This is a genomic window from Flavobacterium psychrotrophum (assembly GCF_003403075.1).
In the GTDB taxonomy this organism is placed as follows: Bacteria; Bacteroidota; Bacteroidia; order Flavobacteriales; family Flavobacteriaceae; genus Flavobacterium; species Flavobacterium psychrotrophum.
In genome coordinates, this window is record NZ_CP031557.1 from 4,382,096 (window position 1) to 4,612,781 (window position 230,686).

Annotated in this window: 207 protein-coding genes, 1 tRNA gene and 1 riboswitch (2 of these 209 cut by a window edge); of the genes, 102 read left to right on the forward strand and 106 right to left on the reverse strand. The window is 41.9% G+C overall.

All coding sequences use genetic code 11. The annotated features are described in order from the left end of the window. Positions 1–256, reverse strand: partial view of an L-threonine 3-dehydrogenase gene (locus tag DYH63_RS19045; protein WP_116790304.1) — the start only. 689 nt of this gene lie to the left of the window's left edge; the window shows 256 of its 945 coding nt (coding positions 1–256); its start codon is at positions 254–256; its stop codon lies off the left edge, out of view. A 276-nt stretch (positions 257–532) separates the two neighbouring features. Between DYH63_RS19045 and DYH63_RS19050 the strand changes: the two genes are divergently transcribed. Then, on the forward strand, positions 533–2,215 hold the full coding sequence (locus tag DYH63_RS19050) for an ABC transporter ATP-binding protein (protein WP_116790305.1): 1,683 nt from the start codon (positions 533–535) through the stop codon (positions 2,213–2,215). A gap of 190 nt (positions 2,216–2,405) precedes the next feature. Here DYH63_RS19050 and DYH63_RS19055 read toward each other — a convergent pair whose 3' ends face one another. Continuing rightward, a complete protein-coding gene (locus DYH63_RS19055; RefSeq protein ID WP_116790306.1) occupies positions 2,406–3,074 on the reverse strand; it encodes a class I SAM-dependent methyltransferase in 669 nt (222 codons plus the stop codon). A gap of 390 nt (positions 3,075–3,464) precedes the next feature. Then, a complete protein-coding gene (locus DYH63_RS19060) occupies positions 3,465–5,534 on the reverse strand; it encodes a site-specific recombinase (RefSeq protein WP_116790307.1) in 2,070 nt (689 codons plus the stop codon). Positions 5,535–5,698: 164 nt separating this feature from the next. Between DYH63_RS19060 and DYH63_RS19065 the strand changes: the two genes are divergently transcribed. Continuing rightward, positions 5,699–6,565 carry an Abi family protein gene (locus tag DYH63_RS19065; protein ID WP_116790308.1) on the forward strand — a complete coding sequence of 289 codons (867 nt, stop codon included), beginning with the start codon at positions 5,699–5,701 and terminating at the stop codon, positions 6,563–6,565. Positions 6,566–6,708: 143 nt separating this feature from the next. Here the strand turns inward: DYH63_RS19065 and DYH63_RS19070 are convergent, their stop codons facing one another. From DYH63_RS19070 to yiaA, 3 genes are all read right to left on the reverse strand, one after another. After that, positions 6,709–7,266 (reverse strand): GDYXXLXY domain-containing protein, encoded by a 558-nt coding sequence (locus DYH63_RS19070; RefSeq protein ID WP_116790309.1) that lies wholly within the window; start codon positions 7,264–7,266, stop codon positions 6,709–6,711. Continuing rightward, positions 7,256–8,530, reverse strand: coding sequence for a DUF2157 domain-containing protein (locus DYH63_RS19075; RefSeq protein WP_116790310.1), 1,275 nt, complete (start codon positions 8,528–8,530; stop codon positions 7,256–7,258). Before DYH63_RS19075 ends, DYH63_RS19070 begins: the two co-directional genes overlap by 11 nt. 265 nt (positions 8,531–8,795) lie before the next feature. Then, on the reverse strand, positions 8,796–9,290 hold the full coding sequence (yiaA, locus tag DYH63_RS19080; protein WP_116790311.1) for an inner membrane protein YiaA: 495 nt from the start codon (positions 9,288–9,290) through the stop codon (positions 8,796–8,798). Positions 9,291–9,424: 134 nt separating this feature from the next. On the opposite strand from yiaA, the gene DYH63_RS19085 reads away from it, so the two are divergent. From DYH63_RS19085 to DYH63_RS19140, 12 genes are all read left to right on the forward strand, one after another. Then, positions 9,425–10,912 (forward strand): hypothetical protein, encoded by a 1,488-nt coding sequence (locus DYH63_RS19085; RefSeq protein ID WP_116790312.1) that lies wholly within the window; start codon positions 9,425–9,427, stop codon positions 10,910–10,912. A gap of 338 nt (positions 10,913–11,250) precedes the next feature. Then, positions 11,251–11,571 carry a DUF4286 family protein gene (locus tag DYH63_RS19090; RefSeq protein ID WP_116790897.1) on the forward strand — a complete coding sequence of 107 codons (321 nt, stop codon included), beginning with the start codon at positions 11,251–11,253 and terminating at the stop codon, positions 11,569–11,571. Positions 11,572–11,623: 52 nt separating this feature from the next. Then, positions 11,624–12,403, forward strand: a complete 780-nt coding sequence (gene rsmA / locus DYH63_RS19095) for a 16S rRNA (adenine(1518)-N(6)/adenine(1519)-N(6))-dimethyltransferase RsmA (protein WP_116790313.1) — start codon at positions 11,624–11,626, stop codon at positions 12,401–12,403. After that, positions 12,393–13,745, forward strand: a complete 1,353-nt coding sequence (mgtE, locus tag DYH63_RS19100; RefSeq protein ID WP_116790314.1) for a magnesium transporter — start codon at positions 12,393–12,395, stop codon at positions 13,743–13,745. Before rsmA ends, mgtE begins: the two co-directional genes overlap by 11 nt. 54 nt (positions 13,746–13,799) lie before the next feature. Continuing rightward, a complete protein-coding gene (locus tag DYH63_RS19105) occupies positions 13,800–14,150 on the forward strand; it encodes an arsenate reductase family protein (RefSeq protein WP_116790315.1) in 351 nt (116 codons plus the stop codon). Positions 14,151–14,298: 148 nt separating this feature from the next. Further along, a complete protein-coding gene (locus DYH63_RS19110) occupies positions 14,299–15,159 on the forward strand; it encodes a YicC/YloC family endoribonuclease (RefSeq protein ID WP_116790316.1) in 861 nt (286 codons plus the stop codon). A 123-nt stretch (positions 15,160–15,282) separates the two neighbouring features. Continuing rightward, a complete protein-coding gene (gene gmk, locus DYH63_RS19115) occupies positions 15,283–15,855 on the forward strand; it encodes a guanylate kinase (RefSeq protein ID WP_116790317.1) in 573 nt (190 codons plus the stop codon). Between the two features lie 228 nt (positions 15,856–16,083). Then, the gene (locus tag DYH63_RS19120; RefSeq protein ID WP_116790318.1) at positions 16,084–16,389 is read left to right on the forward strand and encodes a hypothetical protein; all 306 of its coding nucleotides are present in this window, start codon (positions 16,084–16,086) and stop codon (positions 16,387–16,389) included. A gap of 27 nt (positions 16,390–16,416) precedes the next feature. After that, positions 16,417–16,971 (forward strand): acyltransferase, encoded by a 555-nt coding sequence (locus tag DYH63_RS19125; protein WP_116790319.1) that lies wholly within the window; start codon positions 16,417–16,419, stop codon positions 16,969–16,971. 3 nt (positions 16,972–16,974) lie between these two features. Continuing rightward, positions 16,975–17,556, forward strand: a complete 582-nt coding sequence (gene nadD / locus DYH63_RS19130) for a nicotinate (nicotinamide) nucleotide adenylyltransferase (protein ID WP_116790320.1) — start codon at positions 16,975–16,977, stop codon at positions 17,554–17,556. 23 nt (positions 17,557–17,579) lie between these two features. Beyond that, positions 17,580–18,047: a hypothetical protein gene (locus DYH63_RS19135; RefSeq protein ID WP_116790321.1), complete on the forward strand. Its 468-nt coding sequence runs from the start codon at positions 17,580–17,582 to the stop codon at positions 18,045–18,047. A 61-nt stretch (positions 18,048–18,108) separates the two neighbouring features. Further along, complete coding sequence (locus tag DYH63_RS19140; protein ID WP_116790322.1) at positions 18,109–18,576, forward strand: hypothetical protein; 468 nt, start codon at positions 18,109–18,111, stop codon at positions 18,574–18,576. A 235-nt stretch (positions 18,577–18,811) separates the two neighbouring features. On the opposite strand, the gene DYH63_RS19145 is transcribed toward DYH63_RS19140, so the two are convergent. Beyond that, positions 18,812–19,393, reverse strand: a complete 582-nt coding sequence (locus DYH63_RS19145; RefSeq protein ID WP_116790323.1) for a DUF3575 domain-containing protein — start codon at positions 19,391–19,393, stop codon at positions 18,812–18,814. Positions 19,394–19,602: 209 nt separating this feature from the next. Between DYH63_RS19145 and DYH63_RS19150 the strand changes: the two genes are divergently transcribed. The 3 genes from DYH63_RS19150 (at position 19,603) to DYH63_RS19160 (ending at position 23,280) form a co-directional block, all read left to right on the forward strand. Further along, positions 19,603–20,088: an acyl-CoA carboxylase biotin carboxyl carrier protein subunit gene (locus DYH63_RS19150; protein WP_116790324.1), complete on the forward strand. Its 486-nt coding sequence runs from the start codon at positions 19,603–19,605 to the stop codon at positions 20,086–20,088. A 200-nt stretch (positions 20,089–20,288) separates the two neighbouring features. Then, the gene (gene accC, locus DYH63_RS19155) at positions 20,289–21,731 is read left to right on the forward strand and encodes an acetyl-CoA carboxylase biotin carboxylase subunit (RefSeq protein WP_116790325.1); all 1,443 of its coding nucleotides are present in this window, start codon (positions 20,289–20,291) and stop codon (positions 21,729–21,731) included. A 7-nt stretch (positions 21,732–21,738) separates the two neighbouring features. Further along, positions 21,739–23,280: an acyl-CoA carboxylase subunit beta gene (locus tag DYH63_RS19160; RefSeq protein WP_116790326.1), complete on the forward strand. Its 1,542-nt coding sequence runs from the start codon at positions 21,739–21,741 to the stop codon at positions 23,278–23,280. A gap of 219 nt (positions 23,281–23,499) precedes the next feature. Here DYH63_RS19160 and DYH63_RS19165 read toward each other — a convergent pair whose 3' ends face one another. After that, positions 23,500–31,494 (reverse strand): RemA C-terminal-like gliding motility protein, encoded by a 7,995-nt coding sequence (locus DYH63_RS19165; RefSeq protein ID WP_162927098.1) that lies wholly within the window; start codon positions 31,492–31,494, stop codon positions 23,500–23,502. Between the two features lie 1,762 nt (positions 31,495–33,256). Here DYH63_RS19165 and DYH63_RS19170 point away from each other — a divergent pair. The 6 genes from DYH63_RS19170 to DYH63_RS21395 all read left to right on the forward strand — a co-directional run bounded on the left by DYH63_RS19170 (position 33,257) and on the right by DYH63_RS21395 (position 42,608). Continuing rightward, positions 33,257–36,586 carry a RemA C-terminal-like gliding motility protein gene (locus DYH63_RS19170; RefSeq protein WP_116790328.1) on the forward strand — a complete coding sequence of 1,110 codons (3,330 nt, stop codon included), beginning with the start codon at positions 33,257–33,259 and terminating at the stop codon, positions 36,584–36,586. Positions 36,587–37,089: 503 nt separating this feature from the next. Further along, a complete protein-coding gene (locus DYH63_RS19175) occupies positions 37,090–40,350 on the forward strand; it encodes a RemA C-terminal-like gliding motility protein (RefSeq protein WP_116790329.1) in 3,261 nt (1,086 codons plus the stop codon). Positions 40,351–40,487: 137 nt separating this feature from the next. Next, entirely contained in the window at positions 40,488–40,958 is a 471-nt protein-coding gene (locus tag DYH63_RS19180; protein ID WP_205528267.1) for a CYTH domain-containing protein, read from the forward strand. Further along, positions 40,949–41,935 carry a YpdA family putative bacillithiol disulfide reductase gene (locus DYH63_RS19185; RefSeq protein WP_116790331.1) on the forward strand — a complete coding sequence of 329 codons (987 nt, stop codon included), beginning with the start codon at positions 40,949–40,951 and terminating at the stop codon, positions 41,933–41,935. The genes DYH63_RS19180 and DYH63_RS19185 overlap by 10 nt, the downstream gene beginning before the upstream one ends. Before the next feature lie 8 nt (positions 41,936–41,943). Further along, positions 41,944–42,462: a hypothetical protein gene (locus DYH63_RS19190; RefSeq protein WP_162927099.1), complete on the forward strand. Its 519-nt coding sequence runs from the start codon at positions 41,944–41,946 to the stop codon at positions 42,460–42,462. After that, positions 42,459–42,608, forward strand: a complete 150-nt coding sequence (locus DYH63_RS21395; RefSeq protein ID WP_162927100.1) for a hypothetical protein — start codon at positions 42,459–42,461, stop codon at positions 42,606–42,608. The genes DYH63_RS19190 and DYH63_RS21395 overlap by 4 nt, the downstream gene beginning before the upstream one ends. A 295-nt stretch (positions 42,609–42,903) precedes the next feature. Here the strand turns inward: DYH63_RS21395 and DYH63_RS19200 are convergent, their stop codons facing one another. The 3 genes from DYH63_RS19200 to DYH63_RS19210 form a co-directional block, all read right to left on the reverse strand. After that, a complete protein-coding gene (locus DYH63_RS19200) occupies positions 42,904–43,896 on the reverse strand; it encodes a TerC/Alx family metal homeostasis membrane protein (RefSeq protein ID WP_116790334.1) in 993 nt (330 codons plus the stop codon). A 9-nt stretch (positions 43,897–43,905) separates the two neighbouring features. After that, positions 43,906–44,901 (reverse strand): NAD(P)H-dependent glycerol-3-phosphate dehydrogenase, encoded by a 996-nt coding sequence (locus DYH63_RS19205; protein WP_116790335.1) that lies wholly within the window; start codon positions 44,899–44,901, stop codon positions 43,906–43,908. A 325-nt stretch (positions 44,902–45,226) separates the two neighbouring features. Next, complete coding sequence (locus DYH63_RS19210) at positions 45,227–46,744, reverse strand: carboxylesterase/lipase family protein (RefSeq protein ID WP_116790336.1); 1,518 nt, start codon at positions 46,742–46,744, stop codon at positions 45,227–45,229. A 342-nt stretch (positions 46,745–47,086) separates the two neighbouring features. Here DYH63_RS19210 and DYH63_RS19215 point away from each other — a divergent pair, with 342 nt between their 5' ends. Together DYH63_RS19215 and DYH63_RS19220 are read left to right on the forward strand one after the other, a co-directional pair. Then, a complete protein-coding gene (locus DYH63_RS19215; protein ID WP_116790337.1) occupies positions 47,087–48,265 on the forward strand; it encodes an MFS transporter in 1,179 nt (392 codons plus the stop codon). A gap of 65 nt (positions 48,266–48,330) precedes the next feature. Continuing rightward, entirely contained in the window at positions 48,331–49,407 is a 1,077-nt protein-coding gene (locus tag DYH63_RS19220; protein WP_116790338.1) for an SMP-30/gluconolactonase/LRE family protein, read from the forward strand. A 10-nt stretch (positions 49,408–49,417) separates the two neighbouring features. On the opposite strand, the gene DYH63_RS19225 is transcribed toward DYH63_RS19220, so the two are convergent. The 4 genes from DYH63_RS19225 to DYH63_RS19240 form a co-directional block, all read right to left on the reverse strand. Further along, on the reverse strand, positions 49,418–49,852 hold the full coding sequence (locus DYH63_RS19225) for a MarR family winged helix-turn-helix transcriptional regulator (RefSeq protein WP_116790339.1): 435 nt from the start codon (positions 49,850–49,852) through the stop codon (positions 49,418–49,420). Positions 49,853–49,900: 48 nt separating this feature from the next. Then, on the reverse strand, positions 49,901–50,317 hold the full coding sequence (locus DYH63_RS19230; RefSeq protein ID WP_116790340.1) for an organic hydroperoxide resistance protein: 417 nt from the start codon (positions 50,315–50,317) through the stop codon (positions 49,901–49,903). Between the two features lie 73 nt (positions 50,318–50,390). Further along, positions 50,391–51,416: a cytochrome d ubiquinol oxidase subunit II gene (locus tag DYH63_RS19235; protein ID WP_116790898.1), complete on the reverse strand. Its 1,026-nt coding sequence runs from the start codon at positions 51,414–51,416 to the stop codon at positions 50,391–50,393. A 267-nt stretch (positions 51,417–51,683) separates the two neighbouring features. Next, positions 51,684–52,985, reverse strand: a complete 1,302-nt coding sequence (locus tag DYH63_RS19240; RefSeq protein WP_116790341.1) for a cytochrome ubiquinol oxidase subunit I — start codon at positions 52,983–52,985, stop codon at positions 51,684–51,686. A gap of 375 nt (positions 52,986–53,360) precedes the next feature. On the opposite strand from DYH63_RS19240, the gene DYH63_RS19245 reads away from it, so the two are divergent. From DYH63_RS19245 to DYH63_RS19255, 3 genes are all read left to right on the forward strand, one after another. Next, on the forward strand, positions 53,361–53,915 hold the full coding sequence (locus DYH63_RS19245; protein WP_116790342.1) for an REP-associated tyrosine transposase: 555 nt from the start codon (positions 53,361–53,363) through the stop codon (positions 53,913–53,915). Between the two features lie 314 nt (positions 53,916–54,229). Beyond that, on the forward strand, positions 54,230–55,159 hold the full coding sequence (locus DYH63_RS19250) for a helix-turn-helix domain-containing protein (RefSeq protein ID WP_116790343.1): 930 nt from the start codon (positions 54,230–54,232) through the stop codon (positions 55,157–55,159). Between the two features lie 195 nt (positions 55,160–55,354). Then, positions 55,355–56,080, forward strand: a complete 726-nt coding sequence (locus DYH63_RS19255; protein WP_116790899.1) for an SDR family oxidoreductase — start codon at positions 55,355–55,357, stop codon at positions 56,078–56,080. A gap of 57 nt (positions 56,081–56,137) precedes the next feature. On the opposite strand, the gene DYH63_RS19260 is transcribed toward DYH63_RS19255, so the two are convergent. From DYH63_RS19260 to DYH63_RS19275, 4 genes are all read right to left on the reverse strand, one after another. Then, positions 56,138–56,584: a LexA family protein gene (locus tag DYH63_RS19260; RefSeq protein ID WP_116790344.1), complete on the reverse strand. Its 447-nt coding sequence runs from the start codon at positions 56,582–56,584 to the stop codon at positions 56,138–56,140. Continuing rightward, on the reverse strand, positions 56,575–57,846 hold the full coding sequence (locus tag DYH63_RS19265) for a Y-family DNA polymerase (RefSeq protein WP_116790900.1): 1,272 nt from the start codon (positions 57,844–57,846) through the stop codon (positions 56,575–56,577). The genes DYH63_RS19260 and DYH63_RS19265 overlap by 10 nt, the downstream gene beginning before the upstream one ends. A gap of 79 nt (positions 57,847–57,925) precedes the next feature. Beyond that, positions 57,926–58,519 (reverse strand): Crp/Fnr family transcriptional regulator, encoded by a 594-nt coding sequence (locus DYH63_RS19270; RefSeq protein ID WP_116790345.1) that lies wholly within the window; start codon positions 58,517–58,519, stop codon positions 57,926–57,928. 71 nt (positions 58,520–58,590) lie between these two features. Beyond that, positions 58,591–59,163, reverse strand: coding sequence for a Crp/Fnr family transcriptional regulator (locus DYH63_RS19275; RefSeq protein ID WP_116790346.1), 573 nt, complete (start codon positions 59,161–59,163; stop codon positions 58,591–58,593). 183 nt (positions 59,164–59,346) lie between these two features. Here DYH63_RS19275 and DYH63_RS19280 point away from each other — a divergent pair, with 183 nt between their 5' ends. Together DYH63_RS19280 and DYH63_RS19285 are read left to right on the forward strand one after the other, a co-directional pair. Further along, positions 59,347–60,099: an SDR family NAD(P)-dependent oxidoreductase gene (locus DYH63_RS19280; protein WP_116790347.1), complete on the forward strand. Its 753-nt coding sequence runs from the start codon at positions 59,347–59,349 to the stop codon at positions 60,097–60,099. Positions 60,100–60,596: 497 nt separating this feature from the next. Further along, complete coding sequence (locus tag DYH63_RS19285) at positions 60,597–61,346, forward strand: NUDIX hydrolase (protein ID WP_116790348.1); 750 nt, start codon at positions 60,597–60,599, stop codon at positions 61,344–61,346. 86 nt (positions 61,347–61,432) lie between these two features. Here DYH63_RS19285 and DYH63_RS19290 read toward each other — a convergent pair whose 3' ends face one another. From DYH63_RS19290 to DYH63_RS19380, 19 genes are all read right to left on the reverse strand, one after another. Beyond that, positions 61,433–62,863 (reverse strand): NADH-quinone oxidoreductase subunit N, encoded by a 1,431-nt coding sequence (locus tag DYH63_RS19290; protein ID WP_116790349.1) that lies wholly within the window; start codon positions 62,861–62,863, stop codon positions 61,433–61,435. A gap of 2 nt (positions 62,864–62,865) precedes the next feature. Then, positions 62,866–64,308 (reverse strand): complex I subunit 4 family protein, encoded by a 1,443-nt coding sequence (locus DYH63_RS19295; protein WP_116790350.1) that lies wholly within the window; start codon positions 64,306–64,308, stop codon positions 62,866–62,868. A 9-nt stretch (positions 64,309–64,317) separates the two neighbouring features. After that, a complete protein-coding gene (gene nuoL, locus DYH63_RS19300) occupies positions 64,318–66,198 on the reverse strand; it encodes an NADH-quinone oxidoreductase subunit L (protein WP_116790351.1) in 1,881 nt (626 codons plus the stop codon). A 6-nt stretch (positions 66,199–66,204) separates the two neighbouring features. Beyond that, positions 66,205–66,525, reverse strand: a complete 321-nt coding sequence (gene nuoK / locus DYH63_RS19305) for an NADH-quinone oxidoreductase subunit NuoK (RefSeq protein WP_116790352.1) — start codon at positions 66,523–66,525, stop codon at positions 66,205–66,207. 1 nt (position 66,526) lies between these two features. Continuing rightward, on the reverse strand, positions 66,527–67,030 hold the full coding sequence (locus DYH63_RS19310; RefSeq protein ID WP_116790353.1) for an NADH-quinone oxidoreductase subunit J family protein: 504 nt from the start codon (positions 67,028–67,030) through the stop codon (positions 66,527–66,529). Between the two features lie 2 nt (positions 67,031–67,032). Continuing rightward, complete coding sequence (nuoI, locus tag DYH63_RS19315; RefSeq protein ID WP_116790354.1) at positions 67,033–67,578, reverse strand: NADH-quinone oxidoreductase subunit NuoI; 546 nt, start codon at positions 67,576–67,578, stop codon at positions 67,033–67,035. A 54-nt stretch (positions 67,579–67,632) separates the two neighbouring features. Beyond that, entirely contained in the window at positions 67,633–68,670 is a 1,038-nt protein-coding gene (gene nuoH, locus DYH63_RS19320; protein ID WP_116790355.1) for an NADH-quinone oxidoreductase subunit NuoH, read from the reverse strand. Between the two features lie 83 nt (positions 68,671–68,753). Continuing rightward, positions 68,754–69,797, reverse strand: a complete 1,044-nt coding sequence (locus tag DYH63_RS19325; RefSeq protein ID WP_116790356.1) for an NADH-quinone oxidoreductase subunit G — start codon at positions 69,795–69,797, stop codon at positions 68,754–68,756. A gap of 147 nt (positions 69,798–69,944) precedes the next feature. Next, entirely contained in the window at positions 69,945–71,315 is a 1,371-nt protein-coding gene (nuoF, locus tag DYH63_RS19330) for an NADH-quinone oxidoreductase subunit NuoF (protein ID WP_116790357.1), read from the reverse strand. Between the two features lie 3 nt (positions 71,316–71,318). Next, positions 71,319–71,861, reverse strand: a complete 543-nt coding sequence (locus DYH63_RS19335) for an NADH-quinone oxidoreductase subunit NuoE family protein (RefSeq protein WP_116790358.1) — start codon at positions 71,859–71,861, stop codon at positions 71,319–71,321. 155 nt (positions 71,862–72,016) lie between these two features. Continuing rightward, positions 72,017–73,252, reverse strand: coding sequence for an NADH-quinone oxidoreductase subunit D (locus DYH63_RS19340; RefSeq protein WP_116790359.1), 1,236 nt, complete (start codon positions 73,250–73,252; stop codon positions 72,017–72,019). A 22-nt stretch (positions 73,253–73,274) separates the two neighbouring features. Further along, a complete protein-coding gene (locus DYH63_RS19345) occupies positions 73,275–73,805 on the reverse strand; it encodes an NADH-quinone oxidoreductase subunit C (protein ID WP_116790360.1) in 531 nt (176 codons plus the stop codon). Between the two features lie 2 nt (positions 73,806–73,807). Then, positions 73,808–74,359 carry an NADH-quinone oxidoreductase subunit B gene (locus DYH63_RS19350; protein WP_116790361.1) on the reverse strand — a complete coding sequence of 184 codons (552 nt, stop codon included), beginning with the start codon at positions 74,357–74,359 and terminating at the stop codon, positions 73,808–73,810. A gap of 53 nt (positions 74,360–74,412) precedes the next feature. Next, positions 74,413–74,778 (reverse strand): NADH-quinone oxidoreductase subunit A, encoded by a 366-nt coding sequence (locus DYH63_RS19355; protein WP_116790362.1) that lies wholly within the window; start codon positions 74,776–74,778, stop codon positions 74,413–74,415. 288 nt (positions 74,779–75,066) lie between these two features. Next, the gene (locus DYH63_RS19360; RefSeq protein WP_116790363.1) at positions 75,067–75,264 is read right to left on the reverse strand and encodes a cold-shock protein; all 198 of its coding nucleotides are present in this window, start codon (positions 75,262–75,264) and stop codon (positions 75,067–75,069) included. 611 nt (positions 75,265–75,875) lie between these two features. Continuing rightward, positions 75,876–76,532 carry a porin family protein gene (locus tag DYH63_RS19365; protein WP_116790364.1) on the reverse strand — a complete coding sequence of 219 codons (657 nt, stop codon included), beginning with the start codon at positions 76,530–76,532 and terminating at the stop codon, positions 75,876–75,878. Between the two features lie 95 nt (positions 76,533–76,627). Next, positions 76,628–78,376, reverse strand: coding sequence for an aspartate--tRNA ligase (gene aspS / locus DYH63_RS19370; RefSeq protein ID WP_116790365.1), 1,749 nt, complete (start codon positions 78,374–78,376; stop codon positions 76,628–76,630). Between the two features lie 296 nt (positions 78,377–78,672). Beyond that, the gene (locus DYH63_RS19375) at positions 78,673–79,026 is read right to left on the reverse strand and encodes a hypothetical protein (protein ID WP_116790366.1); all 354 of its coding nucleotides are present in this window, start codon (positions 79,024–79,026) and stop codon (positions 78,673–78,675) included. Beyond that, positions 79,023–79,997, reverse strand: a complete 975-nt coding sequence (locus tag DYH63_RS19380; protein WP_116790367.1) for a polyprenyl synthetase family protein — start codon at positions 79,995–79,997, stop codon at positions 79,023–79,025. Before DYH63_RS19380 ends, DYH63_RS19375 begins: the two co-directional genes overlap by 4 nt. Before the next feature lie 140 nt (positions 79,998–80,137). On the opposite strand from DYH63_RS19380, the gene DYH63_RS19385 reads away from it, so the two are divergent. From DYH63_RS19385 to DYH63_RS19415, 7 genes are all read left to right on the forward strand, one after another. Continuing rightward, the gene (locus tag DYH63_RS19385; RefSeq protein WP_116790368.1) at positions 80,138–80,737 is read left to right on the forward strand and encodes a TetR/AcrR family transcriptional regulator; all 600 of its coding nucleotides are present in this window, start codon (positions 80,138–80,140) and stop codon (positions 80,735–80,737) included. 92 nt (positions 80,738–80,829) lie between these two features. Beyond that, positions 80,830–81,447 carry a TetR/AcrR family transcriptional regulator gene (locus tag DYH63_RS19390; protein ID WP_116790369.1) on the forward strand — a complete coding sequence of 206 codons (618 nt, stop codon included), beginning with the start codon at positions 80,830–80,832 and terminating at the stop codon, positions 81,445–81,447. Between the two features lie 86 nt (positions 81,448–81,533). Next, positions 81,534–82,856: a TolC family protein gene (locus DYH63_RS19395; RefSeq protein ID WP_116790901.1), complete on the forward strand. Its 1,323-nt coding sequence runs from the start codon at positions 81,534–81,536 to the stop codon at positions 82,854–82,856. Between the two features lie 6 nt (positions 82,857–82,862). Then, on the forward strand, positions 82,863–83,921 hold the full coding sequence (locus tag DYH63_RS19400) for an efflux RND transporter periplasmic adaptor subunit (RefSeq protein ID WP_116790370.1): 1,059 nt from the start codon (positions 82,863–82,865) through the stop codon (positions 83,919–83,921). 34 nt (positions 83,922–83,955) lie between these two features. Further along, entirely contained in the window at positions 83,956–87,129 is a 3,174-nt protein-coding gene (locus tag DYH63_RS19405; protein WP_116790371.1) for an efflux RND transporter permease subunit, read from the forward strand. A gap of 264 nt (positions 87,130–87,393) precedes the next feature. Continuing rightward, positions 87,394–89,805, forward strand: coding sequence for a TonB-dependent receptor (locus DYH63_RS19410; protein WP_116790372.1), 2,412 nt, complete (start codon positions 87,394–87,396; stop codon positions 89,803–89,805). 96 nt (positions 89,806–89,901) lie between these two features. Beyond that, entirely contained in the window at positions 89,902–91,074 is a 1,173-nt protein-coding gene (locus tag DYH63_RS19415; RefSeq protein WP_116790373.1) for a PepSY-associated TM helix domain-containing protein, read from the forward strand. A gap of 279 nt (positions 91,075–91,353) precedes the next feature. Here DYH63_RS19415 and DYH63_RS19420 read toward each other — a convergent pair whose 3' ends face one another. From DYH63_RS19420 to DYH63_RS19430, 3 genes are all read right to left on the reverse strand, one after another. Further along, on the reverse strand, positions 91,354–91,701 hold the full coding sequence (locus DYH63_RS19420) for a toxin-antitoxin system YwqK family antitoxin (protein WP_116790902.1): 348 nt from the start codon (positions 91,699–91,701) through the stop codon (positions 91,354–91,356). A 143-nt stretch (positions 91,702–91,844) separates the two neighbouring features. Continuing rightward, the gene (locus DYH63_RS19425) at positions 91,845–92,846 is read right to left on the reverse strand and encodes a TlpA family protein disulfide reductase (protein ID WP_162927101.1); all 1,002 of its coding nucleotides are present in this window, start codon (positions 92,844–92,846) and stop codon (positions 91,845–91,847) included. 118 nt (positions 92,847–92,964) lie between these two features. Then, on the reverse strand, positions 92,965–93,948 hold the full coding sequence (locus DYH63_RS19430; RefSeq protein ID WP_116790375.1) for a TlpA family protein disulfide reductase: 984 nt from the start codon (positions 93,946–93,948) through the stop codon (positions 92,965–92,967). Between the two features lie 175 nt (positions 93,949–94,123). On the opposite strand from DYH63_RS19430, the gene DYH63_RS21400 reads away from it, so the two are divergent. Continuing rightward, the gene (locus DYH63_RS21400; protein ID WP_162927102.1) at positions 94,124–94,660 is read left to right on the forward strand and encodes a hypothetical protein; all 537 of its coding nucleotides are present in this window, start codon (positions 94,124–94,126) and stop codon (positions 94,658–94,660) included. Between the two features lie 367 nt (positions 94,661–95,027). Beyond that, complete coding sequence (locus DYH63_RS19440; RefSeq protein ID WP_162927103.1) at positions 95,028–95,786, forward strand: hypothetical protein; 759 nt, start codon at positions 95,028–95,030, stop codon at positions 95,784–95,786. A 123-nt stretch (positions 95,787–95,909) separates the two neighbouring features. Here the strand turns inward: DYH63_RS19440 and DYH63_RS19445 are convergent, their stop codons facing one another. Next, positions 95,910–96,467 carry a hypothetical protein gene (locus DYH63_RS19445; RefSeq protein ID WP_116790377.1) on the reverse strand — a complete coding sequence of 186 codons (558 nt, stop codon included), beginning with the start codon at positions 96,465–96,467 and terminating at the stop codon, positions 95,910–95,912. 114 nt (positions 96,468–96,581) lie between these two features. On the opposite strand from DYH63_RS19445, the gene DYH63_RS19450 reads away from it, so the two are divergent. From DYH63_RS19450 to DYH63_RS19460, 3 genes are all read left to right on the forward strand, one after another. Beyond that, positions 96,582–99,380 (forward strand): 2-oxoglutarate dehydrogenase E1 component, encoded by a 2,799-nt coding sequence (locus tag DYH63_RS19450; protein ID WP_116790378.1) that lies wholly within the window; start codon positions 96,582–96,584, stop codon positions 99,378–99,380. A 52-nt stretch (positions 99,381–99,432) separates the two neighbouring features. Beyond that, positions 99,433–100,668 carry a 2-oxoglutarate dehydrogenase complex dihydrolipoyllysine-residue succinyltransferase gene (gene odhB, locus DYH63_RS19455; RefSeq protein WP_116790379.1) on the forward strand — a complete coding sequence of 412 codons (1,236 nt, stop codon included), beginning with the start codon at positions 99,433–99,435 and terminating at the stop codon, positions 100,666–100,668. Between the two features lie 391 nt (positions 100,669–101,059). Then, entirely contained in the window at positions 101,060–101,299 is a 240-nt protein-coding gene (locus DYH63_RS19460; RefSeq protein WP_116790380.1) for a hypothetical protein, read from the forward strand. 699 nt (positions 101,300–101,998) lie between these two features. Here DYH63_RS19460 and DYH63_RS19470 read toward each other — a convergent pair. Both DYH63_RS19470 and DYH63_RS19475 read right to left on the reverse strand, forming a co-directional pair. After that, positions 101,999–103,588, reverse strand: coding sequence for a T9SS type A sorting domain-containing protein (locus DYH63_RS19470; RefSeq protein WP_116790382.1), 1,590 nt, complete (start codon positions 103,586–103,588; stop codon positions 101,999–102,001). 46 nt (positions 103,589–103,634) lie between these two features. Then, entirely contained in the window at positions 103,635–104,072 is a 438-nt protein-coding gene (locus DYH63_RS19475) for a retropepsin-like aspartic protease (protein ID WP_116790383.1), read from the reverse strand. A gap of 104 nt (positions 104,073–104,176) precedes the next feature. Here DYH63_RS19475 and DYH63_RS19480 point away from each other — a divergent pair, with 104 nt between their 5' ends. The 4 genes from DYH63_RS19480 to DYH63_RS19495 all read left to right on the forward strand — a co-directional run bounded on the left by DYH63_RS19480 (position 104,177) and on the right by DYH63_RS19495 (position 107,301). After that, positions 104,177–104,950, forward strand: coding sequence for a TatD family hydrolase (locus DYH63_RS19480; protein WP_116790384.1), 774 nt, complete (start codon positions 104,177–104,179; stop codon positions 104,948–104,950). A 68-nt stretch (positions 104,951–105,018) separates the two neighbouring features. Further along, complete coding sequence (locus tag DYH63_RS19485; protein ID WP_116790385.1) at positions 105,019–106,152, forward strand: 1-acyl-sn-glycerol-3-phosphate acyltransferase; 1,134 nt, start codon at positions 105,019–105,021, stop codon at positions 106,150–106,152. After that, the gene (locus DYH63_RS19490) at positions 106,145–107,170 is read left to right on the forward strand and encodes an asparaginase (RefSeq protein ID WP_116790386.1); all 1,026 of its coding nucleotides are present in this window, start codon (positions 106,145–106,147) and stop codon (positions 107,168–107,170) included. Before DYH63_RS19485 ends, DYH63_RS19490 begins: the two co-directional genes overlap by 8 nt. Positions 107,171–107,213: 43 nt before the next feature. After that, a tRNA-Ser gene (locus DYH63_RS19495) sits at positions 107,214–107,301 on the forward strand. 141 nt (positions 107,302–107,442) lie between these two features. Here DYH63_RS19495 and DYH63_RS19500 read toward each other — a convergent pair. The 13 genes from DYH63_RS19500 to DYH63_RS19560 all read right to left on the reverse strand — a co-directional run bounded on the left by DYH63_RS19500 (position 107,443) and on the right by DYH63_RS19560 (position 117,471). Continuing rightward, entirely contained in the window at positions 107,443–108,621 is a 1,179-nt protein-coding gene (locus DYH63_RS19500) for an MFS transporter (protein ID WP_116790387.1), read from the reverse strand. A 73-nt stretch (positions 108,622–108,694) separates the two neighbouring features. Then, a complete protein-coding gene (locus DYH63_RS19505) occupies positions 108,695–109,276 on the reverse strand; it encodes a TetR/AcrR family transcriptional regulator (protein WP_116790388.1) in 582 nt (193 codons plus the stop codon). Positions 109,277–109,615: 339 nt separating this feature from the next. Continuing rightward, the gene (locus DYH63_RS19510) at positions 109,616–110,311 is read right to left on the reverse strand and encodes an ABC transporter ATP-binding protein (protein ID WP_116790389.1); all 696 of its coding nucleotides are present in this window, start codon (positions 110,309–110,311) and stop codon (positions 109,616–109,618) included. 29 nt (positions 110,312–110,340) lie between these two features. After that, positions 110,341–111,813, reverse strand: a complete 1,473-nt coding sequence (locus DYH63_RS19515; protein WP_116790390.1) for a DUF5687 family protein — start codon at positions 111,811–111,813, stop codon at positions 110,341–110,343. A gap of 66 nt (positions 111,814–111,879) precedes the next feature. Next, positions 111,880–112,566: a hypothetical protein gene (locus tag DYH63_RS19520; protein ID WP_116790391.1), complete on the reverse strand. Its 687-nt coding sequence runs from the start codon at positions 112,564–112,566 to the stop codon at positions 111,880–111,882. After that, on the reverse strand, positions 112,567–113,259 hold the full coding sequence (locus DYH63_RS19525; RefSeq protein ID WP_116790392.1) for a hypothetical protein: 693 nt from the start codon (positions 113,257–113,259) through the stop codon (positions 112,567–112,569). It abuts the gene before it with no gap. A 6-nt stretch (positions 113,260–113,265) separates the two neighbouring features. Beyond that, positions 113,266–113,955: a hypothetical protein gene (locus tag DYH63_RS19530; RefSeq protein WP_116790393.1), complete on the reverse strand. Its 690-nt coding sequence runs from the start codon at positions 113,953–113,955 to the stop codon at positions 113,266–113,268. Between the two features lie 24 nt (positions 113,956–113,979). Further along, a complete protein-coding gene (locus tag DYH63_RS19535; RefSeq protein WP_162927104.1) occupies positions 113,980–114,678 on the reverse strand; it encodes a hypothetical protein in 699 nt (232 codons plus the stop codon). Continuing rightward, positions 114,668–115,276, reverse strand: a complete 609-nt coding sequence (locus DYH63_RS19540) for a hypothetical protein (RefSeq protein WP_116790395.1) — start codon at positions 115,274–115,276, stop codon at positions 114,668–114,670. Before DYH63_RS19540 ends, DYH63_RS19535 begins: the two co-directional genes overlap by 11 nt. After that, the gene (locus DYH63_RS19545) at positions 115,264–115,893 is read right to left on the reverse strand and encodes a hypothetical protein (protein ID WP_162927105.1); all 630 of its coding nucleotides are present in this window, start codon (positions 115,891–115,893) and stop codon (positions 115,264–115,266) included. Before DYH63_RS19545 ends, DYH63_RS19540 begins: the two co-directional genes overlap by 13 nt. Beyond that, entirely contained in the window at positions 115,886–116,512 is a 627-nt protein-coding gene (locus DYH63_RS19550) for a hypothetical protein (protein ID WP_116790397.1), read from the reverse strand. Before DYH63_RS19550 ends, DYH63_RS19545 begins: the two co-directional genes overlap by 8 nt. After that, complete coding sequence (locus tag DYH63_RS19555; RefSeq protein ID WP_116790398.1) at positions 116,502–117,119, reverse strand: hypothetical protein; 618 nt, start codon at positions 117,117–117,119, stop codon at positions 116,502–116,504. The genes DYH63_RS19550 and DYH63_RS19555 overlap by 11 nt, the downstream gene beginning before the upstream one ends. A 4-nt stretch (positions 117,120–117,123) precedes the next feature. After that, positions 117,124–117,471: a PadR family transcriptional regulator gene (locus tag DYH63_RS19560; protein ID WP_116790399.1), complete on the reverse strand. Its 348-nt coding sequence runs from the start codon at positions 117,469–117,471 to the stop codon at positions 117,124–117,126. A gap of 129 nt (positions 117,472–117,600) precedes the next feature. Between DYH63_RS19560 and DYH63_RS19565 the strand changes: the two genes are divergently transcribed. From DYH63_RS19565 to DYH63_RS19580, 4 genes are all read left to right on the forward strand, one after another. Beyond that, on the forward strand, positions 117,601–118,653 hold the full coding sequence (locus tag DYH63_RS19565) for a ferredoxin--NADP reductase (protein ID WP_116790400.1): 1,053 nt from the start codon (positions 117,601–117,603) through the stop codon (positions 118,651–118,653). 269 nt (positions 118,654–118,922) lie between these two features. Continuing rightward, on the forward strand, positions 118,923–119,177 hold the full coding sequence (locus tag DYH63_RS19570) for a hypothetical protein (RefSeq protein WP_116790401.1): 255 nt from the start codon (positions 118,923–118,925) through the stop codon (positions 119,175–119,177). Between the two features lie 6 nt (positions 119,178–119,183). Continuing rightward, complete coding sequence (locus DYH63_RS19575) at positions 119,184–119,750, forward strand: Crp/Fnr family transcriptional regulator (protein WP_116790402.1); 567 nt, start codon at positions 119,184–119,186, stop codon at positions 119,748–119,750. Between the two features lie 90 nt (positions 119,751–119,840). Further along, positions 119,841–120,230: a RidA family protein gene (locus DYH63_RS19580; RefSeq protein ID WP_116790403.1), complete on the forward strand. Its 390-nt coding sequence runs from the start codon at positions 119,841–119,843 to the stop codon at positions 120,228–120,230. A gap of 441 nt (positions 120,231–120,671) precedes the next feature. Here the strand turns inward: DYH63_RS19580 and DYH63_RS19585 are convergent, their stop codons facing one another. Further along, the gene (locus DYH63_RS19585; RefSeq protein ID WP_116790404.1) at positions 120,672–121,634 is read right to left on the reverse strand and encodes a DsbA family protein; all 963 of its coding nucleotides are present in this window, start codon (positions 121,632–121,634) and stop codon (positions 120,672–120,674) included. Between the two features lie 162 nt (positions 121,635–121,796). Between DYH63_RS19585 and DYH63_RS19590 the strand changes: the two genes are divergently transcribed. From DYH63_RS19590 to DYH63_RS19600, 3 genes are all read left to right on the forward strand, one after another. Next, the gene (locus DYH63_RS19590; RefSeq protein ID WP_116790904.1) at positions 121,797–122,108 is read left to right on the forward strand and encodes a winged helix-turn-helix transcriptional regulator; all 312 of its coding nucleotides are present in this window, start codon (positions 121,797–121,799) and stop codon (positions 122,106–122,108) included. 19 nt (positions 122,109–122,127) lie between these two features. Next, on the forward strand, positions 122,128–122,748 hold the full coding sequence (locus DYH63_RS19595; protein ID WP_116790405.1) for a peptidylprolyl isomerase: 621 nt from the start codon (positions 122,128–122,130) through the stop codon (positions 122,746–122,748). 88 nt (positions 122,749–122,836) lie between these two features. Then, positions 122,837–123,706, forward strand: a complete 870-nt coding sequence (locus DYH63_RS19600; RefSeq protein WP_116790406.1) for a DUF808 domain-containing protein — start codon at positions 122,837–122,839, stop codon at positions 123,704–123,706. Positions 123,707–123,789: 83 nt separating this feature from the next. Here the strand turns inward: DYH63_RS19600 and DYH63_RS19605 are convergent, their stop codons facing one another. From DYH63_RS19605 to DYH63_RS19620, 4 genes are all read right to left on the reverse strand, one after another. Next, on the reverse strand, positions 123,790–124,758 hold the full coding sequence (locus DYH63_RS19605; RefSeq protein ID WP_116790407.1) for a T9SS type A sorting domain-containing protein: 969 nt from the start codon (positions 124,756–124,758) through the stop codon (positions 123,790–123,792). Then, entirely contained in the window at positions 124,758–126,059 is a 1,302-nt protein-coding gene (locus DYH63_RS19610) for a T9SS type A sorting domain-containing protein (protein WP_116790408.1), read from the reverse strand. The genes DYH63_RS19605 and DYH63_RS19610 overlap by 1 nt, the downstream gene beginning before the upstream one ends. A 116-nt stretch (positions 126,060–126,175) precedes the next feature. Then, a riboswitch (cobalamin riboswitch) is annotated at positions 126,176–126,368 on the reverse strand. 400 nt (positions 126,369–126,768) lie between these two features. After that, positions 126,769–128,811 (reverse strand): tetratricopeptide repeat-containing sensor histidine kinase, encoded by a 2,043-nt coding sequence (locus tag DYH63_RS19615; RefSeq protein WP_116790409.1) that lies wholly within the window; start codon positions 128,809–128,811, stop codon positions 126,769–126,771. Positions 128,812–128,853: 42 nt separating this feature from the next. Beyond that, positions 128,854–130,857 (reverse strand): tetratricopeptide repeat-containing sensor histidine kinase, encoded by a 2,004-nt coding sequence (locus DYH63_RS19620; RefSeq protein WP_116790410.1) that lies wholly within the window; start codon positions 130,855–130,857, stop codon positions 128,854–128,856. A gap of 232 nt (positions 130,858–131,089) precedes the next feature. On the opposite strand from DYH63_RS19620, the gene DYH63_RS19625 reads away from it, so the two are divergent. Together DYH63_RS19625 and DYH63_RS19630 are read left to right on the forward strand one after the other, a co-directional pair. After that, positions 131,090–131,740 carry a response regulator gene (locus DYH63_RS19625; RefSeq protein ID WP_116790411.1) on the forward strand — a complete coding sequence of 217 codons (651 nt, stop codon included), beginning with the start codon at positions 131,090–131,092 and terminating at the stop codon, positions 131,738–131,740. A 234-nt stretch (positions 131,741–131,974) separates the two neighbouring features. Further along, positions 131,975–132,415 (forward strand): response regulator, encoded by a 441-nt coding sequence (locus DYH63_RS19630; RefSeq protein WP_116790412.1) that lies wholly within the window; start codon positions 131,975–131,977, stop codon positions 132,413–132,415. Positions 132,416–132,466: 51 nt separating this feature from the next. Here DYH63_RS19630 and DYH63_RS19635 read toward each other — a convergent pair whose 3' ends face one another. From DYH63_RS19635 to DYH63_RS19650, 4 genes are all read right to left on the reverse strand, one after another. Then, complete coding sequence (locus DYH63_RS19635) at positions 132,467–132,820, reverse strand: heavy-metal-associated domain-containing protein (RefSeq protein ID WP_205528268.1); 354 nt, start codon at positions 132,818–132,820, stop codon at positions 132,467–132,469. An 89-nt stretch (positions 132,821–132,909) separates the two neighbouring features. Next, entirely contained in the window at positions 132,910–134,196 is a 1,287-nt protein-coding gene (hemL, locus tag DYH63_RS19640) for a glutamate-1-semialdehyde 2,1-aminomutase (protein WP_116790413.1), read from the reverse strand. A 2-nt stretch (positions 134,197–134,198) separates the two neighbouring features. Continuing rightward, a complete protein-coding gene (locus tag DYH63_RS19645) occupies positions 134,199–135,182 on the reverse strand; it encodes a glucosaminidase domain-containing protein (RefSeq protein WP_116790414.1) in 984 nt (327 codons plus the stop codon). After that, positions 135,175–136,077 carry a 1-aminocyclopropane-1-carboxylate deaminase/D-cysteine desulfhydrase gene (locus DYH63_RS19650; protein WP_116790415.1) on the reverse strand — a complete coding sequence of 301 codons (903 nt, stop codon included), beginning with the start codon at positions 136,075–136,077 and terminating at the stop codon, positions 135,175–135,177. Before DYH63_RS19650 ends, DYH63_RS19645 begins: the two co-directional genes overlap by 8 nt. 341 nt (positions 136,078–136,418) lie before the next feature. Between DYH63_RS19650 and DYH63_RS19655 the strand changes: the two genes are divergently transcribed. Beyond that, positions 136,419–138,788, forward strand: coding sequence for a GAF domain-containing protein (locus tag DYH63_RS19655; RefSeq protein WP_116790416.1), 2,370 nt, complete (start codon positions 136,419–136,421; stop codon positions 138,786–138,788). Between the two features lie 272 nt (positions 138,789–139,060). On the opposite strand, the gene DYH63_RS19660 is transcribed toward DYH63_RS19655, so the two are convergent. Continuing rightward, the gene (locus DYH63_RS19660) at positions 139,061–140,248 is read right to left on the reverse strand and encodes a Pycsar system effector family protein (RefSeq protein WP_116790417.1); all 1,188 of its coding nucleotides are present in this window, start codon (positions 140,246–140,248) and stop codon (positions 139,061–139,063) included. Positions 140,249–140,275: 27 nt separating this feature from the next. Between DYH63_RS19660 and DYH63_RS19665 the strand changes: the two genes are divergently transcribed. Then, positions 140,276–144,004 (forward strand): metallophosphoesterase, encoded by a 3,729-nt coding sequence (locus DYH63_RS19665; RefSeq protein WP_116790418.1) that lies wholly within the window; start codon positions 140,276–140,278, stop codon positions 144,002–144,004. Here the strand turns inward: DYH63_RS19665 and DYH63_RS19670 are convergent. Next, a complete protein-coding gene (locus DYH63_RS19670) occupies positions 143,993–144,853 on the reverse strand; it encodes a hypothetical protein (RefSeq protein ID WP_116790419.1) in 861 nt (286 codons plus the stop codon). The genes DYH63_RS19665 and DYH63_RS19670 overlap by 12 nt on opposite strands. A 123-nt stretch (positions 144,854–144,976) precedes the next feature. Continuing rightward, positions 144,977–145,477: a hypothetical protein gene (locus tag DYH63_RS19675; RefSeq protein WP_116790420.1), complete on the reverse strand. Its 501-nt coding sequence runs from the start codon at positions 145,475–145,477 to the stop codon at positions 144,977–144,979. A gap of 223 nt (positions 145,478–145,700) precedes the next feature. Between DYH63_RS19675 and DYH63_RS19680 the strand changes: the two genes are divergently transcribed. From DYH63_RS19680 to DYH63_RS19690, 3 genes are read left to right on the forward strand one after another with little or no spacing between them, the layout of a single operon-like run. Continuing rightward, positions 145,701–146,231, forward strand: coding sequence for a YciE/YciF ferroxidase family protein (locus tag DYH63_RS19680; RefSeq protein ID WP_116790421.1), 531 nt, complete (start codon positions 145,701–145,703; stop codon positions 146,229–146,231). 12 nt (positions 146,232–146,243) lie between these two features. After that, positions 146,244–147,101, forward strand: a complete 858-nt coding sequence (locus tag DYH63_RS19685) for an SDR family oxidoreductase (protein ID WP_116790906.1) — start codon at positions 146,244–146,246, stop codon at positions 147,099–147,101. A gap of 49 nt (positions 147,102–147,150) precedes the next feature. Next, a complete protein-coding gene (locus tag DYH63_RS19690; protein ID WP_116790422.1) occupies positions 147,151–147,441 on the forward strand; it encodes a hypothetical protein in 291 nt (96 codons plus the stop codon). A gap of 70 nt (positions 147,442–147,511) precedes the next feature. Here the strand turns inward: DYH63_RS19690 and DYH63_RS19695 are convergent, their stop codons facing one another. The 12 genes from DYH63_RS19695 to DYH63_RS19750 form a co-directional block, all read right to left on the reverse strand. After that, the gene (locus tag DYH63_RS19695; protein ID WP_116790423.1) at positions 147,512–147,877 is read right to left on the reverse strand and encodes a hypothetical protein; all 366 of its coding nucleotides are present in this window, start codon (positions 147,875–147,877) and stop codon (positions 147,512–147,514) included. Positions 147,878–147,953: 76 nt separating this feature from the next. Next, positions 147,954–148,421, reverse strand: a complete 468-nt coding sequence (locus DYH63_RS19700) for a DUF4890 domain-containing protein (protein ID WP_116790424.1) — start codon at positions 148,419–148,421, stop codon at positions 147,954–147,956. A 197-nt stretch (positions 148,422–148,618) separates the two neighbouring features. Then, positions 148,619–149,029 carry a response regulator gene (locus DYH63_RS19705; RefSeq protein ID WP_116790425.1) on the reverse strand — a complete coding sequence of 137 codons (411 nt, stop codon included), beginning with the start codon at positions 149,027–149,029 and terminating at the stop codon, positions 148,619–148,621. 244 nt (positions 149,030–149,273) lie between these two features. Beyond that, the gene (locus DYH63_RS19710) at positions 149,274–150,029 is read right to left on the reverse strand and encodes a LytR/AlgR family response regulator transcription factor (protein WP_116790426.1); all 756 of its coding nucleotides are present in this window, start codon (positions 150,027–150,029) and stop codon (positions 149,274–149,276) included. Positions 150,030–150,044: 15 nt separating this feature from the next. Then, positions 150,045–150,365: an Hpt domain-containing protein gene (locus DYH63_RS19715; protein ID WP_116790427.1), complete on the reverse strand. Its 321-nt coding sequence runs from the start codon at positions 150,363–150,365 to the stop codon at positions 150,045–150,047. Continuing rightward, a complete protein-coding gene (locus tag DYH63_RS19720) occupies positions 150,349–151,380 on the reverse strand; it encodes a sensor histidine kinase (protein WP_116790428.1) in 1,032 nt (343 codons plus the stop codon). The genes DYH63_RS19715 and DYH63_RS19720 overlap by 17 nt, the downstream gene beginning before the upstream one ends. Next, positions 151,377–152,510, reverse strand: coding sequence for an FIST signal transduction protein (locus tag DYH63_RS19725; protein ID WP_116790429.1), 1,134 nt, complete (start codon positions 152,508–152,510; stop codon positions 151,377–151,379). Before DYH63_RS19725 ends, DYH63_RS19720 begins: the two co-directional genes overlap by 4 nt. 3 nt (positions 152,511–152,513) lie before the next feature. Then, positions 152,514–154,436 (reverse strand): PAS domain S-box protein, encoded by a 1,923-nt coding sequence (locus tag DYH63_RS19730; RefSeq protein ID WP_116790430.1) that lies wholly within the window; start codon positions 154,434–154,436, stop codon positions 152,514–152,516. A 1-nt stretch (position 154,437) separates the two neighbouring features. After that, positions 154,438–154,974: a heme NO-binding domain-containing protein gene (locus DYH63_RS19735; protein WP_116790431.1), complete on the reverse strand. Its 537-nt coding sequence runs from the start codon at positions 154,972–154,974 to the stop codon at positions 154,438–154,440. Positions 154,975–154,995: 21 nt separating this feature from the next. After that, positions 154,996–155,400: a response regulator gene (locus DYH63_RS19740; protein WP_439952027.1), complete on the reverse strand. Its 405-nt coding sequence runs from the start codon at positions 155,398–155,400 to the stop codon at positions 154,996–154,998. 494 nt (positions 155,401–155,894) lie between these two features. Continuing rightward, positions 155,895–157,142: an aspartate kinase gene (locus DYH63_RS19745; protein ID WP_116790433.1), complete on the reverse strand. Its 1,248-nt coding sequence runs from the start codon at positions 157,140–157,142 to the stop codon at positions 155,895–155,897. Between the two features lie 24 nt (positions 157,143–157,166). Then, positions 157,167–157,646: a GNAT family N-acetyltransferase gene (locus DYH63_RS19750; RefSeq protein WP_116790907.1), complete on the reverse strand. Its 480-nt coding sequence runs from the start codon at positions 157,644–157,646 to the stop codon at positions 157,167–157,169. Between the two features lie 112 nt (positions 157,647–157,758). Here DYH63_RS19750 and fbp point away from each other — a divergent pair, with 112 nt between their 5' ends. The 4 genes from fbp to DYH63_RS19775 all read left to right on the forward strand — a co-directional run bounded on the left by fbp (position 157,759) and on the right by DYH63_RS19775 (position 161,402). Next, a complete protein-coding gene (fbp, locus tag DYH63_RS19755) occupies positions 157,759–158,772 on the forward strand; it encodes a class 1 fructose-bisphosphatase (RefSeq protein ID WP_116790434.1) in 1,014 nt (337 codons plus the stop codon). A gap of 309 nt (positions 158,773–159,081) precedes the next feature. Beyond that, a complete protein-coding gene (locus tag DYH63_RS19760; protein ID WP_116790435.1) occupies positions 159,082–159,525 on the forward strand; it encodes a hypothetical protein in 444 nt (147 codons plus the stop codon). Between the two features lie 193 nt (positions 159,526–159,718). Beyond that, positions 159,719–160,866 (forward strand): IS3 family transposase gene (locus DYH63_RS19770; protein WP_439952026.1). Its coding sequence is split into 2 segments (ribosomal slippage): positions 159,719–159,980 and positions 159,980–160,866, totalling 1,149 coding nucleotides; the frame shifts between segments, so codons are not numbered across the junction. 2 nt (positions 160,867–160,868) lie between these two features. Next, a complete protein-coding gene (locus DYH63_RS19775; protein ID WP_162927106.1) occupies positions 160,869–161,402 on the forward strand; it encodes a DUF3127 domain-containing protein in 534 nt (177 codons plus the stop codon). Between the two features lie 34 nt (positions 161,403–161,436). Here the strand turns inward: DYH63_RS19775 and DYH63_RS19780 are convergent, their stop codons facing one another. Further along, a complete protein-coding gene (locus DYH63_RS19780) occupies positions 161,437–161,868 on the reverse strand; it encodes a tellurite resistance TerB family protein (RefSeq protein ID WP_116790437.1) in 432 nt (143 codons plus the stop codon). 153 nt (positions 161,869–162,021) lie between these two features. Between DYH63_RS19780 and DYH63_RS19785 the strand changes: the two genes are divergently transcribed. From DYH63_RS19785 to DYH63_RS19795, 3 genes are read left to right on the forward strand one after another with little or no spacing between them, the layout of a single operon-like run. Beyond that, a complete protein-coding gene (locus tag DYH63_RS19785) occupies positions 162,022–162,603 on the forward strand; it encodes a HupE/UreJ family protein (protein ID WP_116790438.1) in 582 nt (193 codons plus the stop codon). 48 nt (positions 162,604–162,651) lie between these two features. Continuing rightward, positions 162,652–163,086, forward strand: a complete 435-nt coding sequence (locus DYH63_RS19790) for a deoxycytidylate deaminase (RefSeq protein ID WP_116790439.1) — start codon at positions 162,652–162,654, stop codon at positions 163,084–163,086. Next, the gene (locus tag DYH63_RS19795; RefSeq protein ID WP_116790440.1) at positions 163,087–164,667 is read left to right on the forward strand and encodes a S41 family peptidase; all 1,581 of its coding nucleotides are present in this window, start codon (positions 163,087–163,089) and stop codon (positions 164,665–164,667) included. A 150-nt stretch (positions 164,668–164,817) separates the two neighbouring features. Here the strand turns inward: DYH63_RS19795 and DYH63_RS19800 are convergent, their stop codons facing one another. From DYH63_RS19800 to DYH63_RS19825, 7 genes are all read right to left on the reverse strand, one after another. After that, the gene (locus tag DYH63_RS19800; RefSeq protein WP_116790441.1) at positions 164,818–166,158 is read right to left on the reverse strand and encodes a deoxyguanosinetriphosphate triphosphohydrolase; all 1,341 of its coding nucleotides are present in this window, start codon (positions 166,156–166,158) and stop codon (positions 164,818–164,820) included. A 131-nt stretch (positions 166,159–166,289) separates the two neighbouring features. Next, positions 166,290–166,538 (reverse strand): hypothetical protein, encoded by a 249-nt coding sequence (locus tag DYH63_RS19805; RefSeq protein ID WP_116790442.1) that lies wholly within the window; start codon positions 166,536–166,538, stop codon positions 166,290–166,292. A 2-nt stretch (positions 166,539–166,540) separates the two neighbouring features. After that, positions 166,541–167,053, reverse strand: coding sequence for an RDD family protein (locus DYH63_RS19810; RefSeq protein WP_116790443.1), 513 nt, complete (start codon positions 167,051–167,053; stop codon positions 166,541–166,543). 153 nt (positions 167,054–167,206) lie between these two features. Continuing rightward, positions 167,207–167,569, reverse strand: coding sequence for an RDD family protein (locus DYH63_RS19815; RefSeq protein ID WP_162927107.1), 363 nt, complete (start codon positions 167,567–167,569; stop codon positions 167,207–167,209). Then, on the reverse strand, positions 167,550–167,714 hold the full coding sequence (locus DYH63_RS21405; protein ID WP_162927108.1) for a hypothetical protein: 165 nt from the start codon (positions 167,712–167,714) through the stop codon (positions 167,550–167,552). The genes DYH63_RS19815 and DYH63_RS21405 overlap by 20 nt, the downstream gene beginning before the upstream one ends. A gap of 78 nt (positions 167,715–167,792) precedes the next feature. Next, positions 167,793–170,228 (reverse strand): ribonucleoside-diphosphate reductase subunit alpha, encoded by a 2,436-nt coding sequence (locus tag DYH63_RS19820; RefSeq protein WP_116790445.1) that lies wholly within the window; start codon positions 170,226–170,228, stop codon positions 167,793–167,795. 85 nt (positions 170,229–170,313) lie between these two features. After that, positions 170,314–171,291, reverse strand: coding sequence for a ribonucleotide-diphosphate reductase subunit beta (locus DYH63_RS19825; protein ID WP_116790446.1), 978 nt, complete (start codon positions 171,289–171,291; stop codon positions 170,314–170,316). A 378-nt stretch (positions 171,292–171,669) separates the two neighbouring features. Here DYH63_RS19825 and DYH63_RS19830 point away from each other — a divergent pair, with 378 nt between their 5' ends. Continuing rightward, the gene (locus tag DYH63_RS19830) at positions 171,670–172,416 is read left to right on the forward strand and encodes a GLPGLI family protein (RefSeq protein WP_116790447.1); all 747 of its coding nucleotides are present in this window, start codon (positions 171,670–171,672) and stop codon (positions 172,414–172,416) included. A 25-nt stretch (positions 172,417–172,441) separates the two neighbouring features. On the opposite strand, the gene DYH63_RS19835 is transcribed toward DYH63_RS19830, so the two are convergent. Continuing rightward, the gene (locus tag DYH63_RS19835; protein ID WP_116790448.1) at positions 172,442–173,032 is read right to left on the reverse strand and encodes a DUF3109 family protein; all 591 of its coding nucleotides are present in this window, start codon (positions 173,030–173,032) and stop codon (positions 172,442–172,444) included. 182 nt (positions 173,033–173,214) lie between these two features. Between DYH63_RS19835 and DYH63_RS19840 the strand changes: the two genes are divergently transcribed. From DYH63_RS19840 to DYH63_RS19850, 3 genes are read left to right on the forward strand one after another with little or no spacing between them, the layout of a single operon-like run. Next, positions 173,215–173,790, forward strand: a complete 576-nt coding sequence (locus DYH63_RS19840; protein ID WP_116790449.1) for a MarC family protein — start codon at positions 173,215–173,217, stop codon at positions 173,788–173,790. A 55-nt stretch (positions 173,791–173,845) separates the two neighbouring features. Next, a complete protein-coding gene (locus DYH63_RS19845; RefSeq protein ID WP_116790450.1) occupies positions 173,846–174,046 on the forward strand; it encodes a hypothetical protein in 201 nt (66 codons plus the stop codon). Further along, entirely contained in the window at positions 174,046–174,654 is a 609-nt protein-coding gene (locus tag DYH63_RS19850; protein ID WP_116790451.1) for an FAD-dependent oxidoreductase, read from the forward strand. Before DYH63_RS19845 ends, DYH63_RS19850 begins: the two co-directional genes overlap by 1 nt. Positions 174,655–174,991: 337 nt before the next feature. On the opposite strand, the gene DYH63_RS19855 is transcribed toward DYH63_RS19850, so the two are convergent. The 3 genes from DYH63_RS19855 to DYH63_RS19865 all read right to left on the reverse strand — a co-directional run bounded on the left by DYH63_RS19855 (position 174,992) and on the right by DYH63_RS19865 (position 178,468). Beyond that, positions 174,992–175,942, reverse strand: a complete 951-nt coding sequence (locus tag DYH63_RS19855) for a DUF3078 domain-containing protein (RefSeq protein ID WP_116790452.1) — start codon at positions 175,940–175,942, stop codon at positions 174,992–174,994. 44 nt (positions 175,943–175,986) lie between these two features. Continuing rightward, positions 175,987–177,753 carry a 1-deoxy-D-xylulose-5-phosphate synthase gene (locus DYH63_RS19860; RefSeq protein ID WP_116790453.1) on the reverse strand — a complete coding sequence of 589 codons (1,767 nt, stop codon included), beginning with the start codon at positions 177,751–177,753 and terminating at the stop codon, positions 175,987–175,989. A 106-nt stretch (positions 177,754–177,859) separates the two neighbouring features. Further along, on the reverse strand, positions 177,860–178,468 hold the full coding sequence (locus tag DYH63_RS19865; RefSeq protein WP_116790454.1) for a hypothetical protein: 609 nt from the start codon (positions 178,466–178,468) through the stop codon (positions 177,860–177,862). Positions 178,469–178,560: 92 nt separating this feature from the next. Between DYH63_RS19865 and DYH63_RS19870 the strand changes: the two genes are divergently transcribed. The 4 genes from DYH63_RS19870 to tnpA all read left to right on the forward strand — a co-directional run bounded on the left by DYH63_RS19870 (position 178,561) and on the right by tnpA (position 186,857). Then, positions 178,561–179,307: a hypothetical protein gene (locus tag DYH63_RS19870; RefSeq protein WP_116790455.1), complete on the forward strand. Its 747-nt coding sequence runs from the start codon at positions 178,561–178,563 to the stop codon at positions 179,305–179,307. A 360-nt stretch (positions 179,308–179,667) separates the two neighbouring features. Further along, complete coding sequence (locus DYH63_RS19875; protein ID WP_116790456.1) at positions 179,668–180,114, forward strand: nucleoside deaminase; 447 nt, start codon at positions 179,668–179,670, stop codon at positions 180,112–180,114. Between the two features lie 307 nt (positions 180,115–180,421). Next, positions 180,422–185,932 carry an alpha-2-macroglobulin family protein gene (locus DYH63_RS19880; RefSeq protein ID WP_116790457.1) on the forward strand — a complete coding sequence of 1,837 codons (5,511 nt, stop codon included), beginning with the start codon at positions 180,422–180,424 and terminating at the stop codon, positions 185,930–185,932. A 472-nt stretch (positions 185,933–186,404) separates the two neighbouring features. Beyond that, positions 186,405–186,857 carry an IS200/IS605 family transposase gene (gene tnpA, locus DYH63_RS19885; protein ID WP_116790458.1) on the forward strand — a complete coding sequence of 151 codons (453 nt, stop codon included), beginning with the start codon at positions 186,405–186,407 and terminating at the stop codon, positions 186,855–186,857. 210 nt (positions 186,858–187,067) lie between these two features. Here tnpA and DYH63_RS19890 read toward each other — a convergent pair whose 3' ends face one another. Continuing rightward, on the reverse strand, positions 187,068–187,586 hold the full coding sequence (locus DYH63_RS19890; RefSeq protein WP_116790459.1) for a hypothetical protein: 519 nt from the start codon (positions 187,584–187,586) through the stop codon (positions 187,068–187,070). A 218-nt stretch (positions 187,587–187,804) separates the two neighbouring features. Here DYH63_RS19890 and pbpC point away from each other — a divergent pair, with 218 nt between their 5' ends. Further along, entirely contained in the window at positions 187,805–190,216 is a 2,412-nt protein-coding gene (pbpC, locus tag DYH63_RS19895) for a penicillin-binding protein 1C (protein WP_116790460.1), read from the forward strand. A gap of 173 nt (positions 190,217–190,389) precedes the next feature. Here pbpC and DYH63_RS19900 read toward each other — a convergent pair whose 3' ends face one another. Beyond that, positions 190,390–191,388, reverse strand: coding sequence for a substrate-binding domain-containing protein (locus tag DYH63_RS19900; RefSeq protein WP_116790461.1), 999 nt, complete (start codon positions 191,386–191,388; stop codon positions 190,390–190,392). A 106-nt stretch (positions 191,389–191,494) separates the two neighbouring features. On the opposite strand from DYH63_RS19900, the gene DYH63_RS19905 reads away from it, so the two are divergent. From DYH63_RS19905 to DYH63_RS19940, 8 genes are all read left to right on the forward strand, one after another. Beyond that, on the forward strand, positions 191,495–192,547 hold the full coding sequence (locus DYH63_RS19905) for an aldose epimerase family protein (protein ID WP_116790462.1): 1,053 nt from the start codon (positions 191,495–191,497) through the stop codon (positions 192,545–192,547). A gap of 4 nt (positions 192,548–192,551) precedes the next feature. Continuing rightward, on the forward strand, positions 192,552–193,640 hold the full coding sequence (locus tag DYH63_RS19910; protein WP_240409038.1) for a glycoside hydrolase family 53 protein: 1,089 nt from the start codon (positions 192,552–192,554) through the stop codon (positions 193,638–193,640). Then, positions 193,640–194,737 (forward strand): glycoside hydrolase family 53 protein, encoded by a 1,098-nt coding sequence (locus DYH63_RS19915; RefSeq protein ID WP_116790463.1) that lies wholly within the window; start codon positions 193,640–193,642, stop codon positions 194,735–194,737. The genes DYH63_RS19910 and DYH63_RS19915 overlap by 1 nt, the downstream gene beginning before the upstream one ends. After that, positions 194,734–197,073: a glycoside hydrolase family 2 TIM barrel-domain containing protein gene (locus tag DYH63_RS19920; protein ID WP_116790464.1), complete on the forward strand. Its 2,340-nt coding sequence runs from the start codon at positions 194,734–194,736 to the stop codon at positions 197,071–197,073. The genes DYH63_RS19915 and DYH63_RS19920 overlap by 4 nt, the downstream gene beginning before the upstream one ends. After that, positions 197,073–198,257: a galactokinase gene (gene galK / locus DYH63_RS19925; protein WP_116790465.1), complete on the forward strand. Its 1,185-nt coding sequence runs from the start codon at positions 197,073–197,075 to the stop codon at positions 198,255–198,257. The genes DYH63_RS19920 and galK overlap by 1 nt, the downstream gene beginning before the upstream one ends. Beyond that, positions 198,244–199,290, forward strand: coding sequence for a UDP-glucose--hexose-1-phosphate uridylyltransferase (locus DYH63_RS19930; RefSeq protein ID WP_116790466.1), 1,047 nt, complete (start codon positions 198,244–198,246; stop codon positions 199,288–199,290). Before galK ends, DYH63_RS19930 begins: the two co-directional genes overlap by 14 nt. A 36-nt stretch (positions 199,291–199,326) precedes the next feature. Further along, positions 199,327–200,997, forward strand: a complete 1,671-nt coding sequence (locus tag DYH63_RS19935) for a sodium/sugar symporter (RefSeq protein ID WP_116790467.1) — start codon at positions 199,327–199,329, stop codon at positions 200,995–200,997. A 127-nt stretch (positions 200,998–201,124) separates the two neighbouring features. Continuing rightward, a complete protein-coding gene (locus DYH63_RS19940; RefSeq protein ID WP_116790468.1) occupies positions 201,125–202,735 on the forward strand; it encodes a Na+/H+ antiporter in 1,611 nt (536 codons plus the stop codon). Between the two features lie 237 nt (positions 202,736–202,972). Here DYH63_RS19940 and DYH63_RS19945 read toward each other — a convergent pair whose 3' ends face one another. Then, complete coding sequence (locus DYH63_RS19945; RefSeq protein ID WP_116790909.1) at positions 202,973–203,290, reverse strand: HPF/RaiA family ribosome-associated protein; 318 nt, start codon at positions 203,288–203,290, stop codon at positions 202,973–202,975. A 174-nt stretch (positions 203,291–203,464) separates the two neighbouring features. Here DYH63_RS19945 and DYH63_RS19950 point away from each other — a divergent pair, with 174 nt between their 5' ends. From DYH63_RS19950 to fabF, 3 genes are all read left to right on the forward strand, one after another. Further along, the gene (locus DYH63_RS19950) at positions 203,465–204,055 is read left to right on the forward strand and encodes a TetR/AcrR family transcriptional regulator (RefSeq protein WP_116790469.1); all 591 of its coding nucleotides are present in this window, start codon (positions 203,465–203,467) and stop codon (positions 204,053–204,055) included. A 61-nt stretch (positions 204,056–204,116) separates the two neighbouring features. Continuing rightward, positions 204,117–204,551: a PaaI family thioesterase gene (locus DYH63_RS19955; RefSeq protein ID WP_116790910.1), complete on the forward strand. Its 435-nt coding sequence runs from the start codon at positions 204,117–204,119 to the stop codon at positions 204,549–204,551. Then, positions 204,548–205,792, forward strand: coding sequence for a beta-ketoacyl-ACP synthase II (gene fabF / locus DYH63_RS19960; RefSeq protein ID WP_116790470.1), 1,245 nt, complete (start codon positions 204,548–204,550; stop codon positions 205,790–205,792). Before DYH63_RS19955 ends, fabF begins: the two co-directional genes overlap by 4 nt. Positions 205,793–205,914: 122 nt before the next feature. Here fabF and DYH63_RS19965 read toward each other — a convergent pair whose 3' ends face one another. Further along, positions 205,915–206,517 carry a thioredoxin family protein gene (locus DYH63_RS19965; RefSeq protein WP_116790471.1) on the reverse strand — a complete coding sequence of 201 codons (603 nt, stop codon included), beginning with the start codon at positions 206,515–206,517 and terminating at the stop codon, positions 205,915–205,917. 100 nt (positions 206,518–206,617) lie between these two features. Between DYH63_RS19965 and DYH63_RS19970 the strand changes: the two genes are divergently transcribed. The 13 genes from DYH63_RS19970 (at position 206,618) to DYH63_RS20030 (ending at position 220,391) form a co-directional block, all read left to right on the forward strand. After that, positions 206,618–207,397: a patatin-like phospholipase family protein gene (locus DYH63_RS19970; protein WP_116790472.1), complete on the forward strand. Its 780-nt coding sequence runs from the start codon at positions 206,618–206,620 to the stop codon at positions 207,395–207,397. A gap of 22 nt (positions 207,398–207,419) precedes the next feature. After that, positions 207,420–207,875 carry a hypothetical protein gene (locus DYH63_RS19975; RefSeq protein WP_116790473.1) on the forward strand — a complete coding sequence of 152 codons (456 nt, stop codon included), beginning with the start codon at positions 207,420–207,422 and terminating at the stop codon, positions 207,873–207,875. Next, complete coding sequence (gene pyrH, locus DYH63_RS19980) at positions 207,872–208,579, forward strand: UMP kinase (protein ID WP_116790474.1); 708 nt, start codon at positions 207,872–207,874, stop codon at positions 208,577–208,579. Before DYH63_RS19975 ends, pyrH begins: the two co-directional genes overlap by 4 nt. A 28-nt stretch (positions 208,580–208,607) precedes the next feature. Then, positions 208,608–209,168, forward strand: coding sequence for a ribosome recycling factor (frr, locus tag DYH63_RS19985; RefSeq protein ID WP_116790475.1), 561 nt, complete (start codon positions 208,608–208,610; stop codon positions 209,166–209,168). A gap of 101 nt (positions 209,169–209,269) precedes the next feature. Next, a complete protein-coding gene (locus DYH63_RS19990; protein ID WP_162927109.1) occupies positions 209,270–210,457 on the forward strand; it encodes a TlpA disulfide reductase family protein in 1,188 nt (395 codons plus the stop codon). A 47-nt stretch (positions 210,458–210,504) separates the two neighbouring features. Beyond that, a complete protein-coding gene (locus tag DYH63_RS19995; RefSeq protein ID WP_116790477.1) occupies positions 210,505–210,864 on the forward strand; it encodes a hypothetical protein in 360 nt (119 codons plus the stop codon). 81 nt (positions 210,865–210,945) lie between these two features. Next, positions 210,946–211,194: a hypothetical protein gene (locus DYH63_RS20000; protein ID WP_116790478.1), complete on the forward strand. Its 249-nt coding sequence runs from the start codon at positions 210,946–210,948 to the stop codon at positions 211,192–211,194. Between the two features lie 65 nt (positions 211,195–211,259). After that, on the forward strand, positions 211,260–213,743 hold the full coding sequence (locus tag DYH63_RS20005; RefSeq protein ID WP_116790479.1) for a DUF5686 family protein: 2,484 nt from the start codon (positions 211,260–211,262) through the stop codon (positions 213,741–213,743). 124 nt (positions 213,744–213,867) lie between these two features. Then, positions 213,868–215,823: a hypothetical protein gene (locus DYH63_RS20010; protein ID WP_116790480.1), complete on the forward strand. Its 1,956-nt coding sequence runs from the start codon at positions 213,868–213,870 to the stop codon at positions 215,821–215,823. A 212-nt stretch (positions 215,824–216,035) separates the two neighbouring features. Then, a complete protein-coding gene (asnS, locus tag DYH63_RS20015) occupies positions 216,036–217,481 on the forward strand; it encodes an asparagine--tRNA ligase (RefSeq protein ID WP_116790481.1) in 1,446 nt (481 codons plus the stop codon). A gap of 324 nt (positions 217,482–217,805) precedes the next feature. Beyond that, positions 217,806–218,183, forward strand: coding sequence for a hypothetical protein (locus tag DYH63_RS20020; protein ID WP_162927110.1), 378 nt, complete (start codon positions 217,806–217,808; stop codon positions 218,181–218,183). A 114-nt stretch (positions 218,184–218,297) separates the two neighbouring features. Further along, positions 218,298–219,770, forward strand: a complete 1,473-nt coding sequence (gene rpoN, locus DYH63_RS20025) for an RNA polymerase factor sigma-54 (RefSeq protein WP_116790911.1) — start codon at positions 218,298–218,300, stop codon at positions 219,768–219,770. A gap of 3 nt (positions 219,771–219,773) precedes the next feature. After that, complete coding sequence (locus DYH63_RS20030) at positions 219,774–220,391, forward strand: hypothetical protein (protein ID WP_116790483.1); 618 nt, start codon at positions 219,774–219,776, stop codon at positions 220,389–220,391. 2 nt (positions 220,392–220,393) lie between these two features. Here DYH63_RS20030 and DYH63_RS20035 read toward each other — a convergent pair whose 3' ends face one another. From DYH63_RS20035 to DYH63_RS20050, 4 genes are all read right to left on the reverse strand, one after another. After that, positions 220,394–221,113 carry a porin family protein gene (locus tag DYH63_RS20035; protein ID WP_116790484.1) on the reverse strand — a complete coding sequence of 240 codons (720 nt, stop codon included), beginning with the start codon at positions 221,111–221,113 and terminating at the stop codon, positions 220,394–220,396. A gap of 70 nt (positions 221,114–221,183) precedes the next feature. Continuing rightward, a complete protein-coding gene (locus DYH63_RS20040; RefSeq protein WP_116790912.1) occupies positions 221,184–221,936 on the reverse strand; it encodes an SDR family oxidoreductase in 753 nt (250 codons plus the stop codon). 10 nt (positions 221,937–221,946) lie between these two features. Further along, entirely contained in the window at positions 221,947–223,014 is a 1,068-nt protein-coding gene (locus DYH63_RS20045; RefSeq protein WP_116790485.1) for a mechanosensitive ion channel family protein, read from the reverse strand. A 94-nt stretch (positions 223,015–223,108) separates the two neighbouring features. Beyond that, a complete protein-coding gene (locus DYH63_RS20050) occupies positions 223,109–225,670 on the reverse strand; it encodes an adenosylcobalamin-dependent ribonucleoside-diphosphate reductase (RefSeq protein WP_116790486.1) in 2,562 nt (853 codons plus the stop codon). A gap of 279 nt (positions 225,671–225,949) precedes the next feature. Between DYH63_RS20050 and DYH63_RS20055 the strand changes: the two genes are divergently transcribed. Continuing rightward, entirely contained in the window at positions 225,950–226,717 is a 768-nt protein-coding gene (locus tag DYH63_RS20055; protein WP_116790487.1) for a DUF2490 domain-containing protein, read from the forward strand. A 2-nt stretch (positions 226,718–226,719) separates the two neighbouring features. Here the strand turns inward: DYH63_RS20055 and DYH63_RS20060 are convergent, their stop codons facing one another. From DYH63_RS20060 to DYH63_RS20080, 5 genes are all read right to left on the reverse strand, one after another. Then, positions 226,720–227,355 (reverse strand): YiiX/YebB-like N1pC/P60 family cysteine hydrolase, encoded by a 636-nt coding sequence (locus DYH63_RS20060; protein ID WP_116790488.1) that lies wholly within the window; start codon positions 227,353–227,355, stop codon positions 226,720–226,722. After that, positions 227,355–228,053, reverse strand: a complete 699-nt coding sequence (gene truB / locus DYH63_RS20065) for a tRNA pseudouridine(55) synthase TruB (RefSeq protein ID WP_116790489.1) — start codon at positions 228,051–228,053, stop codon at positions 227,355–227,357. The genes DYH63_RS20060 and truB overlap by 1 nt, the downstream gene beginning before the upstream one ends. Before the next feature lie 7 nt (positions 228,054–228,060). Further along, complete coding sequence (locus DYH63_RS20070; RefSeq protein WP_116790490.1) at positions 228,061–228,873, reverse strand: undecaprenyl-diphosphate phosphatase; 813 nt, start codon at positions 228,871–228,873, stop codon at positions 228,061–228,063. 3 nt (positions 228,874–228,876) lie between these two features. Then, positions 228,877–229,191, reverse strand: a complete 315-nt coding sequence (locus DYH63_RS20075) for a DUF3098 domain-containing protein (RefSeq protein WP_116790491.1) — start codon at positions 229,189–229,191, stop codon at positions 228,877–228,879. Between the two features lie 128 nt (positions 229,192–229,319). Beyond that, on the reverse strand, positions 229,320–230,192 hold the full coding sequence (locus DYH63_RS20080) for a cell division protein FtsX (protein ID WP_116790492.1): 873 nt from the start codon (positions 230,190–230,192) through the stop codon (positions 229,320–229,322). Positions 230,193–230,386: 194 nt separating this feature from the next. Here DYH63_RS20080 and DYH63_RS20085 point away from each other — a divergent pair, with 194 nt between their 5' ends. Further along, positions 230,387–230,686 carry the beginning of a leucine--tRNA ligase gene (locus DYH63_RS20085; protein WP_116790493.1) on the forward strand. 3,384 nt of this gene lie beyond the right edge of the window, so only the first 300 of its 3,684 coding nucleotides appear in the window; the start codon lies at positions 230,387–230,389; its stop codon lies beyond the right edge, outside the window.

Consider the following 230,686-nt stretch of genomic DNA (forward strand, 5'->3'; position numbering starts at 1 on the left):
GGTTTTTCTCGGCAGTAGCGCTAAGCAGGGCAGCCATAAGGTAAACATCGGTAACACCGTGTTTTTCAATAATCTGTTCTACCTGGTTATAATCAAGCGCGTTTACTACTTCAAAAGGCCCCGATGCCACAAAAGCAGGATCTCCTTTACGAACGTCTGATGCTATAACTTCATCCGTGCCAAACTCGGCACGCAGCTTTTTAGTTAGCTCAGTACCTATTTGCCCGCAGGCGCCAATTATTAAAATTTTGGCCATGTAGCTTAGTCGTGTTTAGTTGTGCAAAGATAATGTAATAAAATTACGAATTTTATTTTTTACTCACACTATTATAACATTTTTTTGCAAGATTGTGATTGAATTTCGAGATATAGAGAGGATAGTGGCAAAGTCTCAGAGTTTCAAAGTAGCAAAGTGACAAAGTTTCAGAATCAATTCAGCATAAAGAGTTAAAGGTTGGAGTAAACAACTTTGTTACTTTAAGACTTTGCTACTTTGAAACTCTAAATAAAACTTTTCCTTAACTTTACCGCTATGAACACGCCATTACTGCACATAAAAGACCTTACCATATCGGCACGAAAAGACGGCCAGTGGCTGCCTATTGTAAAAAACAGTTCGTTTACGCTTAACCGTAATGAGGTGCTGGGCATAGTAGGCGAATCGGGCTCGGGTAAGTCGGTAACATCGTTAGCGGTAATGGGATTGTTGCCAAAAGGTATACTGCAGATTACCAATGGCAGTATAGTATTTGATGGTAGAGATGTTTCTGCGCTAACCCAAAAAGAATTGCGCAAGCTTAGGGGCGGAGAAATCAGTATGATTTTTCAGGAACCTATGAGCTCGCTTAACCCATCGCTTAAGTGCGGCTACCAGGTGGCTGAGATTTTAAAAGAACATACAAAGCTTACCGATAAAGAAATAAAAAGCAAGGTGCTGGAGTTGTTTGAAAAAGTAAAACTGCCTAACCCTGATGCTATTTACAACCGTTACCCACATGAGATTTCGGGTGGGCAAAAGCAGCGCGTAATGATAGCCATGGCTATTGCCTGCAAGCCAAAAATACTTATTGCAGATGAGCCTACCACAGCGCTTGATGTTACCGTGCAAAAAGAAATTGTACTGCTCCTAAAAGACCTGCAACAGGAAACGGGCATGAGCATCATTTTTATTTCGCACGACCTTTCGCTGGTATCTGAAATTGCCAACCGTGTAATTGTTATGTACCGTGGCGACATTGTAGAGCAGGGCTATGTGCAGGATATTTTTGCCAACCCGCAGGATACGTACACCAAGGCGCTTATTAGTTCGCGACCGTCATTAGATGTGCGCCTGCGCCGCTTGCCCACCATTCAGGATTATCTTAATAACACTGTAAATACTACCGAGATTACCCCGCAGCAGCGTGCTACAGAACAGGCTATACTCTATAGCCAGCCGCCATTGCTTGAGGTTATAAACGTAGAAAAAGAGTATGTTTCTAACGCCGGATTGTTTGGTAAGCCTGCGGTTTTTAAGGCGGTGAATGATGTTAGTTTTAAGATATACGAAGGCGAAACCCTGGGCCTTGTAGGTGAATCGGGGTGTGGCAAGAGTACGCTGGGTAATGCAATTTTACAGCTGGATAAAGCCACAGCAGGCAAGATACTGTACAGAGGCAAAGACCTTACAAAGCTTTCTGATAAAGACATTCGCGCCCTGCGCAAAGAGATACAAATTATCTTTCAGGATCCGTATTCGTCGCTTAACCCACGTTTAACGGTGGGGCAATCTATAATCGAACCCATGAAGGTGCACAAGCTGTATGGCAGTGATGCAGAACGCCGCGAAAAGGTGGTAGAAATACTACACCGTGTAGGGCTGGGCGAAGAGCATTACAACCGCTACCCACATGAGTTTAGCGGAGGCCAGCGCCAGCGTATTGGCATAGCGCGTACCATAGCATTACAACCCAAGCTTATAGTGTGTGATGAGAGTGTTTCGGCACTCGATATATCGGTACAGGCACAGGTGCTGAATTTACTTAACGAGCTTAAAGAGAACTTTGGGTTTACTTACATTTTTATTTCGCACGACCTTGCTGTAGTAAAGTACATGAGCGACCAGGTACTGGTTATGAACAAAGGCCGTATTGAAGAAATGAACGAAGCCGATGCCCTTTATGCCCACCCGCAACAGGAATATACTAAAAAGCTTATTGCCGCAATTCCATCTTAAAGGGTGTTGCGGTTATGTCTTCCTAATCTTTTATGGGGGAGTTTGTCATGCTGACCTGCCTCTGCCGGCAGGCAGGCGATAGGAAGCATCTCGCATATTGATTTTGTTAATTCCGCTGCGCTGCTTTCAACCCGAGGGCTTACCCGGACAGGCAAAGCAAATGGAAGAACGTACTGAAACTATCCTTAGTTTACTTTTTATTCAGCAATGCAACAATAAAATGCCTATTTACTTCCTGGCCAGATTTGCTGGTTACCCATTCGTCTTTATCAATGAAATCTGCCACCTGCAACGGGCTTTCTTCAATTAAAGCAGAGAAACGCCCTTTGTCAAAAAGATTAAAGCCGTATTGGGTAAAAGGCAGTTGTTCCATAAAGCTTTTATCGGCAAAAGTAATAATGCATTTACCATTAGGTTTTAGCACGCGGGCTATTTCGGTTAGCAATGCCGGGGCATCCTCCCAAAAGTAAATTGTGTTTACGGTAAAGATCATGTCGAAACGATTATCTTCAAAGGATATCGTGGTGCCATCATATAGGTCAAAATGGGCAATGTCTTCTGCTACAGCGGCAGTGTTTTTTTGTTGTGCCGCCTGCTGCATCTCCGCCGATATTTCAAGCCCCTGATACGTAATGCCATCTCCTGCTGAAAGCAACGTCTCAAGATGACCGCAATTACCATGACCTAACTCTAGAACGCTTTCGCCGCCTTTAAGTTGTAAAGCCGTTATAGAGGCACGCGTCATGCCTATGTTGTTCAGATTCATGTTCTCGCCCATGGCAATGCCTGCTTCGCCCTGTGGGCAGCTAAGCTGGCGGGCTATTTCTTTAAGCTCTTGTTCAGAAGGTATTTGTTGCATTGTGCTTTACAGTTACTGTGTCTTTTTAGCGGATAGTTTGTATCCGTTTTGATTAAAATAGGTTATGCCAATTATAAATGGGTAATACTGCAATATAAATTGAATATCTACATTAGAGTGGATTTTACCACGGTGTGCACAAAGTGAAAAATACACTAAGATCACAAGGACGCTTCGCTTTAAAGGACACAAGGCTTTGCCGAACAGCTTTGTGTTCTTAAGCTTGTAACAAGCTTTTATTTATAAGACCTTGTGATCTTAGTGAAAAACTTTGGGCACTTTGTGGTAAAGTTCATTTTTTCATTCAATGAGTATAGTGTTTAGAATATTTTATAGTAATAAATGGTGTTAATAGCCAACACGGATATCCTGTCTAAAGAAGTTTGCGTTTTAAACCTGATTTTCTTCATCTTTTAGCAGTACTTTTTTCTTCCTGAAACTAGGGAAGAAAAACGAACCCGGTTTGCGTTTAAAGTGTTTCCAGATGGCGCGGCTTACGGGCCAGAATTCGGCAAAGGGTATGCTTCGCGAACGGAATGCAAGCGACATACTCAATCCAAAACTTACAAGGAAGTTAACCATACCAATAACAAAGATACCTGCCACACCCCAAATGATAAGGTTGTTTGCAATGTTGTAATTAGCTCCGTAAAGCGCGAGTGCAAGGTTACCACTGGCAAAGGTAATGTGGCGAATATCAAGGTCAAGCCCCAGGAACAGCCCTATAGAAGCGGTGCTGCCCATAAATACCCCAAACCAAAGGTTGCTTACTATACCTGCCCATTTATTTTCATACCATTTTGCGAGTTTTTGTGCGCGCGTGCGACCAAAACTTTTTTTAAGCAGCGGATGCTCTGCAATGCGGTAATACACATGTCGAAATTTATCGCGGTTGGCTACGCTGCCTGCTATGATACCCGAAAGGAACAAAAACACACCCGCTATGGCGGCGTGAAAGATGGCGGGAGAATGTATGGGGCTAAGATCGGTCACCAGGGAGTACCACTTGGTAAGTGCGATGTTGTAGTGAAAGGCCGTGTCGATAAGCCAGATGCCACCCCACGCTACCGGAAATGCCACAAGTACATTGCCCACAAAGGCAATAAACTGCGAACGAAATACCCGTGCAAAAAATTCGGCAAAGGCATTGAATTTTTCATTTTCAGGAAGCTCCTGGTTTTTGCGGCCTTTTTCGAGTGCGCGCACCAGGGCACTTGCCGTCATGGCGGGCTGCTTGGTAGCCAGTGTAGCCCCAGTAAGGTAGATGGCTATAAACCCAAACGAATAATTAAGGCTGTAGAAAAACGCATGCCCAAAGCCGCTGGTTTCTATTTTGCCTAATAGTACTTTTATAACACACAGGATGCCTACAATAATACCACCGCCAGATGCCGCCCAAAACATCCTGAAATATTCGCGGCGGTTATTGGTAATGTAATGTTCGCCTGTGTCTGCGGTATGCTGGGTAATTTCGTATGATATAAGCTGGGTACTTTCGTTTATCAGCTTGCGCACATTGTTTTTTACACAGTTGTAAGTAATTACATTCAGGCTAAGGCGAATGGTATCCTGTGTGGCTTCGCGGTTTTCGTCTACTGCAAGCAGGGGCAACAGTACACCAAGGCGTTCCAACTGCTGGCGTATGCGCAGCAGGTTTTGGTTAACCCGGATAGAAATGCCATACTTTTCGCTGTTCTTAAAGGCTGCTTTTACATAATCAGTACACTGGTGGTGCAGTACAAGCAGCTGGCGGTAACCCACATCATCGGGCGACACATAATTTTGTTGTTGCTCTTGAAGCCGTTCGCTTATAAGACCAAACTCTTTTTGTATGGCCAGGAACGGGCTGTCGAGGTTTTCATACTCCGGCACCATTTCTATCACATCAGTCTCCAGGGCGCGCCCTGCAATGCGGTGAACGAGTACCTCCATGGCAAAGAGCAGTTCTGATAGCGGACTTTTTGCTTCAGCAGATACATATATGGAATGAAACCCCAGGGCTTGGTACAGTTCCTCTAACTTTTCGCAGGGAATCTTTTTTATCCAGACGGGGTCGGTCTTCAGGTAAAAAACCTGGTTTAGTATATATTCCAGTGAATCTTTAGGGGGCTGGTCTGGTATTAGTTTAGAAAATACCCGTTTTTTGACTTCAAACAAGAAATCAGAATCGGTAAGGATGCCGGCATCGGTAAGTATCTTGCTAAATTTTTTTTGCTTTAGTAACCCTTTTATGTAAAGCGAAAGTCCCATGCGGTAGCGCTCATTGCCCTGCAATATTTCCAGCAATGCAGATAAGTCTACGGGTGGCAGTGCATCAGGGTGGTAGGGGCGCAACAGGCTTACGAGTTCTGCAAGCAGGTCTACTTCATCGGCTTTGTATTCCCACAGGTTGTTTTCGTCAAAATTTAGTTTGAAGAAGTCATCAAGGGTCATTACAGCTTTCGTTTTCCTGAACTTCATGGGCGTTTTTTGGGTTAGAACGTAAAAATACAAATCTATATGTAAACGCAGCTTGTGTAGGTGAACTTTAAGTTTTGGTTAAGAGGGTATGTAAAAATTAGCTGAATCAATGTTTTGTGATTAAAGAGAAGATATTCTTACATTTACTTTATAGATATACGTTTATGGGAAACATTGCTACAAATATAAAAGAGCAGATTCAAAAACTTTCTGATCGTGGAATGGAACTTGACTATGAGGAAGACAAGATAAAAGAGATACTACTTGATATAGGTTATTACCGACTTGGTTTTTACTGGAATCCTTTTGAAAAAGATGATCAGCATAATTTTAAGGAAGGTACAAAATTTTCAAATGTTGTTGAATTATATTATTTGGATGTTGATTTAAGGAGTATTATAATAAAGTATTTAAATAGGATAGAACTAAATTTTAGGACAAAACTTATTTATTATGTTTCTAATAAATATAAATCATCACCAACTTGGTTTATAAATCCAAAGGTTATAAGTAATGAATATATAGCAAAATTTAACGACTATTACGATTACGATTTTATAAATAATAACAAACAAATAAAAAATCACCATTTAAAATATGGACCATACGCTCCAGCTTGGAAAACGTTAGAGTTTTTTACATTTGGTTCAATTTTAAAAACATTCAAGTGCCTAAAAGAGGACGATATTAAGCAGAGAATCTCAGAAGTTTATGGGGTTAAAAATATACAAAAGTTTATAAACTTATTTGAGACAATAGTTTATGTAAGAAATTGTTGTGCACATAGCAGTGTATTGTTTGACTTAAATCTGCCAAAGAGTATCTCTGCATTTGCCGAGATTAAATTTAACGGACATGAGAGACATAATTTAGATTCTTGTATAAAAGTTATTTTGTTTATTCTTGGTAATGTATCTACATCTAGAAAAGATGAGATGGAAAAATTATTGAACGACTTATTTTTGAAGTATAGCACAAATGACTTCGTAAAAAACATAATAGAAACAAAAATAGGACATAAATTTGGGTAGAACTTGGTATAAATGGGTATTTGTTGTATCTTTGTACAACATAAGTGCCTTGTTATTCATTTTAATGCTTTAATAGTGCACTCTAAAAAAATACTTCTAAACCCGGACTTGCTCCGGGTTTTTTTATTACTGTTTACGGCATATTACTTTTGCCCCTTCGCTACATAATCTTGTATGCTCTGCCCGTTTATAATAACATCTTTTACCACGGCTACATTTTTCCTTACGCTTACAATGGCATAGGCAGGTACCTTGGTGGTGTCGCGGCTGTATTCGCGGTAAGCGGTTTCGGCATCATAAGCTTTGCTTTCTTCCATATAAAAACGGTTGAAAGGGTAGGTGATGCGCACCTTGCCGTCATAAGTATAGTTTGCTTCTACCTGTACATAGTCGCCCTTGGCAGGTTTGTCGTGTAGCAGTGTGTCAATTTTAGCAAAGCCCTGCCTGTCTTTCCCTAATACTACATAGCTTTTTTCTTTATAGTTCCATTCATCACCAGGCATGGTAACTTCATCGGCGTCAAAATTCAGGTTTATGTATTTTCCCCTAAAAGGGTCGTTAGGGTCTACAGGTTCGGTTTTAAACTTATATTCCGTACCGCTTGTGTAAGCCATTTCATTTTCAAATACCATTTGTGCAGGAATTATTAGCTGTGCCATTGCCGTGGCGGCAAAAGCTATAAGAATGTGTTTAGTTTTCATAAGTAGTGGTATTGGCAGTTAGTTTCTTTCTTTTAACAACGGCATAGTTGGCGGCAAAAAAGCCCAGGCCTACACCCACAAACATCAGCCCGCGGAGAACAAAAGTAAGATCGGTGTCAAAAAAGCGACAGATGGTAAGTATGGTAATAATGATAAGTCCAAAATTTACGATACGGAAGTTAAGCGCCCTGATGCCCATGCGTACATAAAACAATCCCACAGCTAACAACAGCAGGTTAGTAGCTACAGTAGCGGCAGCATCGTTACCCATCGCCAGAAGATAAATAAGCGGGAATATAAACACAATGTATTTAAAATGGTCGGCATTTTTCAATGCTTTAGCCGCAAAGATGATTATGGCGCTGAGCGCAACGAGTACCAGCCCAAAAATAATGAATGGCACAGTGACATAATCTTTTATAACGGAATGCCACGTAAAGCGGAATGAGCCGAAAAACAACATCGCGATCATGCCCAGGCGGCCAAGCGCAACATAGCCGTTAACCTTATCCTGCAATGCAGGGGCATAAGCACCCACGGTGTAGAGCAAACCAAAAAATGCCATGTAAAGAAAGAAAGTAAACTCGTCTGCGCCATGCAGGAAACCACCAAACGAAATGATAAAACTAAGCGGCAAAAGCCAGTTTAGCGCTGTGGTAGTATGGCTTCCGGCGTGGTCTTTAAGGTGTCTGTGATACAATGGCGCAAAGGCGGCTATTACTAAGAGGTATAGCCATGGCGTAATGCCGGGATAACTAAGGTAACTGACTTCGGCAGCATACCATGTTGCAAACCCCAGACAAAGTACGGTTACTGCGTTAGAGCGCAGCAGGTACATAAGCGGCAGGCAGAGTACAGTCCACGTCAGGAGGAACTGCCCAAGGTCGCCACTAATGTTGTAGATCTGTGCAACAAGCGAGATGCTCGACCCTACAGCAAAGAACAGCAGGGTGGCGGCAGCTTCTTTCCATACAGCAGACCTATCTTTAAGTATTGTCCATGCAGCAAAAGCCTGAAATAAAATAAGTGGCAGGAATGCCAGTGTGGTTTTTGTAATACGGGAAAAATTATCCCAGTTGTGGGCAAAAATCAGGATGATGCCCAGGCCGGTTAGTATACCGCCCAAGATACCGAAGATGGTAAGCAGGGTGTTGCCTTCGGGGTTCTTTTTGGCAGCGTAGTACTGTTGTATAGCACGGGCATTATCTGGTGTAATAACGCTGTGCGTAACTAACTCCTGTAAGTCTTTATGAGATATAGCCATGGGTTGTATGGTTTTGGTTAAAAGTAATGAAAAATAAAGCAGATTGCTTGTAATGGTATGTGTTTGTAATGCTGACCTGCCTCTGCCGGTAGGCAGGCGATAGGAAGCATCTCAGGTGTTAACTGTCTCTCAAACAAGCAGAGTTGCAAAGTTGAGATCCTTCGACTCCGCTGCGCTGCACTCAGGATGACAAATGTATTCTGGAATCTAAAATTTTAAAAACCCCGCAGCGCCATTACAGCACCACGGGGCTACCGCTAAGGCGTTATATGCTTTCGGTATCTATAAGTTGGGCATCACGGGTGTTTTTTTGTACGGCTATGGCCGAGAAAACACTAAGGGTGAATGACATGCCGTAGAAGCCTTTTTCGCTCAAAAGCAAATCAGCATTCCACAATCCTATTACAAGCAATACTATACTGGCTACGGTGGCAAACCAGCTTAGGCCATAGTAAAGGTCGGTTACGGGCTGGCCTTCCATTTTGTCCCTCACGCTTTTTTGTACAGATATTACAGCGAATAGTCCAAAAAGCAGTATGGTAAAGTAGTAGCCTTTTTCGTTAAGCTGCATATCGGCATTCCATAGCCCTATACAGTAGCCTACAACGCCTACCAGCAATGCTGCCCAGGATGCACCCATAAAAGCAGGTGTAGGCTTTAGCGGACTGCGGCCGTTATTATCTCCGTTGTTTCTTTTTTTCTCTTTTCCTGCGTTTGCAGTTGTTGTTTCGTTTACGTCAAATGTTCTTAGCGGTTCCATAATTAAAATTGTTTTGGTTATTAATTCTGATGCAAAGATGTAGCAGAATCTATGCCCCGGAAACCTAATTTTTAAATAAAACTGACGATATAAATTTGTTTTTTTATACTTTTGAACTTCTATATCCTATCGTCATGAACGCTATTACAGATATCATATCATTAATGAATTATGAAGATAAAAGGAGTTTCAATCTCTATCTTCGTAAAAAGAACAAGCGTGCCGATACCAAGAATACGCAGTTGTTTAAATTAATAGAAACTGACGATATAAATAGTATAAATAATTTATATAAAGGACAGAAAAATGATGATGCCTACCATGCATTGCGCAAAAGGCTGCACGATAGCCTGGTAGAATTTATGGCAAACCGCACTTTTGAGAAAAATACCAGCGAGGCTAACGAGGTGCTGAGGTTACTCGTGGTAAGCCGGTTTTTTCTGGAACATCATTTAACCAAAACCGCCTTTAAATGTCTGGCTAAAGCCGAAGCTAAAGCACTGCCTCTGGAACAGTTTAGCCTGCTTAACGAAATTTACCTTACCCGCCTGCAGTACGCGCACATTAACCCCGCCGAAGCGCTTGATGTATTGATAGAAAAATTCAGGCGTAACCAACAGCAGATGCAGCAGGAAGCGCAGCTTAATATAGCCTATGCCTTATTGCGCCGCGAACTGGGCGAGATACATCTGCGCGGCAAGGTGGTAGACTTTGGTGCGTTTATTTTAGATACCATGGGCAGCCTGGGTGTGTCGTTAGATGAGGTGCTTACTTATAAATCGCTGTACCAAATATTATTTATTGCCAATGAGTATGCGACCATGAACCATAACTTTACCCTTGTAGAGCCTTTTGTAACAAAGAGTTATAAGTTTATAGAGTCCAGAAAAGATAGAGCAGAGGGGCAGTTGTACTACCACATATACATACTGTACTTTTTGGCGAACATCAACTTCCGGAACCATAGGTTCGATGAAAGTAACAGGTATCTTAAGCTTATGGGCGAACAAATGCAAAAGCAAAACGGACGCTATCAGCCGCGTTTTTATATAAGGCATCAGTTGCTTACGTCGCTCAATCTTCACTTTACCGGGCAGGGAGAAGCTGCGCTTGCTTTGGCCGAGAAGGCTCTTAAAGCCACACCTAAAAAGGCAGAACCACAGGATGTGAATGACCTGCGCATTTGCATTACCATGTTTTTAGTGCAGCATCATAATAAGGCTTCTATAAAATACATGAACCAGTTTAACCATACCGATGCCTGGTATGAAAAGAAACTGGGTATGCTCTGGACGATTCGCAAAAACCTGCTGGAAATACTGATGCATGCACAGTTCGAAAACGAAGAACTGGCGCTTGCCCGGCTTAAAAGCTTTAAGCGGCGCTACAAAAAATACCTTGCAGAAGTGCGCGAGCAACGTGTAATGGAGTATGCGCTTATGGTAGAACGCTACATTTTAAAACCTGAGATTGCCCAGCATCCTGATTTTAAAAAAGGCATTATTAGTATTATGAACCCAGAGATTAAAGAGGATATTTTTGTAATTAGCTTTTTGGGCTGGCTCTTAGCAAAAGCCGGAAAGAAAACGGCTTATGAAGCTGCTTTAGAATTGCTGAAATAAAAATGGTTTTGTTTAACCACATAGCGTTTATAGCTAATGCTCTTAATAAGGCAGCGTTTTTTATAGAAGAAGCTATGCTATGTGCGAAATTTATTTTCTATCTATTCTTTAGTATTTGTAAGGCTATGTGTCTATGTGGTTAATAATAAGGATGATATGGTCTGTGGTATTATGAAGCCTTTATTGTTTTTGACTCGTTTCAATCATTAAAATTTACAAAAATATTATAACCCCATTTCCGTGCACTGCGCTATCTTTGCCTTTGATGATTTGCTTAAAAATGATATTTATTTTTATTGAATAATCAAATACCTATCCACACACAAATAACAAACAAAATGATAATTTATAACGTAACCAGTAACGTAGACGACTCTGTGCACAACCAGTGGCTGGAGTGGATGATGGATAAACATGTGCCTGCTATTATGGCAACAGGCAAATTCTACAAGATAAAAATTGTAAAGGTGCTGGTAGAAGAAGAGCACGGCGGAACCACATACTCTGTACAGTACAGTGCAGACAGCCGCGAAAAGCTTGATGAATACTATCGTGAACACTCGCCGGCAATGCGTGCTGAGATGCAGCAGCTTTTTGGCGATATGGTATTACAGTTCCGCACAGAGCTGGAAATTGTACAGGAGTTTAGGGTGGTTTAAAAATTAAGGCAGCTACTTAGCGTTATTGCCCATAAACAGCGATATTTGCAGCATGGATAAAGTAAAAGCCAAAAAGCACCTGGGGCAGCATTTTTTAAAAGATGAAGGTATAGCCCGCGATATAGCCGATACCCTTACATTAGAGGGGTATAGTAAAGTGCTGGAAATAGGCCCCGGTATGGGGGTGCTTACCAAGTATTTGCTTGATAAGCCTATACAGACATATGTTATTGAGATCGATACAGAATCGGTTGAATATCTTAATGCGCACTACCCTAAACTGCACGGGCATATTATATCTAAAGACTTTTTGAGATATAATGTAACCGAAGATTTTGGTACAGAACCTTTTGCCATCATAGGTAACTTTCCATACAATATCTCAACGCAAATTGTATTCCGTACGCTGGAGCTTCGTGAGCGTATACCGGAGTTTGCCGGTATGTTCCAAAAAGAAGTAGCTGAGCGCATTTGCGAGAAAAAAGGCAGTAAAACATACGGTATCTTATCGGTACTGGTGCAGGCATTTTATGATGCCGAATACCTTTTTACAGTATCAGAAGATGTATTTAACCCGCCGCCAAAAGTTAAAAGTGGTGTGCTGAGGCTCAGGAGGAAAGAAAATTTTCATCTGCCGGTAGACGAAAAAATGTTTTTCAGCGTGGTAAAGGCAGCCTTTAACCAGCGCAGGAAAACAATGCGAAACAGCCTGAAAAGCTATATCACCTCTGATAGTTTAAAACAAGATAGTATCTTTGACCTGCGCCCCGAGCAGCTTTCGGTGGAGCAGTTTATAACCCTTACGCAAAAAATAGCCGCCGATGGAGTTTAAGATCAGCAGGGATTACCTCGCCCAGATTGAGCAATATATAAGCGAAAACCGTGAAAATGAGCTGGTAGACATGCTCGAAGATATTCACTACGCCGATATTGCCGAAATAATGGGCGAACTGGATGATGCTGATGCCATTTACCTGTTTCATATACTTGATAGCGAAAAAACATCTGAGATCCTTTTGGAGCTGGATGAAGAGGTAAGGGAAAAAATACTCCGCGGGCTTTCGCCCAAAGAAATTGCCGAAGAGCTTGATGAGCTGAGTACGGATGATGCCGCCGATATTATTGGCGAACTTCCTGCTGACATGAAGGAGGAGGTAATCTCTGAAATACTCGACGTAGAGCACGCTAAAGACATTGTAGATCTTTTGCGTTATGATGATGATACGGCGGGCGGACTTATGGGTAAAGAGCTTGTGCAGGTTAACGAAAACTGGAGCGTGCTTACCTGCGTAAAAGAAATGCGCGAACAGGCTGCTAATGTGCAGCGTGTGCATTCTATTTATGTGGTAGACGACGAAAACAGGCTTAAGGGCCGCCTTTCGCTAAAAGACCTTTTGGTTACCAGCACACGTACCATGATAAAAGAAGTTTACATACCTAAGGTAGACTTTGTAAAAGTAAATACCCCCGATGTTGAGGTGGCGCGTATTATGCAGCGCTATGACCTTGAAGCCATACCGGTAGTAGATGAGCTTGGCCGCCTTGTAGGGCGTATTACCATTGATGATATTATAGACGTTATTAAAGAAGAAGCCGATAAGGATTACCAACTTGCAGCGGGTATCTCTCAGGACGTAGAGGCAGATGACAGTATTCTTGATCTTACCAAGGCGCGTTTACCGTGGCTTGTACTGGCACTACTGGGGGGCTTTATAAGTGTAAAGCTGCTTAATGGTTTTAGCGGAGCCATGACCAGCCATAAAGAACTTTTCTTTTTTACCCCGCTTATTGCTGCAATGGCAGGTAATGTGGGTGTACAATCCAGCGCTATCATTGTGCAGGGTCTGGCAAATAACAGCATATCCGGTTCATTATGGAACCGCCTTATAAAAGAAATACTACTAAGCTTGCTAAACGGCGCGCTACTGGCTATTATACTAATAGTGGGCAGCCACCTGTTCTTGGGTGTAAGCTATGAAGTGGGATTAACGGTAAGTATATCATTAGTTTCGGTAATTGTAATAGCTTCGCTCATAGGTACCTTTGTGCCTATATTGCTAAATAAAATAGGCATTGACCCTGCCCTTGCTACAGGCCCGTTTATAACTACCAGTAACGATATTTGTGGTATCCTTATTTATTTCACCATAGCACAGCTTATCCTTGGGTTTTAGTTTTTTAGAAAAAACTATAATTACACCCTATTATAAATAACCATTGACACTTCCATGAAAAAAATATACCACCTTAAAACCTGTTCTACCTGCGTAAAAATACTAAAGCAAATTCCGCACCTGGAAACTTTTGAATTGCAGGAGATAAAAACCCAGCCCATTACTACAGCCCAGCTTGAAGAAATGCACGAAATGGCAGGCAGCTACGAAGCACTTTTTAGCCGTAACGCAACACTATATAAAGAGCGCGGACTGAAAGATAAGCCACTGACCGAAGCAGATTATAAAGATTTGATCCTGGAGCATTATACCTTTTTAAAGCGCCCCGTTATTATTGCAAATGATAAGATATTTATAGGTAACAAAGCCAATACCGTTGCAGAGGCGGTTGACTACCTCAAATAAAATATAGCCGTAAATTCCGCAGATTTTCTAATAATCTTTGAAAAAGGGATTGATTGTGTTTAAAAATCTGCGTAAATCCGTGTTTGCGAAGCATCCGCGTTATCCGCGTTCCATTATTTTCTTACCTTTGCTCAACTAAATTCATTTCATGATACAGTCTATGACGGGCTTCGGCAAAGCATCACTGCAAATGCCCACAAAAAAAATCACCGTAGAGGTTAAATCGCTAAACAGTAAAGGTCTCGACCTTAATGTGCGTATGCCCTCGGCATTCAGGGAAATGGAGCTGGGGCTTCGCAACAAGATCGCACAGAAACTGGAGCGTGGCAAGGTAGATTTTTCGCTCTTTATAGAAATTACGGGAGAAGAAACTTCATCAAAAATAAATGTGCCTATTGTAAAGGCTTACATTGCGCAGATGCAGGAGGTTATACCCGGTGGCGATGCTACAGAGCTGATGAAGATGGCAGTACGTATGCCCGATGCCCTTAAAACGGAACGTGAGGAAATAGACGAAAATGACTGGGCACAAATAAGCAGCGTTATAGACGAGGCTTTACAAAACATATATAACTTTCGTGTAACGGAAGGGACATCGCTTGAAAAAGAATTTTTAGTGCGCATAGGTAACATTATGAGGCTGATGAATGATGCTGTGGCTTTTGACAGCGAGCGCATTCAAAATGTAAAAGACCGCCTGCGCAACAGCATTGCCGAACTTGAGGTTAATGTAGACGAAAACCGTTTTGAACAGGAGCTTATTTTCTATCTTGAGAAAATGGACATTACCGAAGAAAAGGTACGCCTGGAAACCCACCTTAACTATTTTATAGAAACCCTTGCCGGTACTGAGGCTAACGGACGTAAACTGGGCTTTATAGGCCAGGAAATGGGGCGCGAAATAAATACCATGGGCAGTAAGGCAAACCACAGCGGTATGCAAAAACTGGTGGTGCAGATGAAAGATGAACTTGAAAAAATAAAAGAGCAGGTTTTAAACGTGCTATAGGGTTGATGGTTGTCAGTTGATGGTTGTTGGAAGCTCCCAACAAGTCAACTATTGTTGAAGTTTTCAGCTAATGGAAGCTCCTAACAACTGACAACCATCAACTGACAACTAAACACACACACAATGAACAAAGGAAAACTAATTGTATTCTCGGCGCCTTCCGGGTCGGGAAAAACTACTATAGTAAGGCATTTGCTGCAACACCCAGAACTTAACCTGGCATTTTCTGTTTCGGCAGCAACACGCGAGGCGCGCGAGGGCGAACTGCATGGCGAGCATTACCACTTTATATCGCTTGAAGATTTTAAAAAGCACATCAAGAACGAAGATTTTGTAGAGTGGGAAGAGGTATACCGCGATAATTTTTACGGTACGCTAAAAACCGAGATAGAACGCATCTGGGCACAGGGCAAGAACGTAATATTTGATATCGACGTTGCGGGTGGCCTGCGCATAAAGCGTAAATTTCCTGAAGAAACCCTGGCTGTATTTGTAAAGCCACCAAGTATTGATGAGCTTAAAATTCGCCTTAAAAAGCGTAGTACAGAGAGCGAAGACAAAATTAATATGCGTATTGCCAAGGCATCTGTAGAACTTGCCACTGCACCACAGTTCGATACCATCATCAAAAACTACGACCTTGATACCGCTAAGGCTGATGCTTATCAGCTGGTAAAAGATTTTGTAGGAGCATAACTGTTTGTAGTTAAGTATCTCACTATGTTGCGTGAGATTCCTCCTGTCGTCGGAATGACAAGATTGCTTTGTAATCCTGACGGAACGCAAGGAAGTTTTAAGATTCAGGCTTAGCGGCTTTGCGAGAGATTAATCGCAAATTTCTTGTTTTCGTCAGAATGATAAAATTGCTTTGTTATTATGAATTTCTGTTATTTATAGGTGTGAAACAAACTAAAGCATAATAAGATGGGGTATAAAAATGTTTGTTTAAATTGTAACATTGCCTTTAGTACAGGGATGGATTATAATGATGTAAGAGAGTCTAACTGTACCCAATGCAATGAGCAAATGATATTGGTTAATCATAAGTTTAAACCGCCTAAGAAAACTGATATTGCCGGATGGAAATTAGTGAGATTCTTAATAGAAAAGGGATTAAGGTTTGGTGCGGCTTATGATAATAACCATGTGAGAGTTCAGTATCCTAAAACTTTAGAAGAAGCCAAAGAGTTTGTGAAAAATCACAAGGCGCCTTTTCCGGTGATAAGATAGTATCCGACGAGATTAAAAATCCGAAGCATGAATTTTATAAAGAAAACCGTTAAACGCCTTTTAGGCATCAGTAATGAAAATGTTATTGAACGGCTTAAGAAGAAAGGGTTAAAAGTAAGTACTAACTTTCATATGCAACAGGGATGTATTATAGACGATTCGCATTCATACCATATTGAAATAGGTAATGATGTAAGTCTTGCGCCTAATGTGCACATACTGGCTCATGATGCCAGTACTTGGTGGTTTTTAGAGCATACAAGAATAAGGAATGTAAAAATAGGCAACCGGGTATTTATAGGCGCAGGCAGTATTATAATGCCCGGCGTTACTATAGGTAACAATGTTATTATAGGTGCCGGTAGTGTAGTTACTAAAGATGTGCCGGATAACTGTATACACGCCGGTAACCCCGCCCGTTTTTTAGAACATACAGATGTTTACATTGCTGCCGAAAAGGCCAGGATGAATGCTGAAAATACTTTTGGTGAAGCATTTTCTGAGGCACAGGGTGTGTCTTTACAAAATAAAGAAGTACTGAAACAAATGGCCGCAAAATATGGTACGGCCTACTTAAAGTAATTTATGAAAGTAGGATTATATTTCGGGACGTTTAACCCCATACATACCGGGCATCTTATCATAGCAAACCACATGGCAGAGTACAGTGGACTCGACCAGATATGGCTGGTAGTTACGCCACACAATCCGCTAAAAAAGAAAAGCACTTTGCTGGAAGACCACCACCGCCTGCAAATGGTATTTCTGGCTACCGAAGATTATCCTAAGCTTAAGCCAAGTGATATAGAGTTTCGCCTCTCGCAACCTAACTATACGGTAAATACACTGGTGCATTTGAAAGAAAAATTTCCTACGCATAAATTTTCGCTGATAATGGGAGAGGACAATCTTAACAGCCTTCACAAATGGAAGAATTATGAAGTACTGTTGCAAAGCCATGATATTTACGTGTACCCCCGCATTAATACGGAAGTTATAAACCCTGAGATTGCTGCCGCTGCACGCACGCATCGTGTAGAGGCGCCGGTTATAGAGATATCGAGCACGTTTATAAGAAACAGTATTAAAGAGGGTAAAAATGTACGTCCGCTATTGCCGGAAAAAGTCTGGCATTATGTAGAGCATAATTTGTTCTATAAAAAGTAAAACCAAAACCAACCAAATAACATATGGAAGATAATTTTAAAGAGTTTGATGGTGCAGGAGTAATATACCGACGCTCATTACTACCGTGGTGGATACGTTTTTTTAGCTGGGCTTTTATGATAGCAGGAGTATTGTCCATATTTACAGTAGCAATATCCTCAATAATGTCAAGTATACCTAATGTGTCGCTTTACGGCCTTGATGCTGTACTTCCGGCACCTTTTGGGCAATTGGCATCGACACTTTTTATGGCATTGAGCGGATTGACAGGTTTCTACCTGTGGCAGGAGAAAAAACAGGCCATACAGTTGGGGAAAATATGCGCCATAGTAGGTGTTCTTATTAGTATTGCCACAACAATAGGGTCAATTTCGTCGGGTAATTTTATGATTCGGTTAGAAATTATTTTCCTGATTTTGTTTTATCGTAAATTAGACCAACTGGAATATGATTGGGAACTCACCGCAGTTTCCCGAACTGGCAGAGACTAAGCTTTTTTTTGACATAAACGGGTGTAAATAATAACTACCTTGACCTTTCGTTTATATAGCTATGGAAGAACAGGATCACGACTTTTCAGAATTTGAAGGTGTTAAAACCGTTTATCGGCGCAGCCTGCTGCCCTGGTGGATATGGGGCATCTTGTTTGTCTATCTGGGTTTTACTACAGTTTTCCTTATTTCAGATGCTTATAGCCTCACACAGGGCTACGTTTTTGCGTTTGATGTCTTTCAAATTAACTGGCTCATACCATATCCTTATTACCCTGTAGTCTCTGTATTGCTTTATCTTTTTATGCTCATGGCTGCTTTAATGCTTTGGTTTGAGAAGAGAGAGGCCGCCGCAATAGGACGCATCTGTTTTGGAATAATGCTACTGCTTTGTACCGCAGTTTTTTCCAAAGGATTATTCTCAGGGCACTTTTCGCTCCGTATAGAAATCATCATATTTACAGATGTTGTATTACGTCTTTATGATAAGAGAAAAGAATGGAAGCAAGCCATATCCAGACGTAACTAATACCATTTCACATTACTTATAGTTCAATTGATTAAATGTTACGCAAAGATATTGCTTTGCAAACATAGGAGTCGCAAATCTTTGTAGCTTACGTCGAAACATATTGTACAGCTTTGCGCCTCTGCGCCTTTGCGAGAAAAAATATCTGAACTACATTATATTTTCATTTGGTATAAATATAAAAGCCACAATGCAAATGTACTTTGTGGCTTTTAAGTAAAATAAAAAGTAAGTTTTAAAACCTGTAACCCAGGTTAAAGTCGCCCCTAAAAGAAGCGTCCGGCGCATTAGATCCACCAAAGTTGCGACCCCCTCCGGCAAGTATTTCAAATACAAAACCTGAACGGTTTATCCATTTCCATCCTAATGAAATACCTACTGATGCGGCAGTGTAGTTTTCTCGCTTGTCGTGGTAACTGTAAAAGCCATTGCCGTTATTGTCTACATAATACGACTCAACGTATCCGTTATAATCACGGCCTGCAATGAATTTACCAAATCCCTCTATAAAAAATCCTCTTGCACCATAATACTTAGGCTCTGTAAAATAGAAACGCGCAAAAGGTGTTACAGAAAAGTCTTCGGGATACTCGTTGTTTTTACTGTCGAGGTTACCTAAAAGAGAAATTCCATAAGTAAAATCCTCAGAGTGAATGCGTTCATAGGTTACATCTAAAATTCCGCCGGCTAAAAGCTTAATGGCGCCAATCTTAAATTCATGTTTCTTGTTCAATACGCTGGTTGAGTCGGCCTGCGCATACGTTGTTGTAATAAATCCTGTAGTTAACAGGGTGATTAATAAGGTAATGTGTTTCATTGGCGAAAATTGTTTGGTTTATGTAAGAACTAAAAATTTAAATATTAATTATATTACTGGTGTTTAATAGATGTGGTAAAATGTAAAAGGTTGCCTTTGTTAAATAAATAAATTCTTTAATTTTTTCAGTAAATCGCTGTTAATTTATCAATCAATACAATTACTATACCGTTTTCTTAAATATCTTTACAATACTTAACCGTTAAAAAATGAATGATACGTTTACACTATCGATTAATGGCAATACTGAAATTGACATTACCGAAGCGCAGCTTGCCGCCTTTGATGCCATAAGCACTGCAGAGGGCAGCTACCATGTTTTAAAAGATAACCTGCCGTATAGGGCAGAGGTAGTATCAAAAAGCTTCCTGAAAAAAACCTATACTGTTGCTATTAATAATAACACATATGAGGTTCATATAGGCAATGCGCTGGACAGGCTTATTAAAAACATGGGTTTTGAGATAGGCACCGCAAAGCAGGTAAATGATATAAAAGCACCTATTCCGGGACTTATACTCGAAATAGCCGTTACCGAAGGACAGGAAGTACAGGAAAACGATACCCTGCTGATACTCGAAGCCATGAAGATGGAAAACACGTTCCATTCGCCACGTGCGGGTGTTATAAAAAGCATAGCCGTAACTAAAGGCCAGGCCGTAGATAAAGGGCAGTTGCTTATAGAGTTTGAGTAGGTTATTTAATCGTTGAAATTGAATAAAAAAAGAGGCTAATTAACCACAACGTACACAATGAAAACCGCCGTAGGCGGAGGGACACAAAGCTGTATGGCAATAGTTATAAACACACAGCTTTGCGAACCTGAAAAATGACTCTGAGTGACTTTGTGCCTTCTCTGTGAAACTTTGTGTAACCCGTGTAAAACAAACTTAAATTGAAAAAAATACTTGTAGCTAATCGCGGCGAAATTGCCATAAGGGTAATGAAAACCGCTAAAAATATGGGCATTAAAACCGTAGCTGTTTACAGTGCTGCCGACCGTAATGCCCCACATATAAAATTTGCAGACCAGGCCGTGTTTATAGGCCAGGCGCCCAGTAGCCAGAGTTACCTGGTTATGGATAAGATAATTGCTGCTGCTAAAGAAACCGGTGCAGATGCCATACACCCCGGTTATGGCTTTTTGAGCGAAAATGCAAATTTTGCCGAAGCTGTTACTAATGCCGGTATAACGTTTATTGGTCCGCGGCCAGATGCCATCCGTATTATGGGGAGCAAGCTGGGCGCTAAAGATGCCGTTAAAGAGTATGGCATACCCATGGTACCGGGCGTAGACGAGGCCATTACCGATGTGGCTAAAGCCAAAGCCATATCTAAAGAAATAGGTTTCCCTATACTGATAAAAGCCAGTGCGGGCGGTGGTGGTAAAGGCATGCGTATTGTAGAGAACGAAGCCGAGTTTGAATCGCAAATGGATCGTGCTATCAGCGAGGCTACTTCTGCCTTTGGCGATGGTAGTGTGTTCATTGAAAAATATGTGGGTTCGCCCCGCCATATCGAGATACAGGTAATGGCAGACAGCCATGGTAATACCTTATACTTATTTGAGCGTGAGTGCAGCGTGCAGCGTCGCCATCAAAAGGTGGTCGAAGAGGCGCCGTCATCGGTTCTTACACCAGAGATTCGTAAGGCTATGGGCGAGGCTGCCGTAAAGGTGGCACAGGCCTGTAACTATCTTGGTGCGGGTACGGTAGAGTTTCTTTTAGATGAAAAGCTCAACTTCTATTTCCTTGAAATGAATACCCGGTTACAGGTAGAGCATCCGGTAACGGAAATGATTACGGGCTTAGACCTTGTAGAGCTACAAATTCGCGTTGCCCGTGGCGAAGCATTACCCATTAAGCAGGAAGACCTGCACATTAAAGGCCACGCAATGGAACTGCGCGTATATGCCGAAGATCCGCTGGCAGATTTTGCACCAAACGTGGGCAACCTCGAAGTGTATGAACTCCCGGTGGGCGAAGGGATCCGTGTAGACAACGGTTTTGAACAGGGTATGGATGTGCCTATTTATTATGACCCCATGCTGAGCAAGCTTATTACATATGGTAAAGACCGTGCCGAAGCGATTGAGAAAATGATACAGGCCATTGCCCAATATAAGATTAAAGGGGTGGTTACCACGTTGCCTTTTGGCACTTTTGTAATGGAGCATGAGGCTTTTCGTTCCGGTAATTTCGATACGCATTTCGTAAAGAAGTATTATGATGCCGATAAGCTCAAAGCACAACTGGATACAGAGGCCGAAATAGCTGCTTATATTGCCCTTAAGCAATACCTTGAAGATAGCAAACAACTACGACTACCCATTTTGTAAACTACCCATGGAAGATAAAATACAAGCATTAAATAATAAGATAGCCCTTGCCCAGCTGGGCGGTGGCGAAAAGCGTATTGCTACACAACATAGTAAAAAGAAACTTACCGCACGCGAACGTGTAGCCTATCTTCTAGATGAAGGTTCGTTTGAAGAAATAGGCATGCTGGTTACCCACCGCACTACCGATTTTGGTATGGATAAAGAAACCTATTATGGCGATGGCGTTATTACCGGATATGGTACCATAAACGGAAGGGCTGTGTATGTTTTTGCACAGGATTTTACCGTTTTTGGTGGCGCACTTTCTGAAACCCATGCCGAGAAAATTTGCAAGGTTATGGATATGGCTGTTAAGGCCGGCGTTCCTATGATAGGGCTTAACGATAGTGGTGGTGCCCGTATACAGGAGGGTGTTAGGTCACTGGGTGGCTATGCCGATATTTTTTACCGCAATGTACAGGCCAGTGGGGTTATTCCGCAGATATCTGCCATAATGGGGCCCTGTGCAGGTGGCGCGGTATATTCTCCCGCCATGACCGATTTTACCATGATGGTAGAGGGTAGCAGCTATATGTTTGTTACCGGACCCAATGTGGTAAAAACAGTAACTAACGAAACCGTAACGAGCGAAGAACTTGGCGGTGCGAGTACCCACAGTACAAAAAGTGGCGTGGCACACATAACGTCTGCTAACGATGTGCAGTGCCTTGAAGATATCAAGACCCTGCTAAGCTACCTGCCGCAAAACAACCGCGAAACTGCGCCAAAACTCAATGTGAATTTTGCTGATGAGGTGCGCGATGTGCTAAGTGATATTATTCCTGATAATGCCAATAAGCCGTATGATATGCACAAGGTAATACAAGGCATTATAGATGAAGACAGCTTCTATGAAGTACATAAGGCATTCGCCGAAAACATCATTGTAGGCTTTGCACGCCTGGGTGGCCGAAGCATAGGTGTTGTGGCTAACCAACCTGCCTATCTGGCCGGGGTGCTTGATGTTAACAGCAGTACTAAGGCCGCACGATTTGTGCGTTTTTGCGACTGCTTTAATATTCCGTTACTGGTGTTAGTAGATGTACCGGGTTTTTTACCGGGTACCAACCAGGAGTGGAGCGGTATTATTGTGCATGGCGCCAAGCTGCTCTATGCGCTTAGCGAGGCTACTGTGCCACGGGTTACGGTTATTACCCGTAAGGCTTATGGCGGGGCTTATGATGTAATGAACAGTAAACACATAGGTGCCGACTTTAACTATGCGTGGCCAAGTGCCGAAATTGCTGTAATGGGGGCAAAGGGGGCAAGTGAGATTATCTTTAAAAAAGAGATAAGCGAAGCCGAAGACCCTGCTGCAAAGCTTTTAGAAAAAGAGGCAGAGTATGCCGATAAGTTTGCCAACCCATACACCGCTGCCCAACGTGGTTTTGTAGATGAAGTAATATTACCAAAAGATACCCGCCGCAAATTGCTGAAAGCCTTTAGCATTTTAGAACATAAAACGGTAGATACTCCTAAACGCAAACATGGTAATATACCATTGTAAATGAATTTGGTTTAATGTGGAACTGTCTCAAGAAATAAATGTTTGAGGTTAACTTTGTTGAACCTTTCAGATTCCTTCACTTTTCTATCGTTCAGGTAAGGATGACCATATAAAGTGCCATTTTTTTTCGGTTCATATAGCAGAACATTTTACAAAAAGCAAAATCCCCACCGCATTAGCGGTGGGGATTTTTATTTGGGGTTAAACGTAAGTCAGCCGTTAGTAAACGATGCGCTTAGACACTTTACCTTTTACAGTATTTACCTCTACGATGATTACCTGCTGTGCAATGTTAAGGTTGTTTACAGCTGCTTTGGTATCGTTGATGCCATTTGCGCTGTAAAGCTGCCTTCCACGGATATCAAATATGGTAACACCGTTTATAAGGGTGCTGCCTGTATTGATGCTTATGGTATTGCCCTGCTTGTAAACGATTACTGTATCAGGGTCAACCGTTGGGTTGTCTGTGCCCAGTGCCGATGTAAGGTATACTACTTCGAAACGTCCTTCAAAAGTACCTGCTTCTGATGTAAAGGTATAGTCGCGGTCTGAGATATTACGGATAATACCTTCAGCATTGTCTTTAAGGTAAATTACCTGACCTTGTTCAAACACACCTTCGGTATGGTCAAGGCCTACAGTAAATTCTCCTGCCGCCGGTACTGTAAAGCCCATTGGTACAACATCTGTAGCATCAAACTCCGGCCTTGCCTGGATGGCAAGCTGCGCGTTTTCTGCCAGCGAGTATAGCGATACCGTATTAGCATCAGTAAGCTTAAGGCCGTCATAACCATAGTCAAGGCCTGTAGTACCTTCTTCCATGTATGCGATAAGTGCCTGGCTTGCCGTACCGTTTTGTGCCTTCATGTTCAGCCACAGTTTAGAAGCTGTGCTTTGCGCTGTCCTGAAGAAGCCTTGTGTGGCTCCCGGTGCTGCACGCCTCATGCTGTTTGTAAAGTTAAGCTGCGGGTTAGTTTGTCCTGTAGCTGTTTTTACAATAAAGCCCTGCCCCTGGCTAATAACCCAGTTGCCTGCGGTGGCATTTGCACCCTGGTAGAAGTTACCAAGGCTTACCGTTGTAGCATCGCCTGGGTTAGCAGTATAACCTGCCTGTGTAAGGGTAGCATATGATGAAGATGCTGCGCTGTTGCGTTTCCTCCACAGGTAAAGACCTGTAGACGTGTGCAGTTTTCCGCTGTTCGCGGTAAAGAAGTCGGCTACGCTTATTGGCGATGGGTAAGGGTTACCCACAGCGGTAAAGCGGTTGTTATCTGTAGAAAGCGCGATGCTTACATTACCATTGTTTGGCGTACCTGTAAAGATACCGTCAAAGGCAAAAGAAGCGGTGCCTTCATTAAATCCTGTATGAGTATCTGCATTTGGCATACGTATAAGGTATCCTTTTGCAGCCTCAAAGCTGTGGTCGCCCGGTGTTACTGACCAGTAACCTTCTATCATGGCAGTACCATTGCTGGCATACTTATACTCATAGAAACGCGTTGCCGACGTTGCCGGAGAGAAAGTAAGCAGGTTTTGTGCTGCCACAGGAGATGACCACATGGTGTAATCTAGCCTGTATAGCGGGTTACTGCTTTTGTGGATGGTAATTTTACCCGCATTGTCGTTAGTAGCTGTAGCGGCACCTTGTAGAAGTGCACCGTTGTTAGCTATGGTAAGGGTACCAGCCGGGTTAACAGAAAGTATGTTGTCTACACTTAGTGTTGCACCTGTAGCTACGGTTAGCGTTGCACCTGCACCTACAGTAAGGTTGTGGGCAAGGGCAGTACCAGTACTAATTACAGGGTTATTGGCTGTTGAAGGTATTACCACATCGCTGGTAGCTGTTGGTACTACACCTCCACACCAGTTGGCAGTGTTTGTCCATGATGTGTTAAATGAGCCGTTCCAGTTAAAGCAAGGAACAGTAACGTTAAGTGTATAGTCTTCAATTTCACCATAGTATCCATCATCATAATAGTCATATGTAACGGCACATGGGTTTGATGGACTTGAGCTACCGTAGTCTGCCATGATCCTCATGCGGTGGTTGCCCAAAATTGCATTAACAGGTATAGCAAATGAACCTGATACGGTGCTTAAATACAGTCCTGAAACATAAACTCTTTCTGATGTAGAGAAAGAAAGATCGTTGTTCCAGTCTACCCAAATTGCAACACCATAAGTGCTTGACTGCATCGTTGCGGTGAAGTTGATGGTGCTGCCTTGTGAACCGGTTACTGATTGTGCACTGAAATTTGAATAACCTGTTCCGCTACTTGTACTTGTATTACTAATGTTAGTAGTACCTCCCGTGGTAGAGAAATTACTAATGTAATCATAGTAATCATCGCTTGAAGGTGTACAGAATCCGGTGTAGAAACTTGTATTGGTCCATTCGCCATATTCGGTACCGCAGTTCGACCTGATCCAGAAGTAGTAGGTAGTATTTTGAGTTAATGCACTGATTGATTTTGTTAATACTCCGGCAGCCACCGAACCACTTGGGGTAGTTGTTGATGTAGGTGCTGTAGCCGATGAGGTATAATAATAATCATATCCTGCTGAAGGTGCCTGCGCTGGTGCGCTCCAGTTAAGAGTAGCACTTGTAGTTGTTAAATTGCTTGCTACAAGAGATATAGGTGTGCCGCAGCTTGGAGACGGATCAATTTTGAAGTTATCAAATGCAAGGTCATAGTCTCCTGAAATCCAGTTTGCAGTAATTCGTACCTGAACAGTTTGCCCACTATAAGCTGCAAGAGGATACGTTTTGTTTTGCCACCCTGCTACACCATTATTGTTAACAGTTTCCAGTGTTGTCCAGGTGCTGCCATAATTTGTAGACAATTGTACAACATAGCTGCCGCTATCAACCGAAGGAGGTGTGTAAGGGCTGTCATAATTTGCTGCCTTATATTTAAACACAAGTCTGTCATCGTTACCAAGAGGCCCCACGTTTACAGTAGTAAATGTTCCTGTGGCAGTACTTGAAGAATATAAATTCTTTTGGATATAATAAGTATCAGTACCTATTGAAGAACGTGAATTATTGACACTGAAGCTTGAACTGGCAATATTCCATCCCGCAGGTGTTGTTGCAGATGTAAAGCCTTCTGTCCAGATAACCGGCACCACAATAGCTGTTGTAACGGTAGAAGATGCTGCATTACTATATGTGTAGCTGCTATTGTAGTTAGCTGCTTCCATTACAATAAATACACTTACATTGTAGCTGATACCCATTGTAAGGCCTGTAAGGTTTACACTCGTTCCATCGCCATTATACACGTTGTAAGCAGCTGCATCTCCCTGGTATGCTGTGCCCGGAGCAGTAAATACTGTGCTTGCTGAGTATGTAGTGGCTGCCTGCGTTGGCGTACCTACAGTAGTTGAAGTTCCTTGCTTAACAAAAACAAGTACCTGGTGTCTTGCAGCATCAAATGATGCCGGCAATGTCCAGTTAAGTGTAAGTGCCGTAGGTGTAGCTGCCGTTGCGGTAATAGTAGCTGCAACAGCCGGTTTTGTAGCATAATTTAGAGCTGGTATAGTACCATCTGTTTTAAAGTCGATGTTTGTACCGCTGTTTGTATATGTTACGTTTTTAAAATAGTACATGGTACCTGCTGTGCCTGCTGTAAGAGTACCAGTTGCTGTAGTAGCACCGGTGTATTTTCTTATTGGGCTGGCAGTAGCCAGTGTAGCATTGGCAGCATCGGTTCCGTCTGCAGGTGTAGCGGCCGGGTTTGTAGTACTTCCTGTAAGTACATAACCATCCGGTGCCTGGGTTCCTGCAACAGCAGCTGTCCATGTAAAATTAATATCTGTAGTAGTTGCCGTGCTTACCGCAAAAGCAGTAGCATAGTTAGATGGCTCTGACTTATAGGTAGTAAACGTAGAAGATGCAGACCATGGCGACTTATTTGACTCATCACAAACTGATCTTACCCATACATAGTATTGTGTATTTGGCAATAGTGTTGTTAATGATGCGGTAACCGTTCCTGCAACAACATTGTATGGTGTTGTAGTAGCAGCTGTAGGTGCAGTATTTGTGGTGGCGTAGTAATATTCATAACCACCTGCCGGGGCGCTTGTGCTGGCGGTCCATCCAATGGTTGCTGTAGTACTGCCTGTAGTGGTTGCTGTTAAAACAGTAGGCGGTTCGCAACCCGGCGTTGGCTCAATTACAAAATTGTCGAAAGCATAGTTAGGATTACTCGTAAGCCTGTTGCCTGTAACTCTTATTTTAACAACCTGTCCTGTATAAGATGCAAGCGGATAAAACTTAGTGTGCCATCCTGTTAGGCTGCTATTTGCTACAGTTTCAAGAGTTGTCCATGTATTGCCATAGTTTGTAGATATTTCTACAACAAAGTTACCTGTATCTGCCGCTGCCGGGTCTCCGTTGTTAAGTGCAACTTTATAGTCAAACTTAAGACGGTTATCTGCCGTAAGCAGACCCACGTTAATAGTGGTAAACGAAGATGTAGTGTTAGTGTTATTAAGAGCCCTGTAAATATAGTTGCCATTTCCTGCTCCTATAGATGTAGATGCATTGCCAATTGTCCATGCTGCAGTGCTGCTGTTTACCCATCCTGTAGGTAGGGTAGTAGTGGCAAAAGGCTCTGTCCATGTTACAGGTGTTAGCATATGTGTGCTAAATGTAGTACCGGTTGTCCAGGCGCTGTAATCTGTACCGCCACAAAATGTGCGTACATATACTGTATACTGTGTGCCTTGTGTAAGGTTAGTAAGTGTAGTACCTGTAGAAACTGTAGAGTCTGTAAATACAGCACCCGCAGTTCCTGGTGTACCTGTTGTGCGCACTTCATATTGGTATGAAGTAGCTGTACCCTGTGCAGGAGCCGTCCATGTAACAGCCGCGCCATTGTGTGTTACAGATGTTGTTGTTACCGCTACTGCTGTAGGTATAAAGCATGTAGGTGCATTTGCAATGGTTACAATATAATCTTCTGTTTCTCCATAAGAGCTTTGTGTACATGCTCCAGATGCGGTATATGCACTGTCTGAACCTCCACGTACCCTAAGTTTTGTATTGCCAAGAGTAGCCCCGGCAGGTACGGTAAAGGTATAGGTAGCAGTAGCACTACCTGCCGCAGCAGTTGTAGCAACGCCTATTGCCTCATCGGCATCAAAAATAAGGTTTTGGTTATAGTCTATCCATGCTGCACTATATTGTGTGCCGTCTGTACCAAATGTAATTGCTACGGTATTATTAGCAATTCCGCGATACAGCACAACAGGAGTGTTGCTGTATGAAGTATAGTTAGTACTGCTGTTACTACTACTGTTAGTATAAGCAGCGCCATAAGTAGGTGTTATAGCAACATTTGTAACAATATCGGTTGCATTAACGGTACCCGGTGTAGTTATACAGTAGCCTGTATAAAAACTTCCGCCGGCAGCCCATTCAGATTTTTCTGTACCTGCACAGGCAGATCTTACCCACCAGTAATAGCTGGTAGATGCTGTAAGCGAGGTAAGGTTAACCGAGTTTCCGGTTGTTGTGTTTGTAGGTGTAGTGGCAGCTACAGGAGCTGTGTTAGTTGAGCTAACATAGTACTCATATCCGTTAGCCGGTGTAGTGGCAAGAGCTGTCCACCCAATGGTAGCTGTGGTTTCTGTAATGTTCGTTGCTGCACTTACTGCAGGAGCATTACACGCCGGCCTGTTCTCTACAGTAACATCATCAATATAAATGTAATATCCGTCTAAGCCTCCGGGTGGTACATGAAATGCTATGTAAGTAGTTCCGCTATAAGCCGAAAGGTCGATAATTACTTCCTGATAAGCAGTATTTGCTACTGTTGTAAGTGTTTGTAGCGTAGTTGTAAAATCGGCAGGAGCCCTGCCTGTTGTAGACAGTTTTACAGTATAATCATTAGGCTCGCTGGCGCTTCGTGCCCTTACCCAGTAACGCAGCCTCTGATTGCCTGCTAGTGTTATAGCAGGAGTTATAAGCCAGTCGTTATTTGCGCCACTATTAAAGTCGGTATACAGGGTTACGCTTTTTGTTCCTCCATGGGCATAAGTAGCATCGTTAACTGTAGTCCATTTATCGCCGTCAGCATTGGCATCAATCACCGTCCAGCAATCCGGAGTTGTAGATGCTGCTGCCGATTCAAATGTTTCGTTAAAAGGGAATACTGTTACAGCATTACAATCTGTCCTAAAAGTAGCAGGTCCTGACCAGTCAGATTTTGTAGTGGCATCACAAACTGAACGCACCCAAAAGTAATAAGTTGTATTTGCTGTTAGGCTGCTAAGAGGTACAGATAATACACCGGCAGCTACACTTCCTGTAGGTGTTACAGGAGCTGTGTTTGTGGTGCTGTAGTAATATTCGTAGCCGTTTGCCGGTACGATTGTAGGTGCTGTCCAGCTTATGGTAGCGTTGTTAATAGTTGATGTTGCCGTTAAGGCCAGAGGCGTTAAACACTGAGGAATTATAAGGCTAACGTTGTCTACGGCTGCAGGAGGGTTTGTACCGCCACTGCTGTCGTTGTACCATTCAAAAACAAGCCTTACCGTAGAGCCGGCAAAAGCAGAAAGGTTTAGTGTGTTATTTGTATAAGTTTGCCATGTGCTTTGAAGGTTAAAGTTACCGCCCAACTGAATACGGGTTCCAGATGAAGAAATTTGGGTGCCTGGTGTTGGTACATAAGTTACCGGTACAAGCCATGCCCTTAGGTAATCTAAAGAAGCAGTTTCTCCTACTCCCTTCCAGTTAAAAGAGAGTTGTGTAACGCCTGTTCCTGCCGGTATAGCAATATCTCTATAAGCCTGAACTGTTGCAGAAGAGTTAAGTGTGTAGGTATTTGCAGTACCGTCGTTAGTAATATATAACGACTTAGAGCCTCCATTGTTTACAGCAGATCCTACCATCCATTTGTTTGTATATGATGCGTTTAGAAGGTTGTAAGTAACTGCGCCTTCAAAATCTTCTGTATAGGGAAGTGTTGCCGGGGTTTGCCCGGTGATAAAAGTACTTACTGAATAATAAGTGGTACCACCGTTATTAGTAGCATATGCCCTTAGGTAATACGTAGTGTTTGGTGTAAGGCCGGCAATGGTTGTGCTAAAAGTGCCCCCTGCCACACCGCTAAAACCGGTACCTGCAACTTGCGTGCCTGTACCACCTGTAAAGGTAGCTGTGCTGTATTCTAAACCGTATGCAGTAATGTTGCTGCAACCTAAGCTGCTTATGGTGCTTCCGGTAATGGTAACCTGGTTAGAGCTTAAGGCGCCCAAAGCGCCATTACTGCTTAATGAAGGGGCTGTATTAATACCGGCTCCTGTTGCAGCCACATTTGTAGTAGAGGTAGTACCACCACCTGTAATGGGGATATTGCCATTATATGCTCCTGAGGTTGTTACCGTAGGACTTAATTTTACATAAACCTGCTGCGATAAACTGCCGGATACGGGAGACAGCGCAAGTGTGCTTGTATATGGGCCCGCAGAGGCAGTACTGTAAGTATAGCCCGTAAGTGCTCCTACAGTTACATCTCCGGTAAGATTACCGCCTGTAAGCGTAAAGCTACCGGCTGCAGATGTATTGTTTATACATACATTGCCAAAACCTGACAGGGTAGTGGCTACTGTGTAGGGATTTTGGCTTATGGCACCTGTAAACTGAATTTGTGCAAGTGTTCCTGTCCTTGTTCCTGAACCAGGTGTAGCAGGGTTAACGTTTGTAGATGTATCATTACTTAAATAAAGACCGGTGTTAGAAGCAGACGTGTAAGAGTTAAAAGTAGCACGACTTGCGCTGCTGGTATAAAGGGCAGCTTTTTCATACACGCCTATAACAATGTTATCTGTATTATTATATGCAAAAGGAGTAGTTAATGTAAATTCTATCCATGAATTAGCTACAGGTGTAAAGGTACCATCATATACTTGTGTTAATGATGCTGCCGGAACCCAGTCTGAAGTTGATGAAAATGAGCTTTTGCTGGTATGGCCAATATAAATTCTCCAATCGTTCCATGCTGTTGTTGAACTTCCTAAGGATGTACAGTAGAAACGTATTTTCGTGATATTGCCCGCAGTTCCCTGTGCGACATTGTATTCTGCCTTTGTTATAATTTGCTGCGTATAGTTGTAACCAAAGTAGCTGTTTATAGGCATAGTGGTATTTGTTGCAGTACCAGATCCTATTTGTATAGTGCCCGTTTGTGCATTGATACCCATACATACTAATAGTAACAATGCAGTTAGGCCTAAAGAGAGATTTTTCCTTTTAGTTTGCCTTTCAACATAATTTGTTGTGTGGTTTCTGTTTCTATTAGAAATTATTTGTCTTGTTAATGCCCCTAAGAGCACAAGCCGTTTTTTGGATTGTGAAAGCAAAGAACCGTCGGAACTTTTTAATCCATGTGGTAATGCGGCAGTGGTTTGGCTTCGTGCCGCGAGAGTGTAATTTTGTTTCATCTATATAAAAATCTGATAGGAAAACAAAAATAAATATTTAATATTTTGTTAATACTTCGTGTTGTATTTTTAAATTTTTAGCATAAAAACTTAATTTTTGTTGTATTTGTAACAAATACTTTCAATGCAGATGCGTGATTAAGATTGATATTCATATTTTTTTTGTTAAAATATAAAAACATCAAATGTTATATTTGTAACATTAAGTTGCTTTTTATTCTTTAATATCAATTTATTACAGATTAAATGTTGTATTATGTCGATAAAATGAATTTGCTAATTAATTATTTTATATTTCATTATTAACATAATATATGGCGTAGTCTTAAATACTTTAGGAGACGTGTTTTGTTGTATATATAACATTCTAATATTATGTATAAGTTAAGGGTGATAATGGCTTTATAATATGCCCAAAACCGAATTGGTTTGTTCTTTTATTAGGTTGTGTTTGCTGATAAATTTTTCGGTTGTTGTTTTGCTCAGCTTAGTCAAGAATGGATCAGGCCTAAATTGTTTTCTTGCTACATAATTATCTCTGGGTCTATGGTAAGGGAAATCATAGATGTTAAAGCCCTGGTAAGTTGTCTTGGTTTTGCGAGGTGTCTTTAAGATGCTGCTTATAATATATATGTTAATTGTATTTTGTCTTGCAGTCTTGATTGTGGTATTTTGGTTCGGGTATTTTAATGATATCAATAGAGGTTGAGGTAGCTTGTGGGTGAGGTTGTGCTATGTGGTAAAAAGGAAGTCCATTTTAGTTTATTTAATAGTGTGGTAACGCCTTTTAAATACTGATTTATTTTTTACATATTTAAAATCAGGCCGCGAATGATATCGATCAGTAAAAAGTATAGACAATGTTTATTAATCTATGCTTTTTGTCGGCAAATTTTACTGTATAGCCGTAATTACCTTGTTTTTAAGGCTTTTAATATAGTTGTTTTTGATAGTTGTCTATACTTTATCTATTAATGGTTTGTTAATATTTATCTAATATGCGCTTACCTTTGCACTGTTGAACGATAGTTATTACGCATCCTTAACTTAGTTTAATGCAGTTCGTCGGCACTTATGTACAGTTTAACGGCACACCATAAGGCCTCAACGAAATGTAAGAAGAAAAGGTATAAAGCGCATGTACCTTTGCTTCATCAAAACAGAACAACTGTACCGCCGCGAGGCAGAACAAAAGCATCAACGAGTAACTAAAAAACAGTAAAACAAAAAAATTAAAAAAATGAATACTTCAGATTTCTCCCCGCCACGATAAACAAGTTTTTTCTGATAAAATGTGTTAAAATAAAGGAGTAAACAGCCTGTCTTTGTAAAGTGATCTAAGGATGTATTTCAACGATAAAAAGTAGACGTTCATCTGAAACATTCTGAAAAACAGAAACGTGAAAATCTTAAAAAATTCTTAAAATTATTTTTTTTACTGAGAAATTTAATCTAAGTTTGCACCCGCATCTAAAAAATAGTTAAGCCCCCTTAACTACCTAAAATTTAAATAATTACTAAAATGAAAAAAGCATTATTTCTACTATTGCTATTGCCTTTTATTGCCCTATCTGAAACCAACGCTACATGGGCAGTTAATCCTCTAAATGGTACCTATACTGTAGGAGCAGGCGGCAACTACACAACGCTTACAGCTGCTGTTGCGGCACTAAACGCTAACGGTATTTCTGGGCCGGTAACTTTCAAGCTTACAAATGCCACTTATAGTGTAGCTACAGGTGAAACTTTCCCGCTAACAATCAATTCTATAACGAATTCTTCATCTGCTAATATAGTTACTTTTGAACCCGCGACTGGTAACAATGTAACAGTTGAGGCGACAAATCAAACTATTAATAATAATCTTGCTCCAGTAGCTGCGGTATTTGTTTTAAAAGGAGCTGATTATGTAACTTTTAACGGTGGCACTGCTAAAAATCTTATCCTTAGAAACGCAAACAACGTAAATGATGATTCAGCGCGTGCTGTAATATGGGTTGCGGCAAATGGTACAGATGCTGCTACTAACATAACTGTAAAAAATACTGTTCTTAAAGGTTGCCCTAGTTCAAACTCTAAATACAATGGAGGTGTTTACTCCGGTGCTTATGGTCTTGCAGGTAGCTATGGTAAACATATAAGCATAAGTGAGGCTCTAGCTAATAATACAGGTCTTGTAGTAACAAACAATACTTTTATAGATGTAAGGAACGGTGTGTATGTAAATGCAGGTTCGTCAACCGCTACAAATATTACAGTTTCTGAAAATGACTTTGGTGGTTATAGTGCTTCAAATGGTGTTCGCCTTTCAGGGGGTGTAATTCTTAAAAATGTGAATGGCTTTACCGTAACAGGAAATTCAATACATGATATCATTCAGGATTTCTCAAACGGAAATCTTGCGGTAAGGGCTGGTGGTATTCACATAGGTGAAGCTTCTAAAGAAGGGGTTATCACTAAAAATAACATCAAGAACCTTGTGAGGACTAGCGATAACAGCTATCAGTTTGCAGGTGTAGCACTTGAATCTACTGTAGCAATTACTAATATACTTGTTGCAAATAACTTCATACTGAATTTAAAAACAAACTGGGCAGGTGATACTACTCAGGCTTCACACGGTATCAGTATTGTAAAAGGCGGAAGCTACAAGATATACTTTAACACTGTAGCTTTTAATAACAGCCAAGATGGAGGATTCTCTACGGCGCTATATGTAGGTGCTAACGCAGGTAGCAATATTGATGTAAGAAACAACATTTTCTCTAATCAGCAAACAAATAGTAGTGCTAACAGGCTTGCTATCCTTATAATAAAAGATCCTTCTCAGCTTGGATCAGTATTCAGCAACCTTAACTATAACGCTCTTTATGCTCAATACATAGGGTATGCGGGTACAAATGCTAACTGGACTGGTAATAGCGGTAATACTAACTATCAGACATCATTAAGTGGATGGAAATCGGCTACAGGTCGCGATTTTAATTCTCTAAACGTTAACCCTTCTTTTGTAAGTGCTACAGATCTACACCTTACTGCAAATAATGCTACTAACGCTACACTTGCAGGTACAGCAATCAGCTCAGTAAAAAAAGATATTGATGATAATGTAAGAAACTTTGTTACTCCTACAATTGGTGCAGATGAGTATGGTGTTTCTCCTTATGTAGATGCTACTACTTGTGATGCTTCTACAATATGGAACGGTACAGCATGGAGCAATGGTGAGCCAACAGCTACTACAAATGCAATTTTTAATGGAAGCTACACTCAAAACGGTGGTATACTTAACGCTTGTACACTTTATGTAATGGATGGTGCTACTGTAATATTTACAAACAACAGTACTGCTAAAGTAGTACACAGTGTAAACGTAACAACTGCAGGTTCACTTACTTTTGAAAGTAGCTCTAACCTTATCCAGGTAGAAAACGACGCTAACACAGGTATAGTAACTGTAAAACGCCTTAGCGGTAAACTAAAAAGGCTTGATTACACAATATGGAGTGCACCGGTAGTTGACTCAAGGACGGCAGACTTCCAGACACTAAAAACGTTCTCTCCAGAAACATTAGCAAACCGTTTCTACACATATACAACTACACAAGGTGTGTTTAATACAGTAGATGAAAACACAACAAGGTTCGCAGCTGCATCTGGTTACCTTATCCGTATGCCAAATACAGGTAGTGCAACAGGTTATAACGCAGGTACCGGAAGGATGCAATACAATGGTGTTTTTACAGGTACTCCTAACAATGGTGTAGTAACAAAAAGCCTTGGATATGGCGATAGCGCACACGCTTTCACAATGGTTGGTAACCCTTACGCATCTCCAATAAGCATCAAAGCTTTCATTAATGCTAACATAGACCAGATTGAAGGTACTGTATGGCTTTGGAGAAAAACAAACAATGCTACTCAAACAAGCTACTGTACTGCAAACCTTTCAGGATATGTTGCAAACAGCGCTCCGGGTGGAAATACTACAGATGGTAACGATCTTATCCTTAACCCTTATGCAGTAGATCCAAGCGGTTTCCTTAACACAGCTCAGGGCTTCTTTGTAAAAGCAAAAGGTACAAACAAACAAGTAGCGTTTAACAACGCAATGAGAATAGACAATCACTCAAATGCATTCTTTAGGGCTGCTGCTCCTTCAACAGATATCAGCCGTGTTTGGTTAAACGTTGCAAACGCAGCAGGTGAATTTGATCAGGTTCTTTTAGCTTACAACCCTGATACAACAACAGGATATGATAATGGATATGACGGTATGTCTATGTCTTCTGGAAACCTTAGCCTTTACTCTACACTAAACGTAGAAAACGAAACGCTAAACCTTGCAATCCAGACACGTGGAGCGTTTAACGCAACAGACGTGGTGCCAATGGGCTTTGCAGCTCCTACAGCAGGTACTTACACAATAAGTGTAGATCAGGTAGACGGTGTATTTGCTCAGGGACAGATAGTTTACCTTACTGATAACGTAGAAGGTATAACAAGAAACATTACTGCTAAGAGCTATACATTTACATCAGAGGCTGGTACATTTGCAAACAGGTTTACTGTAACTTATGCTCAGGGCGCTCTTGGTACAGATAACCCAATAGCTACACCTGCAACAGATGTAATAGTGTACAAAGACAACAAGCAGGTAGCTGTTACAGCTCCACAGGCAATAAAATCGGTAGTAGTTTATGATATGCTTGGCAGGGCTCTTTACAACAATGCTAAAGTAAACAGCAACGAGTTCAAAACTATCGATATCAATACAGCACAACAAGTAGTTGTAGTACTTGTAACACTTGAAAACAACCAGGTGGTGTCAAAGAAAATTATGATGAACTAATCATAATGGTTTAGTAATTTTTTAGTTGGATGTAGGCTCCCGGCCGTTAAACGCGGGGAGCCTTTTTTTAGTACATTCTTTTATTGAAAAAATATAGCAGATGCAGGCTAAACGTTAATTGTGGCTGGTTTAACCCCACAATGTTTTAGTAATTTTTTAGTTGGATGCTAGCCCTGGTGGCAACACCGGGGCTTACTAAAAAAAGCCTAATCTGACAATCCTTTATTGTAATGCACGTAATGCACGCATTATAATGTTTTAGTAATTTTTTAGTTGGATGCACGATATAGGGTACCTCGTGGTGCCCTTTATCATTTTAACTAATAACGCCCCCAAAACAAATTTATCCCCCTTTAAATCGTGGTAATGTATTTAAAATAGAAAATCAGTTATCATTAATATTTCTTATCTGTACTTCTTAGTGCCCCCATTAAAAAGTACAATCCCCAAAATAAGAAATATAAGATATCAGGTTAAATGCACTACCCAAACAGCTATTTTACATGAACAATTCTATTTTTACCCAAAAATCATTAAGGGTTAAGCTTGTCAGTGCCATACTGCCGGTTATGCTTTCCCTGATTACCTTTTCGGCAGGTGCACAATGTACACCCGCAGGAGATCAAACTACTTACGGCCAGGAACAATGGATAGGCTATGTGTACAACAACTATTCTACTGCAGTAAGCCCTCCAACATCGCCATTTAGCGGAACTTACCGTGGCTATGTTACTAAAACATCTGACTTTACTTATGATATGGGCAATGGAGCCGTATCCGGAGATAACGTTTGTGGCGTAACGAGTGCAGATTATTTTGCCATCCGTTTTAAGATGAAAAAAGCACTTGCTGCCGGTTATTACAAGTTTCACGTAGGTGGAGATGATGGTTTTAGACTGAGCCTTAATGGTGGTACTTCATTCCCGGATAACCTTCAGGCCTGGAGCGACCATGGTAATATTTCTAAAGAGGCCGTTTATTATCACGCAGGTGGTGTTATAAACCTTGTTATAGAATATTATGAAAAAGCAGGAGGTGCTACAGTAGACTTTAATGTAAAAGCGCTTGACTGTAACTCTACAGCGCCTACAACTATTACCGGAGATAATAGTGTATATGCTTGTTATCCTACCACAACCCTTACTGCATCTGGCGGAACAGCCGGCACAGGCAGCCACTATGAGTGGGGAACAGGAACCGTTGCAGGTCAAAACATTATATCTGGCCAGCAGGGTGCTTCTATAACCAGGACACTTACTGCAACTACTACTTACTGGGTGCGTCGCGTATCGGGTTATGAATGTGCTTCTAATTCAGATGCTATATTTTATACCGTGCAATACCAAAACTTAACACCTGGTAACCCTGCAGAATATGGAAACAATATCTGGAAGGTATATACAACCACCTATAATGTTAATGCTAATAATGCAGAAACCTATAAAGGTTACTTTACAGACAGTAACCTGAGCTATAACTCAGAGGCTAGTTTTGCAGGAGGTTCAAACCCGTCTACAGCTGCTACATGGGAAGGCTGTAATTTTACAAGTAACGACTACTACTTTTTTACCGCAAAACGCCAGGGCTTTCCGTGTAACGATTATGTGGTAACACTAAACAAGTGGGACGATGAGATCTGGGTTTATATAAATGATGAAACAACTCCTGTATACCATTATAATGGCTGGAGTGGGGGTGCGCCTACAGTACCTTATCCTCTTGGTACTATTCATCTTGGTCCTGAATCTAAGATTACTGTAAAAGTTCGTGAATCTGCCGGAGATGCTAATGCTTACATTAAAATTGTACCAGCGGTTACAGCCCCTGCATCAATAACAGGTACTAACGTTACCTGCCCGGGTACAGCAGTAGCACTTACTGCTCAGGGTGGTACTACAGGGGTAGCCGGTGTTTATCAGTGGGGTACAGGAACCGTACCAGGCCAAAACATTATAGCTGGTGCTACAACCGCACAGGTTACAGTAAGGCCGGTAGCTAACACTACATACTGGGCACGCATTTCTAAGCCATCTACTTGCGTGGGAGGTTATACAGATGCGGCGTTCTTTACAATATCGCTACAGGAAAATACCTGGATAGGCCCTGCAAACTCAGACTGGAACAATGCCACTAACTGGTCTTGCGGCGCAATACCAACCATAGGTCAGGTAGTAATAATACCTACAGCAAGCCACCAGCCTGCTATTACAAGTACGGCTTATGCTAAAACACTTACAGTACAGTCGGCAGCATCAGTAACCATAGCTGCAGGTGGTACCATGTACATTGCAGATGAGCTGGTTGTTTCGCCTTCGGCAACTTTTACGGTAGAAAATAATGGTGCGCTTGTACAACAGCATAATGCTGTTAACAGTGGCAAAATTAAGCTTATAAAAAACACAAACCCTTTATACAGGCTGGATTACACACTATGGTCTGCTCCGGTAACGGGACAAAACATGGCAGCTTTTAGCCCTAATACTACAGCTAACCGTTTTTATGAATATAAGTATGCACAAAACGCAAGCAACGCGTGGATAGAAGGCTACTGGTCTGTAGATGCTACCGTTACTGACTTTACAAAAGGGAAAGGCTATCTTATACGTATGCCAAATTCCAGTACTGTTGCAGGTTATGAGCAGGGTACAGGATCTGTGCCGTTCATTGGTAATTTTACAGGCGAGCCAAACAACGGTGCGGTAAACGTAACGCTTTCTATGGATAACAACCGCTTTACAGCAGTGGGTAATCCTTACCCGTCTCCTATAAGCGTGACAGATTTCTTTACTGCAAACGGTTCTAAACTGGCTACAGATACGGGTATCTACCTTTGGAGGAAACGTAACAATGCAGTGGCATCTTCTTATGCTACCCTTACGCTTGCAGGCTTTGTGTCTAATCCTGCCGCAGGCGGAGGTGCAGACCAACAAACCTATTACAGGAGTGGTTCAGAATGGCTTTTGGCACAAGGACAGGGCTTCATCGTAAAAACGAGTACTACGGCTACCACAGCACCGGTGCTTACGTTTGAAAACAGCATGCGCCGCGCTGCACCGGGTGTAAACCAGGGCTTTTTCAGGGAAGCACAAAGTACAGCTTCTAAACTTTGGCTAAACGTTACTAATAGTGCTGGGGCTGCGGCTCAAACGGCAGTTGCCTATATGGAAAATACCACTACAGGTATAGACTATGGTTATGATGGTAAGCTACTTGCAGATGCTAATACTGTAGCTTTATACTCTATAGCGCAGGATACTAACTTTGCTATACAGGCAAGAGATACATTTAATGTTTCAGATGTTGTAGCTATGGGCTTTGTAGCTCCTGCTGCCGGTGAGTATACTATTAACCTTGACCATGCTGAAGGTGTGTTTGAAAACGGGCAGGCTATCTACCTTAAAGATAATGTAGAAGGCATCATTCGTAACATTAGTGGTCGTAATTATACTTTTACAACCGAAGCCGGTACTTTTGAAAGCCGTTTTGAGGTAATGTATACAAACTCAGTTTTAGGTACAGATAATCCAGAAGCTGTAGCATCTAATGTTGTGGTTTATAAAAACAATAACCAGGTAAATATTAATGCACCGCAGGCCATAGCATCTGTAGCTATATTTGATGTATTGGGCAGGAACGTGTACAACAAAGCCGGTATCAACAATGTTGAATTCAGCACCGGCGAACTTAACGTTGCTCATGAGGCGCTTATCGTTAAGATAACGCTTGCTAACGGTGCCCAGGCATCTAAAAAGATAATCTTCTAAGAAAGCAATTTTCTTAAAATTATAAACCCCGCAGCTGTTATGGTTGCGGGGTTCTTTTTTGTGGGCTTATAAGATAAGGTTAAGTCCGGTGCTTTCGGCGTAATTCCGTAACTTGCGGTTACAATTTTACACACATTATGACCGAAACTGAACGCAAGTTTTTAGTGCTTGCAGATACCTATAGAACCGACGCTTACACGCATAAACGCATTACCCAGGGCTACCTTAGTTCGGTTCCGGACAGAACCGTGAGGGTGCGTATTAAAGGAGATAAAGGTTACCTTACCATAAAAGGACGTAGTAACGAGAGTGGTACTACCCGTATGGAATGGGAAAAAGAAATAACCCTTGCTGAAGCCGAACAATTGCTTGCCATTTGCGAACCCGGCGCCATCGATAAGGTGCGCTACGAAGTAAAAGTGGGTGGCCATATTTATGAAGTAGATGAATTTTTTGGTGAAAATGGAGGGCTTGTGGTTGCTGAAATTGAACTGGCCGATGAGCACGAAGCTTTTGAAAAACCACAATGGCTTGGCGAAGAAGTAACGGGAACCGAACGCTATTATAATGCTTACCTGAGCCGTAATCCCTACAACACATGGAAGTAAATACTACATACGACCTGCTTATTATTGGTGGCGGTCCCATAGGCATGGCCTGTGCCATAGAAGCGCAAAAAAAAGGACTCAACTATATTATACTCGAAAAAGGGGCATTGGTAAACAGCCTGTTTAACTACCCGCTGTACATGACGTTTTTTAGTACTGCCGAACGGTTAGAAGTGGGTAACGTGCCTTTTAGCTGTATTGCTCCTAAGCCGGGCAGGCAGGAAGCGCTGGAATATTACCGCAACATACAAAAGCATTTTAACCTTAACATCCGCCTTTTTGAAAAGGTGGTGTCGGTTAATAAAGATGTAAACGGCAACTTTAATGTAATGTCTGAAAAAGCAGCCTATGTGGCGAAAAACGTAGTCATTGCCACGGGTTTTTATGATATACCGGTGTATATGGATGTACCGGGCGAGAACCTGCCGCACGTGCGCCACTACTATAAAGAGGCACATGAATATGCGTTTAGAAAAGTACTTGTTGTAGGTGCTAATAACAGCAGTGTAGATGCCGCTTTAGAGAGCTGGCACAAAGGCGCCGATGTAACTATGGTTATTCGCAAGGGCGAAATTAACGACCGTGTTAAATACTGGATAAAGCCCGATGTAGAGAACCGAATTGCCGAAGGCAGCATTAAAGCATATTACTATTCTTCGATTACAGAGATACGCGATAAGGAGGTAGACATAAGCACACCCGAAGGAAGCGTAACCATAGCGTCAGATTTTGTATTGGCACTTACGGGTTACCGTCCTGATATCGACTTTTTAAAAAGCTGTGGTATTAATACGCATGATGATGTGCTTTGCGTACCCGTTTATAACCCTGAAACAATGGAAACTAATGTGCCCGGCCTGTACCTTGCCGGTGTGGTGTGCGGCGGTATGGAAACCCATAAATGGTTTATAGAAAACAGCCGTGTACATGCACAAATGATCGTGAGGGATATTGTTACAGCTAACGAATCTGATTAATTTAAAGAGTGAAGAATCAACCTGTTTTGACTACAGAAGCGGTATTCCCGGTTATCGTAATACTGTTCAGTATTTTTAATATTTCAAGTCACTTAGGTGATCTACTTTCTTTTTCGGTGCTGGTGTCATTACTGGGTATTGTTGGGGCTGCATTGTTTTTTTTGAAGCACAGCATTGCCCCAAAAATTATTTACGCCTGGATCATTGTACAAATTGTAGTTGTTGAGCCAAACTTTAATTTGACTCAGGGCTTAACGTTTTACCTTTTTTTTGGCGTAGATGACCATTCAGTAAATATTAATGTTGTGGCCCTGTTAATGCTTGGCGCTGCGCGTATATTGGCTACAGCCGGGCTGGCCGGTAAAATGGTAACGGTTTCTCAATTCCGCGAAAGCGAGCTTGGCAACGTATTTCCGGTTACAGGCACGCTTATTAGAAGGGTAAAGCTCGAAGCGAAAAAAACTGGTTACTGGCACACCTTACAGATCCTGTTACATACAACAACAAGCCGGTATATTATGTCTTGATACGCAGGAAAGATGATAAAACCCTGAAATTGTCTAAAGAAAAACAAATAAGCTTTTTAAGGCTGGTTGTTGAAGAAACCGACCTTGACAATACTACTAATGCGAAACGTTTTCCGTTTATAGAATGGGTGTATGTGGCAAAGTAAGATGAAAAACAGCAGGTTATACATATTAGTGTTGTTTATTGCTTTCAACTTGCTGTCAGCACACGTTATTGTGCCATATGCCCAGCATCAGGTAAATGGGCATGTTAATTTTGGTTCCTTTTTAGGAATACTTTTCTACGTTATAGCTATGGCTATTTTGTTTTTTGCAATGTATAGGGCAACAGTTCACTATGTTGTACGTCATTTACTTTACCTGCTTGTTTTTATTACTGCATTTTGTTATTGGGGCTACAGGCTATATACATTATCTTGTTTGGTATGTAATGATGGCTAATTATGATTTTTCTTCTTTTTTAGGAAACATAAACGAAGCCACCACAGCCGCAAGTAATACCCCGCCCACAACCGCCAGAGATACAACAGATGAGATATGCACAAACGGACTAATTAGCATCTTAACACCAATGAATGCAAGTATAACGGCAAGCCCATAGTGCAGTTTGCTGAACATGTGCATAAAATTAGCCAATAAAAAGTAGAGTGCCCGTAAGCCCAGTATGGCAAAAATGTTACTGGTGTAGAGTATAAAAGGGTCGTTTGGGGCAATGGCAAAAATGGCCGGTATGCTGTCTACTGCAAAAATAAGGTCGCTGAATTCTATTACGGCAACTACAACTAACAGTGGTGTAGCCAGGCGTTTTCCGTTCTCTATTGTAAAGAAGGTGCCGCCCTCAAAACTGTTGGTTACCTTAAAGAATTTATGCACCAGCCGCGATCCGGCAGATTTAGAAAAGTCTTTGTTTTCGTCATCGTCATTGTTTGATGACCACGATTTAATACCGGCTACAATAAGAAAAATACCAAAGATGGTGAGCACCGCATTAATGCGCACGCTTTCGCCAAAAAGGGTCATGGCAGGCAAGTAGGTAAGGTTGATAAGCTCAACACCTGTAAAGATAAATATTGCCCTAAAAAACAATGCGCCTATAATACCCCAAAACAACACCTTATGATGCAGGTGCTTGGGTACACTAAAAAAGCCGAACACCATGATAAACACAAAAAGGTTATCTACAGATAAGGCTTTTTCTATCCAGTAAGCACTCTGAAATTTTGCAAAGGCATCAAAGCCCATTACATAATACAGTACTCCGCTAAAGCCCATGCTCAGGCTTATCCAGACAATGCTCCAGGTAAGGGCTTCTTTATTGCCCACCACATGGCTGTTCTTATTAAAAACCCCAAGGTCGAGCAACAGCATAATAACCACCGTTATCCCAAAAATAGCCAGTACAGCCGGATGGTTGATAAGGTGGTCATTATTCATAAGCTATATTTAATCGAGTTTGTCGGTAAGTTTTTTAAATACCTGTTTGGCATCCTTCCCTTCATATAAAATACCGTATACGGCATCAATAATAGGGGTTTTGGCACCATAGCCTTTATTAAGGTTGTAGGCACTTTTTGTGGCATAATATCCTTCGGCAACCATGCTCATTTCCATCATGGCGCTTTGCACGGTGTAGCCTTTGCCTATCATGTTACCAAACATCCTGTTGCGCGAAAATACCGAATATCCTGTAACCAAAAGGTCGCCCAGATAGGCAGAATCGTTAATGTTACGCTTCATTTTGTGTACCTTACGGATGAACTTCTTCATCTCCCTAACCGCATTACTCATCAAAAGCGCCTGAAAGTTATCGCCATAACCAAGGCCGTGTGCAATACCGGCAGCAATGGCAAAGATATTTTTAAGCATAGCAGCATATTCTGTACCTATAATATCGTCAGATATTTTGGTCTTGATATAATGGCTGTTCAGATTTTTAGCCATTGTCTTGGCTTTCTTTTCGCTGCCGCAGGCTATAGTAAGGTAACTAAGGCGTTCCAGCGCTACCTCTTCGGCATGGCAGGGGCCAGTAATTACACCTATGTTGTCATAATCAAGATCGTATACATCATGAAAGTGCTCGCCTACAATAAGGCTGGTTTCGGGTACAATACCTTTAATGGCACTAAATATCACTTTATCTTTAAGGGGTACGGTAAGGTTTTCAAGCTCCTTACTAAGAAAAGCAGAAGGTATGGCAAATATCACATAGTCTGCATTAGCTACAGCCTCGTTAATATCATTGGTAAGCAACAGCTTATTGGTGTCAAATTCTACCGAACTAAGGTAATTAGGGTTGTGCTTTTGCGCCTTAATATGCTCTATAGCCGATGTGTTTCGCATGTACCACGCTATCTGGTCTACGTTAGAGCACAGCATCTTAGCTATGGCCGTTGCCCAGCTACCGCCACCTATAACTGCAAACTTAGGAGAATCACTCATGTATAAATGTTTGTTTTACATGCCAAAAGTACTCAATTTTAACATAACCTGCTAAGTAAGCTACTGAATCCATAATTGTTAAATTATAAATATTAACATTTTACAGCATCATTTTGTGCAATGAAACGTGCTATTCTGCGTTATCATATTGAATTTTGTTTAATTCCAGGATTACACAAGGTTAGTTAAATTTTTTGTTTTTGGTGTTTAAAAGGCATTTGTGCAATAGTACGAGTGCCTTTTATTATTTACACTAATGTACTAAAAGCAGCAATGCGCCGATAATAAAGGAATGTTAAGTGTTAAGCAACAATCTTAACTACGATTATTCCTTTTCCATCATAGCCTGTAAAAAATCCAGTCGGGCTTTATCGGGTAATGGCTTTGCCTCCGGATTAATATCAAACTCCATGATCATACTTTGTTTATCAGTATACGCAGGCCATTGCGTTAATCTGTTTCCGTTAGGGTTACCTGTTTTAATAAAGTTAACCCAGTAGTTACTCATGGTGTCGGCAAGCGTATAATCGGCATCTGCCCAGGGGCGGTCTACCGTGCCCAGGTTATTAAATGTATAGGGAACCTCGCCGGTATGAGAAGCGCGGTATTTAAGATATTCGCCCGTAGCCGGAACCACGTGTGTAAAACGGTATACATAAGCTGTACCGCGCTGTAATTGAGCCTTAATCAGGCTATATTCCGGGATGCCGAACTGGCGGTCGCGGCTCAGGTCCAGCTGTGCCTGCTCAGCTTCTACATCATTATTGGCAGGGTAGAGGGTTAGTAGCTTTTGGGCATTGTTTTTATATTCATTTTCTATCTGTTGCGTAAAGCCGGCTGCATCTTTAAATTCACCCCAAAATAAATCTTCGTTCTCATTCCAGCCCGTAAGTAACGTAACCGGATTCTCTTTGTTTGCAGTAAAAGTTTCGGCTAATCCTGATGGCAGCACGTAACCATCTATAACCGGACGGCGTATACCTCCCTGTGCATCCAGTATTTGTTTTGACGACAGTTTTCTTAAATCGGCCATGTTTTTTGCGCCAAGCTTTTCGGCCAATTCAGCACCCTGTTTTTCGGCTTCCGCCAATGCCGGCTGTTCCCTAAAGAACCCCGAACCACTTTGAGCAATGGCTTTATTAAACAATCCTTTTGCTAACGGCGAACCTATAAGGTAAGTAACACTCATGCCGCCTGCGCTTTGCCCGGCTATAGTAACATTAGCAGGGTCGCCACCAAAGGCCGCTATGTTTTGCTGTACCCATTTAAGTGCTGCAACCTGGTCGAGCAGGCCATAATTTCCGGATGCTTTATGCCCGGATTCCTTACTCAGCTCCGGGTGCGCCATAAACCCAAACAAGCCCACACGGTAGTTAAAGCTTACCACCACAATGCCTTTTTGCGCCAGCGCGGCACCATCATAAATGGGTACGCCGCTGCCACCCCCTGCAAATCCGCCGCCGTATATCCAAACCAAAACCGGGCGTTTCTCGGTTGGGGCTGTAGTGCCGCTCCATACGTTAAGATACAGGCAGTCTTCGCTTATGGGCGATTTTGGGATCAGGAACTCCTGGCTCCACATACTAAACGGTACAGGTTCGCCCTGCATGGGGCTTGCGCCAAAGGCAATGCATTCGCGCACGCCCCTCCATGGTTTTACAGGTTGTGGTGCTTTCCAGCGCAGGTTGCCCACGGGCGGTGCCGCAAACGGAATGCCCTTGTATATACTGATATCGTTATTTGTTACGCCCGATATTTTACCTCCGGTTATTTTGATTTCCTGTGGTAACTGGGCATGCGCCGAAAGGCATAATAATATGATGAGGATGTAAAGCTTTTTCATGGGCAGGTTTTGGAAATGGAAAGGTACAAAGAATTTAGGCTTGTATAATAAGCACCGCATAGGGCACTGTTTTTTGTTATTTTAGTATCTCAAATACCAGGAACCAGTGATATCAAAAAATAGTCTTATTCCTTGAAAAGGCTAGATTGTAGGACATCAAATCTGCGAAAATCCGTGCCTGTGCAGCATCCGTGTCACCTGCCTGCCGTCAGGCAGATCCGCGTTCCAACATTCGAATGAAGCTTCCAAATTACCGTATAACCAAATCCCCGCATCAACATCTTACAACTAACTATCATCTTTTTACAAGAAAAGTCCACGCTTTTTCCCGAAATTAGCGGTATGCAAAATACATCCATCACAAAAACACAAATAGCGGTTATGAGCGTTGCCGCAGGCGTGTGCGTGGCAAACATTTATTACAACCAGCCTATTTTAAAAGCCATTGCGCACGACTTTAACGTACCCGAAAGCCGGGCGGGAATTATATCGGTGCTGGCACAGGCGGGCTACGGGCTTGGGCTGTTTTTTCTTACACCGCTGGGCGACAAGGTAGACCGTAAGAAACTCATTATTGGCTTAATGGCGGTATTGGTAGCAGTACTTATAGGTACAACATTTGTACAAAGCTTTTTCTGGCTGTGCATATTCAGCTTGCTTACAGGATTAATGAGTGTGGCCGCGCAGGTAATACTGCCTATGGCTGCCGGCATGGATACCCAGAACCGTGGTCGTACTGTAGGCATTATTTTTACAGGGATACTGGTAGGCATACTCGCAGCACGGGTATTTAGCGGACTTATTGCGGAGTGGCTCAACTGGCGTTGGGTGTATGGTATTTCGTCTGGAATGGTTGTAGTTTGTATGCTTATGGTGCAGGGCAGCCTGCCTAATGTAAGAGCAGGTTTTGACGGCAGTTATGCTAAGCTGTTAGGTTCGTCTTTACTGCAGTTAAAACGCTTTCCGCTATTGCGGAGAACGGCCTTGCTGGGGGCGCTGATGTTTGGGTTATTCTGTTCGTTCTGGACTACGCTTACCTTTCACCTTAGTGGTGCACCATTTAATTACGGACCCGATGTTATAGGCCTGTTTGGTTTTATAGCCATAGGCGGGGCATTGCTTGCCCCCATGTTTGGTAAGCTTGCAGATAAAGGAAACCCGGCTAAGGCGCAACTGTTCTCTGGCCTTATGGTGTTAATTAGCATTATTTTAATAAAAATATTCCCGGAGTCAGTGCCATGCTTCGTAATTTCGGTATTATTGCTCGATGTGGGCGTGCAGGCCACGCAAGTAACAAACGTTGCTACCATTTACAATCTTGATGCCACGGCACACAGCCGCATTAATACGGCTTATATGACCAGCTATTTTATAGGCGGCGCATTAGGCAGTTACATAGGGCTGCAATGTTGGAGCCTTGGCGGGTGGGATGTTGTAACATGGCAGCTGTTGGCGTTTTGTGTAGTGGCATTAGGTATTGTAATAGCCTCTCCCCGGCCCTCTCCAAAGAAGAGGGAGTAGCTTCACGGCCCGCACTAAGATTATTAAGCAGCTTAGTGACTTTGTAACTTTGTAACTTCAAAAAAATGAAAAACATTTTCTTTTCACTCTTAATAACGGGTACTGCGTTTGCGCAAAAGCTTGAAGAAGTTGCTTCTTTTGGTAAAAACCAGCCCATAGGCGTAGCGGTAGAAACTACAACTAACCGTGTGTTTGTATCGTTTCCGCATAACGAACCGTTTTTATATGGCCTGACTGAAATTAAAGATGGCAAGCGTGTAGCTTATCCTGATACGGGGTGGAACTGGTATGTGCCGAAAGAATATGATACGCATTTTTATAATGTACAGGATATTTATGCCGATGATAAAGGCTGCCTCTGGATACTGGATAGTAAGCCGGCCGGTGGCGCTGCCCTAACCAGTACAGGTGCTGCCGAAAAAGAAGGAAGGTTTAAGCTGGTTAAGATAAAGCTTGCCGACAATAAAGTGGAGAAAGTCTATAATTTTGGCGGACTTGATAAGGCCAAAAGCGGGCTGAATGATGTTCGGGTAGATACAGGGCGTAACCTGGCATACCTAAGCGACCCTGCCCAGAATGCCATTGTAGTCTTAGACCTCGCTACAGATAAAGTGCGCATTGCGCTGCAAAATGACACCAGTACTGTTATTAATGAAGGCTACATTTTAAAGATTGACGGGCGCGAAATGCGTGGCGAAGACGGCAAGCCTTTTAGTAGTGCAGTAAACAGCATCGCCCTTACAAAAGACAATAAATATTTTTACTATAAACCCATTAATCAGGATAAGCTGTACCGTGTTGCAACGCAGTATCTGGCGGATGTCAAGCTTACTGCTGCTGCGCTGAGTAAAAAAGTAGAAACGATAGCTGATGCCGGCGTTACCCACGGACTCGAATGTGATGCTAAGGGGAATATCTATTTTGGGCATTCGCCGAGCCATAGCATTAAGTATGTAAGCCCCGATGGCAAAGTAAACACGCTGGTTACAGATAACAGGATCATTTGGCCGGACAGTTTTGGTATAGGCAGCGATGGTTACCTGTATTTTAGCGCTTCTCAGCTTAACCGCTTGCCGAAATGGAATGGCGGCACCGACAGGGTGCAGTATCCGTACAGGGTGTTCAGGGTAAAAATGCCTTAGGTTACTAATATCAGATGTTAATGCTTTGCAGTAATTTGTTTAGTAGTCCGTGCAATTGTTGTGCTTCATCTTCGCTGATTCCAATATTATCTATTAGTGTATTTTGAACAAGATGTGCATCAGTTTTCAGGTTTTTACCTTTTTCAGTCAAAGAGATCATAACATTGCGCTCATCTTTGTCAGAACGGGTCCTGTTTATAAGTTCCATATCCTGCATACGTTTGAGTAATGGGGTAAGGGTATTAGACTGAAGTTCCAGTTTTTTCGAAATTACAGAAACGTTAATGACATCCTGCTCCCACAATACCAGTAATACCAGATATTGTGGATAGGTAATACCTAGTGCAGTAAGTGCAGGCTGATAACATTTTGTTACCAGCCTTGATGCCGCATATAACGGGAAACACAATTGGTTTTCTAATTTTAATGAATCTGTTTTTTTCATGTTCCTGTTTCTGCTTCAATGCAAATATATGTTGAACCCGTTTAAACTTTACAGTATTTCGAGTTTAACGCCAATATTTCCGCGTGTGGCATTAGAATAAGGGCAAACAGCGTGTGCTTTTTTTACAAGCTCTTCTGCTTTTTCAGGAGCTGTTCCCGGTATGCGTACCGCTAAGGCAACATCTAGAGAAAAACCACCTTCATTATTTGATATCAACGCTACTGTAGCCTTAACACTTGATGGTGTTTCGGGCTTTACCTTTTCCTGATGCATAATAAGGTTCAGTGCGCTGTCAAAACAAGCAGCATAACCCGCTGCAAACAATTGTTCGGGGTTTGTATATCCCTGCACCCCGCCTAATTCTTTTGGCATGCGTACTTCTAATTCTAAAATGCCGTCTTCGCTTTTAACGCTTCCGTTTCGGCCACCGGTAACTTCTACTGTAGTTTGATACAATGTTTTCATTATTTTTATCGTTTAAGATTAAATCGTGCACGATACAAATGTAATGCTTTTTCCGAATACCAAAAGAAAAATTTTAATCCCTTTCTTCCAGCACCTTTATCATCCTGAACGACTTCAGCAAATGCAGCAAACCCGGAATAATCAGTGTACCACCAATAATAAGGCTGATGCCCAATACCTTCATAACCTTATCTGGCGCAGCATGGTCGAGCAGGCTTACAGAACCGTGTTTGGTAATAATGAGGTATGGGAAGTGTGTACCTATGGCTGCAAACAAAATTAGCAATACCTGTAGCCCGGCAAGAAACCGGCTCCAGATAACGCGGCCTATTTGTATAACCTTCCATAAAGGATAAAGCAATATGCCCGATAATATAACTGCGCCTATAGCTAAAGGGTTTGAGATAAACTGCTGTGTAAATTCATTGCCCTGAAAGTATCCTGTAAGTATGGTAACCATACCGATAACCACTACGGTAATAATTGCGATGCCCGCTTTGCGCATGTACATACGTTTCTCATAATCTTTAGCTTCGCCTATTAAAAACGTTGCAGCAAGAAATACACATAAAGCACTAAAAAAGAAACCTGTAAGTATAGGGAAGGGTTGTAACCACGGATATATGTACAGGTCATAAAAGTTAGCGTTAGGAGCCTGCTCCAGCGTTTGGATGTCTCCGTTAAGCAGTGCGCCAAAAGTCATCCCTAAAAAGATGGGTGTAACCAGGCAACTAAACTCAAACATACGGTCGTACAGGTGCTGGCTCTTGTCTTTTACGGCATCATAGTGCCGGAATACAAACGCCACACCGCGTAATGTAATGCCCAGTAATATCAGTGTAAGCGGTATGTGCATGTACACAATAATGATGTTGTAAAAGTCAGGAAAAGCAATCCACAGCACTACGATAAGGATAATGATCCAGATGTGGTTAGCTTCCCATACGGGGCCCATAACACTGTACACCGTTTTCTTGATTGATTTTTTATGGTCTGGCCCACTAAAGAGTTCGAGTGTACCGGCACCAAAATCGGCACCACCCAAGAGCACATATAAAAAGAAAGAGAGGACAACGAAAAGCAATACTATATAAAGCATATTAATCGGTTTATTGTTAATGCCTGCAACGTCTTTAATACTTTGCAGGAGATTCAGGTACAAATTAGGTTTAAGTAACGGTCTAAATTTTATGCAACCACATAGGCACATAAATTACAGCCTCAATAAAGAGAGTAAAGGGAATGTAATTCCTCACATAGCTATGTGAAGCGTAGCTTCGTCTATAGTAAACTTTTTTTGAAGAATGCTATTGGCTATGTATCTATGTGGTTTAATTTTTTTACAATTTTAGTTCGTTACTAAATCTTAAACAGGGCTTTGGTTAAGCACTTTTATCTGGCGGGCCATGAGCCAGCTAACCGCTACGGTAAGGGTAGCATACAACAGTACATACATATAAAAGCTATAGATCATGCCCGGCATGGGTGTAACGGCATCTTTAGTGCGCATTACGTTATGGATTATCCAGGGCTGGCGGCCTACTTCGGTTACAATCCATCCCGCTTCAAGAGCCAGAAAGCCCACGGGCGCCATTAATGCAAAGTATAGCCAGTAGCGTTTGCTGCCCTGCCACGACTTCTTTTTAAGGCTGATGAAGTAGACAAGTGCTGCCAGTACCAGTAACCCGCCAAGGCTAACCATTACCTGAAAGGCGTAGTGCGTAATGGCAACGGGCGGTCTATTCTCTTTTGGGAAATCTTTAAGTCCCTTTACTTCGGCATCAAAATCGCCAAAGGCCAGGAACGATAGCATTTTTGGCAGTTCTATTTTATGGCTAACAGTTTCGTTTTCTTCGTCAACAATACCGCCAATGTATAGTGGAGCACCCTTTTCGGTTTCGTAATGCGCTTCGAGCGCAGCGAGCTTTACAGGCTGACGGTAGGCAATGTCCTTGGCAGAAACGTCGCCACTCAGGGGTTGCAGCAATGCCGCTACAGCACCAAAAACAATAGCGATATTAAAAGCGGTTTTGTGCACCAGTGTATTACGCCCCTTGTATATCTGCCAGGCGTGTATTCCGGCAACGGCAAAAGAGGTGGCGGCAAAAGCAGCAAGCGTCATGTGGAGCGCCTGTGCAAACCAGGCATCATTAAGAAATGCCTTAACCGGGTCGATGTTAAGAAACGCGCCGTTAACGTAGTCAAACCCTGATGGACTGTTCATCCAGCTGTTGGCTGACACCACGAGTATGCCCGATATCATTCCGGATAAACCTACGATAACACCGGTAAAAAGGTGAAAACGTTCGGGTATCTTATTCCATCCGTAGAGGTAAAAGCCCAATGCCAGTGCTTCGATAAAAAAGGCAGCGCCTTCCAGCGAAAACGGCATCCCGATAATGGGGCCGGCGTGCTTCATAAACGCAGGCCACAGCAGCCCAAGTTCAAACGAAAGGGCAGTGCCGGATACGGCTCCGGTTACAAAAAATATGGCTACGCCTTTTTGCCATGCCTTGGTAAGGGTCAGGAACTCAGGGCGGCGCGTTTTTAACCATTTCGCATGGCTCAATACCATAAAAAAGGGCATTACCATACCAATACAGGCAAATACAATGTGAAAGATGAGAGTGAATGCCATTTGCATTCGTGCGGCATCTAAATTATCCATTTTAGGAGGGTTTAATTTCAGATTCACCCAAAGGTACGGCACAAATTAATAGGGTGTCGGGATTTTGTGGGGATTATTTTTAGGGTTAAAATTGGAAGAACTTTAATTTGACACGGATTACAAATCCGCGCCATCTCGTGGAGTTGTAACATCGTCTTTGACTGCTGCTGTTCGATAGCGCGAATCTGTGATCCGTGCTTGCTTACCACATGTTTATATTGTTTTTGGTTAAATGTATAAAAGCGCTATTAAGGCACGGATTACAAATCCGCGCCATCCCGAGGGGGATGTAAACGTTGTATCTGACTAATCTCATGCGATAGCGCGGATTTGCAATCCGTGCGAAAAATAATATCTTTACATAAACCAATATTTATGTCAACCAAATACAAAGCACCAACTACTGAAGAGGCTTATTTCGTTACGCTTACCACTGTTGGTTGGGTGGATGTATTTACCAGGCTGAATCAAAAATATAACATTATTGATTCTCTGCAATATTGTCAGAAGCACAAGGGATTAGAAATATATGCGTATTGTCTTATGCCAAGCCACCTTCATATGGTTTGTAAAGCTACTGATGGTGTTATAGTGGCCGATATAATGCGGTATTTGAAAAAGTTTACAGCCAAGAAAATAGTAGCTTCAGTCATTGATGAGCCCGAGAGCCGTAAGGAGTGGTTGTTGAAATTTTTTCATGATGCGTGCGAACATCTTAAAAGACCGCAACAATTTAAAGTATGGCAGGATGGTTACCATGCCGAAATTGTACAGTCAAATTGGTTCTTAAAACAAAAGATTCATTATATACATAACAATCCGGTTGTTGAAAAAATAGTAGCAAATCCTGAAGACTATTATTTCAGTTCAGCTCGTAACTATGCAGAACTTGATAATGATCTGGAAGTCATATTGCTTGATTTGTTTTGAAAAGTGAGGCACGGATTGCAAATCCGCGCCATCAAGAGGGATTGAATTTAATGGGTTATATATTTCCGGTAGATAGCGCGGATCTGTGATCCGTGCTTAATTTTTCACATTGTTCTAGGGGGCACAGATTATAAATCCGCGCCATCAAGAGGGGGATGGTCTGACTATGCTCATGCGATAGCGCGTATCTGTAATCCGTGCTTAATTTATGTATCACTTTATTGGTGTAATGGCACGGATTACAAATCCGCGCGATCTCGTGTTATGCACTTGAAAAACTTTTCTACCTTTGATTTTTACAAATTTTCCTAAAAATGGACAGCACCACACTCGAACAGTTTTACAGCAAAGAATTCCATAAAGGCAGAGGGGCAGGCGGCGGCCTGCTGCCGGAGGGCATCAGTAAAGAAATAGGCCATTTTAACGTGTTTAACGTAGGCGAGATTGTGGCCCAGTACCGCAAAAAACCCTTTATGCCCTATAACCGCAGGCTGTACTATAAGATAAGCTTTATTACCGGTCGCCACCGTGCCGAGTATGCCGATAAGGAAATAGAGATAGACAAATACGCACTGCTGTTTGCCACGCCACGGCTACCGTATCGCTGGCTTCCGTTGGATGAAGAGCAGGGCGGATACTTTTGTATTTTTACTGAGGAGTTTTTGGTGCAAAGCAAAAGCGGTGTAGTACTGGATGACCTGCCAATTTTCACGCCGGGAGGTTACCCCGTGTTTATGCTTAGCGATACTGAAGCGGAGGATATTAGAGCCATTTTTGAAAAAATGTACAAAGAGCTTTCCGGTAACTATGCCTATAAGTACGACCTGCTGCGCAACTACCTTATGGAGCTTATTCACTACGGGCAAAAGCTACAGCCCGATACTGCACTGTATACAGCAAATACATCATCGTCGCGCACAGCATCATTGTTCGCTGAGTTGCTGGAGCGTCAGTTTCCCATAGCGTCGTCAGGGCAAAAGCTAAGCCTGCGTACCGCGAAGGACTATGCCGAACGACTGGCCGTGCACGTTAACCACCTTAATAAAGTACTTAAAGAACATACGGGTAAAACCACTACCGAACTTATCAAGAACCGTATTGTGCAGGAAGCCAAGATCCTGCTCCGCCAAACGGACTGGAATATTAGCGAAATAGCCTATTCACTGGGGTTTGAAGAGGTGGCGCATTTTTCTAACTTCTTTAAGAAAGAAACTACGCTGTCGCCCGCAGGCTTCAGGGTATAGTTTAGATTTAAAAAGCCTTGTGCTCTTTAACGCCGTAAGATAATGAGACAGCTTTGTGTTCTTCGTGAAAAACCTTGTACTCCTTGTGGTAAAGCTTACATGTTGGTTTGAATTTTGCAAATTTTAGATTGATATTCGCAAATGCTGCATTTTATAGATTTCGCAACTTTGTTGTATCAAAAAATTACAATAAAAATGAAACTTACAAACAGCAAAATTTTAATAACAGGTGGTGCCAGCGGCATTGGCCTGGGTCTTACAGAACGTTTTGTATCATTGGGCAATACCGTAATAATTGTTGGCCGCCGTGCCGAACTGTTAGATGAGGTTGCCGCAAAATATCCGGGTAAGGTTGTTGCAAAAACAGCCGACCTTAGTAGCAAGGAGAGCCGCAAAGAATTGTACGACTGGGTAGCTGAAAACCATGCAGACTTAGAAGCCTTTATTAACAACGCCGGTATCCAGAACTGGATGGACGTTTCTGATGCCGACTTCCTGGATCGTGCCCTTGCCGAAATTGTAACTAACATTGAAGCGCCACTGCACCTTACGGCACTGTTTGCCAAATTGCCATCGCTTAAAACGCTGGTTAACGTTACATCGGGCCTTGCGTTTGTACCTGCCAGTAAAATTGCGGTGTACAGTGCTACTAAGGCGTTCTTCCATTCGTTTACACTAAGTACACGTTATATGTTAAAAGGTAAAGGTATCGAAGTAATAGAGCTTATACCGCCGGCACTGGATACTGATCTTGGTGGTACGGGCATACACAGTCAGTTTCCTCCCGTTAGCGGATTTATCGATAGCGTTTTTGCCGATCTTGAGCAGGGCAAAACAGAGATTACATATATGCACAGTACTGATATGGCTAACGGCGGCCCCGAAGTACTTAAGGCACGCTTTGATGTGCTTAATCCATAAAAATACACACACCACTTTTATTACCTATCCCTGGAGGCTGCTGCTTTCAGGGATTTTTTATATTATTTTTTTAATCACATAAGTAACCAGTCCCCACAGAACAAACTGATTTTGGTCGGTAACCGCTATGGGTTGGTAGGCAGGGTTTTCGGGCATCAGCAATAATCCGTCGGGTGTGTACTTAAGGCGTTTTACAGTAAACTCCCCATCTATCAGGCAAATGGCTATTCGGCCATCGGCAGGATCAAGGCTGCGGTCTACAACAAGCAGGTCGCCATCGTCTATGCCGGCATTTATCATAGAATGTCCTGATACTCTTATGTAAAAAGTGCTTAGTGCATTGCGGGTTAGGTATTTGTTGAGGTCGATCTTATACTCCATAAAATCGAGCGCGGGCGATGGAAATCCTGCTGACACGCCGTGCGTAAACAAAGGAAGTTCGATAAGGCTATCCGTTTCTGCCGGATGTATGCTCAGCCTTGGCTTGTTACTGTTTACCGGCATTGCACTGTAAGTATTTCGTTAATATCGGTAGTATAGCGGGGCGAAAGCATTTTCTGGTTCATGTCCCAGGTTTTGGCAGCCTGTGTGGCCAAGCGCACAATGCGTTTGCCGTTCTTCTCATTTACCTTGTCCATAGCTTTCATCAGGGCAAGGTGTCGAGGGTCTTCGTTGTTAAACAGGTTAAGCTGTTTTGCATCCTGCGGAATAAGTTCTGTAACAATTATCCCGGCCTTTTTAAACCTTACCGTATTGGTTTCTGCCAGCATTTCTTTAAGCAGCTGTACGGCAACGGTGCTTATAGTAAGCGCAGAGTTTGTAGCAAAGGGTAGTGTAATGCCTTTACTGTAGTGGTACTTTGGGTCGTCTATACTGTGTTTGTCGGCTACCAGCATTACAATAACCATATGGCAGCAGGAATTTTGTTTGCGCAGTTTTTCGGCAGTAACGGTTGCAAAGGTACTTACGCGTTCGCGTATCAGGTCATAATCGGTAAGCTGTTTCGGGAAGCTCCGGGTGGTAGCAATGCTCTTTTTACTTTCAGGAACAGCACCATCGCCTATGGCGGGTATGCCCTCAAGCTCCATTTTTAAACGTAGTCCTACCACACCCCATTCTTTTTTTATCCAGTCGTGCCAGTGTGGTTGTATGAGGTCGTATGCTGTAAGTATATTTTTCGCCTTAAGCCTTTTTGCCATACGTCTTCCTATGCCCCAAACGTCTTCTGCCTTAAGCCACTTAAGCGCTTTAAGGCGTTTTTCATCTGTATCCATAACATAAGTGCCGCCGGTGTGTTCCTGGTATTTCTTTGCAATGCGGTTTGCAGCTTTTCCCAGCGTTTTAGTGGGTGCTATACCTACACATATGGGCAGGCTGAGCCACTTCAATACTTTTTCACGCATTTGCTGTCCGTAGGCATGATGATTTGTAATTGCTATTTCGTTAAGGTCAAGAAAGGCCTCGTCTATGCTGTATTCTTCAACATTTGGAGTAAAAGTGCGCATAATACCCATAACACGTTGGCTGAGGTCGCCATAAAGCGAATAATTACTGGAAAATACCTTTACTTTGTGCTGTTTTAAATGTGTACGAATCTTAAATTCCGGCGCAGCCATGGGTATGCCCAGTGCTTTAGCCTCTTCACTTCGCGATATAATGCATCCATCATTATTAGACAACACAATAACAGGCTTCTCCTGCCATTGCGGCTGAAAAACCCTCTCGCATGAGGCATAAAAGTTATTGCAGTCAATTAGTGCATACATACCTGCAAAGGTATACATTAGCTATAAAATATAAGATTATATTCTGAATATTTTATTTAATTCTTATAGTTGTGTTAGGCTATATAGCAGAACCGGGTTGCCACGGCATGCCATCTATAATATGATTAAGCCCTTCAGGCGTAATATTGAGGCAGGAAGCTATCATTTGTCGCGGTGCGCGTTCGTTTAATGTGGGTATCTTAGTAATAAGTCTGGAATATTTTTCTTCATCAGAAAATATCATATTATCAAGTATGTTGCGTGTAGTAACCTCGATGAATTTTTGTATTAGCAGGTTCATCATATCATTAAACCGCTGTATTTTAAACCGTAGGTTTTCCAGTTCATTATGTTCTATTAGTACCAGGCGTGTTGTTTCGAGTGCACGTGCACTGTACGGAATGGGTGTGCCCGTAAGCAGGCTGTTGCGGTCGCCTGCCCAAAATAATTCGGGCGCAAAACTCAGCGTTTTTTCTATACCTGCGCCATCAGTGGTGTAATTTACAAGCAGCCCGCCGCACACAAAACCATTGTATGGCCACAAGCTGCCCTCTGTAAAAAGAATTTCTCCGGCCTGCAAATCAACAACGGTTGCAACCGCTGCTATTTGTTGCAGTTCGGCTTCGCTATAATCTTCTTTTTCAAGCAGATATTTTTTAAAGTTATTTACCATGACTGATTTTGGCTTTAGCCAAATTTACGAAAAAATTAGCTGTACGGTTTTTAGTAATGTAGGATTTTATGTTATAATAATCTATTAATTAAATAAGATAAGACCTTGCATTCCATATCAAGGTAAGTAGCTATGGTATTTAATGGAGCGCGTTGTAACACAGTAGGGAATTTTGCAATAAAGGCAGCAAACTTTTCTTCGTCGTTAAAGTTTAGGGTTTCGGCCATTCGCGTTTGGTATGCGCTTAGGTTGCGCTGTATTAATGTGGTCATAAATTCGCTGAAAGGCGTAAGGTTGACACACAGCCTGTCAAAATCATCTTTGGTTATCAGTACAAGTTGGGTAGGCACAAGCGCTTCTACATTTACGGTAGAAGGTTTTCCGGTAAGCAGTCCCTCACGATCTCCGGTCCAGTAATGTTCCGGAGAAAAATTAATAGTAATGGGCTTTCCATCTAAACCTGTGCGGTATCCGCGGGTAAGCCCGCTGCACACAAAGGCATTATGGCCCCAAAGATCACCCTCTGTAATAAGTTTTTCGTTAGCTGCAAGCGAACGATAGCTACAAACTTTTTTAACCTGTTGTAGGTCTTCTTCCGTAAAGGCAGCCTTATCTTTTAAGTAGCTGCTAAACACCTCGAACATCGTGCTGAATTTGCTGTCAAATGTATATAAAAATCTGTGCCGTGGGCAATTGAAACCACAGCTAACGCCATATTGCTTAAATTAAACGACGAGTAGTGTTAAAATAAGATTAAATCGGTTTCGCTTCATTATTAAGCAATAATCTATTCGTAACTTTAGTATATAATTTTAAATAATTGAATCATGTCATTATTAGCAGGTAAAGTGGCTTTTGTGTCGGGCGGTGGCTCTGGCATAGGCCGTGCAATTGCCGAAACATATGCCGCTGAAGGCGCAAAAGTAGTTATAGCCGATGTAAATGAAGAGCACGGCAGCGAAACTGTAAAAGCGATAGAAGCTGCCGGCGGTGTTGCTTTTTTTATAAAAGGAGATTCCAGCAAGCCGGAAGATAATAAAAAGTTTGTTGAAGAAACCGTAGCAAAATACGGCAGGCTTGATGTTGCCTGTAATAATGCGGGCATAGGTGGCCCTGCATTGCCAACAGGCGAATATACCATTGATGGCTGGGATAAGGTAATTGCGCTTAACCTTAGCGGTGTTTTTTATGCGTGCCGCTACCAGTTAGAGCAAATGGAAAAAAATGGTGGAGGTAATATTGTAAACATTGCCTCGATACACGGTACTGTAGCTGCGCCAAACAGTGTGGCATATACAGCATCTAAACATGGTGTGGTAGGGCTTACCAAAAATATTGCAACCGAATACGGACAAAAAAACATAAGGTGTAATGCTGTAGGGCCGGGCTATATAGAAACGCCTTTGCTTAGTGCTAACCTTGATGAAAACGCCATGAAAGCCATAGCCGCAAAAGCGCCGATGAACCGCCTGGGTACCCCTCAGGAAATAGCAGACCTCGTTGCTTTTCTAAGTTCAGATAAATCATCTTTTACTACTGGCGGGTATTTTATTGCAGATGGCGGATATACCGTAGTATAGTTTTTTACATAGATGTTTTATATATAAAAGAAGGAGGCTCACGTTACCACGCGCGATGCCTCCTTTCGTTTAAAATAGCACTACTTATTTTACTTTTTAAAATCGGGTCAAAAACCATTTTATCCCGTAATGTTTTTGACTCTTAAGGTCTTACCTTTTTGGTTAGAGTTGTAAACATAATAAAATATTTTAACATATATAGCTAAATTGTTAAATAATGTGATAAACCGATTGATTTTTAAGATAAAAAACCTGATTACTAAAACGATGTAGGAATATTATTGCGTTTATATGAGTTTTTCTCTTTTTTTTGTTGATTTGCTAAAGTCTTTTTGTTGCCGTTGCTAATGAGAGCCTGTAAATTGATTTAATTTTCGTGTAAAGCCAGTATTTGCGTAGCTTTTTGCATTGTGATATTGCTTAAAACAAAAAAACACGCCAAAAATTTCATTATCAGCTAAAAAACAATTTTATTTGGGGTTCAGGAAATATATAATATGGAATTGAAAGACATCCTGATACAGCGCAGTACTGAGTTGTATCAAAATTACTTACCGCATATATCGATAGACTGTGTTGTCTTTGGTTTTCATGAGGCATCGCTTAAGGTACTTTTAGTACGCATGAAGGGCCAGGAAGACGGCTGGGCATTACCGGGAGGTTATATGGGAAAAGATGAGGTAATGAAAAAAGCCGCTGACCGTATTTTGACCGAACGTACAGGTGCTACAAACATTTATCTGCAACAGTTTAGAGTGTTTGATGAACTGGATAGGGTAGGCGATTTTTTTAAAGATTATCCGCATGGACAATGGCACGCACAACGTTTTGTATCGGTAGGATTTTACGCTTTGGTAGATTATACAGATGTTACACCTGTTATAGATGAGTATAGCGACGCCTGTGAATGGATGGATGTAGACAGCCTGCCCGGTATGGTAATGGATCATCGTGCTATTTTAGACAAGGCGCTTATAACACTGCGCAGGCAGCTTAACTATAAGCCTGTAGGGAATAAATTGCTTCCCGAAGAATTTACCATGCCTGAGCTGCAAAAGCTTTATGAGATAATATTAGGCAAAAGCCTTAATCGCGGAAATTTTTATCGTAAGATGATGGCTTATAATATTCTTGATAAGCAGGAGGGTACCCGTAAGGGAGGTGCGCACAAAGCGCCTAACCTCTACAAGTTTAACCTTGAGCGGTATAAAGAAGCGCTTAAAGACGGTTTTAAAGAAGGATGGTAATAGTCATCTGCTAAAAATACGATATTATATAAAATAAATGAGGCGCCATATAGCGCCTCATTTATTTTATATAATATCCGGAATATTTATCCTATCAAAGAAAGTAGTGCGTCAGGATATAGTGCAATAGCAATATTTAGCACAATAGCTATAATTGCAACAGTACTATAAGCTATAGGTGCAGGTTCCGTTTTTTCGGTAGCTTCTTTAGTATACATAGCAAGTATTACCTTAAAGTAATAGCCAACACTAATTATAGAGCTTATTACTGCAAGCACTATTAGGGTTAAGGTTGCTGTATTGCTCTGCGAACTTAATGTACCTTTATCAAGCAGCTGCGCAAAAAGGAAGAATTTACCAAAGAACCCTGCAAAAATAGGGATACCCGCCATAGACAGGAATGAGCCGGTAAGTATTGCAGACAGTAACGGATGTGTTTTGCCCAGGCCATTAAAGCTGTATATTTCTTCGTTGCCCTTATTGCCACATACAGCAAGTAGTACTGCAAAGGCTGCTATTCCGGCTAAAGCATAAGCTGTAGCATAATAAAACAGGTTGCTTTCGGCTGCTGTAACACTCATAAACTGAAACGACAACATCATATAACCTGCGTGAGATATACCTGAAAACGCAAGCATACGTTTTACATTTGTTTGTTTCAGGGCTATGAGGTTACCTACTATCATAGACAGTACGGCCACAACATTTATTGTTGTAAGGAAGCCCGGCAGGTGCGGATTTAATGTTACTACAAGCTTAAAGAAGGCTGCCATGGCTGCAACTTTTGCAAGGGTACTCATTGTTGCTGTTGTAAGCGCAGGAGAACCTTCATAAACATCGGGTGCCCAGAAGTGAAAAGGCACTGCAGCAATCTTAAACATAAGGCCAATGCTTAACAGTATGGTACCCATACTAAACCATGCAGGCATAGTGTCGCGGTCAAGCGAGTTGATGAATTGAATATCAAATGAACCTGTTGCACCATATATAAGCGTAATACCAAAGAGTATAAAGCCCGATGCAAATGCTCCCATTAGGAAGTATTTCATACCGGCTTCGTTACTTTTTACATTTTTAGGTTCGCTTGCTGCAAGCACATATAATGCTATTGAAAGTACCTCGATACCAAGAAAGAACATAGAAAGGTTACCAAACGTTACCATTGCAATGGCACCCGTAAGTAGAAAAAGTTTTATGGCAACAAAGTCTGATATCTTTGGTTTGTGTTCTTTTTGAAAGTCGGGAGTAAGTGTTACTAAAAATGCGGTAAGCAATATAAACAGCCCACTAAATGCTAACCCGTATTTTGTGGTAACAAACATGTTGTAGAACTGTTTTTCGTCAAAGCCAAATCCCGGGAACAACTCAGCGCTGACTCCTGTTACTTTTAAGCCTACATAAACAAACACAGCAAGAAGTCCTGTTACCGTAACGGGAACAATGGCTTTCCTCAGGTTAAAAATCTCAGCTATAAGGCATAAAATACCTAATCCTGTAATAGCTATTAATATTTCCATTATTAATTATATCGGTTTATGTACACTAAAATCTTTTGTATCTCCGGAAGCACAATATCAGATATTGGCTTAGGGTAAAGGCCAAAGCCTATAAGCACGGCTATAATAAGCACAAATACCAGGCCTTCGCCAAAGGTTACATCGGCAAAAGGTTTTGCATTTGTTTCACCAAGCATTACCTGCTGGTACATTCTTAACATATAGAATGCGCCCAGTATTATGGTTGTACCACCTACTATTGCAAAGGCAATGTGCACCTGCGCAAGGCTGTACAGTACTTCAAATTCTCCTACAAAGTTAAATGTGCCCGGTAGCGCTACTGATGCAAGCACCAGGATCATGAACATAGATGCAAACTTAGGCGCCTGAGAACGGATACCGCCCATCTCTGCAATGTCCTGTGTTTTATAACGGCGTTCTATTATCTCTGCGGCAAAGAAAACACCGGCAACTACAAAACCGTGTGCTATCATTTGCAGGAATGCCCCACGAATACCATCAAGAGTAAGCGTATAAGCACCGGCAGCAATAAGGCCAACGTGTGCTAATGATGAGTAAGCAAGCACTTTTTTAATATTGGTTTGCCTAAGGGCAAGTAAAGAGCCATATATAACACCCGCAATACACAGGCCTACTACAATATATTTATATTGTTCTGCGGCAAACGGTGCAATAGGCAGCTGCCAGCGCACAATGCTGTAAAGTGCCATTTTAAGCATAATGCCCGAAAGCAGCATGGTACCCACAGCCGGAGCTTTTTGATAGGTATTTGCCTGCCAGCTATGGAAGGGTATAATAGGTGTCTTGATAGCATAAGCAAGAAAGAACGCCCAGTAAATAAAGGTTTGTTCTTTTGCACTAAGTATCGTAGAATACAGTTGCAGGTTAAGGAACGAGTGTGCCTTTTGGTACAGGTAGATAAATGCTACCAGCATAAATAACGACCCTGCAAAGGTGTATATAAAGAACTTGATAACTGCTTTTTTACGTTCTTCGGCATCGCCACCACCCCATATAAGTGCAATGAAGTAAATAGGGATAAGTGAAAGTTCCCAGAATATGTAGTAAACAAAACCGTCTACACTAAGGAAAGAGCCCACCATGGCAAAGGCCATGAACATAATTAGCGCATAAAAAGTGCTTGTTTTAGGGAACAGGTTACCAAAAGAAGAATACACGATAATAGGTGTAAGAGCGGTAGTAAGTGCCACCATAGTCAACGATAGCCCGTCTGCCTGAAGCCCAAAGACTACAAGCGGCCTGGTAAGCCATTGTGCATGAAAGCTAACACCTTCGCCCAGGCTGTAGCGGTAAATAATATACAGCGTAGCTGCAAATGCGGCTGTGCTAAAAAGCAATGCCGTTTTAGAAGCAAGCTTATCGCCCACAAACCAGGTAGCCGCAGCTCCAAAAAGTAAAATAACCAGTATAAATGATACGTCCATCAGTATAAATTATTTTGCCAGAAAAATATAGCCTATTATAGAACAAACACCCAATACAAATACCAGCAGGTAGAATCCTACGCTGCCATTTTGCAGAGTCCTGCCTTCACCACCCAGGGTAACGGCAAGTTTGCCCAAGCCAAACACTAATCCCGAGATGGCTACTTCGGTAACATTTTTAAAGAAGCTGCCTATGGCGTAAAGAGGCTTTACAATTATGGCAGTATAAATTTCGTCAACATATAATTTGTTGTACAGTACATTGGCAAGGCCTGCAAATTCTTTATCTGCCGGTGGCACTTCGCCTTTTTTCATGTACTTGGCATAAGCAATGCCTATACCTATAAGCGCGCCTATTACGGCTATGCCCATAAGCATATATTCTTCATTACCCAGTTCGTGGTGTGCCGCAGGGGCAGCCATTACAGGCGCAAGATATTCGTTTAACCAGCTGGCTCCCGGCAGGCTTATAGCACCGCCTACAAGTGCAAGCAATGCAAGCACTATAAGTGGGAAGGTAATAAGCGCAGGCGATTCGTGCAGGTGGTGTTTTTGCTCTTCTGTACCCCTAAAGTCTTTGTAGAACGTAAGGTATAGCAGGCGGAACATATAGAACGCCGTCATTATAGAAGCTAATGAGCCAATACCCCACAGCACAGGGTTGTGGTGAAACGCCGTCATTAATATTTCGTCTTTTGAGAAGAAGCCTGAGAATGGTGGTAAACCTGATATTGCAAGCGTAGAAATAAGGAAGGTGCCAAAGGTAATTTTCATAACCTTACGAAGCCCGCCCATATTGCGCATATCCTGCTCGCCGTGCAGCGCGTGGATAACAGATCCTGAACCAAGGAACAAACATGCTTTAAAGAATGCGTGTGTTATTACGTGGAAAACAGCAATTTCATAAGCACCGCAACCTAATGCCAGGAACATAAGCCCAAGCTGTGATACGGTAGAGTATGCCAGTACTTTTTTAATATCGGTTTGTACAAGGCCTATTGCGGCTGCTACAAGTGCTGTTAATGCACCTACTACAGCTATAACTTCAAGTACTTCCGGTGTAAGGTTAAACAAAAAGTTTAGCCTAGTTATCATAAATATACCTGCGGTAACCATGGTGGCAGCATGTATAAGTGCAGATACCGGCGTAGGGCCTGCCATCGCATCCGGTAACCAGGTGTATAGAGGCAATTGTGCACTTTTACCACACGCACCTATAAACAGGCACAGCATTGCAGTACTCAATAGTTCTTTATTATATACCCAGCCGTTAGCAATTTCTGCTTCTATCACACTGTATTCTGTAGTGTGGAAAAGATAAGCAAGGATAAAGATACCGATAAGGAAACCAAGGTCGCCAATACGGTTCATTATAAATGCCTTTTTTGCCGCATCGTTATAATCCTGGTTTTTATGCCAAAATCCAATAAGCAGATAAGAGCAAAGCCCAACACCTTCCCAGCCTATAAACATAATAAGCAGGTTGCTGCCCATTACCAGCGTTATCATAAAGAAGATAAACAGGTTAAGGTAAGCAAAGAACTTGTGCACGTTCTCGTCATCGTGCATATAGCTGATAGAGTACATATGGATAAGTGTACCAATACCGGTAACAAACATTAACCACAGTAGTGAAAGCTGATCCAGCTGGAAGCTGAAATCAACGGTAAAGTTAGCAAGTGTAAGCCACTGGCCAAGGTTAATGATAACAGGTTCTTTAGTAGCGAGTACCTGCAAAAAGAAAGTAAGCGTTACTGCGAAAGCAGCGGCTACGGCAGCTGTGCCAAGCCATCCCGGAGCGTTGTGCCCCAGTTTCTTTCCAAAGAAAATGTTGATCAGGAACCCTGCAAAGGGTACAAACAAGAGTAGTAAGGCCAAATTATTATCCATCAGGCGTTATCCTTTTAGGTTCTTTAAGTTATCAATGTCAATGCCGTTCAGGTTACGGTACACGGCTACAAGTATGGCAAGGCCAACAGCTACTTCGGCAGCAGCCACAGCCATAGAGAAGAATACAAATACCTGCCCCGCAGCATCCTGGTGGTACGTAGAAAAAGCTACAAGCAGCAGGTTTACCGCATTTAGCATAATCTCTATAGACATGAACATGATGATGGCATTCCTCCTGAAAAGTACCCCAAAAGCGCCTACGCTAAATAGCAGTGCCGAAAGGTACAGGTAGTTTTCAATGCCAATTTGCTGTAATATATTTTCCATATTAGCTGTTGATGTGTTCTTTTTTAGATAGTAATACCGCGCCTATCATCGATACTAAAAGCAGTACAGATGCAAATTCAAACGGTATCATATAGTCGTTTAGCAATACTTTACCCAATACGTTAATAGACTGGTAATCCTGCCCTGAAACTTCGTATTTAGTAATAACAGGCTGCGATTTAATAAATGCAGCAATAAGTATAAGCCCGAATATTCCGAAAGCTCCGGCAGCAGCAAGGCGTGAAAGCAGTGGTTTGTTTTTTTCGCCTTCTTTATTGAGGTTCATAAGCATGATGGTAAAAAGCATCAGGATCATGATAGCACCCGAATATACAATTACGTGCACCATGGCAAGAAACTGCGCGTTGAACATAAGATAATGCCCTGCAATAGAGAAGAAACACAGTACAAGATATATGGCACTGTGTATAGGGTTTTTACTAAGGATGGTTAAAAAAGCCGTTCCCAGTGTTATGGCCGATAATATGTAGAATAATGTTAGCATCACTAATTAGCCATTTGGGGTTTAGTGTTATTAATAGCCATATCAAGCGGCATTACCAGTTTCTCTTTACCAAAGATAAAATCTTCCCTGTTACTGTTAGATTTTACCATTACACGGCTTTTAGTAAGGTATATGGCCTGCTTAGGGCACGCTTCTTCACACAGGCCGCAAAAAATGCAGCGCAGCATGTTTATTTCATATATAGAAGCATATTTCTCCTCACGATACAGGTGTTTTTCATCCGGCTTGCGCTCTTCGGCCTTCATAGTAATGGCTTCGGCAGGGCAGCTCAGGGCACACAGTCCGCAGGCAGTACAGCGCTCACGGCCTTCGTCATCGCGCATCAGCATATGCTGGCCACGGTATACGGGGCTAAGCTCACGTGTTTCTTCAGGATATTTAATGGTAACCTTGCGCGTAAAAAGGTGGCCCAGGGTAATCCATAAACCTTTGGCAATTGCCACAAGGTAAAGGCTTTCCATAAAGGTCATCTTTTTATTGGAAACCTCCTTTTTGCGTCCCGATAATGATATGGTTTCTATAGACATTGTATTATTCTTTAATTCCCAAAAAGGGAGTCATGTATCACAATCAAATTTTAATTAAGCCTGGTCTGCTAAAAGGATAATTACAGCAGTAATAACAATGTTAGCAATAGCCAGTGGAATAAGCATTTTCCAGCCCAGTTTCATCAGCTGGTCATAACGGAAACGTGGAATCGTCCAGCGTACCCACATATAAAAGAATATGAAGAAACATATCTTTATAAACAGTACACCTATACCGATAATGCTTGATGCGTTAGCGCTCCAGTTTTCAGCAACCCAGTCCATACCCGGATAGTTATAAGCACCAAAGTACAGGATGGCAAGTATTGCAGACGATATAAACATAGAGGCATATTCTGCAAACAGGTAAAAGCCCATTTTCATTGAAGAATATTCTGTGTGGTAACCACCTATAAGCTCAGCCTCACATTCTGCTAAGTCAAATGGGGTACGGTTAGTCTCGGCAAACGAACATACCAGGAATATAAGGAAACCTACCGGCTGGTAAAGGACATTCCACCTCCAGCCGTGCTGCCCTTCGGCAATGTGGCGCAGGCTTAGCGAACCATCCATCATAACAAGTGCAATAAGGGCAAGACCCATAGCAACCTCGTAAGATATCATTTGTGATGACGCACGCATGGCACCCATCAGCGAGAATTTGTTGTTAGAAGCCCATCCGCCTATCATGATGCCATAAACACCTATAGAAAGTACACCAAACACATACAGCATACCAATGTTGATGTCTGTAGCCTGAAGGATAACGTCGCGGCCAAAGATGTGCAGCTTATCGCCCCATGGTATAACGGCACTTGTAATAAGTGCGGTACTCATAGATATGGCCGGCCCCATAATAAACAGGAACCTGTTTGGGGTATTAGGAAAAAACTCTTCTTTAGAGAATAGTTTTAAACCATCTGCCAGTGGCTGCATAATACCACCCGGACCTGCACGGTTAGGGCCTATACGGTCTTGTAACCATGCCGCTAATTTACGCTCAGCAAGGGTTTCATACATGGCAAAAAGCATTGTTATGGCAAAAATTACCACAATAAAAATGCTTTTTTCTATAATAATAGCTTGATCCATCTTTCTTTAGTTAAAAGTTTAAAGTATGAAGGTTTAAAGTTGAGGAAGCTTCCGGCAACTAGTAACCATCAACCGTCAACCCTTTATACGTTTCCTTTTTTATATACTTCCTGTTCTGCGGCCTTAAGCGGAATGGCAGGCATACTTATCTTTTTACGGTCTTTTTCGCGTCCCAGTAAAATATGTTTCTCGGTTTCAATGTGTACCGGCTCTATCTTACGGGTGTAGTTGTTTGCGTTGATAACCGAGTCTTTTTCAAACTTGCGTGGCCCTTCAATAACCCAGTCAGCAACTTCTTTATGATCAAAACGGCATTCGTTACAAATAAACTCTTCTACTTCGTGGTACTCATCTTTACGGGCAGTAACACGTTGTATTTCGTTACCAAACATCCAAAGGGTGGTTTTGCCACAACATTTGGTACAGTTACGGTGTGCATTGTATGGCTTGTTAAACCAAACCCTTTGCTTAAAGCGGAATGTTTTATCAGTAAGTGCACCTACAGGACACACATCGATCATATTACCCGAAAACTCATTATCAATTGCCTTAGAAATAGCTGTTGATATTTGCGAGTGGTCGCCACGGTTAAGTACACCATGTACACGATTATCTGTAAGCTGATCTGCTGTCATTACACAACGGTAACATACAATACAACGATTCATGTGCAGTTGTATGTTTGGCCCTATATTTTCTGGCTCAAAGGTACGTTTTTCCTCAATAAAGCGCGTTTTGGCAGCACCGTGCTTAAAGCTAAGGTTTTGCAGGTCGCACTCACCGGCCTGGTCGCATACCGGGCAATCCAGCGGGTGGTTTATCAAAAGGAATTCGGTAACCGATTTACGTGCATCTACAACCCTTTCAGATGAAATGCTCTTAACCTCCATACCGTCCATACAGCCGGTAACGCAAGATGCCATTAGTTTAGGCATAGGGCGTGGGTCGGCTTCACTACCTTTAGAAACCTCTACAAGACAGCAACGGCATTTACCGCCACTCCCTTTAAGTTTTGAATAATAGCACATGGCTGGCGGAACGCTTTCGCCGCCTATTTTGCGCGCAGCCTGCAGGATGGTGGTCCCCGGTTCTACGTCTATTTCCTGGCCGTCTATTGTTACTTTCATTTTATTCTTGTTTGAAAGTTGAATGTTTTAATGTTTAAAAGTTTTGTTAAACCCTCAAACACCGCACTGTATTCAGCTTCTTATTTTTTGGTTGAAAGTATAGCCCGTCAGGAACTTTACAACTTTCAACATTATAACTTTTAAAACTTAAATTACTGCTTGTTTAGCTACCAGGTGTCTTACCTTCTCAAAAGGTTCGTCAACAAAGTGGTCGCGGTTTTTTATTTTTTCAGGGAAACGGATGTGGTATTCAAACTCGTCCCTAAAGTGGCGTATGGCTGCTGCCACCGGCCATGCTGCTGCATCGCCCAGCGGGCATATGGTATTACCCTCTATCTTGCGCTGTATGTCCCAAAGCAGGTCAATATCTTCTTCACGGCCGTGACCGGTTTCTATACGGTGCAGTACTTTTTCCATCCAGCCGGTACCCTCGCGGCATGGTGAGCACTGCCCACAGCTTTCGTGGTGGTAAAAGCGGCTAAAGTTCCAGGTGTTGCGCACTACGCAGGTAGTATCGTTATACACGATAAAACCTCCAGACCCTAATGAAGAGCCTGTTGCAAAACCTCCATCGGCAAGCGATTCGTAAGTCATTAAACGGTCTTCGCCGGCAGCGGTCTTATAAATAAGGTGCGCAGGAAGAATAGGCACAGATGAGCCTCCCGGTATTAATCCTTTAAGCGGACGATCGTTCATCATACCGCCAAGGTATTCGTCAGAATTCATAAATTCATCTACCGTCATGCCCATGTCTATTTCATAAACGCCAGGGTTTTTACAGTGTCCTGATGCAGAAAATAGTTTGGTACCCGTAGAACGCCCGATGCCTATTTTAGCATACTCAGCGCCGGTGTTATTCACGATCCAAGGCACAGCAGAAATAGATTCTACATTGTTTACCACGGTAGGGTTAGCCCAAAGGCCACTAACAGCAGGGAATGGCGGCTTGATGCGCGGGTTACCCCTTTTGCCTTCAAGCGACTCAATAAGTGCAGTTTCCTCACCACAAATGTAAGCACCTGCACCGCAATGCACATGAAGGTCAAGATCCCAGCCGGTACCCATTATATTTTTACCCAGCCAACCTGCGGCATAGGCTTCTTTAATTGCGTTTTCAAGAATGCGGAATACCCACATATATTCGCCACGAATGTAGATGTAACTAAGGTTACAACCCAGTGCGTAACTAGAAGTAATCATACCCTCTATCAAAAGGTGAGGTATGTACTCCATAAGATAACGGTCTTTAAACGTTCCCGGTTCAGACTCATCTGCATTACAAACAAGGTGCCTTGGCTTACCCGATTTTTTATCGATAAAGCTCCATTTCATTCCGGTAGGGAAACCCGCACCACCACGCCCGCGAAGGCCACTGGTTTTTACTTCTTCCACCACCTCGTCCGGTGTCATGCTTTTAAGCGCTTTTTCTACAGAGCGGTAGCCACCGTGCTTGCGGTATACCTCATAGGTTTTTATACCCGGTACATTAGCGTGCTCTAATAATATCTTTTGTCCCATTGTTTATTGCGTAATGGTCAGTTTATGTAAATCTATTTTTCCGGCGCGGCAGTCTTCTATAAGAGCATCAACCTTTTCAGGGTCAAGCTTCTCCTTATAAAAATCGCCCAACTGTAGCATAGGTGCATAACCACAGGCACCAAGGCACTCAACGCCTACAACCTGAAATAGCCCATCCGGCGTTACTTCGCCTTCTTTAACACCCAGTTTGTTACAGGTATAGTCCATCAGGTTTTCTGCACCACGAATTGAGCAGCAAGACGTCCTGCAAAACTCAAGCATATATTTACCTATAGGCTTAGAGTTGTACATGGTATAAAATGTAACCACCTCGTATACTTCTATAGGCTTAATACCAATGATCTCAGCAACTTTATCCTGTAGTGGTATGCTAAGCCAGTTATCGTGTGCATCCTGTACTTCGTGCAGTACCGGTAGCAGGGCACTCTTGCGCTTATCGGCAGGGTAGTGGCTCAATAGCTCATCAATCCTGGCCTGTAAGGCAGGTGTTATATTTATTTCCTGATGTGCGTGACTAATCTCCATCTCTTTATTCTATTTTGAATTTTGAATTGTAAATTTTAAATGATGATTTAAAACCTAATCCAAATTCATGTATCAAAAACGTTTCTTCTATCGTTGTGTGAACCCTGAGTGCCAGTGAGGTAATTCAAAATTCAAAATATAAAATTCAAAATAATCTATGCGTCCAGTTCTCCTGCAATAACATTTAAGCTAGACAGTGTGGCAATGGCATCAGAAAGCATTTGCCCCCTTACCATTTCATTAAATGCCTGGTAATATATAAAACACGGCCTGCGGAAGTGTAGCCTGAACGGTGTGCGGCTGCCATCTGTAATCAGGTAAAAGCCAAGTTCGCCGTTACCGCCTTCTACCGGATGGTATACTTCGGTTTTAGGAACCGGTACTTCGCCCATCACAATTTTAAAGTGGTATATAAGCGCTTCCATGTTTGTGTACACTTCCTCCTTTGGTGGCAGGTAATAATCGGGCACATTAGCGTGGAACGGGCCTTCAGGCAGTTTTGCCAGGGCTTGTTTTATTATCTTGATGCTCTCCCATACTTCAGCACTGCGCACGCAGAACCTATCGTAGGTGTCACCTGATTTTCCTACAGGAACATCAAATTCAAAATCTTCGTAAGAGCTGTACGGCTGCATAACGCGCACATCATAATCTATACCGGCAGCACGCAGGTTAGGGCCGGTAAAGCCATAACTCATAGCCCTTTCGGCAGATATTGGGCCCACATCTATAGTACGGTCCATAAAGATACGGTTACGCATCAGCAGGTTTTCAAACTCCGTCCATATTGGTGGAAACTCTTCTAAAAAGTCGTTTATTTTTTTAAAGGCAGCAGGGCTCCAGTCCCTTTCAAAGCCTCCTATGCGGCCCATGTTTGTAGTAAGGCGGGCACCACATATTTCTTCGTAAATTTCGTATATTTTTTCGCGGTACTGAAAAACATACAGGAAGCCTGTAAGTGCACCGGTATCTACACCCAGTACAGAGTTACAGATAATGTGGTCTGCAATACGGGCAAGCTCCATAACAATAACCCTAAGGTATTGTACACGCTTGGGTACTTCTATATCAAGTGCTTTCTCCAGGGTCATCCACCAGCCCATGTTATTTATGGGCGATGAGCAATAGTTCATCCTGTCAGTAAGCGGGGTTATCTGGTAAAATGGCCTGTTTTCGGCAATTTTTTCAAAAGCACGGTGAATGTAGCCTACGGTACCTTCGCCATCTACTATGCGCTCTCCATCCATCAAAAGTATGTTCTGGAAAATGCCGTGTGTGGCAGGGTGGGTAGGACCCAGGTTTAGTATAGCGAGTTCGCTGCCGTCTTCATTCTGCCTTTGCTTAATGATCTTGGCATAGCGCTCCTCAGGTGGTAATAACAGGTCTGACATGTTTTATAAAACTTATTGCCGGTTAAAAATTTAGTGCATTGTCTGTACTGCGTCCAAAGAAACGGTCATCCTTATCGGTACGGCCGCCATCTTCCATCGGGAACTCTTTACGCATCGGGAACGACTCCATCTCATCCATATTCAATATACGTTTAAGCTGAGGATGCCCTTTAAAAATGATGCCGTAAAAATCGTATGTTTCGCGTTCCTGCCAGTTAGCACCTAGAAACAGGTTAGTAGCAGTATCTATTTCCGGTGTGTCGCCGTTAAGATATGCCTTTACGCGAATGCGCACATTATCCATCCAGTTGTGCATGTGGTATACCACAGCAAACTGCCTTTCTTTTTCGTTGTCAGGGTAGTGTACCCCGCACACATCGGTAAGAAAGTTAAAACGCAAAAGTGCGTCTTCCTTAAGGTACTGCAATATAGCATTGGCATTATCTGCCTGCACCTCAAAAGAAAGTATATCTTTTATCTGAACAAAACCGGAAACATTGTCGCCAAAGGCACCGGTTAGTTTATCTTCTATTACAGCTGATTCTAAAGCCATGCTTATGTAATGTTATAAGAAGCCAATAATTCCTGGTACTCCGGAGAACTTCTCCTGCGTACCGACTCTGATTTTACAATTTCCTGCAGTTTCATAACGCCGTCCAGTATCTGCTCCGGCCTTGGCGGGCATCCGGGTACGTAAACATCTACCGGGATAACCTTGTCAATACCCTGAAGCACACTATAGGTGTCAAATATACCGCCCGATGATGCACATGCACCTACAGCTATAACCCAGCGAGGCTCGCTCATTTGCTCGTATACCTGCCTTAAGATAGGTGCCATTTTCTTGGCGATGGTTCCCATAACAAGCAGCATATCGGCCTGGCGCGGAGAAAAACTCATACGCTCAGAACCAAAACGTGCCACGTCATAATGCGATGCCATGGTAGCCATGAATTCGATACCGCAGCAAGAGGTAGCAAACGGAAGCGGCCAAAGTGAATTAGCACGGGCTAAGCCCACTACGCTGTCCAGCTTTGTTGCAAAAAATCCCTGGCCTTCTACACCTTCTGGTGCGTCAACCAATTTTATGTCTGATGAATTGCTCATAGTAATTTTAATTTTGATTATCAGGTATATGCTTCAAAAAGTATACCCCGATATTATTCCCACTCCAGGCCTTTCTTTTTCATTACATAGAAAAAACCAACGATAAGCAGGAACATAAAGATGCCCATTTTAGCAAGGCCTTCAAACCCCATTTCGCGGAAGTTTACCGCCCATGGGTACATGAAGATAACTTCTACGTCAAACAAAACGAAAAGTATGGCTACAAGGAAATATTTAACCGAGAAAGGTATACGGGCATTACCTACCGACTCTATACCACACTCAAAATTTTTGTCTTTATTTACAGAGTTGCGCTTAGGGCCCAGCTTGCCTGAAATAAAAATGGTGCTGGCCACAAAGCCTACGGCTAATGCCGCCTGCATGAATATAGGGAAGTAATCTACCTGGCTTGTCTGCATAATTTGTGTGTATAACTGAAAACAATTTCACAAATATACACGTCATTATTTAACTAAAAGCGGCTTTGCTAAAGAGATAAACTTAGGGGTGGTTAATTTTTATTGGTTCTAAATAACTTTGTAAAAATAACGTTTTCGTTAAGTTTGATGATTTTGTTGTTTGTGTGTTGTTTTGTTTGAGAATTGCAGGCTTATGTGGTATGCTGTTGGTAATATGATAGTATTTTAATAGAAAAAGCCACCCTGTAAGGAGTGGCTGTACTGTAAATCAGGTATGCTAACTATATATTAATTAAGCGCGGCAACCTGAGCTGCTACTTTACCTTTTTTTCCTTCTTCTTCAACATAGCTTACTTTGTCGCCTTCACGAAGACCTTCTACACGAAGTCCTGTTGCGTGAACAAAGATATCTTTGCCTGTTTCGTCGTCTGTAATGAATCCAAAACCTTTAGATTCAATAAAAAATTTTACTTTGCCTGTTCGCATTGTTGCAATAAAAAAAATTAATAATGTCCAAAGGTAAAATTAATAATGACACGGCAAAGACAATTGTTAAAAAAATTAAATAATATTTATTTTAATGGTTTTTATTGAATATGTTTCAATAATTATTACAGTTCAATGCTTAACATGTAAGCATAACGAAATTGTGTGCAAATTTTATCAAACGTTATAGCTTTCTAGTATTCCCTTTTAGTGCCTTAAATAATGTATGTAATTGCGGTTATACTGCTTTCTTTTGTTTAATTATGTTATTTTTCATTTTAAGTATTTGATTGTTAATTAATTGTGTAATTTTTTTTACTGAAAATTAACTTTTTTTTGAAGTTTCTCAAAAAATTAACATTTAACAAAATGTGAGGTTTTATAGTAATGTAAATCTTTAAAGCAGTTCTATATTTGCCCCAAGGAAATAACCACCAACCAACTTTATTTCCGTCGATTGATTAGTTTGAGTTTAGTTAAGTTTAGGTAAAATATATAGAAAAAGGAGGCACTGCAAAGTGTTTTAATATAAAAACTAATCAATCAGCCAATACCAACAAGGGTGCTACTTTTAAAGTGCACCCTTGTTTTTTTGTATATATATTACAGTATTAATCGCTCCAGTCTATCCTGTAACTAACAGATAAAGATGTGCTGTTTAGTTTTGCACCATCAAGACCGTCAAAAGTTTGGGTAAGTCCCATGTTGTATTTTAATTCAAACAAAAGGTCAGTGCCCTCTTCAGCAGATAAAGGAAGGCGGTATCCTATGCCCGGGAATATGCCTGCCATTGTTTCTTTGTAACTTGCATTTTCGATGCCGGAATCAAACGAGCTACCTGTCTCCATCTTTGTTTTTCGGGATAAGTACAAATCAACATAGCCTCCAACATTTATAAAGAAATTTCTTTTCTCTCCTATATAATAACGTATGCCTATGGGAATATTAAGAAATGTTGCAGTTTCTGTACTGCTCATTTTCGAAATAAAAACAGTCTCGTTCTCTGTGTAAGTATTTTCGTAATCCATCTTATACGACTTACGATTGTAATTAAGATGCCCAAAAATAGCAAGATTTTCTAAGACAGGAATTTCCATAGATACTCCAAGTTCAAAATTTGCTGAAGAACTGGTCTTGTAAGCAGGATTGTCTAATTTTAGATTAGATAAAGTACCTCCCAGGTTCACGCCATAAATTGTTGGTTGCTCCTGTGCTGTAGATGCCAGTGAAAATAATGCTGCCGCGAGCAGAAATGTAATTTTTTTCATTTATATGGTTGATTTTAATAATGCGGCAAAAATAAAATAAGAGTCCGTAATAAAAAATATTACGGACTCTTATTTAGTAGGATATTATTTACTTATTATGCTTTTAAAGCAATATGAAGCTCATTAAGTTGTTTATCGTCAATAACACTTGGTGCATCGATCATTACATCGCGGCCGCTGTTATTTTTAGGGAACGCAATAAAGTCGCGAATGGTTTCCTGTCCGCCAAGTATTGCAGTAAGCCTGTCAAAACCAAAAGCCAGTCCGCCGTGTGGTGGCGCACCATACTGAAACGCATCCATCAGGAATCCAAACTGGGCCTTAGCCTCTTCTTCTGTAAATCCAAGATACTTAAACATAAGTGCCTGTGTAGCCTTATCGTGTATCCTTATAGAACCTCCGCCTATTTCGTTACCATTTAGCACAAGGTCATACGCATTAGCGCGTACAGCTCCCGGGTTTGTTTCCAGTAACGGCATATCTTCCGGCTTAGGAGATGTAAACGGGTGGTGCATGGCGTGGAAACGGTTACTCTCTTCATCCCACTCCAGTAACGGGAAGTCTACAACCCATAGTGGTGCAAACACTTCTGGGTTGCGCAGGCCAAGCCTTGTAGCTACCTCCATGCGCAGGGCGCTAAGGCGTGTACGGGTTTTGTGTGAATCGCCACTTAGTACTAATATAAGGTCGCCCGGTTGTGCGCCGGTAATTTCAGCCCATTTTTTAAGATCTTCTGCATCGTAGAATTTATCTACAGACGATTTTATACTACCGTCAAGCTCATATTTAGCATATACCATACCGCTTGCACCTACCTGAGGGCGTTTTACCCATTCTATAAGCTCGTCTATTTGCTTGCGTGTGTAAGAAGCGGCACCCGGCACGGCAATACCTACTACCAGTTCGCTGCTGTTAAATACAGCAAATTCTTTATGTTGTGAAACGGCATTTAACTCGCCAAACTCCATCCCAAAGCGAATGTCCGGCTTGTCGTTGCCATATTTTTTCATGGCCTCGTCGTAGGTCATTCTTGGGAATAGTCCTGTTTCTACGCCTTTAAGTTCTTTTAGTAAGTGGCTTGCAAGCCCCTCAAAAGTCTGTATAATGTCTTCCTGTTCTACAAACGCCATTTCGCAGTCTATTTGTGTAAACTCAGGCTGGCGGTCTGCGCGCAGGTCTTCATCACGAAAACATTTTACGATCTGGAAATATTTATCCATACCGCCCACCATAAGCAATTGCTTAAAAGTTTGTGGCGATTGTGGCAGGGCATAGAACTGACCTTCGTTCATGCGGCTTGGTACAACAAAGTCGCGCGCCCCTTCAGGGGTACTTTTAATAAGTACCGGTGTTTCTACTTCTATAAAGCCTTTTGCAGAAAGATAGTTGCGCACCTCTATACCTACCCTATGGCGAAACATAAGGCTGTTTTTTACCGGATTACGGCGAATGTCAAGGTAACGGTATTTCATACGGATGTCTTCACCTCCGTCTGTTTCATCTTCTATTGTAAAGGGTGGTATTTGCGAAGCATTAAGTATGGTAAGTTCTTTTACAAGAATCTCAATGTCGCCGGTAGCCATGTTTGGGTTTTTGCTTTCGCGCTCTATCACGGTACCTTTTACCTGAATAACAAACTCGCGCCCCAGTGTTGCTGCAAGATCCTGAACGGCTTTTTCTGAACGGCTTTCGTCAAAAATAAGCTGGGTAATACCGTAGCGGTCACGCAGGTCTACCCAAATCATAAACCCTTTGTTACGTGATTTTTGTACCCATCCGGCTAGTGTTACTTCCTGGTTGATGTGCGTGGCGTTTAGCTCACCGCAATTATGGCTTCTGTACATTATTGTAAATTTTGTGCTGCAAATTTACTCAGATAGTTGAAAAAAACCGATTAGGAGTAGTGTTTTTTTGAGTAAGAGGGGAGCAGGTTTGGTATTTAGGCAATAAGGTAGAAATACCGGATGATTTATATGGTAATATTTAACAGCATTACATAAAGAGATTTCTCAACGCTACTGCGCTTCGAAATGGAAAACGCCGGACTAAGTAACCGTGAAAAAATCTGCGTAAATCCGCGTCTGCGAAGCATCCGTATTACCTGCCTGGCGGCAGGCAGGTCCGCGTTCTATTTTAAAAACTAATACCGGTTACGGAACCATACTTTTTGCCATTCTCTTTTAAGGATAAGAAACGTAACCTGCTCGGCAAGTTCGGCGATGTCGCCGCCGTTAAGGGCTTTTATTTCGCCCTCGGGCACATCTATTATATATAACAGGTTAAGATACTCTGCAAACTTATGGTGAATAAGCCTGAATATTTTATCCTGTACCGCCATCTTTAAGTCAAAAGGGGTAATGCCTTCTTGAAAATCTACAGGCTCATTAGCCAGTGCAAAGTCTTTGTTTACCTGCTCTGTAAGCTTAATGTAAAGCTGTTCTTTTTGTGCCTGGCTTAATAACAGGTCGGTGCTTTCGGGTGGGGTATAAATCATACGGTGCGTTTCATCAGGTTTTGCCCAAAGGTGTGCAGTGCCTCTTTATTTTCGGCAGAAATCTCCATCTTATCCAGTGTGGCAAATGCCTTAAGTGTGTACGTCTCTATAGCCGCTTTTGTAGCAGTATCAGCGCCCGTATTTATAAACAGGGTTTTTACAGCCTCAATTTTTTGGGTTGGGTTTTCAGGTTGCGATGCAAACCAGCTCAATACCTCTTGCTTGTCATTAACGTTGCCATGTTCAAGCGCCTTAAGGTACAGGAATGTTTTTTTATTCTCGATGATATCGCCGCCCACTTGTTTGCCAAAAGTTTCAGGATCGCCAAAGGCATCAAGGTAATCGTCCTGTAGCTGGAAAGCAATACCCAGGTTAAGCCCAAAGTCATATATAAGGTTAGCGTTTTCCTGAGATGTATTAGCAACAATAGCACCCATTTTCATAGCCGCCCCCACTAATACCGCCGTTTTGTATTCGATCATTTTAAGGTATTCTGCTTCGGTAACGTCGTTGCGATCCTCAAAGTCTACATCCCATTGCTGGCCTTCGCAAACTTCAAGAGCTGTTTTACTGAACAGTTTTGCCAGCGCCTTAAAGGTTGCAGGTTCATATTGCTCAAAATATTGGTAAGCCAGTATAAGCATGGCATCGCCGCTGAGTATGCCTGTATTTAGGTTCCATTTTTCGTGCACGGTCTGGTGGCCACGGCGCAGTGGTGCATCATCCATAATATCATCATGCACCAGGCTAAAGTTATGAAATATCTCTACGGCTATTGCAGCGGGCAGGGCATCATGCGCATCGGTATTAAAAATCTCTGCAGCCATAAGGGTAAGTACCGGCCTTATGCGCTTGCCGCCAAGTGATAGTATATAAGTTACAGGGCTGTATAAATTAGCAGGCTCTTTTTGCAGGTTAGCAGTAGCAAAATAATTAGCTACTATTTCCTGGTAATATGCTATTGATTGCATTTACAAATTTTTGGCTAAAGTAATTTATTCCGCACTGTTGTGCAATCAAAAAATAATTTTGACACAATTGTAAAAACTTTGGAAACTTTTTTTGTTTTTAAAGTTTCCTTTATATATTTGCACTCGAAATAATACCCTAAATGAAAGAGAAGATTTTAGAAAAAGCTATGGATATGTATCTTAAACTTGGGTTTAAGAGCGTAACCATGGATGATATAGCGCAGGAAATGGGTATTAGTAAAAAGACTATTTACCAGCATTATGCCAATAAGACCGACCTGGTGACTGAGGTGGCTACTTTGCTTGTAAACAAAATTTCGTGTGATATAGATACTATTTATGCCGAAAAGCACAATGCTATTAAAGAGCTTTTTGAGATACGCCGGTATTTAAAAACAACACTCGACGACCAGTATATGGCGCCTGTACACCAGCTTAATAAGTATTACCCAGAAGTGGCGTTAAGTGTAAAGTCGAGCCAATTTGATAAAATGCATGAAAGCGTAAAAGACAATCTTAACCGTGGTATTGAAGAAGGGCTTTACAGGCCGGATATTGACCCTGAATTTATATCCCGAATTTATTTTAATGGCATTACAGGAATTAAAGACTCCGCTGTTTTTCCTGATGAGTTGTATACTAGAACACAAACTACAAAAATGTACCTTGAGTATCATGTAAGGGCAATAGGTACTTTAAAAGGTACAGAAATGCTTGAAGAATACCTTAAAGAATCATAAATAAAATTAACACAATTTTAAATTTGACAAAATTGTCAAAATTTTTACATTTGCACTTTGACAAAAATGTCAAACAAAAAAGTTAAACAAATATGTCAGCTAAGAAAACCGATGAAATTGCTGTAGATACTGAACAGCTGATAAAAGACACTGCCAAGCACATTTTTTTTGGCGAAGGCCGTTTTAATGCCACCACCCAGGAAATAGCAGATGCTGCCGGGGTAAACCGTACGCTTATAAATTATTATTTCCGTTCGCGCGACAATCTTTTCCAAACTGTATTTGAAGATGCCCATACTAAGGAGATAGAGCGTACTGAGATGATTGTTTTTGGCAATTTGCCCTTTAGGGAAAAGATAGACCGCTACCTCGATATCTTTTTTGAACAGAGTAAAGAGTACCCGTACCTTGAAATTTACATGGTTACCCAAATGAATCAGGGGTGTGTATACAAAGACCCTGAAACCATGAACCGCATGCTCGATAAGTTTTACCTGGAGATAGCCATAGAGATGGATCGTGGCAATATCCAGAAAATGAGGCCAGAACAGTTTTTGCTCAATTTTATATCGCTTACAACCTTTCCGGTATCTATGCGGCCGCTGCTACAGGAAAGTATGGGCTTTAGCGATAACAGCTATGAGCGCCTGCTGGAAGAGCGAAAAGAGATTATTATGAATATGCTTTTTAGAGAAGATTATCAATTATAAACACCCGTCACATCATTAAAATCAAACAAAAAATGAACAGTTTAATCACCCGCGGGGGTATTTTGGCAAAAGCCTTAGCCCTTAGCATGGTTGTCCTTTTTGTTTCGCAGCTGCAGGCACAAACTGCACCGGCGCAAACCATTACCCTAAAGGATGCCATTAACTATGCGCTGCAAAATAAAGCCGATGCCGCCAAGGCAAAGCTGGATGTTGAGAACAGCGAATATAAAATACAGGAGGTGCGCTCGCAGGCGTTGCCTACCATATCTGCATCGGGCAGTGCTACTTATAATCCTATACTGCAGTTAAATGCGTTACCGGGCGACTTTTTTGGCGCACCTGGTACTACTATACTTGCACCGTTAGGGCAAAAGTGGAACTCTGTTGCCGGTGTAAACCTGTCGCAGAAAATATTTGACCAGTCGGTTTTTACAGGCCTTCAGGCAGCACGCACAACCCGCGAGTTTTATCAGGTTAATGCACAGCTTACCGAGGAGCAGGTTATAGAACGCGTGGCAAACAATTACTACCAGGTGTATGTACAGCGTCAAAAACTTATCCTTATAGATAATACCTATAAGAATACAGAGAAAACGCGCAACATTATTAAAGGACAGTTTGAAAGTGGCCTTGCCCGTAAAATTGACCTTGACCGTATGAATGTAAACCTGCGCAATATAGAAACGCAGCGCCAAACGCTTATTAATGCGGTGCAACTTCAGGAAAATGCGCTTAAGTTCTACATGGGTATGCCTATAAACACGCCTATAACACTGCCGGACAGCGACTTTAAAGTAAAGCCGCTTGCACTTGAAGAAAGTACCGATGTTACTAAGCTTGCACAGTACCAGTTGCTAAAGAAACAGGAAAAACTGTACTACTACAACAAAAAGGCACAAATAGCGGCTTACTACCCTACGCTTTCTTTAACAGCGGGTTACAACTACATAGGCCAGGGACCTGAGCTGCCGTGGTTTAAAAAACCAAGCGATGGTGTATACTGGTCAGACTATTCTACTATAGGGCTAAATTTGCACATACCTATTTTTAACGGGTTTGGTACCCGCTCTAAAGTAAGGCAGGCTGATATTGACCTTAGAAAAACAGCCGAGGATATTAAAGATGCCAAGCTAAGCCTTGACATGGCTTTTGAAAATGCTAAAACGCAGATTACAAACAGCCTGATAACCATTGAAAACCAAAAGGAAAACGCACAGTTAGCCAAAGAGGTTTTAGACAATACACAAAATAATTATACACAGGGGCTCGCCACACTCACCGACCTGTTAGATGCCGAGAATTCACACATTGAGGCACAAAATAACTATACTGCCGCGCTGTTAGATTACAAACTGGCCGAAGTACAGCTTATAAAAGCAAAAGGAGAATTACAAAACCTTAAAAATTAATTAGCAATGAAAAAAGTAATATATATAGTAGTAATAGCTGCCATTATAGGCGTAGGAGCTTTAATGCTGAATAAAAATAAAGCAAAAAATGATGCCGAAACAGCCGTGGTAGCACAGCAAAACAGTTCGGTATCCGTACGTACAGCTGTAGCAAAACAGGGTGTGCCTGATCTTGCCTACACAGCAAACGGTAATTTTGAAGCAGCACAGCAGTTAGATTTTCCTGCTGAGAACAATGGACGTGTAGTTAATGTACTTGTAGATGAAGGCGACCAGGTGCGCAAAGGTCAGGTACTTGCTACTATAAAAGGAGACCAGCTTAATGTACAATTACAAAGCGCAAAGGCTGCTTATGAAAATGCACAGAGCGATGCCAAGCGTTATGAAAACGCTTTTAAAACCGGCGGTGTTACACAACAGCAGGTAGACCAGAGTAAAGTATCGCTTTCAAATGCAAAGGCGCAGTATGATGCTGCCCGTATAAACATAGGCGATGCCAGCATCAAATCCAGTATTAACGGTATTGTAAACGCCCGTAATATAGAGCCGGGAAGTGTTGTATCTCCGGGTACTGTGCTTTTTGAACTTGTAGACGTTAGCTCGCTAAAATTAAAAGTAAATGTACCTGAAAGCCAGGTAGCAACACTTAAGGTTGGTACATCTGTAAAAGTAACTGCCAGCGTATATCCTGATAAAGAGTTTACCGGAAAAATAACCTTTATTGCCCCTAAAGGCGATACGTCACTTAACTTTCCTGTAGAAATAACGATAGCTAATAACCCTAATAACGAACTTAAGGCAGGTATGTACGGAAGCGTTGTTTTTGGTACTTCATCAAAACAGCCGGAAGTGCTTACTGTACCTCGTGTAGCGTTTGTGGGTGGTGTGGGTAACAACCAGATATTTGTTGTAAAAGATGGTGCTGTTACACTTACTAAAGTGGTTGCCGGGCGTATTTTCGGCGAAACGGTGGAGGTTCTTAAAGGCCTTAATGCCGGAGACGTTGTAGTAACCAGCGGACAGATAAACCTTGCAGAAGGCAGTAAAGTAGAAGTTATTAAATAGGCCCATAATCCCCGAAAGGGGAAAAGCGAAAAAAATGAAAATAGCAGAAATATCCATAAAACGGCCAACACTTATTATAGTGTTGTTTACCATACTTACTTTGGGTGGGCTTTATAGCTACAGTAGCCTGAGCTACGAGCTTATCCCTAAGTTTGAAATGAATGTAATTACCATCAGTACGGTATACCCTGGTGCATCGCCGGGTGAAATAGAAAATACCGTAACTAAAAAGGTAGAAGACGCGGTATCATCGCTGGAGATGGTAAAGAAAGTAGAATCTAAATCATACGAAAGCCTTTCGGTAGTAATGGTAACGCTTCAGCCAGAGGCAAATGCCGACTACTCGCTGAATGATGCACAGCGTAAAATAAACGCCATAGAGAAAGATTTACCTGAAGATGCAGATCCTCCGTCACTGGTAAAATTCTCCCTGAGCGACCTTCCGGTAGTAACCCTGGGTGCAACCAGTAAACTGGACGAGGTTACCTTTTATGACCTTCTTGATAAAAAGATCGAGCCTATACTTAGCCGTGTAAACGGTGTGGCACAGGTAACCCTTGTGGGTGGAGAAGAGCGTGAAATTCAGGTAAACCTTGACGAGAACAAGCTAAAAGGCTTTGGCCTTAGCATACCACAGGTACAGCAAATAGTACTGGGCAGTAACCTTGACTTTCCTACGGGTAGTGTAAAAACCCGCGAAAACAGTATGCTTGTGCGTCTTGCAGGTAAATACCGTACTGTAGAAGAAATGCGTAACCTGGTTATATCGAGCAAAAATGGTGTACAGATACGTCTTGGCCAGGTGGCCGACGTACAGGACAGCCAGAAAGAAGCAGAGAAAATAGCCCGTGTAGATGGCAAGAGTGCCATAGCAATACAAATTACCAAACAAACCGACGCTAACGCAGTACAGGTAAGTGAGGATGTACAGAACATCATCAAAAAAATTGAGACCGATTATGCTAAAGAAGGCCTTAAGCTTCAGGTAGCAAACGATACTTCTGAGTTTACACTGGTAGCTGCAGAAGGGGTAATACATGACTTGTTTATAGCGGTATTCCTGGTAGCGTTTGTAATGCTTTTCTTCCTGCACTCGTTGCGTAATGCGCTTATTGTAATGATATCTATCCCGGCATCGCTTATTGCTACGTTTATTGGTATATCGCTTATGGGCTATACCCTTAACCTTATGAGCTTACTTGGGCTTTCGCTTGTGGTAGGTATTCTCGTGGATGACGCGATCGTGGTACTTGAAAACATTTACCGCCACATGGAAATGGGCAAAAGCCGTATTCGTGCCGCTTATGACGGTACTGCCGAAATTGGCTTTACGGTAGCAGCCATTACGCTGGTTATTGTGGTGGTGTTCCTGCCTATAGCCATGAGTACAGGCCTTGTAAGTAACATTATTACACAGTTCTGTGTGGTGGTGGTTATTGCTACATTACTATCGTTAGTATCATCATTTACGCTTATACCTTGGCTTTCATCACGTTTTGGTAAGCTCGAGCACATTACCGGAAAAAATATCTTTGGTAAAATTATCCTTGGTTTTGAAAAAGGCCTTGACATCTTTACACATTGGGTAACCGGCATCCTTACATGGGCACTTGAAAACTGGAAAACAAAACTTGCCAGCCTGGGTGTAGCCATAGCCTTGTTTGTAGGGTCTATAATGATTGCCGGCAATTATGTAGGTGGAGAATTCTTCGCCAAGCTGGACAGGGGACAATTCATGGTTCAGATAGAGCTTCCTAAAGATGCATCGCTGGAACAGACCAACCTGATGTTGCTTAAAGCAGAAAATTTCCTTCAGGGTAAAAAAGAGGTTAAGAGTATCATTACTACCGTAGGCCAGACCAGCGAAGGTATGGCAGGTTCTCAAAGTACCGCTTACAAAGGTGAGATGACCGTAACACTTGTAGATGAGGAGCACCGTACAGACAACTCGTTTGTATATGCTGCCAAGACCAAACTGGAACTTCAAAAAGTACTGGTAGGTGCTAAGATAAAAACCGTACCGGTAAGTATAATGGGTGGTGCAGATGAAGCGCCGATAGCCCTTACTGTAACGGGTAACGATTTTGAAAGCACGTATAAATGGGCTGAAGCTGCTGCTAACGAGCTAAGAAAAATACCGGGAGCATCTGAAGTAAAACTAACATCTGAAGCGGGTTCGCCGGAAATTGATGTTAAGGTAGACCGCGATAAGATGGCTGCCCTTGGGCTTGACCTTCAAACAGTAGGTTTAACCATGCAAACGGCCTTTAACGGTAATACCGATGGTAAATTCCGCGCGGGGCAGTATGAGTACGATATTAACATTCGTTACGGACAATATAACCGTATGAACATAGACAACGTGCGTAATATAACCTTTATAAACAGTGCCGGACAGGAAGTAAAACTAAGCCAGTTCTCTGAAATTACCGAAGGCTCTGGGCCAAGCTTACTTGAAAGGCGCGACAAGAGTACATCGGTTACGGTACAGGGACAAACTGTTGGCCGCCCGGTAGGTAGCGTTGTTGCTGACTGGACCGCAGTGTTCGAAAAAATGGAGCGCCCGTCTGGTGTGAGTTATATTTGGGGTGGTGATATGGAAAACCAAAGCGAAGGTTTCGGTACACTGGGTGTGGCACTACTTGCTGCTATTATATTGGTTTACCTTGTTATGGTGGCGCTGTACGACAGCTTTGTGTATCCGTTTGTGGTATTGTTTGCGGTACCGCTATCATTCATTGGTGCGCTACTTGCCCTGGCACTTACAAATAATACGCTAAACATCTTTACCATACTTGGTATCATCATGCTTATTGGTCTGGTATGTAAGAATGCGATTCTGCTTGTAGACTTTACCAACCACCGTAAAGAACAGGGCGAAAGCACGTACCATGCGCTTATACAGGCTAACCACGCCCGTCTTCGTCCGATTCTTATGACCACAATAGCGATGGTTTTTGGTATGATACCAATTGCGCTTGCAAAAGGTGGTGCAGCACAAATGAACAACGGACTTGCGTGGGTAATTATAGGTGGTCTTATCAGTTCGCTATTCCTTACTCTTATTATAGTTCCTGTAGTATACTCTATTTTTGACGGCCTTATTCGCCGTTTCTCTAAAAAAGATAAAATAGACTATGCTGCAGAAATGGTAGCCGACTACGAACATCGCGAATTAAGCGAAGACGGCTTTACCGCTAAGCACTAATTATGTTTGCATCTTGTTTATAGATGGGGCCCCGGGAAACCGGGGCCTTTTTTTGTTATAAGAAGTAAGTGTTTCCTACAAAAGAGTTGAACTATTTTCAAGACTTTGCTGCTATAATTTTTAATACTAAAAAAATATGCACGCATATGAAATAAATTATTAAAAGTGACGTGCACTTTGCCTTTATTTAGAATAATTAAAAATAACTATTGTGTAATCTGGATTTGGAATATACCTTTGTCGCGTAAAAATCCTAAACAAACAATGAACACAACAATCCTTAAAAAACTTTTGACCTTACTGGTACTGCTTTGCGGTATAAGTAGTTGGGCACAAGATCGTGGTGCTGTAAGAGGTACAATTGTACTTAGTGGCAACACTCCGGCAGAGAGTATCTCTATAGCCCTTAAGAATACAGCTTACGGCTCTGTAACTAATGCTAAAGGTTATTATGAAATAAAGAATGTAAAACCGGGTAGCTATACCATCCGTATTTCTGCGGTAGGTATTAAACCGGTAGAAGAAAACATAACTGTGGCGGCAGGAGAAACTGTAGCTAAAGATTTTACCCTTAGCGAAAGCCAGGAAGAGCTTAACGAAGTAATTATTAACGGCGGTTATAACCGCTATGCCAAGCAGGAAAGTGCTACATCATCGCGCATACCACTTACAAACCTGGAAAATGCACAGGTATATAACGTGGTTACTAAAGAGCTTATGGCAGACCAGCTGATAACAAATCAGGATGACGCGCTTAAAAATGTACCAGGTGTTTATCAGCTATGGGGTTCTACAGGCCGTGCCGGCGACGGAGGTTCTTATTTTGCATCGCGTGGTTTTGTAACACAGGCACTGGTGCGCAATGGCATTGCCGGTACTGTTATAGCAAATAACGATGCGGCTAACCTTGAGACTATTGAGGCTATAAAGGGGCCATCTGCCACACTTTTTGGCAGCGTGCTTACATCTTATGGTGGGCTTATAAACCGTGTTACTAAAAAACCATACGACAAATTTGGTGGCGAGGTTAGCCTGCTTAGCGGCAGCTATGGTAACAACAGGGCTACAGTAGATATTAACACACCTCTAAATGCAGAAAAAACAGTTTTGTTCCGCTTAAATGCGGCTTCTACAAAATATGAAGGCTGGCAGGATACGGGCTCAAGCAAAAGCACATTTTTTGCACCTTCATTTACATTTAAGCTTAACGACCGCCTTACCGCTACCCTTGAAGGAGAGTTCTTTAACCAGGATGCCAGCGGTATGCAAATTGTTTACCTGGACTTTACAAAAACACCTTCAGAAATAGGCCTCCACAATGCTAAAGATCTTGATTATAACTTTAAGCGTTCGCTACTTGGCAGCGACTTTATAACAGAGACAAGAAGCCGTAACTTTTTTGGTACGGTAAATTATAAAATATCAGACAGCTGGACATCGCAGTCGGTTATAACATCGGCTAATAACGAGGCAGAAGGACCGGGCGCATGGCTGTACCTTTTATCGCCTACCCAAATGTCGCGTAATGCATGGGGCTTTGAAGGCTCATCTAACGCTATTGAATTCCAGCAGAATTTTACCGGCGATTTCAATATTGGGAACATGAGGAACCGTGTAGTTATTGGTGGCGATATATACCATATTAAAGGTTACACAAACATTACTTACCTTCCGGGTTTCCAGTACCTGTATGATGTAATAGACTATAATGCCCCGGCAGCAAATTATAGTGCATTTAACCAGAATACAATACAGAATCTTTTAGATGGTTCTGATTCTTATTACAGAAGTGCTACGAACTACAGTGTGCACAGTGCTTACCTAAACGATGTGCTTAATATTACGCCAAACTTTATACTTTCGGCGGGTGTACGTTTTGATAATTATGAAAACAGAGGGTCTTACGATCCTGCAAGCGATACTACAGCGGGTGCATTTTCTCAAAATGCATTTTCTCCAAAATTCGGAGCAGTATACCAGATCATAAAAGACCAGGTATCTGTATTTGCAAACTACCAGAATAGCTTTAGGAATGTTGTTAACCCTAACGCAGGTATGAACAACCCTGACCTTAACAACGCTACCCTTAAGCCGGAACATGCTAACCAGTTTGAGGCAGGTGTTAAAGTTAATGCCTTTAATAACAGGCTTGGGGCTAACATAAGCTACTATAATATTCTTGTAGAAGATATAGTGCGCAATGTTTATGTGGGCACCCTTACAAACTACATACAGGATGGAAGCCAGAGAAGTGAAGGTTTTGAAGCAGAAGTTACAGCCACGCCAATAGACGGCCTTAACATAAGGCTGGGCTATGCTTATAATGATGCTGTTCTTAACGGCCTTCGCCCTACAACGGCAGGTCCGCAAAACCTGGCAAACTTCTGGATAAGCTACAAGCTTCCTGCAGAAACGATAGATGGCCTGGGTATTGGCTTTGGAGGTAATTATGGAGGATCTACTCTTATATACAATCAATACAATGCAGGTGTGAGAGATACTTTTGCCCTACCGGAATATACCGTGCTTAATGCATCAATATTTTATGAGAGGCCTAAATACAGAATTACACTAAAAGGTAATAATATTACTGATGAGCTTTATTTTAATGGCTACACTACAATAAATGTGCAGGCACCAAGAAATTTTGCAGGCAGTATTACTTACAAGTTCTAAACAAAAATATAAGTACAGCGGCATCTCTTTTCCAATTAAAGAGGTGTCGCTTGTTTTATCATAAGCCATATCTTTGGCATAAAACTTTTAGCCGTAATGACTAAAAAGAAAAAGAGAGATTTTAAACACTGGGTTGGTAAGGCTCATTTAGTGCTCGGGCTTGCGTCAGGGCTTATTGTTTTATTAATGGCAGTAACAGGTTGCCTTTTTGCGTTTCAAGAAGAGATAACCAATGCCATTCGTCATGATGTTATGTATGTAACACCAGGCAAAGAGCAGTTGCCTGCTACTGTAATATGGCAAAAAACACAGGATGCCCTGGGGCCAGATATGCCGCTTAACAGCATTACGTTGTTTAACGACCCCGAAATGGCGGTGCATTCATATGCCTATAAGTTTAACGAAGGAGGCTTTTGGTACTTTACAAACCTGGAGTACTATTACTCTGTGTATACAAACCCTTATACAGGCGAAGTACTTGCAATGTATGATGAGGGGCACAACTTTTTTAATGTTGTAAAAATGCTGCACTGGAGCCTGCTGATAAGCCATCCCGTAGGGCAGCAAATCATTGGGTGGGCTACCTTTATTTTTGTAGCCATGCTAATTTCCGGCATTATATTATGGTGGCCAAAAAACAAAGCAGCACGAAAACAACGACTGTGGTTTCAGTGGAAAGATACTACTAAGTGGAGGCGTAAAAACTATGACCTGCACAATATACTGGGTTTCTATGCTTCATCAGTAGGGCTTGTTTTAGCGCTAACCGGTATGGTGTGGGCGTTTACATGGTTTCAGAGTACGGTATATGTTGTAGCCAGCCTAAGCATAACCCCACCGGTTCCGCTTGTTGTAAAATCTACAATTGCACATGCTGATAAGGATAAAGCTTTTAACCTTGCAGCGGTTGCTGTACAGCAAAAATATCCCGAAGCAGATTATTACAGTATAGGCAAACCTGCCGATAGTACTGCTGCCATAGGCATGCACGTAAACCTTGTAAAAGGCACATACTATAAGCACCATCATGCCTATTTTGATCAATATACAGGCAAATTTTTAGCCGAAGAAAATTATAAAGATGATAATATGGGCGAAAAGGTAATTGGTGCCAACTATGATATACATGTAGGCGCTATACTTGGATTACCCGGAAAAATACTGGCTTTTACCGCCAGCCTTATTTGCTCTATATTACCGGTAACCGGATTTTTAATATGGCGCGGGCGTAATAAGAAAACACCTAAGACAACACCGGTAAAGAAGTAATTTTACCACATAGGGACATAGTTTTTAGTCCTGAAAAGGTAATATAGAAAATAAATTTTGCACATAGCTATGTGAAGCAGTGCCTCTGCCTATTTAGTGTTTATAGTATTCAGGGATATTTTTGAGCCCTGTTTGTATGTGTGAAATTTATTCCGCAATATACTTATGTCTTAAAAATTGCCTGTAAGATTATGTTGCTCCTATACACTTAAAATTGAAAAGCCCTGCAACGTTAATTGCAGGGCTTTTGCTTTTATAATTCGGGTTAGTAGTAATAGCTTATTTATTAGCGGCTACAGCTTCCTGGTTCCATTTTTTTACTTCTGCAACCCTGCTGTCGGCATAGTTAACTTCAGTAAGTGTTTTTCCTGTCCAGAAAAACCACTTGCCAGATTTCTTGCCGTTTTCGTATTCGCCTATGCTTTGTTTGGTACCATCTTCGTTATACGATACCCACGCACCTGTAAGCTTACCATCTTTATAAAATCCGGTTTGCTTGATATTACCGTTGTCATAGTAATACGTGCTTTTAATTATATTGTTCTCTATAGAGTGTGAAGGTTTAACGCTTTGGGCTGATAACACACCTGCAACAAGCAGGAATCCGGCAACTATAATCTTTTTCATATCTACTTTGTGTTTAAGGTTATACATCTATTTATAACAAATGTATAAAATTATTTTACACAAAAGACACATTGAGTTAACAATTTGGTAACATTCAATAAAACTTAACATTCAAAGGTGTTAAGAGGCTGAAAATAAAACATTTACTTTTTTAAGCCTAAAATTTTGTCGAGCTGCTTAACGAGTTCTGGGTCGCCGGGGCGTTTTGCATCAGCATCAACAACATTGCCATTAGGGCCTATAAGTATAAACCTCGGAATTGAATTAATGCCATAAGCAGTTATAAAATCAGACTTCCAGGCTTTGTCTGCTAATAATTGTGTACCGCCCATTTGCTTAGAGGTTACAAGGTTCTTCCACTTATCATGGTCTTTTTCTTCGTCTACACTAATGCTTACAAAAGCTACTTTTTTGCCCTTATAGCGTTCTTCTATAATTTGCAGGTTAGGTATCTCTTTTAAACAGGGGCCACACCAGGTAGCCCACACATCTATATATACATATTTGCCTTTAAAGTCTTTCAGTGTATGGCTCCTGCCTCTGTAATCGTCATATTTAAAAGTGGGAGATGGCTGCCCCGTTAGTTGTTTAGCTTTAACCTGCTTTTCTATTTCGGCAGGCAGGCTGCGCGAATCTATCTGGGTTAGTTTAAACTGTACAGAACTCCTGAACATATAGGCGAGATCTTTGTCTTTAAGGCGTTCTTTCCACCCATCAATAAGCTTAGCCGTCTCTTCTTCAATATTGATACCCTCGTTAGCTCCTGCTTTTATAATGAGGTTGTTTTTATCCCGTTGCATTTGTGCCAGAAAGTTGTTTTCTTTTTCGCCTTTCCCTTCAAATAAAAGTGTACCGTCAAAGTCGGCAGCATCTGCGGTAAGCATAGTTTCAGAGTCATTTTTCAGGAAAACCGGAATCTCCTTTTCTCCATATAAAATATAAAAAGTACCCATGCCCTCCTGCACGGTGCCTTCAAACCTGCCTTCTGGGTTTATAGCAAAGGCTTTGCGCCATGTACCTTTTATGCTTGTTACGGCAACCGAGTCAGCATGGTTGTTTTTTATGTAGCCTTTAAAGTTAAGGGGAGTATCCTGGGCAAATCCCGAAACCCAGCAGGTAATGGCAAGTAATATAAACTTCTTCATAAGAGCAATGTTTTTGTAAATGTAACCTTCACCTGGTATAGCGGCAAATAAAGATACCATTTTAAGGCAATAAAAAACCCATGCGCGGCATGGGTTCTATAATTTTATGGAGATTGTTTTATTTAACAAGTCCGTCAAGCTGTGTCTGTAGTGCAGGGTCGCTTGGCCTTTTAGCATCGGCATCTACTACATTACCCTGTGGGTCTATTAGTAAAAAGCGTGGTATGCTGTTAATGCCATATGCTTGTGTAAACGCAGATTTCCAGTCGGCATCCGCAAATAGCTGTATGCCACCAAGGCTCTTATCAGTTACAAATTTTTTCCATTTTTCGTGGTCTTTAGCAACATCTATAGAGATGCTTACAAACTCAATGTTTTTACCATGGTATCTCTCCTCAACTTTTTGAAGAAAAGGTATTTCCTGCCTGCATGGGCCGCACCATGTAGCCCAAACGTCTATGTAAACATATTTGCCTTTAAGCGACTCCAGTTTAGTAGTACCGCCTTTGTGGTTTTCGTAGTTAAATAAAGGCGATGGCTGGCCTTTTAGTTTACTTACAAGGGCGGCCTGCTGTGCCATCATTTCCAGCTGTTGTTTCTGGCCTTGTATTTGTTGTTCCATAGCCGTGCGGAAAGTTTGATCCAGGTTTTGGTCTTTAAGCAGCGCATTAAACTCGTCCAGTTTTGCGGTAATGGCTTTATTTTGCTCTTCCGGTGTGGCGTTTGCAATGCTTTCGCTTAATCGTTCCATATCAATGGCAAGCTTCGCAAGAATGTTATTTTCCTTTTGGCCTTTACCTTTATAGGTAATGGTTTCATCAAATTGCTTGGCATCAAGTGTAACGGCAATATCATAACCATTTTTAAGGAACAGGGATGTTTGCTCAGTACCATCAAAAATTTGGTAAAAACCGGTTTCTATAGCAAAGCTACTGTTAAAGATTCCCGGTTTTTTAGTTTTAAGCACCTTACTAAAAGTGCGTGAGCGTATTACAAGCGAGTCGCTGTTTGGGTTTTTTATAACGGCAGAAAATTTTACTTTGTCTGCCTGGGCATGTAGCGCTACAGAGGCGAACATTAATAATGCCAGGAATTTTTTCATACTTAATTAGTAAATTGTATTTGTAAGTGTAAAGATAAATATTTGAACGGTTAGGCTACCCACTTTATTGTAAAATTTAAATGTAAGGCCATAATGCTTTTGTTGTTGAAATCCTGTTGAGCAAACATGCTATATAATAATGTGTATCTTGCGGTATCTAACCCAAATACTGCTTATGAAAATTATACGCCCTTTATTTGCTGTTCTTGTATTGCTGCTTGCAGCTTCCTGCGGTAATAAAACAGAAACCGTTACAGCAAAGCACTACAGTATAGATGTACCCTCTTTTTTGCAGAAAACTAAAGGACTTAATGATGCGGCGTCACTGCAATATAAAAGCGAAGATGAAGAATTTTATCTCCTGGTTATAGATGAGCCACGTAAGGCTTTTGAAGATCTGGTAAAAGAAAATGCATTAGGTTTTGAACCCAACCTGGACGGGTATAGTGGTATTTTGCTTGAAAGCCTTGAAGAGGGCGCCCATGCCGAAGTAAAGCCGGTGTTGAAACCGGTAAAGATAAACGGACTTACGGCAAAGGTTACATCGCTTATAGGTAGTGTGGCAAATGAGAAGATTTATTGGAAAATTGCCTATATAGAGGGTAAGAGTAGGTATTATCAGGTATTGTGCTGGACATCGCCGGAAAAACAACCTGAATTTGAGTCGGTAATGGATGAGATTATTAACTCGTTTAAAGAGGTTGGTAAATAGGAACTATAGATGCGAGCTGGCTGTTCCTGGATTGCTTTTATAGTCATTAATTTCCCGCAGTCTGTCATTGGTGCGGAGGAGCGGAGCAATGCAATTTCGTTCTTGATGTAGTAGCTATAATGCGGACCTGCCTGCAGGCAGGTGATACGAATGTTGCATGACACAGATTTACGCAGATTTTTTCACGATTGCTTTAGAGTGCTGTCATTGCGAGGGAAGTACGATCGCGGCAATCTTCAAACACAAAAATTAGTTCTTGAAAGAAGATTTTTTTTTAAAACTTTTCTTTCAAGTTTGGTATGCAATATTCAAATACTACATTTGCTTAGAATCTTGTATTTAATTATCTGTAATCATTATGGAAGTTATGTCGAAAATTACGCATTCAAAAGAGTTTGCAGATTTTGTGAAAAACGGAGTAGATCAGAAGTATCATATAGGTACTGGCAATCCCTATGCTAAAATTTTATTTGTTGGAAAGGAATCAGCTATAAATAAAAATGAGATTGATAGGATGCAAAAATATTCTGAAAATGCGAGAGAATGGAGTGAATATGTGCAAAATAGCGGGTGTCAAAGGCTGAATTATCCTGTGCACAAAAAAGATGGTAAATTATTTTTTGAGGATCATGACTTACGAAAAGGCTGGGGAAGAAATACATGGAGTAAATATCAAAAGCTTACGGATTTGATTTTTAGAAAAAACGAGAAGCCTTTTTATGTTGATTTTCTTGAAAATGTTTTCACAACTGAAATTAATGATTCGCCTGAAAAAAATACAGCTTCTGCGGATAAAAGTTCGTTAAGTAGCCGCAAAGAACTGTTTAGGGCATCAAAATTCATTCAAGATTTTCCAGTTGTAGTTTTAGCTTGCTCAAATTATTTTAAGAATAATGATAATCTCCGGGAGATTGATAAAACGTTCAGTGTAGAATATTTTGATGGAGAAGGAAAAAAGTATACGCCTTCAAATTGGTTTTATACTCATTATAGTACTGACGAAAATAGGTCGAGGCTTGTAATTCATACGAGACAATTAAGTGCTAATGTAAAACCTGAATTATTAGGAGACATGGCTAATATTATAAGGCAACATTTAATTCGTACACGAAATATAGAGGTATAGTTCATCGGGCGTTATAAGATTACCGCGCTCCGTTCCTCCGCTCGCAATGACTATCGTGAAGAAAAATCTGTGTAAATCCGCTCAATCCGCTTCATCCGCGTTCCATGCAGATAATCTACAACCTCAAAAATACACCCTTATAAACGGCATAAAGGCATCGCTATACACCATATCGCTTTCTTTATAAAGTACGTTGTAACGCATGCCTATGGTTACGTTTTCCATGCGGTAGCCTGCACCAAGAAAAAGTGCAGTGTTCCAAAAATCGTGTGTATTCCCTCCGGAATATCCGGCGTAGCCCGGTATGGTGTAATTAAATCCATCAGCATAATCCATATTTACGCGCAGCTGCTGTAATTCGGCCGATAGCTGTACCTGCGGTATGGGATTGCCCAGAAAGATTAATGAGCCGCCGTATATAAAACTGCTATACCAGTCTTTTTGATACACATAGCTGCCCTGCAAGCCAATACCTGCTGCTACATACTCGTTAAAATTATAGATGGCGCCGGGTGCAATATTTACATCGGTATAGCCGCTGCCAAAACCTATGCCCAGGCCACCGCCAAATTGCACTTTGTCCCAAAATGTAACTTCCTGCGCAGTTGCAGTGCTAAAAATTGAACAGAATGCGAATGCAGTTGTTAATTTTGTTAAAAAAATGATAAAGCCTTGTCGCATCTGGGGCGGGATATATAATTACTGACCATAAATATATAAAAAACGTTGAAAGATTATTAGAAATGATGTACTTTTGCGTAAAATTTTATAACCCACCGTCACAAACAAATAGGTATGGACAGGTTTTCCTTTTTAAACGCAGCTAATACTGCCTTTTTTGCTGATTTATACGATCAATATATTGAGAACCCTGATAGTGTTGAGCCAAGCTGGCGCGCCTTTTTCCAGGGATTTGATTTTGCAGCCAGTGATTATGGCTCTGGCGCTACCGAGGTAGCTGCTACAACTACTACACAGCAAACCGCTGCCGCACCGGCCCCGGTTTCTGACTATTCAGGCATCCCCGAAAAACTACAGAAAGAATTTAAGGTGCTAAACCTTATTGAGGGCTACCGTACCCGAGGCCACTTGTTTACAAAAACAAACCCGGTACGCGAGCGCCGCACGTTTAGCCCTACGCTTGATCTTGAAAACTTTGGGCTAAGCAATGCTGACCTTACTACCGTGTTTGATGCCGGTAAAGAAGTAGGCCTGCAAAATGCTACCCTTGCCCAAATCGTAGACCACCTGCAAAAGGTGTACTGCGGCCACACGGGTATTGAGTACATGTATATTCGCGATCCTAAAACAAGGCAGTGGATACAGAACAGGCTTTCGGTTAACCAAAACCAGCCTGACTTTAACGCCGATCAGAAGAAAACCATTCTTGGTAAACTGAACGAGGCGGTTTCTTTTGAAAATTTCCTTCATACAAAATATGTAGGCCAAAAACGTTTCTCTCTTGAAGGAGGCGAAACGCTAATACCGGCACTTGACGCACTTATTGAGGCTGCTGCCGAAAAAGGTGTAGAGCAGTTTGTTATGGGTATGGCACACCGTGGCCGCCTTAACGTGCTTGCTAACGTGTTTGGAAAAAACACATCAGATATCTTTAGCGAATTTGATGGTAAAGATTATGATGATGATGCCCTTTTTGATGGTGATGTTAAATACCACCTTGGCCTTACCGCAGATAAGGTTACTAAAACAGGCAAACAGATAAATATTAACCTTGCGCCAAACCCAAGCCACCTTGAAACGGTAGGCGCGGTTATAGAAGGTATTGCCCGTGCAAAACAGGATAAATACTTTCCGGACGATTTTAGTAAAGTGCTACCTATTGCACTACACGGCGATGCTGCTGTGGCAGGGCAGGGTATTGTTTACGAAATTGTACAGATGGCTAAGCTTGACGGTTACAAAACCGGAGGTACAATTCACGTAGTGGTTAACAACCAGGTGGGCTTTACCACTAACTACCTTGATGCACGTTCGTCAACCTATTGTACTGATGTGGCTAAAGTAACCCTTTCGCCGGTGCTTCACGTAAATGCAGACGATGCAGAGGCGGTAGTACACGCTACGCTTTTTGCGCTTGATTACCGTATGGAATTTGGTTCAGACGTGTTTATCGACCTTTTAGGTTACCGTAAGTATGGGCATAACGAAGGTGATGAGCCGCGTTTTACCCAACCAAAACTATACAAGATCATTGCCAAGCATAAAAACCCACGCGACCTGTATGCCGATGTGCTTATTGCAAACGGTATCATTGCGGGCGACTATGTTAGCGGCCTTGAAAAAGAATATAAAGACAAACTTGAGCAAAACCTGGAGTCGTCGCGCAAGATAGATCTTACTACAATAACCCCGTTCATGCAAAATGAGTGGGAAGGTTATAAGCAGGCAGATGCAACAGAAATGCTGCAAAAGGTAAATACGGCTTTCAGTAAAGATATCCTTACTGATATTGCCAGGACGATTACCGAGCTTCCTGAAGATAAAAAATTCATCAACAAAATACAAAAGCTGGTTAACGACCGTAAGAATATGTATTTTGAAAACGATAAGCTGGACTGGGCTATGGGCGAATTGCTTGCTTATGGTACACTGCTTACCGAAGGTTATGATGTGCGCATTTCGGGCCAGGACGTAGAACGCGGTACCTTCTCGCACCGCCATGCCGTTATTAAGGTAGAGGAGAGTGAAGAAGAGGTAGTTCTACTTAATACGCTCAAAGACCAGAAAGGTAAATTCCATATCTTTAATTCACTACTTAGCGAATATGCGGTAGTAGGTTTTGATTATGGTTATGCTTTTGCGGCGCCTAAAACGCTTACCATTTGGGAAGCACAGTTTGGAGATTTCTCTAACGGTGCCCAGATAATGATAGACCAGTACATTAGTGCTGCCGAAGATAAGTGGAACAACCAGAATGGCCTTGTGTTCTTATTGCCTCACGGTTATGAAGGACAGGGAGCAGAGCACAGTAGCGCCCGTATGGAGCGTTACCTGCAACTGTGTGCTAACCACAATATGTATGTGGCAGACTGTACTACACCGGCAAACTTCTTCCACCTTTTAAGAAGGCAGATGAAGACAGATTTCCGTAAGCCGCTTATCGTGTTTACACCTAAGAGCTTACTACGTCACCCGCTTGTAGTGTCTAGCGCAGATGAACTTGCAAACGGCAGTTTCCAGGAAGTACTGGATGACCCTATTGCAGATCCTGCAAAAGTAAAAACACTGGTATTTTGTACCGGTAAGTTCTACTACGACCTTTCGGCAGAACGCGAAAACCTGAAACGTGACGATGTAGCCATAGTGCGTATAGAGCAGCTTTTCCCGCTGCCTGTAGAGCAGCTTAAAGCCGTTATTGCAAAATACAGCAATGCTGACGATTTTGTATGGGCACAGGAAGAACCACGCAATATGGGTGCTTACACGTATATGCTGGTAAACTTTACCGAGGTTAAATTCCGCCTGGCAGCCCTTAAGGCATACAGCGCACCTGCTGCAGGTAGCTCATCGCGTGCTAAAAAACGCCATGCTGCTGCCATAGCCATGGTTTTTGATAAGAATTTGTTTAATTAATTGTATTTTTGATTTTCAATAATATAGCAACACATATTAAAATTATACTGACATGATTTTAGAAATGAAAGTTCCTTCGCCGGGGGAATCGATTACCGAAGTTGAAATAGCTACATGGCTTGTAAAGGATGGTGATTATGTAGAAAAAGACCAGGCCATAGCCGAAGTAGATTCAGACAAAGCAACGCTGGAGCTTCCTGCTGAGGTTGCCGGTATTATTACCCTTAAGGCCGAGGAAGGCGATGCAGTAAAAGTAGGGCAGGTTGTATGCCTTATCGATACTGATGCTGCCAAGCCGGATGGCGCTGCACCTGCTGCTGCCCCTAAAGCTGAAGAGAAAAAAGAAGAGCCAAAGAAAGAAGAACCTAAAGCTGCTCCTGCACCGGCCGCTGCGCCAGCTGCAACATATGCTACAGGTACACCTTCGCCGGCGGCAAAAAAGATACTTGACGAAAAAAATATTGACCCTGCAACCGTAAGCGGTACAGGCAAAGGCGGCCGCGTTACTAAAGACGATGCCGTAAACGCTAAAGCGTCTATGGGTACACCTACAGGTGGCAGCCGTGGTAGCGAGCGTTCTAAACTAAGCATGCTGCGCCGCAAGGTAGCAGAGCGTTTAGTTTCTGCTAAGAACGAAACAGCCATGCTTACTACGTTTAACGAAGTAAACATGACGCCTATAAACAATGTGCGTAATGAATATAAAGATGCCTTTAAAGCTAAGCACGCAGGTGTTGGCCTTGGGTATATGTCGTTCTTTACAAAAGCGGTAACCCGTGCACTTAAATTGTTCCCGGATGTTAACTCTATGATCGAAGGTGACTACAAAGTTGCTTATGATTTTGCAGATATCTCTATTGCAGTATCAGGTCCTAAAGGGCTAATGGTACCGGTAGTGAGAAATGCAGAAACACTTTCTTTCCGTGGTATTGAGGCAGAGATAAAGCGCCTTGCGCTTCGTGCCCGCGACGGACAGATTACTGTAGATGATATGACCGGTGGTACTTTTACCATTACTAACGGTGGTGTATTTGGCAGTATGCTTTCTACGCCTATCATTAACCCTCCACAATCAGGTATCCTTGGTATGCACAACATCATTGAGCGTCCTATTGCTGTAAATGGTAAGGTAGAGATACACCCTATGATGTATGTAGCGCTTTCTTACGACCACAGGATCATCGACGGACGTGAGTCTGTTGGTTTCCTTGTAGCGGTTAAAGAAGCTCTAGAAAACCCTGTAGAGTTGCTTATGGATAACAATCCTAAAAAAGCACTTGAACTATAGTTTAGTTACTAAGTCAGTATATATACAAAACGCTCCTGAAAAGGGGCGTTTTTTGTGTTTTATTAATCACTAAGAATAAAGCCGGAGCTAAACTTTATAGGATTGGAAAAAAAGGAATTTCTCAAATGGGAGAATTGCACAATTCTGGTCTATAGAGAATCCGATAGATTTCAAAAATCTTAAAGCATATACTGATAGTGTAATATACCGTTAAAGAATACTGAAAGAGCCGATTTTATCGAAACTGCTTATCTTAAAGAAAGTAGTGATATTATAAAAATGACATTGCAAAAGCTCTTGGGAATACTAATACTGGTAATGGAATTGAGGTTATTATTGATCAAAGATGAACTGTTGAAAATGAAATTATTGATTTATTAAAGAAATAAAAATGGATTACGAACGCATATTAAATGTTGCAAAACTAAAATTTCAAACTAAATTTCCAAAAATTGTTAATGATTTAGAAGAATGTATCGCAGCAGGTTCTACAGGAGGAGAAATAATAGTTAGAGTAGGTAAATATTTATATGATTTAAAAAATATGAATAAGATTGCTTATCTTGAAATACAAGAGGAAATAATTAGCTATCTTAATTCGTGTAGAGCCAATGGCATATTGATTCCATAAAATCAAATATTTGATGATACTTAATGCTTATACTACTGATTCTGATTTATTGCGAACCTTTTTACTACACTTAGATATAGATATTATTGGAGCTTGATAGAGATAGTAATGGTTAACGATTTGGTTTAAGAATTCTGTATATTCACCTAAGCCGCCCCTGCTGGCGCGAGCATCTTGCTCGTGCCTCATATGTAATATGTCTCCAGCTTGCCATGCACTCCTTATCCATTAGGCCTGGACATAGTGCGCTAACGGTTAAAGAAGCTCTTGAAAACCCTATAAACTGCTTATGGACAACCATCCTAAAAAAGCACTTGAACTATAGTTTAGTTACTAAGTCAGTATATATACAAAACGCTCCTGAAAAGGGGCGTTTTTTGTGTTTTATAGCTGGTGTTATTCATCCAAAAACCCCACGCTTTACAACGCAGGGTTTTTCTATTCCGGGGGTGTGTAAAAAAAATTGGGAAGGTGTGCAAAAATTGTTAGCTAATGGCTAACGCATGAAATACAGTGCTAAGGTATTAATTTTATTGTGTTGATAATTAAAGGTTTGTTTTTTTGCTGCTTTACCGTTAAACGTACAACAACTACCATTGTGTTGTGAGAATATTGCCTCTTCGGCATAAAAAAATCCCCGCTTTACGGGCGGGGAAGTTAATGTGCTTTTAGAGACTTTACTCTTGTTAAGATATTGTACTACTCTGCTTTTACAACCCTGATAACTTTTGCATTACTACCGCTGTAGGCTTTTACCATATAAACACCCGGCTGCAAAGCCTGCATATTTATGGTAGCTTGAGTGCCTGATGTGTTTTGGCTTAAAGCTAACTGGCCTAAAAGGTTGTACGCTTCTACTTTTGTGATTTCAGAATTGTTATGCAGTGTCAGGTTATTCTTTACCGGGTTAGGGTAGTAGGTAAAGCCTGAGAACTTAGTAGTGTCAGTTCCGGCTGTGCGGCTTACCAGTACACCAAACGTCGGGCTTTGGTAGGTATCAATAGTTTGTGTGGCATAGTAAGTAGTGCCGTCTGTTACTATGGTAGTTTCAGCGAGCGATGTGGTAGCATCTGCATCGGCATACCATAGTATATTTTGTCCTTCTACATCAAGGTCGGCAAGGGTGTTGCCTTCAATATACATCTGTCTTGCTGCACCTGATGGGGGAGAAGGTAGCATGAGGTATGTAATAGATCCAACGCCTCCACATGGAGCAAAATAATTGATATCATGTGAACCGTAAGCTACATTATAAAATGTGCCGGAGTCTTGCGGTGTTCCATTATCTAAAGCATATTGGTAAGGAGCAGAAACTCCCTGGATGTCTATTGTCAGTGTATTGCCGATGTTAGATATTATTATATTTGTAGGGACAATAAGATTGATAGGTTGCTCTATATAAGAATAGCACGATGGGCCGATACGCGTATCGCCTGTTGTCCAAATTTTAATCCAGACAGAGGATGCACTTGAAATTGGGTAAAAATCATAGAAAATTATTTCATTTGTTCCTGCTATGGCATCTTGCAAAGTGGGGTAGTATTTCGACATATAATTAGTATACAGCAAAGCATTTTCTGTCAAGTCAATGCTCTCTCCGCAAGTTGTTATAGCCGGTAATGCACCAGATATTTCCGGCAATGGATTTACATTTAGCGTAAGCGTAGTATAAGCGGTACAGCCAGTTATTATAGATGTCACTTTTACAAATAGTGTTTGTGTGCCCGGAGTGATATTTGTGTAAATCGAAGGAAGCGCAAGCCCGGCTTCCATAGCTGCTGCTGAGGTATAATATTGTACTGTAAAGCCCAGACCCGCATTTGCGCCCAGTATTTCATCATTCTTTGCTGCAAGGTCAAACGTTGCAAAACCATCATTTGGCAGTGCATCATCACAAACGGTATAAGCGGAAGGTGTGTTGATTACCGGTGCCGGATTTACTATTATACGCAATGATTCGATACTGAAGTTTGTAGGTGTAGTATTTTCTTCTACGCGTACATACAAGACTTGAATTCCGTTAGTTACATCGGCTAAAATATTGTTATAGTTCTGAGGGAAAGGAATAGCATTTGTGTCTGCATTTGCATCTGCTAAAGTTTCATGATAGCTTATGGTATACAATGAGGGGTTAAGTCCGCCGAGTATCACTGCCGAAACCGTGGTAAGGTCAAACGTGGCTACGCCATCATTGTTCGCGTCACAAACTACAAGATCCGGTGGTGTGTTAACCTGTGGCTGGGCATAGGCCATGATGCTGAATAACAGCAGGAGTAATGTTTTTTTCATACTATTGGTGGTTTTTTACCAAATGTATGAAAAAAGAACATTGTACCTATTTTAAGTAGAGGCAAAAATTATGGTAATCTATTATGGCTTTGCCTTTAAGCAAAACATCGGCACCTATAATACCGTGCACGGGTTTTGCCTTATACTGGCGCAAAGCCTCGTTTACGTGACTCATGTCAAAAATAACGAGGCCAAAGTTTTTTGAACTCCACCTGCCCATTTTTAGCTTGTTTTTAAGAGAGGTTTGTGTTGGCATTCCGGTACCTCCGGCTCCGGCTGCCCTGGTGTCAGAATCGGCTGCCAAAAGGCTGAAATGTTGTATGCCTTCAAAGCCCACACAGCTGTTGCTTGCGCCGGTATCGAGTATAAAATTACCTTCTATGCCATTTATACGGCCTTTAATAAGCAGGTGCTGGGTGCTGCTAAGCCTGAATTTTATACGCTTATAACCCCTGGCTTTCAGGGTGTCTTGCAGGTCTTGCATTGTTAGTATGTATTATTGGGAGTGTCAAAATTACTTTAAAAAACAATATCTTAACTTCAATTACTGCGCCAAGTTTGTATTTTTGCAGCCACTTTATTTTAAAAATGATATTTACAGATACCCATACCCACATATATAGCGAAGAATTTGCACAAGATCGCGATGCCATGATGCAGCGTGCATTTGATGCAGGTGTTACACGCCTTTTTGTACCGTCTATAGACAGTACTTATACCGGTAAGATGTATAAAATGCAGGAGCAATATCCTGATAATGTTTTTTTGATGATGGGGTTGCATCCTACGCATGTTAAGGAGAATTATGAAGACGAACTTGCCTTTGTAGAGAAAGAACTTGCTGATGCCTCACGGAAGTTTTATGCCGTGGGCGAAATAGGCATCGACCTGTTTTGGGATAAAACCTTTTTGCCTCAGCAGCAGGATGCGTTTAAGCGACAAATTCAGCTTGCCAAAAAATACAAACTGCCCATAAACATACATTGCCGTGATGCGTTTGATGAAACCTTTGAAGTGCTGGAAAGCGAAAAAGGCGAAGGCCTGTTTGGTATCTTTCATTGCTTTACCGGTAATTTTGAGCAGGCTCAGGTAGCTATTAGTTATGGCATGAAGCTGGGCATAGGTGGCGTGGCAACCTTTAAGAACGGAAAGATAGACCAGTTTTTAAGAGATATTGACGTTAGTAACATTGTGCTCGAAACCGATGCGCCTTACCTGGCTCCGGTACCGCATAGGGGTAAGCGCAACGAGAGTGCTTATGTACCGTTGGTAGCCCAAAAACTATCCGAAATTTATGACCTCCCGGTAGAAGAAATAGCACGTATAACTACACAAAATGCTGCGGATATATACGGTATTTAACAAAGATTTTCGGTTTAAATCCAATAAATTTTTGTTCATTTGTAAACAGTTTAACCTTAAATAAGCACATGCCCAAATTTGATCATATCAGGCCTTTTTATGACAGCGAAGTAAATGAGGCCCTACGTAGTGTAATACACCACCCTATGATGAAGGCGCTCATGAGTTTTACATTTCCCGATGTTGAAGAAAACATATGGAAAGAACAGCTTTTAAGGACGCACTCTAAACGCGATTTCCAGGCCAATTTTATTTATAATGCCGTGCAGATGGTTTTGAAAAAAAGCTCTGAAGGGTTAACAACTTCGGGCTTCGAAAAACTGGACCAGCATACATCTTATTTATATATTTCAAACCACAGGGATATCATCCTTGACACATCATTGCTTAACGTTTCGCTTTTAGAACATGGGCTTGTAATGACGGCCAGCGCCATAGGCGATAACCTGGTTCAAAAGTCATTTCTGCAGGCGCTGTCTAAACTAAACCGCAATTTCCTGGTACAGCGCAACCTTTCTCCGCGAGAATTGCTGCAAAGCAGTAAGCTGATGAGCGAGTACATTTACCATCTTATACGCCGCGAAAACCGCAGTGTATGGATAGCCCAGCGCGAAGGCCGTACTAAAGATGGTAATGATGCCACACAACAGGGCGTGATTAAAATGCTAGCCATGGCTAATGAAGGGCAACCGCTTACTGAGTTTTTCCGTAAGGTAAAAATCGTACCGGTTTCTATTTCTTATGAATATGATCCTACCGATGCCCTTAAGATGCCAAGGCTGCTGGCCGAAGCTAATGATGAGGTATATGTAAAAGAAAAGAACGAAGATTTTACTACACTGCTTAGTGGTATTATGGGCCAGAAAAAGCGCATACATCTACATATAGGCGATGTTATAGACAGCGAACTTGATGCTATTGCAACACAGGGAGATAGCCCTAATAAGCAAATACAGTCGATTGCACAGGTTATTGATGAAGCTATTATTAAAGGTTATAAATTATGGCCTACAAATTACATAGCGTATGACCTTATGAACGGCACCACGCAGTTTGCAGATAAATATACTGAAAAAGAAAAGCAGGTTTTTGAACGGAGGTTTGAAATGCGTATTGATATTGAAAATAAAATATTGCGCGAAGGCTTCCTGGCACAATATGCAAACCCGGTAGTTAATAAATTAAAATACCAGAATGCCTAAGCCAAGGATACTATTGTTGTATACCGGTGGCACTATAGGCATGGTGAAAAATTTTGAAACCGGCGCGCTCAGGGTTTTCAACTTTAAAAAGCTGTTGCAGCGCATACCCGAATTGCGCCAGCTGGACTGCGATATAGATACCCTATCTTTTGAAAGCCCGATAGATTCCAGCGATATGGAGCCTACTAAGTGGGTAAAGATGGCAGGAATCATTCAGGATAATTACAATGATTTTGATGGTTTTGTTATCCTGCATGGCAGCGATACCATGAGCTATTCTGCATCGGCGCTCAGTTTTATGCTACAGGGCTTAACTAAGCCTGTGGTGTTTACGGGGTCGCAATTGCCTATAGGCGATTTGCGTACTGATGCCAAGGAAAACCTGATAACTGCCATACAAATAGCATCGCTTAACGAGGGTGGGCAACCTGTTATTAAAGAGGTTTGCCTTTATTTTGAATATAAACTGTATCGTGGTAACCGCACCACAAAGATAAGTGCTGAGCATTTTAATGCTTTTACATCTCCTAATTACAATGCCCTTGCCGAAAGCGGAGTGCACCTGCGTGTAAACAACGAACAGTTGTTACAACCTACAGGAGTTGATTTTAGCGTTACTACGGCTTTTAACAGTAATGTGGTTATTGTTAAAATGTTTCCCGGTATAACGGCAGCAGTACTTTCGGCCATTACTGCTATCGAAGGGTTAAAAGGAATTGTACTGGAAACGTATGGCAGCGGCAACGCACCTACCGAAGACTGGTTTATAGGCATACTGCAAAAAGCTATTGAAAAAGGCATACACATTGTAAATGTTACCCAGTGCAGTGGCGGCCGTGTAAACATGGGCCAGTATGAAACCAGTACACTGCTTAAAGAAATAGGCGTTATAAGTGGTGCCGACATTACTACCGAAGCTGCCATTACCAAGATGATGTACCTCTTAGGCCAGGAAATGCTGCCTGAACGTTTTAAACCGTTGTTTGAAACATCTCTTTGCGGAGAACTTACCCAATAATTTTGTAATCCGGTTTTTTAAACTATTTTTGCCCGAATAATTTAGAGGGGTGGCCGAGTGGTCGAAGGCGCACGCCTGGAAAGTGTGTATACTCCACAAGGGTATCGAGGGTTCGAATCCCTTCTCCTCTGCAATAAAAATGCTCCTCATCAGGAGCATTTTTGTTTATATTCTTTCTTGGCGATGGCAGCAGGTATTGTTTTAGATATATTGTAGCACGACACGAATTACAAACCTGTGCGATCATGATAAAGCGTTTATGAAAGAGCAAATTATACTATTTTTTTACTTTCATAAATGCGTCGATCCAGCCAGGCTCTCCAAAAAATCATAATAATAGCCAATACGCCAAAACCAATACCAACCCACGGAGTAATTGAAATTCCATACTTATTAATAAACCATCCACCAGTAGCAGTACCCAGCGAAACACCAAGATTTCCAAACGAAGTTTGAAGACTATTTGCAAATTCTTTTGCATCGGGAGCTGCTGATACCATATGACCAACACCAATCAGGAAACAGGGCCCATACATAATACCCCAAAAACCAACTACCATGGCTACGCTAAGTAGTGAACCACTTGTGTATTGAAATGCAAATGGGACCAGAAATGTACCACTGATGAAAAATACGGAAGTCAGGATCATATACTTTCCTAATAAACGGCCTGCCAAAAAGTTAGAAATTACACCCGTTATACCAAATAGTAAAAGCATATAGCTAACGTTCTGCGCACTCAAGCCTTTTGCTTTTGAAAGATAGTCGGCAAAATAACTGTATGAAGAAAACCAGGCTGTGATTAAGAATAGATTTACAGCAGTACCCGCAATAAATTTAGGCCTTGTAAATATGCTCAATTGGTTTTTAAAGGATTTAACTTCTTTGTTAGGCATAGGTGGGAGAAACTTATACATAATGACCAATGTTATTAAGATTACCAAACCCTGAATGATATAGCTAAGCTGCCAGGTGTAAATACTTGCGATAAATGTCGTAAAGGGTATGAGTGTAACCTGTGCAAGAGCAATACCACCAATAATAATACTGGTTAGCCGCATTTGCATTTGTGGAGAGGTATCTTTTGTTGCGGCAGCAATGGCCATGGAAAAGAATGCCGGGTGTAAAATTGTGGGTAGTATCCGAAGTATCATCAGCAGCCAGTAAGGGGGACTGAAAATTGAGAAAAAATTTGAAATTAAAAACAGCCCTAAGGCGCACATCATAATTTTCTTTTTATCAAATTTTGAGGCATATAAAACGGTGAATGGCCCTGTAAGGGCGATACTTAAGGCAAATATGCTCAGCAAGTAGCCTGCGGTACCAATATCTATATTGTAGTAATCAGCAATCTGTGGTAGAATGCCAATCAAACCAAATTCTGTACTTATAATTCCGATAACCCCCAGGCATCCTATATATGCTGTTGTTTTGTTTACGCCTAAATTCATAATAAACCGATCAGTTTAAAAAAAGTTAAAAAATTTTATTTGTTGGTTAAGTCCATATATGGCACCGTCAAGATCATGCCTTGACCATATGTATTAATGTTTCTATCATGTCGTATATAGCCTTTCGATTTCTATTTAATGCATAATTTTTGAATAGTGCAGCAGAAGAGCATGCAAAGAAATCGGCAGTTACTCTTGTATTTAAGTCACTTTTAAAACACCCTTGCTGTTGTCCGGACTTTAAGATTTCGAAATAAATATCTTCAATCTTCTTCTCATTGGTAGTCAACAACCGTCTTATGTCATCATCAGTTATCGCTATTTCAAATGACAATTTAACTGCCAGACAAGTTCTGTCTTCTTTTATGCTGTGATCTACTGCCAACCGAAATATTTTTTTTAAATTTTTAGTCGCATCAGATTGTACGTCATTTAAAATCCCTTCATATTCCGACACCCTGGATTTCAGGTATTTTGTTAAGCACTTAATAAGGAGCGATTTTTTATCACCATAATTGGGATAAATACTGCTGCGGTTCATCCCCATATGATGCTCCAGGTCGGTAATAGATGTTACATTATAACCTTGCGTCCAGAAAAGCTCCAGAGCAATGTCTAACTTCTGATCATAATTAAATTCCTTGTGTCTTCCCATTAGACCACAAAGGTATATTTTTTAAACCAATCAGTTTAAAATTTAGTATGATTTTTTAAAATAGAGTTTTGCCGAAAAATTTACTTTAGTTAATTTGCTTTGTTTCAATAAAAATCAAAACAGGTATAATGTGTTCGATTGGAATCCTTCTCCTCTGCAATAAAAAATGCTCCTCCAAAAAATGGAGGGTAGCCAAAAATCTGGACAAATTTATTTTAAATTAATCTTCGTAATAAGTTATTGTCCTTGAATGAAGTATTATTGTTTCTACTGGGAAAAAAAATCCCCAAATAGTATATACTATTTGGGGATAACTAAGAAAGTATCTTTAAATCTAATTTACACAGCAAAAAATGCTTCCAGTTCGTGCAGTGTTTCTTCAGATGTATAAATATCCTTAACTACTTCGCCTTTGTGCATAGCTACAATACGGTTGCTTACCTCGGTAGTATGTGCAAGGTCATGGCTCGATACCAGTATAGTAACATTTTTACTGTCGGCTAGGTCTTTAATAATCTTTTTAAGCCTGAACTGTGTGGTAGGATCCAGGTTGGCAAATGGCTCATCAAGTATAATAATCTCAGGGTTGCCTATAAGTGTGGCAATAATGCCCACCTTTTTCTGGTTACCCTTGCTCAGGTCGCGCAGGTATTTCTTTTTACCCAGAATTTCGTCGTTAAAAAAGTCAGTGTGCTCTTTTAGCAGGGCATCTACGGTAGCTTTATTTTGTCCGCGCAGGTCGCCTATAAAGTAAAAATACTCCTCAGCCGTAAGGTAGCCTATCAAAAATGTTTCGTCTAAAAATGCAGCCACAAGGGGTTTCCACGCTTCGCTTTTGTTAACCTGTATGTTGTTTATTTTTACCTCGCCATTGCTTGGCTCTATAAGGTCGAGTAGCAGGCTGAACAGCGTGGTTTTGCCTGCGCCGTTGTTGCCTACCAGGCCAAAGCTTTCGCCCTTATTTATGGTTAGTCCTGCTATGTTTAGTACGGTAACACCGTTATATGTTTTGCGTAAGTTATTTATAGTAATCATGGTCGTAATGATATTATTTTAGAGTTGGTTTATCCTTTTTGCTTGTAAGCTGCCAGGGTGCTGTATTTTTCTGATTTGTAAATTTTTTCTATCGCACGGAAAGCTACATTTCTTAGTGCTATGCCCAGTATGCCGGTAAGCGCCACAAGTATGGACCCTAAGGTTGCACTATGTATTGCGGCACCCACAACATATAAGCCCATAGGCAGTAGCATTTTTGGCAACGATATTAAAAACGTTTTAAGGTTAAAGGCTTTTTTGTCGCCAAAGGCCTGCTTGCCGCTGGCAAGGTCTACCGGAGTTTTAAGAAACGCCCCGCCCAGTAATACCAACAGCGAGTTTACGCCAATGTTAAACACCGCCCCGGCAAGTATCATAAGGTATGTATCTATACCAAAGTACAGGTAGAACGATGCCAGCACGGCACTTACCGCAGTACCCAGTACCATGAGCCACCATTTGCTGGCTATATAATCGCGGTAGGGTATGTTCTGGCTCATCATTAGCGGGTAGTAAGCACTATCCCAGCTGGGTACAAACTGCCCAAACATAAGCAGGAAACCGCCACTTACAAATATAGAGGCAAACATTTTCATGGGTGCATTGTCATAAACCTCTATGCCGCCGCCAAAAAACAGCAGGCCATAAAAAATAAACAGCACACTCATTACTACCGATGTTTTAGAACGCTTATTGCGCAGTATAAGCTTCAGGTCGTTTTTAAGAAACGTACTCATGCTGCCAAAACGGTTAAGCCAGGTAAAATCCTGAGCCTGTGCAATTTCGGTCTTGCCTTTAAGCCCTGTGTCCAGGTATAGTTTTTTAGTAAAGAAACGGTGCGTGTACAGCCACAACCCTGCAAATACCACAACGGGAATAACAAACATATAATATGTGTCAAAAAGCCCCTGGTAAAAAACACCGGTTACCAGCGTAACATCAAAATAGCTATAGTATTGCAGTGCTACCAGCCCGCCAAGTATTGTGACAAAAATAATGAATACAAAATCGTTATCATTTAGCAGCAGGTTAATAAGGTTATTTACATAAATAAGTAACCAGGCGCCCAGCCACCATAGTACAACACCCAGTGGATCGTACCCCTCTATAAGCAGTACAATGCTAAAGGGCACAAAAAAGAATATGTGTACCAGGTTAAAGAACGATACCAGTGTTTTGCCCATGGCAAAGTTTACAATGGTTTTGCGGGTTATGGGAAGGGTAAGTAATGGCCTGATATTTATGACCGGAATTTTTTGCAGCAGTACTTTAAACAGTATATCTGCCAGAAAGTAATAAATAAGGTATTTGTTTACTACCACAAGCGGGTCCTGGTGCATTTCTTCTTTAACGCCATAGTAAGCGGCAATACTCATAGAAAGTACACCAAGGCTGTAAATAAAAGCCATGATACCCATAAAGATTTTCAGGGCGAGGTTGGTGCCAAATGCCGAAGACCGTGTAAAGGCCTTCCACTCCAGCCAGAGGAATTTTTTAAACATAATTGTGCGATGGTTTTAGTGATTAGTTGTTGTGTGTGGTGGAAAGTTACAATTTTATGATAAAAATTACAAACCGTACTCCGGATACACGGTTTTAAGATGCTCTTTTGCCCTGGCGGGAATTATAAAAAGCGCAATGTAATTATGCAATGCAAGCAGTGTAATCAGGGTTACTAATATCCAGTGGCCATATATGCCACCCATTGGCCTGCCTGCACTTAACTGGCTAAGCCCTGGGAAAAAACCCAGTGTTGCCACGGTAAAAACCCCTTTGTAGATCATCTCTTCAAAAAGCCATTTCCTGCCCGTGTTTTCCTGTGTTTTAGCAAGCTTGTTTTTAAGCCTTAACATTTTAACGACGCTTATAAATTGAATCGGTAATATTGAAAATACAATTACATCATGGCTTTGCAAAAGTATTAAGTGTAATCCATATAGTAAGGCAACGGTGAGCACCAGCTTTGGCAAGGTAAAAAAGTCTTTAAAGTAACCCAACAATAACTTTTGGTACCGCTTGCCCAGTGCCCTTTTTCTTTGCATAACTACCTCATTAAAGCCGCCCGTGCCAAAGGTTTTAAATGCTGCATGCAAATCATCTTCAAGGCTAAGGTTTTGGTTGTAGGCCCATTGTTCTTCTATGGCATGCGCCAGGTGGTCTGCCAGTTCAGACTGCAGGTCGTAGTATGCTACACCGTTTTCGGCAGTAAAGGCATATATCTGTTCGATGTCGGTGGCGGTTAGTTTCTTTTGCATTTATGAAGCCGATTCAAATTTATATTCCGGATAGTTTTCCTCTAAGTACTGTGCCGATTTTACAGGCATTATATACAACGCGACATAGCTAAACATAAGCCAGATGCCAAATACCAGTGCAGACAGTGCTGCCATTAGCGGTTTTACAGGGTTGTTAAAGCTCATTATAAAAGCCTGCGACATCATGCCTGCAAAGCCACCTGCCATAGAGTAAGAGTTTATAATTTCATCCAGCAACCAGCGCTTTCCGGTAGCTTCAACATTTTTTTTATATGCCCTGCCGGTCTTGCTCATTTGCCTGAGTGCCATGATAAAAAATACTACCGATAGTGCTGCATACATCATCGGTACTGTAACCATAAACAGGTATGTTGATACTATGAGCAATGGCATCATAAGCCCTTTGGGCGAAGTTACCACACGCCACAGCTCGTGCCGCAGCAGCCTGTTGTACTTTCTGCGGAGTGTTTTTCTGCGGCGTTCTACTATTTTTTCAAAACCGGTTATACCAAATTTTTCAAACTCAGCAGTAAGCGCTTTCTCAAAAGATATGGTAGATCCTGCTGCCCACTGTGCCTCTATGGCATTGGCCAGATGGTCTGTCAGTTCGGTTTGCAGATCGTAGTATTTTACAAATTTCGATGCTATAAAGCTATAGAGTTGGGCTGTTTGCGCAGCTGTGATTTTTTTCATGATTAATCATTGCCCGTATTCAGGGTATACTTCTTTTAGGTGGGTTATTGCGTTTGCGGGAATTATAAACAGCTTTATATATATGTAAAGCATAAGCAGCATATAAGATATGGTTGCGGTAATAAGCAGCCCTGTAGGATAGGTGTCGCGGTACATCTGCCAGAAAAGCATGAGCAGAAAGGCAAGGTAGCCCATGCGGTATTGTCCGTAGAGCATTTCCTCCAAAAGCCAGTGCGGACCTTCAGCCTTTTGTTTGTACCTGAGATTAAGCTGCCTGTTCCGGATTAATATGCCAATTAATGACACTCCCAGCAGTATAAGATACAAACGTGGCCAAAACATTATAACGCTAAATATGACATAACCAAAAGCCGCGAGAACCAGTACCTTTGGTAACTTTAAGAACGCAATAAAATAGCCCCAAAACATCTTATTATACCTTTTTTCGAGTGCAGCGCTACGTTTAAGCATTATTTTTGCAAAACCAAATTTACCGCCAAAGTTGCTGCTCTGTTGTGCGAGCGCATCTTCAAAAGATAAAGCAGGGTTTATCTCCCACTGTGCTTCTATGCTGTTCGCCATATGGTCTGCCAGTTCCAGCTGCACGTCATAATATTTTATGTTCATACCGTTAAGAAATGCCATAAGTTCCTCTGCTTGCTGCGGTGTAATTTTTTTGAGTGTATTTTTTTTCATGACGCTTTGTAATAATCTATGAGCCTATTGTGCCATTTCCATTTTATATTCGGGGTACGCAGCTTCCATATGTTGCTGCGCCCGGGCAGGTATTACAAACAGTGCTATGTAGCTGTATAGCGCAAAGGCTACCATTAGCACCGCTGCAAGTGCCACTAATATAGGCGATGATCCTTCGCCACCCTCATAGCGTACAAACTGGAAACCGGGGTAAAAAAACGCGCTCGAACCCGCACAACGGTATATGTTATCCTGAAACATCCAGCGCTTTCCGGTCGCTTTTTTAAGCTTGTTCAATCTTCTGTTTATAGTTATAAAACGTCCCACAAATACCAGGAAAATAACCCCGGCAAAAATAGCCAGCACATATGGGAAGGTAGCCATTAGCTGATAAGAAGCCACAACTCCCATAAGGCATATCAATATTTTAGGCAGCCTTAAAAAATCTTTTGCGTAGCCCCATATTATTTTGCGGTAGCGTTTGTGCATGGCAAGCTGGCGACGTTCTACAAGCTCTGTAAAGCCAAAGATGCCAAACTTTTTAAACTCTGCATTAAGCGCGTCTTCAAAGCTCAGGTTAGGTTCTGTAATCCAACGGGTTTCTATGGCATTCGCCAAATGGTCTACCAGTTCGGTTTGCAGGTCGTAGTATTCTACATAATGCTTAATGGTAAAGGCATATAGAATTTCGATTTGGCGGGATGTAACTTTTTTATCCATCATAACGCAGTTTGTATTGTTTAATGAGCCTGAAGCCTGCTACCGTCATGGTAATGCTTATCATGGTAATTACCGAATAAAACAAGCTTATAAACAAGAGGTTGTCTGTAAAGATCCTCATGCCTATATTACTTATAATATAAGGTATTGCAGCAAGGGTTATGAGCCTGGAGGCCACAGCATATTTCTTTTTAAAACCATTTATCAATATGGGTAACGATACACTAAAAAAAGCAACAAGAAATACCAGATTCATTTTCCAGGTTATTTCTTCCACGCCCTCAATAGTGCCAAAATAAAAGCCTGCATAGGCTATAACATTTGTCATTAGCAATGCCCAGGGCGTTAAGGCTGTTTTACCCCAAATTTTAAGGGCTTTATAGGTAGCTGCTTTTTTAAACTGTTTATAGTTAGCAAGCAGTTCGGCTTTATGAGCCAGCATATACAGCCTGAAGTTTTCGTCGAAATCATCACCTTCCATCACCTCAATGGCTGTAGCAACGTGGTCTGCCATTTCCATACGGATATCCAAATACTCTACACCCGAATTTTCCAGGTAATGGTCTATAAAGGCGGTTTCTCTTATGGTTAGTTTATACATTGTTGTTGGCGGTTAAAATGTTTACTGGCAAAATAAATGTTAATGCAGGCTGTAAACAACAACCCTGTAGCCACAGAGGTAAGCAACTGGGCGATAAGGCTGTCTTCACCTAATATCCTGTGTGCCTTAGAGATCATAAACAATAGTATTGCAAGGTAAATACCACCTGTTTGTGTAAGCCGTGCCACAAAGGGTGCTTTTGCCCTGTATTTTTTTATAAAGGTGATGCCTATTAAAGCCAGCAGGCACACAAAATAGACTACGCTTAGTGCAAGCTCTATATAATGGTTAAACGTGCACATATAACACACGGTGCATAGCAGTAATGCCATAGCACAATATTTGGGCGTATAGAAGCGGCTCAGAAATGTCTTTAAGTAAAATCTGTCTCGCAGGGTTTCCTGCTTACGCGCGGCGGTAGTAAGCGCTACCATTTTATAAGAATTAACATAAGCGCTTAACTTCTCGTCAAAATTTTGAACGCTTAGCATAGCATCTTCTTCTAAGGCCGAAGCTATGTGATCGGTCATTTCATGTAATATGGCCTCATACAATATGCCCGTTTTTTTTATTACAGCATATATGGCCTGGGTTTGTAGCGAGGTCAATCTATCCATTGTAACGGAGTTTGTAGTTATCAAACAGTTTTTTGGTTGTAAAATAAATATTAAGGGCAATGACCGAAACCACCACATAATAAAGTATTATGTAGTTTATATTATTCAGTTTATTAAGCCAACGTATCATAAACAAACTTGGGTACAGCAGCAATCCTGGTATAAACCCAAGCCCATGCGTAAAAGAGTAGTCTTTTCGTTTACGTACCAGGTTATATAGCGGACGGTAGCAACTAATTACAGTGCATGTGCTAAACACAAAGAACATTAGTGTAACCAGATCATCTTTATCAAGATATTGGCTGGCAAGTTTACCGCCGGCAAGCATTACTAATGTAATGAGCAGCATATGCAGGGTAAAAATATTTTGTACAAAAGTCCTGAGACTGCGGCGTGATGCCACCCGCATGGCGGCGAAGTTCATTTTACGAATCGCTTTTTTGTTGTTGAGTATATAACCTTTAAGACGGTGCTCAAAATCGCCGTTGCCCTCTTCCTGTTCCAGTGCGGTTGCTATATGGTCGGTCAGCTCCATACGGATGTCGGCATAGTTAATACCGGCTTTTGCTAGTGCCGCATCTATTTGTGCTACCTGACCGGTTGTAATTTTATGCTGCATGGTATCGGGCTTTATATTGTTCAAACAGTTTTTTGGTCGTGTTGTATTTAGCATCGGCCACAGCCGTAAGCAGGGCGTAACTTAAAATTATAAGGTGAGACAAAGCCTGAGTGTCCCAAAATCGTAGCAGCCATACACTTATAAACGTTATTGCTGCTGTAACAACATAGTAATATTTGCCCACAGAAAACACTGGTTTCTTAGGCCCCAACGTAAACATAGGGTTGTAGGCATCGAATAACAAAGGAACCGAAAACACAAAGAACATAACCATAGGCGCCGGGCTGCCGGGCAAAAACCAGTTTATGGCTTCGCCTGCCGCAAGGCTTAATGCCGCTACAAGGGCAAACCTTTTGCTGCCTATGTTTTTAATGAATACCGAAAAGGTTTTTTTCATGGCAATGGCTGCAAACCTGCGGTTTAATGCTTTGAGATTTTTGTGGTTGTGCTGCATATAGGTGGCAAGGCAGGGCTCAAAACCACCATCCTGCTGTTCCAGCGCTGCGGCTATATGGTCGGTCAGTTCTACCCTGATGTCCAAATACTTTATGCCGGCCTTTAGCAAAGCCGCATCTATCTGTATTATATTGTTGTTGGTAAGCTTCATGGTCTTAAAACTGAAGGTCAGGATTTGGTGCAGGGTTTACAAGGCTCTGCATATTGCGTATAAAGTCTTCCAGCTCTGCCAGGCGGTTTACGGTTTCTTTACTGCCGCTTTCGGTAAGCTTGTAGTATTTGCGCAGGCGGTTGTCTACACGCTCTACCTCTACATCCAGCAGGCCATCGGCTTCCAGCTTGTGCAGGGCAGGGTACAGGGCGCCTTCGGTTATGGCAAGTTCGCCCTTAGTAAGCAACTTTACCTTTTGGGTAATCTCATACCCATACATGCGGCCATTCTCTTCGAGTAGCTTCATGATAATGGTGGTTAGGCTGCCTTTATATAATTGTGAGTTTTTCATTGGTCGAAATTTCTGTTCCAAATATATACATAATATTCTTATGTATAACTTTCTTAGGTATTATTTTAATTTGATGATTTCTTTATATCCTTTTAGGGAATCCGTATTTTTGCAGGAAATTTGATATAGATGTCTACGTTTTATCCACTTATAATAAAAGAAATAAAAAGAGAAACGCCTCACGCCGTATCTATAAGCTTTGCCGTGCCGGATAGCCTTAGCGAAGCCTATAACTTTACCGCAGGCCAGTACCTTAACATAAAAACCCACCACGAGGGCAAAGAGGTGCGCAAGGCTTACTCTATATGTTCTGCACCGGGTAGCGGCGAACTTCGCGTTGCCATAAAGGCCGTAAAGAATGGTGGTTTCTCGGCTTTTGCCAATGAAAAGCTTGCACAGGGCGACACCATGGAAGTAGGCGTGCCCGAAGGTAACTTTACCTTTGAGCCGAAGCCGGACAGGCAGCGCAACTATGCCGCGTTTGCAGCAGGCAGCGGTATTACACCGGTTATGGCTATTATACATTCGGTGTTAATTAATGAGCCTGAGAGTACGTTTGTACTGGTATATGGCAACAAAACACCTGAGGATACCATTTTCCACAACCTGCTGGTTGAGCTTCAGGAAAAATACCTGGGCCGCTTTTTTGTACAGTTTGTATACAGCAAAACGCACGATGAGGGCGCCATCTTTGGCCGTATAGACCGTGCTGCAGTAAATTTTGTAATAAAGAATAAGCATAAAGAAAAGGAGTTTTCTAAATTCTACCTGTGCGGGCCCGAAGAAATGATACTTTTAGTAAACGAGGTACTGAAAGAAAACAACGTACCGGAAAAGAGCATTAAGTTTGAGTTGTTCTCTACCCCAATTGCAGAGAAAACCATATCTGCCAGTCTTGAAGGGCAAACTACGGTTACCGTAATGGTTGATGATGAGGAGACTACTTTTGTAATGCCTAAAGAAATTACCATATTAGATGCCGCCCTTAAGCAGGGTGTAGATGCACCTTACTCCTGCCAGGGAGGTATTTGCAGCAGCTGCATGGCGCGCATTACAAAGGGTACGGCAGAGATGAAAAAGAACGCCATACTTACCGATGGCGAAATTGCCGAAGGCCTTATACTTACCTGCCAGGCACACCCTACATCTGCTGAGCTATATGTAGATTTTGACGATGTATAATCTTTTGATTTAAAGATTGAAATATTTAAAGATGCTTTCGGGCATCTTTTTTTTGTGATGATTTTAATGGAACCTGCCTTTGCCGGAAGGCGGGCGCGGATAATGCGGAAGGTGCGCAATTGCAGATATACAGGGTTTTTTAGCGGCATGGTTTGTCATCCTGAACGGAGGAGTGGAGTCAAGATATTTCTTTGCGATACAGTAAAAACATATACCCACTTTTATTGCCATGCTAATCTTTTACTATATTGCAGCCATAAACCCCGTCTATGAAAACCAATAAATTGTCTGATTTAACCTTAGAGGAACTTAACAAACAAAAAAGCACCTTAAAAGGTGTAATTATTGGTTTTTCAATACTGTTTCTTTTCGCATTTATTGTACTGTTCTACCTTATATATAAGAATGGGAACTATGTATTGCTTGCCTGCCTTCCGCCGGGAATTTTTGCAATGCTTCCAGCTGTTATGAGGTTAAGCCAGTTAAATACCGAAATTAAATCAAGAAAGTCTGACCTCGCTTAAGGTATAATGCCCGAAACAATACTGCGCCAACATATAGAAAAAATCATCCCGCTTACAGACGATGAATTTTCGTTGGTACTTTCACATTTTACTTTTGAAAAGCACAACAAGCGCGATTTCCTGATCCGTAAAGGCCAGGCTGCAAAGTATGTTTATTTTGTTGTTTCGGGATTGTTACAGCTTGTTTCTGATGATGATAAAGGCAAACAGCATATTGTAGCCTTTGCTATGGAAGACTGGTGGGAGAGCGATTATTTTGCATTTTTTTCCGGTAATAAAGCTACCATGTCGTTACAATGTCTTGAAGACACCGTAGTTTTTTGCATTACCCTGAGTAATTATAATGCCTTATGTGCAGCCCTGCCTAAAATAGAACACTTTCTTTTAGTAAAATCAAATAATGGGCATATTGCCGCCCAGCAGCGCATATTATCTTTTCTTACGTCAACGGCTAAGCAGCGTTATGACCAGTTGCTAAAACGCTATCCGTCATTGTTTCAGCGCGTCCCTAAAAAACTCATTGCCTCATATCTGGGTGTTTCGCGCGAAACACTAAGCAGGCTTATTTCATAAATATATTCCGGTTTTGTAATTGTGATGTTTGTCACGCACAATGGCTGCCATTCTCAGGAGCTTTGTATTATAATAGTAAACAACAGAGCAATGCAAAAAAGAGAGTTTAGCCCATGGGCATGGCAGGATGGCCGCAGTTATGTGCAGGCTGTAGAAGTAAAAAATGTTGAGGGTACTTTATACTGTTCAGGGCAGGCCGCCGTACATGCCGATGGCACATCGAGCACCGCAGGCATGAAAGAACAGCTACAACTGGCAATTTCTAACCTTGAGCAAGTTATTACGGGTGCAGGTTATGAGTGTAAAAATATAGTACGCTTAAACGTGTATACAACCGCTATTGGCCAACTTTGGCCTGAGTTTTCTATACTCCAGGACTGGGTGGCGCAGCATGGCATTAAACAGGCTACAACGTTGTTTGAAGTAAAAAGCCTTTTTGAAACCCTTGCTGTAGAACTTGAGGCTACGGTTGTAAAATAACGAGAGTTCAAGTTAAGGTAAACCTACAAGGTTAAAAAAACCTTGCAGGTTAGCACAGATTGGATTATTTCGGGTTCCTACAAGGTCTTCAAGACACAGATGTTCGGAAGGCTAATTTTGCCAGTTAGAGAGCCCCGGAGGGGCGATATATTTATAGTAATTGTAACGCCAGAGTGAACAGAGCTCCGGAGGAGCGGCATTTTTTTGAAATTATGTGCCGTTCCTCCGGAAATCCTGACCATGCCCTACAATCATTTTCTATAGACATGCCGCTTCTCCGAAGCTAAATAGGGTTATTTGGATAGTCAACCAACTCTTTAAGCTCTTCCGAACACTTGTGTCTTCAAGACCTTGTAGTTATACATTTAGAGTTTAAATATCTTATGATTCGTTTAAATCGAACTCATGTTAAAATAGTATAATGGCAAGTGCCGGCGCTAATTACTCAGGCCGGCACTCTTTTATAGGGGCAGTGGATGGTTCTTGTTTTTTGCGGTATAGCGTTCCGGTTTTAATTACCGTTTTGTCTAGCTTACCTTCTTTGCAAAGCTGTTCTAAAATTTCTTTTACTTCTGTAGTAGCTTCATCACACAGTACAGCATATTCTTTTGCGGTAAGCGTAGGGTAAATACTAAACAGCGCTAAAGGGTCGGTACTATTAATTACAGGCTTTTTCTTTGCTTCAGGATGCAATGCAAGCAATGCTTTTTCGTAGAAATCATAGGGTTTAGAACCGTATACCGTTAGCTGGTTAGCTGTACCATCAGAAAAGAACAGCGTAGGGAATCCCCTTACGCCCAGCTTGCGGGCATATTCCAGGTCTTCGGCAAAAAGCTGTTTTGCATCTCCGTCAAAATCGGCTTTTAGTTTTATAACATCAAGACCTGCCAGTTTTGCGGCTTCGGCAATATTGTCCCATTTGGTAATATTCTTCTTTTCGAGATATAGTTTTTCCCTTAAAATGCGCATAAATTTTACCGCTGTATCTTTATCCTGCAATTGCGCCGCCTTCATGGCAATACAGGATGGATACGAAGAATCCAGCGGATCTTCCAGCCATACATCGCCGTCAATGGGCATTTCATAGTGCAGGCTGGCTTCATCCCAATGATGCGCCACATCGGCCGGTTTGCTAATCCCACCGCTGTTATAGCTCCAGTCGGGCAGGAGGCCTCCCATACGGTAATCTATTTCAAAATAATCGCCATATTCAAGCTTCAGTTTCCTGAGTTGCGGCTCTATGCCCCAGCATGATGAACAGATAGGGTCTGTATAATAAACTATTTTTACAGGCTTGGTAGCAGGTGTTATGGTGTCTTGTAACGCAGATGAGGTATTTGCAGGCATTTCGCATGTTCCGCTCACCGGGTCGCACAGTAAGGGGTTTGTTTTTTGTGCGCTCATATTCTTATTTATTTGCGGATGGCATCCGTAGCAGCCAATTAAAATTAGCAATAAAGCTACTACCCTCATTGTTTTAAATTTTGTGTTATGAATTAATTCATATTTTTGATGCAAAGTTGCACGGTAAACAAACACCAGTCAATTAGTCAAAAAAATCAGACTATGAAAAAAGATGGAGAAGTGGAAAATGAATGCCCGGCAGAAGGGTTATTGAAACAACTTTCGGGGAAATGGAAACCACAGATATTTCTTTTGGCTGTAAAAGGTGCGGTGCGGTTTAACGGCCTGCTGCGGGACATAAAAGGGTCTAACAAACAATCGATAGCTACTGCACTGCGGGAAATGGAAGACTACGGACTTTTAACCAAAACCGTAGTAGCCCAAAAGCCGCTGCACATAGAATATACGCTATCTGAAAAAGGGCTTAGCCTTGTGCCGGTATTCAGGCAACTGGAATTTTTTTCTGAAGGATAATATTACATCAATACACATCATGCAAAAACAAATACTACTGCTACTACTTTCTGTAATCATTATTAGCTGTAAAGGTTCTGATTCCGGTTATAGCGATGCAACAGCACCCGATACCTTTACCGCAACTTTTGAAACGACCAAGGGTAATTTTGAGGTTGAAATAAAAAAGGCATGGTCGCCTAAAGCTGCTGACCGTTTTTATAACCTTATAGAAAGTGGTTTTTATAACAATACCCTTTTTTACAGGGTAGTTCCGGGATTTGTAGCCCAGTGCGGTAGCTTAGATGCTTTTGTAATGAAAGAATGGGAAGCCGTTAAAGTGCCCGATGAGCCTGTGCTGCATGGTAATAAGCGCGGCACAGTAACCTTTGCCCGGTCTGGTAAAGAGTCGCGCGGGCTTGATATGTTTATAAACCTGTATGACAATACACCTCTGGATACCATTAACTACGAAGGTGTAAAAGGCTATCCTGCTTTTGGTACTGTAACTAAAGGTATGGATGTGGTAGACAAACTGTACTCCGGCTACGGAGAGGCTACTATGGAAAACCAGGCATACTACTCCAGCCAGCACCGTATGCAGGGGGCTTTTCCGCAACTTGATAAAATTAAAAAGGCATATATAACCTCAGGAAAATAAGCCTTTAAGTACCATATGCATTGTTAATGCCATGTGGTAATCAATTTTAAATTTTATACATTTACGCCTCTACAATTAAATATACAAAATGGCTTCAGGTTTTTTCGCGATCTTAGATGATATCGCTGCCCTAATGGATGATGTGGCAGTTACAAGTAAAATTGCTACACAAAAAACAGCAGGAATATTAGGCGATGACCTTGCCGTTAACGCTGAGAAAGCTACCGGCTTTTTATCATCAAGAGAGTTACCTGTACTGTGGGCTATTACAAAAGGTTCGTTTATAAACAAACTAATCATTATTCCCGTGGCGCTGGCGCTGAATGTGTTTTTTCCTATTGCTATAAAATTTATACTTATACTGGGTGGTTTTTATCTGGCTTATGAGGGTGTTGAAAAAATAATTGAATACTTTTTTCATCATGCCAAGACCGGTGAAGAAGTAGTTGACCCCAAAGAAGAAGGTAGCGCCGATGCCGAAAAAGCCAAAGTAAAGTCTGCTATTACTACTGATTTTATTCTTTCGGTAGAAATTGTAATTATTGCTTTAGGTACCGTTCTTGACGAAAACCTTACAGTGCAGATAATAACTGTAGCTGTGGTAGCATTCCTGGCAACTGTGGGTGTTTACGGTATTGTAGCGCTTATTGTGCGTATGGATGATGCCGGTTTTAAACTTATAAAAAAGTCTAACGGCAAAGGTTTTTTATCGCAGTTGGGCAATGTACTTGTAAAAGCGCTTCCTTATGTAATTAAAACTCTTGCTATTGTAGGTACCATTGCACTTATACTGGTTTCGGGCGGAATTTTTGTACATAACATAGCTTACCTGCACCATGTGTTGCCGCAAGTGCCGGATATGCTGAAAGAATTTGGCTTGGGCCTTATTGGCGGATTGGTAGCTGTTGCGGTTATTACCGGCAGCAAAAAACTGTTTTCGTTAGTTAAAGGCAGTTAATTTAAGCTGTATTAACTTTAAAAATAAAAGCCTGCATTTTGTTATGAATGCAGGCTTTCTCTATTAAAAAAAGGTCGTGTTGGTTATTGCTTTACGATACGGTAAGAGGCTTCTCTGTTTCCTGACCGGATAACAAACAAATAAAAACCCGATGGAAGCATAGCTATATCTACGCGTTGGGCGTTGCTATTTTCTTTATTAAGTACTATGCTTCCCTGGGTATTATATGCTGTTATGCTGTAATTATCTTCTGCCAAAACATTAATATAATCAGTAGCAGGGTTGGGGTACACCATAAACTGATGTAGAGTGTTATGTGCAGTATCCAGCGTTTTTTGATTGATAACGCCTATGCCCTGCAGGTCAAACCCGCATGAAACAAACGGCGTAGGAAATGAGTCGTTTACTGCATTGCCATACTGGTCATAACTTGCGTAGGCAGGGTCAATGCTGCCCACAACATCAATTATCCTGATGTGGGTTATGCTTTCTTTATCAAGCAGCAAATCGTCTGGCAGGTCAGAAAGGTTAAACGGTGTGCCGAAGCGTCCGCCATATTTTCCGGCAAGATTATTAAGGTATTCCGGCAGGGGCGACCCAAAAGTGCCCAGTTGTATACCGGTTTGTGTTTGGCTATGTGCCGGGAAACGGAAAAAGTGAATGCCATCTGAGCTTGCTTCTACAAAAGCCAGTTCCAGATAATCGCTTGCCCCGTTTTCAAAAACAACAAAGTCAAAACCGGCTTCGTTTGTAATGGGCGTACCGAAACTAAGCGTTGCCTGCCCGCCATCACCCAGGCTTACCGAATTTCCGGTTACACTGCCTAATGCGGCATCAGGCTGCCCTGATGTTGCAAAATTGCTACCTCCGGCCATAAAATCCGGGTTGGCAATATTTACAGGCCCTCTGGTTACTGTTATGCCTGTAGCCCAGCCTGTAATTTGCGGGCTGTTACTGGCCACAGCCGTACTACCGGGCATTCCGGCGGCGGGAGCATAGGACTGGCAAAATGCCGAAGCAGAAACGAGAAGGCCTGTAATAATAGTGCGCATTATTTTACAATAAGCTTTTTCATGGTAGTTTGCTTACCGTCAGATATTTTTACCATATACATACCCTGAGAAAGGTTTGCAATGTTTACACCCGTTGCAGCATATTTTGCTTTTAAAACTTCTTTGCCGGTAAGGTCATAAACAGCTACTTCAGCAGCAGCATCGGTAGTTACAAAAAACTGGCCGGATGCCGGGTTAGGGTATACCGCAAGCTGATTGCCCTGTTGTACAGGAATGCTAAGGCTGCTATCTGCCTTATAAAAACTGTTAGGTATTACACCTACTGTATAATTACCCTGTGGTGTACCTGTAGTACTAAATAGATAAGCAGTACCCGGGCTTACATAATTACCTGCATCAGCAACATAAAGGGTATCGTCTATAAGGTTCATGCCATATACGCCATAAGCGCCCTGAGGCTCTAAAGATGCTATTTCGGTAATTGTCTCAGGTGTTGTAAACGCTGCTTTATAAATGTCGGCAGCAGATGTAAAATAGAAATTACCGGTAGTGTCTATTTCAAGGTTTGCAGGGTGCAGGCCTTCATAGTTTGTTGTAGCAACCACAGTATTATCTGCAAGGTTTATTTTTACAAGAGAACCATCAGTCTCCGGAGCGCCCCAGCTTGGCCTTCCGCCACAAAGTACATACATAAAATCGCCATCTACGATCATTTTGTTAGGGACATCGCCTACGGTAACAGTTGAGCTAACAGTGTTACTTACAGGGTCTATTACAGATAACGTAGTACCATAGCCAAAACCACCCTGGTGCGCCGCATATAGCTTATCGTTTACGGTAAGGATGCGCTCTACACCCGGAGCAACAGTTATAGTAGATTCAACAGTATTGGTTTGCAGATCTATAACAGCTATGTAGCCATCAGCAGCACTACCACCATTTCCCCAGTTGGTTACATAACCTTTACCATCGTAAAAAGCCATGTAGCGCGGGTTTACAAGCCCGGTGCTTATTGTAGCAACATACTCAAAAGTAGTGCGGTTAACAACTTTAACGGTGTTAGAAATGTTTAGTACAATGTAAGCATAGTTACCATTAAAGCTAAGACTTTGTGCAGTATCACCAAGTGCGCCCTGAGTAGGGTTAACTGTTGCGTAAATGTTGTTTACAGGCTGCTCTGCGTTGTTTGCAAGAAACGACACAGAAGCGTTGCCGCTACCGGCACCACCTTCGTTAAGTACAAAAATACCATCGGTAAACGATTGTGCAAAAGCCGGAACAATGGCTGTTAAGTAAAGTACAAGGAAACAGATTTTTTTAGAAAAGTAGTTTTTTTTCATCTTAAAAATTAAATTAAAAAATTATGGGCTTAAGATGAAGTATGAGTAGCTGTGCAGTATGTTTAAAAAAACATGTGCAGGCATAAAACAAACCAGATCCTTTACCCGAGGATATTAAATTCGTAATGGTAAAGGCAGGTCTCCTGGCTTGCGTCTTGCTGATGGCCTTCCCGTTAGTAAAAACAGTGGCACTTATGTATCAACAAGCTTAGTAGCGTACAGTTGCGGGAACAGCTTTGGATTTTAACCAAATTCCCTTTTAATACCCTGGGTTAAATACCGTGGGTAACCTTAACAACGACAAAGGTAAGATTTTTTTAAAGATATTATTGTAAACAATGCAATTTGGTATGTGTAACTGAATATTCTTCAATGAATGTGGGCGGTTACCAAAACATGCGTTTTTTGTATGCCCTAAAATCTTGTATCATGAATACTATAAACTCTGGTAATTACAAATATAAAGAAGCTAAATTCTTACATGTTAATTGAGGAAAAACCTCAATTAACATTTGTAGGTAAGCATATAATTTAACATATATTTTAACAGTTGTTTTTTAATATGTTCCTTTGTCGCCACGTTACTTAACAAATTCAACCCACACATCGCACCGTTATTTAATAACAATGCACAATGCAGCAAACTGTAGGATAGTACATTAGTGTTTTCTACAGTTTGACAGCATTAGGTTTACAGCAACTATTTCGGTTAAACAATTATTTCCAGCACTGTACCCATTCCGGGCGTGTTTTTTATATTAAAAGTACCATTAAGCGCTTTGATCCGGTCGCTGATATTCCTGAGGCCAATTCCTGATTTCACTTTTTTAGGATCAAAGCCTTTGCCGTCATCCCAGATGCGCAGTTTTAATGCTGTGCGCTGGGCCATGACGGCAATATTACAGTTCTCTGCCTCAGAGTGTTTTTTTGCATTGGTACAGGCTTCTTGCACCACCCTGAAAATGGCCACCCTGCGTTCTGGCGATATGCTGCCCCAGTTGATAAATTTATCTACATACAACTCAAAGCTTGGCCCGGTTGCTTCCTGTTGTTTTTGCACGAGCTTGTATAAAGCCCCGGCATAACTTTCATTTTCAGGCAAAAAACTTTCTTTAAGATCGTGCGATATCTTGCGGAGTTCATCCTGCGTTTCCTGAAGTTCATGTACCAGCAATTTCTTTTTGTCTTCCTGTATGGTTTGCAGCTGCTCCAGGTTAAATCGGGTGGTAAATATGCGGTTTAATATACCGTCATGCAGCTCCATGGCCAGGCGGTTGCGCTCTTTCATCTTGGCAATTTCGGCTTCGGCCTCGCGTTGCATTAGCAGGCTGTATATTTTTTCGTTTGCCTTTTGCTGATGCTCCCTGTGTACCAACTCTTTGTTCTTTGCTTTTAACCTCATAATAATTACCAGCCCGGCAGCAAACCCTAATAATGCAATAGCAGCTGCAAGGGTATAGGTAAACTGCCTGCTGAGTATTTTATTCTGGTTCTCTACACGGTCTGTTTCATAGGCTATGCGGGCAAATTTGTTTCGGGTGGCGCGCTCTGCCATTTGCAGGCTGTCGTTTACTTTAAAATAAAGTTTTGAGTAGTAGGCCGCATTAGCACGGTCGTTTACAGACAGCAATGAAAGTGCATGGGTAACATCGAGCGTGCTGCTTAGTAGTTTTGCCTGCTTGTACCCATCTTTAATATATTGCAGCCCGGTAGTGGTATCTTGTGTTGCAAGATAATATTCGCCTATGCGTATCTGGCTTGCAACAATACCAAGTTTTACACCCAGGCTGTCGCGTATGCGTTTGGCCTCAAAAAGGTCTGCTTTTACAGTTGGTGTTATATTGTGCATTAGCATATTTGCATAGGCACGGTTGCTTAACATCATGGCATATAACGGTGGGCGCAAACCGGTTTTTCCTAAAGATCGTAGCCCCTTATTATAAAGGGTAATTGCCTTTTTATAGTCGCGGCTATACTCATAAGTAACCCCCATATTGTTGTAGCACGATGCCCTGTAGTGTGTAATGTTACGCTTGTCATAACCATCTTTTTCCAGCAGGTCTATTTGCTTTTCTGCAAGCCTGTAGTACTCAAAAGCCTTGCTGTAGTTTTTTACCTCGGTAAGGGTAAGCCCAAGCAGTACATAACATTGAAATATCTCCTCCTTTTTTTCCAGCCGCTGAAAAAGCATCAGTGCGCTTACCGCTTCAGACTCGCTTTCGGCATAGCTGCCATTCTGAAAGAGGATGCCGCCGCCGTTAAGGGTCATTCGTGCAGTGTTAAGGGTATCTTTTCGTGCAGTATACATGGCTTTTGCCTGCATATAGTAATATAAGGCGCTGTCCTGCCGGGTTTGCAGTTCATAGTAGTCGCCCATATAATACAGGGAAGTAGCCAGCTGTGCAGAATCTTTTGCTTCTAACGCCTTATCATATAAGTTGCGCGTTGTCTTATGGTATTGCTTATAACTGCCGTTGTTATAATAGCGGCCGGCAAGTTTTAGGAGTAGTACACGGTTAAGGCTGTCATTACCGGCTGTATTAGCAATAATGTAGAGACTGTCCAGTATTTTATCGCGTGCGACAGGCGGCAGGCTGTCAGAATGTTCCAGGGCGGTAAGTGCCGCATCGTGGTGGGTTTCGCAGTGTTTATTGCAGCACGTAGCCATAGCGGCCAGTAACACTGTAATAATTATAAGGGCAATTTGTGGTATTCTTAATCTACAGGCCTTTTTTATTTTAGTCACCTTCATTCCTGTGTAGTTGCAATAGTTTTAATTATAACGGTGTTTTTATCAAACAATTATATCGAGCACGGCTCCGCGCCCGGCAGATGAGGTGCTTATAAAGGTTCCGCCCAGTGCTAGCACGCGTTCGCGCATGTTGCGAAGGCCTATGCCATCTTTTACTTTTTTAGGGTCAAAGCCACGCCCGTCATCCCATATGCGAAGTTTAATATGCTGTCCCTGTGCCATTACGGCAATGTTGCAGTTTGCGGCTTTACTGTGTTTACGGGCATTAGTACAGGCCTCGTGTGTTATCCTGAAAAGTGCTACACGGCATTCTGGCGAAACATCGTTCCAGTTGATAAATTTATCGATATAAAGGTCAAAAACAGGGCCACCCGGTTCCTGCTGGCGCTCTACCAGTTTTTTAAGTGCATCGGCAAAACTTTCATTTTCAGGCAAAAAATTCTCCTTAAGGTCATGCGATATTTTACGGAGCTCATCCTGCGTTTCTTCCAGTTCGCGCACCAGAAGTTGTTTTTTATCCTCCTGTCCGTCTTTTAACTGCATCAGGTTAAACCGCGTAGTAAAAATTCGGTTCATAACCCCATCATGCAGTTCCATAGCCAGGCGGTTACGCTCTTTTATTTTTGCACTTTCGCTCTCGGCTTCCTGTTCCAGTAGCAGGTTATAAATTTTTTCGTTAGCCTGTTGTTGTCCCTGTACATACAAAAGCTCTTTGTTGCGCGACTTTAGCCGCACGATCATCAGCAGGCCAAGGGCTATGGCAAGTACTGCTATAAATGCCGTAATGGTATAATTAAAGCGTTTGCTTAACGACCTGTTTTGTTGTTCTATATTATCAGTTTCATAAGCTATGCGGGCAAATTTATTACGCATAGAACGCTCTGCCTGTTGCAGGCTGTCGTTTAGCTTAAAGTACAACTGCGAATATTTAAAGGTGTTTTGCTTATCATTAAGCGTAAGCAGCGAAAGCGACTCAAGCATATCATAGTTGCTTTTGTTGGCTTTTGCTTCGGCATAAATTTCCCTAAGGTAGGTTACCGATTTTAAGGTGTCCTGTTTTTTAAGGTAATGCCGTGCAATGCTTTTTTTAGTTTCGAGTATGGTAATGGGCTCATTAAGGCTATCCAGTATTCGTAATGACTCCCAAAGGTCTCCTGTGTAGTCATCCTCATTCCTGTCGAGCATCATTTTTGCGTAACCCCTGTTGGCTATCATTACAGCATATTCATACCGTTCATAACCGGGTAGGGCCAGTGCCTTAGTGTAATATTGTAACGATTTTTCGTGGTCTCCCTTGGCTCCATAAAGCACACCTATGTTTCCATAAATATTACGCTGCTTAGACCTGATTTCATCCATCGTGAAACCGGCTTTTTTCATGCCTGCCGTTTCATCTAAAGCACGCTGGTAGTACTTTAGTGCCTGCGGATAGCTCTTCATTTCACAAAGGGTGGCACCCAGTACTGTGTACCCATTAATAATGTATTCGTTGTTATCTGTTTTCCTAAAGTAGCTCAGGGCTTTTATTTCCTCAGTTTCGGCTTCAGCATAGTTACCCTGCGTAAAAAGGATACAGGCTACAGAGTGCGCCGTTTGGGCCATATTTACCGAATCTTTTACGGTGCGGTATACTTTGCCGGCATTAAGATAATAGTAAAGTGCGCTATCGGCCTGGTTCTCTGCTTCAAAACAGCTGCCTATGTTGTAAAGGGAATATGCCATTACCACAGAGTCTTTTTTTTCTATTGCGGTTCTGTAAAATCCGCGCATAATATCTTTATGCTTATCATACTCGCCGTCAAAAAAGTAGCGAAAGGCAATAAGGCGCATCATCTGGCGGTTAAGGCTGTCCTGTTCCCTTACCTTTACAATAGGGGCCATGCTGTCTAAAATTTGCAGCCTTCGGGTTGCAGAGAGCTTTTCTGTACCTTCAAGAAAACGCAGTTCGCGCAGCTTGTCTTTGTCTTCCTGTTTTTCAGAGCAGCCTGAAAACAGGCATGCTACTGCCAGTAAAGCGAGAAAAAAAGTGTACGTGCGTAGTGCCATGAAGCATGATAATTTGTCCAAAAATAGGAGTTTTTATTAAATTTTTGTTAATCATTGGCAGGTGGGTTTTTAAAATTAATACTATGATGTAATTTAGTTTATGGCAGAACGTTATATACTGTAAAAACTTTCTGCCAAAAATATGCCCGGAGTGCTCTGTATTTAGTACTTTCGCCGGCTGTTTAAGCAGTAGTAACGCCAGCCTGCTAACCCACTAAATGATTGAATTGCTATGAACATATTGCTCGTAGACGACCACCCCTTTACTGTAGAAGGATATAAGAGTGTAATGGAAGTGCACCTGGAGGCTAAGAGCCCGCGCATAAGCACCGCAGCAGGATGCCGTGAAGCTTATGATGCTATAATGGCAGCAGGCACAACCAGGGCATTTGACCTTGCCATTATAGACCACAACCTGCCTGCTTTTGAAGAAAAAAAACTTGCCAGTGGTGCCGATGTTGCTTTACTGATTCGTAAAGTTATGCCTTCCTGCAAAATAGTTATGATAACCGCACACACCGAGATACTGGTGCTGTATGATATTTACAAAAAAATAGAGCCGGAAGGGTTCATAACCAAAAACGAGCTTACCCCACAAAAGCTTGGCGACATAGCCCTGCAACTAATTAACGGCGATACGTATAAAAGCCCTATAGTAAATAAGAGCATTCGCGAAGTATGGACTAAAGAGTTGATGATAGACGATATTAACAGGCAGATACTGTTTTTTATGGCAAAAGGCTATAAAGCAAAGGAACTCGACGAACTTGTGTTTCTTTCAGACAGTAGTATACAAAAACGCATTGCCAGCATGAAAAAAGCTTTTGGCGTTACTGATAACAGCAGCCTTGTTAAGGAAGCTATACAACAAGGATTCTTGTAAGCCAGAAAAACAAAATTTTAAATTTTTGTAAAGCTTTGGTTAATAGTTTATTTATGGAAAATTTTATAAGATTACGGCTTCAAAACAAAACTATAATTTCTAAAATTTCGTATCTTTACACTGAAATCACCTCATAACCTGATTTACTGTAAGATATTTTTGATGATTTACACTTCCGTAATGGATTTGTAATTTTTTGATTACACTTAAGGCAGATCGTAAAACCTCAAACATATGCTGGAATCAAAAAACATTTATCTTTCTGATGATGATGCAGATGACAGGGATTTCTTTACAGAAGCAGTTTTAGAAATTTCAAAAAAACATAAACTTACAATTAGTACCAATGGTGCAGAGCTTATGGAGCAACTGCAAAGACCACCCGTGCCACTACCGGACATTATCTTTCTGGATATTAATATGCCAAAGAAAGATGGTATACAAAGTCTGAATGAGATACGTAAAAACGAACTTACAGGCAATATTCCTGTGGTAATGTATTCTACAAGCGCTAATCCCGATTATATTAATAAAGCCCACAAACTTGGCGCTAACTTTTATTTTGTAAAGCCATCTGATTACAAAAGCCTTAAGCAGCGCATTGCAGCAGTACTTGCTATAGACTGGAGCCGTCAGGCATTTCCGGTAGACAGCTCGCAGTTTGTTTTGTGCTAAGACCTATAATTACTATATATACTCATTATAATGCCTTGCTTTTGCAGGGCATTATTTTTTACAGCAATCATCAAGTCCGGCATATGCCTGTGGGTCTGCCTTTACATCGTCGGCATCATAGCCCAGTTTACCTATTGCCTGTTTTATGGCATCAAGGTTTGTTTTCTTGCTGTTGTAAGTAACTTTAATGGTCATGGCTTTTTCATCTAGCACTACCATCTGAACGCCTTTTTGTTTTAAAAGCGTACGGTTAAATTTATCACCGCAGGTTTCACAGGCCTTACAGTGGTCGCAATGTATAACGGTTTTAATAGTAGCCGTTTGCACTGTTTTTTGCTGCGCAGCCATATTTGCTGAGCTTAACAGTAGTGTAAATATGGCAAGGAGTTTAAATACGTTTTTCATCAAGTGTCTTTTATGTAAATATATTGATCTTTTTACAAATAAGAAAGCACGATTGATATCGTGCTTTTATAATATAATGTACTAATACTCTATAACGTATTTGCCGTTTTTTCAATAGCCGCCAGCGTTAGGTTAAGGTCGTCATAAGTAAGGGCATCGGTAATAAACCAGGTTTCATAAGCCGATGGCGCTATGTATACACCGTTTTCTAATAACCCGTGAAAGAACTTTTTAAAGGTGTCGTTATTGCCATAACCCGCCGAAGCAAAATCGGTAACCGGGCGCGCATCAAAATGTACCGATATCATAGAACCCTTACGGTTAATGGTATGGGCAATATTTTTTCTTTCGAGTATGTTACGCATACCTGTTTCCAGATAGGCTGTTTTAGCATCGAGTCTTGTAAAAATGCCTGAATCGGCACTTAGGGCTTTAAGCATTTCGAGGCCGGCAGCCATGGCTAAAGGGTTACCACTCAACGTGCCTGCCTGGTAAACAGGGCCTACGGGTGCCAGGTAATTCATAATCTCATTACGCGCTGCAAAAGCCCCAACAGGAAGTCCGCCGCCTATAACCTTACCAAATGCTACAATATCTGCTTTGATGTTAAACAATTCTTGTGCGCCACCTTTTGAAAGGCGGAAACCCGTCATTACTTCATCAAAAATTAGTAGCGTGCCGTTATCATCGCAAAGTTTGCGCAGGCCTTCTAAAAAGCCATCGGCAGGAGGGATGCAGCCCATATTGCCCGCTACAGGCTCTATGATTATGGCTGCTATTTCATTTGGGTTAGCCGAAAATATCTCAGCTACATTAGCAAGGTCGTTGTAATTAGCTAATAGTGTATCTTTAGCCGTACCCTGGGTTACGCCGGGGCTGTTTGGCGAACCAAACGTTACCGCGCCGCTACCCGCCTGAATAAGGAACGAGTCTGAGTGGCCGTGGTAACAACCCGAAAACTTGATGATCTTTTCGCGGTTGGTAAAGCCACGTGCCAGCCGAATGGCGCTCATACAGGCTTCGGTTCCGCTGTTTACAAAACGTATTTTATCAATATTAGGAACCATGCTTACTGCCAAAGCAGCAATCTCGGTTTCCAGCGCTGTAGGTGTACCAAAAGATGTGCCCTTCTTTGCACGCTCTATAACGGCATCCACTACGGGTGCATAAGCATGCCCCAGTATCATGGGGCCCCAGCTGTTTATATAGTCTATATATTTGTTGCCATCTTCATCAAAAAGATAAGCACCATTAGCTTCTTTAATAAATATAGGTGTGCCACCTACTGCCTTAAAGGCACGTACAGGAGAGTTGACACCTCCGGGTATTACTTCGCTTGCCTCAGCAAAAAGGCGGCTGCTTCTTTCGTATAACATGGTTATTTTACTTTAAGTACCTGGCCTATGCTTAGGGCATTGCCGTTAAGGCCGTTTAATCGAATCAGTTCGTCTACCGTTGTATTGTGCTTTTTAGAGATCGAATACAATGTTTCTCCCTGGGCTACCGTATGGCTATCTGCGGCAGCTACAGTAGTAGGCTGAGTGGCCGGCTGTACAGTTTTAGCAGGAGCGGCTGTATTTGTAACAGGTGCTTCTGCCGTGCCGATGCTAACGCGCGGAGTGTTTATTTGTGCCGGAGCTTTTTCAGCTGCCACTACCACAGGCTCCTCTTTTTTTATCGCTGCCTTCTTTTTATAGGTACCACCCATAACTTCTTCGTCATACTGCGCTAACTGAAAACGCTCAATAAGGCCTATTAGTTTTTCAGGATATTTAGGGTCGGTAGCATAGCCTGCTGCTCTTAAGCCCTTAGCCCATCCTTCATAATCGTCTTTGTCAAGCTTAAAAAGGTTAGCATAGCGGCTGCGCCCCGTAAGAAAAAGGGCATGATCTTCAAACGATCCTGCTGCGGTTGGGTATTTACGGAAACATTCCTGTGCGGCATCGTCATCGTGGTACACCTTATCGCCGGTCCAGTCGTTATGGCATTTAATGCCAAAGTGGTTGTTGGCACTTACGGCAAGGTCGCCACGGCCTGCGCCGCTTTCCAGTATGCCCTGCGCCAGTATAATACTGGCCGGTATACCGTGTTTGTTCATATTATTCTGGGCAATGCCCTTGTAATTATTTACATACTCTTTTACCTGCTCGCTATACACCACCGTGCGCGATGTGCTTTGAAGCACCTCTGTACTGCCGGTATTAGCAGCCGTAGTATTAGATGTTGATCCCTTTGTTTTACGGGTTTTAGTCTTGGTAACTGCCTTAGTGGTTTGTATGTGTGGCTTGGTGCTTTTACTTTTGCTGCTTCCGCAGGCTACAAGGGTTCCTAAAACTACAAAGGCTACAATCTTTCTAATCATCCGATAGGGTTTTTATTAAGGTTTCATTCTTTTTTGCCAGTAACTTGTTCATGCCTGCAATGCCCTGCAACCCGCCGGTGTGTATAAGCAGGATGCGGCTGTTAGCAGGAAAAAATCCGTTACTGATACCGTCTATAACGCCAAAAACCATCTTTGCCGTATATACGGGGTCAAGCGGAATAGACGTCTGGCCAAAAAAAGCATTTATAAAAGTTATCAGTTTGGGCGTTACTTTTCCGTATCCGCCAAAGTGGTAATCTTCTATAAGCTGCCAGTTTTGGTTTTTTGCAAATGTAAGTATATCATCTTGTAATCCTGCATTTTTTAACGCCGGATAGCCCAAAACTGCCTGGTGTGGCAGTGCCGAATTGATAAGGCCAGCTATGGTGCCACCCGTACCCACGGCGGTGCAAATGTGTGTAAACGCGCTGTCTTCTTCCGTCAGTATCTCTTCGCATCCCTTTACTGCAAGGGCATTGGTACCACCCTCAGGTACAATGTAGCAATCGCCAAATTCGGCTGTTATTGCTGCAATAAAATCAGGTTCGGCCTTATGTCTGTAGGCTTCGCGCGATATAAATTTAAACTGCATGCCGCAGCTTTGTGCAAAGGCAAGGGTAGGGTTTTCGGTTATTTTACTTTCAAGCTCCTCCCCGCGGATAATACCTATGGTGTCAAAACCATATTCTTTTCCGGCGGCTGCCGTAGCGGCTATGTGGTTGCTGTAGGCACCGCCAAAGGTAAGCAGTGCTGTTTTGCTCATGCGCTTTGCCTCCTGTATGTTATACTTAAGCTTACGGAACTTATTGCCCGAAATATGTGGGTGCAACAGGTCTTCCCGCTTTATGGTAAGGGTAATGTTGTTTAGGAAGGTAAGGGGTACCGTTTGGTTCATGGGGTAAAGATACTTGTTTTTTAGCAGGGGTAAAGACTGTTCTTTGACCTCACAAAATATTGGGTTTCGCAAAGGCACACAAAGAAGGCGCAAAGTTTCACAAAGGTTTCATCTGAGTGAATTACTGAAACGCACGCACGTATTGGTTACGGTGGCAAACAACAAAGGGAAGGGATATTTTCGGTCATATCCATGTAGCAAAATCCGCACAAATCCGCGCTTGTGCAGCATCCGTATCATCCGCGTTCCTTTACAGGAAATCCGCAACGCACTTTTTTTGTAATTATTATAACCGATTACAATTTTTCGTAATTTTGCAGTCACACACAATCACAATGAAGATGGATGATGCGCAAGACATAAAAGGGCCGCTTATTGCCCGGATATCATTTCATAAAGTGCTCGAAGCATTAGAGCAGATTGCTGAAAATGATGTAGACTACCGTGCAGACTATGCAAAGGCATTGCTTAAGCATGCCGCCCCGTTTCCTGAGCTGCGCCAAGGAATAGAAGACATTAGCCTTATTAGCAAACATGAAAGCCTGATACGCAACCTGCTGGCCGACCTTTTTCCTACAGCACTTAGCAATAACGAGATTAAGGCAGCAGCCATACCTTTTTTTAATTTTTCTTTTAACCATACCAATCGATTTAAAAAAATACTTACCGATGCCGGTGTTGATTTTGGCATAAGCATACGTAACATGGATGAACACCAGTTCTACGTGTTTAGTTGTTGCCTGGTGCTTAATATGTATTATGGTTACCACTTTGATTTTAGCAAGCCGCTGTTTTACGACATTCCGGATGCTGAGGGTATTATGCACCATTACCGTATTTTATACAATGCCGATTTTATGGAGCTTATCCCTACAGATAAGGCTGTAGCGGTTACTAAAGAGGATGTTGATGTCCTGATGGATAATTTTGACAACCTCGAAATGTGGCAGGAAAAATTCCCCGAGGGCAGCTGGATAGCAAAGGGTTTTGGTATGGTGTCATTATTTGATGCTACTGCCGAAAGCGCGATTTCTAACCTTAAGAGCAACCTGCTTACAAACGAAGATTTTAATGAGTTTACAAGGGATAACTTTGAGGCGATATTTCGCTCTATATATAAGATAGGCGACCTGCGCATAGGTTTTACCGAAGTGAATACCGAAGATAACATTTTTCGCTTAGCACCTTTTGATGATATTAAGAGCTATATTCTTAAGGATGTAGATGAGATGAACTGTGGTGCCATGTTTTGCAGCGACACGCTGGATGAAATACTGCAAGACAAAAAGTACCTTATCATATCTGATGTTGAGCGCTTTTTAGAAGAAAATAGTGAAGATGCAGCACTGGCACGCCACCTGCTTTCGCAGGATATTCGTAGTTGTATACTGGCTCCAATTGTAAAGAACAACCGTTTCTACGGTTTTATAGAAATGGTTTCATCGCGTGCTAAAGAGCTAAACAGCATTAATGCAAATAAGCTGGGCTACATAATGCCGTTTATTACCGATACTTTAGAGCGCTATTACAGCGAATTGCAAAATGAGATCGATGCCATAATCCAGAACGAGTATACTGCCATTCATCATAGTGTGTACTGGAAGTTTAGGGAAGAGGCTATGTCGCACCTGCATGAGCGCAACAACCGTGAAGCGTTTAAAGAAATTGTCTTTAAAGAGGTATATCCATTATACGGGCAGATAGACGTAAAAGGGTCATCTACGGCGCGTAATGAGAGTACTGAGAAAGATCTTGTGCTGCAAATACAAAAACTGCTTTCACTTTTCCGTTATATATTTGAGGAAGAACAACTACCCCTTATTGAGCAGCATGTTTATGAGCTGGAGACCATAGAGGACAAACTAAAAGAATCGCTTAAAGCGGATACTGAGTCTAACATTCAGAATTACCTGCTTAATGAGGTGCACCCTGTTTTGCAGCATTTTGACTCATCAAACAGCGAAGTACACAAGCGCATTGCCGCTTATTTTGCTACGCTGGATGGTAAGGTAAATATGGTATATGAAAGCCGTAAGGATTTTGACCGTACCCTTAGCGCCATCAATAAGCAAATGGCTAACCTGCTTGATGAAAAGCAGGCACAGGCACAGGCGTTTTTTCCGCATTATTATGAGCGTTTCAAGACCGATGGCGTAGAGCATAACCTGTATATTGGGGCAAGCATTTCGCCTAAGCACCAGTACAATCCGTTATACCTTAATAATCTAAGATTGTGGCAGCTACAGGTAATGTGCGAAATGGAAAATGAGTATTATCGAATTAAGCCTAACCTGCCTTATGAACTGGATGTTACATCGCTGATACTGGTATTTAGTTCGCCAATATCTATTCGTTTCCGTATGGATGAAAAACGTTTTGATGTAGACGGTACCTACAATGCCCGTTATGAGGTGGTTAAAAAGCGTATTGATAAGAGTAATATTAAGGGTACTAAAGAGCGCATTACCCAAAAAGGTAAGATAACCATTGTATATACCCAGAAAAAAGAAGAGGCAGAGTACAGGCGTTACATACAGTTTTTACAACACAAACACCTGCTGGGTAATGTTATAGAAACATTTGATGTAGAAGACCTGCAGGGCGTTACCGGCCTTAAAGCGTTAAGGGTTTCTATAAATTACAAGGCTGGCCAAAAGAATGAAGGTGCTTATACATATGAAGACCTTTTAAAAGAACTTCAGCAAAAATAAATTTACGATATATCGTAAAAAAAGTAAAGCCGCCCCTATTGAAGGGCGGCTTTACTTTTTTATTGATGCCGAGTTGTAAATATAGTTCAACACCATGAAAATCTTTCGCGAAACGCGAAACTGTACAGTTAACTTAATTGTAATCTAAGTGCTGATGAGTTGCTAAGCTTTGCGACTCTGTGTCTTTGCGAGAAAAAACTTTTAAACGGGATATATTCACTTAGTTTTATTTTTTACGATATATCGTAAAAAATAAAGTCAGCACAGAATTTCTAAAGCATCCAGAACGCATATACAAACGATGATACCGAAACAATAATGCCTGTCATAAATATGTTATAGGTAATACGCAGTAATTTGTACTTGCGGTCCAGTACCAGCCCCAGGTAGTATAGGTCTTTTACCAGCGATCCGTATACATAGTCTCTGTCCATCATCATTTCTTTTATGGCAGCATCATAATCTTCAAGGCTCATTTTGTGAAAGTTGCCAAAGAATAAGAGATTAACCTTTCTGTTTGCCACATCTTCTTTTGTAAATGTGCTTGTGTTTACCTTAGGGCGTGTAGAAAGAATAGCAAACACTATCGATACCGTGCTAAACAGCATCATAATAAATGTAGGCATAATCAAGTGTGCGTTAGCAGGGCTGTCCAGCTTAGGTATCAGGCTGCTCAGCGCTATAGATATGATAATCGTATTGACAGATAGCAGTATGTTTGCCTTACTGTCTGCAATGTCGCTCAGGCGTGTGTGGTTGCCCAGTGTAACCCTGAACATCGTGTCTATACCTCTTTCCGGTTTTTCAGCCTTCTTAGCATCCTCCTCTTTTTTCTTTTTCTTTTTTTCTTTCTTTTTACTGTCAGAGCTACACGTGTTTATAGCCTCCTGTAATGCTGCAATATTAGCGTCCTTTAAAGGCTGTAAAACTTTTTTGGCATAGGCGGTATAGTAGCGGTGCTTGTGCAGCAACATCAGGCGATTGCCCACAGCCCATTCAAGATCGGTAAAGGTATTAAAGCCGGTAATTTTCCATTCCTCACGCAGTAGTTCAGAGAGCTGAATGTAATTATGGTCTGCAAAGTGTGCGCAGTCGGCATCTTTTATAACAGCCTCCAGTGTATTTTTCGGTTCGGCACGCAACTCTGTAGCCAGTATCAGGTGGCTAATTATCCGCGCTTTATCTTCGGGGTAATTGTGCTCTTTTAAAAAGTCGAGGGCAATTTTGCTACTGCGTCTTTCGTGGTTATCAGGCCCTTCTATATATCCGGTATCATGAAACCATGCCGCAAGGGCAAGCTCTTCCGCTTCATCTTCGCTTACTCCCTCTCCCTGTCCTATGGCAGCGGCAGCGTTAACTACACGTAAAGTATGGTTAAAATTATGGTAGATATAATGCGGAGATAACCTATCTTTGAATAGGTGGAACACAAAATTTTCCGCTTTTTCGACAATTTTCATCAGCAAGTTAATTAACACAACCAAATTATGAAATTCTTTTGGCTTGGCTGCGGCTTTAGTAAAAATATTAACGCGATAACGCTATTGGTGCTGCTTTTAGTATTTAGCTCCTGTGCTACCCATCATTCGCAGTATGGTAAAAAGGCTATGCCCTCATTACAGGATAGTATAGCTGCACGTTCTGCAGATTCTGTAGCACATCGTTTTTACCTTGTGGGCGATGCCGGTTATGCAAACGAACCCAATGCGCAGGTGCTGATAAAAAACATTGGCTCACGATTAGAGCACGAAGCTAAAAATACCACACTGTTTTTTTTGGGCGATAATATTTACCCGCTGGGCATGCCTGCTGAAGATAATAAAGACCGTAAAGAGGCCGAAGCATCGCTAAACACCCAGATTGCACTTGCAAAGCTGTTTAGTGGCAAAACCTATTTTATACCCGGTAACCACGACTGGTACCATGGCATTAAAGGATTGCAGGAGCAGGAAAAACTTGTAGATAAGGCACTGGGTAAAGGTGCGTTTCTGCCTGCAAAAAGCTGCGGTCTTGACGATGTAAAAATAAACGATAACATTACCATGATCGTGGTAGACAGCCAGTGGTATTTTGAAAACTGGGACGATTATCCTACCATTAACGATGATTGCGATATTAAAACCCGAGCAGCATTTTTACTGGAGCTGGAGAGCTTGCTTAATAAAAACCAGGATAAAAATATAGTGCTTGCCATACACCACCCGCTTATGAGTAATGGTGCGCACGGCGGGCAGCTAAGTGCAAGAAAAGAACTATATCCGCTAAAGTATAAAGTGCCTATGCCGATTGTGGGCTCCCTTATCAACTTAGTGCGCCGCACATCGGGTGCCAGCGAGCAGGATTTGCAAAGCCGTGTATATGGCGAGCTTAGCAAGCGCATACAAACCCTTATACAGGGGCGCAATAATGTTATTGTAATATCGGGCCACGACCACAATTTGCAATATATTGAAAAGAATAACATCCATCAGATCATTAGCGGAGCAGGCTCTAAAGAAGAGGGTGCGCGTGCCCTGGGCGACCACGATTTTTCTTATGGCGGGCGTGGTTATGCCATTGTCGATTTTTATAAAAATGGAACTTCGGCAGTGCATTATTATAAGGTAGGCGAAAAAGGTGAGGAGCAATTGTTTGAGGCACCGCTGTTGCAAAAAAAGCAGCAACTGGCACTAAAAGAATACAGGAACAATTTTCCTGCAGATACTGCCGCTACTATTTATACTAAGAAAGAAACCACACACGGTGGCTTTTATAAGTTTTTGTTTGGTAACCACTACCGTAAGTATTATGATATGCCCATCCATACAAAAATGGTGGTTATAGACACTCTTTATGGCGGGCTTAATGTGGGCCGCGAAGGTGGCGGACACCAGAGTAATTCGCTTAGGCTTATAGATAAAAAAGGCAGGGAGTATGTAATGCGTGCGGTTAAAAAAAGTGCTTCACGATTTTTGCAGTCTACCGCTTTCCCTACTAAATATATTGGCGATGACTACGACGGCACCTTTGCCGAAAGTTTCCTGCTTGACTTTTATACAAGCTCGCATCCGTTTACGCCACTAATTATAGACGATCTGGAAGAAGCCGTTGGTATTTACCATACTAACCCTGAGTTGTATTATATACCAAAACAAAACGGGCTTAAACGCCACAACGAGCTACATGGCGATGCATTGTATATTGTTGAAGAGCGCCCTACAGATGAGTTTAGCAAACTGGATAGTTTTGGCAACCCGGATGGAATAGATGGTACCGATGATGTGCATGCCAAACTTGCCAAAAGCAAGAAGAATGTGATAGATGAAAGGGCTTACATTCGGGTGCGCCTGTTTGACCTTATGGTGGGCGACTGGGACCGCCACGCCGATCAGTGGCGCTGGAGTAAATTCAAGACTGCCGATAGTACTTATTATCGCCCTATACCGCGCGACCGCGACCAGGCGTTTCCTAAATATGGCGGGGCATTGCTTAGCGTATTAATGCAGATGCCGCCACTACGCTATATGAAGCCTTATAAAGGTGATATAGGTAATGTAAAATGGCAGGCAAAGCAAGGCTATACCCAGGATGTGGCTTTTATAACTAAAAGCGGAGAGAATGTATGGCTTGAGGAAGCGGCCTATTTAAAAGAACACCTTACTGATGCCGTTATAGACGAATCGTTTGCGAAACTACCGCCCGAGGTGCGGGACGGCGATATGGAAACCATTAAAAAGAACCTGAAAAGCCGCCGCGACAAGCTGGCAAAATATGCACTTGATTACCGTAAGGTGTTACTAAAAACAGTGGTGCTTACGGGCACAGATAAGAAAGAACGTTTTGTAATAACCCGTGGCGATAAAGGAGCAACCAAAGTAGAGATATACAGCATAAAAAAAGATGGCGATTCGCTTGCGTTTACTCAGCTATATAACCGTAAACAAACACGCGAACTCTGGATTTATGGTCTTGATGATGATGATATTTTTGAAGTAAAAGGCAAACCGGAACATCCTATAAAGCTGCGCCTTATTGGCGGGCAAAATAATGATACTTATGCGGTAGAAGACGGGCGTAAAGTAAATATATACGACTTTAAGACCAAGAAAAACACCTACGAAACAGATAGCAAAACATCGCTTAAGCTTACCGATGATTATGAAACCAACAGTTACGACTATAAAAAACCAAATTACAATATTTTTATAGCCTACCCCATGATAGGCTTTAACCCGGACGACGGCGTTAAACTTGGTGCTGTTGCAGGCTATACTATAAATAACTTTAACCGCAGGCCATATTCGCAAAAGCATACGGTTAAGGCAAATTACTTTTTTGCAACACAGGGTTTTGAACTGGGTTATCGTGGGGTGTTTATGAATGTATCCAGCAAATGGAACATAGGCCTTGATGCCCGTTTTACCAGTCCTAACTTTAGCATTAATTATTTTGGTCTGGGTAACGAAACTAAAAATGATGACGATGAGATGGGTATGGATTATAACCGTGTAAAGCTCCAGGTATTCAGGGTAGCGCCATCATTTTTTAAGCAGGGTAAAAATGGTAGTTTCATGGAGCTGAAAATGCCTTTTGAAACCATAGAGGTAGATGGCACCCACAACCGTTTTGTAAACCAGCCGGGCCTGCTTACCGATTATCTTTTTGAACACAGGCAGTACGGCGGGGTAGAGGGCACTTACAGTTTTGAGAATTATGATAATAAAGCGTTGCCTGCCCTGGGCTTTAAGTTTTATGCAACAGGCGGCTGGAAAGCGAGTTTTGATGTTTTTGAACGCAACTTTGCCCATGCCGAAACAGGGTTATCTATATTCCATAAAATAACACGTAATGAGCGCCTTGTGTTTGCTACTACGTTTAAGGGCAGATTTATATTTAACGACAATTATGAGTTTTACCAGGGGGCTACACTGGGTGGTGATGCCGACTTAAGGGGCTATCGCCGTGAGCGCTTTACAGGCCGAAGCATGTACTACCAGAGCAGCGACCTGCGTTATACAATTGGCAAATTCAAAAGTGTTATTCCGTTTACCTATGGTGTACTGGGAGGGTATGATTACGGCCGTATATGGCTAAATGGTGAAAGTTCTGACAAGTGGCACCAAAGTGCCGGTGGCGGCCTGTGGATAAATGGTGCCGAAGCATTAACCGCCCGCGTTACCTGTTTTTATGGCAGCGATGGCGCGCGGGTAGCTTTTGGGCTATCATTAGGGCTTTAGGTTTTTGATGTTGAGTTTATAAAGATTACCGCCCGTTTTTTTGCTGCGCTCATCAGCAATGAGCAGTGTGTTATTATCTGTAAAACAAATACCTTCTTTTTGGGTAACATCGCCCAGGTTATAAGAAGTAATTGTGCCGTTTGCAAAATCATCTCCCTTAAAATTGGTAATGAGCCATAATTTACCACCACTTATAAGGGCTACTGTTTTTCCGTCTGGGCTTATGTCTGCTCCGGCTATGGCACATTTTCTAAAGTTATCGCAGCTTACAAAGCTTCCTGCCGGCGTAGCACTATGGTAGCCACGCTTGTTTTCTAGTTTGTGTATAAGCACAGTGCCATCGCCCTGCGCACTTCTGTTTTTGCTAAAAAGGTAAAAGAAACCGTTATGTTCAAAAAAAGCTTCACAGTCAAAATTGCGTTCCTTCTTTTTTGGCGGAAAATCTTTTTGTTCAGGATAGTAAAAAGACACGGTATATGCTACTTTAGCCGGGTTTGCAGCGTTTAGTTTATGTATGGCAAGGTCGCGACGGTCGTTATCATTATTGCCGGTATCGCCTATATATAAATTACCTTCTTTATCTGCCGTTATATCTTCCCAGTCGGTATTTTTAATGCCGTCTATAACCACTGCCTGATGTTTGCCTGTTTTTTGGTCTATTTTATAAAGTTCGTTTTTATTACCGCTGTCTTCATGTGCCCATAGTGTACCATTTACATATTGCAGGCCGGAAATTTCGTCAAGATTTAGTGTGGCTATTTGTTTTAGAGGGCCTTCCTGAGCCTGTTGCTTATCTGTGCATGCCCATAAAAAAGCGCACAACAGTGCGGGAATAATAGATTTTGTCATAAGGGGGTATTCTTCGTATTTAATTAAAGGTAGATATTAACGACGGCATACGCAAATAAAAAACCGCCAGAAGGTATTCTTCGGCGGTTAGTCCCCTTATTCAAAAATTATTTATAAACGTACTTACAGCATTGGGGCATCATACCACTGTGTATAAGATGCACATACTAATTTATTTGTAGATGTAAAGCCCTGTAGTAAAATCCTCCACCTGTAGCAAGGCAATGTTTGCGATGGCAGTAACTCTATATGTGCCGGTGCGCTTAAGATGTTGTAAAAAGTAGTTGAACTGGTGTATGTTGATATAGCACCATATCCGCTGTTAATGTCTTCGCAGTCTGTAGCCTGAAGCTCTACGCTTACTTTAAATCCTATAGAGGCCGGTGCGGTAGAAGGTACATCTGCAATGAAGCTTATTACAGGGTTTGTAAGTGTGCCCTGGTTGTATACATGGGCAGTTATTTCTTTAAAGCATGGTTCTGTAACCTTGGGTGTTATGCCTAGTGCGGCTTCTTTTGCAGCAGTCTGGGCATTGGCTGTATCTTCTAATATTGAGTCTGAATCTGTTGAGCAGGATGCTGCTAAAAATAAAAATACCGGAATTAATAGTAGTAATTTTTTCATCTTAAATTTCTTTGTCTGTTTCTGTACGAAGCAAACATATCTGCTTTAATCGAATTGTAAATTAAAAATCTTAAAAAAACGTTAAAATGATTTTTTTTAGCGACGAATCACATTCATTGCCCGTTGAATGGCAGGCTGTTAATCCGGCGTTAATTATATAGGCATTAAAATATTAGCAGGCTAACTTTATAATCAGCAACACGATAAAGAAATAATATTAGTCATGCAGACAGTAATTAATAAACATGGATACGAGCAGGCCGAAGCGCTTCGTGGGCTGTTTGAGAGACAGCTAAAAGAACTGTACTGGGCAGAGGCTGTATTGGCGGACATGCTGAAAAATGTCATTTTACAATCATATAGTAAAGATCTTATATCGCTGCTTGAGAAGCATCTTACACAAACTTACATTCATACAAGCAGGTTAGAGCAGGTTTTTACTTCTATAGGCATTACGCCCGAAAAACAAGTATATCCTGCTGTAAACTGCCTTATAGAAGATGCTGCGCAGTTTATACATGATACCAGCCCCGGTATAGTGCGTGATGCCGGAATTATTGCGCTTTTGCAAAAGCTAAAGCATCATCAAATAGCCTGCTATGGTACCATGCGTGCTTATGCTATAGCGTTGCGTGAAGAGGGCATAGTACTGCTTTTTGAACAAACGCTACAGGAAGAAAAAGGCATAGACCTGTTGCTTACCGCAATAGCAGAATCGCATATAAATATTGAAGCAGCCGATAAAGAAATTTAAAAAATGAATGTTATGGGTTTAGATCTAAAAATACCGCCCCAGCACCAGGACACGCAGCCGGGAAAGGAGTTTAAAATGACCCCTGAACCCGAATATATTAGAGATGGATACAAAGGCAGCGGCAAACTAATGGGTAAAATAGCCCTGATTACCGGTGGCGATAGTGGCATAGGGCGCAGTACCGCAGTACACTTTGCACGGGAAGGGGCTGATGTGGCAGTTGTGTATCTTAATGAGCATAAAGATGCTAAGGCAACTAAACTTGCCATAGAGGCAGAAGGCAAGCAATGCCTGCTGATTAGTGGCGATATTAAAGATGAAAATTTTTGCCGCAAGGCTGTGCAGGATACTGTAAAAGAATTTGGAACGCTAAACATTGTTGTAAATAATGCAGCGGTACAATTTCCTAAAGAAAAAATGGAAGAATTAGTACCTAACCAGATACGGGAAACCTTTGAAACAAACATATTGCCCTTTTTTTATGTAACCCAGGAAGCTATGGGGTTTTTGAAAGAAGGAGACAGCATCATTAATACGGCATCTGTAACGGCCTATCGTGGTAGTCCACACCTGCTTGATTATAGTACAACAAAAGGTGCAATAGTATCTTTTACCCGGTCATTATCGGGTATGGTTGCAGAAAAGGGTGTAAGGGTTAATGCCGTAGCACCCGGCCCTATATGGACTCCGCTTATACCGGCCAGCTTTACAGAAAAAGAGGTGGCTGAATTTGGTAAAGATGTGCCTATGAAACGCCCCGGCCAGCCTGCCGAAGTAGGACCGGCTTACGTATTCCTGGCCAGTGCCGATGCCTCCTACATTACAGGTCAGGTTATACACATTAATGGCGGCGAAGTTGTGGGAGGATAAATTTTGAATATAATTGACTTTAATATAGTAACCGTAAAATAACAAGATTATGGAAACAAGCAGAACAGGCAGGGTATACACTACCGCGCCGATAAATGAAAACGAAAGACTGGAAGAAATTAAAAACCTTGCTCCGGATAATACATTGCCGTATGAAGATCCTGCTGTAACAAACCCCGAAGAGCTGGCAAGTTTTCCAAAGCCTGCGCCAAAGGCGGATGCAGCTGATGTAGAAGAAGAAAGTGCTACACGAATTGTAAGCCTTAAAAGCTCGCCGGTAAGGGACGGGCGAAACATTGTGCGAACAGATACTAATCCGGATCCGGATGGTTTTATGTAAAGTTATAAACCCCAAAAAATAAAAATCCCGGAATTTTCCGGGATTTTTTTATATACTATTTTGCCACTTATTAGTGGGTAAGCGTTTTTAAAAGCTCAGGGTTTTTATCAAGTGCTGCTGTTTGGTCTGCAGTAAGTGTAGCCCTTAGTTTTGCATCAATGGTCTTGTAAATAACATTGCGTGCTGCATCGTTTGTGGCGGTGCTAAGTTCGCGGTGCTTATACTCAAAAAGGCCTTTAAGGCTTACCTTTTCATCTGCACTAATGGTTACAGCTTTTTCAAGGGCAGCCAGGTCGTTTGCGGCAGCTTTTTCAAAAGCGCTATCGGTAGAAGCTGCTTCTTTTTTAACGGCTGCTTTTGCAGGAGTCTTCTTTTGCGCGTTTGCGCTAAAGCTTATTCCTACAGTTAATACAAGTAGTGCAATTATCTTTTTCATGTTAAAGTGTTAAGTTTAGGTTTATTATTCAAATCTAACTAATTTGCTAAAGAACACAAAACTTTATAACACAAAATTATTTTCTGCGGATGTTTCTAACTTTATGTTTTCCATTAAAGCCTTTTTGATGCGCTTGATCTCCCATTTTTTCAAATTTAGCATACTTGTCTGCATTTAGTATTTTTTTCATCTCACGTTTTAGTGCTATACGGTCGTCCAGCATTTGGCTTCTCATTGCAAAACGCTCATCATCGGTAAGTTTTTTACCGGCTTCTCTGTCAACTTTATGCTTCTCTATTAGTTCCTGCTTTTTAACTTCACGGCCCTGAATTAGTTTTTGCACATCTTTTTGCTGTTTGTCATTAAGATCCAGTGCCAGGGTAAGTTGTTTTGCCCTAAGCTCTGTGCGCTGTTCGGGGGTAAGATGTGCCTTTTGTTCCATGCGCCTTTTGTCATGGTTTGGCCTGTCCGTTTTCCTTCCGTCATTTTGGGCGCTCATTGTTACACCCATCATCATTGCAATAGCTAAAATCCACGTTTTCATAAGGTATAATTTTTTAAAGTTATATGTATAAGACAATGTGGTACAGAAAAAGTTTAATTAAGCCATGTGTTAATTTTAATTACATAAGGTTATCCAGCAAGTTTTTCAACATCGAGCGGAACCTTAGATAAGCAAGTAAGGCGCCCTTGTGGGGGCGCCTTACCTTTTATAAGTAGTGTTTGGGGGTTATCTGAAGTTTACGAAATAAGTTCGTTAGAGCTCCAGTATTCTAAAAGCTTTTTAGTGCTTGTCATGTAATCGTCGTGCTTAAGCGGTTTTACAACATAACCGGCAATACCGTTTTGATAACACTCTTTAATGTCTGTAAAGTTATTAGAGGTGGTAAGTATTATGGTAGGTATAAACTTGCGGTTGTCATCTTGTTTTATGATCTTAAGAAACTCAAGGCCGTTTACCTTTGGCATATTAAGGTCAAGTATAATAATATCAGGATTAACTGTCCTGTCTTTAAGCAGGTTTAATGCTTCTTCGCCGTTATTAGCTTCGGTTATTTTATGTTTGGTTTCAAGGTTTTTAACCACGCGGTTAAATTTCATTACTTCAATCGCATCGTCTTCTACTAGTAATATATTTAATGGCCTTGACATAATCTTTATTTTTATAGTACAAATGTAAGGCACATTTCTATTCTGATTTTGCGGAAATAGCCCGCCTGCAAAGCACTATCGTTGAATGGTAGTTTAGCGGCGATGAACAGTTTCTGAACCCATTTGTAATGTAATGCGTATAGTTATATTATAAATTTTACCAATAGCGTTAAAATAAAAAAGCCTGCAAAAATGGGGGTATATGCCATCTTTGCAGACTTTTTAAATATTTATTAATTGAATATTAAAGCATGTTAAGGCGCTTCATAAGTTCCGGCCTGTTTGCCCTGCTTACGGGTATAACATCTTTGCCTATAAGCACGCTGTTATCTTCAATATCTATAATCTTTTTTGTATTGATAATATAGGTGCGGTGCACTTTAAGGAAAAGGTGCGAGGGTAGTTTTTCCTCTATCTTTTTCAGGGTACTGTGCACAATGTAATTTTTGGCTTCGGTTTTTATGTGTATGTAGTCACCTTTAGCTTCTACAACGTTAACCGATTGTATTTCTATTTTTATAAGCCTGCGGTCTATGTTTACATAAAACTCAGTAGCCGTATCGGCAGGTGTAGCAGCTTCTTTATTTTCAGAAGCAGCTGGTGCAGCCTGTACCGGAGCAGCAGGAGCTGCATCATTACTTGCTTTGTGTGCTTTTGCCTTTTTAACGGCTCTTAAAAAACGCTCTTCGGTAATGGGCTTAACCATATAATCTACAATGCAGTCATATTCAAAAGCTTCTGTCGCAAAGTTTTTGTCCGATGTAACCAGTACTACTGCGGGAGGATTTTTTATTGTTTGGATAAAATCGAAACCTGTAAAATCTGGCATGTGGATGTCCAGAAAAATCAGGTCTGTGCTGTCTTCCGGCTGATTAAGGTGCTTCATGGCCTGCATGGCATTGCCATAGTCGCCGGTTAATACCAGCTCAGGATCCCTTTTTATCATTCCGGCTATAATGGTGCGTGCCAGCCCCTCGTCGTCTACAATAATGCAGTTCATATTTTTTAAAAATACTTATAAAGAATCGGCAAAGCTTTGCATGGTATTTAGTACCGCGTCAAACTCAGCAGCCATTCCTGTCTGGTTGTTTTTAAGTTCCTCTTCAAAATTTTCAGCAAGATAGTAACTTTTTTCCAATCCAAGTATGCTCACTTTATGCTTTAGCTTGTGCACGTGTGCGGCAGCGGCTTTAAGGTCGCCGGCATTAAAGCAGGTCCTGTAAACAGCAATTTCTTCCGGAAGCTCGCGCTGTATGGTAGTTACAAGTGCTGTCCTGAACTCAAGGTCATCTCCGGCAAGGCTGTTTATGTAGCTAAGGTTAGGCTGCTCTGTCATGAGGTAATGTAAAATAAAAAGTTGTGCCTTCGTTCTCGGTACTCTCAAGCCAGATGCGACCCTGGTAATATGCTACTATCTTTTTTACGATAGAAAGCCCTATACCCGATGAATTGTCGTTATTATCAAGCTTAGTAAAGATATTAAATATTTTTTCAAAATACGCCTTTGGTATGCCGCGGCCGTTATCCTTTACAAAAAACACATACTCTTTATCACCTTCATCGCATCCTACTTCAATAAGCCCATCGGTCTTATCGTTATATTTTACTGCATTTTCTATAATATTCTGGAACAGTTGCCTAAAGCGGTAATAGTTACCCTCAAGCTTAGGCATTTGTTGTTTAATGTTTACCTTAATATGGTTAGGTACCATCATGGTTTGAACCGTTTCATCCAGAAGCTGGTTAAAATCGATGATCCTGTTTTCTGCATCCTGCCTGTCTACAGATGAGTAGTTAAGGATACCCTTAATAAGCAGATCCATTTTTTCTACATTGTATTGTATAAGCCCCAGAGAGTTTTGGGTTTCGGTATCCAGCTTGCCGTTACTGTCTTCAACAATCCAGGCTACAAGCGTGTTAATGGTGCGTAGCGGCGACTTAAGGTCGTGGCTTACCATGTGGGCATAATCGTTAAGCTCCTGGTTTTGCTTCTCCAGGTTTTTAAGAAGCTCTTCACGCTGGCGGCTTATTTTTACAATTTCTTCCGATTGTTTTTTAATGTATTCAGCAGGGTTAAAGCTGTCACTCAGGTCTTCGGCGGCAAGGTTCATAGAGAACAGTACCGATTTAAGGTCTTCGTTAACCGCCTTAAGGCTTTCTGCCTCCTGGCGTAGTTTTGCATTGGCCTCAAACAACTCATCAGAACTGAGCTGCATGGCGCGCTGCATTAAATTTATCTGGTCGTTATAATTTGCATACGACTTTTCTATAGCGTCAAAAAAACTCTCCATGCCCAGGGCGTTGTGCCCAAGGTGTTTTTGTATCTGCCTTTGTAATAATGAATTTCTCATTCGCTTAGCAGGGTTAATGTCATTGTCTGGTTGTGCAGCTCGCACAGCATTGAATTGTAATGCGGTGCTATTTCTCCGTACGAATAAAATCCGGCGAGGGCTACACTATCTCCTAATATTTCTTTTATAAGTTCTGCTTCTTCCTCTATGCGCTGGCCCATAATGGCCTTACGGCCCATGCAGCTAACCAGCAGGGCAAGTTCCGTTTTTTTCTCACGGTCTTCAGAAGCAGTTTTTGCGGCATCTATTGCGCCGCGCACAATGCCTTCCGGCGATGCCATCATTAATTGTACATGGCTGCCCTGGGCGCAGTTTCCTGCCAGGATTATAGAGCCATCTGCAGTGTCTATGTTAAGTATGGTGCGCACCACGGCATAGTCTTTTCCGGGTTCTGTAATACTTAGGGGGTATGATAAAAGCGACTCCAGTTGCTGGTGTGCCTTTTCGCCCAGGTATTTTTTATAGAGGTCCAGGGCGGGCTGCCCGTCTATTTCATAAACAAGGTTACCAATTGTTTTTGTTGCAAGCCTTTTTGGCCCAAACGGCTGAAACCCGCCAAAGCTGGCGTAGGTTACCTCTAGGCTGTCGCCATACAGGCCTACCAGTACGGCTTCGCCTTCTTTAGGGCTTTCATTGTAGCCGGCTGTAGTGCGTTCAAAACGGCCATCATCGCCACAAAGGCCACCGGTTACGGCTACATCTGTACCTATCTCTTTTTCGAGCCCGGCTATTAGTGCGCTGCCATTTATAAAATTGCCACCTGCCAGTACAAATACATGGCGCAGGTTTTCCTGGGGCATTTTACCATATAAAACAGCCCCCAGTTTTTCGGCATCTTTATCATGGTCAAAAACATTTGCCGTAGTAACTTTAAACGTACTTTTTTCAAATGCTATGGCGGTTACCGACAGCGAATTTTCAAACACCATGGTGTCTGTAATTTCGCCTGCTGTAGAGCCATACACAAAATCAGAATACGGAAATTCCTGTTTAAGGTTTGCCATCAGGCTTTCATCTTCCATAAGCAGGCGGTTGCCAAATACAATAACCAGCGGGTTGTTTAGCGCTGTTTTATTGGTTGTATAGTTCCATCCCCTAAACTTGGTATAATATGCCTGGACAATTTTCATTAGTTATTTGGTTTTTGGTAATTGGATAAAGAAGGTAGTACCGTGACCGGGTTCGCTCTCCAGCCATATTTTGCCCTTATAATTATCGATGATCTTTTTCACGATAGAAAGCCCAAGCCCCGTAGAACGCTCATTTTTAACCAGCGACTGGAATATCTTGAATATTTTTTCATGGTTTTCTTTGGCAATGCCCGGGCCATTATCTTTTACATAAAAGGTGTGGGCTGCCTTGGTTTCATTATGGCCTATGTTTACCGTGCCTTCAGGCTTGTCTATATAGGTTACGGCATTGCCTATAAGGTTTTGAAACAGCTGCTGCATACGGTAGCGGTCTGCCAGTATTACAGGCAGTGTGCAGTCTACCGTTACCTTTATGTGCGAAGGGATATCGATAATATGGATGATATTGTTAACAATCTCGTCAAGGTTTACTTTTTCTCTGTTAACATCGGCACGGTCTATGCGCGAGTAGGTGAGTACACCCTGTATAAGGCTGTCCATCTTTTCAAGCTTATTTTCGATCATCGAAAAATATAGCGATGTCTGCTCGGTCATGGTGCCTTCATTCTCTTCCCTTATCCATGCCATAAGCGAATTGATGCTGCGCAGTGGCGATTTAAGGTCGTGCGATACGATCTGGGCATAGTCTTCAAGCTCTTTATTACTTTTTTCGAGGCTGTTCATCAGCTCTTCGCGCTGTTTTTCAAGCTTCTTACGCTCAGTAATGTCTTCTTGTATGGCAAAGAATCTTGAAATTTCACCCCACTGGTTGTAGAGTGCCTGGCCGGTTATTTGCAGCCAGAATTTTTTGCCGTTTTTATTATAGTTTACGATCTCACAGTTAAAGGGCTCGCCTTCTCTAATTTGCCTGGAAAGGTAAGCCACTGCCTCAGGGCTGGTGTCTTTACCTTGCAGCATTTCTCCCGGCTTTTTACCCACGAGTTCAAATATGTTATATCCTGTAACCTGTTCAAAACTCTCGTTAACCCACTCTATACGGCCATCGCGGTCGCAAATAACCACCGAGTTCATATTCTTTTCTGCAATAAGCGAAAGCAGTTTTAACTGTTCTTCTTTCTCTTTAATCTCTGTCATGTCTTCGATCATGGCAAAGTATTGCTGTATCTCGCCCTTATCATTATACACGGGTTGCCCCTGTGTACGGGTCCAGAAGTAAGAGCCGTCTTTACGGCCGTGGGTTATCTCTACATCAAATGGTTTTCCGCTGTAAAACAGGTCGATCATTTTTTGCAGGGCCTCTTTTTCTATCGCAGGATTGTTGCCTATTTCAACGGGTGTCTGGCCGAATATCTCTTCCCTGCTAAAGCCGGTAAGTTTCAGGTAGGCATCATTGCACCAAAATATTTTTGCATCGGGCGTAGTAAAAATAATGGCATTGTTGTTAGCGCTTGCAACCAGAGATTGCATATTAAGCTCTTCGCGTTCTTTTTTAAGTTCTTCGCGCTGGTCGTTGTTTATTTTTAACAGATTGCGTAACTCCAGGGTGCTTATTTCCTGGGTTTTTAGCAGCTGCAATAAATCGAGCAGAGGGTCGTAATTTGCAAAGTCGAAAATGTTGAGGCTCTTGCTTTTTATTTCTTCGATAGAGATAAACCACGGCGACCCAACAAACAAAAATTTATCGTCTAACAACTCAAACTGCCCACGAATAACAGTATCATGCCCGGTGCGGCATTCTATAATAACCAGTTGGTTAACATTTTCTGATAGCGCTTTTGCAGTTATAGTATCTAAAAATGGCCTTTTTATGCGAAAGTTTTCGTTAAAGCTGTCCCCCTTTTTTAAGGAAGGGTACAGTTTACCAAAGCTGGTGCCGTAAGAGATTATTTCGAGGTTATTATTGAGCAGTACATAAAATGGAAAAATCTTATTGAAGTTTTCTTTTTTAAATGTAAAATTCTCCATACTACCAGCTTATTTTATAACTCAGTTCAGTGTTTGTATCCGTATCAGGTTGTGGCTCTATTACCACACTTTCATTAAATATGGTTGCCAGTCCATTAACATACCCTTCTACATAAGGCAGCATTTCGGGGTGCCTTTTGCGGTAGTGGAGTACCAGGCTGCTGTCTGCCGTATCAGACACCCTGAATTCAGGCGGCGTCAGTTCCGGGTAAATAAGGCTTATCCTGTTATGATAATTAGGTAAATTTATTAAATATTCCCGAAGCGTGCCGCCCCTGGAACTCATAATATTATTAAATTTTTTATTTGTGGTAAGTATAACCTGCTTTCCTATATTGTAAAGTATGTAGGTAAAGGATTGCTCAGTAGCTGCTGCAATGGCTTTAGCAAGTTTATAGGTTACGGTATCATTATACGGTTGCTCTGTAACGGTAAAATCTACAGTAACGCCACTTTGGCTTAAAACAGCCTCCCACTTTTCGGGACCCAGCTGCTCCTCAGCATAATCTTTAATGGCTACATAAATTACTCCGTACATATATAATGGTGGTTGTGTTTGTTATTGAGAGGTAAGTTCGTTTGTACCCCAGTATTCAATCAGTTTTTTTACGCGGTCAGTATAATCTTCATACTTAAGCGGTTTTATTAAATATCCTGCAATGCCTATGCGGTAACACTCCATAACATCGCGGTGGTTGTTACTGGTACTAAGTATAATTGCGGGAATATATTTAAGTACTTCGTCTGCCTTTAATATTCCTAAAAACTCTATACCGTTTATCTTTGGCATATTCAGGTCAAGAATAATAATATCAGGAATAATGTTTTTATCTTTAAGTATATGAAGCGCCTCTTCTCCATTACCTGCTTCTATAACCTTATGGTTTAGTTCCATAGATTTTAAAACCCGGTTGAATTTCATTACCTCAATGGCATCGTCTTCTATAAGTAAAATATTTAGCATTCCAGAAATTTAATAAAAGGTGGTACTTGTAACAATCAAATGTAATGAGGATATATGTATTTATATAGTTTTAACACCTTTCAGGTCGGTTTGTGTCGGTGGTTGGTTAATTGCTGTCGACGAATGGTTATTACTGAAAAACACTTTTAACTATATTAACAAAACCTTTGGTTTTAACAGGAAATGCCCTGTTTTTCACTTCACCGATACTTATTTACATTTTGTCGATTGTAGCTTTTCGGTGGTCGAAAATGTAAGTAGCTCGCTACAAACCCGCCCTATCTTTGCCATGTAAATAAGAAATAACAGCCGCTAAGGCTTATGATATAAATAAAGACTTCAAGATTTTCGCTTCAAAAAATGAGTCCCCATTTACTTAAATTTTTTGAAGATCCTAATGCTAACTACATTTATTGAAAAACCTGCGATTGCCCCCAATCGCAGGTTTTTATCTTTTAAACGCTAAACAAATTATTTGCTGTAAATTACACCTCCTATGTAACGATCTGCATGGTTTCGCGGCTTACCTGCCTTACCAGTACATCACGGTTCTTGGTAACAGTCTCGGCTGAATTTTCATTAAAGTGGCGAATGGTGTATAAAGAAACGTTATCATTATACGTTACCTTAAACTTTTTAGACAGCAGGGTTTTTAGTTCTGCAAAATTACCAAACTTATCATCTACACATACAGAGAAGCTAATGGCTGAGTTTTGTATCAGTGATACTTTCATTCTGTACTTGTGCAGGAGTGCAAATATTTCGCTGATATTCTCTTCCATGATAAAAGAGAAATCCAGCGAAGAAAGCGATATAAGCAACTGGTTCTTTTTAACGATAAAGCAATTGGTGTGTGGCTCCAGGTCAGCCCCTTTGCTAACGCTTGTGCCCGGTAACAGCGGGTTTATAAACGATTTTACAAACAGCGGAATTTCTTTGCGCTGTAGTGGTTGTAACGTTTTTGGGTGAATAACCGTAGCGCCGTAAAAGGCAAGCTCTATAGCCTCGCGGTAGCTTATTTGGTTTAGCAGTACAGCATTTTCAAAATAACGCGGATCTGCATTAAGCACACCCGGTACATCTTTCCATATTGTTACGCTTTCGGCATTAAGGCAGTAGGCAAATATAGCAGCAGTGTAGTCAGAACCCTCACGACCCAGTGTGGTTGTAAAGTTATTATCGTCGCTACCTAAAAAGCCCTGTGTAATGTTAAGGTGCTTTTTCTTTACATTTTTAGAAATGTTTTTTTGCGTAGCCTCCCAGTTTACTACGGCATCGCGGTAGGTGTTATCTGTTTTTATAAGTTCGCGCACATCTACCCATGTGTTTTTAAGGCCAAGGAAGTTAAAGTAATGGCTTACAATAGTTGTAGAAAGCACCTCTCCAAGGCTAACCACCTGGTCATACACAAAGTTATAATTAGATGCCTTACTGTTTTTTAAGAAGCCTTCGAGGTCACTGAATATTTTGCTTACCGCTGTAAATACATCATGGCTTTCGTCTTCAAAAAGTTCTAACAGTATCTGGTTGTGGTATTTTTTTATATCCTGTATGCTCGATTGCAGTTCGGCAGATTTATCAAAGTAGTTCTTTATCACTACCTCAAAAGCATTGGTAGTTTTGCCCATTGCGCTTATTACAAGCAGCACATCTTCATGGCCTACCTTTTGTAATACGTCGTATACGTTTTTTATTCCTTCGGCATCTTTAACCGATGCACCTCCAAATTTAAATACTTTCATTTATCGTCATTATTACATATAAATCTATTGCTGAGATGTCAGGGTAAAAGTTGCCAGTCCCTGTTCATCCATTTGTACGGTACGCCAGTCGTCAAAAACTTTTGCACCGCTCTTTTGGTAAAAGTCTATTGCCTGAGTGTTCCAGTCCAGTACTGCCCATTCTACGCGGCGCAGCCCCTGTGCTTTTGCAAACTTCATTACCTCTTTATACAGCGCGCTGCCGGCTCCGGTGCCACGATATTGTTCTCTTACAATAAGGTCTTCCAGGTGTATGGTTTTGCCTTTCCAGGTACTGTAACGGTAGTAAAATAAAGCCATGCCTATAATATTACCATCTATTTCGGCAACAAAGGTTTGAAATAGCGGATTGTGTCCAAAGCCATCGCGCTGCAGGTCGGTCACAGTTACTACAACGGCTTCCGGCTCTTTTTCAAATATGGCCAGTTCTGTAATCAGTTCCAGCACGTCAGGCATATCTTCTTTCTGTCCTCTTCGGATATTCATTATCTCAATCTTTTTGGCAAAAGTAAGGTTTAACAAACTGCTAAATAATAAATTATTTTCATATCACAAAAATTTAGATATTTGTGCAAACCCAAACTATAACGTTTTCGTGATGGAAGAAAGAAACAAAACCCTTGGTGAATTTATTATTGAAAAGCAGGAAGACTTTCGCTACTCCTCAGGCGAGCTTTCCAGGCTTATCAACTCCATCCGCCTTGCAGCAAAGGTGGTAAACTACAAAGTAAACCAGGCCGGGCTGGTGGACATTACCGGTGCGGCAGGTGCACAGAACATTCAGGGCGAAGACCAGCAAAAGCTGGATGTATTTGCTAACGATACTTTTATGGAAACCCTCATTAACCGCGAAATCGTATGTGGCATAGCCAGTGAAGAAAATGACGATTTTATTGTTATTAAAGGTGGAGACGGCAACCACAACAACAAGTACATCGTGCTGATGGATCCGCTGGACGGGTCGAGCAATATAGATGTGAATGTACCCGTAGGTACCATTTTTTCTATTTACCGTAGGGTAACACCTGTGGGAAGCCCCGTAACTATAGATGATTTTTTACAACCCGGCGATGCGCAGGTGGCGGCTGGGTATGTTATTTATGGAACCAGTACCATGCTGGTATATACCACAGGGCATGGCGTTAACGGTTTTACGCTAAACCCTGCCATTGGTACTTTTTACCTGAGTCACCCTAATATGCAGTTTCCTAAAGATGGTAACATCTATTCGATAAACGAGGGTAATTATGTGCATTTTCCGCAAGGGGTAAAGGATTACCTTAAATACTGCCAGCGCGAAGAAGAGAACCGCCCCTATACCAGCCGTTACATAGGCAGCCTGGTGGCCGACATTCACCGTAATATGATTAAAGGCGGTATTTACCTGTACCCAACGAGCAGTAAAGCACCTAAAGGCAAGCTGCGCCTTTTATATGAATGTAACCCGATGGCTTTTATTGCCGAGCAGGCAGGGGGCAAGGCTACCGATGGTTTTGGCCGCATTATGGAGATTCAGCCTACCGAACTGCACCAGCGTGTACCGTTCTTTTGCGGAAGCTATAACATGGTGAGCAAGGCTGAGGAGTTTATGGAGGCGAGTCAAAAGGTGTAAAGTTCCAGAGTAGCAAAGTCTGTCAGGCGGGAGTGAAGCTAATTCCCCTCCTTCGGAGGGGTGCCCGCAGGGCGGGGTGGTTAAAAAGGAACGCGGATGACGCGGATGCTGCGCAGTCGCGAATTTACGCGGATTTTCTACTCTTCCATGTCGACGATAGGAGACATAACATCTCACGGTACGACTGAAGCTGCTCCTCTCTACTTTGGAGAGGGGCTAGAGTTCTGTTATCTATGAAAGTATCCTCTTAGAGGCTAACTGTGTAATGTGGCTTAATTATTTTGGTTATATTAGCTTGAAATTCTAATTATGAAAAAACTCTTCTTTTTATTATTTATAATTTGTCAATTTAGCTGCTTTTCGCAGGATTATATTGGTAAGGATTTTAATGTGGGAAAAGCTGATTTGAAAAAAGATTTCGCAAATAAAGGTTTTAATTTTATTAAAGAAAAATCCAAAACTTACAACTCAGGGGCATTCGTTAGCAGCGTTGATTTATTATATAAAGAAGAATTTGTTGTTATCATCAATAAAAATAAATTTGATAATATTGCCTCTTTTCAGATTTATACAAATCATGAGAAGATAATGGAGAAAATTAAAAACGTTTTCAGCTTTTCATCTTGGAAATATGAGCAGACAATCGAGGATGGTATTGCTAAAGTTTACACCTTTAAAGATGTTACTATCAAGCTGACCAAATCTCCGGATTCCTCAATTATGAAATACACATTATTCTTTTATAAAAATTAATGTCATATCCACTAACTATATCTGGCTTCATCACACAAATTCTTCCCATAGAAATAAAAGAAGATAGTGATTACTCTCATAATTTCTACTTACAAAGGATTCATATATCCGCAAGTGGACAGGAATATGTGTAAGCTCCCCCAAAAATAGTACAGTTTAAAAGTAGAATTTTTATTAACTTTAAACTGTAATTATGAAGACTAGTAAATTTAATCCCACCCAGATCGCCAAGATCCTCAAAGAGTTTGAATCGGGCAAAGATGTTGATACCATAAGCCGTGAGCATGGAGTCAGCAAAGCTACTTTTTATAAATGGCGGCAGCGTTATGGCGGTATGGAAGCCAGCGAACTTAAGCGGTTAAAAGCCCTTGAAGAGGAAAATGCCAAGCTTAAGCGTATGTATGCCGACCTTGCCCTTGAACTGGACATGGCAAAATATATCATCGAAAAAAAGCTTTAAAGCCTTGCCATAAAAGAACCATTGTAACCGACCTGGCTTGTGTTTACCCTAACGGCAAAAGCAAGGCTTGCCGTCTCTTACAGACCAGCCGGAGCAGTTTATCGTACCTCTCGGTAAAAAATGATACAGGTCTTATTGAACGCCTTGAAGGCTTTGCAAAAGACCATCCCCGCGAAGGCTTTTGGAAGTGCTATTACCGCCTGCGCAATGGTGGTGATAAGGTAAACCATAAACGCCTGCACAGGGTGTATAAGCAACTTGGGCTTCCGTTACGCAGGAAGGTAAAGAAACGCCTGCCTGCAAGGGTTAAGGAAGCTATAGTTATACCTGAGAGCTTTACCCACACCTGGAGCATCGACTTTATGAGCGACAGCCTGATGGGCGGCAGGAAGTTCCGCAGCTTTAATGTAATTGATGACTATAACAGGGAAGTTTTGTTTATTGAGACAGATTATTCTTTGAAGAGCAGCCGCATAATATGGGTTTTAAAACACCTCACAAACCGGCATGGCAAGCCAAAACGGATACGAATGGACAACGGGCCGGAATTTGTTGCTAAATTGGCTCAGGAATGGAGTGCTATAATGGATATTGAGTTTAAGTATACCCAGCCTGGGAAACCTACACAGAACGCCCTTATAGAACGCTTCAATAAAACCTACAGGGAGCATGTGCTGGATGCACATCTTTTTGAGAGTATCGATGAGGTAAGGGATATCAGCCACCAATGGGTGGAGGACTATAACAACCACCGGCCTCATGATGCCCTGGGGGGAATCAGCCCGAGCGCCTATAGAATAAAAAACAATACAGTTGATGGGCTTCGTTCCGCTACGGCTACGCCTTCACTACACTCAGCCCATCAACTGTTAGAAACATAAGATTGGAAATAACAGTATTTTTTATACTTTTAAATCGTACTAAAAAAGGGAAGCCTACATATGTAATAGATTTTTTGAAAGAAAAAATAAAGTTATTAGAAAAATGTGTGGTTGGAGACGAGGTGGAAATTGAGTTAACCTTAATTTCTAGATCATGGCTCAATAGATTTAATGAAAAAACAATTTATAATGTTTTAAAAGCTCAAAAGCTAAAAATTATTTCTTCAGAATTCGATATGACAATTATGTATGATGATATAGCATGGAAGTTATATCAAGAGATAAATCATAAAGGATATATAAATCTAATATTGTTCAATATAAATAATAGGGATAAATTATATTTGACTGATATACATAATGATACAGAAGGTTTGAGGAGTGTTTTCATTTTAAATTCTAATTATGAAAACACTTTGATAAAGACGTTAAAAGAACTTAATATTATCCAAGTAGGTCAAAAGCTAAATTTATCGAATGGTAAGATTGGCTACGCTTGTAAATTAAAAGATAATTATCGAATTAAGATTCTGTAGATAAATAAGCCCCCTGTTTCCAGAGGGCTAACTATTACTTATTCATGTGTTGCATTTCATAAACAAACGTGTCGCTGTCTACGTTTAGCACCAGTAATGATAGTGCTTTATCTACAATGTAGTGCACGTTGCCCGGGGTAAAGCCCAGTGCAAGGGCAAAACGCGTAAGGATCTCTTTTTGCTTAGGGCCCAGTATATGGTCTGCATATACCATGCGGCTCAGGTCATATAGCCTTTCAAGCCTTTGCACATAAAGGTGCGGCGGGTTGATAGGGTATTTATATGGATTTGCTAAAATTTCTGTGTACTCATCGGCAGAAATTTCAAGCCTTTTAGCCAGCTTATCAATAAACAACCTTTCTTCATCGCTAAGGTGTCCGTTTTCCATCGCAACCCTTACTATCGAGGCAAAGTGTCCTTGGTTACGCTCTTTAAATCCGCTGTCAAATAAATCTGAAATCGACATATATCTCTGTGTTTAATCTATTTTCGGGCAAAGATACTTTTATATTTCGTCCCGAAATAATTTTAGGAAAAGATTTTAACATTGCTATAATCATCACATCTAAAATCAAGCCAAAAAATGTAAGTTTACACACTTGTTTTTAAAAAGATTACAATGTCAGATTTCCAACTCTATTTTACACTTGGCCTGCACCACGTGCTTAGTTTTGATGGCTACGACCACATACTCTTTCTTGCTATGTTGGCACTCCCGTACAGTTTTAAAGAATGGCGGCAGGTATTGCTGCTGGCTACACTTTTTACAGTAGGGCACACCATGAGCCTTGTACTTTCGGTGTATGATGTGGTAAGCGTAAACAGCGGCCCGGTAGAATTCTTGATATCACTTACCATATTTGTAACGGCACTGTTTAATATTTTTAAACCCAAGAGCGCTTCCGGCGGGTTTAACGCCATTGCGCTCATTACACTATTTTTTGGTATTGTACACGGACTGGGCTTTTCGCACGGTTTTAAAATGCTGGTGGCGGGTAATAAAGAGAACACTTTTCTCTCGCTTATAGAGTTTACACTGGGTATAGAAGCGGCACAACTTATTGCGGTTTTGGGCGTTGTATTGATAAGTATGGTGGCTACCCAGGGACTGAAGGTAAACCGCCGCGACTGGCTGCTGGTGGTATCGGCCTTTGTGGCAGGTATTTCGCTGCCACTTATAATAGGCAACCGTTTTTGGTAATTTATATGTAACTTTATTGTCTCCCGTTTTGTAGGGGGAAGCTTTAAAATGAAACACGAAAAATTAAGTAAATACGACAGGGCATACCTGCGCATAGCCCGCGAATGGGGACAGCTTTCTTATTGTAAACGCAAAAAAGTTGGCGCAATTATTGTGAAAGACAGGATGATAATATCTGATGGGTACAACGGTACACCATCGGGTTTTGAGAACTGCTGCGAGGACGATGAAAACGTAACCAAATGGTATGTGTTACACGCTGAGGCCAATGCTATTTTAAAAGTAGCACGTTCTACGCAAAGTTGCGAGGGCGCTACGCTTTACATTACCATGTCGCCGTGCAAAGACTGTAGTAAGCTAATACATCAGGCGGGCATAAAACGTGTGGTTTTCCAAAATATGTACAAAGACAGTTCGGGTGTTGATTTTTTAGAAAAGGCAGGGGTAGAGGTAGTAAACATAACAGAACCGGATTTTATATAAATGAAAATAAACAAAATATATTTACCCATAGTGCTGGCCCTTACGCTGGCTCTGGGGCTTATAATGGGCAGCCTGCTCAATTTTCCGGCGCAGCAAAGCGGCTTTATGGTCAGCAATACATCGGGCAAAGGGAAGCTGAACAAGCTGATGGATTTTATTGAAAACGAGTATGTAGACAACGTTAATGCCGACAGTATTGTAGACCTTACCGTAAACAGCATACTCGAAAAACTGGATCCGCATAGTGTATATATAGACAAAAACGAAATGGAAGAGGTAGCCCAAAGCATGAAGGGCGACTTTGTAGGCATTGGCGTTAACTTTTATATGTACAAAGACTCTGTGGCGGTTATAAAACCCATACCGGGCGGCCCCAGCGAAAAGGCAGGCATAAAGGCGGGCGACCGTATTTTATTTGCCGATAACTACAAGCTATACGGCAGGAAACTACCTAATGATACACTCTTTTCTAAGCTTAAGGGCGAGGAGGGGAGTATGTTGTCTCTGACCATTTTCCGCAAGAGTGAGAATAAGAAGTTTAACGTTAAGGTAAAGCGCGATGTAGTGCCCATAAAAAGTGTAGACGTAGCTGTAATGGCATCTAAAAATTTGGGCTATATCAAAATAAACCGCTTTGCCGAAACTACGTATGATGAATTCCACAAAGGGCTTGAAAACCTTAAAAAACAGGGCGCTACAGAACTTATTATTGACCTTAGGGACAACGGTGGCGGTTACCTTGAAAAGGCTGTAGAAATAGCCGACGAGTTTCTTAAAGACGGACAGCTTATTCTTAAGACTAAGAATAAAAAGAACCGCGTAGACGAAACCAAAGCTACAAAAGCCGGTATTTTCGAAACAGGAAAATTGTATGTGCTTATTAACGAGAACAGTGCCTCAGCCAGCGAAATACTTGCAGGTGCCATTCAGGATAATGACCGTGGTACCATTGTGGGCCGCCGATCGTTTGGTAAAGGATTAGTGCAGCGCGAAATGCCATTGGGCGATGGTAGTGCCGTGCGCCTTACCGTAGCGCGTTATTACACGCCTTCCGGCAGGAGCATACAGCGCAGTTATGCTAACGGTGGTGAGGAATATTTTAACGACTTTCAGAAACGTTATGAAAGCGGCGAACTTTATGCTGCCGATAGCATTAAGGTTTCTGATACTTTAAAATTCAAGACAGTAAAAGGGCGTACCGTTTATGGCGGTGGTGGCATTGTGCCTGATTTGTTTGTACCGCTTGAAGGCAAACATGGCGATGAAGCCGTGAGTATGGTAATGCAAAGCGGTATTGTGAGTTATTTTGTTTTTGAACAGCTTGATAAAGGGCGTAAAGATTTTGCGGGTCTACCCGAGGATAAGGTTATTGAAAAAGTAGTTGCGGGAGATAAATACTTTTCGGCATTTAATACCTATCTGTTAAATAACGGACTGGTCTTTAAACTGGAAAAGCATAAAGAACGCGTTAAACAATACCTTGCAGCCGAGTTTGTACGCCAGCTTGTAAGCGAAAAGGCATACTACGAAATGATATTGAAACAGGATAACATGATGAAAGCGGTGCAGGAGAAAAAGTAATTTAGAGTTCAGGTTTTAGAATTAACATTGAGCTTCACCCGCACTTTCTAATGTTAACCAAATAAATATAAAAGCCCGTAAGGTTCTATACTTACGGGCTTTTATATTAAAGTTCCTGCCAACTGGTTATTTAAAACTGTATACTGGCTACTACTTTGCTCCTGTAATCGTATTATAAAGCAATACGGCATTACCATCGGTAAGGGTAGATACAAAGTGGCAAATGTGCAGCAGGCGGTCGTAAAGACTCATTTTGTTCGTCACAAATTTTTCCGGAAGCAGTTTTAAGATGAGCTTATCATAGTTGCCCTCGTTACCATCGAACTTGTTGTTGTAAGCAGTGCAAAACGCATCTAGCAGCGTATTGATAATGCGATAACCCATTACCTCTTTTTCTACCACTTCGCGGCTTTGGTAAATGTTTTTAACGCTCAACTTAATAATGTCGTTCATCTGGGCTGTGTAAGCACCTTTATCTGTTAGTGCAAATGGATATTGTCCTGCAAGTATTGCTTCTTCATTTTCAATAAATACATTTACAGCGTCGTTAATAAGGGAACCAATAGCAAGGGCACGGAGATAGCTTATACGATCTTCTTTTGTTGTCAGGGTTTTGTATTTCTCAACCTGAACATTATCTTTTACAAGCTTGATGAGGTATTCCAAGGCATAATCTTCAGATATCAGCCCAAGGTTAATACCGTCTTCAAAATCGATAATGGTATAGCAAATATCATCTGCAGCTTCTACTAAGTAGGCTAGCGGATGGCGTTCAAAGCCTATATCGTCGCCGGTTTTGTTGGGTATCATATCCATGTCTTTTGCTACGTCCTGAAAGAACGCCGCATCAGCCTGAAAAAAGCCGTATTTTTTATCAGCAATATTTGCCGTAGGTTTTTTAGGTAAAGATTCTTTTGGATACTTCATAAAAGCACCCAGCGTAGCATAGCTTATACGCAGGCCACCTTCTATGCCGGGGCGCGATGCCGTAAGTAGGTTAAAACCGTTAGCGTTACCTTCAAAATCAATAAGATCCTGCCATTCTTTATCTGTAAGCTGGCCTTTATACTGCTGGCCTTTGCCTATCTTAAAATATTCGCCTATGGCTTTCTCGCCACTGTGCCCAAAGGGTGGGTTGCCTATATCGTGTGCCAGTGCAGCAGCAGCTACTATGGCACCAAAATCATTCATATGGAAACCGTGTACCTCGGCCAGGTAAGGATGCTTCTCGATAATCTTTTTACCTACAAGCCTGCCCAGCGAACGCCCCACCACACTTACTTCAAGGCTGTGCGTAAGGCGGGTGTGCACAAAATCAGTCTTGCTCAGGGGTATAACCTGCGTTTTATCCTGCAGGCTCCTGAACGCCGACGAAAATATTATACGGTCGTAGTCTACCTCAAAGCCCAGGCGTGTATCATCCTGTTCTTTGCGCAACCGCTTGCTTGTATCGCCCTGCCTTTTTAAAGACAGCAGCTGTTCCCATTGCATCATGTAGATTTTAGAATTTAGAGGCCTCACCCCAGCCCCTCTCCGAAGGAGAAGGGAGCAACTTCACTCATGCCCGCTATGTCATTGCGAGCGGAGAAACGGAGCGCGACAATCTCATTTCAATTAATTTCTTAGTCCTCTTTAGGCTTTGTATTTATAAACTTCTTCTCTGCCCTTACAAAATCTTTAGATTTTTGTGGGTACTGCTCATGGCTCTTATCACTTGGGTTATCAATAACCGAGTTAACAGTTATCCTGTCGCCCTCTTTAAAAGTGGTGGCTACACGCTGGTAATCCAGCAGGTAGGGGCCACAAAAATAGTTGCCGTTCTCATCTTTTTCTATTACACCGGTGTAGATGCCTTTTTTATCTTTACTCATAGCTATTCGCTTTTATTTTCTGTTTCAGCGGGTGCTGGGTTGTTCTTTTGTTTTTGTGCCCTCATATAATCGTAGTTGTCTACTACCAGTGTTTTACTAAACATATCGTGCCAAAAAATGGGTATGGGTATGTAAAATAAACACGAAATAAACACTAAGGGTATCTGGCGGCAAAGTGTGCGTATAAGTATGGGTTCATTTCCGGGTGTTGCGCCATCACGCATTACAACCCTCGTCTCTGTTACTAACTTACCCAGGGTACGCCCGGTAAGTGTTTCAAACAGCCCATAATATACTATGGATATTCCGGTTTGAAATAATGAGAATTTATAATTGTTTATATCCGGCATGCCAACATTGAGTAATGAAAAACCATATGTTTTATCAAGATGGGCGCCTGCAATGCTTAATGCTAGTGTTACAAAGCCGCAAAACATGCCGTCTATTATTAAATTTATAGCGCGCTTGCCGTGCGATGCCAGTTTAACTTGTGCAATTTGATTTTGATTTTCCATCAGGATATTAAAAGCTTAAAGCGGCAAAGATACCATTTCCTAACTAAACGGCTTCTTTGCGTTTAATTTATCTCATCATCCTAAAAAAGAGAAAGCCAGAGACGGTTTTAAATGCCCTGGCTTTAGACTAAAATAAGCATTGATGCTTTAAACTTATAGGTAATTCTCCGCTACAGGGGTACCTATTTCATTAAGCATATCCTTAAGGCGTACCGCCTCATTATACTTTTTTGCGTTTACTACATAAGTGCCGGATGCGCTGTCGTGCCATCCGCGCGGAAAATCTCTTATAAATGATAAAGCTTCGAGCCAGAAAAGTCGGCACAGCGAGCGGCCAAGTATTGATCTTGGTTCGGCTTTAGCGCCGTCTTCGGTTATTACCATAGTACCCGTAATGTACTTGCCTACGGTACGCTGGGTGGTAATCTCCATAATGCTGTAATAAAGGAACATGTAAATAGCCGTTATTAGCCTGTCCATTCCATCACCCATTTCGTTAAAAATCTGAAGGTCCATAAATGCCTGCATATGTGAGCAGCGAAGCCACTACACCGGAAAGAAACATGAGAACCAGCACCGCTACAACATCAATTGCATAGTTTGCCAGCCTGATAAACCATTTTACTTCAATATCCGGTTTTGTTGCTACTGTATTTTTCATATTGATTGGTTTTAAGCAAACATAAAAAAAAGAGGCTTTTATAAGCCTCTTTAAGTGTAATTATTAACCTATAAATAATTAAGATCCGCACATTTCGCAATCATCCGGCTCAGCAGCGCGCGAACGGGCTATCATGGCCTGGAATTCTGTCAGCTCAACTTCAGACACTTCTACCGCAGGGGCAGGAGCAGCTTTTGGTTTAGCAACGGCGGCTGTGGCAAGTTCTGCAACCGGCTCTTCTTTTTTATCGTTGTTAAGGGTAAACTTAATAGCATCAACCGCACTCTTAGTCCTTAAATAGTACATGCCCGTTTTAAGGCCGCTTTGCCATGCATAAAAGTGCATAGACGTAAGTTTAGAGTACGAAGCATTTTCCATAAACAGGTTAAGCGACTGGCTCTGGTCAATAAAGTAACCACGCTGGCGGCTCATGTCTATGATGTCTTTCATACTCATTTCCCATACGGTTTTGTACAGGTCTTTTATATCCTGAGGAATAATATCTATGTGTTGTACAGATCCGTTTGCCCTCATTATTTCCTGCTTAAGGCTTTCTGTCCAAATGCCCAGCTCTACAAGGTCGTGCAGCAGGTGTTTGTTTACTACTATAAACTCACCAGAAAGCACGCGACGGGTGTAGATGTTAGATGTATATGGTTCAAACGCTTCGTTATTACCAAGAATTTGCGATGTAGATGCTGTAGGCATTGGTGCCATAAGCAGTGAGTTGCGCACACCATGCTCCATAACCTGTGTACGTAGCGAAGCCCAGTCCCAACGGCCGCTAAGGTCGCTGTCTTTAAGGCCCCAAAGGTTATACTGGAACTCGCCCTGAGATATTGGCGAACCAGGGAATGATGAATATGGCCCTTCTTCTTTCGCCATTTCCATAGAAGCCGTTACGGCTGCAAAGTAAATGGTTTCAAATATTTCTTCGTTCAGTTTTTTGGCGGCATCGCTCGTAAACGGAAGGCGCATTAATATAAAGGCATCTGCAAGCCCCTGAACGCCTAACCCTACCGGGCGGTGGCGCATGTTGCTGTTCTCTGCTTCTATAACCGGGTAGTAGTTACGGTCTATAACCTTATTAAGGTTGCGCGTTATGCGCTGTGTAACCTGGTAAAGAAACTCATGGTTGAATTTGCCGTTCTCAACAAACATTGGCAGCGATATAGAAGCCAGGTTACACACCGCAATCTCATCTTCGCTAGTATACTCCATAATTTCGGTACACAGGTTAGACGAACGGATAGTACCCAGGTTCTTTTGGTTCGATTTGCGGTTAGCAGCATCTTTGTAAAGCATATAAGGAAGCCCGGTCTCAATTTGAGATTCAAGGATCTTCTCCCAAAGCTCACGTGCTTTTATGGTTTTACGGCCACGGTTCTCAGCTTCGTACTTAAGGTACAGCTCATCAAACTCATCGCTGTGCACATTATAAAGGTTAGGACACTCGTTAGGGCACATAAGTGTCCAGGTGCTGTCTTCCTGTACGCGTTTCATAAACAGGTCAGGAATCCACATGGCAAGAAACAAATCGCGTGCGCGCATCTCTTCTTTACCGTGGTTTTTCCTCAGGTCAAGGAAGTCGAAAATATCGGCATGCCAAGGCTCTATGTATACTGCAAAGCTGCCTTTACGCTTACCGCCGCCCTGGTCTACATAACGGGCCGTGTCGTTAAATACCCTAAGCATGGGTACAATACCGTTAGATGTACCGTTAGTACCACGAATGTAAGAACCTGTAGCCCTTACGTTATGTATAGAAAGACCAATACCACCGGCAGACTGCGATATCTTAGCGGTGCTCCTTAGCGTATCATAAATACCATCAATACTATCGTCTTTCATAGAAAGCAGGAAGCAAGATGACATTTGCGGCTTAGGCGTACCGGCATTAAATAGCGTAGGCGTAGCGTGGGTAAAGAATTTTTTTGACATCAGCTCATAGGTTTCTATGGCCGATGCAATATCGTTAAGGTGAATACCTACCGCTACACGCATAAGCATGTGCTGCGGACGCTCTGCAATACTGCCGTTTATTTTAAGCAGGTATGAGCGCTCAAGGGTTTTAAAACCAAAATAATCATAGTTAAAATCGCGGTTGTAGATGATTTTTGAATCAAGTTCAGCGGCATTTTCCATTATAACCTGGTATACTTCATCGCTTAGCAAAGGCGCTTCCTGATTAGTGCGTGGGTTAACATAATGGTACATATCGCTCATGGTTTCAGAGAACGATTTTTTAGTATTCTTGTGCAGGTTGCTCACTGCTATACGGGCTGCAAGCTGTGCATAATCGGGGTGCGAAATAGTCATCGATGCAGCAGTTTCTGCAGCAAGGTTATCCAGTTCAGATGTTGTTACACCATCATATAATCCTTCTATAACGCGCATAGCCACCTTAACCGGATCTACAAGGTCATTAAGGCCATAGCACAAAATCCTTACTCTGTCGGTAATCTTATCAAACATTACCGGTTCTCTTCTACCGTCTCTCTTTACTACAAACATAAGGCTAAAATTTAAGGTTAGTAATCCCTGGGGAACCCGTTTTTACAGCATCCCCGGCATCATTAATATATTGGAAATCTATTTATTAAAAATCAGCGTCGAAACTGATCTTCTGCGCGTCTTCGCCATTGTTGATAACGCCTGCTTTTTGGTATTCAGACACCCTTTTTTCAAAAAAGTTGGTCTTGCCCTGTAGCGATATCATATCCATAAAGTCAAACGGGTTACCGGAATTGTACTGTCTTTCGCAGCCCAGTTCTACAAGCAACCTGTCTGTAACAAACTCCAGGTACTGTGTCATTAACACTGCATTCATGCCTATAAGGCTTACCGGCAATGACTCAGTTATAAATTCACGCTCTATGTTAAGCGCATCTATGATAATCTCTTTAATACGGTCTTTAGGAACCTTGTTAATAAGGTGGTGGTTGTGCAGGTGTACAGCAAAATCGCAGTGTACGCCTTCATCGCGGCTTATCAGCTCATTAGAGAATGTAAGCCCCGGCATAAGCCCGCGCTTTTTAAGCCAGTAGATAGAACAGAATGCACCACTAAAGAAAATGCCCTCTACTGCTGCAAAAGCAATAAGCCTTTCGGCGAATGAATCGCTTTCTATCCACTTAAGCGCCCAGTCTGCTTTCTTTTTGATGGCAGGGAATACTTCAAGCGCATTGAATAACTCACTTTTTTCATTCTCATCTTTTACATACGTATCAATAAGAAGCGAGTAGGTTTCGCTGTGGATGTTCTCCATCATGATCTGGAAACCGTAAAAGAATTTTGCCTCAGCATACTGCACTTCGTTTACAAAGTTTTCTGCAAGGTTTTCATTAACTATACCATCTGAAGCAGCAAAAAATGCAAGGATGTGTTTTATAAAGTATTTTTCGTCTTCGCTAAGCTTATTGTTCCAGTCGTTAAGATCCTGGTGAAGGTCAATTTCTTCAGCCGTCCAGAAACTAGCCTCCATTTTTTTGTACCAGTCCCATATATCGTGGTGCTTTATGGGAAAAATTACAAAACGGTTCTTATTTTCCTGAAGTATCGGCTCTATTGAAGACATAGTGTATTGACGTTTATTGTATTATGAAAAAGGTGCTTTTTTTACAAGCGTGAGTACAAAGATTGGCATTTACATTAATAATTCAAAAACATAGTTATCCACAATTGTCTATAGTTTTTAACAACCCTAAAACACCACGTTAAAGGGTTGTTAAAATATCATAATATTGATTTACAATGTGTTATGTAGGGGTGGGAATATTGAGAAATATCTATAAACACCTTATTATACAGGGCATTCAGGTGGTTTATTCGTCTGTTTTGTGCCGCTGTTGCCAAAACAACTTACAAGTTGTAAGTTTTAAATGTTAATAGTGTTGTTTGCAAAATATTATTGATTTTAAATCGTTAATTTTATATAAATCAAACCTTCTTAATCATGAAGAAAATACTTGCTTTAATTGCCGTGTCGTTTTCGTATATCGGCCTGTCTGCACAAACAGTTACTATTAATTATACTGAAGGCGCCATTGTAAGCCCTGAAAAATTAAAAGAATTTCCCGTTGCAGTGCAGAACGCAATCCTCGAGAAAAACTTTTATATACTTACCACAAGCAATAACGCTTCTGAATATCGTATAGATCCTGCTTCTGAAAAGAAAAGGATGATTGCCCCGGAAATAAAAACAAAGGTAATTATGCAGGAAAACGAGCGCTACTATTATAAAGATTATGCGCATAACGAACTTGTTTTTGAAATTGGTAACGGAACAGATGTATTTCAGGGTAAAGATGACCTGAAAAAATGGACCTGGAAAATTACAAACGAAACTAAAGTTATTGCAGGGTATAAATGTAAAAAGGCTACAACTGAATATCTGGGCAACCCAATTACCGCATGGTTTACTGCCGACCTGCCAAAAAATGCCGGCCCGGATCGATTTGACAGCCTGCCGGGAACAATATTAAGTATCGTAATGCCTAAATATGAATATACAGCTACAAGTGTTAAGGTTGCGGCTTCAAATACAAGTATAGATAAACCTGTTTTTAAAGATAAAACCTATACAATGGCAGAAATGAATTATGCAATAAGTGCTAAGACAGCTGCAACAAGGCCTGGTGAAACATCTGAAAAAAGTGGTAATGGAGCAACGTACACTAAAACCGTTACTTATACTTACTAAAGATTATAGCATACACAAAAACAGACTAACGCCTCCTTCTGGGGGTGTTGTCGTTTTTATGCTCTTCTGCTACCTTTTCAAGTTCGGCATACCAGTCTGAGCCAAAGCGGCGCAAAAGGGCCTCTTTCACAAATTTATACACCGGCACTTCCAGTTCTTTGCCTAACGAACAGGCCGCGTCGCAAATATCCCAGCGGTCATAATTTACGGCAGAGAATTCGCTAAAATCTTTTACACGTATAGGGTACAGGTGGCAGCTTACCGGTTTTTTCCATGATACAATGCCTTGGTTGTAGGCCTGCTCTATACCGCAAAGCGCGGTTTTTCCGTCAAAAATTACGTAAGCACAGTCTTTGTTGTCAATAAGGGGAGTTTCAAGGTCGCCATCGGTACCGGTTACCCAGGTGCCCTGGGCTTCTATGGCAGCAATGCCTTCTTTTCGAAGAAACGGTTTTACAAGCGGGTAAATCTCCTCAAGTATTTTGGTTTCCTCTTCATTTAAAGGTGCACCTGCATCGCCGTCTACACAGCACGCGCCGTGGCAGGCAGAGAGGTTGCACACAAATTCTTTCTCTAAAATGTCTTCTGACACTATTGTTTTACCCAGTTGAAACATGCTGCAAAGATAAGCAATCTTTCGATTGTTTGGATTATTAGTATTTTAGTACGCTGGTATTTTAGAGGGGCAACTCTGCTACTTTGCCTCTTTGTAACTTATCCTGTAACTTTATGACTTTAAAAACTTTTAACTTTAAGACTTTATAGCGTACTTTTGCACCCTTTAAAAAACATAACGTTATGATTGTTAACTGGAAAGACGTTTTTACTGTAAGCATGGTACTTTTTGCCGTGATCGACATTGTGGGCAGTGTGCCCATTATTGTAGACCTGCGCAATAAGCTGGGCCATATACAAAGCGAAAAAGCAAGTATTGTAGCGCTCTTTATCATGGTGGCGTTTTTGTTTGTGGGTGAAGAGATACTAAAGCTTATAGGTATTGACGCTAACTCATTTGCCGTAGCCGGTTCGTTTGTACTATTTTTCCTGGCACTGGAAATGATATTAGGCATACGCCTTTATAAAGAAGACAACCCCAGTACAGCCAGTATAGTGCCTATTGCATTTCCGCTTATTGCCGGTGCAGGTACTATGACTACTTTGCTTTCATTACGCTCCCAGTACGATAAGATAAACATCATTATAGCTATTGTTATAAATGTTGTCGTGGTATATTCTGTACTTAAACTGTCGGGTAAAATAGAAAAGGTATTGGGTAACAACGGCCTTGGGGTTATACGCAAGGTATTTGGGGTAATATTGCTGGCTATTGCTGTTAAATTATTTGCAGGCAACGTAAAACAACTGTTTGCCTAAAATTTTTTAACTAATTTTACACGCTGTAACGGCTTAGCGCCTTACACTTATTACCATGAAAGTTTTTATTTATATCCTCATTGCCCTTACTTCATTGCTTGCCATTTTTAATGCTACCCAGCTTGATTTTGACAACCTGACCGAAGGCAACAGCGTAGTGGCGCTTATATGCACACTCGCAGCATTATGCGCATTATGCATATTGCTTATATTTAACACTGCAAAAAGTATAGAACAAAAAACCCGCCAACGCTAATGTTTGACGTATTAATTATAGGTGGAGGCGTTTCGGGCGTTTCCGCTGCACTTATTTTAGGCTCAGCCTTAAACAAGCCGTATGCTGAAGGAAAAAAAGTAGGCATACTTACCCACCAGAAAGCATCATCGCTTCAAAACGGATTGTATAACAATGCTTATGGCATAGCCCCGGGTACCACAGGTGCCGACTTGCTACGTACAAGCCTTGAAAATCTTTCGACTGCCTACCCTGCGGTAACGCAATTGGCAGATGAAAAGGTTATGAAAATAGAAGGTACTGCCGGTAACTTTACCGTTACTACTAATAAAGGTGAGTATCAGGCTAAAACTCTTATTGTGGCTGTAGGTTCTGCACCTGTAATAGGTATAGAAGGCCTTGAGCAATATATTGAACCTAACAAAAGGGCGATACCTGAAAAGAACCGTATACAACTGCGCAACGATGACCATCTTGTAGCCGAAGGTTTATATGTAGCAGGAACCCTTGCGGGATGGAGAAGCCAACTGGCTATTGCTGCCGGTAGCGGTGCATCTGTAGCTACAGATATCCTTACGCTATGGAACGAGGGCAAGCCAAGCCAGTCGCACGATAGTGTGCCTAAATAGATTGGTGATTTGGTGATTCGTAGATTTGGTAATTTGGAGCTTCACTATTGCTTTTTATCAGGAGTAAGAAACTATATAAGTGTGCCTTTCAATAGCCAATAAACACACCCCACTCCGGTCTGTCATGGCGAACGCAGCTTAGCGGAGTGTGGCCATCTCAAAGTTTATAATAAATATTCTATATTATAAAAAATAACAAAGCCCGTAAGGTTATAAACTTTACGGGCTTTTATATATATGGATTATTGAGATTCTTCACTCCGCTGCGCTCAGTAAAAAACATACTTGGGAGTGAAACACAATCTTAAATCTTAAAATTTTTGAATCTTAAATCCTTTTAAAACGTATAGCTTAAGCCCACGCCCAGCATTTGCTTAAGTTGTAGCTTTGGGCCTACGGTAACCACTGCACCATCGCGCTCTTCGGTAGCTTTAATGTCATTATCATAAATAATGTTAGCACCTATGTTTGCTCTTACATACTGGTTTACCGTCATGTCTAGTGCAAACTGGTAGTTGATGTCTACATTGCCAAATTTATTCAGGTAATCACTGTAAAGGGTAATGCGGTTATCGAGCATTATGTTTTTAAATATCTGGCGCTTTAACTGGCTCGTTAAAAGCATACCTACCTCTGTACGCGATTTTTTACCGTGTTCAATAATATTACCGTCAGCATCTTTTATAGCTCCCTTAACACCAAATGCACCCTGGTCTGCCAGGTATTGGTCTAAAACAAGTGTTGTCTTGTCTGTAAGTGGAGAGAAATAGGCGTTAAAGCCCCAGTCTTTACGAATATATTCAGCACCAACCCCCAGAAATATATAGGCAGGCGCAAGCGGGCCTGATATTTCGTGCAGTTTGTTAGGGTAGTTATAACCATTAGCAAACTGCGTGTTAAGGTTAAACTTCGCACTATAATACAGGTTGCTTATTGTGTCTTTTCTATAGCCAAAGGTGGAGTTAAACTGAAACTGGTCGTCAGTTTTGCGCGGCCCCTGTCCTTCCTGGCTGTTATAGCCGTAGCGAAGTATAAGTTCGTTTAGCCAGTTAACATTCTTGCGATGGTATTTTCGGGTAAAATTACCCTTGCCTAAAATGGTTACTGAGTTGTTTCCACCCACACTCCAGTTTACAAAAGCAATTTCATTAATGTCGAGGCCTACAACATTGGTTTTCTCCCAGTAAGAAATGCTGTCCGGAAGGGTTGTAGTAATAAGTACCTGGCTAAAACCGGTCTTGATACAGGCAATGAATAGTAAGGCTGTTAAGCAGGCTTTTAATTTCATTAGAATAGAGTTTAGTCGGAAAAACGTTGCAAAAGTCGTTATTTTCAGTAACCTGAAAAAATATCTCTTAAAGTTTTAACGTCAATGCCACATAAATGTTGTAACTCTGCTACGGTACCATGCTCGATGAAATTGTCAGGAATGCCTAAAGTTTTAATTTCCAACGTGTAACCGTGCTCTGCGGCAAATGCTAAAATTGTGCTGCCAAATCCTCCGGTAACCGTTCCGTCTTCTATTGTAGCTATTTTCTTATGTGTTTTAAAGATATTATGTAATGCTTCGTTATCAAGCGGTTTGATAAACCCAAAATGCCAGTGCGAGAATTTCTCTTTTTCGCTCATTTCTGCCAATGCCTTAGTAACATTATTGCCTATTGTACCGGTCGAAAGTATGGCAACATCAGTACCATGCAACAACGGTAGGGCTTTACCAATTTCGATTGCTTTAAAAGGCTGTTGCCAGTTAGTACTTTCACCACGTCCGCGCGGGTAGCGTATGGCAATGGGATGAGGTAACCCAAGCTGCGCGGTATAGAGGATATTGCGAAGCTCTGTTTCATTTAGCGGTGCAAAAATGATAAGGCTCGGAATGCAGTTAAGGTAAGCAATGTCAAATACACCGTGGTGGGTAGCACCGTCTTCGCCTACTAATCCTGCACGGTCAAGGCAAAAAATAACCGGCAGGTTTTGCAAAGCCACATCGTGTATAACCTGGTCATAGGCACGTTGCAAAAAGGTAGAGTAAATATTACAGTACACCACCATGCCCTGTGTAGCCATACCGGCTGCAAGGGTAACGGCGTGCTGCTCTGCAATACCTACATCTATAGCCCTTTCGGGGAAAGCATCCATCATAAATTTCATAGAACTGCCTGATGGCATGGCAGGGGTAATACCTATTATTTTAGGGTTTTGTGCGGCAAGTTCAGTAAGGGTAAGCCCAAAAACATCCTGGTATTTTGGCGGCAGGTGGCTTTCGGCAATAGCTAAAACCTCGCCGGTAAGCTTATCAAACTTTCCGGGTGCGTGATATTTTACCTGGTCTTCTTCGGCTTGTTTCAGGCCTTTGCCTTTAGTGGTAGTAACATGAAGAAATTTAGGGCCGGGTTTATCTTTAAGTTTTTTAAGCTCTTTTATAAGTACAGCAAAATCATGCCCGTCGATAGGTCCGGTATAATCAAAGTTCAATGAGCTTATCATATTGTTCTGGCGCGGATTTTTTCCCGCCTTTACCTGGGTAAGATAATGCTTAAGTGCACCCACGCTGGGGTCTATGCCTATGGCGTTATCGTTAAGTACTACAAGCAGGTTTGCAGCAGTAACCCCCGCATGGTTAAGCCCTTCAAACGCCATGCCTGATGCTATGCTGGCATCGCCTATAACGGCAATATGGTTTTTAGAAGTTTCGCCTTTTATCTGCGAAGCTATCGCCATGCCCAAAGCTGCGGAAATTGAGGTACTGCTGTGCCCGGTGCCAAAGGCGTCGTATTCACTTTCTGTACGCTTCGGGAAACCGCTTATGCCGCCCAGTTCGCGGTTGGTTTCAAAAGCATCCTTTCGTCCGGTAAGTATCTTGTGGCCGTATGCCTGGTGGCCCACATCCCATACAAGCTGGTCATCGGGTGTGTCAAAAACATAATGTAGTGCAATGGTAAGTTCTACCACGCCCAGGCTTGCGCCCAGGTGCCCACCCTTAATAGATACCACGTCAATAATAAACGCCCGCAGTTCTGCAGCCAGTTGCGGCAACTGTTCCGGAGTTAATTTACGGAGGTCGGTAGGGGTGTGTATGGTGTTTAGTAAGCTTTGCATTACTGCAAAATTACGATTAAAAATGGAACGCGGATAAACTGATTTCCGAACTCGAATTTTCGCAGATTTCCGGTCGTGCAGGGATATCGGCAATAGCGTTGAAGTTTTATTGCGGGGTTACAATGGTATCGCCGTTAATGTGTGTTGGCGCTGTAGGTTCGGAAGGCGTTACAATAACGGCTCCTGTAAGGGCAGGGAATTTTACTTCCTCCTTCGAAGGCTTGGTTTTTGGTTTAGGTTCAGGAGCTTTTACAGGTGTGATTTCTACTTTAGGTAACGTGTCGTTTTCTTTATAAGCTACAATTCCTAGTGTGCCTCGTGGAGGTGGTTCTTGCGCAAGTGTATCTTTAAAATCAACATCCATGGCAGGTTCTCCCTTTACATTATTGCAGCTAAACAGTGTGCTGCCCATACATGCCATAAGTGCCACAACAAACATTTGGCGGAAGTTTAACGGCCTGCGTGCAATTTTATTTAGCAACGCATCCGAAATTATAGGCGGGGCTTCCTGTTGCAGCTGGTTAGTAGTAAACCTGCCGCAAACACCTGCTTCTTTATTTGCTAAAACATAATCAGTAATGTCCGGCTGCTTCATCCCGGTAAAATCGATTACGGTTTTTGCGCACATAGTACAAAAGCGGCCTTTATCTTCGGGTGTCATGGCATCCCAGTTTTCATGGCAGGGCTTAGGAACTGAAATTTTAAATGTAGTCATGGTAGTTAAATTGGCTGTTGATATAAAGATAACGTTAGAAAATGACTGAAAATTATATATTTGCCAAAAGATTCAACCAACAAAAATACATCATGAAAAAAGCGATTACCCTTATCCTGTTTTTACTACATTTTATTGCATTCGCCCAGCAAAAGAAAACTGTGCCAAGCGGCTATATTACCTTTAACAGCAACGCTACATTTGAGTTTAAAAATCTTGTGATGGAAGGCGATAATGTTACGTACTTTAACGATGTTACAAAATCGCAGGCAAATTTCTCGATAAGTGCCATTAAAAAAATTGTTGATAATACAGGCGCTACAGTATATGATTCGGTTAAAACAAATGTAAAAAAAGGAGTTCAGGAAGATGTTGTAAAAAAGCCTGCCCCTGTTGTAATTAAGAAAACAGAAGAAGAAAAACTGGTTTATAAATCGTCTTCGAAAATATTGCTAAACGGCAATAAGCTTAAAAGCGATGAATTAGAGGCGTTGCTTAAAACTAATACTAATGTTTACGACAAATATAAAAAAGGCAAGAGCGATGCTACCATCGGTACTATATTAATAGCTGGTGGTGCTGGCCTGTTTGTTGGCGGCGGACTTAGTAATGTGCAAACAGCTAATAGTGGCAAAAGTGGCGGTGGCCCGGCCATATTAATCGTGGGCATAGTTGCCGCAGGTATTGGTATACCGGTACGCATAGGTGGCGTTAAAAAAATAAAGAGCGCGGTAGAGCAGTACAATGCGTTACCGGGCAGGCCGGTTTCTTTCCTGGAAAGATCAGAACTTAAACTTACAGCTAACGGTAACGGCCTTGGTGTAGCGCTGAAGTTTTGACCAGTGACATCTTTTGAAAATAGAGATCATCTGTATTCAACTAAATATATTTGATTCAAGTTCCTTTCTCTCTTTTGGAGTCCTCGGGTGAATACGTGACACAGAGATTCTCAGAGTAGCACAGAGATTCACAGAGATAAGAGATAATACCTTCGGTATGAGAACACAGAGCGTTATGTATACTATACCCGCACAGCTCAGTGTTCTCACGCTGTAAGCGTAATCTCAAATTTTAAAACTCTGTGAATCTCTGTGCTACTCTGAGAATCTCTGTGTTATAGTTCGCTAATAATAAATGCCTGCCCTATGATAGTTTTTTGATCGCATAGCGAATGAGGCTGATTTACTACCTTTGCAGCTATGGAAAATATCTTTACCCACGAGTATTTTATGCAAAAAGCCTACCAGGAAGCACAGGCGGCTTATGATAAAGGCGAAATACCCGTAGGTGCGGTAGTGGTGGTAGATAACCGTATTATTGCCAAAACCCATAACCTTACAGAACTGCTTACCGATGTTACCGCACACGCCGAGATGCAGGCCATAACTGCGGCTGCGGGTTTCCTAGGCGGAAAATACCTTACCAACTGTACCCTGTATGTAACGCTGGAACCTTGCCAGATGTGTGCCGGTGCCCTTTACTGGAGCCAGGTTACACGGGTAGTTTATGGCGCGCACGATGCCCACCGTGGCTATACTGCAATGGGCGGTAAACTACATCCAAAAACAGAGGTGGTTACCGGCATTATGGAAGCCGAATGTGGCGAGCTGATCAAGGCTTTTTTCAGGCAACGAAGAGGTTTGTAAGTAATTGATAGTTAACTATTTGTTTTTCAGGTAAAAATATTTTCAAAATTTATTCTTCCGCATACAATATTTAGATAATATTGTATGTTATAGCGAAAAATGAGGGTTGTTTAATCATCAGGTTCACAAAGGTTTTTTATAAGTTCACATGGTTGTTCTGTATTGCTTTTGCGGGCCGCTTCCCTCAACGGTTATACCCTCCCTGTATCCTTTAGCCAGCCATATTTGTGTTTCTTTTAACACGCCAATTCTCGCCGGAAAACAAATTTTTTATACTTTAAACCTTATTTAACCAAACCAAAAGGCCATGAAAACGCTAAAGCTGGTGCTGTTCTGTGCAGTTATCACACTGTTTTTACATTCGTGCAAAAAAGAATCTGCTGTTGATTTTGATTCTGATTATTCCCTGTTCCGCGATTATGTTACCAATTTCTCATCGGGTGTCGTTTCTACAAAGGCAGACATACGGGTGGGGCTTGCCTTTGCAAAAAAAGAATGGCAGCTTAACCAGGAACTCGATGGCAGTTACTTTAGCGTTTCCCCTTCGGCAGAGGGTAAGGTGTATTTCCTGCCCGATAATACCATAGCCTTCCGCCCTGCAAAAAGGCTGGAGCAGGATACTGAATATAAGATTACCCTGCACCTCTCTAAATTTATAAATGTACCGTCGCAGCTGGCCGATTTTAAATTCCGTGTCAAGACCCTCAAGCAGGATTTTCTTGTTACCACAGCCGACCTGCAAAGCTACAACCGCGATACACAGTACCTTAATGTGGTGCTTAAATCTGCCGATCACCTCGATAGTAAAATAGCAGAAAAACTGCTTACTGCTACGCAGGGCGACCGTAAGCTACCTATAAAACTGGTAAGCACCATGCAGGGAAATGCCGAGTTTAATTTTGTGATAGATGATATCAAACGCCAGCCGCAGGATAGCAAAATAACAATAAGCTGGAACGGAAAGCCGCACGGCATAGACCGGGAAGGCAGTGAGGAGTTTACCATTCCCGGTAAAGATAATTTTAAGGTACTTAGCATGGAGGCCGCACAGGGCGATAACCAGACGCTGCTCATAAACTTTTCAGACCCTATTAGAAAAGACCAGGATTTTAGCGGACTTGTGGCGGTAGAAACCGTTAAGGATATGACCTTTGCTACCGATGGTAACCTGCTAAAGGTGTTTTTTACAGAGCCGCTTAATGGCAACTTTTTAGTAGAGGTTTTTCAGGGGATAGAAAGTACCGAAGGCTTTAAGACTAAAGCGACCTTCTCTCAAAAAGTGTTGTTTGAACAGTTGAATCCCGAGGTGCGCTTTGCAAAGAACGGTAGCATATTGCCGGCTTCAAGCAATCTGAAACTAAATTTTGAGGCCGTAAACCTGAGCGCGGTAGATGTTAAGGTATACCGCATTTTTGAGAATAACGTAATGCAGTTTCTTCAGGATAATAACCTGAACGAGAACAGCTACAGCCTGCGGGATGTGGCATTGCCAGTGGCTAAGACTACGATTACGCTGAACACGAATAAAATGCTGAATTACAGCAAATGGAATGCCTTTGCGTTAGATCTTTCAAAGATCATTAAGCCGGAGCCGGGCGCCATTTACCATATAAAGATGTCGATGCGCAAAGAGTATTCACTTTACAAATGCGATGATGGTGCTACAGGTACAGAGACAACAACGGCTACTGTCCAGGCAGATGAGGATGAGGAGCAGGATGACTTTAGCGAATATGAAGATAACGATTATTACCACTATGATTATGACTGGGAGCAACGCGATAATCCGTGCAGCAGTTCGTATTTCTATGATCGTAATGTAGAGACTAATGTACTGGCCAGCGACCTGGGTGTAATTGCTAAAAAGGGAGATAACAACAGCTTCTTTTTTGCTGTAACCAGTATTACATCTACCAAAACCATTGGTGGGGCTGAAATAGCATTATACAATTACCAGCAACAAAAACTGGTTTCAGGCCAGACGGATAATGATGGCACTCTTACACTGTACAGCGATAAGAAGCCATTTTTTGCCATTGTTAAAAAAGATAAGAACACTACCTACATCAAGCTACAGGAGGGCAGCTCGCTTTCGCTGAGTAATTTTGATGTAGATGGTGCAGGGCTGCAAAAAGGGTTAAAGGGCTTTATTTATGGCGAACGTGGCGTGTGGAGGCCGGGAGATACACTTTACCTAAGCTTTATCCTCAACGATAAAGAATCTAAACTGCCTGCAACGCACCCTATAAAGCTACGCTTAAGCGATCCTAATGGTAAGATTATGCATCAGGCCGTACAGCCTCGCAATGAGCTTAACCACTATAAGTTTATTGTACCTACGCAAAGCGGCAACCCTACCGGAAGCTGGGAGGCAATGGTATCTGTAGGTGGGGCGCATTTTTATAAGGCCATTAAAATAGAGACCATTAAGCCAAACAGGCTCAAGATAAAAAATAGCCTTGAGGGACAAACCCTTTCGGCGTATGCCAAAAATGAGGGTACGGTGCAGGTGGCATGGTTGCACGGCGCCGTTGCTAAGGGATTAAAAGTAGAAATGCAGGCTAAATTTATGAGCCAGGCTACCGCATTTAAAGGTTACCTGAATTATGTGTTTGATGACCCTGCGCAAAATTTTGGCAGCGAAGAGGTCAACCTTTTCTCAGGTAATGTAGATGACAACGGTGTGGCAAAAATTGCTGTAGAGCCTAAGCTGCAGGTGCGTGCGCCGGGTTTGCTTAAGGCTGCCATTATTACCAAAGCCTATGAAAAAGGCGGCGATGTAAGTACCGATGTGGTATCGGCTACGTATTCGCCCTACAATACCTATGTGGGTGTAAAAATGCCGCAGGCCAATAAATACAACATGCTCGAAACCGGTAAGTCAAACCGCTTTGAGGTGGCTACGGTTAACGAGAAAGGTCAGGCAAGACCATCGCGCAGGTTAGAGGCTAAAGTGTATAAAGTAGAATGGCGCTGGTGGTGGGACAGCAGTAATAACGATGTTTCGGCATACAGCAATGCCGTGAGCAATACCCCTGTATTTACACAGCAACTGGTTACAGATGGCAGTGGTAAGGCAGCGTTTAACTTCCGCACTGATGAAGAAGAGTGGGGTAACTACCTGGTGCGCGTTACCGATATTGAAAGCGGACATTCGGCAGGCAGCACCGTACTTATAGACTACCCGTACTGGAGTGGCCGCAGCCGTGCCACAACCGGCGAAGAAGCTACCATGCTTATGTTTACTACAGATAAAGAAAAATATGCCGTGGGTGAAAAAGCCATCGTTTCATTCCCTTCGAGTGAGGGCGGACGTGCACTCGTATCGCTTGAAAACGGAAGTAAAGTGGTAAAAACCTACTGGGCGGAAACTAAAAAGGGAGAAACGCAGTTAGAGATACCTATTACCGGGGCTCTTGCGCCTAACGTATATGTGCATGTAACACTGTTGCAGCCGCATGCCAATACTAAAAATGATTCGCCCATACGCCTGTATGGCATCGTGCCAATAGAAGTGGTAGATAAGACTACCATACTGGAGCCACAGATTGCAATGCCTGAAATACTGAAACCGGAACAAAAAACCAATATCAAAGTAAGTGAGAAGAACGGCCGCAGCATGACCTATACCATTGCGGTGGTAGACGACGGCCTGCTTGATCTTACCCGCTTTAAAACCCCTAATGCCTGGACATCTTTTTATGCTAAAGAAGCGCTGGGTGTAAAAACATGGGATATTTATGACCAGGTTATAGGTGCTTATGGCGGCAAGGTAAACCAGATATTTAGTATAGGTGGTGACGAGGCACTGGGGGGCGGCAAGGCAAAAAAAGCCAACCGCTTTAAACCTGTAGTAGTCTTCCTTGGTCCGTTTAAACTGGAGAAAGGGCAAACCCGCAACCACCCGATACAGTTGCCTATGTATGTAGGATCTGTACGTACAATGGTGGTTGCCGCTAACGATGAGAACAGTTCGTACGGTAGTGCAGAGAAAACTACACCGGTACGCAGCCCGTTAATGTTGCTGGCTTCGCTGCCGCGCAAGGTAACCCCGGGCGAAAAGGTAACGCTTCCTGTAACGTTGTTCGCCATGGAAAACAGCATTAAAGATGTTACACTTCAGGTAAAAACAAGCGGTAACTTAAAAGTATCGGGTGCAGCATCGCAAAAAGTAAGCTTTACAAGACCCGATGAAAAGGTAGCGTATTTTGACCTTGAAGTACCTAATGTTACAGGTATTGGCAAAGTTACCGTTACGGCTTTTAGTGGTAAGGAACGTGCCAGTTATGATGTAGAGCTTGATATTGTAAACCCTAACCCGGTTACCCAAAACTTTAAAGAACTGGTGCTAAAACCAGGTAGCAGCGGTGTGATAGACTGGCAACCATTTGGCGTGGCCGGTAGTAACAAGGCAAGGCTGGAAGTATCATCATTCCCGAGCATCGACTTTAACCGCAGGCTCGATTATCTTATACAGTACCCACACGGTTGTGTAGAGCAAACTACATCATCGGTATTTCCGCAATTGTATCTTGCAGACATTGCCGATATTGACCAGAACAGGAAAAACAAGATTCAGAAATATGTAACGGCGGCTATTAAAAAGCTGCAAAACTTCCAAGTGGCAAACGGCGGATTCTCTTACTGGCCGGGCAACCAAACGGCAGACGACTGGGGCAGTAGTTATGCCGGCCACTTTATTATTGAGGCAGAGAAAAAAGGGTATGCGCTGCCGCTGAACATGAAAAAGCAATGGCTATCGTACCAAAAGAATTTTGCCCGCCAATGGCGCTACACGGCAGAATACCATAATGATTTTGCACAGGCCTACAGGTTATATACCCTTGCACTTGCGGGTTCGGCAGATCTTTCATCCATGAACAGGCTAAGGGAAACGCCAAACATCAGCAACGAGTCTAAACTGCGCCTTGCGGCAGCTTATGCTCTGGCAGGTCAAAAATCGGTTGGGCAGCAGCTACTTGCGCAGAGTGTTCTTGATTACAGTGCTGACTATAGCTACTATTACTATGGCTCTCCGGAACGTAACCGTGCCATGGTACTGGAAACGCTTATTATACTCGGTCAGCAGGAAAAAGCATTTGGCATGGCTACAAAACTGGCAAAGGCAATGTCTTCTAACCGCTGGATGAGTACACAAACCACCGCCTACTGCCTGTACAGTATGAGTAAATTTGCACAGGCTAACGGCCCTAAAGGCATTGATATTAACTATACGGCAAACGGTAAGTTACAGGCTGTAAAAACGGCGAAGACCTTTGCCGACCGTCCGCTTGAAATTACAGCTAATAATAAGGTAAGTATTAAGAACAACAAGCAGGGTACGCTGTATGTAAAAGTAGTGTATAGTGGCATATTACCTGTAGGGCAGGAGCAAACGGAAGAACGTGGCTTTAGCACAGGCATTGTATTTAAGGACCGTGGTGGCAAGGTTATCAATCCGGCTACGCTGGCGCAGGGAACTGAGTTTGTAGCTGAGGTAACAATAGCCAACCGTAGTGGTGAATTTGTAGATAACATTGCCCTTACGCAGATCATACCTAGCGGATGGGAAATTGTGAATACCAGGTTTACCGACTTTGGCAGCTTTGCCGAAAATAAAGTAGATTATACCGACATAAGGGATGACCGTACCAACTTCTACTTCTCGCTTAAGGCACATGAAGGTAAAACGTTCAGGATATTGCTTAACGCTAGTTATCCGGGTAGTTACTACCTGCCTGGGGTGCAGTGTGAGGCCATGTATGATAATAATTTCCTTGCAAGGACAAAAGGACAATGGGTTAAGGTGGTGCGGTAGATGCAGAGAAAGAGGGATTCGAACCCCCGGATATTTGTAGTATTAATTGATAGATATGCCGCCCCGCTGGGGCTCACTGTCGTCAATATGCGATGTTTGCTATAGGTATGTCGCCCCGCTGGGGCTCACTATGGTCGATGTGTGATTTTTCTATAGATATGTCGCCCACGCTGAGGCTTACTATTGTCGCTAGTTGATATTTGCTATAGGTATGTTGCTCCGCGGGGGCTCATTGTGGTCGATGTGTGATGTTTCTATAGATACGTTGCTTCGCTCGTGCTTACTATTGGCGCTAGTTGATATTTGTTATAATATACTGTCCGCTCTTGGATTAATTATTGTTGATTAAAAAGTTGAGGTATTTCTAAGCTAGCCCCGGAGGGGCGACATATCTATAGCGAAAGACGGTGGGTTTTGAATGAGCCCCGGCGGGGCGATATGTCTATGACTAAAACCATAAATTAATAAAATAATGGCAAATACATATTCACAAATTTATATACAGATTGTTTTTGCGGTAAAAGGCCGGGATAATCTTATTGCCTCGCTCTGGAAGCAAGAATTATACAAATACATAACCGGAATTATTACCAATGAAGGACAGAAACTGATCGCGATCAACGGAATGCAGGATCATATTCATATACTGGTAGGGCTGAAGCCTACAAAAGCTTTATCTGAACTGGTTAGGGATATTAAAGCTTACTCATCACGATTTATAAATGATAACCAATGGGTATTAGGAAAATTTGAGTGGCAGGAAGGGTTTGGCGCTTTTTCATATAGTCATTCGCAGATTCCGAATGTAGTAAAGTATATTGAAAACCAGGAAGAGCATCATAAAGTAAAAACATTCAGAGATGAATATTTAGAATTCCTGAAATTATATGATGTTGATTTTAAACCTGAGTATGTATTTGAATAACATAAAACAAAAATCGTTACATAAGTACAACCCGTAGCGCTTTAATATGTTCTTAAAAACTATTTTGCAGCCTCTTCAAGACCGTTGTGTTACTGCTTTCATTATAAGGCAGCGAAAACCGCCGGGATAACTTTGTCTTTGGTACAGTAGCTTCCGGTAATTAATAGGCGTGCCAAAAGCAGAGAGAGTGTTTTTTTTATGTAATTATTATTAGTTGGCTAATCCGCTTTCGTTGATTTTTGAGATGTAATCGGCAATGAAATCCTGAAATTCATCAAGGTTTAAAATCTTGTCGCTATTAACCCGTAGTTCCAGTATATAACGGTTTTTTAAAATAGTAAAGTATCCATATACGCGCTTTATCCCGGTATTAACATCATGTGCAACAAAGCTTTTGCTTCCCAGATTAAAGCGGCTGATTTTAATGGCTGTTTTGTTTTTAGATGTTTTTGCCATTTCAAATTTGGTTTCTACATCGCCCAGGGTGGGTTCGTTAGCCGGATGTTTAGTATCAGTCAGCATTACTGTAAAGACCTGTTCCTCGTCAAATTTGCCAAAGATGTAATAGGTTAGCACTACCGCTTCCGAACATGTGGCAGGCACAGCAAGCTTATACTTTTTGTATTGTTCAATTTTGGGTATTGCACCTGTAAGTGCATTACAGTTTATGTCTTGTGAGTAGGTAGTTATAGTAAGGGTCAGGAAAAAAAACAGGAAAATAGTTTTCATATTAATCCGGATTTAAGGCAATACGGGCCTTGATTTTTTAATCACTTCAATATAAAATTACAGGGATTGTTATTATAATAACCCAATTTAACAAAGTATTAAGCCTTGGAGGAAAGTCACTCTGAAAGCGCTTTTCCAAAATAAAAGAATGAATCAGACAGTCAAACGTTTTATTTTTACAACAGCTACAATAACTGTGGCGCCGCATTTTTGTACAAATGACCAGTAACATAAAAAAAGCTTATAACAGCATTTCGGGTAAGCCCAAGGCACTTTTGCAATGCTCACTATTTTGGATAAAATCCAATAAAATAAAAACTGCTATAGCCGTTGTGCTGTTAGTGGGTTATTACTTCTGCCTGCCACGGACACTTTTTGACGAGCCTTACAGTACGGTGATAGAAAGTAGCGGCGGCGACCTTCTGGGTGCACGTATAGCCCGCGACGGTCAGTGGCGTTTCCCGGCGCAGGACAGTGTGCCGTATAAATTCCGCGAATGCATAGTGTATTTTGAAGACCAGCATTTTTATCATCATTGGGGTTTTAATCCGGTGGCTATTGTAAAGGCACTAAAGCAAAACCACGATGCCGGCAGGGTAGTGCGTGGCGGCAGTACCCTTACACAACAGGTTATCCGCCTGAGCCGTGAGCATAAAAAGCGCAGCTACTTTGAGAAAATCATTGAAATAATACTTGCCACCCGCTTAGAATTCAGGGAGAGCAAAGACGAAATATTGGGCGAATATGCCGCACATGCGCCCTATGGAGGTAATGTAGTAGGACTACAAATGGCATCGTGGCGGTACTTTGGCATACAGCCGCACCAACTGTCGTGGGCAGAAACGGCTACACTTGCGGTACTGCCTAATGCGCCCAGCCTTATATTCCCGGGGAAGAACCAGGAGCTGCTTCGCGCCAAGCGAAATCGCCTGCTCAAAAAACTTTTTGACGAAAAGGTAATCGACAAAACTACCTACGAACTCTCGTTGCAGGAAAGCCTGCCCCAAAAACCATTCGACCTGCCGCAGGCTGCTCCGCATTTGCTACAGCGCGTGGCTAGAAAACACGAGGGCGAACACATAAAAACAACTGTAAATTACCAATTGCAAAACCGCGTAAACCAAATCGCGGCACGCTATTACCAGGAATATAAACAAAGCGAGGTGCACAACCTGGCCATACTGGTTATTGATGTAAAAACCCGAAACGTAATGGCTTATGTGGGCAATTCGCCTACCGATAAAGCCCACCAAAAAGATGTGGATGTAATACCTGCACCCCGCAGTACCGGCAGCATTTTAAAACCGCTATTGTTTGCTTCGATGCTCGATGCCGGGCAATTGTTACCTAATACCTTGGTTGCTGATGTACCCACACAAATTGCGGGCTACAGCCCCAAAAATTATGATCTGACCTATGATGGTGCCGTACCCGCACAGCAGGCTTTGTCGCGTTCGCTTAATATTCCTGCGGTGCTGATGCTTAAAGATTTTGGCGTACACCGTTTTTATGAACAGTTAAAACAATATAAACTCAGCAATATAAATAAAAGCCCTAACCATTACGGCCTCTCGCTGATGCTGGGTGGGGCAGAGAGCAACCTGTGGGATTTGTGCCGTACCTATGCCGGGCTTACCAGTACGCTCAACCATTTTACGGGTTCGCAGGCAAAATATTACACTAACGAGTTTACCGACCTGAACTGGGACAGTAGCATAACCCGAAACTTTGGTAAGGAAACCTACCAGAAACCGCAAACCGGGGCAGGTGCCATTTGGTGTACTTATAATGCCATGAAAGAGGTCAATCGCCCTGAGGGCGATGAGGCCTGGAAGTTTTACGACTCATCCTTAGAAATTGCCTGGAAAACGGGTACCAGCTTTGGCAGCCGCGATGGCTGGGCCATTGGCACTAATTCCCGCTATGTGGTGGGGGTGTGGGTAGGCAATGCTTCCGGCGAGGGGCGCCCGTCGCTTACGGGTGTGGGTAGTGCCGCGCCCATATTGTTTGATGTATTTAACTTACTGCCAAGACAAAAATGGTTTGCCCCGCCGTATAACGACCTTCAGGAGGCAGAGGTATGCGCCGTAAGTGGCCACCTTGCGGGCGAACATTGCCCTGTTGCAAACCAGTGGATTCCGCTAAATGGCAGTAAGACGAAACCGTGCCCTTATCACAGGCTCGTTCATCTTGATGCAGACAGGCAATTCAGGGTAAATAGTAGTTGCGAGAGTGTTGATAATATGGTAGCGCAAACCTGGTTTGTACTGCCCCCGGTTATGGAATGGTATTACAAGAACCTGCATATAGATTACCGCCCGCTGCCGCCCTACAAGCCGGGTTGCGAAGGTACAGCAGGTAGTTACATGGATTTTATTTATCCTAAAGAAGACGGGCACATTTACCTGACCAAAGATTTTAACGGGGTTGTACAGCCCTTTGTGTTAAAGGCAGCACACAGCGATAGTAAGGCAAAACTGTTTTGGTACTTAAATGATAAATACCTGGGCGAAACTAAAACCTTTCATGAAATGACGGTGCGCACGGGTACGGGTAGTTACTACATCACTATAATGGATGAAGCAGGAAACGAGATACGCAGAAAGATAAAGATAGAAGCACCGGAGTAGTTTTTCAATGCAGCTTTTTTCCATTTCGACCGATAGGGAGAAATCTCGATAAAGACTATCCGAATAGGTTTTGTTGGGTATTAGGGATTTATTTCAAAAGTAGAGATTTCTCAACTCCGTTGCACTGCGTTCGAAATGGAACAACATCCCTCTACATTAGGAATGGAAGAACCTTACAACGACCCCCGCTGTATCAGCCTGCTCACATTCTCTACGCTATCCGGTTTTTGCAGTACGATCATTTCGGCGAGTATTTTGCCCATAGCGGTAAAGTCGGTAGAGATGGTCGTAATGCCGTTACCTACTACCTTCTTAAGCGGAATGTCGTTGTATGATATAATCCCTACGTCTTTACCTATCTTAAGTTGCTGTACCCGTGCCTGCTCAATAACGTTTACCAGGTGGCGGTCGTTTGGTATTACATATGCCTCACCGGGAGTTATGGTGTGGTTCTCAAAATCAGGAATAATCTCGTAGATAAAGCCATGTTCTTCGCAAAACTTAATAAAGCCCTCGCGCATACCTGGTGGCTGTTTCGATTCCGGAAATATCAGGATCAGCTTGTTGTATTTGCGTAGTTTTGTTTCGCCTGCCGTAAGGGCTTTGTACATGTCATTTACAAAGTTCTGGTGTACAGATGGGTACTCCGCAAGTTCATCGGTAGTCTGATCTAGGATGTAAACATCATTTTTTGGCAGTGTTTTTATAACCGTAGCAGCACCTTTAAGGGTAGTAGGCATTATAACATATTTGCTGTAGTCGCCATTGTTTTCGTTTACAAGTTTTTTAAATACATCAAGGCTGAAGTAGTGAAAAAAGATGTCGATCTGCGCGCCGCTGCCCATGGTTTCTTTAAATGAATTGTAGAGGTCTTCCTTAAAAGAGTTAAATTCGTCAAACAATAAAAAAATACGTTGTTCTAATATAAAGCCTTCGCTTTTAACGTAGTAGCCTTTTCCTAAACGGGCATAGATAATACCGCGCTTTTTAAGGTCGTCATAGGCAAGCAATACCGTATCGCGCGACAGCGAAAACTCCAGTGCCACCTTATTTACACTGGGCAGCTTGTCCCCGCGTTTCAGGCGTTTTTCGCTTATTGCGGTTTCTATCGAAAGCACTATCTGCCTGTACTTTGGCAGGCTTTTAAAGTTGTCTATAGCGATTATCTTCATTTACGAAAAGGTTTGAAACTGGTGGCTAATATACAAAAACTGGTAGGTACTGGTATGGTTGGGTGTAATTTATTTTTACTTTTGGTGCTGTATTATTAATAATTGTATGGAAAAAACCAGTAATTCATATTTAAGTCCGAATTGTGTTACGAATTTATTTGGCACTTTGCCCGATGGTAAAAAAGTGTGCAGCTATACGCTTGCCAATGCGCAAGGTATGGAAGTAACCGTAATAAACTATGGGGCTACCATTACATCTTTAAAAGTTCCGTCGGTAAACGGGCCTGTAGATGTGGTGCTGGGTTTTGATACAATAGAAAAATACATCGACTCTTTTGGGTTGCCGTCAGGCCCTTATTATGGGTCGGTTATTGGCAGGTATGCAGGGCGCATCAGCAATGCAGCATTTACACTTAACGGAGAAACGTTTACCCTTAATGCAAACAATAATGGTAATACGCTTCATGGCGGTAACATTGGCTTTGGCCGTGCCTACTGGCAAATGAAACGTATAAAGGGCGGCGACAGGCCATCGATAATTTTTACCTACACCAGTAAAGATGGCGAAGAGAATTTTCCGGGCAACCTTTCCATTGATGTAGAATATACCCTTACCGAAAATAATGAGCTGCTTGTAGATTACACGGCAACTACAGATAAAACAACAGTACTTAACCTTACACAGCACAGCTATTTTAACCTTGGCGGACATTCGCAATCGTTAGCAGGGCAGGAAGTACAGGTTAATACAGATAAGATGCTTGAAGTAACAGAGGGCGGTATACCTACGGGTAACCTGGCCAATGTAGACGGTACACGTTTTGACTTCAGGAGTTTAAAAGAAATTCCGCAGCAGCTTGATAACTCATTTGTGTTAAGCGGAGATTTTAGTAAGGAAGCGGCTGTGCTGAAATGTAAAGATACAGGGCTTAAAATGAGCGTATTTACCAACCAGTCCAGCGTGCACATTTATGTGGGTGGCAACTGTTTTGGACAAATTACGGGCAAAGAAGGAGCAGCTTACACAGCGTACAGCGCCATTTGCTTTGAAACACAAAATTATCCTGATGCACCAAACAGGCCGGAGTTTCCGTCATCGGTGCTAAATCCGGGAGAAACCTACAGGCAGGAGACAAAATATAAGTTTGAAACACTATAGTACGATGAAAAAGATAGGAATGTTATTGTTCATGGTAGTTGCAGCATTTGGGTTTACCCAGTGTGGCGATGACGACAATAATAAAAATGAAGGAGGAGGTACAGCAGAGGATTTTATTCGTGCGGCAGATATGTCGTTCCTGCCGGAAATAGAGCAGGCGGGTACCGTATATTATAAAGGTGGGCAGAGCGAAGATGCATTGCTTACGCTTAAGAACGCGGGTGTAAATACCATACGCATCAGGGTATGGAAAAACCCTGCCAATGGGCATAGCGGTCTTGCTGAGGTTAAAGCTTTGGCGCAGCGCGTAAAAGCACAGGGCATGAAGGTGTGGCTTACAGTACACTATTCTGATACCTGGGCAGACCCTTCGGCGCAGGTAAAGCCTCAGGAGTGGGAAGGCCTTTCTTTTAACGATCTTAAAGCCGCTGCGGTAACCTATACAAAACAAATACTTACAGAGGTTAATCCTGATATCATCCAGATAGGTAACGAAACAAACGATGGCTTTATTTATCCTGAAGGAAACCTGACGGCTAACGAAAGCCAGTACCTGCAACTGGTAACGGCTATAAGTGCTGCCATTCGTGCACAATCGCCAAATGCTAAGATCATGCTGCACCACGCAGGTACAGAGGGTGCTGAATGGTTTTATAATAAGGTAGCAAATGTAGATTATGATTATATAGGCCTGTCCTATTACCCTGTATGGCACGGGAAAGACCTTACTGCCCTGAAAAACAATATTACGGCACTGGGTACGGCACATAACAAAAAAGTGGTAATTGCCGAAACAGCCTATCCTTTTACGCTGGGTTATAACGACTGGACAAATAATATTGTAGGCGATCAAAGCCAGCTTGTTCCGGGCTATGCAGCATCTGCCGAAGGTCAAAAGCACTTTTTGCTTGCCGTGCGCAAGCTTGTTGAAGACAGTAGCGTGGGTGCCGGTTTTGCCTATTGGGGTACAGAGTGGGTTGCTTTTAAAGGCGAGCAGGCTACCAATGGTTCTACGTTTGAAAACCAGGCGCTTTGGGATTTTAGTAACAACGCTTTGCCTGCGCTTGATGCCTTTAAAAAAGAGACAGAGTAATGAAACGGTATCTATTATTAGTTGCGCTGGCATTGCTTATGGCAGGATGTAAAACTGCCGATACGTTCTATTTGGGAGCCGATCTTTCTTATGTAAATGAACTTGAAGACTGCGGTGCAAAGTATCAGTATAATGGTAAGCCGGTAGCCCCTTATGCTTTGTTTAAAGAAAAAGGATGTAACCTGGTGCGGATACGTCTTTGGCACAATCCGGTCACGCCCTATTCTAATTTTGAAGATGTAAAAAAGTCGCTTAAAAAAGCAAAAGCCCAAAATATGGATGCGCTGCTGGACTTGCACTATTCAGACACATGGGCAGATCCGGGCAGGCAGGACATTCCTGCTGCATGGGCTGCTATTACTGATGTAAACATACTTGCTGATAGCGTGTATAATTATACTAAACGGACATTGCTTGCACTTGATAAAGAAAACCTGCTGCCAAAAATGGTACAGGTAGGCAACGAAACAAACAGCGAGGTAATGCAGCCTGCAGGCAAGCCTAAAGATAAGATAGACTGGAAACGTAATGCCCTTTTGCTAAACAGTGGCCTGCGTGCCGTTAGGGAAACGTCTAAAGAACTGGGTAAGGATATTGAGGTAATGCTGCACGTTGCGCAGCCGGAAAATGCACTGTGGTGGTTTAAAGATGCCACAGCGGCGGGCATTACAGATTATGACCGCATTGGGCTTTCATACTATCCATTATGGAGCGATGTTAAGTTTGATGGTTTGCCAAAAGCGATTGACAGCCTGGTAACTACCTACAACAAAAAGGTAATGATCGTAGAGACAGCCTATCCTAATACGATGAAGAATGTGGATAAGGCTAACAACATACTGGACGAGAAAGCCTTGTTTAAAGGCTATCCTGCCACACCACAAGGCCAGAAAGATTACATGATAAAGCTGGTGCAGCTGGTAAAACAAGGCGGTGGCAGTGGTGTAATTTACTGGGAACCGGCCTGGGTAACCAGCAGTTGCAAAACACTTTGGGGTGAGGGATCGCACTGGGATAACGCCACGTTTTTTGACAGCCAGAATAATAACGAAGCCTTACCGGCCTTCGATTTTTATAACACGAAGAATTATAAATGAAAAGAATAACATATATACTATTATCAGCATTGGCCTTTGCAGGCTGCCAGGGTTCTAAAGTAACCACGGCACGCAGCAAAGCAGATTTTGGCAAAGGCTGGCAGTTTACAAAAGACAGTACCGCAGGTACATGGCAAAATGTTAGCCTGCCCCATACCGCCAATGTAGAAAAGCTGGTGCCCATAAAGCAATTTCAGGGTGATAGCTGGTATAAAAAAGATTTTGAGGTAAATGCCTCAGCACAGCAAAACAAAGTGTTTTTATACTTCGAAGGTGTAATGCACGATGTTGAGATTTGGGTGAATGGCAAAGCAGTTGCCCGGCACAAAGGTGGTTATACCCCGTTTACTGTAGATGTTAGCACATGGGTTAAGTTTGGGTTACAAAATTCAGTAGCATTAAAGGTAAACAATGAGGATAACCCAACAATACCGCCGGGCAAACCGCTTGCTGAACTCGATTTTAACTATTATGGTGGTGTGTACCGCAATGTGTACCTTATTACCACAAACAAGCTGCACATAACCGATGCCGTGGCTGCTCAAAAACCAGCTGGTGGCGGGTTGTTCCTGCACTTTGATAAAGTAGACAGATCGAATGCCATTGGTACCTTAAAGACCAATGTAAAAAATGAATTTGATAAAGCACAGGATGTTCAGCTTAAGGCAGTGCTTAAAGATCTGAATGGTAAAAAGCACGAATTTATATCAGACAAGATAACCATAGCGCCTTTTCAGGATGCTGACATTCTCCAGGATATAGCGATAGCAGCGCCTAAGCTTTGGTCGGTTACAGACCCGCAACAGTATGAGCTGGAAGTAAGCGTAATTTCAGGAGGAAAAGTTACAGACAGCTACACGATTAAAACAGGTATCCGTAAGGCAGAGGTAAAAGAAGATGGTTTTTACCTTAATGGCGAAAAATTGTTTATTAACGGTACCAACCGCCACCAGGAGTATCCGTATTTAGGGTATGCTATTTCTGATGAAGCACAGTACCGCGATGCCGTAAAGATAAAAAGCGCAGGCTTTGATTTTGTACGCCTGTCGCATTATCCGCAAAGCGAGGCATTTCTTGCCGCGTGCGATGAACTGGGCATACTGGTAATGGACTGTATTTCGGGATGGCAATTCTTTGGCGATACAGCTTTCCAGAACAACTCCTACCAGGAGATACGCGACCTTGCCCGCCGCGACCGTAACCACCCGAGTGTAATTATCTGGGAGGTTTCGCTTAACGAAAGTAACATGAGCGAAGATTACATGAAAATGGCAAATGAGGTATTACGGGAAGAACTTCCGTTTAAAGATATTCTTACTGCCGGATGGATGGATAACCCTAATTATGATTTGTTTATACCGGCGCGCCAGCACGGCCAGGCTCCGGATTACCAAATAAACTATAGCAAAGGCAATCGCAAGATATTAATAGCCGAATATGGCGACTGGGAATATTATGCGCAAAATGCGGGCTTTAACCAGACTGCCTTTGGCGGGCTTAAAGAAGAAGAGCGCACCAGCCGCCAGTACCGCAACAGTGGCGAGAAGCGTTTGCTGCAACAGGCATTTAACTTTCAGGAAGCTTATAATTCTAACCTTAAAGGGAAGAATACTATAGGACAGGCCAACTGGCTGATGTTTGACTATAACCGTGGCTACAGCCCTGATTTGGAAACATCGGGTATCAGCGATATTTTCCGCCTGCCTAAGTTTGCTTATTATTTTTACCAAAGCCAGCGCCCGGCTGCCCAAAAGCTTGATAAAGCGGTGGTACAGGGGCCAGTTGTTTACATAGCTTCTTATTGGAATGAGCAGTCTAACCCTAAAGTTACCGTACACAGTAATTGTGATGAGGTAGCCTTATACCTTGACGGCACATTAGTAGCAAAACAAAAGCCTGTTCGTAATGCCTTTAGTGATGAGCTTCAGTACCCGCCTTTTACTTTTGATCTTGGCAAATTTACTGCAGGAACATTAAAAGCAGTAGGGTATATAAACGGAAAAGAAGTTGCCCAATATGAGGTGAAAACACCGGGCAAGGCAGCTAAGATAATACTTGAGGCAGACCTGTCTGGCAAAGCGGTAAATAAAGATAAGCCCGATACCATATTTATCTACGCTAAAATTGTAGATGAAAACGGTACAGTACTGCCCGATAGCGCAGTGTCTGTAACCTTTACCCTTGAAGGGGCTAATGCCGCTCTTGTGGGAGGCGCTACCATAACTGCCGATGCCGGCATAGCCGCAACGCTGCTGCGCACCGAAAACCTGAATAACACGATCAAAATAAAGGCCTCAGCGGCCGGATTACCAACAGCTATTTTAGAAGTAAAATAATGAAAAAAAAGTTAGTACAGCAGGTTACGGCCAGCTTTAAAGAACAATTCAATGCAGAGCCGGGTTATGTGTTCCTGTCACCGGGACGCATCAACATTATTGGCGAGCACGTAGATTATAACGATGGTTTTGTGCTTCCGGCAGCCATCAATAAATATGTTTGTTTTGCGGTTTCAGAAAATGAAGACGGGCAAAATACTTTTTTTGCAAAAGACCTTAACGAGAGCTACAGTTTTAACCTTAACGATGAGCTTAAGCCTGTAGACAAAATGTGGGTAAACTTTTTCCTTGGTGTGCTACAGCAAATGAAAGAGCGTGGCTTTGCTATGAAAGGTCTTAACATTGCCTTTAGCAGTACAGTTCCTATGGGTGCCGGCCTTTCATCTTCGGCAGCGGTAGAGTGTGGTTATGCATTTGCGCTTAACAAAATATTCGACCTTGGCCTTACTAAGGAAGAAATTGCACTTATCGGCCAGAAATCAGAGCATACTTATGTAGGTGTTAACTGTGGTATCATGGATCAGTTTGCCAGCGTTTTTGGTAAAAAGAACAAGGTAATAAAACTGGATTGCAATACCCTGGAGTATGAATACCACAATGCCGATTTTAAAGATTATGCACTTTTACTGTTAGACAGTAAAGTAAAACATACACACCTTACCTCTGGCTACAACGACCGCCGTAACGAGGTAGAGCAGGGGCTTGCGATATTAAAGCAGCACTACCCTGAAGTAAAAACCTTCCGCGACCTTAACGAAGCGCAGGTTGAAGCTGTAAAAGACGAGCTGGGCGATGTTATTTACCGTCGCTGCCTGTTTGTAGTGCGCGAAATTCAGCGTGTGTTAGATGCTGTTGCTGCTTTAGAGAACCAGGATTTTGCAGAGTTGGGCAGGCTTATGTATGCTACACACACCGGCCTTAGCAAAAACTATGAGGTAAGCTGCGAGGAGATCGACTTTTTAGTAGACAGCGTGCGTAATGATGAGAATGTGCTGGGTGCCCGTATGATGGGTGGCGGCTTTGGCGGCTGTTCTATCAATCTGGTTAAAAAAGAAGCCGTTAACGGCCTTATAGAGCGCATTGCTAAAGAGTACAAAGAGAAATTTAATATTAAGCTTGAAGCTTACAAAGTTAAGATAGCTAAAGGCACCACATTATATACAGAACAACATGCAGGCATTTGATAATAACGAGCATCCGCACCGCAGGTTTAACCCCCTAATGGGCGAATGGGTACTGGTATCGCCACACAGGGCTAAACGCCCGTGGCAGGGACAAAAAGAAAGTGCAGGAGGCGAAGAGCGTCCGCATTACGATCCTACCTGCTACCTGTGTGCCGGCAACCTTAGGAGCGACGGTACACGTAACGACGATTACAAAGATGTTTTTGTTTTTGATAACGATTTCCCGTCATTATTAAAAGAAGAGGTAGAAACACCTGCTGCTACAAGTCCTTTATTTCAGCTTAAGCCAGAGCGTGGCATTAACCGCGTTATCTGCTTTTCGCCAAGGCACGACCTTACACTTCCTGAAATGGAGGTAAGCGATATTGAAAAGGTAGTTGAAGTCTGGAAAGAACAGTACATAGACCTGGGTAGTAATAGCTTTATCAACCACGTACAGATATTTGAAAACAAAGGTGCTGTAATGGGTTGTTCTAACCCGCACCCGCACGGGCAGATATGGAGCCAGAGCTCACTGCCTACTAATGTGGAAAAGACGCAGGCCAACCTTAAAAAATATTTTGACGCTAACGGTCGCAGCCTTTTGGCAGATTACCTTGCCGAAGAGCTGGAGCGTAAAGAGCGCATTGTTTTAGAAAATGAGCACTTTGTAGCACTTGTGCCTTTTTGGGCAATATGGCCTTTTGAAACGCTTATTGTAAGCAAAAGGCATTTTGGCAATATTACAGAAATGACTGCTGAAGAAAAAACAGCCTTTGCCGATGCTATAAAACGCCTTACGGTAAAGTATGATAACCTTTTTGAAACGTCATTCCCTTACTCATCAGGTATTCACCAGACACCTACAGATGGAGAAGACCACCCTGAATGGCATTTCCACATGCACTTTTACCCGCCGTTATTGCGCTCTGCTACCGTTAAGAAATTTATGGTAGGCTACGAGCTGATGGCCGAAGCGCAAAGGGATATTTCGCCGGAAAAGAGCGCTGCCACGCTTAGGGAACTTTCTGAAGTGCACTACAAGCAAAAATAATTTTCTGTTAACCAAACCCAAACGAACACAAACCTTATGAAATCATTATCTACTGCAGACTATATCGTTTTCCTGGTCTACTTTGTACTTATTGTAGGCTACGGACTCTGGATATACAACCGCAAAAAGAAAGAAGCCACCACGAGCGGTGACTACTTTCTTGCTGAGGGCTCACTTACATGGTGGGCTATTGGCGCATCGCTTATTGCCAGTAACATTAGTGCTGAGCAGTTTATAGGGATGAGCGGCAGCGGCTTTAAGCTGGGTCTTGCCATTGCCACTTACGAGTGGATGGCGGCGCTTACGCTTATTGTTGTGGCTGTATTTTTTATTCCGGTATATCTTAAAAACAAGATATTTACCATGCCACAGTTCTTAAGCCAGCGTTATAACAGTAACGTTGCCATGATCATGGCTGTATTCTGGCTGTTGCTGTATGTTATTGTAAATCTTACTTCTATATTGTATCTGGGTGCTTTGGCAATAAGCAGTATATCAGGCATTAACTTTGAGCTGTGTATTGCATTCCTTGCTATATTCTCTATCATGATTACCCTTGGCGGAATGAAGGTTATTGGCTTTACCGATGTTATACAGGTATTCTTCCTGATACTGGGAGGGCTTATAACTACTTACCTTGCGCTTAACCTTGTAGCCGATGAATTTGGCGGTAGCGGTGTGTTAGACGGCTTTAGCTTTATGACCAGCCATGCCAGCGACCACTTCCAGATGATCTTTTCTAAAGAAGATGCTAATTACAGCGCGTTACCTGGATTATCGGTACTTATAGGCGGTATGCTTATTGTTAACCTTAACTACTGGGGTTGTAACCAGTATATTACACAGCGCGCTCTTGGGGCAGATATTAAAACGGCACGTGGTGGTTTGTTATTTGCATCGTTCCTTAAACTAATGATGCCGCTTATCGTGGTAATACCGGGAATTGCCGCTTATGTATTGTACCAAAACGGTAGTTTCCAGACAGAGATGCTACAGGCCGGCGAACTAAATCCTGACAGGGCATACCCTGTACTGCTAAACCTGTTGCCATCGGGCCTTAAAGGGTTGTCATTTGCGGCGCTAACGGCTGCTATCGTGGCATCGCTTGCAGGTAAGGCAAACAGTATTGCTACTATCTTTACTCTTGATATTTATAAGAAAAAAATAAACCCTGAAGCCAGCGAAAAGAAACTGGTTAGTGTAGGTAAGGCCACTGTGGTAGTTGCCATGGTTATTGCCATTATTATAGCACCATTCCTTGGGATAGATAAAAAAGGAGGCTTTGAATTTATACAGGAATATACAGGCTTTGTAAGCCCGGGTATTTTTGCCATGTTCCTATTAGGCTTCTTCTGGAAAAAAGCAACCAGTAACGCAGCATTGTTTGCTACCATTGGTGGCTTTATATTCTCTTGTGTGCTTAAATTCCTTCCGGGCATTATGGATCTTTCCTTCCTGTACCCAATCGGGTGGGCAGTGCCTAATACTGCCGGTGTATACGAAATTCCGTTCCTAGACAGGATGGCCATTGTATTTGTGCTGTGCGTTGTGGGTATGTTCTTTATCAGTAAAAAAGAAACCCAGAAAGGCATACAGCCAAACGGCCTTGAAATTGATACTACTATGTTTAAAGTTACCCCATCATTTATGGCAGGTTCTGTTATTGTTGTGGGTATCACCGCCGCACTTTATACCATATTTTGGTAAATTGTTTAATAAATGTTTTTTTACACACACTAAAGCACCGTCAGTTTGGCGGTGCTTTTTTTATGAGTTGCAGAGTTGCCTTAAAACATTACGGTTTTTTCCTATTTTTATGCCAAAATAAAGATTGATGCATAATACGATACTTATAATACTGGGATTGCTTTTTATTGTGATGTTGCTGGTGTTGCTGGCAAAGAAGCTAAAGATTGCATATCCTATATTTTTAGTAATTGCCGGGTTAGGCATTAGCTTTATACCGGGCATTCCCCGTATGGGCATTGACCCCGATGTTATCTTCCTGATCTTCCTGCCGCCGTTGCTTTATGAAGCAGCCTGGTATACCTCGTGGAAAGACTTCTGGAAATGGAAACGGCCTATATCGCTGCTGGCATTTGGGCTTGTGTTCTTTACCTCTGTTGTTGTAGCTTATGCTTCATCAGCCCTTATACCGGGCTTTACATTGGCAATGGGCTTCTTGCTTGGGGGCATCATTTCTCCACCAGATGCCGTTGCCGCCGCCACAGTTATGAAGGGGCTTGGCGTGCCCAAACGTGCCATGACCATACTGGAGGGCGAAAGTTTGGTTAATGATGCCTCATCGCTTATAGTATTCCGTTTTGCACTGGCGGCCATACTTACCGGTACATTTTCTATGAATGTAGCGGTAGGTCAGTTTTTTATCACCGCTGTTATGGGGCTTATAACGGGGCTGGCTATTGTGCATATATTTTATGCCATACACCGTTTTTTACCCACAACGCCTGCTATGGATGCGGCACTTACGGTAATGACACCTTACGTTATATTCCTTGTGGCAGAGCATTTTCACTTTTCAGGGGTAATTGGGGTAGTAGCCGCGGGGCTGTTTATGTCGTACCGTTCGCACGAAGTGTTCCAGACGGGCGATACCCAGCTTAATATGATGGGCGTGTGGACAACCCTGGCTTTTGTAATGAATGCCCTGGTTTTTGTACTCATTGGCCTGGAGCTGCCGGAAATTATACATGGATTAGGTGATGCCTCCATAGCACAAGGCATCAAATACGGACTTATTATTAGTGGTATTACCATTGGGCTACGCTTGCTTTGGGTGTACCCGGCTACATTTTTACCGATATTATTGTTTAGGAGCATTCGTGAGACAGAGGTTAACCCAGGGTGGAAAGGGCCTCTAGTGGTAGGTCTTGCGGGTATGCGCGGTGTAGTATCGCTGGCAACAGCACTTTCTATACCAGTGTTGATGACAGATGGCACCGAATTTCCGCATCGTAACCTTATTATCTTTATCACCTTTGTGGTAATATTTGTTACCCTTGTAGTGCAGGGGCTTACTTTGCCGCTGATCATAAAGCTGATAAAAATTAAGGACAGAGAGATTACCAAACCAAGAGAAGAGCAGCACGCAGGCATAAGATTGCACCTGCACAAAGCAGCACTGCAGCATTTAGAATCGCGCCATGCCAGAGAAATAAAGAGCAATGAGCTGATTCGTCATTACCGGGACGAACTTTTTAATGATGTTACCAAAACAAAGCAAAAGCTGGATGCCTTTGAATGTAACGATATACACCGGAGCCAGATAACGCAGTACACGCACATTATGCAGGAATCTATAAAGATACAGCGACAGGAACTTTTTAAACTGCGCAAGCAGGCCATTTATAGTGATGCCGAAATACGCCGTATGGAAATGCAGCTTAACCTTGAAGATGTAAAACTAAGCGGGCACGAGCATTAAAACGGGGTGTGTCTTATGTTTTTGTTTTACTGTGATTTAAATGTAACGCTGAGAGGCAGAGTTGCAAAACTTTGCGACTTATCAGTCGGTTATGTCTAAATTAATAAGAATACAGCTTTGCGGCTTGGCGCCTTGGCGAGAAAAATATTTGAACTATATTATTTCATCTGGTATTAAAATACAAAAGCCTCCGGTGTTATACCGAAGGCTTTTTGCATTATGTAAATGCCCGTGGGCTTAATGTGTCTTTATCTTGTCGAAGGTATGCTCCAGGGCATTCTTCATTTTATCTAATGCGCCGGATATGGCTTTTTCTACGCTGTCTGCCTTGCAGGTGGTAGCGTGGTTTGCAAAGCCGTTAAGGCGTGCTTCTATATGGCACTCTTTATCTACCGCACCCTGGCGCGACCCGCTGTTGTGGTCTGATACATGTATCTCTAAAGCAGAGATATGGTCTTCAAAACGTTTTAGTTTTTCAAGGGCTATTTCGCTCCAGTAACTGTCTTTGCGTCCGCCACCTTCTATATGGTTGTCTGTATTTAAGCGTACTTGCATAATCATTAGGTTTTTTTGTTGATACTCAAAGTTACCACTTTTTGTGGTTTTTGTACACCTAAATTAGCATAAGATTAATAGGCAATACATGAAAAATGTCATTTTAAATAAGCAATAAATAATTTGCTTTTTAATACCGTTTGGTATAATTTTGTGCTATAAAATTGTAAGACAATGACTAAGGCAGAGCGTACAAGACAATTTATAATAGAAAAAACAGCTCCCATTTTTAATAAGAATGGCTACGCGGGTACTTCTATAAACGACCTTACCGAAGCAACCGGACTTACGCGCGGCAGTATATATGGCAATTTTGAGAATAAAGATGCTGTAGCGCTTGCTGCGTTTGACTATAACTACAGCCTGGTATCTGCCGCAGTTGCCGCCCGCATTAAAGAGCGCACTGGGGCAATAGATAAGCTTAAAGCCTACACCAGTGTGTTTGCTGAGCTTTACACCCTTCCTGTTTTAGAGTATGGCTGCCCTGTTTTAAACACCGCTACCGAATGTGATGATACCCATGCTGCCCTGCGCGATAAAGTTAAGGGTGCAATAAGCCAATGGTATGGCGGCATAGAGGGCATCATTAAAAAAGGGCAGGAGCATAAAGAAATTAAAAAGAGTGTAAACAGCCGCGAGTTTGCAGGTGCTTTTATAGCCCTGATAGAGGGTGGCGTAATGCTGGCTAAGGTTACGGGTAAAAGTGAGGGGCTTGAAGCCGCACTTAAACAGGCACGAAAAATGATAACGGAAATAAAGAAATGAAAATATACCTAAAAGTATATTTTTTTAATTACGAATATACCGAATGGTATTAGTTAAAAATATGGATACAAAAGAAGCAGATTTTTTAAGGCAGTTTATAGGTAAGACTGTAACAGATTCGCCTTCGCCATTTATGAACTGGCTGCAACCTGTAATGCTTAAGGTAGAGCAGGGCAGCCTGGCGTTTCAATATACGGTGCGAAAAGAAATGACCAACCCGTTTGGTACGCTGCATGGTGGTATTACTGCTGCCATGATAGACGATGCCATAGGTGCAACGCTTATAAGCTATGGCGAACCCGCCTTTCATGTTACGATTAACCTGGCGATAGATTATTTTGCCCCGGCACGCGAGGGCGATGTTGTTATTGCAGAAACGCAGGTAATTAAAAAAGGGAGCCAGATTGTAAACGCACACTGCGACATCTGGAATGAAAGCCGTACAAAACTCCTTGCCAAAGGATATACAAACCTTTTAAAGACACCCATTAAATGAAAAGAGTTGCCATAACAGGCCTGGGGGCAATAACGCCACTGGGTAATTCGGTAAACGAGTTCTGGAATAATATAATAGCCGGTAAAAGCGGTGCAGGCCCTATCACTAAATTTGATGCTTCAAAATTTAAAACACAATTTGCCTGTGAGGTAAAAGGTTTTAATGCCGAAGATTATATCGAAAAGAAAGAAATACGCAAGTATGACCTTTATACGCAATATGCCATAGCAGCTACCGAAGAAGCAGTAAAAGATGCCGGTCTTGATTTTACCGCTATGCCGAAAACCGAACGCTTTGACGTGGGGGTTATCTGGGCATCGGGTAATGGTGGTATAGGTACGTTTGAAGAGCAGCTGCGCGAATTTCATTCTGGAGATGGTACGCCGCGCTTTAATCCGTTCTTTATCCCTAAGATGATCGTAGATATTGCGGCGGGGGTACTGAGTATCCGCTACGGCCTGCATGGGCCTAACTATGCTACAGTATCAGCCTGTGCATCGAGTAATACCGCCATTATTGCGGCAGCAGATACCATTCGTTTGGGTAAGGCTACCATTATGATAGCCGGAGGTAGCGAGGCTGCACTTACGCCATCATCTATTGGTGGGTTTAATGCTGCGCAGGCGCTGAGTAAAAACAATGAAGACCCGCAGGGAGCATCGCGCCCGTTTGATAAAAACCGCGACGGCTTTGTAGCAGGAGAGGGTGCCGGTGCACTAATATTAGAAGACTGGGATTATGCTGTAGCCCGTGGTGCAACCATTTATGCCGAACTTGTGGGTGGCGGCATGGCTGCAGATGCTTATCACCTTACCGGTACACCGGCGGATGGGCTGGGTGCAGAGCTGGGTATGCGCCGTGCTTTAAAAGAAGCGGGTATAAGCCCTGATGTTGTAGGCTATGTAAATGCGCACGCTACTTCTACAGGCCTGGGTGATATAGGCGAACTTACCGGTATTGCTAAAGTGTTTGAGGGACTAAATGTTAGTGTAACGGCCACCAAGAGTATGACCGGGCATTTGCTTGGCGCTGCGGGGGCTATAGAAAGTATCATTAGCATACTGTCGTTAAAGCACAATATAATTCCAGGTACCATCAATACAAAAGAAATTGATGAAAAAGTACCTGTCGGGCTTAATCTTATTATAGGCGCTTCGCAAAAAGCGGAATTAAATTATGTGCTTAACAATACCTTTGGGTTTGGAGGCCATACGGCGAGCACTCTGTTTAAAAAAGTATAAAAGAGATTTGTGAGTTTGTTATTTTGAACAAAGCGATACTGGAGTGAAATCTCATTTTTTACGAGATCTCTCCCATCGTCAGAATAAGAAACAATCTTAGATATAATAAAGAGATTGTAGGATTATTGCAATAATCCTACAATCTCTTCCATTGTGCTTAAACCCTTGTCGTGCAGGTACCATTTTTGCAGTTCGGTTTTAGCTTCATCGGTAACAGTGCCGTGTTTTTCTTTATTTTCTTTGATAAGATTTGCGCCACCTTCGGGGCGTGGTCCCCAGCTTGCTACAGGCTGCTGTGTAGCTGCATCTAAAACTACCAGTTTAGGTATAGACCTTGCGCCATTAGTCAGGTACGCATCCATAAGCTCAGCGTTATCATCGCGCAAAACCAGTTTAAGGTCAATCTTGTCGGTTGCCTGCGTCATCTTATTAATTACGGGTACTATCTGTGCAGCATCGCCACACCATCCTTCGGTAATTACCAGGAACGTGTAAGCTTTATCGAGCGTTTTAAGCTTTTGGTCAACATCATCCGGTATGTGTATGGTTTTGTCGAGGCGGTTCATGCGTGCCTCATTCAGGGTTGTGTAGTGGGTAAGTGCTTCGCTTTGGGTAGCACCGGTGCTAAGGCCCTGTTCCAGCAATTGGGTTACGTGGTTGCGGTAATCTTTGTAGCCAAAGCTGTTTTTAAGGCTTTGCTCTATGGTGTTTTCAGTTGTTGTCATGATACTAAACGTTAAACTCAAAAATTAGTTCAACTTTAGCATAGCAAAAAAAACGCCATTTGTCAAAAAACTGTAATTTAGGCAGGCAATTCACATATACATGAAATTTGACGGAAAAAGCATTGGGCTTACCTTTTCGGGAGGCGGTACCAAAGGCATTGCCCACGCGGGTGTTTTAAAGTTTTTTGACGAAGAGGGCATCCAGCCCAGCCAGATAGCCGGTACCAGCAGTGGTGCCATAGTGTCATCTTTATATGCCTGGGGCAAACAGCCCGAAGAGATACTGGAGTTTTTTAAGTCGATCTATTTCTTTCACTGGAAACATTTTACCTTTCGTAAACCGGGGTTTATAGACTCCTCTGCCTTTCGCGAATATTTTCATGATATTTTTAAAGAAGCTACGCTAGGCGACCTGCCGTATGATATGCACATAACTGCAACCGACCTCGTATCCGGCAAGTTGCGCATCTTTGGGGATGATACTAAAGTGGCCGATGCCGTACTGGCATCATCGGCTTTTCCAGGTATTATTTCTCCTTATGAGATTAATGGACGGCTGTATGGCGACGGAGGTATTGTAAACCACTTTCCTACAGATGTTTTACAAGGTCGCTGCGATGCTAATATTGGCATTTATGTAAGCCCGATACAAAAAATAGAGAAAGATGATTTGCGTTCCATCAAGTCGGTTACTACAAGGGCGTATGATTTGCTTTCGGCCAACAGCAATATGCAGAAGTTTACCCTGTGCGACTGGGTTATCAGTCCTGAAGAGCTGGCTTTGTATAGTACTTTTGAGACGAACAAGGCTAAGATGGACGAGATATTCAACATTGGTTATGAATCGGCTAAGAAGTCATATGCTGATTTGATAGTTTAGGTTTGTTTGAACTAATTAATGTATGACGAAAAGAGAACAGTATAATCTCATTTTCTACTGGAATACAATTCCGGGTCATGGTACATGGCCTACTATGAGCACTAATGGTAATAATGAGTATGCAAATCTTTGTATCCTTCAACTATTGTATTACTCAGAAGCTGAGTATTTTATTGATAGTATAGATTTAGCGCTTTCAGGACAGCTATACGATCCGGATTTTTTAAATACAGACGGTACTGAAGGTCAGGATATTAAATTTGAAGAACCAAATTTTATTTTTGACCATTATCTAACTATCCATATGAGCGATATGAAAGAATTATTGCAGGAATGGGTTGATTTTATAAAAGAGGAACAGCAGAAAAAAAAGCGCCCTGCTCAATATAATCTATTCTCTAAATTCCGTGTAAAAATCTCTTTACTCACGAAAACTTTTATTACTATATTTGCACCATCAAAAACAAAAACCCTATGAAATATAACCGGATACTGTTAAAGCTAAGCGGTGAAGCGCTTATGGGCGAGAGGCAATATGGTATAGACCCAGTGAGGCTTGCTGAGTATGCCGCCGAGATCAAACAAATTCATGACAAAGGTGTGCAAATAGCCATTGTTATAGGTGGCGGTAACATCTTTAGGGGGTTAGCCGGAGCCAGTAACGGTATGGACAGGGTTCAGGGAGATTATATGGGTATGCTTGCTACCGTAATTAACGGTATGGCACTACAAGGCGCCCTTGAAGATGCCGGTATGCAAACACGCCTGCAAACTGCCCTTGAAATTAAAGCTATTGCAGAGCCCTACATTAAAAGAAAAGCGGTGCGCCATCTTGAAAAAGACCGTATTGTAATATTTGGCGCGGGTACAGGTAATCCATATTTTACTACTGATACTGCTGCAGTACTAAGGGGTGTAGAAATTAATGCCGATGTGATACTTAAAGGTACACGTGTAGATGGTATTTATACTGCAGATCCTGAAAAAGACCCATCTGCTGTAAAGTATGATACGCTTACCTTTAGCGATGTGCTTGCAAAAGGCCTTAATGTAATGGATACTACTGCCTTTACACTTAGCCAGGAAAACGCATTGCCTATTATTGTATTTGACATGAACAAGCCGGGTAACCTGGTAAAAGTTTGCGATGGCGAACTTGTAGGTACAACGGTTAACGTTTAATTCTTAGAATTTAAGCAAATTAAAAACTATGGAAGAGATAGATTTTATATTAGACAGTACTAAAGAGAGTATGGAAGGGTCTTTGGCCCATCTTGAAAAAGAGTTCCTTAACATTCGTGCCGGTAAGGCAAGCCCTGCCATGCTGGGTGGTGTAAAAGTAGATTACTACGGTGCTGCAACCCCGCTTTCGCAGGTGGCAAACATTAATATTCCGGATGCGCGTACCATTACCGTTACGCCCTGGGAAAAGAATATGCTGCACCCTATAGAAAAAGCGATAATGATAGCTAACCTGGGCTTTAACCCTATGAATAATGGTGATAACATCATCATCAGTGTTCCTGCATTGACTGAAGAAAGAAGGCGCGACCTGGCAAAACAGGCCAAAGCAGAATCTGAAGATGCTAAGGTAGGTGTGCGTAATGCCCGTAAGGATGCTAATACCGAAATTAAAAAACTTGAAAAAGACGGCATGAGCGAAGACGTTTGTAAAAGCGCCGAAGAAGACGTTCAGGACCTGACCAATGCTTTTATCAAAAAAATTGATGAGCTGCTGGTGCTTAAGGAAGCCGAGATCATGAAAGTATAATAACAGCATAGCTGCATGAAAGTCCGCCCACTGAGGCGGACTTTTTTTATATCATATTTTCATAGAATGAATTATCTTTAATGCACCAACAAAATCCAGCTATGAAAAACTTAATTTTAGCAATTGCGATACTGATTACCTGTTCTGCCTGTAGCCAGGATAAAAAAGAATTTTTTCTCTCCGGTAAGACAAAAGGCATTGCCGACGGTACTATGTTACTGTTGCGGGATCCTCTGCTGAATATCTTTATAGATTCGGTAGCTGTTGAGAATAACAGTTTTATCCTTACAACCAAACTGCCTGATTATCCATATCAAATAGTACTTTATAAAGATGCTGCTACCGCAAAAATAATATGGGCGGAAAAAAACAAGATGACTTTTGATGCGTCAGATTCTGATTTTAAGGATGCGGTAATAACGGGTTCTGTTACTGATAATTTGGCTACACAGTTAAGAAGCCAGGCTCATAAGCTTAAGTCGTATAAAGAAATAGTAAACCTTGAACAGGAATTTATAAAAAACAATCCAAACAGTATACTAAGCGCGCACAACCTCTCTGTTATGGCAAGCGTTTTTGGTAATGCAAAATCAAAAGAGTTGTTTAATAAACTGTCTGGCAAAAACAAAGAATCTGTTTATGGGAAAAGAGTTTTGGAGTTTATTAATTCAGACGTTCATAAAACTCCTTTAATTGGTGATAGATACATTGATTTTGCGATGAACGATCAATATGGGACTCAACAAAGACTTTCCAGATTTGGTGGGAAAGTACTGTTGCTGGAGTTTTGGGCTTCATGGTGTGTGCCTTGCCGCAAAGAAAACCCTGTACTGGTTAAAACATATAATGATTTTAAAGACAGCGGATTTGAAATCGTGGCTGTATCGTTAGATGAGGAGAAGAACCATTGGATTAATGCTATAAAAAAAGACAACCTGACCTGGACACACTTAAGCGATTTAAAAGGGAGAAATAATATTGCAGCATTAGCCTATGGCGTAACCGGTATTCCGGACAATATTCTTATTGATAAGAACGGGATAATTATTGGGCGTAACTTGCATGGAGAAAAGCTGCATCAAAAATTAGCAGAAGTTATAGCTAAACCTAATGTTGAAATTACACAGGAAGCTATCGGTATGAAGGTTAAAATAAAAAGTTCTGTTACATGGCAGGATGAAAATGGCAAAGAGTTGACACAGGCAGAAGCAAAAGCAATGCTTGACAGTAAAAATTACACTCCTGAATTAGATACTGATAAAAACATAATGGTTGTAAAAAAAATATAATTTAGAGGTTGAGTCCCAGTCAGCCTAACTTTTAATTTGTTCCTATTATGAATATTGTGCCAAAGAACATTAAGATACTTTATGCTGTTTCAGTATTGATACTTGCATTTAACGGCCTGTATTTGTTATCTACATACAATAATATCCCTGCTACAGTTGTGGTGCATAGCTATAATGGTATTGATACCCTTGGTGATAAGAGTTATTTGCACGGAATTATATATCTCAATGCGGTTATTGTTTTTGTTATAGGTATCGCTATTTTTCGATATCATAAATTGATGGTTGTGACTGCCGAAATAGGGATTAAAGATAGGCTGGAGTCAATTTATAACCGTAGGCTTATACTTGCTATTGTATCGATTAAAGTTTCAATACTGTTTTCAATAATACTGTTTAAGGGATAACTGTAAAATTGTGTTTATATAGTGCTACATCATAAATCAGCAGAAAACTCGTTATCTTTACATCTCTAAAAAATTACTGCCATGGATGCTGCTAAAAAACTCGAAGTACTGGACTGGGTAATGCACCTTAATGATGAGGCTGTTTTTAATAAGCTGCTTGCAATTAAGGATAATGCCTATGATAATGATGATGTTGTAGCTTATTCTACAGTAGGGGAGCCTTTAAATATTGAACAATATAAAGCCCATGCTGAGGAAGGACTAAAAGATATCGAAGCAGGAAGAGTTACATCTCATAAAGATTTTTTAGACGAAATTAAAGGGTGGTAAAGTCACATCTTATTTCAGCAGTAATAACAAGGGGCTTTTATTTAGAGAAATCTTCTGTAGTATAGATGAAAATCCTTTCGCTTTTGCTTTTCTTTTTTACGCTCTCTATTGGGGCGCAAACGGCTATTACCGTAACCGTAAAAGATGCCGATACTAAAGCACCATTGCCGTTTTCTACCGTTACTACAAATGGTAAAAATGTTGTAACAGATATAGACGGTAAAGTGGTGGTACATAATCCCGGCACCGTATTTACTACGACGTATACAGGCTATGCCGATAAAAAAACATATCTTAAAGATGGTGTGCTTTTCTATACCATTTCTCTCAAACAAAAAGCCGAAAAACTTAGAGAGGTTGTAATCAATGCCACTAATCCGGCTAACGATATCATAGGGCGCGCCATTCGCCGAAAGGTGATAAACGACCCGCAGCGCAAGCTGGAAAGCTATAGCTATAAAACATACGACCGCCTTATTGTAACAGCCGACCCAGATTCTATTAATGGTAAGCTGGATTCTGTTTACGCTTATGAGAAAGCTGGGCGCATATTAGAAAAAATCGACTCTGCCAGTTTTAAGTTCAAAAAGATAATCGACCGTCAGCATTTGTACCAAACAGAGAAGGTGTCTGAATTTAAGTTCAATAAGAAACAGGGCGTTAAAGAAGAGGTGCTTGCTACCCGCATGGCGGGTTTTAAAAAACCACTGTATGAGTTTATAGGCCTTAAGCTACAATCGCATTCTGCCTATGCCGAAGATATTTATGTTTTCCAGACCAAGTATGCCGGGCCATTGGCTAACGATGCACTACAGGAATACAATTATAAAATTCTTGATACTGTAACGGTTAATAACCGCTCTGCTTACATGATATATTTTGATGCAAAACGTCGCGTAAAACGTAAGCTGAGGGGTATATTATATATTGACAGCCAGAATTATGGTTTGGCAAAAGCCATATTGCGGGTTAAGAATGTGCTGGATATAACATCGGTACATTATTTTGAGTATGAGGATGGTCAGCAGTTATGGTTTCCGGATCGTAAAACATTAAAGATTACCAAGGGTAACAATAAAGACGATATCAAAATACTGGGCGAAACCATAAAGTTTGATGCCGTGGGCAGCCATGATAAGAACCGTAAAAAAGAACCATCAGATTATGTGTACCTCTACTCTGAAGCGTTCAATTTTGATAAAAAATATAACGTTCCGGTTGCTATACAACGTTCGTCAGTAGAAATAGAGGTAAAAGACGAGGCAATTAACCGCCCCGATGAATACTGGAACCGCTTTAGGCCGGATACACTGGATAGCCGAAGCCTTACAACATACATGGCATTAGACAGCCTGGTGGCTAAAGATAACTGGGAGCAGCGCATTATACTGGGCAGGCGCATTGTAAATGGGTACATACCCATTGGGGCGATAGACCTCGACCTGCGCCAGATAGCCAAGTATAACAACTATGAGGGCTTTCGCCTTGGGGTGGGGGGTATTACAAACAACCGCTTTGCCGAAACCTTCCGTATTAGTGGTTATGGGGCATACGGAACCAAAGACGGTGCGTTTAAGTACAGCCTGGGCAGTGCGGTAAGGGTAGGTAAGTTCTCAAACTCATGGATAGGTGGTTCGTTTACCGATGATATTAAGGAATTGGCAAGTACGTCATTCGCGACCGATAAGCGTGTGTTTAAAATTTACGATCCTCGGCCTATCAACCTTTCTACGTTTTATAATTACCAAACCTGGCAGGGTTATATAGAAACCCGTATCATACCTAAAACAGAGAGTATGTGGCAGCTAACGCGCAGCCGCATCGACCCTAAGTTTAATTACATCTATGCTCCAGATGGCCGTGCTCATGCTTTGTTTAATCTTACTATGGCATCGGTGTCGTTGCAGTGGAACCCGTTCAGCGATTTTATGCAAACCCCGGACGGACGTATAGAGGTAGAAAAGCGCTACCCTAAATTCGCCTTTCAGTACACACAAGCGGTATCTGGCATCTTAGGCGGTGACTTTAATTTCAGTAAGCTGGATTTTAGGGCAGAGTTTGAAAAAAAATACCTTAATGGGCAAATAGGTACTGCGCTTGTGCAAACGGGTGTGGCACTTGGCAATACACCGTTAACGCACCTGTACAGCACATCGCCAAACAACCTTGATAAAGACGGCGTAATACAACGTGTAACTATAGGCGGTAAAAACAGTTTTGAAACCATGTATTTTAACGAGTTCTTTAGCAGCCGTTATGTAACGGTACAGCTTAAGCACGGGCTTACACGGTTTACAGTTTTTAGAAGCCTTAAGTTATCGCCCATGCTGGTTACGCGTTTTGCGTGGGGTAACATGGCAAACAAGGCAGACCATCAAGGCATTGAATTTAAGACGCTAGAAAAAGGCTATCACGAAAGTGGCTTAGAATTTAACGAGATATTTAAAGGCTTGGGCTTTACAGCTTTTTACCGATATGGTCCTTATCAGTTACCGCAGTTTGATCGTAATTTGGCGTTAAAGCTATCGTTTGTGCTGAATTTGTTTTAATATATGTAAGATTTTTTTGTAAGTTTATAAAACCAACCAAACACATAATTTTATATACTTAAAATTATTGCATAGAATGTATTGGTTTTTGGATACAAGTTAAAATAACATTCATATAGAAAAAATGTCAGAAAACGTTATTGATAAAATCTTGTGGATAGAAGGATTCTATCCATTTTCTTTAAAATACGACCTTGAAAAAGCTATAAAAAAACATAAACAGGAATTAGAAAATCTAAACGTTGATTCGACTTCGATGTCAATTTTTAAATTTTCAAACTATTTTAATGTATACTTCAAAAACATTTGCGAAACTCTCGAATATGTCTTAAGCAAATCGACCTTAAGTAAATCAACTTTCATTGATTTAATAATTTCAGATTTAAACAGAACTGAGACTATTATTTCTGAGGACACCAACCGCAAACTCTTTTCTGGGGATTCATATGATAATAATTCGCTAGCAAATCTGTATATCCAAAAACCTGAATTTCAGAATGACTCAGAGCCGGTGTGGGGATTAATAGATTCCGCTATTGAAACCGCAACACTAAATTTAAACTACTTAAATTATGTTAAGTTCATTGAAAATGATGAACCAACAGATGAAATTTCACATGTAGATGTGATTAGAAACATAGGAATAGTTGGATCATCTTTTAATGCTATAAAACAAGCTTACGATAGAATAATATGGAAAGGGTATGTAATTGAAGAAAATGAGTCTGGAATAAAATTAAAATCTAATCAATATCATTTGATGCTGGATAATATTGCATTAACTAGACTAATGAGAAATGTTAGTAATACTCAAAATGAATTACAGTATTATCCCCAAATTCACAAAACAATCATAAAAATATTTCATGCAACACGACATTTTCAAGCAATAAAATTGATAGAGGAAAATGATGGTGAGATGATTTTAAAATATCAGGCAAGATCAAAAAAACCGACAGATTCTTTTATTTCATTCATTGCACCGATACTTACATATTACCCTTTCTTTCATTCGGAAAAAATTTCTGCGTTTGAAAATTTAACAATTTTAGACCTCGTAAATCTTTTTTCTATACTCTGCGATTTTGTCATGGTTCTGCCTATGCCCGGATACGATGATACAGAAGTAAAAGATTTAGCGAAGTTTAAACGCTTTAATCCTAAAGTCAAAAAATCAACACTGATATCGTATTTTAGAACCACAACTAATTACTCAGAAAAAGAAATTACAGTATTTTTGAATTTGTTGATTCAAAAAGAGAAAAAATACAATTTATTCCTTTATTCCGTCTATGAAGAGGAAGACTATTATTTCTTTTCGCACTCAACGATAAAAAGGGCCAATATGCTTTATTTGGTTGATAAGTGGTTAGAAGCAGGCAATTGTGATTTGGCAGAAAGAGGTCATAAATTTGAAGATTACATTAAAAACTTTTTAAGAACGGAAAAACTTAATGAATTTGCTAAATTCAAAATTATAGAACAGTCGAGATTTTCTTTTTTAGACGACACCAATACTCGTTTCGAGGAAGAAATAGATTTGGTACTAAAAACCGAAACTTCTATAATCGTTGCTGAAATAAAATGTACAACTTATCCATTGGATCCGGACGATTTTTATTCATCTTTTCAAACTTTAAAAAAGGCCAAAAGACAAGTGGCAAGAAAGTCTAAATTCTTAGAAGACAATTGGGAAAAATTTGAACATATACTCGGTCAAAAAGGAGAGAGAAAAATTGAACAAATAATAATCGTAAACTTTCCACATTACGCGGGAAGAAATATCGATGAAATTCCAATTGCTGATTTTTATCTCTTCCTTTCGTATTTTAAATCTGGAAAATTTGTTAATTTAAAAATAGAACGTAGTAAGGGCATAACAAGAAATGAAATACTCTATTATGATTCTGTACATTCATTTGAGGGAAATTTCGAACATTTTTTTCGAAATCCAGTTCCGATAGAAGACTTAATGGTCAGGCAAAAGATAGAGGAGTATGAAGTAACTTTAAATGGAACTGTACCAAAAACGATATCAGAAAGAGTAATTTACATTGAAAAAACACCCGACAAAGACTAATATATAGATAAACTTACTTAAAGCCGAAAACTTCACATTCAAATAAATTAAAAATTAATATCCCGTAATACTTTTTACTCTGACGCAATTTTGAGACCAAAAATTATTCAGCAAAAAACAACCACTTTTAAACCACAGTTTTTTCCTGTTTTTACTACATTTGCAGGCATTTGCACAATCTCTGCAAAAACAAAGTACTAATTTTTATAAAAATGAAGCACACAAAAATTAAAGACCTGCTAAACAGCACGAAGCCGATTGATGAAGTAATTGTAAAAGGATGGGTAAGAACCTTTAGAAATAATCAGTTCTTAGCCATTAATGACGGGTCTGTAATTCATAATATACAGGCAGTGGTAGATTTTGAAAATACCCCTGCTGAAACCCTTAAGCGCCTTACTACCGGTGCGGCCGTATTAGTTAAAGGAAACCTTGCCGAAAGCCAGGGTGCAGGGCAGAAATTTGAAATTCAGGCGAAGCACCTTGAAATACTTGGCGACAGCGATGCTGAGAAATTCCCGATGCAGCCTAAAAAGCACTCCCTTGAGTTTTTAAGGGAAAATGCCCACCTGCGTGTGCGTACCAATGTTTTTGGTGCCATCATGAGGGTGCGTTCGGTGCTGTCGTTCGCTATACACCAGTACTTTCAGGAGCGTGGTTTTGTATATGTAAACACGCCTATTATTACCGGTAGCGATGCCGAAGGTGCGGGTGAGATGTTTAAAGTTACCGCACTTCCGTTTGATGGAACACCACGTAATGAAGAAGGTAAGGTAGATTACAAGCAGGACTTTTTTGGTAAGGAAACGAACCTTACCGTATCAGGCCAGCTGGAAGGCGAAACTTTTGCAATGGCATTGGGTCAGGTATACACATTTGGACCTACGTTTCGTGCAGAGAATTCTAACACCAGCCGCCACCTTGCAGAATTCTGGATGGTAGAGCCTGAAGTTGCGTTTAACAACCTTGACGATAACATGGATCTTGCTGAAGATTTTATTCAGTATGTTATTAAATATGCCCTTGATAAATGCCAAGATGACCTTGCATTCCTTAACCAGCGCTTTGCTGATGAGGAGAAAACCAAGCCAACAGCAGAACGCAGCGAACTTGGCCTGCTTGAAAAGCTAAACTTTGTATTAGAGAACAACTTTAAGCGTGTAAGCTATACTGAGGCTATTGATATCCTAAGGAACAGCAAGCCGAACAAGAACAAAAAATTCAACTATATTATAGAAGAGTGGGGTGCCGACCTGCAAAGTGAGCATGAGCGCTTCCTGGTAGAAAAACACTTTAAGTGCCCGGTTATCCTTTATGATTACCCTGCAAAAATTAAGGCTTTCTATATGAGGCTTAACGACAATACTGCCGAAGACAGAAAAACCGTGCGCGCCATGGATATCCTGTTCCCGGGTATTGGTGAAATTGTAGGTGGTTCTGAGAGGGAAGAGCGCCTTGATGTACTACAGCAAAAAATTGCTGAACTTGGTATCGATGAAAAAGAGCTTTGGTGGTACCTTGATACACGCCGTTTTGGTACAGCTACCCACGCCGGCTTCGGCCTTGGCTTTGAGCGCCTGGTGCTGTTTGTTACAGGTATGGGTAACATTCGTGATGTTATTCCTTTCCCAAGGACACCACAAAACGCAGAATTTTAAATATATGAAGCCTCCCGAAAGGGAGGTTTTTTATGCTTTTAAGGGTGCTGATTGTCATTCCGACGGAGGAGGAATCTATAATTTCATTATATTTATTTAAAATCTACCATCATGAAAATGAGGACAATTATAGCTGCTGCTTTTGGTAGCTACCTGTTTTATAAAGTCTGACTTCAAAAAACGCAGGACACTTTTTTTGATATTTTTATATTTTTGGGTTTGGGAATTTTTGGACTTGTTTTCCTGATTAATACATTTTCAAAAGACAAGAAAGCCTATAAGTTAACACTAAACAGGAAAAGTTATTTGTCTACATTTGTTTTTATGGTTTTAGTAATACCATCGTTGGTTTTAGGATGGAAGATACATTACGATTATACTAAGCCATCGCTTATAGTTGCCGGTATTAAAGTTGACTTAGGTAATTTAAAAATGGATTTAAAAAAAGACGGTACTTTCGTTTTTACAAATACCTTTTTTATTGCTGCAAACTATAATTATGGAATGTATAGTATCTCCGGCGATACCATCATATTAGACCGGGCAGAAATCGATAATGTGATACATTCTAATAAAATGGTCCTCAAAGAAAAAGAGGTTGAATACAAGGATGGATTTCATAAAGAGTTGTATCTTGTTGAGCTTAACGCAAAGACAAATGATATTTACGGTGACTATAAAGTCGTTGAAGATAACCGATAAGGCTCTCCTCAAAAAGCATACCTCTTTTTTTACAACATTAATTTTTTCTAAAATAATGTGGCGGGCAAAAACGGTTTTTTGTATCTTTATACTGTACAAAAGTCCGATTTCATTATGCTCAAGCAGAATTTACAACTAAGATTATCGCAAAAACTTTCCCCTCAGCAAATTCAGCTTATGAAGCTGATACAGCTGCCTACACAGGCATTTGAGCAACGCCTGAAAGAGGAAATGGAAGAGAACCCCGCCCTTGAAGATACTAAAGAGGATGAGTATGAATACGAGAAGGACGAATTTGATAACAACGATGAGTATGACGACTATGATGATTATGAAGGAGAGCGTATTGATACCGACGAAATTAACATAGACGAATACCTTAGCGACGACGAAATTCCCAATTATAAGCTACAGGCTAACAACTACAGCGACGACGACGAAGACCGCAGTATGCCCTTTGCCGCCACGGTTAGTTTTCACCAAAATCTTACCGATCAGCTAAATACCTTTATTCTTACAGACGACGAGCGCGATATCGCTGAGTTTCTGGTGGGGAGTATTGATGACATGGGCTACATTCGCCGCAGTATCCCCGATATTGTAGATGATCTTGCCTTTACACAGGGTATTTATACCGATGAGCCCACGGTAGAGCATGCACTGCACATTATACACCAGATGGAACCGGCAGGAGTAGGTGCGCGCGATCTTCAGGAATGCCTGTTGCTGCAATTAAAAAGCAAAACGCCAACACCGTCTATAGAGCTTGCCATAAACATACTGGAACAGCAGTTTGAAGCGTTTACTAAAAAGCATTATGATAAGCTACTGCAAAAGTTTGACATTAAACAGGAGCAGTTGCGCCATGCCATAGACGAGATAGAAAGGCTTAACCCTAAGCCGGGTGGTGCTTACGAGAGTAATGCCAAGCCCATAGAGCATGTAGTGCCCGATTTTAGCATCAAAATTGTAGATGGGGAACTGGAACTTTCGCTTAACGGGCGTAATGCGCCAGAACTTCATGTAAGTAAAGACTACCAGGAGATGCTGCAAAGCTATAAAGACAGCCGCGATAAGAGCAGCCAGCAAAAAGATGCGGTGCAGTTTATTAAGCAAAAACTGGATAGCGCCAAATGGTTTATAGATGCCATTCGTCAAAGGCAGGAAACGCTTTATGTAACCATGAATGCCATTATGCACTACCAGGAAGAATACTTTCTGGATGGTGATGAAGCCAAACTAAGGCCAATGATTCTTAAGGATATTGCCGATTTGATAGGGTTGGACATAAGTACCGTAAGCCGTGTGGCAAATAGTAAGTATGTAGAAACACCTTATGGTACCAAGCTGATAAAGGAGTTTTTTAGCGAGGCCATGAAGAACGACCAGGGCGAGGATGTAAGTACCATCGAAATTAAAAAGATACTACAAACCGTTATAGAAGAAGAGGATAAGCGCAAGCCCTTGCCGGATGATAAACTGGCTGATATTCTTAAAGACCGTGGATATCCCATAGCCCGCCGTACCATTGCAAAATATCGTGAGCAGCTGGATATACCGGTGGCGCGTATGCGTAAGAAAATCTAAGCTATGGATAAGTTTATCCGCAGTTTCTCTTATCTTTTTTACCCGCTTTTTGTGCCGGCCTATGCTACGTTGTTTTATTTTCTGTTTGCCGGAAAGTATCTGCACAACCACGAAATTTACCTGATCTTTATCCAGGTGCTTATCGTTACCATACTGTTGCCGCTATCCGTATTTTATCTCCTGCGTTCATTAGGGTATGTAAAAACCAAAATGCTTACAGACAAAAAAGAACGTAAATTACCGCTCTCCATATACTGCCTGCTGCTGTTATTGCTTACAGAATATAGCTTTAGCAGCTTTAGTGTGCCAGAACTGTATTACTATTTTTTAGGCGTACTTATTAGTAATGTTGCGGCACTTGGATTAGTGCTTATAGGTAATAAAGCCAGCCTGCACATGATGGCAATGGCTTCGCTCACGGCGTTTGTAATAAGCTTGTCGGCTTATTACCATGTGCGGTTTATTTATATAATTGCATTTTTTATACTCTGTGCCGGTTTTACGGCCTCTGCAAGATTACAGGCTAAAGCCCATACTCCGGGAGAGTTGTTGCTGGGTACACTTTTAGGTATTGTGCCACAGGTGGGCCTTTGGTTTATATGGTTGCTGCCTGCCGGCTAACATCACAATATATAAAACATAAGCCCCAGCTTAAGCGAGTGCATACTGAGTTTTTCGCCATCTTGTAGCGTAGTGTTTTTGTACACAGGCGTAAGACCGTAATATGCATAAAAGTTCCATGTGTTATAACCTGCTGCAACATATAGCCCGGTTGTAAGCTTGTTCATGTTTGCATCATTCCTTACTTTATGTACCGTGTTGCCGTCAGGTTCATTTTGCGCTTTATCGTAGATAAGGTAGCTCAGTTTTACACCGGTGTAAATACGCCAAAACTGGTGTGTGGTGTCGTTACTGGTACGCCAGCGAAATTCTAACGGAAGTTCGAGGTAATGCAATACAAGCTTATTTTTGTCGAAAGCGGTTTTTGACGTTAGCTCATAAGTGTTTGCGCCTAAAGTATCTTTTACTACAAGGTTGTGCTTTATGTTATTGTATGAATAGCCAAGGCCTATTGCAATAGCGTGGTTACGCTTTTTATTTAGCGGAATATCCCTCAAAAAACCAAATCCCAAACCTGTAGATACCGAATACTGACTGTAACCCTTCGGCATACCCTGCATGATGTTGTAGGTAATGGAAGCATAAAACTGGTCTTCCCTGTATTTAGGGTCTGGTGTGGGCAGTAGCAGGCTATCACTAACCTGTGTTGTAGGCAGGTCTGTAGTTTGCGCCATAAGGCTAATTGTGGCTAAAAAAAGCAATATTGTAAAAAAGCTGCGCATAAGCGGGGTATGATTACTGTATTACAAAGATGCAAAAGTTTAGCCGTTTTATAATCATAACATTTTGCTATTATATAAGCTGCAAGTGTGGCCTTATCTTCAGTTCTATAACGTCGCAGCGTTTTGGCTGACTCAGGCAATACAGTACTGCGGCAGCAATATCAGTAGCCTGTAGCATTTCTTCATTCTCCACTTTTTTGAGTTTTTCCTCGGTTGGTTTTTGCTGCATATCTGTGTCAACAGCACCGGGTTCTATCAGGCTTACCTTGATCCCATGTTTATTAACCTCTTTTCGAAGGGCTTCACTGTAGGCGCGAATGGCGGCTTTAGTGGCAACATAAACAGATCCTGTTGCTTCGCGTACCTGCGCACTAAGCGACCCGATGTTTACAATATGGCCTGAGCCGTTCTTTTCCATACGTGTTATGGCACCGCCGCAACACGCCAGGTAACTCAACAAATTAATATTAAGTACATGTTGAAGGTCATTATAGCTAACATCTGTTGCATTGCCAAAACCTATTGCTGCATTGTTGACCAGAATGTCCAGATGTTCCAGTTTTTCATCTACCTGTTTAAATACATCTGCAATACCGTCTTCTGTCCCGCAATCCGCTACAAACCCGAAAAGTTTACCTTTCGCAATGGGCAAAATATCAGCAAGTGCGTCTTTAAGATGTTGCTCTTCATGTCCGAAAAATACAACATTTGCACCCTGAGATGCCAGCAATAAAACAATGGCGCGGCCTATGCCGGTAGTACCGCCCGTTACCAGCACATTTTTGCCGGAAACGCTTTGTGGAAGAAGATCCTGAATATTCATGGCTGTAATTTTATAAAGTATTTGAAGTATGTACAGCATCCGGATACCCTTTTGTACCATCCTGTATTTCAACGCGTGTTTTGGGCAGGCTTTCGGGGTAATTTTGCTGAATGAAACCAATGAGTTTCTCACGGATAAATACGCGTAAGTCCCAGTTGGTGGGTGAGTCTTTACTACTTACCAATGCCCTTATTTCCATGCCTGCGGCTACGGCATTGGTTACCTGTAGTACGTTTACTTTGCCATCCCATAAGTGTGTTGTGCTTAATAAACGGGTAAGTTCTGAACGAAGCGGGTCTATAGGCATCATAAAATCGGTGTAAATAAATACAGTGCCCAGTATGTCGGCATTTTCGCGTGTCCAGTTCTGGAATGGTTTCTCAATAAAATAGGTAGTGGGTACAACGAGGCGGCGTTTATCCCAAATCCGGATTACAACATACGTAAGGTAGATCTGCTCTATCCAGCCCCATTCTCCTTCTACAATAACCACATCGTCTATGCGTATGGGTTGTGTAATGGCTATTTGTATTCCTGCCAGTAACGTACCCAGTGCTTTTTGTGCCGAAAAACCCAGTATAATGCCTGCTACACCTGCCGAAGCAAAAACACTTACACCAATAGACCGGATGCTTTCAAAACTCATAAGCGCGGCACCTATAGCAAAGACCACAATGAGGAATATGGCAACCCGCTGCAATATGCTAAACTGGGTAAATACCCTGCGAGCGTTGAGGTTGTCTGCGGCGGTAATGTCAAACTTTCTGATAAAGCCTGTTTTTACAATAGTGGTAAACAAGATAAGAAACCAGGTGATACTTGCAATGAGCAATAGTACGCCTATATGAGCCGCAATGCGGTTATAGCCTGTAGCCAGTAAGTTTGCTGTTGCCAGTATATGTATCGCCACCGCAATAAAGAACAAGAGCAGGGGTACTTTTATGCGCTGCGCAAAATTTACCGGAAGGATGTTGTTTGGGTTTTTGCCTATTTTCCTGAGTATGTAATAGGCAATGCTAAAAGCCGCAACAAGACCGGCAATGGTAAATATAAGGAAATAGGCAGCGTTAGTGTCCATAGGCAAAAAGCTTTTGGGTTATGACAGGCTCCTAAAATTAAAAAATCCGTTCCCTAAAAGAGAACGGATTAGTGTACTTAACATATATTTATGCTTAACCGCATTTAGATGAACCACAGTCATTGCAGGTAAGGCAGCCTTCCTGGTAGATAAGGTTGGTACTGTTACAGCTGCTGCATTTTTGCCCGGTTGCCACGGTACCATCGGTTATGTAGCGTTTCAGGGCGCGGGCAACACCGTTTTTCCAGGTGTTAATGCTCTCGCTGTCCAGTTGCAGGCTGTTGATAAGGTCTACTGCCTTTTCTATCTGCATACCGTGCCTTAAGGTTCCTGATATCAGCTTTGCATAGTTCCAGTACTCCGGGTTAAACTTATGCGAAAGCCCTTCGATAGTAGTCTTATAACCACGTGTGTTTTTATATTGAAAGTCATATCGGGTGGTGCTATCCTCATTTTTGTTTTTGATGATAATGCCCTCATTAACCCAGCGTGGCAGGGCAATGCCGTCCTCATCATCGGCAAGGCCGGTAAATATTTCATAAGGCCGACCTTCTATAAGCCCTATAAAAGCAATCCATTTGTCCTTGCTGTTCTGGAAACGTACCACATCAGCCTCAAGTGTTTGCGGCCTTTTTAATGGGAAGGGTGTAAGCCCGTCTGCTGTGGGTGCCGCTTTTTCTTCCTTCTTTTCAGAAGCAGCGATCAGTACCCCGCTGCGCGAACCATCGCGGTAAACGGTAACGCCTTTACATCCGGCTTCCCAGGCTTCCATGTACAGCTGGGCGACCATTTCTTCGGGTGTTTCGTTTGGTACGTTTATGGTGACAGATATAGAGTGGTCTACCCATTTCTGGATGCGACCCTGCATACGTACTTTGTTTAGCCAGTCTACATCATTACTGGTAGCCTTATAGTAAGGTGATTGCGCTACTATTGCATCAAGGTCTTCCTGACTGTAGTTTTTAGAAGTGTCAAGCCCGTTGATTTCCATCCACTCTTTAAAGCGGTGGTGAAAAACAACATACTCTTCCCAGCTGTCGCCTACTTCGTCTATAAAGTCTACACGTACATCTTTATCATTAGGATTTACCTTTCTGCGGCGTTTGTAAACAGGCATAAATACAGGCTCAATACCAGATGATGTTTGTGTCATCAGGCTGGTGGTGCCGGTAGGGGCTATGGTAAGCAGTGCAATGTTGCGGCGGCCGTGCTCTGCCATTTCGTAGTACAACTGGCTGTCGGCTTCTTTAAGGCGCAGCATAAAAGGATTGTCTTTTTCGCGTTCGGCATCATAAATACCAAAAGCGCCACGCTCCTTCGCCAGGTTAACAGATCCGCGATAGGCTTCAAGGGCTAAGGTTTTATGTAGTTCTTCGGCAAAGTCTACGCCCTCATCACTACCGTAGCGCAGGCCAAGTGCGGCCAGCATATCACCTTCGGCAGTTATGCCAACACCGGTACGGCGGCCTTCATACGCCTTATGGCGAATGTTTAACCAAAGTTTTTTTTCAACTCCTTTTATTTCCTCACTTTCAGGATCGGCATCGATCTTAGCGAGTATGGTGTCTATTTTTTCAAGTTCGAGGTCAATAATATCATCCATTACCCTTTGTGCCACGGCTACGTGTTTTTTGAATAAAGGGTAGTTAAACGATGCTTCTTTAGTAAACGGTTTTTCTACATAAGACAGCAGGTTGATGGCCAGCAATCGGCAGCTGTCATAGGCGCAAAGCGGAATCTCCCCGCAAGGGTTGGTAGATAGTGTTTTATAGCCTAGGTCGGCATAACAGTCAGGCAGTGATTCTTTAATGATGGTATCCCAGAACAGGATACCCGGTTCGGCAGATTTCCATGCGTTGTGAATAATCTTGCCCCAAAGTGCTTTTGCGCTGATATTTTTAGAATATGCAGGCACGGTGCTAAATATCGGGTATTTCTGGATGTAGTTTTCATCGGCCTTAACGGCACGCATAAAGGCATCATCTATACGTACAGATACGTTAGCACCGGTTACTTTGCCTTGCTCCATTTTGGCATCAATAAAATCTGATGCATCCGGGTGGTTTACAGAAACGGATAGCATTAGCGCACCACGGCGGCCATCCTGGGCTACCTCGCGGGTAGAGTTGCTAAAGCGTTCCATAAACGGCACCAGTCCGGTAGAAGTGAGTGCTGAGTTTTTTACAGGCGAACCCTTTGGGCGTATGTGGCTCAGGTCGTGCCCCACGCCACCGCGGCGTTTCATAAGTTGTACCTGCTCCTGGTCGGTCTTCATGATGCCGCCATAAGAGTCGCCGTTATCATTGCCTATAACAAAACAGTTAGACAGTGATGCTATTTGGTACGGGTTGCCAATGCCCGTCATGGGGCTGCCCTGCGGTATCAGGTATTTAAAGTCTTTTATAAGGGCAAATACTTCATCCTCGCTTATCGGGTTACTGTATTTTTTTTCTACACGTGCTATTTCGCTTGCAATACGGCGGTGCATGTCATCGGGCGTGCGTTCATAAATGTTGCCATCGCTGTCTTTAAGGGCATATTTGTTAACCCAGACGGTTGCGGCAAGGCTGTCGCCTTTAAAATATTCTAACGAAGCTTTTACGGCTTCTTCCTGGGTGTAGGTAAGGGGCGTGGTGTTAAGGGTGGTAGTATTCATAACTGGGTAAATTTTGACAAGAAGTGTATCCTCTGGTTAAAACAAAGTTAATTTTAAAATAACTAATAAATAGTTAAAATTAAAAATGTTTACAAATTTAACTAATTAAGTGTTTGTATTTCAAACGTATAATAATTTATGAACATGAAAAAGTTTACAAATTATTTTATAAATATGATTTTTATCATTAAAATATTCGCTATGATATATTTTCGATAATCCAAATTGTTTCCAGATTCAGGTGTAATATTTGTATAAGAAAAAGAAAACCTTACTGTTATGAAAGTATTACCTGTTTTACTTATTTGCCTGTTTTTAGATTATACTAATGCCAATGCCCAATTAAGTCCCCCGGGTTTGGGAGATACGCACGATGCCTTTTGGTCGGCAATTGGAGTGCAGCAAAAAATAGACGAAAAAACTACCTCGATGACATATTTCGGCGAAGGCCGTATTAGTGGTGCCGGCAGTAATGATATGATGAAAGAACAGTCGATACTGGTGCTTAATGAAGAGGTGTACCGTGCTGTAAACAAAAACTGGAAATACAGCTATGCTCTTAGTTACCGAAGGCAGGACCAGTATGGTAATTACAGCCCGTATGAGTTAGAACATCTCGCAAAACAGCTGGAATTCAGGGTCTATGGCAGGCTGAGTAATACGACAACAGTGAGCCGCTTGAAATGGAAAAATACCATAAGGCAGGAAGTACGTAAATTTTACACGCCGGATTTTGATAATCCCGAAGATGTGATGCAGCTGCGCACGCGTTTAAAAACACAGGTTTCACTGCAACTTGGCAGTACTAACGAAAACCGCCTTACAGGAAGTGCTGAAGCCTTATTTTCGATAAGTGATGAAACCAATGCGGGCTGGGGAAGTTTTGGGTATAAGGAAAGCAGGTTTTGTTTTTATTACTCGTATGCGCCAAAGTCGCTGCCCGTAACTTTTGATGTGGGTTATATGAACGACCTGATGGGATATGGGCATGATGCTGCCGATGCTAATTACTTAGCATTTGATATTATCCTGGAAAATCCTTTTTAAAACTAAAGCTTGCTGAGGTTGCCTAAGACGTCTATCTTATTGCTGGTAGAAATTCCGCCCGGGTTGCAGCCGGGCTGCCCTTCGGGAATGGGCTTGTTGATGGCTTTATAATATTCAACCCACGCCGGAAAAAAATCGCTAGTGCCGGGTTGCTTGTAGGTCATTGGGTAAAGTGTAAAAAAGGGCTTGCCACCGTTGGCAAACATAAAGGCATCATAAATTAATTCAGAGCAGTAATACGCGCCATTACTATAAACATATTCAGGATCATAGGGTACACCAAGCTGTTTAATAGAAAAAGCAATGGCTTGCGGAACAAGGTTTTGGTGTTTCTTTTTAAGCCGTGCTACGAGCATAGGCTTCGCCGTGTTTTTAGAGAATTTTTCCAGTGTATTTAAACGCACGGCCTTTCCGGCAGCTTCCATAATGTAAAGAGTGTCGTTGCGGTGTACCACCATGCCCATATGGCTAAAGTCGGCGCCTTTGTAGCCTTCAGTCACGGCTTCTATGGCGTCGCATAAAGGGCCGCAGTCCATATCCTGAAAAATAAGGTCGCCGTCTTTTAGGTCTTTTACACTAACAGTTTGTGCCGATAAAAACATCGGAAGTAAAAGCAGTATGTAAAGAATCCGTTTCATTATTCGGCAGGAGTAACAGCGTCTTCAAAATCATTTGGAGATATCGCGTCTTTCACATCAAACTCGCCAATTTTAGTACGCCTTAATGCAGTAAGGTGTGCGCCGCTGTTTAAGGCTGCGCCAAAATCAAATGCCAGCGAACGGATATATGTACCCTTGCTGCACACTACGCGGAAATCTATTTCCGGCAGGGCAATACGGGTAAGTTCAAATTCGTAAATGGTGGTTTTGCGTGAAGCTATTTCTACTTCTTCGCCTTTTCGGGCATGTTCATACAAACGCTTACCATCTTTTTTAATGGCCGAAAAAACCGGAGGTTTCTGGTCGATCTCCCCGATGAATTGCTGTAGCATTTCGTTTATAAGGTCTTCTGTAATATGGTCTGTAGGGAACGTTTGGTCAACTTCAGTCTCCAGGTCGTAAGACGGGGTAGTGCCACCCAGCATAAAAGTGCCGGTGTACTCTTTTTCCATCCCCTGAAGTTCTGATATGCGTTTGGTAAACTTACCTGTACAGATAATAAGCAGGCCGGTAGCAAGTGGGTCTAACGTGCCGGCATGGCCTACTTTTAGCTTTTTAAGACCAAGGTGTTTTTTAAGTGCCCACTTTACTTTATTAACAGCCTGAAAAGAGCTCCAGGTAAGTGGCTTATCGATAAGAAGGACTTTGCCTTCGGTAAATTCTTCCGGAGTGTACAAAACGAGATTATTTATACATTGTAAAATAAACCAGTAGTGCTGCCCCGGCTACAATACGGTACCAGCCCCACGGCTTGAAACCGTATTTTTTAATAACACCTATAAAGCCTTTGATGGCTATAATGGCTACTACAAAAGCAATAACGTTGCCTAAAAGAAATATTTTAAGGTTATCACCTTCCATAAGCATTTTGTAGCCTTTAACCTCCGCGCCCTCAGGGCCGTAATCTTTCAGTACAATAGAGTACACCGTTACAGCAAGCATAGTAGGTACAGCAAGAAAGAAAGAGAACTCGGCTGCCGCCTCACGGGAAAGTTTTTGCTGCATACCACCAATGATAGATGCTGCGCTACGGCTCGTGCCCGGCATCATGGCAAGGCATTGCCAAAAGCCTATGGTTACCGCTTTCTTTATGCTAATATCTTCTTCTTTAAAAACCTCAGGTTTTGTAAAAAGGTTTTCTATAAACAATAAGATAACCCCGCCTACAATAAGCATGATGGCTATAGGTACAGGGTCGCCAAGAACGGCATCGATCATGTCGTCAAACAATTTGCCCAGTAATAGTGCGGGAATAACGGCACAGGCCAGTTTTACATAAAAATTAAGGCGGCTAAAGTCAAAGAATTTTTTCCAGTACAGGGCTACAACAGCCAGTATGGCGCCAAATTGTATGGCGGTCTGGAAAAGTTTTACAAAAGGGTCTTCCTGTATGCCGTAGTATGAACTTGCAAAGATCATATGTGCGGTAGACGAAACGGGTAGGTACTCAGTAAGCCCCTCAATAATGGCAAGAACGATAGCCTGTATAAGATCCATGTATTATTTTGTGTTTTTAAAGTTTTTGATGGCTTTATCTTCCGGAAATGTTTCGCCTGAATTAACAGTAACGGCTTTCGGATTTGGGTTTTTTAGTATGGCATATATGGTAACGCCAAAACCAATAATTACTACGGTAGGTGCAAGGCGTATCCTTCTCCAGCTAAAAAGCTCATCTTCATTAAAAACATTAGGGTCGGCGCTACCGCCGCCACTCATTAGTATAAAGCCAAGTGCTATAACAGCAAGGCCTATAAGTAATATTTTGTAGTTTACCTTTTCAAAAAGGAACTCGGTTTTTAAAGGGTTGTTTTCCATTATGAGTTGTAAAGTTTTTAAAGTCTTAAAGTTTATAAAGTCAGCTACACGGCTGCCGTTATTTAAAATTCATCATTCAAAATTTAGAATAGAAAAGCGTCTGTCATCTATCCGTCTTCTCAAACAATCTAATACAAATCGTCTGTCCTTAAATTCAAGAAGCGTTGTGTGGCAAAAAATGTACTTATTGTTGCGATGATGATGCCAAAGCCCAGTACGCCTGCGAGTACAATGGCTGTAGGAATCCAGTCTTTCCAAATGGTTAGTTCCGGGAACGCGCCATCTAACCAGTATACTAAATAAATAAGTGCCAGTATGCTTAACAGCGACCCTATTAGTCCCAGTTTAATGCCTTTCCAGATATACGGTTTACGGATAAACGATTTTGTAGCGCCTACCATCTGCATGGTTTTGATCGTAAAACGGTGCGAATATATGGATAGCCTAAGCGCGCTGTTTATAAGCAGCATAGCCACAATAGCCAGTACGCCGCTAATAATCAATATCCAGAATGTAATTTCGTTTATGTTTTCGTTGGCTTTGTCTACCAGTACATTATCATAGCTAATGTCGCCCACGGCAGGGTCACTGCGCAGCTCTACTTCGATGTCTTTAATGCTGTCCTTTTGTACAAAATCGCCCTTAAGGTGGATGTCGTACGAATCCAGAAGCGGGTTTTCGTCCAGCAGGGTTTCGGCATCAGCCATAAGGTCCGGGTTGTTTTTGGCAGCGTCTTCTTTGCTTACAAACTTGTAGTCCTTAATAAAGGCGCTGTTTTGCAGGCGTGTGCCAAAAGCCTTGGTAACACTATCGGTAGCTTCGCGCTTAAAGTATACCGTCATGGGGATGTTCTCCTTAACGTAGCCCGAAATTTTCTCGGTATTAATAACAAATAATCCCAGCGCTCCCAGCAGGGTAAGCACGATGAAAATACACAGTACTACAGAGAAATACGACGATATTACCCTGCGTTTCTGGAACTTTTCAAAAGATGATGCCATAGGTTTTTTGGAATTTAGCGGTAAAAATAAATAAACTAATCGGGAAGTCATAGTTTATAACGCCCAAAGTTTCTACATTCGTACAATAACCGTAAATTTGCTTCTTTTAGCCGCTGAGCCATTGAGCTGCTGAGCTGCTGAGCCTTCCATACGGGGGCTTTACGACTTTATGACTTTCAACTTTAAGACTAAGTATGCGCTACAACCACAACGAAATTGAAGCCCGCTGGCAAAAATTCTGGGCAGAAGACGGCACTTTCCGTGCTGAAGATAACTCTGATAAACCAAAATATTATGTGCTCGATATGTTTCCGTACCCAAGTGGGGCAGGGCTGCATGTGGGCCATCCGCTGGGCTATATAGCCAGTGATATTTATGCGCGCTACAAACGCCACCAGGGCTTTAATGTGCTGCACCCGCAGGGGTATGACAGTTTTGGACTTCCGGCAGAGCAGTATGCCATACAAACCGGGCAGCATCCCGCCATTACTACC

What these genes read in the sequence shown, in the direction of transcription:
- DYH63_RS19955 (WP_116790910.1), top strand. Translation starts at nt 204,117, where the DNA reads ATGGATACAAAAGAAGCAGATTTTTTAAGGCAGTTTATAGGTAAGACT.
- DYH63_RS19795 (WP_116790440.1), top strand. Translation starts at nt 163,087, where the DNA reads ATGAAAATAAACAAAATATATTTACCCATAGTGCTGGCCCTTACGCTG.
- DYH63_RS20020 (WP_162927110.1), top strand. Translation starts at nt 217,806, where the DNA reads ATGGTTTTAGTAATACCATCGTTGGTTTTAGGATGGAAGATACATTAC.
- tnpA (WP_116790458.1), top strand. Translation starts at nt 186,405, where the DNA reads ATGGCAAATACATATTCACAAATTTATATACAGATTGTTTTTGCGGTA.
- DYH63_RS19915 (WP_116790463.1), top strand. Translation starts at nt 193,640, where the DNA reads ATGAAACGGTATCTATTATTAGTTGCGCTGGCATTGCTTATGGCAGGA.
- nuoI (WP_116790354.1), bottom strand. Translation starts at nt 67,578, where the DNA reads ATGTCTATAGAAACCATATCATTATCGGGACGCAAAAAGGAGGTTTCC.
- DYH63_RS19880 (WP_116790457.1), top strand. Translation starts at nt 180,422, where the DNA reads ATGAAAACGCTAAAGCTGGTGCTGTTCTGTGCAGTTATCACACTGTTT.
- DYH63_RS19665 (WP_116790418.1), top strand. Translation starts at nt 140,276, where the DNA reads ATGAAATTCTTTTGGCTTGGCTGCGGCTTTAGTAAAAATATTAACGCG.
- DYH63_RS20045 (WP_116790485.1), bottom strand. Translation starts at nt 223,014, where the DNA reads ATGGACACTAACGCTGCCTATTTCCTTATATTTACCATTGCCGGTCTT.
- DYH63_RS19295 (WP_116790350.1), bottom strand. Translation starts at nt 64,308, where the DNA reads ATGGACGTATCATTTATACTGGTTATTTTACTTTTTGGAGCTGCGGCT.
- frr (WP_116790475.1), top strand. Translation starts at nt 208,608, where the DNA reads ATGGAAGAGATAGATTTTATATTAGACAGTACTAAAGAGAGTATGGAA.
- DYH63_RS19500 (WP_116790387.1), bottom strand. Translation starts at nt 108,621, where the DNA reads ATGAATTTAGGCGTAAACAAAACAACAGCATATATAGGATGCCTGGGG.
- DYH63_RS21400 (WP_162927102.1), top strand. Translation starts at nt 94,124, where the DNA reads ATGAAAATTATACGCCCTTTATTTGCTGTTCTTGTATTGCTGCTTGCA.
- DYH63_RS19505 (WP_116790388.1), bottom strand. Translation starts at nt 109,276, where the DNA reads ATGGGAAGACACAAGGAATTTAATTATGATCAGAAGTTAGACATTGCT.
- DYH63_RS19325 (WP_116790356.1), bottom strand. Translation starts at nt 69,797, where the DNA reads ATGAAAGTAACAATAGACGGCCAGGAAATAGACGTAGAACCGGGGACC.
- DYH63_RS19250 (WP_116790343.1), top strand. Translation starts at nt 54,230, where the DNA reads ATGGACAGCACCACACTCGAACAGTTTTACAGCAAAGAATTCCATAAA.
- DYH63_RS19270 (WP_116790345.1), bottom strand. Translation starts at nt 58,519, where the DNA reads ATGGTAAATAACTTTAAAAAATATCTGCTTGAAAAAGAAGATTATAGC.
- DYH63_RS19860 (WP_116790453.1), bottom strand. Translation starts at nt 177,753, where the DNA reads ATGCAAAGCTTACTAAACACCATACACACCCCTACCGACCTCCGTAAA.
- DYH63_RS19570 (WP_116790401.1), top strand. Translation starts at nt 118,923, where the DNA reads ATGAAAACCAATAAATTGTCTGATTTAACCTTAGAGGAACTTAACAAA.
- DYH63_RS19560 (WP_116790399.1), bottom strand. Translation starts at nt 117,471, where the DNA reads ATGAAAAACTCACAATTATATAAAGGCAGCCTAACCACCATTATCATG.
- DYH63_RS19090 (WP_116790897.1), top strand. Translation starts at nt 11,251, where the DNA reads ATGATAATTTATAACGTAACCAGTAACGTAGACGACTCTGTGCACAAC.
- DYH63_RS19825 (WP_116790446.1), bottom strand. Translation starts at nt 171,291, where the DNA reads ATGTCTTCAATAGAGCCGATACTTCAGGAAAATAAGAACCGTTTTGTA.
- DYH63_RS19390 (WP_116790369.1), top strand. Translation starts at nt 80,830, where the DNA reads ATGTCAGCTAAGAAAACCGATGAAATTGCTGTAGATACTGAACAGCTG.
- DYH63_RS19730 (WP_116790430.1), bottom strand. Translation starts at nt 154,436, where the DNA reads ATGGAGAATTTTACATTTAAAAAAGAAAACTTCAATAAGATTTTTCCA.
- nuoH (WP_116790355.1), bottom strand. Translation starts at nt 68,670, where the DNA reads ATGGATCAAGCTATTATTATAGAAAAAAGCATTTTTATTGTGGTAATT.
- DYH63_RS19685 (WP_116790906.1), top strand. Translation starts at nt 146,244, where the DNA reads ATGGGTTTAGATCTAAAAATACCGCCCCAGCACCAGGACACGCAGCCG.
- DYH63_RS19290 (WP_116790349.1), bottom strand. Translation starts at nt 62,863, where the DNA reads ATGGAAATATTAATAGCTATTACAGGATTAGGTATTTTATGCCTTATA.
- DYH63_RS19660 (WP_116790417.1), bottom strand. Translation starts at nt 140,248, where the DNA reads ATGAAAATTGTCGAAAAAGCGGAAAATTTTGTGTTCCACCTATTCAAA.
- DYH63_RS19365 (WP_116790364.1), bottom strand. Translation starts at nt 76,532, where the DNA reads ATGAAAAAAATTACATTTCTGCTCGCGGCAGCATTATTTTCACTGGCA.
- DYH63_RS19205 (WP_116790335.1), bottom strand. Translation starts at nt 44,901, where the DNA reads ATGAGTGATTCTCCTAAGTTTGCAGTTATAGGTGGCGGTAGCTGGGCA.
- DYH63_RS19385 (WP_116790368.1), top strand. Translation starts at nt 80,138, where the DNA reads ATGAAAGAGAAGATTTTAGAAAAAGCTATGGATATGTATCTTAAACTT.
- DYH63_RS19145 (WP_116790323.1), bottom strand. Translation starts at nt 19,393, where the DNA reads ATGAAACACATTACCTTATTAATCACCCTGTTAACTACAGGATTTATT.
- DYH63_RS19225 (WP_116790339.1), bottom strand. Translation starts at nt 49,852, where the DNA reads ATGAAAAAAACAGATTCATTAAAATTAGAAAACCAATTGTGTTTCCCG.
- DYH63_RS19170 (WP_116790328.1), top strand. Translation starts at nt 33,257, where the DNA reads ATGAAAAAAGCATTATTTCTACTATTGCTATTGCCTTTTATTGCCCTA.
- DYH63_RS19510 (WP_116790389.1), bottom strand. Translation starts at nt 110,311, where the DNA reads ATGATTACTATAAATAACTTACGCAAAACATATAACGGTGTTACCGTA.
- DYH63_RS19630 (WP_116790412.1), top strand. Translation starts at nt 131,975, where the DNA reads ATGCTGGAATCAAAAAACATTTATCTTTCTGATGATGATGCAGATGAC.
- DYH63_RS20040 (WP_116790912.1), bottom strand. Translation starts at nt 221,936, where the DNA reads ATGAATATTCAGGATCTTCTTCCACAAAGCGTTTCCGGCAAAAATGTG.
- DYH63_RS19215 (WP_116790337.1), top strand. Translation starts at nt 47,087, where the DNA reads ATGCAAAATACATCCATCACAAAAACACAAATAGCGGTTATGAGCGTT.
- DYH63_RS19820 (WP_116790445.1), bottom strand. Translation starts at nt 170,228, where the DNA reads ATGTTTGTAGTAAAGAGAGACGGTAGAAGAGAACCGGTAATGTTTGAT.
- DYH63_RS19650 (WP_116790415.1), bottom strand. Translation starts at nt 136,077, where the DNA reads ATGAACCAAACGGTACCCCTTACCTTCCTAAACAACATTACCCTTACC.
- DYH63_RS20075 (WP_116790491.1), bottom strand. Translation starts at nt 229,191, where the DNA reads ATGGAAAACAACCCTTTAAAAACCGAGTTCCTTTTTGAAAAGGTAAAC.
- DYH63_RS19310 (WP_116790353.1), bottom strand. Translation starts at nt 67,030, where the DNA reads ATGCTAACATTATTCTACATATTATCGGCCATAACACTGGGAACGGCT.
- odhB (WP_116790379.1), top strand. Translation starts at nt 99,433, where the DNA reads ATGATTTTAGAAATGAAAGTTCCTTCGCCGGGGGAATCGATTACCGAA.
- DYH63_RS19855 (WP_116790452.1), bottom strand. Translation starts at nt 175,942, where the DNA reads ATGAAATTAAAAGCCTGCTTAACAGCCTTACTATTCATTGCCTGTATC.
- DYH63_RS19220 (WP_116790338.1), top strand. Translation starts at nt 48,331, where the DNA reads ATGAAAAACATTTTCTTTTCACTCTTAATAACGGGTACTGCGTTTGCG.
- DYH63_RS19790 (WP_116790439.1), top strand. Translation starts at nt 162,652, where the DNA reads ATGAAACACGAAAAATTAAGTAAATACGACAGGGCATACCTGCGCATA.
- DYH63_RS19580 (WP_116790403.1), top strand. Translation starts at nt 119,841, where the DNA reads ATGCAAAAAAGAGAGTTTAGCCCATGGGCATGGCAGGATGGCCGCAGT.
- DYH63_RS19575 (WP_116790402.1), top strand. Translation starts at nt 119,184, where the DNA reads ATGCCCGAAACAATACTGCGCCAACATATAGAAAAAATCATCCCGCTT.
- DYH63_RS19585 (WP_116790404.1), bottom strand. Translation starts at nt 121,634, where the DNA reads ATGAGCGCACAAAAAACAAACCCCTTACTGTGCGACCCGGTGAGCGGA.
- fbp (WP_116790434.1), top strand. Translation starts at nt 157,759, where the DNA reads ATGGAAGAAAGAAACAAAACCCTTGGTGAATTTATTATTGAAAAGCAG.
- DYH63_RS19450 (WP_116790378.1), top strand. Translation starts at nt 96,582, where the DNA reads ATGGACAGGTTTTCCTTTTTAAACGCAGCTAATACTGCCTTTTTTGCT.
- DYH63_RS19490 (WP_116790386.1), top strand. Translation starts at nt 106,145, where the DNA reads ATGCCTAAGCCAAGGATACTATTGTTGTATACCGGTGGCACTATAGGC.
- DYH63_RS19075 (WP_116790310.1), bottom strand. Translation starts at nt 8,530, where the DNA reads ATGGCTATATCTCATAAAGACTTACAGGAGTTAGTTACGCACAGCGTT.
- DYH63_RS19425 (WP_162927101.1), bottom strand. Translation starts at nt 92,846, where the DNA reads ATGAAGAAGTTTATATTACTTGCCATTACCTGCTGGGTTTCGGGATTT.
- DYH63_RS19910 (WP_240409038.1), top strand. Translation starts at nt 192,552, where the DNA reads ATGAAAAAGATAGGAATGTTATTGTTCATGGTAGTTGCAGCATTTGGG.
- DYH63_RS19815 (WP_162927107.1), bottom strand. Translation starts at nt 167,569, where the DNA reads ATGGACCTTCAGATTTTTAACGAAATGGGTGATGGAATGGACAGGCTA.
- DYH63_RS19440 (WP_162927103.1), top strand. Translation starts at nt 95,028, where the DNA reads ATGTCGAAAATTACGCATTCAAAAGAGTTTGCAGATTTTGTGAAAAAC.
- DYH63_RS19875 (WP_116790456.1), top strand. Translation starts at nt 179,668, where the DNA reads ATGGAAAATATCTTTACCCACGAGTATTTTATGCAAAAAGCCTACCAG.
- DYH63_RS19240 (WP_116790341.1), bottom strand. Translation starts at nt 52,985, where the DNA reads ATGGATAATTTAGATGCCGCACGAATGCAAATGGCATTCACTCTCATC.
- DYH63_RS19870 (WP_116790455.1), top strand. Translation starts at nt 178,561, where the DNA reads ATGAAAAAAGCGATTACCCTTATCCTGTTTTTACTACATTTTATTGCA.
- DYH63_RS21405 (WP_162927108.1), bottom strand. Translation starts at nt 167,714, where the DNA reads ATGAAAAATACAGTAGCAACAAAACCGGATATTGAAGTAAAATGGTTT.
- DYH63_RS19110 (WP_116790316.1), top strand. Translation starts at nt 14,299, where the DNA reads ATGATACAGTCTATGACGGGCTTCGGCAAAGCATCACTGCAAATGCCC.
- DYH63_RS19950 (WP_116790469.1), top strand. Translation starts at nt 203,465, where the DNA reads ATGACTAAGGCAGAGCGTACAAGACAATTTATAATAGAAAAAACAGCT.
- DYH63_RS19360 (WP_116790363.1), bottom strand. Translation starts at nt 75,264, where the DNA reads ATGCGAACAGGCAAAGTAAAATTTTTTATTGAATCTAAAGGTTTTGGA.
- DYH63_RS19530 (WP_116790393.1), bottom strand. Translation starts at nt 113,955, where the DNA reads ATGAAAAAAAATACACTCAAAAAAATTACACCGCAGCAAGCAGAGGAA.
- DYH63_RS19935 (WP_116790467.1), top strand. Translation starts at nt 199,327, where the DNA reads ATGAAATCATTATCTACTGCAGACTATATCGTTTTCCTGGTCTACTTT.
- DYH63_RS19140 (WP_116790322.1), top strand. Translation starts at nt 18,109, where the DNA reads ATGGAAGAACAGGATCACGACTTTTCAGAATTTGAAGGTGTTAAAACC.
- DYH63_RS19720 (WP_116790428.1), bottom strand. Translation starts at nt 151,380, where the DNA reads ATGAGAAATTCATTATTACAAAGGCAGATACAAAAACACCTTGGGCAC.
- aspS (WP_116790365.1), bottom strand. Translation starts at nt 78,376, where the DNA reads ATGTACAGAAGCCATAATTGCGGTGAGCTAAACGCCACGCACATCAAC.
- DYH63_RS19620 (WP_116790410.1), bottom strand. Translation starts at nt 130,857, where the DNA reads ATGGCACTACGCACGTACACTTTTTTTCTCGCTTTACTGGCAGTAGCA.
- DYH63_RS19840 (WP_116790449.1), top strand. Translation starts at nt 173,215, where the DNA reads ATGATTGTTAACTGGAAAGACGTTTTTACTGTAAGCATGGTACTTTTT.
- DYH63_RS19675 (WP_116790420.1), bottom strand. Translation starts at nt 145,477, where the DNA reads ATGAAAAAATTACTACTATTAATTCCGGTATTTTTATTTTTAGCAGCA.
- DYH63_RS19690 (WP_116790422.1), top strand. Translation starts at nt 147,151, where the DNA reads ATGGAAACAAGCAGAACAGGCAGGGTATACACTACCGCGCCGATAAAT.
- DYH63_RS19995 (WP_116790477.1), top strand. Translation starts at nt 210,505, where the DNA reads ATGAATATTGTGCCAAAGAACATTAAGATACTTTATGCTGTTTCAGTA.
- DYH63_RS19105 (WP_116790315.1), top strand. Translation starts at nt 13,800, where the DNA reads ATGAAAAAAATATACCACCTTAAAACCTGTTCTACCTGCGTAAAAATA.
- DYH63_RS19480 (WP_116790384.1), top strand. Translation starts at nt 104,177, where the DNA reads ATGATATTTACAGATACCCATACCCACATATATAGCGAAGAATTTGCA.
- DYH63_RS19680 (WP_116790421.1), top strand. Translation starts at nt 145,701, where the DNA reads ATGCAGACAGTAATTAATAAACATGGATACGAGCAGGCCGAAGCGCTT.
- DYH63_RS19380 (WP_116790367.1), bottom strand. Translation starts at nt 79,997, where the DNA reads ATGCAATCAATAGCATATTACCAGGAAATAGTAGCTAATTATTTTGCT.
- DYH63_RS19835 (WP_116790448.1), bottom strand. Translation starts at nt 173,032, where the DNA reads ATGTTTCAACTGGGTAAAACAATAGTGTCAGAAGACATTTTAGAGAAA.
- DYH63_RS19595 (WP_116790405.1), top strand. Translation starts at nt 122,128, where the DNA reads ATGCAAAAACAAATACTACTGCTACTACTTTCTGTAATCATTATTAGC.
- nuoF (WP_116790357.1), bottom strand. Translation starts at nt 71,315, where the DNA reads ATGGGACAAAAGATATTATTAGAGCACGCTAATGTACCGGGTATAAAA.
- DYH63_RS19135 (WP_116790321.1), top strand. Translation starts at nt 17,580, where the DNA reads ATGGAAGATAATTTTAAAGAGTTTGATGGTGCAGGAGTAATATACCGA.
- DYH63_RS19405 (WP_116790371.1), top strand. Translation starts at nt 83,956, where the DNA reads ATGAAAATAGCAGAAATATCCATAAAACGGCCAACACTTATTATAGTG.
- DYH63_RS19705 (WP_116790425.1), bottom strand. Translation starts at nt 149,029, where the DNA reads ATGTCAAGGCCATTAAATATATTACTAGTAGAAGACGATGCGATTGAA.
- DYH63_RS19830 (WP_116790447.1), top strand. Translation starts at nt 171,670, where the DNA reads ATGAAGAAAATACTTGCTTTAATTGCCGTGTCGTTTTCGTATATCGGC.
- DYH63_RS19625 (WP_116790411.1), top strand. Translation starts at nt 131,090, where the DNA reads ATGAACATATTGCTCGTAGACGACCACCCCTTTACTGTAGAAGGATAT.
- DYH63_RS19065 (WP_116790308.1), top strand. Translation starts at nt 5,699, where the DNA reads ATGGGAAACATTGCTACAAATATAAAAGAGCAGATTCAAAAACTTTCT.
- DYH63_RS19280 (WP_116790347.1), top strand. Translation starts at nt 59,347, where the DNA reads ATGTCATTATTAGCAGGTAAAGTGGCTTTTGTGTCGGGCGGTGGCTCT.
- DYH63_RS19865 (WP_116790454.1), bottom strand. Translation starts at nt 178,468, where the DNA reads ATGACTACATTTAAAATTTCAGTTCCTAAGCCCTGCCATGAAAACTGG.
- DYH63_RS19260 (WP_116790344.1), bottom strand. Translation starts at nt 56,584, where the DNA reads ATGCCGGTAAACAGTAACAAGCCAAGGCTGAGCATACATCCGGCAGAA.
- nadD (WP_116790320.1), top strand. Translation starts at nt 16,975, where the DNA reads ATGAAAGTAGGATTATATTTCGGGACGTTTAACCCCATACATACCGGG.
- mgtE (WP_116790314.1), top strand. Translation starts at nt 12,393, where the DNA reads ATGGAGTTTAAGATCAGCAGGGATTACCTCGCCCAGATTGAGCAATAT.
- DYH63_RS19150 (WP_116790324.1), top strand. Translation starts at nt 19,603, where the DNA reads ATGAATGATACGTTTACACTATCGATTAATGGCAATACTGAAATTGAC.
- DYH63_RS19940 (WP_116790468.1), top strand. Translation starts at nt 201,125, where the DNA reads ATGCATAATACGATACTTATAATACTGGGATTGCTTTTTATTGTGATG.
- DYH63_RS19615 (WP_116790409.1), bottom strand. Translation starts at nt 128,811, where the DNA reads ATGAAGGTGACTAAAATAAAAAAGGCCTGTAGATTAAGAATACCACAA.
- DYH63_RS20030 (WP_116790483.1), top strand. Translation starts at nt 219,774, where the DNA reads ATGGATAAGTTTATCCGCAGTTTCTCTTATCTTTTTTACCCGCTTTTT.
- DYH63_RS19905 (WP_116790462.1), top strand. Translation starts at nt 191,495, where the DNA reads ATGGAAAAAACCAGTAATTCATATTTAAGTCCGAATTGTGTTACGAAT.
- DYH63_RS19185 (WP_116790331.1), top strand. Translation starts at nt 40,949, where the DNA reads ATGGAAGTAAATACTACATACGACCTGCTTATTATTGGTGGCGGTCCC.
- DYH63_RS19165 (WP_162927098.1), bottom strand. Translation starts at nt 31,494, where the DNA reads ATGGGTATCAATGCACAAACGGGCACTATACAAATAGGATCTGGTACT.
- DYH63_RS19715 (WP_116790427.1), bottom strand. Translation starts at nt 150,365, where the DNA reads ATGACAGAGCAGCCTAACCTTAGCTACATAAACAGCCTTGCCGGAGAT.
- DYH63_RS19070 (WP_116790309.1), bottom strand. Translation starts at nt 7,266, where the DNA reads ATGAAAACTAAACACATTCTTATAGCTTTTGCCGCCACGGCAATGGCA.
- DYH63_RS19565 (WP_116790400.1), top strand. Translation starts at nt 117,601, where the DNA reads ATGTCTACGTTTTATCCACTTATAATAAAAGAAATAAAAAGAGAAACG.
- DYH63_RS19735 (WP_116790431.1), bottom strand. Translation starts at nt 154,974, where the DNA reads ATGTACGGAGTAATTTATGTAGCCATTAAAGATTATGCTGAGGAGCAG.
- DYH63_RS19970 (WP_116790472.1), top strand. Translation starts at nt 206,618, where the DNA reads ATGAAATTTGACGGAAAAAGCATTGGGCTTACCTTTTCGGGAGGCGGT.
- DYH63_RS19515 (WP_116790390.1), bottom strand. Translation starts at nt 111,813, where the DNA reads ATGTTTAAAAAATTCCTCTGGCTGGAGTGGAAGGCCTTTACACGGTCT.
- rsmA (WP_116790313.1), top strand. Translation starts at nt 11,624, where the DNA reads ATGGATAAAGTAAAAGCCAAAAAGCACCTGGGGCAGCATTTTTTAAAA.
- DYH63_RS19930 (WP_116790466.1), top strand. Translation starts at nt 198,244, where the DNA reads ATGCAGGCATTTGATAATAACGAGCATCCGCACCGCAGGTTTAACCCC.
- DYH63_RS19230 (WP_116790340.1), bottom strand. Translation starts at nt 50,317, where the DNA reads ATGAAAACATTGTATCAAACTACAGTAGAAGTTACCGGTGGCCGAAAC.
- DYH63_RS19120 (WP_116790318.1), top strand. Translation starts at nt 16,084, where the DNA reads ATGGGGTATAAAAATGTTTGTTTAAATTGTAACATTGCCTTTAGTACA.
- DYH63_RS19700 (WP_116790424.1), bottom strand. Translation starts at nt 148,421, where the DNA reads ATGAAAACGTGGATTTTAGCTATTGCAATGATGATGGGTGTAACAATG.
- DYH63_RS19965 (WP_116790471.1), bottom strand. Translation starts at nt 206,517, where the DNA reads ATGACAACAACTGAAAACACCATAGAGCAAAGCCTTAAAAACAGCTTT.
- DYH63_RS19945 (WP_116790909.1), bottom strand. Translation starts at nt 203,290, where the DNA reads ATGCAAGTACGCTTAAATACAGACAACCATATAGAAGGTGGCGGACGC.
- DYH63_RS20070 (WP_116790490.1), bottom strand. Translation starts at nt 228,873, where the DNA reads ATGGATCTTATACAGGCTATCGTTCTTGCCATTATTGAGGGGCTTACT.
- DYH63_RS19340 (WP_116790359.1), bottom strand. Translation starts at nt 73,252, where the DNA reads ATGTCAGACCTGTTATTACCACCTGAGGAGCGCTATGCCAAGATCATT.
- DYH63_RS19410 (WP_116790372.1), top strand. Translation starts at nt 87,394, where the DNA reads ATGAACACAACAATCCTTAAAAAACTTTTGACCTTACTGGTACTGCTT.
- DYH63_RS19275 (WP_116790346.1), bottom strand. Translation starts at nt 59,163, where the DNA reads ATGTTCGAGGTGTTTAGCAGCTACTTAAAAGATAAGGCTGCCTTTACG.
- pbpC (WP_116790460.1), top strand. Translation starts at nt 187,805, where the DNA reads ATGACCAGTAACATAAAAAAAGCTTATAACAGCATTTCGGGTAAGCCC.
- DYH63_RS19785 (WP_116790438.1), top strand. Translation starts at nt 162,022, where the DNA reads ATGTCAGATTTCCAACTCTATTTTACACTTGGCCTGCACCACGTGCTT.
- DYH63_RS19845 (WP_116790450.1), top strand. Translation starts at nt 173,846, where the DNA reads ATGAAAGTTTTTATTTATATCCTCATTGCCCTTACTTCATTGCTTGCC.
- DYH63_RS19470 (WP_116790382.1), bottom strand. Translation starts at nt 103,588, where the DNA reads ATGAAAAAAACATTACTCCTGCTGTTATTCAGCATCATGGCCTATGCC.
- nuoL (WP_116790351.1), bottom strand. Translation starts at nt 66,198, where the DNA reads ATGGATAATAATTTGGCCTTACTACTCTTGTTTGTACCCTTTGCAGGG.
- DYH63_RS19485 (WP_116790385.1), top strand. Translation starts at nt 105,019, where the DNA reads ATGCCCAAATTTGATCATATCAGGCCTTTTTATGACAGCGAAGTAAAT.
- galK (WP_116790465.1), top strand. Translation starts at nt 197,073, where the DNA reads ATGAAAAAAAAGTTAGTACAGCAGGTTACGGCCAGCTTTAAAGAACAA.
- DYH63_RS19605 (WP_116790407.1), bottom strand. Translation starts at nt 124,758, where the DNA reads ATGCGCACTATTATTACAGGCCTTCTCGTTTCTGCTTCGGCATTTTGC.
- DYH63_RS19520 (WP_116790391.1), bottom strand. Translation starts at nt 112,566, where the DNA reads ATGCAAAAGAAACTAACCGCCACCGACATCGAACAGATATATGCCTTT.
- nuoK (WP_116790352.1), bottom strand. Translation starts at nt 66,525, where the DNA reads ATGGAAAATATATTACAGCAAATTGGCATTGAAAACTACCTGTACCTT.
- DYH63_RS20000 (WP_116790478.1), top strand. Translation starts at nt 210,946, where the DNA reads ATGGATGCTGCTAAAAAACTCGAAGTACTGGACTGGGTAATGCACCTT.
- DYH63_RS19920 (WP_116790464.1), top strand. Translation starts at nt 194,734, where the DNA reads ATGAAAAGAATAACATATATACTATTATCAGCATTGGCCTTTGCAGGC.
- DYH63_RS20080 (WP_116790492.1), bottom strand. Translation starts at nt 230,192, where the DNA reads ATGGCATCATCTTTTGAAAAGTTCCAGAAACGCAGGGTAATATCGTCG.
- rpoN (WP_116790911.1), top strand. Translation starts at nt 218,298, where the DNA reads ATGCTCAAGCAGAATTTACAACTAAGATTATCGCAAAAACTTTCCCCT.
- DYH63_RS19740 (WP_439952027.1), bottom strand. Translation starts at nt 155,400, where the DNA reads ATGCTAAATATTTTACTTATAGAAGACGATGCCATTGAGGTAATGAAA.
- DYH63_RS19475 (WP_116790383.1), bottom strand. Translation starts at nt 104,072, where the DNA reads ATGCAAGACCTGCAAGACACCCTGAAAGCCAGGGGTTATAAGCGTATA.
- DYH63_RS19655 (WP_116790416.1), top strand. Translation starts at nt 136,419, where the DNA reads ATGGATGATGCGCAAGACATAAAAGGGCCGCTTATTGCCCGGATATCA.
- DYH63_RS19670 (WP_116790419.1), bottom strand. Translation starts at nt 144,853, where the DNA reads ATGACAAAATCTATTATTCCCGCACTGTTGTGCGCTTTTTTATGGGCA.
- DYH63_RS19760 (WP_116790435.1), top strand. Translation starts at nt 159,082, where the DNA reads ATGAAAAAACTCTTCTTTTTATTATTTATAATTTGTCAATTTAGCTGC.
- DYH63_RS19850 (WP_116790451.1), top strand. Translation starts at nt 174,046, where the DNA reads ATGTTTGACGTATTAATTATAGGTGGAGGCGTTTCGGGCGTTTCCGCT.
- DYH63_RS19350 (WP_116790361.1), bottom strand. Translation starts at nt 74,359, where the DNA reads ATGAGCAATTCATCAGACATAAAATTGGTTGACGCACCAGAAGGTGTA.
- yiaA (WP_116790311.1), bottom strand. Translation starts at nt 9,290, where the DNA reads ATGGAACCGCTAAGAACATTTGACGTAAACGAAACAACAACTGCAAAC.
- DYH63_RS19990 (WP_162927109.1), top strand. Translation starts at nt 209,270, where the DNA reads ATGAAAAACTTAATTTTAGCAATTGCGATACTGATTACCTGTTCTGCC.
- DYH63_RS19745 (WP_116790433.1), bottom strand. Translation starts at nt 157,142, where the DNA reads ATGAAAGTATTTAAATTTGGAGGTGCATCGGTTAAAGATGCCGAAGGA.
- DYH63_RS19645 (WP_116790414.1), bottom strand. Translation starts at nt 135,182, where the DNA reads ATGATTAGAAAGATTGTAGCCTTTGTAGTTTTAGGAACCCTTGTAGCC.
- DYH63_RS19355 (WP_116790362.1), bottom strand. Translation starts at nt 74,778, where the DNA reads ATGCAGACAAGCCAGGTAGATTACTTCCCTATATTCATGCAGGCGGCA.
- DYH63_RS20005 (WP_116790479.1), top strand. Translation starts at nt 211,260, where the DNA reads ATGAAAATCCTTTCGCTTTTGCTTTTCTTTTTTACGCTCTCTATTGGG.
- DYH63_RS19420 (WP_116790902.1), bottom strand. Translation starts at nt 91,701, where the DNA reads ATGAAAAAGATTATAGTTGCCGGATTCCTGCTTGTTGCAGGTGTGTTA.
- DYH63_RS19175 (WP_116790329.1), top strand. Translation starts at nt 37,090, where the DNA reads ATGAACAATTCTATTTTTACCCAAAAATCATTAAGGGTTAAGCTTGTC.
- DYH63_RS19345 (WP_116790360.1), bottom strand. Translation starts at nt 73,805, where the DNA reads ATGGCTTTAGAATCAGCTGTAATAGAAGATAAACTAACCGGTGCCTTT.
- DYH63_RS19550 (WP_116790397.1), bottom strand. Translation starts at nt 116,512, where the DNA reads ATGCAGCATAAAATTACAACCGGTCAGGTAGCACAAATAGATGCGGCA.
- DYH63_RS19545 (WP_162927105.1), bottom strand. Translation starts at nt 115,893, where the DNA reads ATGGATAGATTGACCTCGCTACAAACCCAGGCCATATATGCTGTAATA.
- DYH63_RS19055 (WP_116790306.1), bottom strand. Translation starts at nt 3,074, where the DNA reads ATGCAACAAATACCTTCTGAACAAGAGCTTAAAGAAATAGCCCGCCAG.
- DYH63_RS19750 (WP_116790907.1), bottom strand. Translation starts at nt 157,646, where the DNA reads ATGAATATCCGAAGAGGACAGAAAGAAGATATGCCTGACGTGCTGGAA.
- DYH63_RS20050 (WP_116790486.1), bottom strand. Translation starts at nt 225,670, where the DNA reads ATGAATACTACCACCCTTAACACCACGCCCCTTACCTACACCCAGGAA.
- DYH63_RS19975 (WP_116790473.1), top strand. Translation starts at nt 207,420, where the DNA reads ATGACGAAAAGAGAACAGTATAATCTCATTTTCTACTGGAATACAATT.
- DYH63_RS19285 (WP_116790348.1), top strand. Translation starts at nt 60,597, where the DNA reads ATGGAATTGAAAGACATCCTGATACAGCGCAGTACTGAGTTGTATCAA.
- DYH63_RS19415 (WP_116790373.1), top strand. Translation starts at nt 89,902, where the DNA reads ATGACTAAAAAGAAAAAGAGAGATTTTAAACACTGGGTTGGTAAGGCT.
- DYH63_RS19060 (WP_116790307.1), bottom strand. Translation starts at nt 5,534, where the DNA reads ATGAAGTTCAGGAAAACGAAAGCTGTAATGACCCTTGATGACTTCTTC.
- DYH63_RS19245 (WP_116790342.1), top strand. Translation starts at nt 53,361, where the DNA reads ATGTCAACCAAATACAAAGCACCAACTACTGAAGAGGCTTATTTCGTT.
- DYH63_RS19610 (WP_116790408.1), bottom strand. Translation starts at nt 126,059, where the DNA reads ATGAAAAAAAACTACTTTTCTAAAAAAATCTGTTTCCTTGTACTTTAC.
- DYH63_RS19200 (WP_116790334.1), bottom strand. Translation starts at nt 43,896, where the DNA reads ATGAATAATGACCACCTTATCAACCATCCGGCTGTACTGGCTATTTTT.
- DYH63_RS19085 (WP_116790312.1), top strand. Translation starts at nt 9,425, where the DNA reads ATGAACGCTATTACAGATATCATATCATTAATGAATTATGAAGATAAA.
- DYH63_RS20055 (WP_116790487.1), top strand. Translation starts at nt 225,950, where the DNA reads ATGAAAGTATTACCTGTTTTACTTATTTGCCTGTTTTTAGATTATACT.
- DYH63_RS19725 (WP_116790429.1), bottom strand. Translation starts at nt 152,510, where the DNA reads ATGAAAATTGTCCAGGCATATTATACCAAGTTTAGGGGATGGAACTAT.
- DYH63_RS19635 (WP_205528268.1), bottom strand. Translation starts at nt 132,820, where the DNA reads ATGAAAAACGTATTTAAACTCCTTGCCATATTTACACTACTGTTAAGC.
- DYH63_RS19695 (WP_116790423.1), bottom strand. Translation starts at nt 147,877, where the DNA reads ATGAAAAAGATAATTGCACTACTTGTATTAACTGTAGGAATAAGCTTT.
- DYH63_RS19210 (WP_116790336.1), bottom strand. Translation starts at nt 46,744, where the DNA reads ATGAAAAAGCTTTACATCCTCATCATATTATTATGCCTTTCGGCGCAT.
- DYH63_RS19900 (WP_116790461.1), bottom strand. Translation starts at nt 191,388, where the DNA reads ATGAAGATAATCGCTATAGACAACTTTAAAAGCCTGCCAAAGTACAGG.
- DYH63_RS20060 (WP_116790488.1), bottom strand. Translation starts at nt 227,355, where the DNA reads ATGAAACGGATTCTTTACATACTGCTTTTACTTCCGATGTTTTTATCG.
- DYH63_RS19555 (WP_116790398.1), bottom strand. Translation starts at nt 117,119, where the DNA reads ATGAAGCTTACCAACAACAATATAATACAGATAGATGCGGCTTTGCTA.
- DYH63_RS19800 (WP_116790441.1), bottom strand. Translation starts at nt 166,158, where the DNA reads ATGCAATGGGAACAGCTGCTGTCTTTAAAAAGGCAGGGCGATACAAGC.
- DYH63_RS19400 (WP_116790370.1), top strand. Translation starts at nt 82,863, where the DNA reads ATGAAAAAAGTAATATATATAGTAGTAATAGCTGCCATTATAGGCGTA.
- fabF (WP_116790470.1), top strand. Translation starts at nt 204,548, where the DNA reads ATGAAAAGAGTTGCCATAACAGGCCTGGGGGCAATAACGCCACTGGGT.
- DYH63_RS19235 (WP_116790898.1), bottom strand. Translation starts at nt 51,416, where the DNA reads ATGCTTTATATAGTATTGCTTTTCGTTGTCCTCTCTTTCTTTTTATAT.
- DYH63_RS19780 (WP_116790437.1), bottom strand. Translation starts at nt 161,868, where the DNA reads ATGTCGATTTCAGATTTATTTGACAGCGGATTTAAAGAGCGTAACCAA.
- DYH63_RS19430 (WP_116790375.1), bottom strand. Translation starts at nt 93,948, where the DNA reads ATGAAAAAATTCCTGGCATTATTAATGTTCGCCTCTGTAGCGCTACAT.
- DYH63_RS19535 (WP_162927104.1), bottom strand. Translation starts at nt 114,678, where the DNA reads ATGATGGATAAAAAAGTTACATCCCGCCAAATCGAAATTCTATATGCC.
- DYH63_RS19460 (WP_116790380.1), top strand. Translation starts at nt 101,060, where the DNA reads ATGGATTACGAACGCATATTAAATGTTGCAAAACTAAAATTTCAAACT.
- DYH63_RS19255 (WP_116790899.1), top strand. Translation starts at nt 55,355, where the DNA reads ATGAAACTTACAAACAGCAAAATTTTAATAACAGGTGGTGCCAGCGGC.
- gmk (WP_116790317.1), top strand. Translation starts at nt 15,283, where the DNA reads ATGAACAAAGGAAAACTAATTGTATTCTCGGCGCCTTCCGGGTCGGGA.
- DYH63_RS20035 (WP_116790484.1), bottom strand. Translation starts at nt 221,113, where the DNA reads ATGCGCAGCTTTTTTACAATATTGCTTTTTTTAGCCACAATTAGCCTT.
- DYH63_RS19890 (WP_116790459.1), bottom strand. Translation starts at nt 187,586, where the DNA reads ATGAAAACTATTTTCCTGTTTTTTTTCCTGACCCTTACTATAACTACC.
- asnS (WP_116790481.1), top strand. Translation starts at nt 216,036, where the DNA reads ATGAAGCACACAAAAATTAAAGACCTGCTAAACAGCACGAAGCCGATT.
- DYH63_RS19335 (WP_116790358.1), bottom strand. Translation starts at nt 71,861, where the DNA reads ATGGAGATTAGTCACGCACATCAGGAAATAAATATAACACCTGCCTTA.
- DYH63_RS19525 (WP_116790392.1), bottom strand. Translation starts at nt 113,259, where the DNA reads ATGAAAAAAATCACAGCTGCGCAAACAGCCCAACTCTATAGCTTTATA.
- hemL (WP_116790413.1), bottom strand. Translation starts at nt 134,196, where the DNA reads ATGTTATACGAAAGAAGCAGCCGCCTTTTTGCTGAGGCAAGCGAAGTA.
- DYH63_RS19125 (WP_116790319.1), top strand. Translation starts at nt 16,417, where the DNA reads ATGAATTTTATAAAGAAAACCGTTAAACGCCTTTTAGGCATCAGTAAT.
- DYH63_RS19540 (WP_116790395.1), bottom strand. Translation starts at nt 115,276, where the DNA reads ATGTATAAACTAACCATAAGAGAAACCGCCTTTATAGACCATTACCTG.
- DYH63_RS19160 (WP_116790326.1), top strand. Translation starts at nt 21,739, where the DNA reads ATGGAAGATAAAATACAAGCATTAAATAATAAGATAGCCCTTGCCCAG.
- DYH63_RS19445 (WP_116790377.1), bottom strand. Translation starts at nt 96,467, where the DNA reads ATGCGACAAGGCTTTATCATTTTTTTAACAAAATTAACAACTGCATTC.
- DYH63_RS19810 (WP_116790443.1), bottom strand. Translation starts at nt 167,053, where the DNA reads ATGGAAAATCAAAATCAAATTGCACAAGTTAAACTGGCATCGCACGGC.
- DYH63_RS20010 (WP_116790480.1), top strand. Translation starts at nt 213,868, where the DNA reads ATGTCAGAAAACGTTATTGATAAAATCTTGTGGATAGAAGGATTCTAT.
- DYH63_RS19395 (WP_116790901.1), top strand. Translation starts at nt 81,534, where the DNA reads ATGGTTGTCCTTTTTGTTTCGCAGCTGCAGGCACAAACTGCACCGGCG.
- DYH63_RS19805 (WP_116790442.1), bottom strand. Translation starts at nt 166,538, where the DNA reads ATGAGTAAAGATAAAAAAGGCATCTACACCGGTGTAATAGAAAAAGAT.
- pyrH (WP_116790474.1), top strand. Translation starts at nt 207,872, where the DNA reads ATGAAATATAACCGGATACTGTTAAAGCTAAGCGGTGAAGCGCTTATG.
- DYH63_RS19600 (WP_116790406.1), top strand. Translation starts at nt 122,837, where the DNA reads ATGGCTTCAGGTTTTTTCGCGATCTTAGATGATATCGCTGCCCTAATG.
- DYH63_RS19710 (WP_116790426.1), bottom strand. Translation starts at nt 150,029, where the DNA reads ATGAACTGCATTATTGTAGACGACGAGGGGCTGGCACGCACCATTATA.
- DYH63_RS19375 (WP_116790366.1), bottom strand. Translation starts at nt 79,026, where the DNA reads ATGATTTATACCCCACCCGAAAGCACCGACCTGTTATTAAGCCAGGCA.
- DYH63_RS19180 (WP_205528267.1), top strand. Translation starts at nt 40,488, where the DNA reads ATGACCGAAACTGAACGCAAGTTTTTAGTGCTTGCAGATACCTATAGA.
- DYH63_RS19050 (WP_116790305.1), top strand. Translation starts at nt 533, where the DNA reads ATGAACACGCCATTACTGCACATAAAAGACCTTACCATATCGGCACGA.
- DYH63_RS19265 (WP_116790900.1), bottom strand. Translation starts at nt 57,846, where the DNA reads ATGTATGCACTAATTGACTGCAATAACTTTTATGCCTCATGCGAGAGG.
- DYH63_RS19590 (WP_116790904.1), top strand. Translation starts at nt 121,797, where the DNA reads ATGAAAAAAGATGGAGAAGTGGAAAATGAATGCCCGGCAGAAGGGTTA.